Source organism: Neorhizobium sp. SOG26, assembly GCF_003491345.1.
GTDB classification, from domain to species: Bacteria; Pseudomonadota; Alphaproteobacteria; order Rhizobiales; family Rhizobiaceae; genus Neorhizobium; species Neorhizobium turbinariae.
On the sequence record NZ_CP025512.1, the window covers coordinates 2,802,263 to 2,965,000 of the forward strand.

At 62.0% G+C, this 162,738-nt stretch carries 138 protein-coding genes, 2 tRNA genes, 2 rRNA genes, 1 pseudogene and 2 riboswitches (2 of these 145 only partly in view); of the genes and pseudogenes, 55 read left to right on the forward strand and 88 right to left on the reverse strand.

The window, feature by feature from the left end; translation table 11 throughout:
- The 6 genes from CYG48_RS13935 to CYG48_RS13960 form a co-directional block, all read right to left on the reverse strand.
- Positions 1–309: the beginning of a septation protein A gene (locus CYG48_RS13935; protein WP_118851668.1), read on the reverse strand. 339 nt of this gene lie to the left of the window's left edge; only the first 309 of its 648 coding nucleotides appear in the window; its start codon is at positions 307–309; its stop codon lies off the left edge, out of view.
- Between the two features lie 53 nt (positions 310–362).
- Positions 363–1,754: a signal recognition particle-docking protein FtsY gene (gene ftsY / locus CYG48_RS13940; protein WP_118850925.1), complete on the reverse strand. Its 1,392-nt coding sequence runs from the start codon at positions 1,752–1,754 to the stop codon at positions 363–365.
- A gap of 14 nt (positions 1,755–1,768) precedes the next feature.
- Complete coding sequence (mtaB, locus tag CYG48_RS13945; protein ID WP_118850926.1) at positions 1,769–3,055, reverse strand: tRNA (N(6)-L-threonylcarbamoyladenosine(37)-C(2))-methylthiotransferase MtaB; 1,287 nt, start codon at positions 3,053–3,055, stop codon at positions 1,769–1,771.
- Positions 3,052–3,954, reverse strand: coding sequence for a diaminopimelate epimerase (gene dapF, locus CYG48_RS13950; protein ID WP_118850927.1), 903 nt, complete (start codon positions 3,952–3,954; stop codon positions 3,052–3,054). Before dapF ends, mtaB begins: the two co-directional genes overlap by 4 nt.
- A gap of 114 nt (positions 3,955–4,068) precedes the next feature.
- The gene (locus CYG48_RS13955; RefSeq protein WP_118850928.1) at positions 4,069–4,656 is read right to left on the reverse strand and encodes a biliverdin-producing heme oxygenase; all 588 of its coding nucleotides are present in this window, start codon (positions 4,654–4,656) and stop codon (positions 4,069–4,071) included.
- A 67-nt stretch (positions 4,657–4,723) separates the two neighbouring features.
- Positions 4,724–5,806 carry an MBL fold metallo-hydrolase gene (locus tag CYG48_RS13960; RefSeq protein ID WP_118850929.1) on the reverse strand — a complete coding sequence of 361 codons (1,083 nt, stop codon included), beginning with the start codon at positions 5,804–5,806 and terminating at the stop codon, positions 4,724–4,726.
- Between the two features lie 300 nt (positions 5,807–6,106).
- Here CYG48_RS13960 and ffh point away from each other — a divergent pair, with 300 nt between their 5' ends.
- The 5 genes from ffh (at position 6,107) to trmD (ending at position 9,826) form a co-directional block, all read left to right on the forward strand.
- Positions 6,107–7,690, forward strand: a complete 1,584-nt coding sequence (gene ffh, locus CYG48_RS13965; protein ID WP_118850930.1) for a signal recognition particle protein — start codon at positions 6,107–6,109, stop codon at positions 7,688–7,690.
- A 12-nt stretch (positions 7,691–7,702) separates the two neighbouring features.
- Positions 7,703–8,020 (forward strand): chorismate mutase, encoded by a 318-nt coding sequence (locus CYG48_RS13970; RefSeq protein WP_118850931.1) that lies wholly within the window; start codon positions 7,703–7,705, stop codon positions 8,018–8,020.
- Between the two features lie 78 nt (positions 8,021–8,098).
- Positions 8,099–8,458 carry a 30S ribosomal protein S16 gene (rpsP, locus tag CYG48_RS13975; protein ID WP_118850932.1) on the forward strand — a complete coding sequence of 120 codons (360 nt, stop codon included), beginning with the start codon at positions 8,099–8,101 and terminating at the stop codon, positions 8,456–8,458.
- A 118-nt stretch (positions 8,459–8,576) separates the two neighbouring features.
- The gene (gene rimM / locus CYG48_RS13980) at positions 8,577–9,143 is read left to right on the forward strand and encodes a ribosome maturation factor RimM (protein ID WP_118850933.1); all 567 of its coding nucleotides are present in this window, start codon (positions 8,577–8,579) and stop codon (positions 9,141–9,143) included.
- A 5-nt stretch (positions 9,144–9,148) separates the two neighbouring features.
- Positions 9,149–9,826 carry a tRNA (guanosine(37)-N1)-methyltransferase TrmD gene (gene trmD, locus CYG48_RS13985; RefSeq protein ID WP_118851669.1) on the forward strand — a complete coding sequence of 226 codons (678 nt, stop codon included), beginning with the start codon at positions 9,149–9,151 and terminating at the stop codon, positions 9,824–9,826.
- 4 nt (positions 9,827–9,830) lie between these two features.
- On the opposite strand, the gene CYG48_RS13990 is transcribed toward trmD, so the two are convergent.
- Entirely contained in the window at positions 9,831–10,577 is a 747-nt protein-coding gene (locus CYG48_RS13990; protein ID WP_118850934.1) for a sulfite exporter TauE/SafE family protein, read from the reverse strand.
- 261 nt (positions 10,578–10,838) lie between these two features.
- Between CYG48_RS13990 and rplS the strand changes: the two genes are divergently transcribed.
- Positions 10,839–11,372, forward strand: a complete 534-nt coding sequence (gene rplS, locus CYG48_RS13995; protein ID WP_118850935.1) for a 50S ribosomal protein L19 — start codon at positions 10,839–10,841, stop codon at positions 11,370–11,372.
- A gap of 317 nt (positions 11,373–11,689) precedes the next feature.
- Positions 11,690–13,099, forward strand: a complete 1,410-nt coding sequence (gene leuC / locus CYG48_RS14005; RefSeq protein ID WP_118850937.1) for a 3-isopropylmalate dehydratase large subunit — start codon at positions 11,690–11,692, stop codon at positions 13,097–13,099.
- 56 nt (positions 13,100–13,155) lie between these two features.
- On the opposite strand, the gene CYG48_RS14010 is transcribed toward leuC, so the two are convergent.
- Positions 13,156–13,707 carry a L,D-transpeptidase family protein gene (locus CYG48_RS14010; RefSeq protein ID WP_118850938.1) on the reverse strand — a complete coding sequence of 184 codons (552 nt, stop codon included), beginning with the start codon at positions 13,705–13,707 and terminating at the stop codon, positions 13,156–13,158.
- 128 nt (positions 13,708–13,835) lie between these two features.
- Between CYG48_RS14010 and CYG48_RS14015 the strand changes: the two genes are divergently transcribed.
- On the forward strand, positions 13,836–14,519 hold the full coding sequence (locus tag CYG48_RS14015; protein WP_118850939.1) for a response regulator transcription factor: 684 nt from the start codon (positions 13,836–13,838) through the stop codon (positions 14,517–14,519).
- Between the two features lie 21 nt (positions 14,520–14,540).
- Positions 14,541–14,996: a cyclic nucleotide-binding domain-containing protein gene (locus tag CYG48_RS14020; protein ID WP_118850940.1), complete on the forward strand. Its 456-nt coding sequence runs from the start codon at positions 14,541–14,543 to the stop codon at positions 14,994–14,996.
- A gap of 39 nt (positions 14,997–15,035) precedes the next feature.
- On the opposite strand, the gene CYG48_RS14025 is transcribed toward CYG48_RS14020, so the two are convergent.
- From CYG48_RS14025 to tesB, 6 genes are all read right to left on the reverse strand, one after another.
- Positions 15,036–15,839 (reverse strand): exodeoxyribonuclease III, encoded by an 804-nt coding sequence (locus tag CYG48_RS14025; protein ID WP_118850941.1) that lies wholly within the window; start codon positions 15,837–15,839, stop codon positions 15,036–15,038.
- 78 nt (positions 15,840–15,917) lie between these two features.
- The gene (locus CYG48_RS14030; RefSeq protein WP_118850942.1) at positions 15,918–16,553 is read right to left on the reverse strand and encodes an outer membrane lipoprotein carrier protein LolA; all 636 of its coding nucleotides are present in this window, start codon (positions 16,551–16,553) and stop codon (positions 15,918–15,920) included.
- A gap of 75 nt (positions 16,554–16,628) precedes the next feature.
- Entirely contained in the window at positions 16,629–19,325 is a 2,697-nt protein-coding gene (locus tag CYG48_RS14035) for an FtsK/SpoIIIE family DNA translocase (protein WP_118850943.1), read from the reverse strand.
- Positions 19,326–19,522: 197 nt separating this feature from the next.
- Complete coding sequence (locus CYG48_RS14040) at positions 19,523–20,860, reverse strand: ammonium transporter (protein WP_118850944.1); 1,338 nt, start codon at positions 20,858–20,860, stop codon at positions 19,523–19,525.
- A 28-nt stretch (positions 20,861–20,888) separates the two neighbouring features.
- On the reverse strand, positions 20,889–21,239 hold the full coding sequence (locus CYG48_RS14045; RefSeq protein ID WP_199925150.1) for a P-II family nitrogen regulator: 351 nt from the start codon (positions 21,237–21,239) through the stop codon (positions 20,889–20,891).
- Between the two features lie 213 nt (positions 21,240–21,452).
- Complete coding sequence (gene tesB, locus CYG48_RS14050) at positions 21,453–22,337, reverse strand: acyl-CoA thioesterase II (protein ID WP_118850945.1); 885 nt, start codon at positions 22,335–22,337, stop codon at positions 21,453–21,455.
- An 87-nt stretch (positions 22,338–22,424) separates the two neighbouring features.
- Between tesB and CYG48_RS14055 the strand changes: the two genes are divergently transcribed.
- A complete protein-coding gene (locus CYG48_RS14055; protein WP_118850946.1) occupies positions 22,425–23,636 on the forward strand; it encodes a ubiquinone biosynthesis hydroxylase in 1,212 nt (403 codons plus the stop codon).
- A 9-nt stretch (positions 23,637–23,645) separates the two neighbouring features.
- Here the strand turns inward: CYG48_RS14055 and CYG48_RS14060 are convergent, their stop codons facing one another.
- The 4 genes from CYG48_RS14060 to CYG48_RS14075 form a co-directional block, all read right to left on the reverse strand.
- Positions 23,646–23,834: a Trm112 family protein gene (locus CYG48_RS14060; RefSeq protein ID WP_118850947.1), complete on the reverse strand. Its 189-nt coding sequence runs from the start codon at positions 23,832–23,834 to the stop codon at positions 23,646–23,648.
- A 7-nt stretch (positions 23,835–23,841) separates the two neighbouring features.
- Complete coding sequence (locus tag CYG48_RS14065; RefSeq protein ID WP_118850948.1) at positions 23,842–24,519, reverse strand: LON peptidase substrate-binding domain-containing protein; 678 nt, start codon at positions 24,517–24,519, stop codon at positions 23,842–23,844.
- Between the two features lie 114 nt (positions 24,520–24,633).
- On the reverse strand, positions 24,634–25,605 hold the full coding sequence (gene trxA, locus CYG48_RS14070) for a thioredoxin (protein WP_118850949.1): 972 nt from the start codon (positions 25,603–25,605) through the stop codon (positions 24,634–24,636).
- 57 nt (positions 25,606–25,662) lie between these two features.
- Complete coding sequence (locus CYG48_RS14075) at positions 25,663–26,172, reverse strand: prolyl-tRNA synthetase associated domain-containing protein (protein WP_118850950.1); 510 nt, start codon at positions 26,170–26,172, stop codon at positions 25,663–25,665.
- Positions 26,173–26,431: 259 nt separating this feature from the next.
- On the opposite strand from CYG48_RS14075, the gene CYG48_RS14080 reads away from it, so the two are divergent.
- Positions 26,432–26,506: transfer RNA gene (locus CYG48_RS14080), tRNA-Gly, on the forward strand.
- 160 nt (positions 26,507–26,666) lie between these two features.
- Here the strand turns inward: CYG48_RS14080 and CYG48_RS14085 are convergent.
- The 4 genes from CYG48_RS14085 to CYG48_RS14100 form a co-directional block, all read right to left on the reverse strand.
- Positions 26,667–27,689, reverse strand: a complete 1,023-nt coding sequence (locus CYG48_RS14085; RefSeq protein WP_118850951.1) for an aldose epimerase family protein — start codon at positions 27,687–27,689, stop codon at positions 26,667–26,669.
- Between the two features lie 86 nt (positions 27,690–27,775).
- Positions 27,776–28,957 carry a vWA domain-containing protein gene (locus tag CYG48_RS14090; protein ID WP_118850952.1) on the reverse strand — a complete coding sequence of 394 codons (1,182 nt, stop codon included), beginning with the start codon at positions 28,955–28,957 and terminating at the stop codon, positions 27,776–27,778.
- A gap of 9 nt (positions 28,958–28,966) precedes the next feature.
- Complete coding sequence (gene metA, locus CYG48_RS14095; protein WP_118850953.1) at positions 28,967–29,887, reverse strand: homoserine O-acetyltransferase MetA; 921 nt, start codon at positions 29,885–29,887, stop codon at positions 28,967–28,969.
- Positions 29,888–29,957: 70 nt separating this feature from the next.
- Positions 29,958–30,035, reverse strand: a riboswitch (SAM riboswitch).
- A 51-nt stretch (positions 30,036–30,086) separates the two neighbouring features.
- On the reverse strand, positions 30,087–30,926 hold the full coding sequence (locus CYG48_RS14100; RefSeq protein WP_118850954.1) for an AAA family ATPase: 840 nt from the start codon (positions 30,924–30,926) through the stop codon (positions 30,087–30,089).
- Positions 30,927–31,028: 102 nt separating this feature from the next.
- Between CYG48_RS14100 and CYG48_RS14105 the strand changes: the two genes are divergently transcribed.
- From CYG48_RS14105 to CYG48_RS14140, 8 genes are all read left to right on the forward strand, one after another.
- On the forward strand, positions 31,029–31,688 hold the full coding sequence (locus tag CYG48_RS14105) for a thiamine diphosphokinase (RefSeq protein ID WP_199925151.1): 660 nt from the start codon (positions 31,029–31,031) through the stop codon (positions 31,686–31,688).
- Between the two features lies 1 nt (position 31,689).
- Positions 31,690–33,510, forward strand: a complete 1,821-nt coding sequence (locus CYG48_RS14110) for an ABC-F family ATP-binding cassette domain-containing protein (protein ID WP_118850955.1) — start codon at positions 31,690–31,692, stop codon at positions 33,508–33,510.
- A 159-nt stretch (positions 33,511–33,669) separates the two neighbouring features.
- Positions 33,670–34,122 (forward strand): response regulator, encoded by a 453-nt coding sequence (locus CYG48_RS14115; RefSeq protein WP_118850956.1) that lies wholly within the window; start codon positions 33,670–33,672, stop codon positions 34,120–34,122.
- Positions 34,123–34,230: 108 nt separating this feature from the next.
- The gene (locus CYG48_RS14120) at positions 34,231–34,629 is read left to right on the forward strand and encodes a VOC family protein (protein WP_118850957.1); all 399 of its coding nucleotides are present in this window, start codon (positions 34,231–34,233) and stop codon (positions 34,627–34,629) included.
- 49 nt (positions 34,630–34,678) lie between these two features.
- Positions 34,679–34,779: riboswitch (TPP riboswitch) on the forward strand.
- A gap of 36 nt (positions 34,780–34,815) precedes the next feature.
- The gene (gene thiB, locus CYG48_RS14125) at positions 34,816–35,826 is read left to right on the forward strand and encodes a thiamine ABC transporter substrate binding subunit (RefSeq protein WP_118851672.1); all 1,011 of its coding nucleotides are present in this window, start codon (positions 34,816–34,818) and stop codon (positions 35,824–35,826) included.
- Between the two features lie 3 nt (positions 35,827–35,829).
- On the forward strand, positions 35,830–37,452 hold the full coding sequence (gene thiP, locus CYG48_RS14130; protein ID WP_118850958.1) for a thiamine/thiamine pyrophosphate ABC transporter permease ThiP: 1,623 nt from the start codon (positions 35,830–35,832) through the stop codon (positions 37,450–37,452).
- A complete protein-coding gene (locus CYG48_RS14135; protein WP_118850959.1) occupies positions 37,445–38,152 on the forward strand; it encodes a thiamine ABC transporter ATP-binding protein in 708 nt (235 codons plus the stop codon). Before thiP ends, CYG48_RS14135 begins: the two co-directional genes overlap by 8 nt.
- A gap of 243 nt (positions 38,153–38,395) precedes the next feature.
- A complete protein-coding gene (locus CYG48_RS14140; RefSeq protein ID WP_118850960.1) occupies positions 38,396–39,910 on the forward strand; it encodes a M48 family metalloprotease in 1,515 nt (504 codons plus the stop codon).
- A 9-nt stretch (positions 39,911–39,919) separates the two neighbouring features.
- On the opposite strand, the gene CYG48_RS14145 is transcribed toward CYG48_RS14140, so the two are convergent.
- The 5 genes from CYG48_RS14145 to CYG48_RS14165 all read right to left on the reverse strand — a co-directional run bounded on the left by CYG48_RS14145 (position 39,920) and on the right by CYG48_RS14165 (position 46,054).
- Positions 39,920–40,783, reverse strand: a complete 864-nt coding sequence (locus CYG48_RS14145; protein WP_118850961.1) for an RNA polymerase factor sigma-32 — start codon at positions 40,781–40,783, stop codon at positions 39,920–39,922.
- 304 nt (positions 40,784–41,087) lie between these two features.
- A complete protein-coding gene (locus tag CYG48_RS14150; RefSeq protein ID WP_118850962.1) occupies positions 41,088–41,660 on the reverse strand; it encodes a CarD family transcriptional regulator in 573 nt (190 codons plus the stop codon).
- A gap of 391 nt (positions 41,661–42,051) precedes the next feature.
- A complete protein-coding gene (gene fdxA, locus CYG48_RS14155) occupies positions 42,052–42,390 on the reverse strand; it encodes a ferredoxin FdxA (RefSeq protein WP_118851673.1) in 339 nt (112 codons plus the stop codon).
- Positions 42,391–42,567: 177 nt separating this feature from the next.
- Positions 42,568–42,975 (reverse strand): RNA-binding S4 domain-containing protein, encoded by a 408-nt coding sequence (locus tag CYG48_RS14160; RefSeq protein ID WP_118850963.1) that lies wholly within the window; start codon positions 42,973–42,975, stop codon positions 42,568–42,570.
- Positions 42,976–42,979: 4 nt separating this feature from the next.
- Positions 42,980–46,054, reverse strand: a complete 3,075-nt coding sequence (locus tag CYG48_RS14165) for a helicase-related protein (RefSeq protein WP_118850964.1) — start codon at positions 46,052–46,054, stop codon at positions 42,980–42,982.
- 475 nt (positions 46,055–46,529) lie between these two features.
- Between CYG48_RS14165 and CYG48_RS14170 the strand changes: the two genes are divergently transcribed.
- Together CYG48_RS14170 and CYG48_RS14175 are read left to right on the forward strand one after the other, a co-directional pair.
- Complete coding sequence (locus tag CYG48_RS14170; protein WP_118850965.1) at positions 46,530–46,685, forward strand: DUF3309 family protein; 156 nt, start codon at positions 46,530–46,532, stop codon at positions 46,683–46,685.
- Positions 46,686–46,726: 41 nt separating this feature from the next.
- The gene (locus CYG48_RS14175) at positions 46,727–46,981 is read left to right on the forward strand and encodes a YMGG-like glycine zipper-containing protein (protein WP_118850966.1); all 255 of its coding nucleotides are present in this window, start codon (positions 46,727–46,729) and stop codon (positions 46,979–46,981) included.
- Between the two features lie 79 nt (positions 46,982–47,060).
- Here CYG48_RS14175 and CYG48_RS14180 read toward each other — a convergent pair whose 3' ends face one another.
- Positions 47,061–47,789: a beta-ketoacyl-ACP reductase gene (locus tag CYG48_RS14180; RefSeq protein ID WP_118850967.1), complete on the reverse strand. Its 729-nt coding sequence runs from the start codon at positions 47,787–47,789 to the stop codon at positions 47,061–47,063.
- Between the two features lie 120 nt (positions 47,790–47,909).
- Complete coding sequence (locus tag CYG48_RS14185) at positions 47,910–49,091, reverse strand: acetyl-CoA C-acetyltransferase (RefSeq protein WP_118850968.1); 1,182 nt, start codon at positions 49,089–49,091, stop codon at positions 47,910–47,912.
- 253 nt (positions 49,092–49,344) lie between these two features.
- On the opposite strand from CYG48_RS14185, the gene phaR reads away from it, so the two are divergent.
- Positions 49,345–49,920 carry a polyhydroxyalkanoate synthesis repressor PhaR gene (phaR, locus tag CYG48_RS14190; RefSeq protein ID WP_118850969.1) on the forward strand — a complete coding sequence of 192 codons (576 nt, stop codon included), beginning with the start codon at positions 49,345–49,347 and terminating at the stop codon, positions 49,918–49,920.
- A 111-nt stretch (positions 49,921–50,031) separates the two neighbouring features.
- Here the strand turns inward: phaR and rpmF are convergent, their stop codons facing one another.
- From rpmF to mtgA, 3 genes are all read right to left on the reverse strand, one after another.
- Positions 50,032–50,217: a 50S ribosomal protein L32 gene (rpmF, locus tag CYG48_RS14195; RefSeq protein WP_118850970.1), complete on the reverse strand. Its 186-nt coding sequence runs from the start codon at positions 50,215–50,217 to the stop codon at positions 50,032–50,034.
- Between the two features lie 146 nt (positions 50,218–50,363).
- On the reverse strand, positions 50,364–51,011 hold the full coding sequence (locus CYG48_RS14200) for a glutathione S-transferase family protein (RefSeq protein ID WP_118850971.1): 648 nt from the start codon (positions 51,009–51,011) through the stop codon (positions 50,364–50,366).
- 70 nt (positions 51,012–51,081) lie between these two features.
- Complete coding sequence (mtgA, locus tag CYG48_RS14205; RefSeq protein WP_199925152.1) at positions 51,082–51,816, reverse strand: monofunctional biosynthetic peptidoglycan transglycosylase; 735 nt, start codon at positions 51,814–51,816, stop codon at positions 51,082–51,084.
- Positions 51,817–51,943: 127 nt separating this feature from the next.
- Here mtgA and CYG48_RS14210 point away from each other — a divergent pair, with 127 nt between their 5' ends.
- Positions 51,944–52,858, forward strand: coding sequence for a polyprenyl synthetase family protein (locus CYG48_RS14210; RefSeq protein WP_118850973.1), 915 nt, complete (start codon positions 51,944–51,946; stop codon positions 52,856–52,858).
- Positions 52,859–52,895: 37 nt separating this feature from the next.
- On the forward strand, positions 52,896–53,540 hold the full coding sequence (locus CYG48_RS14215) for a LysE family translocator (protein ID WP_118850974.1): 645 nt from the start codon (positions 52,896–52,898) through the stop codon (positions 53,538–53,540).
- 23 nt (positions 53,541–53,563) lie between these two features.
- Here the strand turns inward: CYG48_RS14215 and CYG48_RS14220 are convergent, their stop codons facing one another.
- The 5 genes from CYG48_RS14220 to CYG48_RS14240 all read right to left on the reverse strand — a co-directional run bounded on the left by CYG48_RS14220 (position 53,564) and on the right by CYG48_RS14240 (position 61,424).
- A complete protein-coding gene (locus tag CYG48_RS14220) occupies positions 53,564–54,223 on the reverse strand; it encodes an OmpA family protein (protein WP_118850975.1) in 660 nt (219 codons plus the stop codon).
- 156 nt (positions 54,224–54,379) lie between these two features.
- Entirely contained in the window at positions 54,380–55,630 is a 1,251-nt protein-coding gene (gene ispG, locus CYG48_RS14225; protein WP_118850976.1) for a flavodoxin-dependent (E)-4-hydroxy-3-methylbut-2-enyl-diphosphate synthase, read from the reverse strand.
- A 144-nt stretch (positions 55,631–55,774) separates the two neighbouring features.
- Positions 55,775–56,959 carry an MFS transporter gene (locus CYG48_RS14230; protein WP_118850977.1) on the reverse strand — a complete coding sequence of 395 codons (1,185 nt, stop codon included), beginning with the start codon at positions 56,957–56,959 and terminating at the stop codon, positions 55,775–55,777.
- A 148-nt stretch (positions 56,960–57,107) separates the two neighbouring features.
- Positions 57,108–60,581, reverse strand: coding sequence for a pyruvate carboxylase (pyc, locus tag CYG48_RS14235; protein WP_118850978.1), 3,474 nt, complete (start codon positions 60,579–60,581; stop codon positions 57,108–57,110).
- A 102-nt stretch (positions 60,582–60,683) separates the two neighbouring features.
- Positions 60,684–61,424, reverse strand: coding sequence for a LuxR family transcriptional regulator (locus CYG48_RS14240; RefSeq protein WP_118850979.1), 741 nt, complete (start codon positions 61,422–61,424; stop codon positions 60,684–60,686).
- A gap of 297 nt (positions 61,425–61,721) precedes the next feature.
- Here CYG48_RS14240 and CYG48_RS14245 point away from each other — a divergent pair, with 297 nt between their 5' ends.
- Positions 61,722–63,494, forward strand: coding sequence for a glucan ABC transporter ATP-binding protein/ permease (locus CYG48_RS14245; RefSeq protein ID WP_118850980.1), 1,773 nt, complete (start codon positions 61,722–61,724; stop codon positions 63,492–63,494).
- Positions 63,495–63,588: 94 nt separating this feature from the next.
- Here the strand turns inward: CYG48_RS14245 and CYG48_RS14250 are convergent, their stop codons facing one another.
- The 7 genes from CYG48_RS14250 to CYG48_RS14275 all read right to left on the reverse strand — a co-directional run bounded on the left by CYG48_RS14250 (position 63,589) and on the right by CYG48_RS14275 (position 79,132).
- A complete protein-coding gene (locus tag CYG48_RS14250; protein WP_118850981.1) occupies positions 63,589–72,084 on the reverse strand; it encodes a GH36-type glycosyl hydrolase domain-containing protein in 8,496 nt (2,831 codons plus the stop codon).
- 361 nt (positions 72,085–72,445) lie between these two features.
- A complete protein-coding gene (locus tag CYG48_RS22545) occupies positions 72,446–72,586 on the reverse strand; it encodes a hypothetical protein (RefSeq protein ID WP_199925153.1) in 141 nt (46 codons plus the stop codon).
- Positions 72,587–72,762: 176 nt separating this feature from the next.
- Positions 72,763–73,737, reverse strand: a complete 975-nt coding sequence (locus CYG48_RS14255) for a threonine ammonia-lyase (protein WP_118850982.1) — start codon at positions 73,735–73,737, stop codon at positions 72,763–72,765.
- Between the two features lie 79 nt (positions 73,738–73,816).
- On the reverse strand, positions 73,817–74,647 hold the full coding sequence (locus tag CYG48_RS14260; protein ID WP_118851674.1) for an endonuclease/exonuclease/phosphatase family protein: 831 nt from the start codon (positions 74,645–74,647) through the stop codon (positions 73,817–73,819).
- A 28-nt stretch (positions 74,648–74,675) separates the two neighbouring features.
- Positions 74,676–76,136 (reverse strand): phospholipase D-like domain-containing protein, encoded by a 1,461-nt coding sequence (locus tag CYG48_RS14265; RefSeq protein WP_118850983.1) that lies wholly within the window; start codon positions 76,134–76,136, stop codon positions 74,676–74,678.
- 77 nt (positions 76,137–76,213) lie between these two features.
- Complete coding sequence (locus tag CYG48_RS14270) at positions 76,214–77,569, reverse strand: aspartate aminotransferase family protein (protein WP_118851675.1); 1,356 nt, start codon at positions 77,567–77,569, stop codon at positions 76,214–76,216.
- Positions 77,570–77,698: 129 nt separating this feature from the next.
- Positions 77,699–79,132, reverse strand: a complete 1,434-nt coding sequence (locus tag CYG48_RS14275) for a M20 family metallopeptidase (RefSeq protein WP_118850984.1) — start codon at positions 79,130–79,132, stop codon at positions 77,699–77,701.
- 565 nt (positions 79,133–79,697) lie between these two features.
- Here CYG48_RS14275 and CYG48_RS14280 point away from each other — a divergent pair.
- The 5 genes from CYG48_RS14280 (at position 79,698) to CYG48_RS14300 (ending at position 85,118) form a co-directional block, all read left to right on the forward strand.
- Entirely contained in the window at positions 79,698–81,293 is a 1,596-nt protein-coding gene (locus CYG48_RS14280; RefSeq protein ID WP_118850985.1) for an ABC transporter substrate-binding protein, read from the forward strand.
- A 160-nt stretch (positions 81,294–81,453) separates the two neighbouring features.
- Positions 81,454–82,458, forward strand: a complete 1,005-nt coding sequence (locus CYG48_RS14285; RefSeq protein ID WP_118850986.1) for an ABC transporter permease subunit — start codon at positions 81,454–81,456, stop codon at positions 82,456–82,458.
- A gap of 40 nt (positions 82,459–82,498) precedes the next feature.
- On the forward strand, positions 82,499–83,410 hold the full coding sequence (locus tag CYG48_RS14290; protein ID WP_118851676.1) for an ABC transporter permease subunit: 912 nt from the start codon (positions 82,499–82,501) through the stop codon (positions 83,408–83,410).
- Positions 83,411–83,412: 2 nt separating this feature from the next.
- A complete protein-coding gene (locus CYG48_RS14295) occupies positions 83,413–84,282 on the forward strand; it encodes an ABC transporter ATP-binding protein (protein ID WP_118850987.1) in 870 nt (289 codons plus the stop codon).
- The gene (locus CYG48_RS14300; RefSeq protein ID WP_118850988.1) at positions 84,279–85,118 is read left to right on the forward strand and encodes a dipeptide ABC transporter ATP-binding protein; all 840 of its coding nucleotides are present in this window, start codon (positions 84,279–84,281) and stop codon (positions 85,116–85,118) included. The genes CYG48_RS14295 and CYG48_RS14300 overlap by 4 nt, the downstream gene beginning before the upstream one ends.
- Before the next feature lie 837 nt (positions 85,119–85,955).
- On the opposite strand, the gene pbpC is transcribed toward CYG48_RS14300, so the two are convergent.
- From pbpC to CYG48_RS14350, 11 genes and pseudogenes are all read right to left on the reverse strand, one after another.
- Positions 85,956–88,037: a penicillin-binding protein 1C gene (pbpC, locus tag CYG48_RS14305; RefSeq protein WP_118850989.1), complete on the reverse strand. Its 2,082-nt coding sequence runs from the start codon at positions 88,035–88,037 to the stop codon at positions 85,956–85,958.
- Positions 88,038–88,053: 16 nt separating this feature from the next.
- Positions 88,054–93,516 carry an alpha-2-macroglobulin family protein gene (locus CYG48_RS14310; RefSeq protein WP_118850990.1) on the reverse strand — a complete coding sequence of 1,821 codons (5,463 nt, stop codon included), beginning with the start codon at positions 93,514–93,516 and terminating at the stop codon, positions 88,054–88,056.
- Between the two features lie 126 nt (positions 93,517–93,642).
- A complete protein-coding gene (locus CYG48_RS14315; protein ID WP_118850991.1) occupies positions 93,643–94,386 on the reverse strand; it encodes an SDR family NAD(P)-dependent oxidoreductase in 744 nt (247 codons plus the stop codon).
- 3 nt (positions 94,387–94,389) lie between these two features.
- Positions 94,390–95,172 carry a PCC domain-containing protein gene (locus CYG48_RS22825; RefSeq protein ID WP_340162644.1) on the reverse strand — a complete coding sequence of 261 codons (783 nt, stop codon included), beginning with the start codon at positions 95,170–95,172 and terminating at the stop codon, positions 94,390–94,392.
- A gap of 96 nt (positions 95,173–95,268) precedes the next feature.
- Positions 95,269–96,897, reverse strand: a pseudogene (locus tag CYG48_RS14320) (acyl-CoA synthetase); the annotation flags it as partial.
- On the reverse strand, positions 96,894–98,063 hold the full coding sequence (locus CYG48_RS14325) for an acetyl-CoA acetyltransferase (protein ID WP_118850993.1): 1,170 nt from the start codon (positions 98,061–98,063) through the stop codon (positions 96,894–96,896). The gene CYG48_RS14325 and the pseudogene CYG48_RS14320, both read right to left, overlap by 4 nt.
- A gap of 16 nt (positions 98,064–98,079) precedes the next feature.
- Positions 98,080–98,952 carry an IclR family transcriptional regulator gene (locus CYG48_RS14330; RefSeq protein WP_118851677.1) on the reverse strand — a complete coding sequence of 291 codons (873 nt, stop codon included), beginning with the start codon at positions 98,950–98,952 and terminating at the stop codon, positions 98,080–98,082.
- 35 nt (positions 98,953–98,987) lie between these two features.
- Positions 98,988–100,007, reverse strand: a complete 1,020-nt coding sequence (locus tag CYG48_RS14335; RefSeq protein ID WP_118850994.1) for a TRAP transporter substrate-binding protein — start codon at positions 100,005–100,007, stop codon at positions 98,988–98,990.
- 44 nt (positions 100,008–100,051) lie between these two features.
- Positions 100,052–101,908 carry a TRAP transporter large permease gene (locus tag CYG48_RS14340; RefSeq protein WP_118851678.1) on the reverse strand — a complete coding sequence of 619 codons (1,857 nt, stop codon included), beginning with the start codon at positions 101,906–101,908 and terminating at the stop codon, positions 100,052–100,054.
- Between the two features lie 300 nt (positions 101,909–102,208).
- Positions 102,209–103,012 (reverse strand): SDR family NAD(P)-dependent oxidoreductase, encoded by an 804-nt coding sequence (locus tag CYG48_RS14345; RefSeq protein ID WP_118850995.1) that lies wholly within the window; start codon positions 103,010–103,012, stop codon positions 102,209–102,211.
- 126 nt (positions 103,013–103,138) lie between these two features.
- Entirely contained in the window at positions 103,139–104,218 is a 1,080-nt protein-coding gene (locus tag CYG48_RS14350; RefSeq protein ID WP_118850996.1) for an acyltransferase family protein, read from the reverse strand.
- Positions 104,219–104,388: 170 nt separating this feature from the next.
- Between CYG48_RS14350 and CYG48_RS14355 the strand changes: the two genes are divergently transcribed.
- Positions 104,389–105,192 (forward strand): MBL fold metallo-hydrolase, encoded by an 804-nt coding sequence (locus tag CYG48_RS14355; RefSeq protein ID WP_118850997.1) that lies wholly within the window; start codon positions 104,389–104,391, stop codon positions 105,190–105,192.
- A gap of 63 nt (positions 105,193–105,255) precedes the next feature.
- Here CYG48_RS14355 and CYG48_RS14360 read toward each other — a convergent pair whose 3' ends face one another.
- The 10 genes from CYG48_RS14360 to CYG48_RS14405 form a co-directional block, all read right to left on the reverse strand.
- Positions 105,256–106,179: a methylenetetrahydrofolate reductase gene (locus tag CYG48_RS14360; RefSeq protein ID WP_118850998.1), complete on the reverse strand. Its 924-nt coding sequence runs from the start codon at positions 106,177–106,179 to the stop codon at positions 105,256–105,258.
- 90 nt (positions 106,180–106,269) lie between these two features.
- Positions 106,270–107,682, reverse strand: a complete 1,413-nt coding sequence (gene ligM / locus CYG48_RS14365) for a vanillate/3-O-methylgallate O-demethylase (RefSeq protein ID WP_118850999.1) — start codon at positions 107,680–107,682, stop codon at positions 106,270–106,272.
- A gap of 132 nt (positions 107,683–107,814) precedes the next feature.
- Entirely contained in the window at positions 107,815–108,549 is a 735-nt protein-coding gene (locus CYG48_RS14370) for a GntR family transcriptional regulator (protein WP_390920467.1), read from the reverse strand.
- Between the two features lie 108 nt (positions 108,550–108,657).
- Positions 108,658–109,527: an NAD(P)-dependent oxidoreductase gene (locus CYG48_RS14375; protein WP_118851001.1), complete on the reverse strand. Its 870-nt coding sequence runs from the start codon at positions 109,525–109,527 to the stop codon at positions 108,658–108,660.
- A gap of 10 nt (positions 109,528–109,537) precedes the next feature.
- A complete protein-coding gene (locus tag CYG48_RS14380) occupies positions 109,538–110,593 on the reverse strand; it encodes a 4-oxalomesaconate tautomerase (protein WP_118851002.1) in 1,056 nt (351 codons plus the stop codon).
- 25 nt (positions 110,594–110,618) lie between these two features.
- On the reverse strand, positions 110,619–111,290 hold the full coding sequence (locus tag CYG48_RS14385) for a 4-carboxy-4-hydroxy-2-oxoadipate aldolase/oxaloacetate decarboxylase (RefSeq protein WP_118851003.1): 672 nt from the start codon (positions 111,288–111,290) through the stop codon (positions 110,619–110,621).
- A gap of 15 nt (positions 111,291–111,305) precedes the next feature.
- Positions 111,306–112,034, reverse strand: coding sequence for a PIG-L deacetylase family protein (locus tag CYG48_RS14390; protein WP_118851004.1), 729 nt, complete (start codon positions 112,032–112,034; stop codon positions 111,306–111,308).
- A gap of 18 nt (positions 112,035–112,052) precedes the next feature.
- Positions 112,053–113,012 carry a VOC family protein gene (locus CYG48_RS14395; RefSeq protein WP_118851005.1) on the reverse strand — a complete coding sequence of 320 codons (960 nt, stop codon included), beginning with the start codon at positions 113,010–113,012 and terminating at the stop codon, positions 112,053–112,055.
- A gap of 251 nt (positions 113,013–113,263) precedes the next feature.
- Positions 113,264–114,007, reverse strand: coding sequence for a TerC family protein (locus CYG48_RS14400; protein WP_118851006.1), 744 nt, complete (start codon positions 114,005–114,007; stop codon positions 113,264–113,266).
- Positions 114,008–114,306: 299 nt separating this feature from the next.
- Complete coding sequence (locus tag CYG48_RS14405; protein ID WP_118851007.1) at positions 114,307–114,993, reverse strand: GntR family transcriptional regulator; 687 nt, start codon at positions 114,991–114,993, stop codon at positions 114,307–114,309.
- Positions 114,994–115,434: 441 nt separating this feature from the next.
- On the opposite strand from CYG48_RS14405, the gene CYG48_RS14410 reads away from it, so the two are divergent.
- The 5 genes from CYG48_RS14410 to CYG48_RS14430 all read left to right on the forward strand — a co-directional run bounded on the left by CYG48_RS14410 (position 115,435) and on the right by CYG48_RS14430 (position 120,285).
- A complete protein-coding gene (locus CYG48_RS14410) occupies positions 115,435–116,238 on the forward strand; it encodes an ABC transporter substrate-binding protein (RefSeq protein ID WP_118851008.1) in 804 nt (267 codons plus the stop codon).
- Positions 116,239–116,317: 79 nt separating this feature from the next.
- Positions 116,318–116,992 (forward strand): amino acid ABC transporter permease, encoded by a 675-nt coding sequence (locus CYG48_RS14415; RefSeq protein ID WP_118851009.1) that lies wholly within the window; start codon positions 116,318–116,320, stop codon positions 116,990–116,992.
- Positions 116,993–117,311: 319 nt separating this feature from the next.
- A complete protein-coding gene (locus CYG48_RS14420; RefSeq protein ID WP_118851010.1) occupies positions 117,312–118,097 on the forward strand; it encodes a cyclase family protein in 786 nt (261 codons plus the stop codon).
- 59 nt (positions 118,098–118,156) lie between these two features.
- The gene (locus tag CYG48_RS14425; RefSeq protein ID WP_118851011.1) at positions 118,157–119,746 is read left to right on the forward strand and encodes a phytoene desaturase family protein; all 1,590 of its coding nucleotides are present in this window, start codon (positions 118,157–118,159) and stop codon (positions 119,744–119,746) included.
- A 29-nt stretch (positions 119,747–119,775) separates the two neighbouring features.
- Positions 119,776–120,285, forward strand: coding sequence for a MarR family winged helix-turn-helix transcriptional regulator (locus tag CYG48_RS14430; RefSeq protein ID WP_118851012.1), 510 nt, complete (start codon positions 119,776–119,778; stop codon positions 120,283–120,285).
- A gap of 40 nt (positions 120,286–120,325) precedes the next feature.
- Here CYG48_RS14430 and CYG48_RS14435 read toward each other — a convergent pair whose 3' ends face one another.
- Positions 120,326–121,873, reverse strand: coding sequence for an indolepyruvate oxidoreductase subunit beta family protein (locus CYG48_RS14435; RefSeq protein WP_118851013.1), 1,548 nt, complete (start codon positions 121,871–121,873; stop codon positions 120,326–120,328).
- 11 nt (positions 121,874–121,884) lie between these two features.
- The gene (locus tag CYG48_RS14440) at positions 121,885–124,038 is read right to left on the reverse strand and encodes an indolepyruvate ferredoxin oxidoreductase subunit alpha (RefSeq protein WP_118851014.1); all 2,154 of its coding nucleotides are present in this window, start codon (positions 124,036–124,038) and stop codon (positions 121,885–121,887) included.
- Between the two features lie 369 nt (positions 124,039–124,407).
- Between CYG48_RS14440 and CYG48_RS14445 the strand changes: the two genes are divergently transcribed.
- From CYG48_RS14445 to CYG48_RS14485, 9 genes are read left to right on the forward strand one after another with little or no spacing between them, the layout of a single operon-like run.
- Positions 124,408–126,756, forward strand: coding sequence for a bifunctional salicylyl-CoA 5-hydroxylase/oxidoreductase (locus CYG48_RS14445; RefSeq protein ID WP_118851015.1), 2,349 nt, complete (start codon positions 124,408–124,410; stop codon positions 126,754–126,756).
- Positions 126,757–126,765: 9 nt separating this feature from the next.
- Positions 126,766–127,563, forward strand: a complete 798-nt coding sequence (locus CYG48_RS14450; RefSeq protein ID WP_118851016.1) for an SDR family NAD(P)-dependent oxidoreductase — start codon at positions 126,766–126,768, stop codon at positions 127,561–127,563.
- The gene (locus tag CYG48_RS14455; RefSeq protein ID WP_118851017.1) at positions 127,560–128,411 is read left to right on the forward strand and encodes an enoyl-CoA hydratase family protein; all 852 of its coding nucleotides are present in this window, start codon (positions 127,560–127,562) and stop codon (positions 128,409–128,411) included. The genes CYG48_RS14450 and CYG48_RS14455 overlap by 4 nt, the downstream gene beginning before the upstream one ends.
- A complete protein-coding gene (locus CYG48_RS14460) occupies positions 128,411–129,586 on the forward strand; it encodes an acyl-CoA dehydrogenase family protein (protein ID WP_118851018.1) in 1,176 nt (391 codons plus the stop codon). Before CYG48_RS14455 ends, CYG48_RS14460 begins: the two co-directional genes overlap by 1 nt.
- Positions 129,587–129,593: 7 nt before the next feature.
- Positions 129,594–130,025, forward strand: coding sequence for an acyl-CoA thioesterase (locus tag CYG48_RS14465; RefSeq protein ID WP_118851019.1), 432 nt, complete (start codon positions 129,594–129,596; stop codon positions 130,023–130,025).
- Positions 130,003–130,398 (forward strand): RidA family protein, encoded by a 396-nt coding sequence (locus CYG48_RS14470; RefSeq protein ID WP_118851020.1) that lies wholly within the window; start codon positions 130,003–130,005, stop codon positions 130,396–130,398. Before CYG48_RS14465 ends, CYG48_RS14470 begins: the two co-directional genes overlap by 23 nt.
- Positions 130,399–130,403: 5 nt before the next feature.
- A complete protein-coding gene (locus CYG48_RS14475; RefSeq protein ID WP_118851021.1) occupies positions 130,404–132,365 on the forward strand; it encodes a 3-hydroxyacyl-CoA dehydrogenase NAD-binding domain-containing protein in 1,962 nt (653 codons plus the stop codon).
- A gap of 41 nt (positions 132,366–132,406) precedes the next feature.
- A complete protein-coding gene (locus tag CYG48_RS14480; protein WP_118851022.1) occupies positions 132,407–133,798 on the forward strand; it encodes a M20 family metallopeptidase in 1,392 nt (463 codons plus the stop codon).
- A 43-nt stretch (positions 133,799–133,841) separates the two neighbouring features.
- Positions 133,842–136,199, forward strand: coding sequence for a penicillin acylase family protein (locus CYG48_RS14485; protein WP_118851023.1), 2,358 nt, complete (start codon positions 133,842–133,844; stop codon positions 136,197–136,199).
- 17 nt (positions 136,200–136,216) lie between these two features.
- Here the strand turns inward: CYG48_RS14485 and CYG48_RS14490 are convergent, their stop codons facing one another.
- The 6 genes from CYG48_RS14490 to CYG48_RS14515 form a co-directional block, all read right to left on the reverse strand.
- On the reverse strand, positions 136,217–137,110 hold the full coding sequence (locus tag CYG48_RS14490; RefSeq protein ID WP_118851024.1) for a sugar phosphate isomerase/epimerase family protein: 894 nt from the start codon (positions 137,108–137,110) through the stop codon (positions 136,217–136,219).
- Between the two features lie 81 nt (positions 137,111–137,191).
- Positions 137,192–138,130 (reverse strand): ABC transporter substrate-binding protein, encoded by a 939-nt coding sequence (locus CYG48_RS14495; RefSeq protein WP_118851025.1) that lies wholly within the window; start codon positions 138,128–138,130, stop codon positions 137,192–137,194.
- Between the two features lie 88 nt (positions 138,131–138,218).
- Positions 138,219–139,202 carry an ABC transporter permease subunit gene (locus CYG48_RS14500; RefSeq protein ID WP_118851026.1) on the reverse strand — a complete coding sequence of 328 codons (984 nt, stop codon included), beginning with the start codon at positions 139,200–139,202 and terminating at the stop codon, positions 138,219–138,221.
- 9 nt (positions 139,203–139,211) lie between these two features.
- Positions 139,212–140,774, reverse strand: coding sequence for a sugar ABC transporter ATP-binding protein (locus CYG48_RS14505; protein WP_118851027.1), 1,563 nt, complete (start codon positions 140,772–140,774; stop codon positions 139,212–139,214).
- Entirely contained in the window at positions 140,771–142,168 is a 1,398-nt protein-coding gene (locus CYG48_RS14510) for an FGGY-family carbohydrate kinase (RefSeq protein WP_118851028.1), read from the reverse strand. Before CYG48_RS14510 ends, CYG48_RS14505 begins: the two co-directional genes overlap by 4 nt.
- A 1-nt stretch (position 142,169) precedes the next feature.
- Complete coding sequence (locus tag CYG48_RS14515) at positions 142,170–142,952, reverse strand: DeoR/GlpR family DNA-binding transcription regulator (protein WP_118851029.1); 783 nt, start codon at positions 142,950–142,952, stop codon at positions 142,170–142,172.
- Between the two features lie 199 nt (positions 142,953–143,151).
- Between CYG48_RS14515 and CYG48_RS14520 the strand changes: the two genes are divergently transcribed.
- The 8 genes from CYG48_RS14520 (at position 143,152) to CYG48_RS14555 (ending at position 151,244) form a co-directional block, all read left to right on the forward strand.
- Complete coding sequence (locus CYG48_RS14520) at positions 143,152–144,225, forward strand: class II aldolase/adducin family protein (protein ID WP_118851030.1); 1,074 nt, start codon at positions 143,152–143,154, stop codon at positions 144,223–144,225.
- Positions 144,222–145,487: an FGGY-family carbohydrate kinase gene (locus CYG48_RS14525; RefSeq protein WP_118851031.1), complete on the forward strand. Its 1,266-nt coding sequence runs from the start codon at positions 144,222–144,224 to the stop codon at positions 145,485–145,487. The genes CYG48_RS14520 and CYG48_RS14525 overlap by 4 nt, the downstream gene beginning before the upstream one ends.
- Complete coding sequence (locus CYG48_RS14530) at positions 145,484–146,326, forward strand: TIGR01459 family HAD-type hydrolase (RefSeq protein ID WP_118851032.1); 843 nt, start codon at positions 145,484–145,486, stop codon at positions 146,324–146,326. The genes CYG48_RS14525 and CYG48_RS14530 overlap by 4 nt, the downstream gene beginning before the upstream one ends.
- A gap of 103 nt (positions 146,327–146,429) precedes the next feature.
- Positions 146,430–147,623 (forward strand): kynureninase, encoded by a 1,194-nt coding sequence (gene kynU / locus CYG48_RS14535; protein ID WP_118851033.1) that lies wholly within the window; start codon positions 146,430–146,432, stop codon positions 147,621–147,623.
- Entirely contained in the window at positions 147,620–148,459 is an 840-nt protein-coding gene (gene kynA, locus CYG48_RS14540; protein WP_245450349.1) for a tryptophan 2,3-dioxygenase, read from the forward strand. The genes kynU and kynA overlap by 4 nt, the downstream gene beginning before the upstream one ends.
- A gap of 42 nt (positions 148,460–148,501) precedes the next feature.
- Positions 148,502–149,335 (forward strand): alpha/beta hydrolase, encoded by an 834-nt coding sequence (locus tag CYG48_RS14545; RefSeq protein ID WP_118851034.1) that lies wholly within the window; start codon positions 148,502–148,504, stop codon positions 149,333–149,335.
- Positions 149,336–149,551: 216 nt separating this feature from the next.
- Entirely contained in the window at positions 149,552–150,844 is a 1,293-nt protein-coding gene (locus CYG48_RS14550) for a TadE/TadG family type IV pilus assembly protein (RefSeq protein WP_118851035.1), read from the forward strand.
- A 94-nt stretch (positions 150,845–150,938) separates the two neighbouring features.
- On the forward strand, positions 150,939–151,244 hold the full coding sequence (locus CYG48_RS14555) for a hypothetical protein (RefSeq protein ID WP_118851036.1): 306 nt from the start codon (positions 150,939–150,941) through the stop codon (positions 151,242–151,244).
- Between the two features lie 15 nt (positions 151,245–151,259).
- Here the strand turns inward: CYG48_RS14555 and CYG48_RS14560 are convergent, their stop codons facing one another.
- A complete protein-coding gene (locus tag CYG48_RS14560; protein ID WP_118851037.1) occupies positions 151,260–151,940 on the reverse strand; it encodes a helix-turn-helix domain-containing protein in 681 nt (226 codons plus the stop codon).
- A 103-nt stretch (positions 151,941–152,043) separates the two neighbouring features.
- Complete coding sequence (locus CYG48_RS14565; RefSeq protein WP_118851038.1) at positions 152,044–152,751, reverse strand: hypothetical protein; 708 nt, start codon at positions 152,749–152,751, stop codon at positions 152,044–152,046.
- A 246-nt stretch (positions 152,752–152,997) separates the two neighbouring features.
- Between CYG48_RS14565 and CYG48_RS14570 the strand changes: the two genes are divergently transcribed.
- Positions 152,998–153,192: a hypothetical protein gene (locus CYG48_RS14570; RefSeq protein ID WP_118851039.1), complete on the forward strand. Its 195-nt coding sequence runs from the start codon at positions 152,998–153,000 to the stop codon at positions 153,190–153,192.
- Between the two features lie 25 nt (positions 153,193–153,217).
- Here the strand turns inward: CYG48_RS14570 and CYG48_RS14575 are convergent, their stop codons facing one another.
- From CYG48_RS14575 to CYG48_RS14605, 7 genes are all read right to left on the reverse strand, one after another.
- Complete coding sequence (locus tag CYG48_RS14575; RefSeq protein ID WP_118851040.1) at positions 153,218–153,532, reverse strand: YkgJ family cysteine cluster protein; 315 nt, start codon at positions 153,530–153,532, stop codon at positions 153,218–153,220.
- Between the two features lie 55 nt (positions 153,533–153,587).
- Entirely contained in the window at positions 153,588–153,908 is a 321-nt protein-coding gene (locus CYG48_RS14580) for a hypothetical protein (RefSeq protein WP_118851041.1), read from the reverse strand.
- Positions 153,909–154,039: 131 nt separating this feature from the next.
- Complete coding sequence (locus CYG48_RS14585) at positions 154,040–154,420, reverse strand: DUF6481 family protein (protein ID WP_118851042.1); 381 nt, start codon at positions 154,418–154,420, stop codon at positions 154,040–154,042.
- Between the two features lie 124 nt (positions 154,421–154,544).
- Positions 154,545–154,754, reverse strand: coding sequence for a cold-shock protein (locus tag CYG48_RS14590; RefSeq protein ID WP_118851043.1), 210 nt, complete (start codon positions 154,752–154,754; stop codon positions 154,545–154,547).
- 244 nt (positions 154,755–154,998) lie between these two features.
- Positions 154,999–155,370 carry a response regulator gene (locus tag CYG48_RS14595; RefSeq protein ID WP_118851044.1) on the reverse strand — a complete coding sequence of 124 codons (372 nt, stop codon included), beginning with the start codon at positions 155,368–155,370 and terminating at the stop codon, positions 154,999–155,001.
- 33 nt (positions 155,371–155,403) lie between these two features.
- Positions 155,404–156,849, reverse strand: a complete 1,446-nt coding sequence (locus CYG48_RS14600; protein WP_118851045.1) for an ATPase domain-containing protein — start codon at positions 156,847–156,849, stop codon at positions 155,404–155,406.
- A 206-nt stretch (positions 156,850–157,055) separates the two neighbouring features.
- The gene (locus CYG48_RS14605) at positions 157,056–157,532 is read right to left on the reverse strand and encodes an Hsp20 family protein (protein ID WP_118851046.1); all 477 of its coding nucleotides are present in this window, start codon (positions 157,530–157,532) and stop codon (positions 157,056–157,058) included.
- Positions 157,533–157,743: 211 nt separating this feature from the next.
- Between CYG48_RS14605 and CYG48_RS14610 the strand changes: the two genes are divergently transcribed.
- On the forward strand, positions 157,744–157,968 hold the full coding sequence (locus CYG48_RS14610; RefSeq protein ID WP_118851047.1) for a hypothetical protein: 225 nt from the start codon (positions 157,744–157,746) through the stop codon (positions 157,966–157,968).
- A gap of 68 nt (positions 157,969–158,036) precedes the next feature.
- Here the strand turns inward: CYG48_RS14610 and groL are convergent, their stop codons facing one another.
- The 6 genes from groL to CYG48_RS14635 form a co-directional block, all read right to left on the reverse strand.
- Positions 158,037–159,665 carry a chaperonin GroEL gene (groL, locus tag CYG48_RS14615; protein ID WP_118851048.1) on the reverse strand — a complete coding sequence of 543 codons (1,629 nt, stop codon included), beginning with the start codon at positions 159,663–159,665 and terminating at the stop codon, positions 158,037–158,039.
- A gap of 61 nt (positions 159,666–159,726) precedes the next feature.
- A complete protein-coding gene (gene groES, locus CYG48_RS14620) occupies positions 159,727–160,041 on the reverse strand; it encodes a co-chaperone GroES (protein ID WP_118851680.1) in 315 nt (104 codons plus the stop codon).
- Between the two features lie 264 nt (positions 160,042–160,305).
- Entirely contained in the window at positions 160,306–160,566 is a 261-nt protein-coding gene (locus CYG48_RS22305) for a hypothetical protein (RefSeq protein WP_150132731.1), read from the reverse strand.
- Between the two features lie 257 nt (positions 160,567–160,823).
- Positions 160,824–160,900: transfer RNA gene (locus tag CYG48_RS14625), tRNA-Met, on the reverse strand.
- A 212-nt stretch (positions 160,901–161,112) separates the two neighbouring features.
- Positions 161,113–161,227: ribosomal RNA gene (rrf, locus tag CYG48_RS14630) — 5S ribosomal RNA — on the reverse strand.
- 271 nt (positions 161,228–161,498) lie between these two features.
- A 23S ribosomal RNA gene (locus CYG48_RS14635) occupies positions 161,499–162,738 on the reverse strand; it runs 1,559 nt beyond the window's last position.

Sequence of the window (162,738 nt, forward strand, 5' to 3'; positions counted from 1 at the left end):
CTGTAGCCAGATCGACAGCGAACCGAAGATCAGCACGACGACGCCGGAGACGAAGGGCATGACCGGCAGATGCTTGAAGACGATCTTGGAGATGACGAGCGAGATGACGGTCGCCACCATGAAGAGCGCGGTCGCGACCAGCAGCGGACCGCCTATCGCCGACAGCGCCGGAAACTTTTCCACCAGCCATTCGCCGCGCAGGTTACCGAAGAAGAAGACCAGCAACGGGCCGATCTCCAGCGCCATCTTCAGCCCTGGATGCTGCTTTTCTTCCTTGCTGGGCGAAACATCGCTTTCGATCGTCTGCATGGGATCCAACTTGTTATTGCCGTCGCGCCGAGCCAAACCGGTTTTCTGTGGCATCAATGCGTCAGGCCTGCAATGGCATGCGCGAAATCTTGCGCTTCGAAGGGTTCGAGGTCATCGACGCCTTCGCCGACACCGATGAAATAGACCGGCAGCTTATGCTTGGCAGCGATGGCAACGAGAATGCCGCCGCGCGCCGTGCCGTCGAGCTTGGTCATGATCAGGCCGTTGACGCCGGCCACGTTGCGGAAGATCTCCACCTGCTGCATGGCGTTTTGACCAGTGGTGGCATCGAGCGTCTGCAACACGGTATGCGGCGCATCCGGATCAAGCTTGCCAAGAACGCGGACGATCTTCTCGAGCTCCGCCATCAGTTCGGTGCGGTTCTGCAGGCGACCGGCGGTGTCGATGATCAGGACATCGCTCTTTTTCGCCCGCGCCTGCTCATAGGCGTCATAGGCGAGGCCCGCCGCATCGGCGCCGAGCTTGGTGCCGATGAATTCAGAGTTGGTGCGGTCTGCCCAGATCTTCAGCTGCTCGATCGCCGCGGCACGGAAGGTATCGCCAGCGGCCAGCATCACCTTCAGGCCGGCGCCGGAAAGCTTGGCGGCGAGCTTGCCGATCGTCGTCGTCTTGCCGGTGCCGTTAACGCCGACGACCAGGATCACGTGCGGCTTGTGGTTGAGGTCGAGTTGCAGCGGCTTGGCGACCGGCGTCAGCACCTTCGTGATCTCGGCCGACATGATGCGGGAGACATCGTCCCCCGAGACATCCTTGCCGTAACGCTCGGATGAAAGCGCACCGGTGATGCGCATGGCGGTCTCGACGCCAAGATCGGCCTGGATCAACAGATCTTCGAGCTCCTCCAGCGTTTCTTCATCGAGCTTTCGCTTGGTGAAAAGTGCGGTGATCTGGCCGGTCAGCTGAGAGGACGTGCGCGCAAGGCCGGCGCGCAGGCGCTGGAACCAGTTGAGCGCTGGCGGCGGTACGACAGCCACCGTTTCCGGCTGCTCGGGCGCGGTCGCAAATCCCTTCGGAAGCACCGGCTCGGCCGGCACTGCGGTTGCCTCTGCGGGAGTGGTTTCGGCTTCGTCTGCGGCGGCTTCTGCTTCGAGCAGCGACAGCGGCACCACTTCGATCTCGGACGGCGGCTCGGCCGCGGGGACCAGGGCTGCGGCTTCTTCCTCGGCTTCTCCCTGGGGCGGCGCTTCCGTCGCTTCCGGCTCGACATTTTCAGCCGGCAAGTCCGCAGCCGGGCCACCCGCCGTTTCGATCTCCGCCGGTGCAACGGGATCGACCGGCGAGACCGGCAGGTCTTCCTGGCGCGACGCAGGCTCCAGCTCCTGCTGAATCTCGGCGCTGTCCTCCGGCTTGACGACATCGGGAGCCGGCTCTTCAACCGGTGGCGGCCCGAAGGTGAAAACGCGTTTGATGAAGCTCAGTGCCATTGAATTCGTTCCGGCTATGCTGCCCGAGATGATTGAACCGCCGGCACCACCTGCATTTCGAGGTGCTTGCCGTTGTGTCCGGTAATCATAACGCGCTTGAGGTCACGGGGAATAAGGCCGGGTGCAGCGACCAGCGAAAAGTTTTCCGTATGGGCCATGCCGTTCATCTCGACGATGATCGACTGCTCCGTCCCGACCATGCGGTCAAGATGGGCCCGATGAAGCGCCTCTCCACGGGCACGCAGCCGTGCGGCGCGCTCCTTGACGAGCGCCCGGTCGAGCTGCGGCATGCGAGCCGCCGGCGTGCCCGGACGCGGGCTGTAGGGGAAGACATGCAGGAATGAAATGCCGGCCGCTTCGGCAAGCGTGGCCGCACCCTCGAACATCTCTTCCGTCTCCGTCGGGAAACCGGCAATCATGTCGGCTCCGAAGGCAATCTCGGGCCGCAGGCGTCGCGCCTGCTCGGTGAAGGCCAATGCTTCCGCACGATTGTGGCGCCGTTTCATCCGCTTCAGGATCATGTCGTCGCCATGCTGCAACGAGAGGTGCAGATGCGGCATGAAGCGCGGCTCGTCGGCGATCAGGTCCCACAGGTGCCGGTCGGCCTCGATGCTGTCGATGGAGGACAACCGCAAGCGCAGGATCTCCGGCACCTGCTTCAACAAGGTCTTGGCAAGGTAACCGAGCGAGGGCTGCCCCGGCAGGTCGGCGCCATAGCTCGTGGCGTCCACACCCGTCAGCACGATCTCGCGATATCCAGCTTCGACAAGCTTGCGCGCCTGCTCAACGACCGCACCCATCGGCACCGACCGTGAATTGCCGCGGCCATAGGGAATGATGCAGAAGGTGCAGCGATGGTCGCAGCCGTTCTGCACCTGGATGAAGGCCCGCACATGCCCGTCGATATGCTTCACCATCTGCGGCGCGGTGGCCTTGACGCTCATGATGTCGTTGACGCGCAGCTTTTCTTCCGCTGACACGCCGAAATCCGGGAGCGCCCGGTAGAAGTTGGCCGTCAGCTTTTCTTCATTGCCGAGAACGGCATCGACTTCGGGCATTTCGGCAAAGGTCTGCTTTTCGGTCTGCGCCGCACAGCCGGTGACGATGATGCGCGCATGCGGGTTCAGCCGGCGCGCCTTGCGTATGGCCTGCCGCGCCTGGCGCACCGCCTCGCCGGTGACGGCGCAGGTATTGACCAACACGGCATTGTTGAGCCCCGCCTTTTCGGCCTCGGCCCGCATCACTTCCGACTCGTAGGTATTGAGGCGACAGCCGAAGGTAATGACCTCGACGCCGCTCAATGAACCAGAGCCTCCGGCTCTTCGTCGCGGGTGAAGTGGCCGGTCGCCGGATCGACCTTGCCGGACCATTCCCATTCGGCCGGCCCCGTCATCACCACGTGGTCGTCATTGCGCCACTCGATGACGAGCGGCTGGCGGCTCGGGCTGGACGCGACATCGATGGTGACCGTGCGTCCAGTACGGCCGGTGCGGGCGGCCGAGACCGCAGCGGCACAGGCGGCCGAACCGCAGGCGAGGGTTAGGCCTGCGCCGCGCTCCCAGGTGCGGGTGCGCAGCGATGACCTGGAGGTGACCTGCGCCAAGGTGATATTGGCCTTTTCCGGGAAGATCGGGTGGTTTTCCAGGAGCGGCCCGAACCGCTCCAGGTCAAACTCCATCGGATCGCTGGTCACCCAGAAGATCGCATGCGGATTGCCCATCGACATGGCCGAGGGAGAATGCAGCACCGGCGCATCAATCGGTCCGATCTGCAGCTCGATGCGGCTCGTGTCGTGAAATTCCTCCGCCAACGGGATCTTGTCCCAAGTGAAGACGGGCTTGCCCATGTCGACCGAAATCGTGCCGTCGGCATGTTCCTGTGCGTTGAGGATGCCGGCCACCGTCTGGAAGGTGAAGGCCTTGCGGCCTGTTTCGGCGGCGAGCGCCTGCACCACGCAGCGCGTGCCATTGCCACAGGCCTGCGCCTTGGAACCGTCGGAGTTCAGGATGTCGATCCAGGCATCGGTCCCTTTTGCCTTCGGGTCATGGATCGCCATGATCTGGTCGAACTGCGTCTGCGGATCTGCATTCAAAGCCACGGCGGCTTCCGACGTGACCTTGTCGGTGCGGCCGCGCATGTCGACGACGAGGATCTTGTTGCCAAGCCCGTTCATTCGCGCAAATTCGACCAATTGTGCCATGACGTCATTCCATAACAGGGCAAGCGCCCGTTCCTCCGGGCTATATGGCGGAAAGCCGGCTGATTTACCAGTGGCAACGCTATCGCGACAACAACGGCTGTCGCGACCGGAAGGTCAGCCGAAGATCTGGTCCACCAGTTGATGCACACGCAGGAATGCTGCCTTGGCGCCGTCGGCCATCTTGGCCTCATCGGCCTCCGACAGATCAAGCGCGTTGAAGTCTGCCACGAACTCGCGCCAATGCAGCCCACGCCCCGCCGGATGCGGCGCGAGATGCCGCGCACCGAAATCCGCCGTGAGACCGAGCTTTGCCGCTTCTTTCAAGAGGAAAGCCGCGCCGAGATTGGAGCCTTCGGCAACATACAGCCATCCGAGTGCGGCAGGTATCTCAAGCGCGCCAGCCGTGGATCGCAGCACCGGCGGCGTTTCTCCCGTGACATCCATCAGGTCCTGCCGCAACGCATCGAGCCGCGCGCGGTCCTCAAGCTTCGGCAGGAGGGCGTTCAGCCGTGGATCGAGGTAAAGAGGATCGACGTCGGCATGGAAATGATGCTGCACCTGGAGGAAAAGCGCGTAACGCTCGCGACTTGCGAAGGGCTGGGCGGCCATGATGCGCTTGTCGAGCCGGTCATGCGTGGCATCCGTCAGGGATTTCAGGCGCTGGATGCGGGTCTTCTCGGACGTCTCAAGTTCAATCTGCATGCGATTCTCGTAACGCACTATCGGAGAAACATCACCTAAAACTTCACCCGGCAAAGGTGACCGAGGTTCAGGCGCGTGCCGAAGGGACCTCGAACACCTGCCCCGGGCGCATGGCCTGGAAGCGATGGCGCGGGATGCCACGGCTGTCGAGCGCCGCCTGCAGCGCCTGGACCGGCTCCTCGACACCCTCGTCCGTCAGCTTGAAGGTGCCCCAGTGGTGACCGGCGACAAAAGCGGCACCGCAAAGCTGCATGCCTTCCACCGCCTCCTCCGGGTTCTGGTGCTGCGCCTTCATGAACCAGCGCGGCTCGTAAGCGCCGACCGGCAGGTTGGCGAGCCGGAAGCCGCCATGTTTCTTCTGTGCCGCGCGGTAGTTGATGCCCTCGTGGAAGCCCGTGTCGCCGACATGGTAGATCTTGCTCGCCGGTGTCTCGACAACGAATGCCGCCCACAGCGCCATGCGGCGGTCGCCGAGCCCGCGGGCGGACCAGTGGTGGCAGGGTTCGCAATGAAAGACCACGCCAGGCGCCATCTCTTCGCGTCCGCCCCAATCCATAACCGTGATCTGGGCATCAGGCACCTTGCTGCGGATGATCGCGTCATTGCCGAGTGGCGTGACGAAGCGTGGCTTGTCGCGCCCCTGCAGCACCCACAGCGTTTCGAGATCCAGATGGTCATAATGATTGTGGGTGACGATGACGATGTCGATCGGCGGCAGGTCGCCCATGCGCACGCCGGGCGGATTGACGCGTTTTGGCCCGGCAAAGGAAAACGGGCTGGTGCGCTCGCTCCAGACTGGATCGGTGAGGATGTTCAGGCCTGCAACCTGGATCAGCATCGAGGCATGGCCGATCATCGTCACCACGAGCCGGTCGCCGCTGACGCGCGTCTCCGGCGTCGCCTGATTGAACGGACTGGCAAACGTTTCGGGCCAAGGGACATTGCCGTTGCCGAGCTTCCAGCGCAGCAGGTTGAAGACCCCGCTTGGCTCCTCTCCATCCGGATTGAAGAACAAGGTCCCGTCGAAATGGTCGGATTGTGGGCCGGAGTAATATTTGTTGCCAGCCATTGCGCTCCTCGCGGTCATGCCGCCACCCAGCGCGGCGAGCGCTCCCAACCCAGTCCATTTGAAGAAGTTGCGTCGATTCATGATACGTTTATATGGAGCGGCCAGAACAGCTTCAACAGTACGCTCCCACATGACACCAATACTGCGAGCAGACGTGCAGCCTTGACTTCCCGCACCTTTTCCTGTCTAAGCCCGTCGATCTGCTGACAAGTCATGACTTGGAGCCGCCGACCGGGGCCGACATACTGAGCCCGGAGGTCAACATCCGACAGCGCGTTGCGCCCTCGGGTGCTTTTTGGCTTTGCCCGCTTTCGGGCGTCTTGTTTTCGTCGCAGAAAGACCCGACGTTTCGGCCAACCGAAACGCGAAAAGGAAGATACGATGTTCGAAAGCCTCCAGGACCGTCTTGGCTCCATTCTGAATGGACTGACCGGCCGTGGCGCATTGAGCGAAGCGGATGTGTCTGCGGCTCTGCGCGAGGTTCGCCGTGCCCTGCTCGAAGCGGACGTGGCGCTGGAAGTTGTCCGTTCCTTCACCGATCGGGTGCGTGAAAAGGCAGTTGGCGCCGAAGTCCTGAAGTCGATCAAGCCCGGCCAGATGGTCGTCAAGATCGTTCATGACGAACTGGTCGAGATGCTGGGTTCGGAAGGCGTCGGCATTGACCTGCGCGCCGCCGCCCCCGTCGTCATCATGATGGTCGGCCTTCAGGGTTCTGGTAAGACGACCACCACCGGCAAGATTGCCAAGCGGTTGACGGATCGCGAGCGCAAGAAGGTGCTGATGGCGTCGCTCGATACGCGTCGCCCGGCCGCCCAGGAACAGCTTCGCCAGCTTGGTGTTCAGACCGGCGTCGACACGCTGCCGATCATCGCCGGCCAGTCGCCGACCGATATCGCCGCACGCGCCGTGCAGGCCGCCAAGCTCGGCGGCCATGACGTTGTCATCCTCGATACCGCCGGCCGTACCCATATCGACGAGCCGCTGATGCAGGAGATGGCGGAGATCAAGCGGAAGTCCAATCCGCATGAAATCCTGCTCGTTGCCGACAGCCTCACCGGCCAGGATGCCGTCAACCTCGCCCGCAACTTCGATGAGCGCGTCGGCATTACCGGCCTCGTCCTGACCCGCATGGACGGCGACGGTCGTGGCGGTGCAGCACTTTCAATGCGCGCCGTTACCGGAAAGCCGATCAAGCTCATCGGCGTCGGCGAAAAGATGACGGAGGTGGAGGAATTCCATCCCCGCCGCATCGCCGACCGTATCCTTGGCATGGGCGACATCGTCAGCCTCGTTGAGAAGGCTGCCGAAAACATCGACGCGGAAAAGGCCGCGGCGATGGCCAAGAAGATGCAGTCCGGCAAGTTCGACCTGAACGACCTCGCCGAACAGCTGAAGCAGATGAAGCAGCTTGGCGGCATGGGCGGCATCATGGGCATGATGCCCGGCATGGCCGGCATGAAGGACAAGCTCGCTGCCTCCGGCATGAACGACAAGATGTTCGACCGCCAGATCGCCATCATCCAGTCGATGACCAAGGCCGAGCGCGCCAACCCGGACATCCTCAAGCACAGCCGCAAGAAGCGCATTGCCGCCGGCTCCGGCACCGATGCCGCGGAAATCAACAAGCTTCTGAAAATGCACCGCCAGATGGCCGACATGATGAAAATGATGGGCGGCAAGGGCAAGGGCGGCATGATGAAGCAGATGATGGGCGGCCTTGCCTCCAAGATGGGCCTCGGCGGTCTTGGTGGCCCAGGGGGAATGATGGGCGGCATGCCGGATCTCTCCAAGCTCGACCCGAAGCAGCTCGAGGCGTTGCAGAAGCAGGCCGAAGCCGCTGGCCTGAAGCCCGGCGGCATGCCGGGGCTTCCGGGCGGCATGGGTGGCGTTCCGGGCCTTGGCGGCGGCAAGCTGCCGGGGCTGGGTGGTTTTCCGGGCCTTCCGGGCCTACCCAAGAAGAAGTAAGGGAGAACATTCGTGGTTGATCCGCAAGTCAAGGCACAGCTGTCGAGCTACCGTCAGTCGATCGACAACATCGATGCGGCGCTCGTTCACATGCTGGCCGAGCGTTTTCGCTGCACGAAGGAAGTGGGCGTCCTGAAGGCCACCTACGAATTGCCGCCGGCAGACCCGGCGCGCGAGGAATACCAGATCGAGCGCCTCCGCCGCCTGGCGAAGGAAGCCAATCTGGATCCGGATTTCGCCGAGAAGTTCCTGAACTTCATCATCAAGGAAGTCATCCGGCACCATGAAGCCATTGCCGCCGAACACGGTGGCACGAAGCAATCCGCATAACCTGAAAAAACGGGCCGTCTGACGGTCCAAACAACCCGGACCGCCGAAGGCGGCCCAGAAACCCAAGGAGTGAATGACATGTCCCTGAAGATTCGTCTGGCCCGCGGTGGCTCGAAGAAGCGTCCTTACTACACGATCGTCGTTGCCGACGCTCGCAGCCCGCGTGACGGCCGCTTCCTCGAGAAGCTCGGTTCCTGGAACCCGATGCTCGCCAAGGACGACGCAAAGCGCGTCGAACTGAACGCAGAGCGCATCCAGGACTGGCTCGCCAAGGGCGCACAGCCGACCGACCGCGTTCTCCGCTTCCTGGCGGAAGCCGGCATTGCTCAGCGCGACGCCAAGAACAACCCGGAAAAGGCAAAGCCGGGCAAGAAGGCTCAGGAGCGTGCAAAGGAGCGCGCTGCCAAGGCTGCTGAAGCCGAATCCGCCGAAGCATAAGCTTCTGCCATCGCACTGCGATGGTCACGGGCAGCGCGGAAACGTGCTGCCCGTTTTGCTGTTTGCTTTTGGTTCCGCTTTGCTTAAATGACCCCACGGCAACAGAGATGTAAGACCCATGGCCAAGCTCGAAAATCCAGTTCTCATGGCGACGATCGGCGCAGCCCAGGGCCTGCGCGGCGAGGTGCGGGTCAAGTCCTATACCGCAGATCCAACCGCGCTTGGTGACTACGGCAACCTGCGCAGCGAAGACGGCCGCGTGTTCGAAGTGCTCGAAGTACGCGAGGCCAAGAACGTGGTGATCGTCCGCTTCCGCGGCATCAACGACCGCAACGCAGCCGAAGCGCTGGCGGGGCTGGACCTTTTCGTCGAGCGGGAAAACCTGCCCGATGAAGAACTGGACGACGACGAGTTTTATTACGCCGACCTCGAGGGCCTCGAAGCAGTCGGCAATGATGGCAAGAGCTACGGCACGGTGAGCGGCGTCTATGATTTTGGCGCAGGCGACCTGCTCGAACTGAAGGGCCCGGGCCGCCGCCCGGCGCTGATCCCGTTCTCCGAAGCGGCCGTGCTGGAAATCGATCTCGAGGGCGGCAAGATCCTCATCGACCCACAGGCGGCCGGCCTGATCGACGACCCGGACGAAGACGGCAAGGCGCCTCAGTTTCCCCCAAAGGGTAAATGAGCGCGATGACCTTTCGCGCGACAATCCTGACGCTCTATCCGGAGATGTTTCCGGGCCACCTCGGCTTCTCGCTCGCCGGCAAGGCGATGGAGCGCGGCCAATGGGCGCTGGACGCCGTGCAGATCCGCGATTTTGCCACCGACAAGCATCGCACCGTCGATGATACGCCGGCCGGCGGAGGCGCCGGCATGGTGCTGCGCTCGGACATCCTTGCCAAGGCGATCGATCATGTCTCGACAGACGACAATCGCCCACGGCTGCTGATGAGCCCGCGCGGCAAACCCCTGACGCAGCAGAAGGTGCGCGAACTTGCGCTTGGCGAAGGCGTCATCATCGTCTGCGGCCGCTTTGAAGGCGTCGACCAGCGGGTCATCGATGCGCGTGGGCTGGAAGAGGTGTCGATCGGCGACTACGTCCTGTCCGGTGGCGAACCGGCAGCGCTGACGCTGCTCGATGCCGTTGTCCGCGTGCTGCCCGGGGTGATGGGCAACGCCCTTTCCGGGACCCATGAAAGCTTCGAGAACGGACTGCTCGAGCACCCCCAATATACCCGGCCGCAGGTTTTCGAGGGGCGCGAAATCCCCGCGGTGCTCACCTCTGGCAACCATGCGGCGATCGACAAGTGGCGGCTGGAAGAGGCAAGGCGCCTGACGGCGGAACGCCGTCCGGACCTGCTGAGATAACGCCTCAACCCGTGACGAAATAATAGATCGTCAAGGCGATACCGACACCGACGACACACCAGCGAAGCACGACCTGCGGAACGCGCCGCGCCATCCAGACGCCGGAATAACCGCCAAGCCCGCCGGCCGGGATCATCACCAGCGCTTCCGGCCAGGCAATGACGCCACCGCCGATGAAGACGACAATTGCGACCATGGCGATCAACGTCGCGAACATGTTCTTGAGCGCATTGAGATGGTGGTAGTTGCCGCCCATGGTGATGCCGAGCACGGCGAGCATCATGATCCCCATGCCGGCGCCAAAGAACCCGCCATAGATCGAGGTGAGGAACTGGCCGATGACGGTGGACGGCGAATTGGCCGTGCGTTCGGCGGTCGCCTTCGGTGTCAGCCACGGTCCGGCCGCGAAAACCGCGGTCGCCGCTGCGAGAAGCCACGGGACGAGTGAACGGAAGGACGGATTGTCGAGCGACAGCAGGATGAGCGATCCGCCCAGGGCGCCGAGCAGGGAAACGGCTGAAAGGAGCAGCGCACCCCGCCAGACCTTGGAGATCTCGTCCTTGTAGGCGAGCGTCGACGTGATATAGCCCGGCAGTTGCACGATCGACGACGTGGCATTGGCGGTGATCGGCGGAACCCCGGCGATGGTCATTGCACCGAAAGTCAGGAAAGTACCGCCGCCGGCAATCGCATTCACCGCGCCAGAAACGAACCCGGCGGCGGCCAGCAACACGATCATTGTTATTGTCATTGAAAATTCCTCATCCCTGATTTGCGGAGATATCGCCTTCGCTCAGGCCCGGCAACAGCAGGTTTGACGGAAAAATTTGCACCCAATGGGATGACAAGTGCTGCTCTTTGGTGTAATGGCGCACCCGGACGTGGGAGATACTCCCCCTCGACCAGCAACAAAGAATGGCGAACCCGCTCAGCCGAATGGCAAGTTCCGAGGCATGGACCAAGGAATGAAGGAGCGCTCTGGCTGTTTCAGAAGAACCAAGGGTTTGAGACGATGAACATCATCCAGCAGCTTGAGGCCGAACAGGTCGCCAAGATCGAAGCCAAGCGTACGCTTCCTGAATTTTCCCCGGGCGACACCGTTCGCGTCAACGTTCGCGTGACGGAAGGTAACCGCACCCGCGTACAGGCTTACGAAGGCGTTTGCATTGCCCGTTCCGGCGGCGGCCTCAATGAAAGCTTCACGGTCCGCAAGATTTCCTACGGCGAAGGCGTTGAGCGCGTATTCCCGGTTTGCTCGCCGATGGTTGAAGGCGTTGAAGTCGTTCGCCGCGGTAAGGTCCGTCGTGCGAAGCTCTACTACCTGCGCAACCTGCGCGGCAAGTCGGCTCGTATCGTCGAGAACACCGGCGTTCGCGCTCGCAAGCTGAACGACGCCGAGCGTCAGGCCGTTGCCGAAGAAAAGGCACGCCTGGAAGCTGAAAAGGTAGCTGCAGCACAGGCTCTCGCCGCCGAAAAGGCAGCAGCAGAAGCCGCTGAAGCCAAGGCAGCTGAAGAAGCAAAGGCTGCAGAAGCAGCAGCTGAATAAGCTTCTCGATCGAATTGATCTGGAAAGGCGGCTTTCGGGCCGCCTTTTCTGTTTCTGGAGCGCGGCCAGCACCCAAGTCGCGCAAATCCGTTGCCGATTTCGCCGAAAACTGTTATCCCGGCAGCCATGGGATCAAAATTCAGATGCCTCGCGAACCAGATCATCGTGCTGCAGGACCACAAGCGTCTGCCGGCACGCTTCTTCGCGCGGGTATCCGGGGCGCTTTGCGACCGACTTAGCTGATCTTCTCAGCTTGGGCAGCCTGATGCTGCCACTCTTCCCGATACTCACTTCATTCAGCTGAACGGATAGCAGCCATGAGCGCACCACGTACCCTTTATGACAAGATCTGGGACGACCACGTTGTCTCGACCGACGAGAACGGCACCTGTCTTCTCTATATCGACCGTCACCTCGTCCACGAAGTGACGTCGCCGCAGGCGTTTGAAGGTCTGCGCATGGCCGGCCGCAAGGTGCGCGCGCCGCAGAAGACGCTTGCCGTCGTTGACCACAACGTGCCGACTACCTCCGACCGCCACGAGGGCATCAAGAACGAGGAAAGCCGCATCCAGGTGGAAGCGCTGGCCCAGAACGCGCGTGACTTCGGTGTCGAATATTATTCGGAAAAGGATGTCCGCCAGGGCATCGTGCATATCGTTGGCCCCGAACAGGGCTTCACGCTGCCGGGCATGACGATTGTCTGCGGCGACAGCCACACCTCGACCCACGGCGCTTTCGGCGCGCTCGCGCATGGCATCGGCACCTCCGAAGTGGAGCACGTGCTGGCCACCCAGACGCTGGTGCAGAAGAAGGCCAAGAACATGCTCGTGCGTGTTGATGGCCAGTTGCCGCCGGGCGTCACCGCCAAGGACATCATCCTCGCCATCATCGGCGAGATCGGCACCGCAGGCGGCACCGGCCACGTCATCGAGTTCGCCGGCGAAGCAATCCGTTCGCTGTCCATGGAAGGCCGCATGACGGTCTGCAACATGACGATCGAAGGCGGCGCCCGCGCCGGCCTGATCGCACCGGACGAGACGACCTTCGAATACATCAAGGACAAGCCGCGCGCCCCGAAGGGCACAGCCTGGGACATGGCGCTCGACTACTGGAAGACGCTCCACACCGACGAAGGCGCGCATTTCGACAAGGTCGTCGTGCTTGATGCCGCCAACCTGCCGCCGATCGTCTCCTGGGGTTCCTCGCCGGAAGACGTCGTGTCGGTTCAGGGCGTGGTTCCGAACCCGGATGAGATCCAGGACGAAACCAAGCGAGCCTCCAAGTGGCGTGCGCTTGACTACATGGGCCTGAAGCCGGGCACCAAGATGACCGATATCGCGATCGACCGCGTCTTCATCGGCTCCTGCACCAACGGCCGCATCGAAGACCTGCGCGCCGCCGCCAAGGTTGTTGAAGGACGCACGGTTGCGCCGACGGTGTCAGCGATGATCGTTCCGGGTTCCGGCATCGTCAAGGAACAGGCGGAAGCCGAAGGCCTCGACGTGATCTTCAAGAACGCGGGCTTCGAGTGGCGCGAGCCGGGCTGCTCCATGTGCCTGGCCATGAACGATGACCGCCTGAAGCCGGGCGAACGTTGCGCATCGACCTCTAACCGCAACTTCGAAGGCCGCCAGGGCTACAAGGGCCGTACGCACCTCGTGTCTCCGGCCATGGCCGCAGCCGCAGCGATAGCCGGCCACTTCGTCGACATCCGCGAGTGGAAATAACCCGCTTCCGCTAAGTCATGCCTCGATGCCCGGCGACAACGCCGGGCATTTTTGTTTCAGCCGAGAACCCTCACCAACGTTCCCTTCCGCAGGAAAGGCAGCAAGCGCTTCATGTCGCGCAGGCTGACGGCAACACAGCCGGCTGTCGGTTGGTAGCCTGGCTTGATCAGGTGGAAGAAGATCGCCGAACCGCGGTGGCGCCGGCGCGAGGTGATATTCCAATCGAGTACGAGGCAGACGTCGTAGAGGCCATCCGCCCGCTTCATCTCCTCATGGCTTGGCTTGAAGGGGGCCTTCACTAGCTGGTTATAGGAAGGATGGTTCGGCTGGTCGCACCACAGCATGTCAGCCTTGATGCGCTTCATCGGCAGCCCGGTCGGCGGCAGGCGCACCCGTTCCCCGCGTGTGAAGCCACAGAGAAGCCGCATGCTGGCGATTGGCGTCGCGCCATCGCCCTCCCGCTTCAGGCAGGTCGTGCCTGAACGCCCGAGCGCCGCCTGCATCGTGACCGGGCCAATCGAAACCAGGGCGCGCTGTCGGTTGCGCGGCGCCGTTCGCACCGTGATGATCGTCGGACGATCACGGCGCTGATGACGAGAATGCTGCATTTTTCTCACAAGGTTTTGCTTTGAATATGATTTCGTTTGAATTCATAGCACGTTGGGATTTAGATCGAACAACCTGAATGTGCATGAAAAGGCTTACGCCTGCACCGGGTGAACGAAAGGCATGACGCATGGCAGCACGTACGATACTTCTGGTGGATGACGACGATGATCTGCGCGAGACGCTTGTCGAGCAGCTGTCGTTCTACGAAGAATTCTCGATCCTCCAGGAAGCCAATGCCGCCAAGGCGATGAACACCGCCAAGGCGAGCCAGATCGACCTGTTGATCATGGACGTTGGCCTGCCTGACATGGATGGGCGCGAGGCTGTGAAGCTGCTGCGCAAGAACGGCTTCAAGGCGCCGATCATCATGCTGACGGGCCATGACACCGATTCCGACACGATCCTTGGCCTGGAAGCCGGCGCCAACGATTATGTCACCAAGCCCTTCCGCTTTGCGGTCCTGCTGGCACGTATCCGTGCCCAGTTGCGCCAGTACGAGCAGAGCGAGGACGCGACGTTTACCGTCGGCCCTTACGTGTTCAAGCCGAGCCAGAAGCTCCTGACCACCGAAGACGGCAAGAAGATCCGCCTGACGGAAAAGGAAGCCGCGATCATCCGCTACCTTTACCGCGCCGGCCAGAAGGTTGTGACGCGCGATATCCTGCTTGAAGAAGTCTGGGGCTATAATTCCGGCGTGACCACGCATACACTGGAAACCCACGTCTACCGCCTGCGGCAGAAGATCGAGCGTGATCCTTCCAACGCCGAGATCCTCGTCACCGAGAACGGCGGCTACAAGATCGTTCCGTAAAGGCAGGCATCAGAACCACTCATGGCGCTTATCGAGGATATCCGGCTGCTGTCCCAGGTCCCGCTGTTCCGGGACATGACCGAGGACCAGCTTCGGCTTGTCGCCTTTGGCGCCGAGCGGCGCCAGGTGGAGCCGGGCAAGCAGCTGTTTCGCGAGAAGTCGCCGGCGGAATCCGCCTTCATCGTCGCGCGCGGCCATTTTGAGCTGCGTGTGACGGGACGGGATGGCGAGCAACGGGTGGAGGCTGTGGTCGGCCCCGGCACACTCCTGTCCGAGCTCGCGCTCGTGACCATGGTAGAGCGCAAGTTCACCGCCGTTGCAGTGGAAGACGCCGAAGCCATGAAGATCAGCCGCTCGCTGTTCCACCGCCTGCTGGAGGAATATCCGCAGGTTGGCCGCGTGGTCGAGGCACGCATCAAGGATAACATCGCGGGGCTGGCCAAGGCCGCTGCCGCGATGGAGCACCGGTTCCGATAGATCGACAAGGGCAGCCCGTCAGGCTGCCCCTCACCTACCCTAAAACTTGAACACCGCCGTCACCGGCACATGGTCGGACGGCTGGTTCCAGCCACGTGCTTCCTTCAGCACTTCGATCCGCTCCAGGAAGGGGCCAAGATCCGGCGACGACCAAATGTGGTCCAGGCGGCGCCCCTTGTCGGCCGCCAGCCAGTCCTTCGCGCGATAGCTCCACCAGGTGTAAAGCTTTTCCGTTTCCGGCACGTGTTGGCGCATCAGGTCAAGCCAGCCGCCCTTCTGCATCACCTCGATCAGGCCGGAGGTCTCGACTGGCGTGTGGCTGACGATCTTCAGCATCTGCTTGTGCGACCAGACGTCATGCTCGAGCGGCGCAATGTTGAGGTCGCCGACGAGAATTGACGAAACGCCGGGCATCGGATCCGCCTTCAGCGCCTTCATCTCTTCCACGAAGTCGAGCTTGTGGCCGAACTTCGGGTTGATGCTGCGATCGGGTGCATCGCCGCCAGCCGGGACATAGAAGTTGTGCAGCCGGATGCGGCGCGAGCCGCGCTCGAAGATCGCCGAGATATGGCGCGCATCGCCGACATTGCAGTAGTTCTGGCGGTGGTCTTCCAGAAGCGGCACCTTCGAGGCGATCGCAACGCCATGATAGCCCTTCTGCCCGTGAATGATCACATGGGCGTAGCCAAGGTCCTTGAAGGGCTGGAGCGGGAATTCCGGCTCCTGGCACTTGATCTCCTGGAGGCACAGGATGTCCGGCTTGTGGCGGACGATGAACTGCTCGACGATCGGCATGCGCAGCCGGACCGAGTTGATATTCCAGGTGGTGATGGAAAACGTCATAAACGAAAACCTCGCATTTCACCACGAGGTTTAGGAAATTTGCGTCGCCGCGGAAAGCGAAAAGGCCGAGGATGCGGCTTAAAGCTTGCGGACTTCGTCGTAGGGGATCGTGAAGACCTTGTTGTCGAAGTTCACGCCGTTGCGGACGTTATAGATCATCACCGAGGTGTCCTTGTTCTGGGCATCGGTGATCGTCCACTGGCGAAGGTCATAGGTCTTGGAATCGAACATCATGGTGATGGTCGAGTCGCCGAACACAGTCCTGTTGCCGAGCACGATGGTGGTGAGGTCGGATTCCTCGCGGACGTCGCGCACCATCTGGTTGCCAAGGTCGATGCGGTTCGCGAGCAGCAGGCTGAGCGGCGTCTTGGACAGCGGATAGATGTCCCAGGTCTTCAGCTTCAAATTGCCGATCACGACATTCTTGCCGTCTGCGATGACGCGGATCGGGGACGGATCCTCGAAATTGAAACGAAGCTTGCCGGGACGCTCGATGAAGAACTTGCCGCCGGTCTGCTCCCCGCGGGGGCCGAACTGCACGAATTCGCCCATCATCGTCTTCACCGACGAAAAGTGGTCGGCGATCTTCTGCGCGGCCGAGGATGACTGCGCGAAACCAAGCTGCGGGACCAGCGTCGTGGCTGCCAGGCTCAGGAGGCCAAGCGAGAACTGCCGGCGCCCGATATTCGAAAGGATCGATTTTTCTTCTGTCATTCTGGTCTCCTACCCTGCTTCTCTCGGCGGCAAACACGGCGGCTTGAGGGCAGGCGCGCCGTGATCACGAAAGCCTTACCGATCGAGGATGTCGCTCTCGGTCGGCACCAGTATCTCGCGCTTACCGGCATGGTTGGCAGGGCCGATCAGCCCCTCCTGCTCCATACGTTCGATCAGGGAGGCGGCACGGTTGTAGCCAATGCCGAGGCGGCGCTGGATGTAGGAGGTGGATGCCTTGCCGTCACGCAGCACGATCGCCACCGCCTGATCATAGGGATCATCCGAGTCGGAGAGGTTGGACGTGCCCGCTGGCCCGCCGCCTTCATCCTCTTCGTCGTCGTCCGCCGTGATCGCATCGAGATATTGGGGTGCGCCCTGCGTTTTCAAGTAGGCGACGATGTCCTCGACTTCCGTGTCGGACACGAAAGGCCCGTGGACACGCTGGATGCGTCCGCCACCGGCCATGTAGAGCATGTCGCCCATGCCGAGCAGTTGTTCGGCTCCCTGCTCGCCGAGAATGGTGCGGCTGTCGATCTTCGACGTGACCTGGAAGGAGATGCGCGTCGGGAAGTTCGCCTTGATCGTACCGGTGATGACGTCGACCGATGGACGCTGGGTCGCCATGATGACGTGGATGCCGGCTGCACGCGCCATCTGCGCCAGGCGCTGGACCGCACCTTCGATATCCTTGCCGGCCACCATCATCAGGTCGGCCATTTCGTCGATGATGACGACGATGTAAGGCATCGGCTGCAGATCGAATTCTTCCGTCTCGTAGACGGCCTCGCCCGTCTGGCGGTCGAAGCCCGTCTGCACTGTCCGGGTCAGGACCTCGCCCTTTTCGATCGCCTGCTCGACGCGGCTGTTGAAGCCGTCGATGTTGCGCACGCCGATCTTCGACATCTTCTTGTAGCGCTCTTCCATCTCGCGGACGGTCCACTTGAGCGCGACAACGGCCTTCTTCGGGTCCGTGACCACGGGAGAGAGCAGATGCGGGATGCCGTCATAGACGGAGAGTTCTAGCATCTTTGGGTCGATCATGATCAGGCGGCACTTTTCCGGCGTGTAGCGGTAAAGCAGCGACAGGATCATCGTATTGATGGCGACCGACTTACCGGAGCCGGTGGTACCGGCGACAAGCAGATGCGGCATCTTGGCAAGGTCGGCCACGACAGGTTCGCCGCCGATCGTCTTGCCGAGCGCCATGGCGAGCTTCGCCTTGCTGCCCTCGAAATCCTTGGAGCCGATCATCTCCCGCAGGTAGACGGTTTCGCGCGTCCTGTTCGGCAGTTCGATACCAATTGCGTTTCGACCCGGAACAACGGCGACACGCGCGGCGATCGCACTCATCGAGCGGGCAATGTCATCGGCAAGACCGATCACGCGGGAAGACTTGATGCCTGGCGCAGGCTCGAGTTCGTACAACGTCACGACCGGACCCGGCCGGACGTGGATGATCTCACCCTTGACGCCAAAATCCTCCAGCACGCCTTCGAGCAGGCGTGCATTCTGCTCCAGCGCATCGGCCGACAGCGACGCATCGCGCGCAACGGCCTTCGGTTCGTTCAGAAGGTGGACGGACGGAAGCTGGAATCCATCGGGGGAAATGAAGCTGGATTGTGCGTCACGGGCAACGCGGGCGCTCGGCTTCGGTGGCGTTGCGGCAGGGACAACGCGCGATGAGCTCCGCCCGGCCGCCTGCGAGGCGCGTGAGGCTGCAAAAGGCAGGTCATCATCATCGGAAAGGATGCCGGCCGGACGCGGCGGCATGTCGTCCACGTCAAATGGTGGATCGTCATCGTAGTCGTCATCCAGCGCGGCAATCGCTGGCGTCGACACAACGCGGCGCGGATTGGCCGCACGCGGAGCCGGACCGTCCAGCGAAGGCTCCAGCCGCTGGCCCGCCGTCGCCGGCGTCACCTTGGCGCGCACCGGTTCGTTGAGCGTGCCGAACTCGTCTTCGTTGAAGTCGTAAGGCTGGTCGAAGGCCATGCGCGGACGCGGCTTGATGCCGACGATCCGACGCAGGCGCGCCTGAGTGATGTACCAATAGTGGGCGATGGCGCCAAAGGCGATGACGTTCGACAGGCGCGTGAGAAGCCCATCCTCATCATCTTCATCCTCGACCTCTTCGCGGCGCGGCCGCGCCCGTGCGACGACAACCGGCTGGTCGTCATCGGCAAATTCCTCCTCGAACGCTTCGCCCACGAGACCGGAGGCAAACAGCATCAGGTAGATGCAGGGGATGGTGAAGATGCAGCCGAGCACGGTTGCCACCATGCCGGTCGGGTAGGCGCCGACGAAGAGCGCCGGAAAGCGCAGGATCATGTCACCGATGACACCACCGATGCCGTTCGGGATCGGCCAGGTCGGCGGCGCCGGAAAGCAGCCGAGCGTCGCGGCGGCGAGCAACGTGCCGCCGCCCCAGGCAGCCAGCCGTGCAGGAATGCGGTCGTAACGGCGGCCGGAAATGAGCGCCAGCGCCACGGCAAGGATCGGCAACAGCGCGACGATGCTGGCAAGACCCAGGAACTGCATCATCAGGTCGGCAAAGGCAGCACCTGAATATCCGAGAATGTTGGTGGGCGGGTTGTCGGTGGCGTAGGAGAAACTCGGGTCGGACACGTTCCAGGTCGCCAGCGCTGCAACCGCAAGGCCGAGCCCCACGACGACACAAAATCCGGCCAAGGCCAGTGCCTGTCGCAACACAAAAGCCGTGAGCACATAGCGCGTCGAGTGGTTCGCCATCGTCGCGGAACTGCTTCTGCCCATTTCCTGTACCGCCGTTCTTGCCACGTCCAGCCTGCGCGAGCCGGCAGATGCCTGCGACTCGCACGATTCCTTCCAACGATAGCGGGCGGATGGTTAAGACGGCTTTAACCTCAATGAATGGTGAAGATCAGCCGAAACGGCAAAAGGCCCGGACATTGTCCGGGCCTTCCGTGGTTCGTTTTCTGCGTGCTGCAGGCTTAGTTGTGGTAGGCGGCTTCGCCGTGGCTGGCGAGGTCGAGACCTTCGCGTTCGGCTTCGACCGGAACGCGCAGACCGACGATCACGTCAACGATCTTGTAGAGGATCGCCGAGCCAATGCCGCACCACAGGATCGTGACGATGACCGACTTGATCTGGACCCAGACCTGGGCCGCCATGGTCACGCCTTCGACATAACCGCCGCCACCGAGCGAGGTGCTGGCGAAGATGCCGGTGCCGATGGCCCCGACGATGCCGCCAACGCCGTGGACGCCAAAGACGTCTGCCGTGTCGTCATAACCGAACTTGTTCTTCACGACCGAGACCGCAAAGTAGCAGAGGGCCGAAGCGATCGCGCCGAGGAAAATCGCGCCGATCGGGCCGACGGCACCAGCGGCCGGGGTGACGGCAACGAGGCCGGCGATGACGCCGGAAGCTGCACCCAGCATGGAAGCCTTGCCACGGGCAAAGGTTTCGATGACGCACCATGCGACGACGGCGCCGGCAGTTGCCGTGAAGGTGTTGATCATGGCGAGGCCAGCGGTGCCGTTCGCGGCAGCAGCAGAACCGGCGTTAAAGCCGAACCAGCCAACCCACAGCATCGAAGCGCCAACCATGGTGAGCGTCATGGAGTGCGGAGCCATCATGTCCTTGCCGAAGCCGGTACGCTTGCCGACCATGATCGCGCCAACGAGACCTGCGATACCAGCGTTGATGTGAACAACCGTGCCGCCGGCGAAGTCGAGCGCACCCCAGTCCCACATCAGGGCGCCGTCACCCGACCAGACCATGTGTGCCATCGGGAAATAGACGAAGGTCACCCAGAGAACGGTGAACAGGATCACGGCCGAGAACTTGATGCGCTCGGCGAAGGCACCGACGATCAGCGCCGGCGTGATGCAGGCAAACGTCATCTGGAAGGAGATGAAGACATATTCCGGAATGGTGCCGGAAATGCTGTCGGAGTTCACGCCTGCCAGGAACAGCTTTTCGAAGCTGCCTATATAGGTGTTGAGGCCGCCACCGTTGGTGAAGGCAAGGCTGTAGCCGTACACGACCCAGATGATCATGACGGCCGAGGAAACAACCAGGCACTGCATGAGAACGGAAAGCATGTTCTTGGTGCGAACGAGACCACCGTAGAACAGCGCAAGGCCCGGCAGGATCATGAAGAGAACGAGCACGGTGGACATCAGCATCCAGGCGGTATCGCCGGCGTTGATGGTTTCCGGAGCAGCGGCGGCAGCAGCGTCCTGCGCAAACGCGCCAGCCGGAGCCATCAGGGCCGCAGCCGCGGCACCCAGGCGTCCCAGAGTGGAAATCTTGTTGAATAGCATAGCTTAAAAACTCCCCTGTCAGCCGTGCTTAGAGCGCTTCTGTGTTGGTTTCGCCGGTACGGATGCGCACGGCCTGCTCGATCGAGTAGACAAAAATCTTGCCGTCACCGATCTGGCCGGTCTTGGCGGCAGACGCGATCGCTTCGACAGCGCGATCAACGAGGTCCGTCGGGACGGCAATTTCGATTTTCAGCTTGGGCAGAAAACTTACGGCGTATTCGGTTCCGCGGTAGATCTCGGTATGTCCCTTCTGGCGCCCGTAACCTTTGACTTCGGTGACGGTCAGGCCCTGGATCCCGACAGCCGTAAGGGCTTCGCGCACCTCATCCAGCTTGAACGGCTTGATAACGGCCATCACGATTTTCATCTGGCTTCCCATCCTTTGTTTGTCTCGGCGTTTGAGGCCGGATCCTGCTCATCGCGCCAACAAGTGACGGCGACTGAGCAAATACATTCAAAGGGCGTGCCAGATTCGATGACGATAGATAATTTATTGAAATCAAACGGAGATTTTCAGAAAGCCGCTCAAACAGGCAGTGGCGCGGCCGAATTTGGGCAAAAATATGGGCAGAGATTCAAATATGCACAATTATTATGCGTCTGCCCGTTTGCGAATCAGACCTTCCTGGGCGACCGAGGCGATCAGCGTGCCGGACCGGGTATAGATGCTGCCTCTGGTCATTCCGCGGGCACCCGATGCACTCGGGCTATCCTGGCTGTAGAGCAGCCAGTCATCGAACTGCACCGGACGATGGAACCACATGGCATGGTCAAGGCTCGCCGCCTGCATGGTTGGATCGAACAGCGAAATCCCATGCGGATAAAGCGAGACGTCGAGCAGCGTCATGTCCGAGAGATAGGCGAGAACGGCCGCCTGGTAGTGGCGGTTGTCCGGCACCTCCCCAACCGTCCGGACCCAGATGTCCTGGCGCGGCTCCAGCTTGTCCTTGCTGAGGTAATGGACGAGCGATGTCGGGCGAACCTCGATCGGCCGCTCCTGCTCCCAGTACCGGCGCACGGTGGCCGGCGCCTTGGGCAGGAAAAGCTCCTTGAACTCCTTCTCACCCATCAGCTGTTCCGGCGGCGTGACCTCCGGCATCGGAAACTGGTGGTCAAAGCCATCCTCCTCGATCTGGAAGGATGCAGACAGCGAAAAGATCGCCTTGCCGTGCTGGATCGCCACCACGCGTCGCGTTACGAAGCTCGATCCGTCGCGGATGCGCTCGACCTGGTAGAGGATCGGCACGGCCGGATCGCCCGGTCGCATAAAATAGGCGTGCAGCGAATGAACGAACCGGTCGGCATCCACGGTTCTCTGCGCCGCCATCAGCGCCTGCGCGATCACTTGACCGCCGAAAACCCGCTGCCAGCCGATATCCGGGCTCGTACCGCGAAACAGGTTATGCTCCAGCGTTTCGAGATCCAGCGTCGCGATCAAAGTCTCCATGGCGGAAGGCATTTGGGTCTGGCGCGACATTATGACGATCTCCAACGGTAGGAAGCGGCTGGCCGATGATCTATATCTCGCTCAGAAGTTTCTCAAGTCGTACGGGAGTGAGCGCAAATGCTGGACATGCTGGTTGTGGGAGGCGGTTACGTAGGGCTTGCCGCGGCGGTCGCGGTCAAACAGGCGGCGCCGCATCTTGCCGTGGAAGTGGTTGAGGCCGCGCCCGAGCACGTCTGGCAAAAGGACGAACGCGCTTCGGCCATCATCGCGGCCGCGACCCGCATGCTGGAAGTGCTTGGTGTGTGGAACGAGATCCTGCCCGACGCCCAGCCGATCAACCGCATGATCGTCACCGACAGCCGCACCTCGGACCCCGTGCGCCCCGTCTTCCTGACCTTCGATGGAGAGGTCGAGGAGGGCCGCCCGTTTGCCCATATGGTGCCGAATGTCAGCATGGTGCGTGCACTGCGTGGCGCAGCCGAGCGGCTCGGCATCACCATCCGCCACGGGATCCGCGCCACCGGCTTCACGAACACCGGCAGCCAGTGCCAGGTATCCTTCTCGGACGGCTCGACCACCCAAACCCGGCTGCTCGTTGCCTGCGACGGCGTTCGCTCCAAGCTGCGCGACATGGCCGGCATCAAGACGGTCACCTGGGAATACGGCCAGTCGGGCATCGTCGCGACCGTTTCCCACGAGCGTCCGCATCAAGGCGTGGCGGAAGAGCACTTCCTGCCCTCCGGCCCCTTCGCCATCCTGCCGCTCACCGGCAGCCGCTCGTCGCTAGTATGGACAGAACGCACCGCCGATGCCGATCGGCTGGTCGAATCGGATGATCTGGTCTTCGAGGATGAACTGCAGCGCCGCTTCGGCCACAAGCTCGGCGAGATCCAGGTGGTGGGAGGCCGCAAGGCATTCCCGCTCGGCCTGACGCTTGCCCGCTCCTTCGTTGCACCAAGACTGGCGCTGGCGGGCGACGCGGCGCATGGCATCCACCCGATCTCCGGCCAGGGCCTGAACCTCGGCTTCAAGGATGTCGCAGCGCTGGCGCAGACGGTCGTCGAAGCCGACAGGCTGGGGCTGGATATCGGCGCATTGGACGTGCTGGAGCGTTACCAGACCTGGCGGCGCTTCGATACCTTTCGCATGGGCGTCACCACCGATGTGTTGAACCGGCTGTTTTCCAACGACAACACGCCGCTCAGGGTCGCCCGCGACTTCGGTCTCGGCATTGTCGAGCGCATGCCGAAGCTGAAGAATTTCTTCATCGACCAGGCGGCGGGCAAATCGAGCGAGGGGCCAAGCCTGCTGCGTGGCGAGGCGATCTGAGGCTGGCGATCAGTCTTCGATCTTGCGGGCTTCGGAGACCAGCATGATCGGGATGCCATCCCGGATCGGGTAAGCGAGCTGCGCCCGCTCCGAAACGAGCTCGTTGCTGTCCCGCTTCAGCGACAGCCGCCCCTTTGTCAGTGGGCAGACAAGGAGGTCGAGAAGCTTAGGATCGACCTTGCTGAGCTTTTCGTCCATGGCTCGCCTACTGAAGCACCGGCTCGGAATCGCTGAAGCCGCGCGCCAGGAAGATCTCGGTGATGGCGATCAGGGTTTCGGCGCGCGTTTTCAGGTCCGGCGCCTCCAGAAGCGCCTGCTTTTCAGCAGGCCCGAATGGCGACATCATCGACAGCGAGTTGACGAGCGTGCGGTTTCCGGCCCGCTCGACGCTTTCCCAGTCCGCTTCCAGCTTGTTGGCATCGAGGTACGCGCGAAACACCCGCAGCAGTTCCATGCGATTGACGCTGCCCTCGTCATCTTCAGCCGAAAGGTCGGTCATGAAGGGCGCAAGCTTGAAAGTGCGGTACGGATGTCCGCCACCGACTTCCTCCAGCAGGCGCACGCGGCAGATGCCGCTGAGCGAGGTGATGTAGCGCCCGTCGCCGGTTTCGGCAAAGGAGGTGATGCGGCCGATGCAGCCGATGCCCGACAGCGGTGGCCGCACGCTTTCCACGGCACCCTCACCCTCGACAAGCGAAGGCTGCACCATGGTGACCAACCGATCGCCGGCCAATGCTGCATCGAACATGGCCAGGTAACGCGGCTCAAAGATGTTGAGAGGCAGTTGACCGCCCGGCAGAAGCAGAGCCCCCGTGAGAGGAAACACAGGTGCCGTTTCCGGCAGATCCTCACGCTTCAGATATCTCGCATTTCCCACATGCATGGGTCCGACACCTCCCGACCTATCGGCTCAGACCGGCGACAAGCTCGCCACCCGGAGAATGTGGGGCAGCTGTTTCAGATCGCAAGGCCGAGGAGCGGGAGGCGCTCCTGCTTGTTACGAAAAAAGAATGGACGACAGGCGCCGACGGGCAGCAATCGTGGCCGGATCCTTCGGACCCCATACCTCGAAGAACTGCAGCAGCTGGCGACGGGCGCCATCATCGTCGAAGGCCCGGTCCTTGCGCATGATCGTCAGCAGGTGATCTGCCGCCTGTTCCCGCTCTCCCTGGACGTTGAGGATCTTCGCAAGCTTCAGCCGCGCCTCGTGATCGTCCGGGTTGGCGTCGAGCTGCCGCTGCAGCGCAACGGGGTCACCCAGCTTGCGCGCTTCCTCGATCTGCTCGAGCTTCTTGGCCACAGCCTGCACCGCCGGATCCTTCGCAAGATCCTCGGGGAGCGAGCCCAGCATCTGGCTTGCGCGATCAGTGTCGCCGAGCGCGATCAGGCATTGCATCATGCCGGCCGCCGCCTTGGCGTTTTCCTGGTCGGCCTGAAGCACGGCGCCATAAAGCTGTGCCGCACCCTGAACGTCTCCATTGCCGAGCAGCGTTTCGGCTTCCGCCAAGACCGCTTCGATCTCGGCTGCCTGGTCGGCACCCGGAGGGCCGGCGAGCTTTTCGATGAACTGGCGGATCTGGCTCTCGGGCACGGCGCCCATGAAGCCATCGACCGGACGCCCGTCAACAAAGGCGATGACCGCCGGGATAGACTGGATGCCGAGCTGTCCGGGGATCGACGGATGGTCGTCGATGTTCATCTTGACCAGCTTGACCTGGCCCCTGCTCTCGCTGACCACCTTTTCGATCACCGGCGTCAATTGCTTGCACGGACCGCACCACGGCGCCCAGAAATCCACCAGCACCGGCTGGCGACGCGATTCCTCAAGAACATCCTTGGTGAAGCCGGCTGTCGTCGTGTCCTTGATATAGCCGGCATCCGCAGCAGCCGCAGGCGCTCCGCCATAGCTGGCCGTGGCATTCATCTGCCCGCCATAGGAGCCCCCGTAGGGATTGTCTGTGCCGCTCATGAATGTTCTCCCGAAGCGCTTGCTGTCATTGGCAATCTTGCTTGCAAAGATCGTATGTCAGTCCGTGACTTTCAAGACAAGCGGACGATGGCCGGTCGCCTCGAGAAAACGGATGAGGTCATCGCGACCGATCGATGTCGTGGCATCGTTGGAAAGCGGGTGTCCGTTGATGATGTCATGCTTCATCAGGTCTTCGTCCAGCACGAAGGTGACATTGTTGCCGGTATCGTTGAAGGCACCGAAGACGGTGACAGAGCCCGGCACGACGCCAAGATATTCCATCAGCTTTTCCGGGCGACCGAAGGAGACGCGGCTCGACGCACCAATCACCTTGTGCACCGTCTTGAGGTCGACCGTGGCGCGCTCCTCGACGGTCAGCACGAAGTACTGGTCCTTCTTGTCCTTGACGAAGAGGTTCTTCGTGTGGCCGCCGGGAATTTCGTCGCGCAGGCTTTCGGATTCCGACACGGTGAAGACCGGCGGATGGTTCTTGGTCGAATGCTGGATGTTGAGGCTGTCGAGGAACTGGAAAAGATCACTCGGCGTCTTGGGCAAAGAATCGGTCATGGGCAGTTGGGCTCTGGTTGAAGGCGTGCGGGACTATAGCCGGGCGCCCGGAACTGGCAAGCGAAGGCGATCCTGCCGGCATCAACAACAGCAAAATCCTTGCTTTGCAGGCGCTTTGCGAGGCCACGAATTTTTCTTCGCATCAAACGCAATTTTCCTGTTGCATCTGAAAACGGTCTGGGCCATATAGCGCCCGTCGCCGGCAACGAGCCGACGGCGCCACGGTCTAGCGAACTACCCCAGACCGATGGATTGATGAGCGGGCGTAGCTCAGGGGTAGAGCACAACCTTGCCAAGGTTGGGGTCGGGCGTTCGAATCGCCTCGCCCGCTCCAGTTTTCTCCCAGACAGAAAAACTGACAGAGCGACCACCCAGCGTCCTTTCGCGAACGCACGGCGCAGCATTTCCCACCACCCCCAATCGCCTAGAGACGCCCGCGTGAGCGAGCGCCCTGCCGATCAGCCCTCAAGACAGGAAGACGCCAGGCGCCTCCCTCAGTTCTTCGAAAAGACGTAGTCCGTGTCCTGAACCAGCGTTTCGCCGGGGCGCAGCACGACGTTCGGGAAGCCTTCGTGGTTGATGGCATCGGGCCAGATCTGCGTTTCGAGGCAGAAGCCTGCGAATGGCCCGTAGCGACGTCCCTCGAGCCCCGGCACGGGGATCTGCGGGATCTTGAAGCCGGCATAACACTGGATGCCTGGCTCCGTCGTGCGCACTTCCATCGAGACGCCGGAATAGATGCTGCGCACCAGCGCCACAGAACGCTTCAAGACCCGGTTCTCCGACAGGCAATAATTGTGGTCGAACAGCACCTGGCTGCCGCCATCCTGGCGGTTCATCGGGCCCATTTCGCGCAGGTCGTAAGCCGTGCCCGCGACCGGCGTCAGCTTGCCGGTTGGCAACTGCTTCTCGTCGACCTCGACCAGATGGTCGGCGGCGATCATGATGTCGTGGGCGAGCGCATCCTCGCGACCGTCGAGGTTGAAATACGAGTGCTGGCAGATATTGGCGAGCGTCGGCTGGTCCGTCGTCGTCTCGTAGCGCACGGACAATCCGCCCTCCTCCTTCAATTGGTAGGTCGCCGTCACCGTGCAATTGCCGGGATAACCGGCGCGGCCGTCCGGATCGGTGATGCGCAGCACGACCTTGTCAGCGCCATGCTCGACAATCGTCCAGTTGCTGCGCCCAAGCCCATCCGTGCCGCCATGCAGGTGGCCGATGCCCGGCTGGTTCATCTCCAGCTGGTACTGCTTGCCGTCCAGCGTGAAGCGACCGCCGGAGATGCGGTTGGCGCAACGGCCCGGGGTGGCGCCGAAATACTGCGAATGCACCGGATAGTCGTCGAAGTTCTCGAAGCCAAGCACCAGCGGCGGCTCATGGCCCTCGAGCCGCAAGTCCTGGATCACCGCACCCCAGGTAATGACATTGGCCGTCAGCCCGCCGCCGGTGAGCCTGACGCGATAGACCGGCTCGCCCGTTTCCGTTTTGCCGAATAGCTCAAGATCCTCACCCGTCATCACATGCCCTCCACCCGTGTTTTCGCGGCCAAACTGCGCGATTTGCGGAAAACCCGCAACGTCAGCGCCGCTTAATTTTTATCATGTCAGCGGGTCAGCACCCGCGTCGCCTGTTCCAGCCCGCCAAGCGTCAGCGGATACATGCGCTCGTCCATCAACTGCCGCATCAGCCCGATCGAGGTCGTGTAGCGCCAATGCTCATCCGGCACCGGATTGAGCCAGGCGCAGCGACGGAAGTGATCGGTGACACGGCGCATCCACGCCGCTCCCGGCTCCTTGTTCCAGTGCTCGACAGACCCGCCGGGATGGGTAATCTCGCAGGGACTCATCGAGGCGTCGCCGACGAAGATCACCCGGTAGTCGCTGCCATAGCTGCGGATCAGGTCCGTCGTCGCGATGCGCTCGGACCGGCGCCGGTTCTCCTTCCAGACCCCTTCATAGAGGCAATTGTGGAAGTAGAAATGCTCCATGTGCCGAAACTCGGCGCGCGCAGCGGAAAACAGTTCCTCGACGATGCGGATGTGGTCATCCATCGAGCCGCCGACATCAAAGAACATCAGCAGCTTCACGGCATTGCGCCGTTCGGGCCGTGTCTGGACGTCGAGATAACCATGCTCCGCGGTGGAGCGGATGGTGCCCGGCAGGTCAAACTCCTCAGCGGCACCTTCTCGCACCCAGCGACGCAGGCGCTTCAGGGCGATCTTGATGTTGCGCGTGCCAAGCTCGACCGTATCGTCGAAATCGCGAAACTCGCGTTTGTCCCACACCTTCACCGCCCGCCGATGGCGCGACGTCTTCTGCCCGATCCGCACGCCTTCCGGATTGTAGCCATAGGCGCCGAAGGGCGAAGTGCCGCCCGTGCCGATCCATTTGGAGCCGCCCTGGTGGCGCCCCTTCTGCTCTTCGAGCCGCTTCTTCAGCGTCTCCATGAGCTTCTCGAACCCCCTAAGTGATTCGACGAGCTTCTTTTCCTCGTCCGTCAGGTGCTTTTCGACAAGCTTGCGCAGCCACTCCTCCGGAAGCTCGGCCATATCGACACCCGGCGCTCCGGACACGGCTTCGACGCCGCGAAAATAGGAGGAGAACACCTGATCGAACCTGTCGATATGCCGCTCGTCCTTCACCAGCGCGGAGCGGGCGAGGAAATAGAAGGCTTCGACATCGAAATCTGCCAGGCCCTCTTCCAGCCCTTCGAGGAGCGCCAGAAATTCCCGCAGCGTCACGGGTATCTTCGCATCCCGAAGCTGAAGGAAAAACGGAATGAACATGCGGCCGCCTTACTCCGTGCCGATCTTCTCCAGATCGTATGGCGTGGTCTGGTAGATCTCGTTGATCCAGTTGCCGAACAGAAGATGGGCATGGCTGCGCCAGCGGTTCAAGGGCGTCAGCGTGTCATCGTTATGCGGGAAATAGTCATGCGGCATCTTGATCGGGATGCCGGCATTGACGTCGCGGAAATATTCGTCGGCGAGCGAGGTGGAGTCGTATTCGACGTGGTTGAACATGTAGAGGCGTTTGCCGGCCTTCTCATGCACGAGGCAGATGCCCATCTCGTCGGATTCCATCAGGATCTCGAGGTCGGGCACCTTTTCGACATCAGCGCGACGCACCTCGGTCCAGCGCGAAACGGGCACCTGGAAGTCGTCCGAAAAGCCGTTGAGATAGACGGATGACGGAGCAAGATTGCGGTGGCGGTACACGCCAAACGCCTTTTCCTTCAACTCGTATTTCGGCACGCCGTGAAAGTGGTAGATCGCCGCCATCGCGCCCCAACAGACATTCATGGTCGAATGCACGTTGGTGGCGGTCCAGTCGAAGATCTGCTTCATCTCATCCCAATAGGTGACCTCTTCGAAGGGAAGCGTTTCGATCGGCGCACCGGTAATGATGAAGCCGTCGAACTTCCGGTGCTTCACCTCGTCCCAGGTCTCATAAAACGACAGCAGATGCTCTTCAGAGGTGTTCTTGGCCTTGTGGCCGCCGACCCGGACGAGCGACAATTCCACCTGCAGCGGCGATGCTCCGACCAAACGCGCGATCTGGATCTCGGTCTTGATCTTGTTGGGCATGAGATTGAGAAGCCCGATCTGCAGCGGACGGATATCCTGCCGCACGGCGACAGTTTCGGTCATCACCCGCACCCCTTCCGAAACAAGGGTGCTGAAGGCGGGAAGCGTATCTGGAATCTTGATCGGCATGGCTGAACCCAACAAAAAATAAAACCGGCGGCGACGAAATCGCGACCGGTCCGGAAAAGGATGTACTGGGTGTCATCTTCTCGCGGCCCTTTAGCGACTTTTTTAACGTGGCTGCAAGCCGGCCGGCCAAATCACCACAAAACACAGCTGCTCAAATAAGCCTTGCTATCGCGCGCGTCAATGGCAGCAAATTCGCCCCTTACCTCTCGCGCCTGGCCATGAACGCCATGCGCTCGAAAAGATGCACGTCCTGCTCGTTCTTCAACAGCGCGCCGTGCAGCTTGGGCAGGGCGTTCTTCGGGTCGGCGCGCAGATCCGCGGGATCGACGTCATCGGCGACGAGCAGCCGGATCCAGTCGAGCGCTTCGGAGGTGGACGGCTTTTTCTTCAGCCCCGGCACCTCGCGGATCTCGTAGAACTGGTTGAGCGCATTGCGCACGAGCGCCTGCTTGATGCCCGGGTAATGCACCTCGATGATGCGCGCCAGCGTCTCGGCGTCGGGGAAGCGGATGTAGTGGAAGAAGCAGCGCCGCAGGAAGGCGTCCGGCAGTTCCTTTTCGTTGTTGGAGGTGATGATCACGATCGGCCGCACCTTGGCCTTCACCGTCTCGCCCGTTTCATAAACGTGGAACTCCATGCGATCGAGCTCCTGCAACAGATCGTTCGGGAACTCGATATCGGCCTTGTCGATCTCGTCGATCAGCAGCACGACCTTCTTGTCGGCGGCAAAGGCCTGCCACAGCTTGCCGCGGCGAATGTAGTTGGCGACATCATGGACCCGTTCATCGCCGAGCTGGCTGTCACGCAGGCGCGAAACGGCATCATATTCATAAAGCCCCTGCTGCGCCTTGGTGGTGGACTTGACGTTCCATTCGATGAGATCGACGCCGAGCGCTGCCGCCACCTGCCGCGCCAGTTCGGTCTTGCCTGTGCCCGGCTCGCCCTTGACGAGCAGCGGCCGCTCCAGCCGGATCGCGGCATTGACCGCGACCATCAGGTCCTTGTCGGCGATATAGTCGGCTGTACCCTCGAAATGCATGCGTGTGTCCTGCCATTCAAAAACTGGCTGCAAACTAGGGACTCGATTCTTCAGAGGCAAGCGCAAGCCGCTTTCCCTCCGCCCCCGCTTTACGCTATGGGCATGGCCATGATCGCATCCACCTTCACCATCCTGCTGGGCGGCAATCTCACCGTCACGGACCGCGTCAAAGCCGCGGTCGCGGGCAGCCGCTTCATTGCGGCAGACAGTGGCATGCGGCATGCGCTGGCCCTGGGGGTGATGCCTGAACTGTGGGTCGGCGACTTCGATTCTACCGACGATGATATGATCAAACGGTTCCCGCAGGTGGAGCGCAAGACCTATCCGCCCGCCAAGTCTGAAACCGATGGCGAGATCGCAACGGCGGAGGCGGTTGAAAGAGGCGCCCGCAAGCTCGTGTTCCTCGGCGCGCTCGGCGGCGAACGGAGCGACCACGCGCTCCAGCATCTGCTGCATGCAGTAAGCATGGCCGAGCAGGGCTTCGAGATTTCCCTCTCATCCGGCGAGGAGGAGGCCGTGCCCCTGATTGCCGGTGAAAGCCGCACGCTCGACCTTCCGGCCGGCGCCCTGTTTTCGGTCATCGGCTTTTCCAGGCTCGAAGGCCTCGACATCCAGGGAGCCCGTTATCCCCTTCAAGACTTCACGCTTCCCTTCGGCTCCTCGCGCACCGTTTCCAATGTTGCGGAAGGCCGGGTGGAACTCCATCTACGCAGCGGCAAGGCGATGATCCTCGCCCGCCCTCTTGATTTTACAGGAGCCTGATTTGGCGCCCCCAATCCTCAAACTCGATGACATCTTCCTGAGCTTCGGCGGCGCGCCCCTTCTTGCAGGCGCCGACCTGCAGGTCGAGCCGGGTGACCGTATCTGCCTTGTCGGTCGCAACGGTTCGGGCAAGTCGACCTTGATGAAGATCGCCGCCGGCATGGTCGAGCCTCAGTCGGGCGAAGTATTTCGCCATCCCTCCTCGACGATCCGCTACCTGGAGCAGGCGCCGGATTTCAGCGGTTACGATACCGTACAGGCCTATGCCGAAGCAGGGCTCGGGCCTGGCGATGACCCATACCGCGTCACCTATCTGCTGGAGCATCTCGGGCTGACAGGCCAGGAAGATCCCAAGACGCTATCCGGCGGAGAATCGCGGCGCGCGGCGCTGGCGCGCGTCATGGCTCCGCAGCCGGATATCCTGATGCTCGACGAGCCGACCAACCACCTCGACCTGCCGACGATCGAGTGGCTGGAAGAGGAACTGCGCAAGACGCGGAGCGCCCTCGTCCTCATCTCGCACGACCGGCGTTTCCTCGAAAAGGTATCGACCGCCACCGTCTGGCTCGATCGCGGCACATCACGGCGCCTCGATCGCGGCTTTGCACATTTCGAGGCTTGGCGCGACGAGGTTCTGGAAGCCGAAGAACTGGAACAGCACAAGCTCGGCAAGGCGATCGAGCGCGAAGAGCACTGGCTGCGCTACGGCGTGACCGCGCGGCGCAAGCGCAACATGCGCCGGCTTGGCGAACTCCAGACGATGCGCGCCAACTACCGCGGCCACAAGGGTCCGCAAGGCACCGTGCAGGCACAGATCACCGAAGGCCGTGAGTCCGGCAAGCTGGTGATCGAGGCGGAAAACATCACCAAGAACTACGACCGACCGATCGTGGCGCCCTTCTCCATTCGCGTGCACCGTGGCGATTGCATCGGTCTCGTGGGACCGAACGGCGCCGGCAAGACGACGCTCCTGAAGATGCTGACGGGACAACTGGCGCCGGACACGGGCACCGTGAAGCTCGGTGCCAACCTGGAGATCGCCACGCTCGACCAGAAACGTGAAGACCTCAATCCCGAAGACACCCTGTCCCATTATCTGACGGACGGGCGCGGCGAGACCTTGCTGGTGAACGGCGAGCAGCGCCATGTCGCGGGCTACATGAAGGACTTCCTGTTCCAGCCCGAGCAGATCAGGACGCCGATCAAGAACCTCTCCGGCGGCGAGCGCGCCCGCCTCATGCTGGCGCGGATCATGGCCAAGCCCTCGAACCTGCTGATCCTCGACGAACCGACTAACGACCTCGATATCGAAACCCTCGACCTGCTGCAGGAGATCGTCGCAGGTTACAGCGGCACCGTCATCCTCGTCAGCCACGATCGCGACTTCCTCGACCGCACCGTCACCTCGACGATTGCGCCCGCCAACCCGGATGCGCCCGATGGCCGCTGGATCGAATATGCCGGCGGTTACACCGACATGCTGGCGCAGCGCCGCGGCGCGCTGGAGGAAAAACGGCGGGTGGAGAAGGCCGAAAAGGCGAAGTCCGATTCCGCCGCGCCGGCTTCTGAAGCGCCAAAGGCCAAGGGCAAGCTTTCCTACAAGCAGAAGTTTGCGCTCGAAAACCTGCCGAAGGAGATGGAGAAGGCGGAAGCCGAGATCGCAGCCCGCGAACAGAAGATGGCCGACCCCAACCTCTTTACCAAGGATCCCGCTACCTTCAACCGTCTGGCCGCCGAGATGGAGAAGCTGCGGGAAAAGCTGACGAAAATGGAGGAGGAATGGCTGGAGCTTGAGATGCTGCGCGAGGAGCTGGAAGGCTAGATTCAGATTTCGTTAGGCTTAACAAATAGTTACGCACAGAAATATTTGTCGCAAGCCGGAACAACTCTGTCCCGCACGCCGTTCGATGTGCAGGAAAAGGCCGAAACATCACGTTGAGACTTCGGCAGTTTCACAACCCTGAACGGATGGGGACGTCTCATGCTGACAAATGTAATGCGTAGTCGGCTGGCCAGTGAAGCGATGAACCAGCGCGTATTGATCGTCGAGGACGAGTTCCTAATTGCCCTCGATGTCGCTGAAACGGTTGAGGGCATGGGCCTGCAGGTCGCAGGTTTCGCAAGTGGACGCAAACATGCCATGACCCTCGGCGCCCATGCGGATATAGCCCTTGTCGACGTCAACCTTTCCGACGGCCGTACCGGCCCGGAGATCGGACGCGAACTGGCGCAGGAATATGGCGTCACCGTCATCTTCATGACAGGCAACCCGGAAGACGTTGAGGATGGCGTCGATGGTCCTCTCGGCGTGCTGACCAAGCCGGTCATGCCCGAGGTGGTGGAACGGACGATCGATTATGCGATTGCCAACCGCCTGGGCGGCATGGCCGTCGTGCCGCGCGAACTTCGGGTTTTCCCGCAGAGCAGGCACTGATCATCCGCAAGCGTCGAAAATAAATCGGCGACCGCTGTCGGCTGGACCACCCCTCGCTCGTCCTTGGGCCATGCACCAAACGCATCATCCAAGGACGAGGAGACAGACATGCGGATGATTTTTGTAAACCTGCCGGTTGCCGATCTTGAAGGCGCCACGCGTTTCTACACAGCGCTCGGCTTCACCCGAAACCCGGACTTCTCCGACGATACGGCAAGCTGCATGATCGTCAGCGAGCAGATCTACGTGATGCTGCTGACCCACGAGAAGTTCAAGGGCTTCATCAATGGTGAGATCAGCGACGCCAGGACATCCACGCAGGTGCTGAACTGCCTTTCCGCCAGCAGCCGAGCAGAAGTCGACGACTTCAAGAAGAAGGCGCTTGCCGCCGGCGGCAGCGAATGGAAGCCGAACATGGAGTTCGGTCCCATGTACGGCTGCTCCTTCCAGGATCCTGATGGCCACGTCTGGGAGATCATGTACATGGACATGGGTGCGGCGGCCTGAGCTACCCATCTCGCTCTTGCCAGTTTCTCCCTCTGCCAGTAAATCTTGTTCCGCTCTAACGGGGTGCCGCTGATCGCGGCTGAGAGGCTTGGCCAACCCGCGGAACCTGATCCGGTTAACACCGGCGGAGGGATTAGACGGCTCTTGATCAGCGCCTATTCCCGTCACTTGAAACTGGAGGCGCCGATGCGCGGGTTTATCATTTCGCTTCTTGCGGCAGCGGCCGCATTTTCCGTCGCCACCCATGCGCTGGCGCAGGAAAAGACTCTCACCGTCTACACCTATGAAAGCTTCACGGCCGAATGGGGTCCGGGACCCAAGGTCAAGGAAGCCTTCGAGAAGACCTGCGCCTGCCGGGTCGACTTCGTGAGCGTCTCGGACGGCGTTGCCCTGCTGACCCGACTGCGGCTCGAAGGCGAAAATTCAAAGGCTGATCTTGTTCTTGGCCTCGACACCAACCTGATCTCGGAAGCCAAGGCAATCGGCCTGTTCGAGCCTCATGGGCTGGACATGGCGGCGGTGGACGTGCCGGGCGACTATTCCGACGACACCTTCATCCCTTATGATTATGGCCATTTCGGCGTCGTTTACGACACCAAGGCTATCAAGAACCCGCCAAAGAGCCTGAAGGAACTGGTCGAGGGCGACCCGTCGCAGAAGATCGTCATCCAGGATCCGCGCACTTCGACGCCCGGACTCGGCCTGCTGCTCTGGATCCGCTCCGTTTATGGCGACGAGGCACCGGAAGCATGGGCCAAGCTCAAGAAGCGCGTGCTCACCGTCACCCCCGGCTGGTCTGAAGCCTATGGCCTGTTCACCAAGGGCGAGGTACCGATGGTCCTCTCCTACACGACCTCGCCGGCCTACCACATGGTGGAGGAGAAGTCGGACCAATACCAAGCCGCCGCCTTTTCCGAAGGCCATTACATCCAGATCGAGGTTGCCGGGCTGCTGAAGGGCGCAAGGGACAAGGATCTTGCGAAGGATTTCCTGCGCTTCATGGTCTCGCCCGCTTTCCAGGATGTCATCCCGACGACCAACTGGATGATGCCGGTGACCAGGACCTCCGAACCCCTGCCGGAAGCGTTCAACAAGCTCGTGCAGCCGAAGAAGACCTTCCTGATGGGATCCGACGAGGTGGCCAAGAACCGGCAGGCCTGGATCAATGAATGGCTGGCGGCGATGAGCCTCAACTAGCGCATGCTGACAGCCGCTCAGCGAAAATGGAGCCTGGGTTGGGGCTTTGCTGCCTTTGGCGGCATCGCCTTCTTCGTTGGTACGGCGATTGCTGCGCTGCTCCTGTGGGATAGCGGCGCCACTGGCGGTCAATTCTTCACGCCCTATACCTGGCAGATCCTGCGCTTCACGCTCTGGCAGGCAACGCTTTCAACGATCCTATCGATCCTGTTCGGCCTGCCCGTGGCGCTCGCGTTGGCGCGGCGACCGAAATTCCCCGGCAGGATCTGGATCGTTCGCCTGATGGCGCTGCCGATGGGCCTGCCGGTGCTGATCGGCGCGCTTGGGCTGATCGGCATCTGGGGCCGCCAGGGCATCGTCAACGCCACGCTGCTGACACTGGGTGTTGAACAACCAGTGAGCATCTATGGGCTGTCCGGCATCCTCATCGCGCATGTCTTCTTCAACATGCCGCTGGCGGCCCGGCTGCTGCTGGCAGCGCTGGAACGGCTACCGGCGGAGTACTGGCTGCTGTCCTCGAGCCTCGGCATGAAGCCGCTTTCCGTCTTCCGCTTCGTGGAGGGCCCGGCAACGCTGCGCGTTCTTCCAGGCGTCGCGGGTCTCATCTTCATGCTGTGCGCCACGAGCTTCACGCTTGTCCTGGTCCTGGGCGGCGGACCCGCGGCCACCACGCTCGAAGTCGCGATCTACCAATCGCTGCGTTTCGATTTCGATCCGCCGCGGGCAATCGCGCTCTCCTTCCTGCAGATCGGCATCACCGCGATCATCCTCGCCGTCATCTCCACCCTGCCTAAACCTGATGACGATGAGAACCTGCACGGCCGCGCCTCGCGCCGCTTCGACGGGAGGACGGCAGGTGCCCGATCCTGGGATACCGTCATCATCCTTTTCGCAACGGCTTTCCTGGTACTGCCGCTCGCATCGATCGTCGCCTCCGGCATCCAGGCGGATCTCTGGCGGCTGTTCAAAAGCCCGGCCTTCCACCAGGCGGCGCTGACAAGTTTCGCCATTGCCGTGGCCGCGGGCCTGCTTTCGGTCGTGTCATCGGTCGCCATCGTCGTCGCACAGGAAGCAATCGGCGACATGAAGCGGCCGGGTGCCGGCGCAAGAGCCTTCGCGGCGACACTCGGTGGCATGGGTTCGCTGGTGCTTCTGGTGCCCCCCGTCGTGCTTGGCACCGGCTGGTTCCTGACACTGCGCTCGCTCGGCGACGTCAACCGGTTTGCGCCGGTCCTGATCGTCATCATCAACGCACTGATGGCGCTGCCGTTCGTGATGCGCGTCCTGTCGCCGGCAATGGCAACCCACAGGCGGCGCACGGCGCGCCTTTCCGCCAGCCTCGGCCTCTCAGGCATCTCCAAACTCACGCGCATCGACCTTCCACCGCTTGCAAAGCCGCTGCTGACAGCTCTCTCCTTCGCGATGGCGCTGTCGCTTGGCGACCTTGGTGCGGTGGCACTATTCGGCTCAAGCGAACTCACCACCCTGCCATGGCTGGTCTATAGCCGCCTCTCGAGCTACAGGACCAATGATGCGGATGGACTGGCACTGCTGCTCGGGCTTTTTTGCCTGCTGCTGACAATGCTCGGGACGGCAGGACGCGAAAGGCACCAGCAGGATGAGTGAGAGCGTCGTGCTCGACAATGTGGAGCTTGCGCTCGGGGCGAAGACGTTCCGCTTCAACTGCGCGATCAAGCCGGGCACCATCACGGCGGTCACCGGCTCATCCGGCTCGGGCAAATCCACGCTCTTGAACCTGATAGCCGGCTTCGAGACTGCCTACAGTGGGCGCATCCTGATCGGCGGCCGGGACGTCACGCTTCGGCATCCGTCGGAGCGACCCGTGTCGCTCGTCTTCCAGGACAACAATCTTTTTGCCCATCTCGACCTCTTCACCAATGTCGGCCTGGGCATCCACCCGGCCCTGAAACTTTCGGGTGAGAATCGGCAGGCCGTTTCGGATGCGTTAAGCTGGGTCGGGCTTGATGGCTTGGAGAAGCGTCTGCCCGGGACCCTGTCGGGCGGCGAGCGTCAGCGCGTCGCCTTCGCCCGGGCGCTGGTGAGGCGCAAGCCGGTTCTCCTGCTGGACGAACCCTTTGCTGCGCTCGATCCCGGTCTGCGCCAGTCCATGGCGCAATTGCTCCTCGACATGCATGGGCAGACGGGAAACACGGTGCTGATCGTCACGCATGATCCGAACGAGGTTCGGCGGCTGGCGGACAAGGCCATCTTTATCGACCGCGAAACCATCCTGCTTCACGCCCCGGTGGATGAATTTGTGCGGCGCGATGACCTGCCGTCGCTGGCGCAATTCCTCGAAGGTTGAGGCGGGTCGCTGCGGTCGAACAACGGCGGCTCACCCGACTGTTATTGCACTGCCACAATTTGACCGTCACGCGATGGCATGCGGCTTGCAGGGCGATATCTATTTGCAAAAGCACGGGCACGACTTATTTCAGCAAGACGATCTGTGCAGGCGAGATGAAAATCGCTAAGCGGAAGTCAGCGGCGGGGGAACATCTTGCCGCTGACAGAACCCTTGGTTTGGAAGAGGCAGAAGCAAACGACGATGAGGCGCGACACGGCTCCACCCGCTGTATTGCAAACGGCCCGTCCCCGTTCGAGCCTCAGGAAGCTTTGCGTCCTGCTGGGCACAAGCCTGCTGCTGTCCGCGTGCCAGTCGGTGTTCGACCAAGCCTATACGCCCAATGTTGCGCCGTCCGACAAGCCGCAGATCGTCGACGAGGTGCAGAAGAACGACCCCCGGGCCCAGATGGGTGCGCGCGAGCATCCGCGTATCGTCGCGAGCTACGGCGGTGAATATCGCGACGCCAAGACCGAACGTCTGGTGGCGCGTATCGCCGGTGCCCTCACGGCCGTCTCTGAGAACCCGAACCAGTCGTTCCGCATCACCATCCTCAACTCGCCCGCCATCAACGCTTTCGCGCTGCCGGGCGGCTATCTCTATGTGACCCGCGGCTTGCTGGCGCTTGCCAACGATGCCTCGGAAGTCGCAGCCGTACTCTCACACGAGATGGGCCACGTGACGGCCAACCACGGCATTGAGCGGCAGCGCCGTGAAGAGGCGGAAGTCATCGCCAGCCGTGTCGTGGCGGAGGTGCTGTCCAGCGATCTCGCCGGCAAGCAGGCCCTGGCGCGCGGCAAGCTGCGGCTCGCAGCCTTCTCCCGCCAGCAGGAACTGCAGGCCGACGTGATTGGCGTGCGGATGTTGGGTGAAGCGGGCTATGACCCCTATGCGGCAGCCCGGTTCCTCGATTCCATGGCGGCTTATGCGCGTTATTCCGCCGTCGACCCCGACAGCGACCAGAGCCTCGACTTCCTGTCGAGCCACCCGAACTCGCTGCAGCGCGTCGACCTTGCCCGCCGCCATGCCCGCAACTTTGGCCAGGAAGGCACCGTGGGTGACCGTGGGCGCGACTATTACATCGCCGGCATCGACGGCCTGCTCTATGGCGATAGCCCACAGGAAGGTTATGTGCGCGGCCAGACTTTCCTGCATGGCACGCTCGGCATCCGCTTTGACGTGCCGCCGGAATTCCGGATCGACAACAAGGTCGAGGCGGTTCTGGCGACCGGCCCCGGTGAAACGGCCATCCGCTTCGATGGCGTGGCTGCGGGTGATATGACGAGCCTCAGGAATTACCTGACGAGCGGGTGGGTCGCCGGGCTTCAGCAATCAACGGTACGCGAACTGCAGATCAATGGCTTGCCGGCCGCGACCGCCCGCGCCTCTGCCGATCGCTGGGATTTTGATGTGACGGTGATCCGGGTCAACGACCAGATCTTCCGCTTCCTGACGGCTGTACCGAAGGGCAGCACCACTCTGGTTTCAACGGCAGAGACGTTGCGCTCCACCTTCCGGCGGATGACGCCGGAGGAGATCGCATCGCTGAAGCCACTCAGGATCCGTATTGTCACCGTGACGGCCAACGATACGCTGGCGTCGCTCTCGGCGCGCATGATGGGCACCGACCGCAAGCTTGATCTCTTCAAGCTCATCAACGCGCTGCCAGCCGGCGCGACGGTGTCGCCCGGCCAGAAGGTCAAGATTATATCGGAATAAGCCGCCTGCTCAGCAGACGGCAGCCATCTGCGGGTTGGCCGAAACCAGGGCCGACTTCAGCTTTTCGATGGCACGGCTTTCGATCTGGCGTACGCGCTCCTTTGAAATACCGAGTTCGGCACCAAGCGCCTCGAGCGTGGCGCCCTCGTCCGTCAGCCGGCGCGCGCGGATGATCTTCTTTTCGCGATCATTAAGTTTGGTCAGCGCGCCCTGCAGCCACTTGAGGCGACGCTCGCCGTCGATCATGCCCGACACCTGCTCGTCCGGCAGCGGCTCGACGCTGGCGAGCATGTCGAGGCGTTCGCCGCTGTCGGAGTCACCGGCGATGGATGGCGCCTGCAACGATGCGTCATTGCCGGAAAGCCGCGCGTCCATGGTCTGCACGTCGGCAACGCTGACGCCGAGCGCGGCGGCAATTTCTTCATGAATGGCGCGGGCGGTGAGGTTGGAGTCACCGCGGGCAAGCTTGGCGCGCAGGCGACGAAGGTTGAAGAACAGCGCCTTCTGAGCAGAGCTCGTTCCGCCACGCACGATCGACCAGTTGCGCAGGATGTAATCCTGCATCGAAGCGCGGATCCACCAGCTGGCATAGGTCGAAAAACGGACATCACGTGCCGGCTCGAACCTTGCCGCCGCTTCAAGCAGCCCTACATAGCCTTCTTGTACGAGGTCGCTCATCGGCAAACCGAAACCACGGAATTTCGAAGCCATGGCGATGACGAGACGCATATGCGCCAGCGCGATCTGGTTGCGCGCGTCCTGGTCTTTGTCGTCCTTCCAGCGGACCGCGAGATCGCGCTCCTCTTCTCGGGCGAGATAGGGAGCGGACATTGCTATCTTGATCATGGTGCGGTCTGCGGACATGGCAGTCATCGTGTTCTCCGTGAACGATCTGATCCGACAAAAGCCAGCATTCCGGAAACACCAACGGCCGCGTCATTCTTGAAACAATGACCGGCACCTAAGCATTCCAACGCGCTGCTTTTGCTCCCCTCGTTGAACCGAACGGAGAACTACATCTGGCCCAAGCCCGACATCGCCCCCGCCTTCACAAATGGAGGCGGCCCGATAGCTATCGGTTCGCCTTCCGGCGGGTTAACGCGGCGTCCGGAGAAAAGTTCCAATAAAAAACCCGGCTCTAAGCCGGGTTCTTTTGGGAAGTTTCTGAAGGAAGCGATTACGCTGCTTCTTCCTGTGCTTCGTCTTCGTCAACAGTCTTGCCGCGCTTGGGACCTTTGGCAAGGTTGACTTCAACCAGACGAACGGCTTCCGTTTCCGACATCTTGTTCACAGCGGCGATTTCACGCGCCATGCGATCCAGTGCCGCTTCATAAAGCTGGCGCTCGGAATAGGACTGCTCAGGCTGGTTCTCGGCGCGATAGAGATCGCGAACCACTTCAGCGATGGAGATAAGATCGCCGGAATTGATCTTGGCATCATATTCCTGGGCGCGGCGCGACCACATGGTGCGCTTCACACGAGCCTTGCCCTGCACAACCTTGAGAGCGCGCTCGACAAAATCCGTTTCCGAAAGCTTGCGCATGCCGATGCTCACGGCCTTCGCGACCGGCACCTTGAGGCGCATCTTGTCCTTCTCGAAATCAATCACAAAAAGTTCGAGCTTCATGCCCGCAACTTCTTGCTCTTCGATCGCTGTAATCGTACCTACACCGTGTGCAGGATAAACAATTGCTTCGCCGGTCTTGAAGCCCTGGCGTGCAGGCGAATTCTTTTTCTGCTGGGTCGTCATTCGATTCACAAACTCCCTGTTACTCACCCGTTTATCGGGTCGGGGAAACCGGGTCTGTCAGGCCCGGATGAGACGGGGGAAACCGTCGGGTCACTCCATACTGGTCCGACCAACGCGCGCGAAAAACAAACTCCATCGCGAAGTGCGACCGACAACAGCGAGACGTAGCAATGTCACGAGAACTGCGTTCGGGATGATCTGTTGCTTTCGTGATGTTTTTTGGGCACGCGAGTGCCGTCTTGTGGAACAGTAGTTTTCATCTACCACAAAAAAGCGCGGAAATCAATAATTTGCTTTTGGGGGTGTGCAAAACGTCACACCCGCCTTTGCCCAACATTGAGGCAAAGCGGCCATATGGAGGCCAGCAGTGATTCGCGGCGGAAGGGAGCCCTCAGTCCCCCTTGCCCGGCCCCGGCGAAAAGAACTGGTCGAACTTGTTGTCGACGCCGTCCATTTCCTTTGCCTCGGGAAGCGGGTCGCGCTTCACCGTGATGTTCGGCCAGATCTGCGCGAACTCGGCATTCACCTTGAGCCACTTGTCGAGCCCCGGCTCGGTATCCGGCTTGATCGCCTCGGCAGGGCATTCCGGTTCGCAGACGCCACAGTCGATGCATTCATCAGGATGGATGACGAGGAAGTTCTCGCCCTCGTAGAAACAGTCGACCGGGCATACCTCGACACAATCGGTATATTTGCAGCGAACACAATTGTCGGTCACGACATACGTCATGGGAAAACTCCAGACCATCGAGGATGCGCGGCAAGCAGGCGAAGGGCCGGCTCATCGCAGCCGGAAGATGCCTTGGGAAGGGAGTGGGGTCCGGCTTTCGACAGTCAGGTAAAGCGTTTGGCCCGCGTTATCAAGGAGAAAGCTTGCAGAAAAACACGGCCTTCCGGATCGCTTTTTCTAATCGCCGTCCACATCCGGAAAGAGCCGGTCGATCTCGCGCCGTTCCTTCTTGGTCGGGCGCCCGGTGCCCGGCGCCCGTTGCGCCTGCTCGTACAGGCTCAGGCGTTTCTGCTCCTCCGGGGGAGGCGTCAGGTCGTCGTAAAGCAGTCGGGCTTCCTCGAACGGTCCGCGACGCTCGCCGCCTGACTTGACGACGAGCACAAGGTCGCGGCGCTCAAGCGCCAGGTTGATCCGGTCGCCGGGCTTCACAAGGAAGCTCGGCTGCGTGACGAGGTCACCGTTCACCCGGACGTTGTTGGAAGCGATGAAGGTCTGCGCCAGCGAACGCGATTTCACCATGCGCGCGAAGAACAGCCATTTGTCGATGCGCTGACGCGAACCGGGTTGTGACTGTTTCTCCGCCATCGCCCTACTTCTTCATCTGCTCCTTGAGAGCAGCCAGCTTTGCGAACGGTGAATCCGGATCGATTGGCTTTTCCTTGCGCGGTGGCTTGGCCTCGAAGCGCGAAGGCTGCGACCCTTTGCCGCGGTCACCCCGATCCGGCCGTCCGCCGCCCTCGTGGCGGTCCGAACGGTTGTTGTTGTCCGGACGACGATTGTTGTCGCGGTTCGGCTTTCCGCCTTCGCGGCGCTCACCGTTCTGGCGGCCTTCGCGACGGTCACCACCACGGCGATCATCCTGGCGACCAGTCGCCTGCCCTGCTTCGCCACCGGCATTGCGCGGGCCGGAGCCACGACGCTCGCCATGACGAGGACGGCCACCGCGCTGGTCGTTGTCACGACCGGTGCCCGGGCGCCAAAGCAGAACCGGCTTCGGCTCTTCAGCTTCGGCAGGTGCCGTCGCCGGTGCTTCTGCCGTAGCGGCTTCTGCGACTGCGGCTTCAGCAGCCTCAACGGCTTCAGCAGGCTGGGCCGCTGCAGTTTCTTCCGTTGCCGCAGAGTCCGACGCTGTTTCAGCCGTTTCAGAAGCCGTAGCCTCAGCCGGTGCCTCGGCAGCCGGGGCGCTTGCAGCGGCGCTGCCGTCCTGGCTGGCGAGGAATGCCTGGGCTTCTTCAGCCTTCACGACATCTGCGCGATAACCGAGACCCTTGAGGATTTCTTCCATGTCGTCCGGCGTTGCGCCAAGGATCGACAGCATGGAGGTGGTCGTCGTGAACCGACGGCCGTCATAAGCACCTTCCGGACGCGGCGTCGTGCCCGGCTTCCACTGCAACAGCGGGCGGATGAGGTCGGCAAGACGCTCGAGGATGTCGATGCGCACGGCACGCTTGCCGAGGAAACGGAAGCCGGCGAGCTTGTAGAACATCCGCTCGAATGACGGATCCGCAACAACAGACGTACGGCCGGCTGCGAGAGCTGGAATGAGGTCGCCATAGCCCGGCTTATCAAGACCGTCGTTCTTCAGCGCCCAAAGAAGCGTGATGAGTTCGGCCGGCGCCGGCTTCAACAGGGCCGGCATGAAGACATGGTAGGCACCGAAGCGGATGCCGTAGCGGCGCATGGAAGCGCGCGCATCCTGGTCCAGCGTCTTGACGTCTTCCGCGACATCGCGACGGAACAGAACGCCAAGGTTTTCGACGAGCTGGAAGGCCAGGCCCTTGGCAAGGCCCTGCAGGTCTTCAGCGCGCGACAGGTCGTCAAGCGGCTTCAGGACCGTTGCAATGTGATGGTTCACGAAGCGCTCGATGCGCGCCACGACATGCTCGTGAGCATTGCCCGTCAGCTGTTCGTCGGCAAGCAGGATCACCCGCGGGCGCATGATGTGGTCGCTGGAAGACAGGCGGGCAACCGGATCGCCCAGCCAGCGCACGAAGCCATCCGAACCGACAGCCAGGTCGCCATTGCCGGAAGCGTAAAGCCGCGCAGCACGGGCTTCAAATTCCAAAGCCAGAGCCTTCTGGGCGGCGGCCTGCACGGCCTTGGCATCGGGGCCCTCTGCACCCGCGACAGGCGTGAACCGGAATCCGGCCAACTGCCCGACGTGATGTCCTTCAACGAAGACATCGCCATTTACACTGATTTCAGCTTCCAGCATCGCATTCTCTCTTAGGCGCCTCATGAGCACAGATGTCCTGCGATCAACAAAGCGTTTCGTCAACCTTTCATGTAGCGCGTCCGACAGCCTATCCTCGATTTCCCGAGTCTTTTCTTGCCAGTGTGTCGGATCAGCCAGCCAGCCGGGGCGGTTCGACACATAGGTCCAAGTGCGAATCTGGGCAATGCGGGCGGATAAGGTGTCGATCTCGCCATCAGTCCGGTCAGCGCGGCGGACCTGCTCCGCCATGAAATCTTCGTTGACCGTTCCGTGACGCACAAGATCGAAGAAAAGAGTCGAAATAAGGTCCGCGTGCTGCGCGGGCGCAATCCGGCGATAATCCGGCAGGGCGCAGGCTTCCCACAAGCGCTCGACGCGCTGCGGGCTGTTGGCCGCGTCGCGGATCTCCGGATAACGCGAAAGATGATCAAGCGCCTGGCTGTCAGTCGCCGGCAAGGCGCGGGAAAGACCAGCGATCGTCGGCGCCGCATCGAGGCTGTCGCGCAAGCTGCGCAGCGACGAGAAGTCGAGGTTCTTCGAGCGCCATTGCAGCACCTTCACCTGGTCGAATTCGTGGCTTTCGATCCGCTCGACCAGTTCGTCGTCGAACGGCGCCACTTGCCCCGTCACGCCAAACGTCCCGTCGCGCACGTGGCGGCCGGCACGGCCGGCAATCTGGCCAAGCTCGCCCGGGTTCAGGTTGCGAAACTGGTAGCCGTCAAACTTGCGGTCCTGGGCGAAGGCGACGTGGTCGACGTCAAGGTTGAGGCCCATACCGATCGCGTCCGTCGCCACCAGATATTCGACATCGCCGGACTGGTAGAGCCCGACCTGGGCATTGCGCGTGCGCGGGCTCAGCGCCCCAAGCACCACGGCCGCACCACCACGCTGGCGGCGGATGAGTTCGGCAATCGCGTAAACCTCGTCGGCGGAAAACGCGACGATGGCGGAGCGCTGCGGAAGACGGGTGATCTTCTTCTGTCCGGCGTAGAAGAGCTGCGAAAGGCGCGGACGCTCGATCACGGTGATGCCGGGCAGCAGCTTTTCCAGGATCGGCCGCATTGTGCCGGCACCAAGCAGCAGCGTTTCGTCGCGGCCGCGCAGATGCAGGATACGGTCGGTGAAGATGTGGCCGCGTTCGAGATCGCCCGCGAGCTGCACTTCATCGATGGCAACAAAGGAGGCGCGCGTCTCGCGCGGCATCGCCTCGACGGTGCAGACCGAAAAGCGCGCGTTCGGCGGCGAGATCTTTTCCTCGCCCGTCACAAGCGCGACCTGCGTCACGCCGACCTTTTCCACCAGCCGCGTATATACCTCGCGCGCCAGAAGACGCAGCGGCAGGCCAATGACGCCGGTGCCGTGGGCGACCATGCGTTCAATGGCATAATGCGTCTTGCCGGTATTGGTGGGACCGAGGACGGCGGTTACGCCGCGCCCGCTAAGCATCATAGGCTGAAAGTTCAAAGCCGAGTTCCGCAAGTTCGATGGCCAAGTCGGTAAGCAAGTCTCGGCCACCGAACACATGGCAATCCTGCCCTTCAAACGCAAGCCCAGCCGCCGAAAAGCAACGAGATAAACTGCAGATGCGCCCGAAGAAGGGCCGAAACGCGAGTCACATCAAGGCGTTAAGGAACAGATGCGAACGAATCGACGACGAATCGATGACTCGCGAGGATTCAACTTTTGTTCTCGCAAGATCTAGTTGCGGCGGTTCTCGAGTCCCACGAGATCCTGAATCTGCCGATTAACACTTCTTCCAGCCTGCTGAAGCCCGCACGGCAGGGCGCGATTGCAGAGTCAAGAGCCCCAACTGGGCGGCCGTCTTAACCCGCGCTTAAGCACGAGCCTGAGCCTCTGGAACAATTTCCCGTAGACGACGTTGACCCGCCGATTCCATCAGGATCATCTATCGGAGTGGAAAGTCATGCTCGGAACCGTACTGCTCATCATCCTCATTCTCCTGCTTATTGGCGCGTTGCCGAATTGGGGCTATAGCCGAGGCTGGGGTTATGGGCCGTCCGGAGGATTGGGGCTTGTGGTCCTTATCGTCATCATCCTGCTCTTGATGGGCAGGATCTAAAACGGCGCGGCCGTCGGTAAAACAGGGAAGGGAAAACGGATATGAAAAAGATTGTACTTGTATGCAGCATGGTTGGCGCCCTCGCATCTTGCACGGCAACTGAACGTGGCACCGCAATCGGTGCAGGCACCGGCGCCGTTATCGGCGGCGCAGTGACCAACAGCTGGGGCGGCGCCGCAGTTGGCGCAGTTGCCGGCGGTCTCGTTGGTGCCGCTGTTGGCCAGTCCACGGAACGCCGTGGTTACTGCGTCTATCGCGACCGCTACGGCCGCACCTACGAAGCACGTTGCCGCTAATCAACGTCTTCGCATGAATGAACCGGTGTCGAGCAATCGACGCCGGTTTTTTTCTTTGCGGGTCTTGCCTAATTGCCGCTCAGCCCGCGAAGAACTGGCCGCCATTGGCCGAGATCGTCGAGCCGGTAATGAACCCCGCATCGTCAGAGGCAAGAAACACCACGCAGCGCGCAATCTCCTCAGGTTCCCCAAGCCGTCCGACCGGGATCTGCGGGATGATCTTTTCGGCGAGCACCTTTTCCGGGATCGCCCGCACCATCTCTGTGCCGATATAACCCGGGCAGATCGCATTGACCGTGATGTTCTTGGCAGCACCTTCCTGCGCCAACGCCTTGGTGAAGCCGAGATCGCCCGCCTTGGCGGCCGAATAGTTCACCTGCCCCATCTGGCCTCGCTGCCCGTTGATGGAGGAGATATTGATGATGCGTCCAAAATTCCGGTCGCGCATCCCGCTCCAGACCGGATGCGTCATGTTGAAGAGGCCGTTGAGGTTGGTGCCAATCACCTCGGTCCACTGCTCCGGCGTCATCTTGTGGAACATGCCGTCGCGCGTGATGCCGGCATTGTTGACCAGCACCTCGACTGGCCCAAGTTCAGCCTCGACCTTGGCAATGCCCTCGACACAGGCGTCGTAGCTCGAGACATCCCATCTGAAGATCGGGATGCCGGTTTCCGTGTTGAAGGCCTGGGCCTTTTCCTCGTTGCCCGCATAGTTTGCGGCAACCCTGTACCCGGCCTTCGTCAGGGCCACCGATATGGCAGCCCCGATACCCCGCGTCCCTCCCGTGACAAGTGCGACCCTGCTCATCCAGTCTTTCCCTCTGTTGATCCGGCTCTTGGGTGTCCGGACATTCTCATGCGGGCATTCGGCGGGACGAGTCTGGCAGCAGGTGATGCGCCAGACTAATGCAATATCACCGTGTCTTCATCACATCGCTTCCAGGCACATGGCGACGCCCATGCCGCCACCGATGCAGAGCGTGGCAAGCCCCTTCTTGGCGCCGCGACGCTTCATTTCGAACAGCAGCGTGTTGAGGATGCGTGCGCCCGATGCACCGATCGGGTGGCCGATGGCGATCGCACCACCGTTGACGTTGACGATCGACGGGTCGAGCCCGAGATCGCGGGTGACGGCGCAGGACTGGGCCGCAAAGGCTTCGTTGGCCTCGACGAGATCAAGGTCGCCGACCCGCCAGCCGGCCTTCTCCAGTGCCTTGCGCGACGCCGGGATAGGCCCGGTGCCCATGATCTGCGGATCAACACCGGCGGTGGCCCAGGACACGATACGCGCCAGCGGGCTGATGCCGCGACGCGATGCTTCTTCCTCGCTCATCAGCACGGCGGCGGCAGCGCCGTCGTTGAGGCCAGACGCGTTTCCGGCAGTTACCGTGCCTTCCTTGTCGAAGGCCGGGCGCAGCTTGGCCATGGCGTCGAGCGTGGAGCCGGCACGGATATATTCGTCGTTATCGACGATGATGTCGCCCTTGCGGGTCTGGATCGTGAACGGGATGATCTCGTCCTTGAAGCGGCCGGCCGCCTGGGCAGCTTCCGCCTTGTTCTGCGAGGCGACCGCAAACTGGTCCTGCTCCTCGCGCGACAGCTGCCACTGACGAGCAATGTTCTCGGCGGTGATGCCCATGTGGTAACCGTAGAAGGCGTCCGTCAGGCCGTCCTTGATCATCGTGTCGATCATCTTGAAGTCGCCCATCTTCACGCCGCCGCGCAGGTGCGCGCAGTGCGGCGCCATCGACATCGATTCCTGGCCGCCGGCGACGATGATCTTTGCATCACCCAGCGCGATCTGCTGCATGCCGAGCGCCACGGCCCGCAGGCCCGAACCGCACAGCTGGTTCACGCCCCAGCCCGTCGCTTCCTTCGGAACGCCTGCCTTCATCGCCGCCTGGCGCGCAGGGTTCTGCCCCTCGCCGGCCGGAAGAACCTGGCCGAGGATCACTTCATCGACTTCCGCGGCATCCACGCCGGCCCGCGACAGGGCACCCTTGATGACGGCAGCGCCAAGCTCATGAGCCGGAGTGTTGGCGAAGGAGCCGTTGAATGAACCCACTGCCGTACGGGCGGCAGATGCGATCACGATGGATGGGGTGGCCATGGGATGTGTCCTTGTATTTCATGAATTGGCGCGAGACTGGCAAAGCTTCGACGCCGTGTCAAACCGTGGTTTGGGCGTCTCGGCAAGGCCGCTCAACCTCATTTTGTTTTTGCATCGTTGCTGCGCAACATGACAATCATCGCGCCGCACAAAACATTTGTAACTGCTCCGACTTTCGGCTTACACTTGTAACGGGAGTACAGTGCCATCGATAAAAATCAGCACCATGTTTTGACGGGAGCAGGAGGCAAGTATGGCGAAGACCGACGGCGAAATCACGATCAAGAAATACGCCAACCGACGCCTCTATAACACGGGGACCAGCACCTATGTGACGCTGGAAGACCTGGCCAAGATGGTGAAGAAGGGCGAGGAATTCGTCGTTCAGGATGCCAAGACGGGTGAAGACATCACCCACTCGGTGCTGACCCAGATCATTTTCGAGCAGGAGTCCAAGACCGGCAATACGCTGCTGCCGATCTCTTTCCTGCGCCAGCTGATCTCCTATTACGGCGACCAGATGCAGATGGTCGTGCCAACCTTCCTCGAGCAGTCCATGAAGGCGTTTACCGACCAGCAGGTCCAGATGCGCGAGCAGATGACGAAGGCGCTCGGCGACACGCCGATGGCCAAGAACCTGCAGGTGCCGATGCAGTTGATGGAAGAGCAGGTGCGCCGCAATACCGAGATGTTCCGGCAGGCGGTACAGATGTTCACGCCGTTCAACGGCCAGGCAACGCAACCGGCTGCAAAAAAGGCCGACTCCAAGGACATTGACGAGCTGAAAGAACAGCTGCGCAATCTCCAGAGCCGCCTCGACAACCTCTGAGGCAAGACGCTGGCGCGCTGACCGCCAGCAGGTCCTTGGCGCCTTTAGCGCGGGCAGAAACGAAAAAAGGCCGGCAAAGCCGGCCCTTCATCAAAGTCCAACAAGAAAAGCTTATGCGCTTTCCTTCGGCGTCAGAACCTGACGGCCGCGATACATGCCGGTCTTCAGATCGACATGGTGCGGACGGCGCAGTTCGCCGGAGTTCTTGTCTTCAACATAGGTCGGAGCCTTGAGTGCGTCTGCGGAGCGGCGCATACCGCGCTTCGACGGGCTCGTTTTTCTCTTCGGTACAGCCATTTTGGTTACTCCACTTCGTGCAAAACATGATTCCCGGCCGGAACTGAGGCCGAACTCATCATGTCTCGATCTCGGAAATTTGGGCGGCTTATACATGCCATGCAGGGCTTTGACCAGTACCTGCCGGCATTTTTTCGAAATAAGCGCTAAGCTTCGTCTTCCGGCACGATCCACGTCTCCTGAAGCGCCGCTTCCTGCCACTTCCGCCAGGCAGGATGCGCCTTCATGGCGTTCATGTAGGCGAGCGTCTCTTCGTCGCGCACAAGGTCGTAGACATCGAAGCGGTTGACCACCGGCGCGAACATCGCGTCTGCGCCTGAGAACTGGCCGAACAGGAACGGGCCGCCGGACTTCTGCCTGAGCTCGCGCCAGATCGTCTCGATGCGCGCCACGTCATCCATGACACCGGCCGGAAGGTCGATCACCCGCTTTGGCCGCCTTATGTTCATCGGGCAGGCGCCGCGCAGCGCCCGGAAGCCCGACAGCATTTCCATCGACACCGCGCGCGCAACCGCACGGTCCGCGGCGGCAGAGGGCCAGATGCCCTTGTCCGGAAACAGCTCGGCCACGTACTCGATGATCGCGAGCGACTCCCACACCCGCACGTCGCCATGGTGCAGGACCGGCACGCGCGCGGTTGGCGAGATATCCTTGAAACGCGGATTGCCGGCGGGGAAATCAAACGGGATCAGCACCTCCTCGAAAGGGATGCCCGCCGCCGTCATGGCGATCCAGGGGCGGAAGGACCAGGACGAATAGTTCTTGTTGCCGATGTAGAGAGTAAGCTTTTCCATGCGCGTGTCTCCATGTGCCCATCAGCTTGTAATCAGCGGAATGGACGGCGACCAATGAATTCGCGCGAAGTCAGGGATAAATGCATTTGATATAGGCGCCGGAAGCGCGTGCCCGCCGCTCCACCACGCCCGCCAGCCGCGTCATGCCGCGCCCCGGCTTGCTGGCCACGCGGGTAAACGGGTTCGGCAGCGCCACCGCCAGCAGCGCCGCCTGTTTGGTGCTGAGCTTCGAGGCAGAGGTCTTGAAGTGGTGCTGTGCGGCGGCCTCCGCACCGTAGATGCCCGGCCCCCATTCGGCGATATTGAGGTAGATCTCCATCATCCGCGGTTTCGACCAGACGAAATCGGCACCGAGCGCCAGCGGCAGTTCCAGGGCCTTGCGAATGAAAGAGCGGCCATTCCACAAGAACAGGTTCTTGGCCGTCTGCATCGGAATGGTGCTGGCGCCGCGCGTTGCCTCTCCGTCCAGCGCATCCTCCACCACGCTGCGCATCTGGTTCCAGTCGACCCCGCCATGCAGGCAGAAGCGTGCGTCCTCAGACATCATCACGGCGCGCACGAGGTTCGGTGAGATGTCATCCAGGCTCATCCACTGGCGATCATAGCCACGCATCAACGCCAGTTCCGAAAGCATCAGGGTCGAAACCGGGCGGGTGAAGGGCAGCGCGTAAACGAGGATCAACAGGTAGGGCAGCACAAGCACCGCAAGCACGGCCAACAGAATACGCCGGATCATCCTGCGCCACCCTCCCCGTCGCTCGACGGCGGGCTCTTCTGCTCCATTGTCTTCCGGCGCAATATCCAAGCTCTTCGTCCCTGCCTGCCCGTTTCATAACCGCACATGCCGGCGATGGCGAGTCCGCGAAGCCAAACTTCACCGCCCGTGGTGAATCCGCATTGTCAGCCATCAGGCGCCGTGCCAAACAGCAGCCATGACGGATGCGACAGACCAATTCGAAACACGCCTGCGGCAGAGTGCAACCGAAACGGAAGCGCTGCTGACATCGCTGCTTTCCGAGGCGCCCCTGCCCGATGAAATCGGCCGCCCGCAAAACCTCATGGCGGCGATGCGGCACGGCTCGCTCAACGGCGGCAAGCGGCTGCGGCCCTTCCTGCTGCGGCAGGCCACCGAGATGCTGGGCGGGCCGAAAGACGCTGCCCTCCGGGTTGGCGTCGCACTCGAATGCATCCATTGTTATTCGCTGATCCACGACGACCTGCCGGCCATGGACGACGACGACCTACGTCGCGGCCAGCCGACGGTGCACAAGGCCTTTGACGAGGCAACCGCGATCCTTGCTGGCGACAGCCTCCTCACCTTCGCCTTCGACATCATCGCCGCACCGGAAACCGAACTTGCCGACCGGTTGAAGACCGAGCTCGTGCTGGCGCTTGCCCGCGCCGCCGGCGCCGGCGGCATGGCCGGCGGACAGGCGCTGGACCTTGCAGCGGAAAAGGTGGCGCCGGACGAAGCCGGCATCGTCACCCTGCAGGCAATGAAGACCGGCGCGCTGTTGCGGTTCGCCTGTGAAGGCGGCGCGATCGTTGCCGGCGCTACTGCAGACGACCGGCAGCGCCTGCGCGCCTTTGGCGAGAAGATCGGCCTCGCCTTCCAGCTCGCCGACGATCTCCTGGACGTCACCTCGGATGCCACCACCATGGGCAAGGCAACCGGCAAGGATGCTGCGCGCGGCAAGGGGACGCTCGTTTCGCTCCACGGTACCGCCTGGGCAGAGCAGCAGCTTGACACGCTGGCGAAGGAAGCTTCCGCACTCCTTGAGCCATACGGGACAAAGGCTGCTATCCTGCAGCAGGCAGCACGGTTCATCGCCGATCGCACCAGCTGACGGACAAGCGCAAGCGGCACAAAAGGGAGGTTTGTGAATGCCGGACGTGTTCGTTTACCTGCCGCACATCTGGCCGGCTTATGTCGCGTTCCTCATCGCGGTTTTGAGCCCCGGCCCCGCCAACTTCGCCATCATGGGCACGGCGATCTCGGAAGGACGCCGCGCCGGCCTCATCATCGCGCTCGGCATCTTCTGTGGCTCGCTCACCTGGGCAATCTCGGCCGCACTCGGCCTTGCCGCCATCCTGCGCACCTATGCCGTCGCGCTCGAGGTGATGAAGATCTTCGGCGGGCTATACCTAATCTATCTTGCCTGGAAAGCCTACAAGTCGGCACGCCGCAGCGACGCGCTGCAGGCGGTGGCTGAAACCGAGGCAGCGCCGCGCACAGCCCGTCAGCTCTGGCTGCGCGGTTATGCCATCCACGTCACCAATCCGAAGGCAATCTTCGGCTGGCTTGCGATCATTTCGCTAGGTCTTCCGGTCAATCCGCCGACCTCGGCGATCGTCTTGATCGTCGGAATGTGCAGCACGACGAGCCTGCTCGTCTTCACCGGATATGCGATGCTGTTTTCAACACAGCGCGCCTTGCGGGTCTACAAGTCGGCAAGACGCTGGATCGAGGCGACGATGGCCGTGGTCTACAGCCTCGCCGGCTTCAAGCTGTTGACGAGCCGCATCTAGCACGGCTCGCCACCTCACGAGGATCAGCCCTGGGTGATCGGCGCGATCGCCACTTCGACGCGGCGGTTCTGGGCCCGACCTTCCGCCGTCGCGTTGGACGCGATCGGCTGCGACGGGCCAAAGCCCATGGTCGAAATGCGGCGCTGGTCGACGCCACGGCTGCCAAGATAGTTCGCAACCGATGCCGCACGACGCTCCGACAGGCCCTGGTTGTGCTGCAGGCTGCCGGTCGAATCGGTGTGGCCGTTGACGTCGATGAACGTACGATTGAACTTGTTGAGCACGATCGCAACGGAATCCAGCGTCCGGTAGAACGGCGGGATCACCTGGTCCTGATCGGTTGCAAAGGTGATGTTGGACGGCATGTTGAGGATGATCCGGTCGCCCATGCGGGTTACCGATACGCCCGTGCCCCGCAGTTCGGCACGAAGCTCGGCTTCCTGGTTGTCCATGTAGGCGCCGATGCCGCCGCCGGCGAGCGCACCGATGCCGGCGCCGATCAGCGCATTGCGGCCAGCATGGCGGCCACCCGTCAGCGCGCCGGCAAGTGCGCCGACGCCGGCGCCGATCGCAGCACCGCCAGCGGTGTTGGATACCTTCTGTTCCCCGGTATAGGGGTCGGTCGTGGTGCAGGCAGAAAGATAGGTCGCGCTCAGCGCGACGATCGCAATTTTCTTGAGCATGTAATCGAGGTCCCCGTCGTCAGTGGTGACCCGTCATTTACCATAGATTGCGGCATTTGCGAGGAGGCCGCGTGACCACATGCATGCGAGCAGGCCCCTGTGTTTTCCCTGCATCAATAATCGGGCGCACTGCCGGCCAAACGCAGCAAAAACGGCTTATTCCGCGGCGCTCTTCCGGCCGAAGCGGTTCTCGATATAGTCCGCCACGAGCTTCTCGAAGTCGCTGGCGATATTCGGGCCACGCAGCGTCATCGCCTTCTTGCCGTCGATGAACACCGGTGCGGCCGGCGTTTCCCCCGTACCCGGCAGCGAAATGCCGATATCGGCATGCTTGCTTTCACCCGGTCCGTTGACGATGCAGCCCATGACCGCAACGTTCAGCGCTTCGACGCCCGGATATTTTTCGCGCCAGACCGGCATGTTCTTGCGGATGTCGTCCTGGATGTTCTGCGCCAGTTCCTGGAAAACGGTCGAGGTGGTGCGGCCGCAACCGGGGCAAGCGGCAACCACGGGAATGAACTGCCGGAAGCCCATGACCTGCAGCAGTTCCTGCGCCACCTGAACCTCGCGGGTCCGGTCGCCGTTCGGCTCCGGCGTCAGCGAAACACGGATGGTATCGCCGATTCCGTGCTGCAACACGTAACCCATGGCGGCAGAAGAGGCGACGATGCCCTTGGAGCCCATGCCGGCTTCCGTCAGGCCAAGGTGGAGCGCGTGGTTGGAGCGCTCAGCGAGCATGGAATAAACTGCAATCAGGTCCTGCACCTGACTGACCTTTGCCGACAGGATGATGCGGTTGCGCGGCAGGCCGATGCTTTCCGCCAGTTCAGCCGAGATCAGCGCCGACTGGACGATCGCCTCATGCATGACCTGGCGGGCCGAAAGCGGTGAACCTTCCGCGGCGTTGCGGTCCATCAGCGTGGTCAGCAGGTCCTGGTCGAGCGAACCCCAGTTGACGCCGATGCGCACCGGCTTGTCGTAGCGGATCGCCATCTCGATGATGTCGGCGAACTGCTTGTCCTTTTTGTCCTTGAAGCCGACATTGCCGGGATTGATGCGGTATTTTGCCAGAGCCTCGGCGCAGGCCGGATGATCGGCGAGAAGCTTGTGACCGATGTAATGGAAATCGCCAACCAGCGGCACATCCATGCCGAGCCGCAGCAGGCGCTCGCGGATCTTCGGCACGGCCGCAGCACTCTCGTCACGGTCCACCGTGATGCGCACGATCTCCGAACCCGCGCGATGCAGGGCCGCCACCTGGGCAACCGTCGCATCGATGTCGGCGGTGTCGGTATTCGTCATCGACTGCACGACGACCGGCGCCCCTCCCCCCACGATGACGCCGCCGACATCAACGGCGACGGTGGAACGGCGTGGCTTGGGATCGTAGTCAATCGGTGACGGCATGGGTTGCTCACTGCCTTCGAAGGAGGAAATGCAAGAAAAAGTTGCTTCTCAGGTGGCGTATGCCTGCCGCCTTGTCAACGGGCGGTGCGCAGGCAGCAGTCAACCGAGACGCTCCTCTTCCTACCAAAGCCTCATTGCGACTTTTTAGTGGTGCGCGTTGTCCGCATGGCGCGCAAGCGACGACAGGAACAGCACCACCACCAAGAGGGCCGAGAGACCGGCAAAGATCGATGCGAGACCGGTATGCTCGGCGATGAAGCCGATGCCGGACGGCGCCACCAGGATGCCGGAATAGCCCATCGTCGTGACCACGGACAAGCCGACGCCGGCGGCCATGCCCGGCAGGTTTCCGGCGGCGGAGAAGCAGATCGGCACGATATTGGAGATGCCGATGCCCGCCAGCGCAAAGCCTGCAATGGCGACCGAGGTATTTTCCGCAAAGCCGATCAGAAGCATGCCGAAGATGGCGATGACGACGCAGGCGCGCAGCGTCATGACCGCACCGAACCGGTCGCGGATCAGGTCGCCGGCGAACCGCATGACCGCCATGGTGAGCGAAAATGCCGCATAAGCGAGACCCGACAACGTTACCGATGCACCGAGTTCGCTGCGCATGTAGAGCGCACCCCAATCCAGCACCGCGCCTTCTGGAACCATGCAGAACAACGCCATGATGCCGATCAGCCACGGCAGTGGCGAACGCGGCAGCCGGGCGCCCCTGCCTTCAGCAGCTTCGTCGGGATGCGGGGCATCGTGGAAGACGATCTTCCACGATGCAAGGATCATCAGCGCTGCAACAACGGTCACCAGCACCGCATGGGCGCCGACGCCCATATGGTCGATCAGGAAACCGCCGGTCGAAGAGCCGATCAAGCCGCCAAGGCTCCAGAAGGCGTGGCAAGACGACATGATCGCCCGTCGCATCGACTTCTCCACCGCAACGGCGTTCGCGTTCATGGCAACGTCCATCGCCCCGATCAATCCGCCAAACAGGAAGATCGCGACGGCACCGGACCAGATGCCGCCCACCCAGGTGAGCAGCAGCAGGGTTGGCGTCAACAATAGGGCGCTGATCTTCGACACGCGGCTCGAGCCGAACCGGGCGATCTGCATGCCGGCGAGCGGCATCATTACGATGGAGCCAAGCCCGAAGGTCAGGATCATCAGGCCAAGCGTGCTTTCGCTCAGGCCAAGCCGCTCCGCAAATTCCGGGATCTTCGGCGCCCAGGCGCCGATCATGAAGCCGTTCATGAGGAAGAGCAGCGACACGCCGATACGTGCAGGCGTTACCACCGCAGCGGAAGCTTTAGGCACGGCTTGCGAATCCATCTGATCCTCCTCCAGTTGCCGCAGCATTTATTTAAATCGATTAGCATGCGCAACCATCTCGCTGGTCCGCGCTCTCACGATTTATGTCAGCAGCACAATAAGATGGGGCGCCGGCAGGCGGCGCCCCACGAGATGGCGTCAGATACGACTACTCCGCAAAGACGATCAGCAGGTCCTTGGCGTCGATCTGGTCGCCTGCCTTCACGGTCACTTCGACAACCGTTCCGTCCTTTTCGGCATGCAGCGCGGTTTCCATCTTCATCGCCTCGATGGAAAGCAGCACGTCGCCGGCCTTGACCGCCTGGTTGGGCGATACGAAGACGCGCGAGATGACGCCCGGCATCGGTGCGCCAAGATGCGCGCTGTTGCCGGCTTCCGCCTTGCGGCGCACCGCCGAGCCCGACGCACCGTGGGCGCGATCCGGTACCTTGATGCGGCGTGGCTGGCCGTTGAGCTCGAAGAAGACGGTGACCATGCCCTGCGAGTCCGGCTGGCTCATCGCCTGGTTGACGATCACCAGCGTCTTGCCGTGTTCGATATCGGCAAACAGCTCTTCGCCATCCTTCATTCCGTAGAAATAGGCATGCGTCGGTAGCACCGAGACGGGGCCATAGGTGTCGGAGGCGAGCGCAAAGTCGGTGAAGACCTTCGGATACATCAGGTAGGAAGCTAATTCGAAGTCGCTCACCTGACGTTCCAGCTTGTCTTCGATCGTCTTGCGTTCGGCTTCAAGATCGGCAGGCGCCAGAAGCGAGCCAGGCACTGCCGTATAGGGCTCCTCGCCCTTCAGCGCCTTCTTCTGCAGCGCCGGCGGCCAACCGCCCGGAGGCTGGCCAAGATCGCCCTTCAGCATCGAAACGACCGAATCCGGGAAGGCGATGTCCTTGGCCGGGTTTTCGACGTCGGCCACCGTCAGGTCCTGCGAGACCATCATCAGCGCCATGTCGCCCACCACCTTGGAGGATGGCGTGACCTTCACGATGTCGCCGAACATCTGGTTCACGTCCGCATAGGTCTGGGCGACCTTGTGCCACTTGGTCTCCAGCCCCAGCGAACGCGCCTGTTCCTTGAGGTTGGTGAACTGGCCGCCCGGCAATTCGTGGAGATAGACTTCCGAGGCAGGCCCCTTCAGGTCGCTTTCAAACGCGGCATACTGGTTGCGCACCGCTTCCCAATAGAAGGAGATCTTGCGGATCCATTCCGGATCAAGGCCACCGTTGGCATTCGGATCACGATCCGACCCGGCCAGCGCCTCGACAATCGAGCCGAGGCAGGGCTGCGACGTGCCGCCGGAAAGCGCATCCATGGCCGCATCCACGACATCAACACCCGCCTCGACTGCGGCCAGCACGGTTGCCGCGGCGATGCCGGACGTATCATGCGTGTGGAAGTGGATCGGCAGGGAGGTTGCCTCGCGCAGTGCCTTGAACAGCACGCGCGCCGCGGCCGGCTTCAGCAGCCCGGCCATGTCCTTCAGCGCAATGATATGCGCGCCAGCCTTTTCCAGTTCCTCGGCAAGGCTCACGTAGTATTTGAGGTCGTATTTCGGACGCGCCGAATTGCCGAGATCGCCCGTGTAGCAGATGGCCGCTTCGCAGAGCTTGTTTTCTTCGTTCACCGCATCCATCGAGACGCGCATGTTGTCGACCCAGTTGAGGCAGTCGAACACACGGAAGAGATCGATGCCGCCCGCAGCCGCCTGGCGCACGAAGTACTTCACCACGTTGTCGGGATAGTTCTTGTAGCCGACGCCGTTTGCGCCGCGCAGCAGCATCTGCAGCAGAAGGTTCGGCGCATCTTCGCGGATCAGGTGGAGACGTTCCCATGGATCTTCGGTCAGGAAGCGCATGGAGACGTCGAAGGTCGCTCCACCCCAGCACTCGAGCGAGAAGAGATCCGGCAGCGCCCGGGCATAAACGCCGGCGATGCGCGCGATGTCATAGGTGCGCATGCGGGTCGCAAGCAGCGACTGGTGGCCGTCGCGCATCGTCGTGTCCGTCAGCAGCACGCGCTTTTCGTTGCGCATCCACTCGGCGAAGCCCTTCGGCCCCAACTGGTCGAGGCGCTGCTTGGTGCCATCCGGCACGGAACCGTTGATGTAAGGCAGCACCGGCTTTGCCGCCTGTTCGGAGGGCACCGGCCGGCCCTTGGTTTCCGGGTGGCCGTTGACGGTGACATCCGCCAGATAGGTCAGGAGCTTCGTCGCGCGGTCCTGGCGCTTCACCTGCTCGAACAGCTCCGGCGTCGAGTCGATGAAGCGGGTCGTGTAGGAATTGTCGCGGAAGTTCGGATGTCCGATGATGGCTTCCAGGAAGGTCAGGTTGGTGGCCACACCGCGGATACGGAATTCGCGCAAAGCGCGGTCCATGCGGGCGATCGCCTCGAGTGGCTGCGGCGCCCAGGCGGTTACCTTGACGAGCAGCGGGTCGTAATAACGGGTAATCACGGCGCCCGAATAGGACGTGCCGCCGTCGAGACGGATGCCGAAGCCCGATGCCGAACGATAGGCCGTGATGCGCCCGTAGTCGGGAATGAAGTTGTGCTCGGGATCTTCGGTGGTGATGCGGCACTGCAGCGCGTGGCCGTTGAGACGGATATCCTCCTGGCGCGGCACGCCGGATTCAGGCGTGCCGATCGCAGCCCCTTCAAGGATGTGGATCTGCGCCTTGACGATGTCGATTCCGGTCACGACCTCCGTCACCGTGTGTTCGACCTGGATGCGCGGGTTCACTTCGATGAAATAGAACTTGCCGGTATCGGCATCCATCAGATACTCGACCGTACCGGCGCCGACATAGTTGGTCGCGCCCGCGATCTTCAGCGAATAGGCCGCAAGCTCCTGCCGCTGCGCTTCGCTGAGGTAAGGTGCCGGCGCGCGCTCCACGACCTTCTGGTTGCGGCGCTGGATCGAGCAATCACGTTCAAAGAGATGCACGACATTGCCGTGGGTGTCGCCAAGGATCTGGCTTTCCACATGGCGCGCCCGCTCCACGAGCTTTTCAAGGAAAACCTCGTCCTTGCCGAAGGCGGCCATCGCCTCGCGCTTGGCCTCCGTCACTTCCTTGGCAAGGTCAGCTTCGGAACGGATGACGCGCATGCCGCGTCCGCCACCACCCCAGGAGGCCTTCAGCATCACCGGGTAGCCGATCTCGGCGGCCATGCGCCTGACCTCTGCCATGTCGTCCGGAAGCGGCTCGGTGGCGGGAACCACCGGCACGCCAACGGAGATCGCCAGATTGCGTGCCGCGACCTTGTTGCCGAGCTGGCGCATGGTCTGCGCCGTCGGCCCAATGAAGGTGATGCCGGCCTCGTTGCAGGCCTCGACGAATTCAGGGCTTTCCGAAAGCAGGCCGTAACCCGGATGGATCGCGTCGGCGCCAGACAGCTTGGCCACGCGGATGACTTCGGGGATCGACAGGTAGCTCTCGATCGGTCCCAGGTCCTTTTCCAGATGCGGACCGCGGCCCACTTGGTAACTTTCATCGGCCTTGAAACGGTGCAGCGAGAGCTTGTCTTCCTCCGCCCAGATCGCCACCGTCTTGATGCCAAGTTCGTTGGCAGCCCGGAACACACGGATCGCGATTTCGGAACGATTCGCTACAAGTAGCTTTGTGATCGGCAAAATAGACCTCCCAGGCGCCATCAAAAATGCTGCACTGCAGAAAATCAGTAAGCCGCGGTTTTAGCAAGGTCATTTTGCGCCGCGAACGGCTGCGGGGACAGCTTAAGTGGTAAGCCCCAGTCGGAAGGCGGATGCCACGACGTGCTGGCGGTTCTTGGCCTTCAGCTTTTCCTGCAAGCCGTTGATGTACCAGTCCACTGTATGGCTGGAAATTTCCAGGGCCTTGGCAATTTCGTTTGACGTCAGGCCATCCGCCAGCAGCACGATCACTTCCATCTCGCGCCGCGTCAGCCGGGTCTCGAGCTGGGGCACAGCCTCCAGTTCCTCGCTTTTTTCCCGGAATTCGAGGAAACGCCAGAACACTTTTCGTGCCGCCGCATCGAATAGCGCCACTTCCGCCGGCGAAAGATCCACCACCTTGCCGCAGATCGTCACGTGGCCCAGGAGCCCGTTGCGGCCCTGAACCGGAAACGTATAGCCATCGAGCAGCCCGTTGCGGGCGGCATCCTGCATCATCCGCTGCATGCGGGCGCGGTTCGGGTCGGTCTTCAGCTTCAGCACCGCATCACGCCAGCGGAACGGCCGCTGCGCGATCCCGAGCATTCGCACGGTCGGGTCGACGATCGGGTACCGGCGCGAGGCGTAATTCTCTTCCCAGTCCTCCGGCCAGTGCGCGGCAAGCACGTCATGACCGCTGTTCTGGTGCTGCCGGGAATGCAAACGGATACTGTAGTACTCGAAGCCGTAGGGCTTGAGCACGCTTTCGAGCTGAGCAATCAATTCAGCTTCGGTCTTGGTCTCTTCAACGAGGACCAAGAACTGGACGATCAGCTGAATACTCAAGTTGCCCCCTCTAATAACCTTTTCAAATCAATAGTCATCGTTCTGAAAAATGCCTTGGCGCACAATCGTGCCAGCATAGTTATCAATGTTTGAAGGTGTATCCCAAAATCTAGCTACACCGAGGCTGCAAACCACAAACCTTGCCGTTTTGATCCATCACATATGCCACGCTTGCCGAGCGGCAAGCGTTTCTGGCAGAAGAGAATTGCTGCTGTCGCGGAAATGCCTTTTCCGATTTATAGAGGTAGCCAAGACGAGGCCGCGCAAGGCGGCTACACATCAACGAGGTTGCGCCACTTGACGCTCTTTCAGGTTTACGCACGCGCTCTCAGATACCTGGCGAAGAACAAATGGCGCGTCACCGCCGTTGTCATCGCCAACGTCGTGCTTGCCGTCATCACCATTGCAGAACCGATCCTCTTCGGACGCATCATCGACGCCATCTCGTCCGGCGGCGACGTGACAACCTGGCTTGCGGCCTGGGCCGGTTTCGGCGTCTTCAACACCATCGCCTATGTTCTCGTGGCACGGGAAGCGGACCGCCTGGCGCATGGACGGCGCGCCTCGCTGCTGACGGAAGCTTTTGGCCGCATCATCTCCATGCCGCTCTCCTGGCACCACCAGCGCGGCACGTCGAACGCGCTGCACACGCTGCTGCGCGCCGCCGAAAGCCTGTTCGGCCTCTGGCTCGAGTTCATGCGCACGCATCTTGCCACCGCCGTGGCACTCGTGCTGCTCGTCCCGACCGCCATCTCCATGGACTGGCGCCTTAGTATCGTGCTGCTCGTCCTGAGTGTGCTTTACTGGATCATTGGCGCGACCGTCATGAACCGCACCAAGGAAGGCCAGGCCTCGGTCGAGAACCACTACCACACGGTCTTCTCGCATGTGAGCGACGCGATCAGCAACGTCTCGGTACTGCACAGCTACAACCGCATCGAGGCTGAAACGCGGGCGCTGAAAGACTACACCAAGAACCTGCTTGCCGCGCAATATCCGGTGCTCGACTGGTGGGCGCTGGCCGGCGCGCTGAACCGCACCGCCTCCACCGTATCCATGGGCGTGATCCTGGTGATCGGCACCTACCTGGTGCAGAAGGGCGAGTTGCGGGTCGGTGATGTCGTCGCCTTTATCGGTTTTGCCAATCTGCTGATCGGCCGTCTCGACCTGCTGCGCCAGTTCGCCACCCAGATTTTCGAGGCACGCGCCAAGCTCGAGGATTTCTTCAAGCTTGAAGACTCCGTCGAGGAGCGGGCCGAACCGGCTAATGCACGTGAACTTGCCAACGTCCGTGGCGAGGTTGAATTCCGAGACGTCACCTTCGGCTTCACCAACACCAAGCAGGGCGTCCACAACGTGTCTTTCACTGCCAATGCCGGGGAAACGGTGGCGATCGTCGGCCCGACGGGTGCGGGCAAGACAACGCTCATCAACCTGCTGCAACGGGTCTACGATCCGCAGGAAGGCCAGATCCTCATCGATGGCGTCGACATCAAGACGGTGACCCGCAAGTCGCTGCGCAACTCGATCGCCACGGTCTTCCAGGATGCCGGCCTGTTGAACCGCTCCATTAGTGAGAACATTCGGCTTGGCCGCGAGGGTGCGACCGAAGAAGAAATCCTCAAGGCCGCCGAAGCCGCCGCCGCAACGGACTTCATCGAAAGTCGCCTCAGCGGCTACGACACCACCGTCGGCGAACGCGGCAACAGGCTCTCCGGCGGCGAACGCCAGCGCATTGCCATTGCCCGAGCGATCCTCAAGAACGCGCCGATCCTCGTGCTCGACGAAGCCACCAGCGCGCTCGACGTCGAGACGGAGGCGCGTGTCAAGGCAGCGATCGACCGGCTGCGCGAGAACCGCACGACCTTCATCATCGCCCACCGCCTCTCAACCGTACGGGACGCCAACAAGGTGATCTTCCTCGACAACGGCCGCATCATCGAGTCCGGAAGCTACGATGAACTGAGCCAACTCGGCGGCCGGTTCGCCTCCCTGCTACGCACCAGCGGACTGCTGGACGACGAAGACGATCATGCCGAGAAGCCTGCGGAGCTTGGCCATCCGGCATAAGCGCTGCTGGTTTGGGTCCAGGGAACGAAAAACCCGCCGCCATGGACCATGGCGGCGGGTTTTCTTGTTTCTTTAACCTGCAATGGCAGTCGGTTCAGCCTGCGGTCGGTTCAGGCAGTCGTTGCACCGGTGCTGACAGCGCGAATTCTCCGCTGCCATCCGCCGCCTCACCATCCACAGTCACCGTGTCGCCGTCGACCACGATCGTGTGGACCTGGCCCTCGATCGTCACCTCTGCCTTGAACCCGTTCCAGCCACTCGGCAGGCAGGGATCGACGCGCAGCCTGTCGCCTTGTCGGCGGATGCCGAGGATGCCCTCGATCGCGGCACGGTAGAGCCAGCCTGCCGAACCCGTATACCAGGTCCAGCCACCCCGGCTCGTATAGGCTCCATGGCCATAGACATCGGCTGCGACGACATAAGGTTCGACACGGTACGTTTCGGCCGCCTCGCGATCGAGCGCGTGGTTGATCGGATTGAGGATCTGGAAACACTTCCAGGCGTCGTCACCGCGTTTGAGCCCGGCAAGGGCCAGCACCACCCAGATGGCTGCATGCGTGTACTGACCGCCGTTTTCACGCACGCCCGGCGGATAAGCCTTGATATAGCCCGGATCCTTGCGGGTGTCCTGGAACGGCGGCGTGAAGAGCCGGATGATACCGGCCTCCTCATCCACGAGTTGGTCCAGAACCGCGTCCATGGCCTTGGCCCTGCGTTCGTCATCGCCAAAGCCCGAGAGCACGCTCCAGGACTGGCCAAGCGAGTCGATGCGGCATTCGTCGCTGGTGATTGAGCCGAGCGGCGCGCCATCGTCGAAGTAACCGCGGCGGTAATAGCCGCCGTCCCAGCCTGCTGTTTCGAGCGCCTGTTTCAGGGCTTCGGTATGCTTCCTCCACCGCTGCACGCGCCCGTCATCGCCACGCGCTTCGGCATAGGGAATGAAATCGCGCAAGGCAGCAGCAAGGAACCAGCCGAGCCAGACGCTCATGCCTCGGCCGCCGGCACCGACGCGGTTCATGCCGTCGTTCCAGTCGCCGCCGAGTATCAGCGGCAGGCCCTTTTCGCCGGTCCGCGCCACCGCAAGATCAAGCGCCCGCGCTGCGTGTTCGTAAAGGCTTGCAGTCTCGTCCGTGACGGTCGGCTCGTAGAAGGCGTCGTGCTTGTTCTTCTCGACCGCCGGGCCGTCGAGGAAGGGGATCTCCTCGTCGAGCAGCGTCGCGTCGCCCGTCACCGAGATATACTGGTGGACGGCATAGGCCAGCCACACGACGTCGTCGGAGATGGTGGTGCGCACGCCAGCACCATTGCCGGGCAGCCACCAGTGCTGCACGTCGCCTTCCCGGAACTGCCGTCCGGCCGCATTGACGATCTGGCGTCGCGCTAGCGACGGCTCGTGCAGCAGGAAGGCAAGCGTATCCTGCAACTGATCGCGGAAGCCGAAGGCACCGGACGCCTGGTAGAAGGCGGTACGCGCCATGATCCGGCAGGCGAGAGCCTGGTAAGGCAGCCAGTGGTTGACGAGATTGTCGAGCGTCTTGTCCGGCGTCGAGATCTTCACCCGTCCGGTAAATCCGGTCCAGAAGTCGCGCGTTTCCTGGAGGATCTGCGCAAAGTCGCCGTCGCGAAGCTCGGCCACCAGTGCCTGGGCCTCTTCGCGCGTTTCCGCGTCGCCCAGGTAGAAGGTCACTGTCTTCTCTTCGCCCGGCGCGACCTCCAGGTCATAGGCAAGCGCGGCACAGGGATCGCCGTCGAGGTCGAGCGCGCCGGTGAGCGCCGAGGCAGCCGTCACCGCTGCCGGCATCTGGATCGAGCCGAAGCGGCCGATGAATTCCCGCCGGCTGACGGTGTAGCCGGTCGGCTGCTCCTTCATCGCCAGGAAGGCAAAGCGCCGGTAGTCGATGCTGTAGGCGTTGGTGGCAAACAGTGCCCCGGTGTCCTCGTCGCGCCTCGACAGGATGAACGGCAGCGAGCGGGCAGAGTTGGCGCCCAGCATCCATTCCGCGTAACCATAGATCCGAAGGCGCCGCACCTCGGAGCCGCTGTTGCGCAGCACGAGATGCGAAAGCTTGGCGGCCCGGTTGCGGTCGACGGTCTGCGTCAGCCGGACCTTGAGGCCCTCATCCTCGCTGGAGAAGACCGAATAACCGAGTCCGTGACGTGCCTCGAACTTCAGCTCCGGCTTGCGGGACAGGGCGGCAAATGGCGTCATCACCGCACCGCTCTCCCGGTCGGCAATGTAGAAGCCTTCGCCCGGACGGTTGAGCACCAGGTCGTTCGTCCATGGCGTCAGCTGGTAATCGCGCGAGTTCTTCGCCCAGGTAAAGCCCGCCCCTTCCGCCGAAACATGGAAGCCGAACTTGTCGTTGGCGATGACATTGATCCACGGATGCGGCGTTGACTGGCCGCCGTGCAGGCGCACCACGTATTCGCTGCCGTCCTTGGAAAATCCGCCGAAGCCGTTCCAGAAGTCGAGATCCTCGGGCGCGTCGATCGGCGGTGCCTTGAAGATCTCGCCGTTGAGCAGCGGACGGCGGTCGATCTCGACCTCCTGGTCCTTCTGCGGCGCGAAGATGCTCGCGGTGCGGCTCAACTGGTCGCTGATGCGTCCGTTGCGCGCGTGAAGCACGACGCGCGAGGCCGCGATCAGGCCTTCGGAGGCCGCCTCGTCGGTCAGGTCACGCCGCAGCGTGAAGACATGCTGGCGCTGGCCTTCGGAATTGCTCAGCCGCCGCGCACTCTTCGACAGCGACTCGATCTCGTGCTGCATGTCCTGCGCATAGGATGCTGCCCGTTCGTTGAAGATCACCAGGTCCGTCACGACGCCTCGCGAGCGCAGGTATTCCTGCGCGCTCATTGCTTCCTTGGCGACATTCATGTCCGCATCGTCGTTGATGCGCAGCGTGAAGATCGGGTGGTCCCCCGAAACGCCGGATGGCCACAGGCCCGATTGTGGCCGCATGTCCGCCTGCAGCGTCGCCTGGTCGGCGCGAAGCTGCATGTCTGGGTAGATGAGGTAACGCGCCAGGTGCTGGAAGGCTGCCGCATCCTGCGACGAGACGCCGAGGTGGCGCATCTGCACCTGCGTGCGCGTCCAGGCCTGCGTCAGCTCCGTCTGGAAGGCGTCAGGGTGACGGTAACGTTCCACCGCCTGGTCGAGGCCCTCGCGGTTCGGCGCGGCAATCGTCCAGAAGATCACGCTCACCTTCTTGCCCGCTGGCACCCGCACGACACGGCGCAAGGACAGGATCGGGTCGAGCGTGAAGCCATCGGTGTTCGACAGGTTCGCACCCGGATCAAACGCTGCCGCCTCGGCGAGCGTGCGCCCGCGGCCAATGAAGTTGCGCCGGTCTGTCTCGTATTCAGTCGGGCGCGCCGCCCCGGCATTGTCGGCTGCCAGGTGTGCGATCAGCATGTCCGGATCGCTCGGGCTGCGCTTGTTGCGCCAGGCACGGATCACGTCCCCGCGGCGGCCGATCTCGGTGCGGATGAACATGCGCTGGAAAACCGGATGGGCGTTGTCGTCATCCTCATGGGCCAGCACCGGCTCCATGTAGGAGGTCACCTCGATGAAGCGGTCCTCGCTGCCCATGTTGAGCAGCGTCAGGCGACGGCCTTCCGCATCATGCTCGGTGGCAACAATGCATTCCACCGTGCTCGTCAGGTCGCCGATCGTCTTCTGGAACTCGGCGCGGTCGTCGCTGAAGATCGTCTTGGTCTTCTCGCCTTCGATGCGGCGTGGTTCGGCGGTTGCCGACCACCACTCGCCGGTGGTGGTGTCGCGCAGGAACAGGAACTGGCCAAAGCGGTCTTCGGTCGGATCCGGCTTCCAGCGCGCCACGCTCATGCCGTTCCAGCGCGAGTAGCCCGTGCCGGTCGCCGTCAGCATGAGGGAGTAATGGCCGTTCGACAGCAGAACGAGCTCGCGGTCCTTCGTCGCCGGGTTGTTGATCGTGCGGATTTCCGGCCGCAACAGTTCGCCCTGGCCCTTGCCCGGCGTTTCCTCGTGCTTGGCGCTCATCACCGGAATGTCGCGCGGCGCCTTTTCCTGCAACAGCAGTTCAGCCGCCTCGATCACCGGATCGGCATGGAAGAGTTCACGCAGCAGGCCGTTCATCACCACGTTGGCGACGGCGGCAATCGACATGCCATGGTGGTGGGCATAATAGTTGTAGACCACCGCGCAACGCTTGCCTTCCGGCAGGCGGGTCGGGGTGAAGTCAACAGCATCGTGGAACCCGAACTGACCAAGCGCCCCGAGCTCGCGCAGTTCGCCGAGGTTTTCCAGCGCCGAAACCGGATCATACTGGCTGGCAAGGATCGAGGCATAGGGCGCAATGACAGCGTTCTGGCCAAGGCCCCGCTTCAGGCCCAGCGTCGGCACACCGAAGTTGGTGTACTGGTAGTTCATCTGGTGGTCGAGCGCGTTGAAGGCGGCTTCCGAAATGCCCCATGGCGTGCCGAGGCGGCGGCCGTGGTTCATCTGCTCGCGCACGATCAGGTTGTTGGTCTGGTTGAGGATGCCGCCCTGGCGCTCCTGCATCACGAGCGGCGGCATCAGGTATTCGAACATCGAACCCGACCAGGAGACCAACGCACCGCGGGTACCGATCGGCACGACCTGGCGGCCGAGCTTGTACCAGTGCTCGGTCGGCAGGTCGCCCTTGGCGATGCCGAACAAGCTGGTGAGACGTGCCTCCGAGGCCAAGAGATCGTAGCAGGCCTCGTCCACCTCGTTGGTTTCCACCCGGTAGCCGATTGACAGAAGCCGGCGGTCCTTGCGGAACAGGAAGCTGAAATCCATCGCAAAGGCGAGCTGGCGGGTGCGGTCGCGCAGCGCGCTCAGGCGTTCGCGCAGGGCTTCGATATTGCCGTTGTCAAAGACGCTGTCGGCGATATGCGCCTCGCAGCTTGCGACGAGCGATGCCGACCAGCGGGTGACATCCTCGCTCTGCGGCGAGCGAACCTCGTGCTCGAGGTTGACGGCGAGCTTCTGGATATCGCGCGCCAGCACCGCAAGGTTGATGATGCGGATCGACGCAAACTCATGCTCGCGCTTGACGGACGCCAGAGCGTTGCCGAAGCCGATGATGCGCTCTTCCAGCCGGCGGCGCAGCGGCCGAACCGTCTTGCGGTCGTCGGGCAGCGCCTTCAGGCTTTCCGCCAGGATACCGGCCACGTCGCCGATGCCGTCGAGATTGCCCTGCAGGTGTGCCGAGGGCGCTTCCGCCCAGATCCGCAGCGCCGACGAGATTGCGATCAGGTGGCCCGCGAAGTTGCCGCTGTCGACCGATGACACATAGCGCGGCATCATCGGCTTCAGCGTGTCGGTCTCGTACCAGTTGTACATGTGGCCGCGCAGCTTCTCGGCCCGCTCCACGGTCGCGATCGTCTGCTCGATCCGCTCAAGCGTTTCGGTGAAGCTGATCCAGCCGAAGTGCCGCGCCGAGACGATCGACAGCAGGTAGACGCCGATGTTTGTCGGAGACGTGCGCTTGGCGACCGACGGGTTGGGCCGCTCCTGGTAGTTGTCCGGCGGCAGGTAGTTCTGCTCCGCGGTGACAAAAGTCTCGAAATAGCGCCAGGTGCGCCGGGCGATCTTGCGCAGCTCGACGGCCGCGGGCTCGGGCACGAACAGGCGGTCTTCGGTCTCGGCCGACTGGCTCACATACCAGGCGACCAGCGGCGAGAAGATCCACATCACCGCAAACGGAAGGCCTACCAGGAAGGCGTTGTCGCCGGGAATGGCCGACAGGATAACGCTCAGCACGGCGATCGTCGGCGCGTGCCACATCGAGCGGTAGTAGTCTTTCGGGCTCCCTTGCGCGTTCGACTGGATCGACGCGGCGGTGCGCCACTCCAGCATCAGCTTGCGGCTGAAGAAAAGCCGGTAAAGCGAGCGCGCAATGGCGTCCGTCATGATGCAGGCAGAGTCGGCGATGAAGACGATCCGCAGCGCCACCTGGGCGTTGGCCGAACGAATGTCGGACCAGACGGAATAGAAATGCGCTCGCGGCACGATATCGGCGGAGCCGGGCAGCAGGCCTGTAATCAGGCTGATGGTCGGCGCTACGAACAGCGAGAAGATCAGCAGGATCTGCCAGATCAGCGCGCTCAGCGGGTCCATGAAATACCAGCCGAGCACGGAGGCGAAGAACCAGGCGATCGGTGTCAGCGACCGACGCAGGTTGTCGAACATCTTCCAGCGGCCAAGCGCGGTGACACCGCGCTTCGGATCCATGATGAAGGGAAGAAGCTGCCAGTCGCCGCGCGCCCAGCGATGCTGGCGCGACACTTCCACCTCGTAGCGGGTCGGGAAGTCTTCAACCAGTTCCACGTCGGTGATGAGTGCGCATCGCGCAAACGAGCCTTCGAGCAGGTCATGCGACAGGATGGCGTTTTCTTCGATACGGCCCTTCAGCGAGGCTTCGAAGGCATCGACATGATAAAGCCCCTTGCCGGTAAAGCTGCCTTCGCCAGTCAGGTCCTGGTACACGTCGGAAACGGTGAAGACATAAGGGTCGAGGCCGCGTCCAACCGAGAAGACGCGCTGGAAGACCGAGGCTTCCTTGCCCGTCGTCAGCGACGGGGTGACGCGCGGCTGCATCAGGCCGTAGCCGTGCACCACGCGGTTGGTGTCCGGATCGAGGATCGGCTGGTTGATCGGGTGGTGCATCTTGCCGACGAGCTTGGTCGCGGCATCACGCATCAGGCGCGTATCGGCATCGAGCGGCATGACATACTGGACGCCTGCCGGAACCATGTTGGCGCCCGGAAGATAGGTCGTGTCCTGGTCGCCGCGCAGCAGAAGGTTCAACTCATGCAGCTTGCCGCGCTTGCGCTCCCAGCCCATCCACACCCCTTCGTTCGGGTTGAACAGACGGCGGCGATGCAGGAGGTAGAAGCGGGTACGCCCGTCTTCGTTATATTTCGCATTGAGCGCCGCGATCTCGCGCTTGGCGTAGTCAAGGATCTCGATGTCCGCATCGGTTTCCTCGACCTTGCTGTCGCGCCAGTCGCTCAACAGCGCGAAGTAGATCTCGCCATGCGGGTTGGAGAGGAAATGGACCTCGAGGTTGCGCACCAGCTCGTCGACTGTGTCGCGATTTGTGATCAGGCACGGCACCGCCACCAGTGTGCGGGCTTCTTCCGGAATGCCTTCCTTGAATTCGTAGCCGACCAGACGCGCCGGCCGCACCAGATAGGTCACCAGCGTATTGAAGAGCCCGGTCGCGCCTTCCGAGGCGGGCAGCGAGAACATCAGGAGGAAGAAGAAGACGATCGGCAGCGGGATTTCCGCCTGCACCAGGAACCAGGCGGCAGCCGCCATGGCAAGCAGGGTGATCAGGATGACCGGCCCCGCGATTGCCAGCCAGTTCAGCTTGCGCACGACGCGCACGAAGCGCTGCACGAAGCGAGGCTTGTAACCGACGGCTGCTTCAAGCTCTCGGCGACGGCGCCCGACGATAAAGGCACCGATATTCGTCTCGCGCGGATCCGAATCCGGCATGGACGCAGCTTTTTCCGAAAGCGCGATCGCCGCTTCGGCCACCTCGATCTCGCTGCTGTGCGAGCGCCGCGCCAGTTGCTCGATGCGGTTGCGGTAGGCGTTCCTCGAGCCGAAGTCGAGCGCCTGATAGTCGGTCCGCTCGCGGAAGATCTTGTCGATCTGCGAGACTTCCTCGAACCAGACCGTCCACTCCGTATCATTGATCTCGCGCAGGCTCTTGACGATGTTGCCCATCGTCACGTTGCCGGAAGACAGGCGGCTCTGCTCGGCCTGCATCACCTCGTCAACGGTCGTTCCGGCGGCCGCAAGCCGCCCCTCGAGCCATGCGATGGCAAAGGCCGAGGTCTGCGATGCATTGCGCAGGCGATAGAGGAACTGAGCGGCAAAGGTGTGGTCGGTGGTGAGCCCCTCAATGCTCTTCAGCAGGCTGGCGCTCTGCTCCTCGTTGTTGAGGCGGATGATCTCGTCGGCCGCCTCGTTCGCCCGGCGGCGCATGTTGCGCGAGCGGTCGACGCGTGTCGCGATCCGGCGCAGGTTTTCGATCAGCACGAAACGGATGAACGACGGAAGCGCCCAGAGCTCGCCGATCTCCAGCGGCTCCTGGGACTGGTAGGCCTCGACCATGGCGGCAAGGCTTTCGCTGGAAAGGCTGCTGTGGGTATGGGCAACGTAAAGCCAGGCAAGCGCCAGCGCCCGCGGCATCTCGATATTGCCGACCGTCGTGGTGCGCAGCTGCCGGAAGAACTTCGGCGGGAAGTCACGGCGTACTTCCTGGATTGCTTCTTCGATGATGTAGTAATTGTCGAGCAACCACTCGGCCGCGGGCGTAATCGTTGCGCCCGCATCCACGTCGACGGCCGTTGCACGGTAGACGCGCAGGATCTCTTTTTCGTTTTCCTTGTGCCGCTTGAGGAAGTCGAAATCCGTCAGCCCCGGTAGGCTTGATGTTCCCTGCCGGCCAAGGCTTTCGCCGCATTCCCGCAATTCTTCGGTATTGAAATAGGTCGCGCGGATCGAGTCGTTATGATCGATCTGCTTGGCTTCTGGTTCGCGCAGGGAAGCTGACGTGCTTTCAAATGACATGGATACGGCTTCTTATTGAAAACTAAGAGTTTAGTCGGGTTCGACTTACTAGGCCTGCCGGATGAGCGCTAGCCATCATTTGCGCTATGATGAGTACCGCTCGAGGCAATCCGAATGAGAGGAAATAGAGAGCGGTCCGAATATGGCAAATGCCTCTCCACCAACGATTCCGTGTAGGTTACGGATTCATGCATCACATGCCACTAGTGAGCCTGGGCTGAATGGAAGCTGAACGGGTTCATGCCGCTGATGGCATTGATTTTTTAGACAATTCGCAAGTAAGTGAGGCCGCGCGCAAACAAAAACGCCTCCCAGGTTGCGGAACCTGAGAGGCGTTTGAGGTCCTGGGAGGACTGAACGGTTACGGGAAGAGCCCGAGGGTCACTGCACCGACAAAGGCGAAGGCGGCAGCGACAAGCGTCGTATTAAGTGCCCATTGCAGCTTTTGGCTTTGGGCGGTGCGAACTGGGAAGGGCCGTGTCTGATGCTCGAGATGCTGCATGGATGTCTCCCGGGTTCTAGCGCGTGCCCCACTTGGGAGCACGGCTGACTCTACCTTATCTAGATCAACCCGATAGAGATAATGTTCTTCTTCTACGGGCGTTCCGTAGAAAATCCTTTTTTCTTAACGGCCCCTCGCGCGAGTTAACGGTTTATTATGCCCCGCCCCTCAAGCGATCAGATCGGGTGCAGGTCGAGGGCCTGCTTGAAGAGGTCGGCATCGACATTTCCGCCCGAGCAGATGGCGATCACCGTGTCGCCAAGCTGGTCGCCGTGGAAGAGTGCCGCTGCAAGTCCCACTGCGCCACCGGGCTCAACGACGATCTTCAGGCGGTTGAAGGCAAGCGCCATCGCATGCAGCACCTCGTCTTCGCTCACAACGAGCCCCGGCCCGCAAAGCTTGGACAGGATCGGGAAGGTGACGTCACCCGGCTGCGGCGCCAGGATCGCGTCGCAGATCGAGCCTGAAAGGGCAGCATTTCGCTCGATTTTGCCGGACGCGAGCGAACGCGCCACGTCATCGAAGCCTTCCGGCTCGCAGGGCCGCACCACGAAGCCGGGTGCGCGTGCCTGAAGCGCAAGCGCCACGCCCGACAACAGCCCGCCGCCGCTGACCGGCACCAGCACCTCGCCCTTGTCGAGCCCCAGTTCCTTTGCCTGCGCGGCGATCTCCAGCCCGGACGTTGCCTGCCCGGCGATCACCAGCGGCTCGTCGAATGGCTTGATCAGCGTCAGGCCACGCTCGCGCGACAGCGTCGCACCGATCTCGTCGCGGTTTTCCGTCTGCCGGTCATAAAGAACCACTTCGGCGCCATAGGCGCGGGTGTTCTCGATCTTGATCCTTGGCGCGTCCGACGGCATCACGATGACGCTGGCGATCCCATGCAGTTTTGCCGCAAGCGCCACCCCTTGCGCATGATTGCCCGAAGAAAAGGCGATGACGCCGCGCGCACGCACCTCCGGCGACAGCGCCGAGATCGCCGACCACGCGCCACGGAACTTGAAGGATCCCGTATGCTGCAGGCATTCCGGCTTCACGAAAACCCGTCGTCCGGCAATCTCATCAAGGAAAGGCGAGGACAGCAGCGGCGTCACGCGGACATGTCCATCCAGGCGCGCCTGCGCCGCTTCGATCATGGCAATATCGGTCATTGGGGTTCCGTCTCGGGATCAGGTGGATGATCGAGACCCTAGCGGCGGCTTCGGTGTTCGTAAAGCGCCCCGCCTGCGCTCAGCCGGCATTCACCTGCGGGGTTTCGCGCAACGCATCGACATTGATGAATGCCTTGATCGGCAGGTGGTCGGAGGCAAGCCGCGCCAACGGCGAGTCATGCGTCATCACCTTCTCGATCAGTCCCGGGCGGTTCGCCATGATCCGGTCGAGCGCCAGCACCGGCAGCCGTGACGGAAAGCTCGGCACCGCGGCCGGCAGGCCGAAAACGGTCGCGAGCGTATTGAGCGACGAACGGTCGCCAAGCCGCCACTCGTTGAGGTCGCCCATCAGCACCGTCGATTTCTCGTCGCGAGCCCGCAGGATGTCGAGGATCATCCGCGCCTGCTGCTGGCGGGAGCGGTTGAGGAGGCCGAGATGCGCGGCAATGACCCTGAGGTTGCTGCCGTCCTTGAACTCGAGCTCGGTCATCAGCGCGCCGCGCGGCTCGAGACCCGGCAGCTTCATCTGGTGCACGTCGCGCACCAGCCCCTCCCGGAAGAAGATGACATTGCCGTGCCAGCCATGCGCCTTGGCCACTCCCGACACCGGCACCGGCAGGAGCCCTGTCTCGCGCTCCATCCAGGCGAGGTCCAGCAGGCCTCGCCGCTCGCCGAACCGGGTATCGGCCTCCTGCAGCGCGATCACGTCGGCGCCGATTTCGCGGATCACATGGCTGATGCGGGAGGGATCGAACTTGCCGTCGACGCCCACGCATTTGTGGACATTGTAGGAGGCGATCACCATGCCCTCCGGCCGCGCGTCCTGCACATAGGCTTCCACGCTGCGGTTCTTGCGCGCGCGGATGGAGGCGATGATGTTGGCTGGAAGGATCTGGCGCTTTTGCCGCATGGCTTTCATGTTGTCTTCAACGGAACTGCTAGAGGTAGGGCGACCCCAGCCACAAGACACGCTCGACAAGCCGAACAAGGAAGGGCCTAGCCCTTAAACCCTCGAGCGTCACTTCGGTTGCCGAAGAAATTGCCAGATCGATCCTTCGCTCCAGCGCCTCGGCGAAAGCGCAGTCTAGCACTTCCAGATCAACTTCGAAATTCAATCGCAACGAACGCGGATCGAGATTCGACGATCCGACGAAGGCCCACCGCCCGTCGATCACCAGCAGCTTGGAATGGTTGAAGGGCCCCGATGCCCGCCAGATCCGGCAATAGTTCTTCAGCATCTGGTCGAACTGCGCCGTCATCGCCCGGTCGACCAGCACGAGGTTGTTGGAGGTCGGCACGACGATATCGACGGTGACGCCACGCCGCGCCGCCGTGACCAGCGCGGTGATCAGTTCGCGGTCGGGCAGGAAGTAAGGCGAGACGATGCGGATCGATGAGCGCGCGACCGAGAAGGCGCCCATCAGCATCTTGTGGTTGGTCTCGACGCTGCGATCGGGACCGGAAGACACTGCCCGCATGATCACCGGCATCCCGGGCTGCGTTTCCGGCGTCTGCAGCGCCCAGGCGTCGCCCTCCAGCGTTTCGCCATTCGCGAACTGCCAGTCGGCCGCCGCGATCGCCACGAGATCGGCCACCACCGGTCCGGTCACCCTGAAATGCGTGTCGAAGGAGCACTTGTTGCCGCTGAACTCCTTGGTGAAACCTTCACGGATGTTCATGCCACCGGTAAAGGCAAGCCGCCCGTCGACCACCATGATCTTCCGGTGGGTGCGCAGGTTTGCATAGGGCAGCCGCAGGCCCATGATGACATTGCCGTTGAACACGTCGATCGTCACGTCACCGTCACGCAGCATGCCGAGCACGCTCGGTACCGAATAACGGGCGCCAACCGCATCGATCAGCACCCGCACTTCGACCCCACGCTGAACGGCTGCAATCAGCGCCTGGGCAAACCGCGTCCCGATCCGGTCGCGGTCGAAGATATAGGTCTCCAGAATGATGCTGCGCTCGGCTGCCTCGATCGCCTCCAGCATCGCGCCATAGGCTTCGTCACCGCTGTCGAGAGCCACGATCGTGTTGCCGGTGGTGAGGTGATGGTTCGTGACCCGATCACCCAGCGTCTTCATCGACCGGAAGCGATTGCCGAATTCGCGGATCACCAGGTCATCGGTCGCGTCATAGGAGGCAAAGTCGGCGCGGATGCGCCCCTGCAGCAGCGCGCGCCGGTCGCTGATCACGTTGCGGCGGATGCGGTTGATGCCGGCAATCAGGTAAAGCACCGCGCCGATGATCGGCGACAGCACGATCACGCCGACCCAGCCGATCGCGGATCGGACTTCTTCCTTTGTCATCGCGGCATGGACGGCCGCAGCTGCACCAGCCACGACCGATACGATGAACAGGATATGCGGCCAGTAGGCTTCGGCAGTTTCCAGCATGGAGCCGAATATAGGCGCGACTGCGGTTTGCGCAATCGCCTCCCATACCGATCTTTGCGGCCGCTTCTGCCCCTATATCAAGCGTTTAGCTGGCGCTGGAACTCATCCAGCGACGCTTCGAACAGGTCGAAGATGTCATCGACCTGCTGCTCGGTGATGATCATCGGCGGGCAAAGCGCCAGCGAGTCGCCGATGGCACGCGAGATCAGGCCCTTTTCCGTCATGATCGCGAAGAGCTTCGGACCCAGCTGCCCGGCGGCAAAACCGTCGCGCGGCTTCAGCTCAAGCGCGCCGATGAGGCCGACACCACGTGCCTCGATTGCCAGCGGATGGCCTTCCAGCGCCTTCAGCCGCGACTGGAACTTCGGCGCCAGCGCCCGCACGTTGCCGACAAGATCACGCTCCTCGATGATGGCGATGTTTTCCAGCGCAACCGCAGCCGCGACGGGGTGGCCGGCGGCCGTGACGCCATGACCGAAGGTGCCGATCTTGTTCGACTCGTCCGCCAGCGGGGCATAGACGTTGTCGTTGATCAGCAGCGCCGAAATCGGCTGATAGGACGAGGAAATCTGCTTCGACAGCGTCATGATGTCGGGCTGCAGGCCATAGGTCGTGGTGCCGAACATCTCGCCGGTGCGGCCGAAACCGCAGATCACTTCATCGGCGATCAGCAGCACGTCGTATTTCCTGAGGACCTTCTGGATCGCGTCCCAGTAGCCAGCCAGCGGAACGATCACGCCGCCCGCACCCATCACTGGCTCGCCAATGAAGGCTGCAACAGTTTCCGGACCCTCCTTGAGGATCAGGTCTTCCAGATCCTTGGCGCAACGCTCCACGAAGGCTGCTTCCGTCTCGCCGTCTGTCTTGAATACGCGGTAGTGCGGGCAGCTGGTGTGGAGAATGCCCGGCAGCGGCAGGTCGAACGAACGGTGGTTGTTCGGCAGGCCGGTAAGGCTGGCGCTTGCCACCGTCACGCCATGGTAACCCTTGATGCGGGAGATGATCTTTTTCTTCTCGGGCTTGCCGAGCGCGTTGGAGCGGTACCAGACCATCTTCACGGCGGTGTCATTGGCTTCCGAACCGGAGTTCGTGAAGTAGGCCTTCGACATCGGCACCGGCGCCATGGCGATCAGCTTTTCGGCGAGATCCACCGAGGGGCTGTGCGCGCGAGCGGTAAAGGTGTGGTAATAGGGAAGCTTCGCCATCTGCTTGGCCGCCGCCTCGACGAGACGCTGCTCGCCGAACCCGACGCCGACGCTCCAGAGCCCCGCCATCGCCTCGATATATTTCTTGCCGTTGACGTCATAGACATAGACGCCTTCGCCGCGATCGATCACCAGCGCGCCGTCGCGCTCAAGGGCCCTGGCATTGGTGTAGGAATGAAGATGATACGCTTTGTCGCGGGCTTCGATCGAGTTTGGCTGAACCGTCACGGCGGACCTCCTGTAGGCATGCAGATAGTGCCAGTCATAGGAGGAAATCGCCGCAGTGCCCACCCCCAATCACGCGGGCGGCGGGCGTCGAACCTTCAAAAGACTTGAAGGTTCGATCACCGGAATTGCTTACTTGATCGTCATGGCCGCGACCGGCGGCTCGGCCTCCGCCGGAATCGGGCTGCGATAGTCCTGGCCCTTGCGGCGCTTGATGAGATCGGCCCAGGCGGCCTCCCGCAACTGCTCGCTTTCGAGCGCGGCAATGCCCGTGGCCGCCATGGCCTTGGCGGCAGAGACCATGCCCTTGTGCGCGAGCGGGCTCTTGCCCTGGGCCACGACCTGCCAGGTGTGGAGCTGTGTGCCGACGGCAAGCGTGGGGCCATAAGCCTGCACGGTGGGAACAACCCAGCTGACGTCGCCGACATCGGTCGAACCGCCCATCTGCCTGACGTCGTTATGCGGCGGCAGGATGAAGTCGGCGAGCACGAGGTCCCGCTGCTCAAGGCGCTCCTGCGCCCAGCTCGCGGCGATGTCTTCCGACGTCAGCGTGTCCTGGATCTCCTTGGCGAAAGCGAGATCGGCCGCATCGAATGCCGGCGGGCCCATGCTTTCCCAGATGTCCTGCATCACATCCATCAGCGGCGTATTGATCATCAGGTTGGAAACGCCGGCAAGCACGGTGCATTCCATCTTGGTCTCGGTCATCAGGGCAGCGCCCTCGGCCACCTTCTTCACCCGCTCGATGAGGGAGAAGAGACCGCCAAGCTCTGGCGCGCGAACGACGTAGCGCACCTTGGCATGCGCCTGCACGACGTTGGGCGAAATCCCGCCGCTGTCGAGCACGGCATAGTGGATCCGGCATTCGGACGGCATGTGCTCGCGCATGTAGTTGACGCCGACGCTCATCAGTTCGACGGCATCAAGCGCGCTGCGGCCAAGTTCCGGCACGGCAGCGGCATGGGCGGCACGACCGGTGAAGGTGAAGTCGATGCGGCAGTTGGCAAGCGAGGTCTCGCGCTGCACGCCGGCGAAGTTGCTCGGATGCCAGCTGATCGCGATGTCGACATCCTTGAAGGCGCCGGCGCGCACCATGAAGGCCTTCGCCGCCCCGCCTTCTTCAGCCGGGCAGCCGTAATAGCGTACGCGGCCGGGCGCGCCGGTCTGCTCCAGCCAGTCCTTCACGGCGGTGGCGGCCAGCAGCGAGCCCGAGCCAAGCAAATTGTGGCCGCAGCCGTGGCCGTTCGCACCGGCCGTCAGCGGGTCGTGCTTCGTCACGCCTGCCTTCTGGCTCAAGCCGGCGAGCGCGTCATATTCGCCGAGAAACGCGATAACGGGACCGCCCTCGCCTGCTTCACCGACGATTGCGGTCGGGATGCCGGCGACGTTTTCGGTAATACGGAAACCCTGCGTTTCCAGCATCTCGCGATGCGCGGCGGCGGAAAGCGTCTCCATGTAGCAGGTTTCGGGCGTCCCCCAGACCCGGTCCGCAAGCTCCGCAAAGACCTGCTTCTTGCGGTCGACAAAGTCCCACACCAGGGGACGGTTGGATTCGCTTGCTGTCATAAGTGATGCCTCGACTAAGGAGTTGCCCAATGGGCGCGGAACCTACTCAATTCTCCCCCGATGGCAATGCCGGCAAATGACCCATGTGATCAAATAGTCCGATCCGGTAACCCGGCGGATTGCGCCAAAGTGATTGAGATCAAGTGATTCAGGAGACGTGAACCTTTGCGCGAACTCGTGATCGGTCGCCCTGTCCAACGGGTTGTAAGTATCTCGACAACGACCCGATAATCGCTATGCTCCCGCGCCACAGCCCGGACCGCCCACGAAACCGGCTCTTGAGGGAGAAAACCATTGCGCCAAGCCATCTGCGGCGTACAGTTTTCCAAGATCATCAGCCGGCACGAAACGTGGATACTGTCTTGAGGCTGAACAACAATGGCGCTGCAGGGTCGAAAGACTTCAAGCAGACCGCGAGGAAAACCAGCATAGGGCTGATGGCGTAACACGCCGTTGGCAGGAGGTGACGTACCAGCAGAAGGCTTGGCGCTCGGGAGCGCGCCGCAAACAATCGAAATGTACGGGCAAGGCATGTCTGCCGCCCATTGGTCATTGGGAGACCTAGATGAAATACAAGCTTACACTCGCGGCGGCCCTTCTGTCGGCCACCTGCTTCGTCAGCGCTGCAAGCGCCAAGACCTTCGTATTCTGCTCGGAAGGTTCGCCGGAAGGTTTCGACCCGGGCCTCTATACTGCAGGCACCACGTTCGATGCCTCCGCTCACCCGATCTACAACCGCCTTCTCGAGTTCAAGCCGGGCACGACGCAGCCGGAAGCTGGCCTCGCTGAAAGCTGGGACATCTCCGAAGACGGCACGGTCTACACCTTCAAGCTGCGCCAGGGCGTCAAGTGGCAGACCACCGACTACTTCACGCCGACCCGCGACCTGAACGCTGACGACGTTATCTTCTCGATCGGCCGCCAGATCGACGAACAGAACGCCTGGAACAAGTACATCAACGGCGCGACCTGGGAATATGCCGACGGCATGGGCTTCCCGAAGCTCATCAAGTCGGTCGAGAAGGTTGATGACCTGACCGTCAAGGTCACCCTGACCCGTCCGGAAGCTCCGTTCCTCGCCAACCTCGCCATGCCGTTCGCTTCGATCCTGTCGAAGGAATATGCCGACAGCCTCGACAAGGCCGGCAAGAAGGAACAGCTGAACCAGCAGCCGGTCGGCACTGGTCCGTTCACCTTCGTTGGCTACCAGCAGGATGCCGTCATCCGCTACAAGAAGAACGCCGATTACTGGGGCGCGGCTCCGAAGATCGACGACCTGGTCTTCGCAATCACCACCGATGCTGCCGTTCGTTACCAGAAGCTGAAGGCCGGCGAATGCCACCTGATGCCGTATCCGAACGCTGCCGACGTCGAATCCATGAAGGCTGATCCGAACCTCGAGGTTCTGGAGCAGGAAGGCCTGAACATCGCCTACCTCGCCTACAACACGACGCAGGCTCCGTTCGACAAGGTTGAAGTCCGCAAGGCGCTCAACAAGGCGATCAACAAGGAAGCCATCGTTGATGCCGTCTTCCAGGGCATGGCGACCCCGGCCGTCAACCCGATCCCGCCGACCATGTGGTCCTACAACAAGTCCACCCAGGACGACACGTATGACCTCGAGGCAGCCAAGAAGATGCTCGAAGAAGCAGGCGTCAAGGACCTCTCCATGAAGGTCTGGGCAATGCCGGTTTCGCGTCCCTACATGCTGAACGCACGCCGCGCTGCCGAAATCATCCAGGACGATTTCGCCAAGATCGGCGTCAAGGTCGAGATCGTTTCCTACGAGTGGGCTGAATACCTCAACCGCTCCAAGGCAAAGGACCGTGACGGCGCTGCCATCATGGGCTGGACCGGCGACAACGGCGACCCGGACAACTTCCTTGACACCCTGCTTGGTTGCGACGCCGTTGGCGGCAACAACCGCGCCCAGTGGTGCAACCAGGAGTTCGACGCACTGGTGAAGAAGGCAAAGGTCACCTCCGACCTCGCCGAGCGCACCAAGCTCTATGAAGAAGCACAGGTCATCTTCAAGAAGGACGCTCCCTGGGCGACCATCGACCACTCGCTTGCCGTCGTTCCGATGCGCAAGGGCGTGACCGGCTTTACCCAGAGCCCGCTCGGCGACTTCACCTTCGAAGCCGTCGATATCGCCGAGTAATTCGGTCCTATACTACGATTTTGCCGCGGGACGCGTTGCGTTTCCCGCGGCATTTTCTTAAGAGACGCCTTAAAAATGAGGCGGAGACGCCACGATTGCCGTTTCCATGGCTTGACAAAGTCGTGAACCGGCCACGGACCAGAACCATAAAAGGTTTCGAATGTTTGGCTTGCTGTTGCGGCGTCTCGCCGTTTTGATCCCGACCTTCATCGGGGTCTCCATCATTGCATTTTCCTTCATCCGGCTTCTGCCGGGAGATCCAGTCGCCCTCCTCTCCGGCGAACGCGTCATGTCCCCGGAACGCCACGCGCAGATCAGCGCCCAGCTCGGCTTCGACCGGCCAATCGTGGTGCAGTATTTCGATTATCTCGGCGGCGTGCTGACCGGCGACTTTGGCACCTCGATCGTCTCGAAGAAGCCGATCCTCGACCAGTTCTGGCAGCTTTTCCCGGCCACTGTCGAGCTCTCCGTCTGCGCCATCATCCTCGCCATCCTGCTCGGCATTCCCGCCGGCGTGATCGCCGCCGTCAAGCGCGGTTCGATCTTCGACCAGGGCCTGATGGGCATTGCGCTCGTCGGTTATTCCATGCCGATCTTCTGGTGGGGCCTTTTGCTCATCATCCTGTTCTCCGGCATCCTGCAGTGGTTCCCGGTCTCGGGCCGCATCTCGCTGATGTTCTTCTTCCCGCAGGTCACCGGCTTCATGCTGATCGACTCGCTGATTTCGGGACAGAAGGGTGCGTTTGCCTCGGCGCTCAGCCACCTGGCGCTGCCGTCGATCGTGCTTGCCACGATCCCGCTTGCGGTCATCGCCCGCCAGACGCGCTCGGCCATGCTCGAAGTGCTGTCGGAAGACTACGTCCGCACCGCCCGCGCCAAGGGCCTGTCCCCCTTCCGCGTCATCGGCATCCACGCGCTGCGCAACGCCATGATCCCGGTCATCACCACGATCGGCCTGCAAATCGGCGTCATGCTCGCCGGCGCCATCCTCACTGAAACGATCTTCTCCTGGCCGGGCATCGGCAAGTGGATGGTCGATAGCGTCTTCCGGCGTGACTATGCGGTCATCCAGGGCGGCCTGCTCCTGATCGCGGCCATCATCATGCTCGTCAATCTCATTGTCGATCTGCTCTACGGGTTGATCAACCCGCGCATCCGGCACTGATTTCGGCAGAAGAAGAAGGAGAAATCCCATGGCCGATACCATGACAGACATCGACAATTCACCCGAAGTCCTTTCGTCTGGCGCCATGCGCCGCCAGATGCTCAAGGAGTTCTGGTTCTACTTTTCCGAAAACCGCGGCGCCGTCATTGGCCTCGTCATCTTCGTGCTGCTGGTGGCCGTCGCGCTGCTCGCACCGGTGATCGCCCCGCACTCGCCGTTCGAGCAGTACCGCGATGCGGTGCTGAAACCCCCGGCATGGACGAGCGGCGGCAGCGCCACCTATCTCCTCGGCACCGATCCGGTGGGCCGCGATATCCTCTCCCGCCTCCTCTACGGCGCGCAATATTCGCTGTTCATCGGCGTCTTCGTGACAACGCTCTCCCTGGTCGGCGGCATCCTGGTCGGTCTCATCGCCGGTTACTACCGCGGCTGGATCGACACCGTCATCATGCGCCTGATGGACATCATCCTGGCCTTCCCGTCGCTGCTGCTCGCCCTCGTGCTGGTCGCTATCCTGGGCCCGAGCCTGACGAACGGCATGATCGCCATCGCGATCACCCTGCAGCCGCATTTCGTGCGCCTCACCCGCGCCGCCGTAATGGCCGAGAAGACACGCGATTACGTCACCGCCGCCCGCCTTGCCGGCGCCGGTCCAGTTCGCCTGATGTTCAAGACCATCCTGCCGAACTGCACCGCACCGCTGATCGTCCAGGCGACGCTCTCCTTCTCCAACGCCATCCTTGATGCCTCAGCGCTTGGCTTCCTCGGCATGGGTGCGCAGCCGCCGGCACCGGAATGGGGCACCATGCTCGCCGAAGCCCGCGAATTCATCCTGCGCGCCTGGTGGGTCGTCACCTTCCCCGGCCTTGCCATCCTCATCACCGTTCTCGCCATCAACCTGATGGGCGACGGCTTGCGCGATGCGCTCGACCCGAAACTGAAGAGGTCCTGATCATGGCGCTTCTGCAAATCGAAAACCTCACCGTTGAATTCGAGACAGCTTCGGGCTGGTTCCGTGCCGTCGACGGCGTTTCCATGTCCGTCGAAAAGGGCGAGGTGCTCGCCATCGTCGGTGAATCCGGGTCGGGCAAGTCGGTGGCCATGCTCGCCGTCATGGGCCTCCTGCCCTGGACGGCGAAGATCACTGCCGATCGCATGCTGTTCGAGGGCCGCGACATGCGCGGCATCAGCCCGGCTGATCGCCGCAAGATGATCGGCAAGGACATCGCGATGATCTTCCAGGAGCCGATCGCAAGCCTCAATCCATGCTTCACGGTCGGGTTCCAGATCGAGGAAGTGCTGCGCATCCACCTCGGCCTCGACAAGAAGGCCCGCCGTGCCCGCGCCATCGAACTGTTCCGCCAGGTGGGCCTGCCCAACCCGGAAGAGCGCTTGAACAGCTTCCCGCACCAGATGTCGGGCGGCCAGTGCCAGCGCGTGATGATCGCGATCGCGATCGCCTGCAACCCGAAGCTCCTGATCGCCGACGAGCCGACCACCGCGCTCGATGTGACGATCCAGAAGCAGATCCTCGATCTCATCATGGCGCTGCAGGCCAAGACCGGCATGGGCCTCATCATGATCACCCACGACATGGGCGTGGTGGCCGAAACGGCAGATCGCGTCGTGGTGCAGTACAAGGGCCGCAAGATGGAAGAAGCCGACGTGCTGACCCTCTTTGAGAATCCGAAGAGCAACTACACCAAGGCGCTGCTGGCGGCGCTGCCGGAAAACGCCACCGGCGACCGCCTCACCACCGTTTCCGATTTCTTCGACGGCAATCCCGAACCGGCTCCGAGTGCGGGATTGGGAGTAACAGCATGACCGATACGATGCTCGAAGTGCGCAATATCAAGCGCGATTACGAACTGGCGGCTGGCCTCTTCAAGCCGAAGAAGATCATCCACGCCGTGAAGGGCGTGTCGTTCAAGCTGGAACGCGGCAAGACGCTCGCCATCGTCGGTGAAAGCGGTTGCGGCAAGTCGACGCTCGCCCGCATGTTGACCTTCATCGACGAGCCGACCGGCGGCGAGCTCTATATCGATGGCGACAAGATGGACACCCGCCCGGGCCACCTGACGCCCGAGATGCGCCAGAAGGTGCAGATCGTCTTCCAGAACCCTTACGGCTCGCTCAACCCGCGCCAGAAGATCGGCGACGTGCTGGGTGAACCGCTGTCCATCAACACCAACATGTCGGCCGCCGAACGTCGCGAGCGCGCCACCGAGATGCTGGTCAAGGTCGGCCTCGGCCCGGAACACTACAACCGCTATCCGCACATGTTCTCCGGCGGCCAGCGCCAGCGTATCGCCATCGCCCGCGCCCTGATGATGAACCCGAAGCTCCTCGTCCTGGACGAGCCGGTCTCGGCGCTCGACCTCTCGGTCCAGGCCCAGGTGCTGAACCTGCTTGCCGACCTGCAGGACGAATTCGGCCTCACCTACGTCTTCATCAGCCACGACCTGTCGGTCGTGCGCTACATCGCCGACGAGGTGATGGTGATGTATTTTGGCGAGGCGGTCGAATACGGTACCCGCGACGAGGTCTTCTCGGACCCGAAGCACGAATATACCCGCACGCTGTTTGCGGCGACGCCGCGCGCCGACGTCGAATCGATCCGCGCCCGCATCGCCAGGAAGAAGGCCGCCGCCGCGGCCTGAAAGACCTCCCCACCTGAAATCCGGGACCTGGCCCTTCGGCCTAAGCTGCCGATTTTTCGTCCCCCCACAAGGGGATGGGAGCCGATGCGGCACGCGCGACGCTTCTCCCTCTCCCCTTGTGGGAGAGGTTACAAAATCACGATCTTAGCTTCAGCTAAATCGTAGATTTTGTTGGTGAGGGGGTGCTGCACCCATTCCACACCCCGTGGAAAATCTCTTACCCCACCTCCAGCAACATCAACCACTTGAGCGAAAAACCATCCTCAACTTTCCACGCCCCCAGAACCCGCTCCTACAATGTCCCCGTTCCGCATCGGATACGCTGGCAGGCGTGCCAGCCATGCGGGGCCGGCGCCGAGGATGAGGGGAGGACGTGAACCTTCATCATCGGGGTTCGCGGAAAATGGTCTCCCTCCGGCGAGACGGGGGAAGCAGGCGGGATCGGACCACCCACTGCTTCTGATGCCCGAAAGAGCGCGTCGGACGTGCCTGTGCGGCACACATGGGGGTAAGAGAGGATGGTGTCGCCGGACCTTCAAGTCCGACGGGGGCTCTGGGGTCAAACTCAGGCGCCCGGCAACCGGCGGAGAACACCGTCCTTAAAGATCCTCGCAGAGAGACCCAAGTCGCGGGCAAAAACCGCCGAACGGGGCGCTGAAAGGTGTCACATAAACTAAAACTTACGAGGCAGCTTTCAGCGCCCCGTCCGATACCTGGCTTCGCCCAGGGTTCTTTGAAAATTCTTGAGATCGCCAAGGGAGGAGTGCGCCTGCTCCCAGCACCGGTTATTCCACGACACCGGTTATTGCGCAATGCCGAGCAGCAATCCGCGCCAACCTACTCCACGAACACCCGCACCGTCGCGGCCCGGCCGACCGCATCGATCACCGTCAGCGTTGAATAACCCGCGCCATCCGGCGTCCAGTCATGCGTGCGGCGGCGCGAAAGGTCCTGCAGCGGCTTGCCGTTGGCGAGCCAGCGGAACGGCGCGCGACCGCCCTGCAGCTTCAGCACCAGCGGCGAAATTTCTCCCGAGCGCGCCCCGAGATCGACCCGTGCCCCTTCCGGGGGATAGATGATCTGCGGCGCAGGCTCACGCGCCGAGGAGGAGAACAAGCCGCTCGCCGTTACTGAAAATCGCCTGAGGCTATTGGGCAGATCCGCCTGCGCGAGCCGCATCGCGCCGGCCGGCGCCGGCGGAAAGGGCGTAACAGCCACACCAGACTTCTCGAAGGCGGAAAACAGGATCGGTGCCGCCGTCTGGTAGCCCGCAATACCCGGCACCGCGCCATTGTCCGGCCGCCCTACCCAGACGCCCAGCACATGTCGCCCGTCATAACCGACCGACCAGGCGTCTCGATAACCGTAGCTCGTGCCGGTCTTGTAGGCGATGCCGAGCCGCCGCGACCCCTGTGGCGGGATGATGTCCGAAAGGATGTCGGCGATGTTCCAGGCGGCCACAGGCTCCAGCAGCGGACCCGCTTCAATCAGGCCCGGCTGCTCCTCCACCCCATTGCCGAGCTTCACGGGACTGCCGCGATTGGCAAGCGCTGCGTAGGCCTGAACCAGGTCCTTGAGGCTGATGCCGACGCCGCCGAGCCCGATCGCCAGCCCCGGCGCCTCGTTCGGCGGCAGCACCGGCTTGATCTCGGCCCGGCGAAACCGGACCATCAGCCGCGATGGCCCGACGGCATCGAGCAGCCGCACCGCCGGCACATTGAGCGACAGCTGCAGCGCCTGCCGCACGCTGACATCGCCCTGGTAGGTCATGTCGAAATTTTTCGGCCGGTAGCCGAAGAAATCGGCCGGCCGGTCCTCGATGATCGTCTCCTGGCCGACCAGCCCCTGCTCGAAGGCAAGCCCGTAGATGAAAGGCTTCAGCGTCGAGCCCGGCGAGCGCAGCACCCGGGTCATGTCGATCCAGCCGGAGCGACTGGCGTCGAAATAGTCCGCCGACCCGACCTCTCCGACAATCTCGCCGGTCGTTGCATCCGCCATCACCATCGCCAGCGACACTTTTGGCGCAAGCTTGGCGGCGGCTTCACGCGCCACCTGCTCCAGTCCGCTCTGGATGCTCCGCTTCAGCGTCGTGTGATACACCTCCGCCTTCGGCTGCTTGCGGATTGCCACCTCGGCAAGATGGGCCGCATAAGCCGGAAGCTGCAAACGTTTGGCCGGGATTGGGTCACCGGCCGCGCGTTCTGCCTCGCCCTCGCCGGTAATTGCCGCCACCGCCGCGCGCTGCAGCACACGTTCACGCGCCGCTTGTGCCGCCTGCCGGTGCCGGTCCGGCCGCCGCCCTTCCGGCGATTGCGGCAAGGCAACCAGCAGTGCTGCCTCTGCCACGCTCAGCCGCCTCGGCTCCTTCCCGAAATAGGCCAGGCTCGCCGCACGCACGCCTTCAAGGTTGCCACCATACGGGGCTCGCGTCAGGTAAAGCTCAAGGATCTCCCCCTTGCTCAGTCGCCGTTCGATCTGGATCGCCCGGACGAACTGGAGAAGCTTGGCGGAAAACGAGCGGGTCTCGCGAGGCTCGATCAACCGCGCCACCTGCATCGACAGCGTCGAGGCACCGGAAACGATCCGGCCGTGGGTCACAAGCTGCCAGGCCGCCCGCCCGATTGCCCGAAGATCGACGCCCGCATGGTCGTGGAACCGCTGGTCCTCGTAGGCGACCAGCATCTTTAGGAAGCGCGGGTCGACATCCTCCGGCCGTGTCCGCAAGCGCCAGCGCCCCTCCGGCGTGGCGAAGGCCCGTAAAAGCTCGCCGTCACGGTCGAGCACCTCAGCCGAAACCACCTTGGCGCCGTCGAGCGGCGGTGGATAGACCTTGTCCGCGGCATCGAGACCCACAAGCAGTCCCGCCGCCGCGAGGAGGCAGGCGCCAAGCCCGATCGAGAGTTTCCACCGACGCTTCATGGGCCAATGCCGCCGCTTATTGCGCGGCGACAACCTCCATCTTGCCGGCTGCGGTGCGGGCCGCAAGCTGCGGGCGATACATGTCCTCGACCTGCGCCGCCGGATGATCGTAGACGCCCGGTGTTACGGCGCGAACGACGTAGGCCAGGGAGATCTCGCGGTTGTCGCCGGCATTGCGGTTGAAGGCGGCAACAAAGCGGTCGTTGCGGAACTCCAGATGCGCCGGCGTGACCTCCTCGATCCAGTCGAAGTTCTGGAGGCCCGCGCTGTTGACGATACCCGGGTTGTCGATCTCGAAGCCGGCCGGGAGCAGGTCGGTCACGACGATCCGCGACGGCCAGTCATTCGTTTCGTTGATCGTGAGTACCACGACATAACGCTCGTTCTGCTGCACCTCGCTGACGCTCACCTCTTCGCCGTTCATGTTGTAATAGGTCCGGGTGATGTCGAACCCATCACCGCCCGCCTGGAGCGGCTGGGCCGGTGCGGCAACCGTGGTGATTGCCGCAGACAACGGCTCGCTGCTGTCGTTGCGGATCGTCACAGGGTTGTTCATCAGCGCGTCGCCGGAGATCTGCGACATCAGCGCGCCGGTGTGGCTGGCACCATTGACGTTGAGCCTCAGGTTCTCGTCGCCGTTCTGCAGGGAACGGGCAGCGAGCAGCATCCATGTCTGCTCCTGGGTGCTCGTGTATTTCTTTGCCGCCCATTCCTTGGCGACGATATCGGCAAGCGCCGGCACGATGGGCGGTACCGGTTTGCTTTCTGCCGCAAGCGCCAGCACCGCCGCCCCGTCACGCAGCGAGGACCCGTAGTCGGAGCGAACGAGGCTCACCTTCTGCAGCAAGGCGTTCTCCGACATCTGCAGCGAAGCCGCGAAGATGTTGCGCGACCGCTGTGCATCACCGTATAGCGCCATCGCTGCGGCCAGATGGGCCTTGGAAAGCGGCGTCGGGAAGTCGCCGAGCATCGTGTCAGCGTAATAACGCAGGTCGCTGATCGCGGCCCTGCGGTTGCGGGCCAGGACATAAAGCGCATAGGCGATCTCGTTGCCCTGGTCCTTCACATTGGTGGTGAAGCTCAGCGAGTTCTGCAGGCTCTCCAGCGCCTGCACCAGCGCCTGTTCAGGCACGACGTAACCCTGCTCGCGGGCACGCGACAGGAAATCGGTGACATAGGCATCAAGCCACAGGTCACCACCGCCCGGTGCCCAGAGGCCGAAACTGCCGGACGAGGACTGGAAGGACAAGACGCGGTAGATCGCATCCTGGACGCGCTTCTTCACCTCACCGTCATCGGCAAGACCGTTCTGCACCGCCAGTTCGCTGAGATAGAGCAAGGGCAGCGCCCGGCTCGTCGTCTGCTCGGCGCAGCCGTAAGGATAACGGTCGAGGCTCATGAGGAGCGCCGGGATGTCGAAGGCGGTGGAGCGGCTGACATTGACGCTGACGGACGCACCGGGAAGCATGCTGTCGGCCAGCAGATTGGCATCCACCGTCACGCTGGCCCCCGGCCGCAGCTCCACCAGCCGCCGTTCGGTGACGGGCATGGCAGCCGGCCGCACGGGTATGTCGAGTTGCTGGTAGACCGACACGCCGGAGACGTTCTGCAGGCTGATATAAACCGATCCGTCGCCCGCCTTTACGCCAGACAGCGGAAGCGTGACGCTGGCCTTGCCGCCTTCGGCAAGCTTCACGGTCCTGAGCGTGCCGCGACCCACCGAGACCGGCTCTGTGGTCATCACCTTGAGCTGGTAGTCACCGGCGGGCGCATCGGTGTTGGCAATATCGAGCCGGAGGTTTGCTTCGTCTCCGGGAGCAAGGAAACGCGGCAGGCTGGCAGTGACCACGATCGGATCGCGGATCACCACGTCCTTCACGCCATGCCCGACCCCGGTTTTCGACCAGGCGACCGCCATGACGCGGGCGGTGCCGTTGAATTGCGGGATATCGAAGGAGACCTTGGCCTTGCCTTCACCGTCGAGCTTCACCGGCCCGGAGAAGAAAGCCACAAGCTTTTCCTTTGGCGGGCTGGCCTGCAAGGCCATGCTGCCGCCGTCACCACCGGTGCGCAGACGCCCCATGGCACCGAGCGAGCCGTCGATCAGCCGGCCGTAGATGTCGCGGATCTCGAGCCCCAGGCGCCGCTGGCCGAAATACCAGTCGTCGGGCGCCGGCGGCTGGTAATGAGTCAGGTTCAAGATGCCGACATCGACTGCCGCGACCGTGACATAAGCGTTCTCGTTGGCGCCCGCACCGGCGACATCGAGCGAAATGTCGAGCGCCTGGCGCGGCTGGGTCTGGTCCGGCGCGGTAATCGACACCTGCAGATCACGGTTCTCCGGATCCACCTTCAACCAGGTGATGCCGATCGCCCGCATCGGCATGCGGCTTTGCTGCGCCTCGCCCGGCCGATAAAGCGTCGCGGTGATGTAGGAGCCGGCGCCAAAATCTGCCGTCACCGGAATGCTCACCTCGCCCCCGTCGGCATCAATGCTGGCATTCTGCACGGCGATCAGGTTTTCCGACCCGGCCGTGACCATCAACTCGCCGGCATAACGCGACGAGATCTTGAGCTTGGCCGTGTCGCCGATCTTGTAGCTTTGCTTGTCGAGGGCAATTTCGAGCGCATCAGGCGTTTCGGTCGAGCTTGCGGTAACAAACCACCCGGCCTGGAACTCGACGCTGCTCACCGGGCCGCCGACATCTGCCGTTTCGATCTCCAGCCGATAGCGCCCCCAGGCAACGGGAACGGATAGCTTGCCGCCATCGGCAGCAGTCACGTCGACCGTGCCGTCAGCCACCTGGCTGGTGCGGTTGACCGGTTCATACCGCCAGGACGAACCCTCGCGGTACCACTGGTAATCGCGCTCGACCTTGATGAGTTTCCAGCTGAGGCCACGCATGTCCTGCTTCCGGCCCTCCGCATCCACCGCGATCACGGTGAAGTTCGCGACCCCGTTTTCCGGAAGGTCACCGGAAAATTCCGGCTTGATGCCAAGCCGCGCCTCGTCCGCCTTCACCGGAAGGGTGATTGTCCGCTCGACGGCGCGTCCGCCTGCTTCCTGCATCCGCACCACGATATCGGCATTGATGAGCCGGGTGGTGGATGGCACTTCGGTCACAAGCGCATCAAAGCTCGCCTTGCCGTCGTCGTCGGTCGGCTCCAGCATGTCGAGCGGGATTCGCGTCGTCTCCGTTTCTTCCTCGTCAGCCAGGCCGAACTGGTAGCCGGGGAAGGCAGCGTTTTCGCGTGTCGCCTTGAGCGCGATCTCGCCTTCGAGCTTCAGCCCCGCAGCCGGTGCGCCATACAGGAACCGCCCGTCGATATTGACCGGCGCCGCTTCACCCTCGACGAGTTGCTTCGCCGGGCTTTCCATGTCGAACTCGATGCGGTCCGGCACGAAGTCATCGACCAGGAAGCTTTTCTCGCCGATCGCCGAACCCTTCGGGTCGGTAAAGATCTGCATCGTCCAGGTGCCGCGCATCGCGGTCTGCTGCAGCGGCAGGTCCAGCGCGTAACCGCCAAGCGCACCGTTGCTCACCATGCGCCGGTCTTCCACGCCATCCGGCCGCAGGAAAACGAAGGTCAGCGGCAGGTTCTCGATTGCGGTGGCATCGATATTGCGGGCAAGCGCCATGGCGTGAACGGTCTCGCCCGGTCGGTAGATGCCGCGCTCCGTCCAAGGCAGGAGGTCGATTGCACCGGGGGCCGGACGTCCGGTGACTCCGCGGTCGGACAGGTCGAAGCCGGCGCGGCTCATGTCGAGGAATACATAATCCTGGCCGGACAGCTGTGCGGTCAGCACCGCAGGTACCATGCCCGCCGTGCCACGCATCAGGCCTGCGGTGAAGACGGCGCGGCCATCGCGATCGGTTTTCGCCGTGCCGAGGATTTCGTTGTTCTTGGCAAGCAGTTGCAGGTCGACACCTGCCAGCGGCCTGGCGCTGCCGAGCGAGCGGGCAAAGACATGCAGACCATCTGTCCCGGCATAGGTGGAGACGCCGATATCGGAAACGACAAACCACTGGGTGGCCTTGTTTTCCCACTCCTGGCTTACCGCATTGGATGCCGCAGCGGTGAGGACATAAACGCCGGGCTTGCGGGTCGGCAGCGCCTCATCAACCGGGAAGCTGGTCACCACCTCCTTGTTGATGTCGCGGGCAAGGTCAATCGAACCCTCCCAGACCAGCTCGCCATTGGTTTCCTCGATCTGGGTGGCATTGTAGCCATCGATCTGGCTCAGGAACTGGGAGCCGGCCAGGATCGACGGGATGTTGCGATCACCGACGCGGTAGAGCTTGAGCTCCGCGCGCTCTGTGTTGACCGACACGATCGGGATGCCGCGGCGAGCGGTTGATGGCAGGACGAAACTGTCACCCGTGAAGCGCACCATCGGCGAGCGGTCCCGAACATAGATGTCGAGATCCACCTGGGCGGCGAGCGGTTCATCGACCGAAGATGGCAGGCCGCGACGCAGCGACAGCTTGTAGCGCTGGCCATGCGCGAGGCCTTCGACGCAGATCTGGTTGTCCTTGGCTTCGAGTGCCTTCGGCGCCTGCCCGTCCAGAACAACGAAGGGCGCGTAATCCACGCCCGCCTTCACCAGCGGCTCGGAGAACTGCACGCAGACACGCGGGTTGGCGCTGTCATTGTTGACGGTGTTGCCGGTGACGCGGAAGCCGAAGCGCTGGTTGAGGTCGTTATACGCCGCCTGAACAGTGCGGGCGCTGACGAGTGCGAGGCTTGCCTTGTAGGCGTTGAGCGCCGGGCGGTAGTTCTGCTGTTTTGCGAGTGCTGCCGCCAGCACGGCCAGCGCATCAGCGCGCCTTTGCGTGGTGCGGGACAACAGGTAGCCGTTGATCGCCGCGAGCGTGCCTTCAGCATCGGCCGAGGAATTATTGTTGGCCGTGCCTGCCGCCCGCGCCATCTCGACCCACAGATCGCCATCGTCCGGCGTCAGCGACAGCGCGCCCTTGAAGTTGTAGATGGCGGTATCGACGTTGCCCTTCAGAAGCTCGTTTTGGGCGATCGCCTTCAGGTTCTCGATGCCGTAACCCTGCTGATTGTCACCGAGCGTCAGGCCATCCTTCTGCTCCCGTGCCTGCTGCATGAGGTCTTCGGAAAGGAAGGAGAGCCGCGGCGGCGCGCCGATATCCGGCTCGCTTGCAACTTCCACGATCTTGCCCGCAACGGCGCCGGCAAAGACGTTCATCTGCCCGTGGTCGGACTTGAGGAAACACCACTTGGCCTTCACGTTGTAGGTGAACGCCTTGCAACTGTTGTCGCCGATACAGGCAGCCTCGCATTGCGGCTGGCTGATATTCTTGACGGTCCTCAGATCAAAGCCAGGGTAATCGCGATCCACCGCCGTTTCGATACGCCGTTCGGCCGCCGCGGCTGGCGTCACAAGCGGCGCCTGGGCGACAAAAACGGATGAAAGAGCAGCGATGAAGCCGAAGAACGCGCGCCTAGACATGAAGATCCCCCTGGCTGACGTCGAGCCAGGGGATTTTCCGCCGCTGCCGGATGCTTGTCAATGAAGCTCGAGGGAAAGCCGCGGCGTGTCCCGTGACGATTGCTCATAACGCCGAGCAAGAACCGCTCAGGCCATGATGCCGGCCGCGGTGAAACCGCCATCCACCGCCAGCACCTGGCCGGTGATGTAAGAGGACCGGTGTCCATCGACCAGGAAGGAAATGGCGGAGGCAATTTCCTCCGGCTGGCCGTAACGCCGCATGGGCACCGTGCGATGCCATTCCTCGCGGGTGACCGCGGTATGCGTTTCCGCCACCATCGGCGTTTCGATCGGTCCCGGCGCGACCGCATTGACGCGGATGCGGTCGTCGGCAAGCTCGACCGCCATGATCTTCGTCAGCGTGATCACCGCGCCTTTCGAGGCACCGTAGGCGGAGCGGCCGAGATTGCCCTTGATCCCCGAAACGGAAGCGATGTTCACGATCGAGCCGCCGCCATTGTCCCGGATCACCGGCGCCAGCGCCTGGCTCAAGGCAAAGGCGCCGATGACGTTGATCTCGTAGATGCGCCGGAACTGTTCGGTTGTCGTATCCGCGAACCGGACATTGGAGCCGACGCCAGCGCTGTTGACCAACGCCGTGAGCGGGTTCGGCAAGCTGCGGCAGCGGGCGGCGACATCGGAATTGGCTGCCTCGTCCGTGACATCGAGGGTGAGCGTAGTGAGGCTTGCGCCAGACAGCTTCTGCGACAACCGTTCAAGCGCTGTGGCATCCCGATCCACGGCGACGACATGCCAGCCTTCCCTCATCAGCAGCTCGGTGGTCGACAGGCCGATCCCGGAACCTGCTCCGGTAACAAGGACGCTCCGCATGCCTTAGCTTTTCTCCCCTTCGACGATGACGAGCTCGAAAGTGACGCCCACCGGATTATCACCGCGCACCAGCCGGCCGTGGTAGATAGCGCCATCGGTGTCAACGACTGCTGCATCGAGCGTGGCGCCCAGACCGTCCGCCGCCTTCTCCAGCCGGCCGTTTTCGATCGCGATTTCCGTGGCGAGACAGACCACGCGACGACCATCCTCAAAGACCGGTTCGTTGATGCTGCCGATCCCGAAGATACGGGCGTCGGTGATGCCATGCGCGGCACAGACAGTCTCGATTACAGTCGCGACATCCTCGTTCGGCCGGATGCGCAGCAGGATCCCATTGCCGGCGCCGCTTTCACCCCTGGCGGAAAACAGCGTGAAGTTGGTTTCGGGATCCGGGATGGAGTCGAAGCTCGCCGCGGCGCTGCCATAACCGTGCACTGCAATCGGCTGGCTGACGACACTGTCGAACGGCAGCACATGGCCCATGCGCAAGGCACCTTCGCCCGTGCCCCAGATGCCGTGGCAATGCAGGAACGGCTTGCCGTCGCGTTCACCAAAGATCGCGGTGGCGCGCTGGAATTTGCCGCCGGCAGCGGGTGCGAAGGTTTCGCTGTACCAGGCGGCATGATCCGAATCCGGCGAGAAGGCCGGCAGGACGTAGCGGAACGGATCGCAGGCGCCACCTTCAATTTCCACGAAACCGCCCTTGCAGCCGGCTTCGGAAAACACGCGCGTGATGCCATCAAGGAAAACCTCGCCGGGCTGGAGTACGCCCTCAAGTGGTTTCATCTCCGCGCGTACCGCCTCGTACCGGAGCGGCGCGACCGGCCCCGGATGCCTGAGCTGGCGCAGCGCAGGCCTAGCGTCTTTAGCCGGCTTTGAATCCAGCTCGCCGCGCGCCTGCAACTCCTCGCGGATCATCTTCTTGGTGATCTTGCCATAGGCTGATTTCGGCAGGGCATCCCAGAAGATAAAGCGTTTCGGCACCTTGTAGCGGGACATCTTGCCGTCGATGAAGGCAAACATCTCCGCCTCCGTGACCGACACGCCGGGTTTTGCAACGCAAACCGCGTAACCGACCTCGCCCCACAGAGGATCCGGCACGCCGAGAACCGCCACTTCGCTGATGGCCGGGTGGGTGAGCAGCTTTTCCTCGATCTCGCGCGGATAAACGTTCGAGCCGCCGGAGATATACATGTCCGACGCGCGGCCGGTGATGTAGAGGAAGCCCTGCTCGTCCACATGGCCGAGATCGCCGGTGCGGAACCAGCCATTGCGGAAGGCCTTCTCGTTGGCCTCCGGGTTGTTGTAGTAGCCGGCAAAGACAGCCGGGCCGATGCAGCAGATTTCGCCGGTTTCGAACGGCGCGACTTCTTCGCCCCTGTCGTTCTGGATGGAGACCTGCATGCCGGTCCGCTCGATGCCGCAGGTGCCGATCCGCCCATGCTCGCCATCTTCGGCCGAATGCAGTGCCGGCGGCAGGACGGTGATCGCGCCTGTGACTTCGCCAAGGCCGAAATACTGGACGATGACGGGCCCAAGCGTCTTCAGCGCACGCTTCTGGTCCTCGCGATACATCGGCGCGCCGGCATAGATGACGTAGCGCAGCGAGGAATGGTCGTGCTTTTCGGCCGCCGGATGCTCGACCATCAGCTTGAGGATGGTTGGCACGGTGAACATTGTGGAAACGCGCCACTTCTCGATCAACGCCCAGGCGACATCGATATCGAACTTCTCGGTCGGCAGAAGGATGGTCTTCACCCCATGCGCGACCTGCGTCAGTTGATGGACGCCCGCGCCATGCGAAAGCGGCGCGACAACCAGAGCCGCATCGGCGGAGGTGACGCCCGGCATCAGGTCGCAGAGGTGGTTGTTGACCACAAATGCCATCTGCCCGTGGGTCAGCACAGCCGCCTTCGGGCGCCCCGTGGTGCCGGAGGTGAAGAAGAACCAGCATGGATCATCGCGATCAACGGCCGCCTCGACCGGCTTCTTGCCGGAAAACTCGGTGACGATCGCGTCATAGGACGGGCCGAACCCGGCAGTCCCGATGGCAATGACGAAGCCGATCTCGGGGTTGTTTTCCCGCGCCACCCGGGCATGATCCGGAAACGAGGCGTTGCAGATCATGCCGGTCGCGCCGCTCGCCTTGGCAAGATAGGCAACCTCGTCCGGCGTCTGCCGGAAGTTGGTCGGCACCCAGACCGCACCGATGCGGAAGCAGGCGAACATGGACTCAAACATCTGGTTGCAGTTCTGTGACTGAACCAGGACGCGGTCACCCTTGCCGACGCCGAAACGCTGCTGCAGTGCGGCCGCCATGGCGTCGATGCGGGCTTCGAATTCCGCCCAGGTCCAGGTCTTGTCGGCCCAGACCAGTGCAACGCCGTCCGGCTCGCGACGCGTCGCCTGCGTTACGAAACGGGCGAGGTTCATGACCCGCGTCGAGCGCGGGCTTACCCCACCCGCCGGATCGCTTTTTCCGTCGACCGCCACCGAGGTGATCGCATTCATTTCGTGCGCTCCAGGATCGACACGTAGTTGGCGACCGCAGCCCCACCCATGTTGAAGACGCCAGCCATGGTGGCATTCGGGACCTGCATGTCGCCCGCCTCACCGCAAAGCTGCATGGCGGCCATGACGTGCATGGAAACCCCGGTCGCACCAATCGGATGACCCTTGGATTTCAGTCCGCCAGATGGATTGACCGGCAGACGGCCATCCTTGCGGGTGATGCCTTCACGGATGACGCGATAGCCCTTACCTGGCTCGGCGAGGCCCATCGCCTCGTATTCGATGAGCTCGGCAATCGTGAAGCAGTCATGCGTTTCGACGAAGCTCAGGTCGTCGAGCGTGACGCCGGCGTCGCCGAGCGACTTCTGCCAGGCACGGCGAGCGCCCTCGAAAGCGATCGGGTCGCGGCGCGACATTGCGAGGATGTCGTTGACGTGATTGCGCGCCTTGAAAGCCACCGCCCGCTTCATGTTGGCGGCGACATCAGGAGCCGCAATGACAAGCGCCGCCGCACCATCCGACACCAGCGAGCAATCCGTGCGCCGGAGCGGTGCCGCGACATAAGGGTTCTTCTCGGACACCGTGTTGCAGAACTCGAAGCCGAAGTCCTTCTGCATGTGGGCATAAGGGTTCTTCATGCCGTTCGAGTGGTTCTTGGCGGCGATCATCGCAAGCTCTTCCGAACGGTCGCCATAACGCTGGAAGTAGTGGCTGGCGATACGGCCGAAGAGGCCCGCAAAACCGCCTTCGACATCGGCTTCCTCCTCACGGTAGGAGGCCGAGAGCAGGATGTCGCCAGTCTCCCTGGTCGGCAGCGCCGTCATCTTTTCGGCGCCAACAACCAGCGCGATCTTGCCCCGACCGGAGGCGATGAAATCAAGCGCGGAATACAGCGCGGCAGAACCCGTTGCGCATGCATTTTCCATGCGGACCGCCGGGACATGGTCGAGACCATCGGCCGCCATGGCCGCAAGCGCACCCTGGAAATCCTGCTTGGAAAAACCGTTGTTGAAGACGCCGACAAAGATACCATCGACATCCTTCGCGGTGATGCCTGCATGTTCGAGCGCCGGATTGATCACTTCCGCCATCAGCTCACGCGTCGAGCCTGCCTCGGATTTCCCGAACTTGGAATGGGCCCAGCCGACAATCTCTGCACCTGACATGATCTTCTCCTTTGCCTTAAACTGGTTGAAGCGCCCTGCGACGTGCGCCGGCGGGCTTGCTGCGTGGCACGGGGTCGCGAACCGTAAACAGCGCCCGCATTTTCGTCTGGACCCGCTCGACTTCCGCCTGGAGCAGGCCCGCGAGTTCCTTTTGCCGCGCCTCGCCCATGCGGCTATCGATCGCCGCGATCGAAAGCGCCCCGGCGAGCCGACCGTCGGGAAGCAGGATCGCCATCCCGATGCCCCAGGAGCTCGAAATGACCCGCCCCGGATTGACCGCGTAACCCGTTGCCCGCGTCCGGGCGACATCTTCGCGCACGATATCGGGCGTGTAGCCCGGGTACTGGGAGGCAAGGACGCCTTCGATGCGCGCCAGGATCGCTTCCACTTCCTCGTCCGGTAGCGCCGCCAGCATGGCGAGCGAGCCTGCCCCGACGCCGAGCGGATTCTGGTCGCCGGTCAGCAAAGCGTGGGTACGCACCGGGTGCGTTCCTTCCTCGCGATGCAGACAAACGGCGTAGTCATCGCGCCGCATCGATACAAAGCTGGTGTCGGCAGACAGCGCAGACAACCTCTTCAGGCTGTCTGCAGCCATTTCCAGAAGTCCGTGACGGCGGGCAGCCAGAACGCCGAGCACATAGAGTTCGCCGCCGAGGTAATAACGGCGCGTCACTTCGTCTTGTTCAACCAGTCGCGAGCGCATCAGCGCCATCAGGAGCCGCCGCGTCGTCGGTTTGTTGAGGCCGCTTTCGGCGACCACTTCACTCAATGCGACCCCATGCTCGGCACGACGCCCGACGATGGAAAGAAGCTGCAAGGCCCTTTCCACCGCCTGCGCGCCCGAGCCGGACGTGCCACCGATCCGAAGATCAGCCAGGTTTGCGATCATCTGCTCCACAGGCACGTCCGCCTATCCCGCCTGGCTTAGCCGAGCTTCGTTCCAACGGCGTTTTCGAGGATTTCCCAAGCCTCGTCGCCATACTTGGCCTTCCAGTCCTTGTAGAAGTTGGCTTCCTTCAGCTTTTCCTGGAAGAGCGCGCCGTCCGGCTTGTTGAAGGTCATGCCCTTGCCTTCGAGCTCCGCCTGGACCGTCGTGTTGAGGTCCATCACGTCCTTGCGCTGCAGTTCGGCTGCGGCGTTGAAGTGCTTGGAAACGATTTCCTGCAGGTCTTCCGGCAGCGCCTGCCATGCGCGGCGGTTCAGAAGTATCCAAAAGCCGTCCCACATATGGTTCGTCATCGAGACGAACTTCTGCACTTCGTAGAGCTTCGCCGTGGTGAGGATGGCAAGCGGGTTTTCCTGGCCGTCGACGATGCCAGTCTGCAGCGCCGTGTAGGTTTCGGCGAAGTTGATCGATGCCGGTGCCGAGCCGAAGGCGGTGAACATGGAAGTCCAGAGCGGGCTCACCGGAACGCGGATCTTGAAGCCTTCGAGGTCCTTCGGCGTCTCGATCGGACCCTTGGACGAGGTGATCTGGCGGAAGCCGTTGTCCCAGATCTTGTCGAGCGTCAGCAGGCCCTTCTTCTCGATCTCGCCGCGAACATACTTGCCGAGGTCGCCGTCCATGGCGGGCCAGACCTTGTCATAGCTCGGGAAGGCAAAACCGACGCCATTGAGCGAAGCATTCGGAACGAAGGTCGACAGGATGATCGGCGACAGGCTGAACATTTCGACGCCGCCGGAGCGGATCTGGTTCAGCATGTCCGTATCGGCGCCAAGCTGGCTGGAGGGGAAGATGTTGATCGCCATACGGCCGCCGCTCTCCTCCTGGATCTTGGCGACAGCTTCCTTGGCGCGCACGTTCATCGGGTGCGACAGTGCCTGGTTATTGGCAAACTTGTAGGTGAATTCGGCCGCATTGGCCGGGCGCGTGCGAATGGAAAATGTGGTGGCAATGCCGGTGCTGGCGGCACCCAAAAGAAGCGTTCTGCGATTAACGGTCATAAAGTCCTCCTCCAATTTTATTCCCGGTTTATGGTCTCACGGTTTCACAGGAAAACCGTCGAGAAGAAGGGCACAGCCGCGATCACCAGAAGGCCGATCATCAGCGCGCCGATATAGGGCCAGATGGCCTTCATGGCCTCGTCTGGCGAAACATTGCCGATCTTGCAGGCGATATAGAAACCGATGCCGATCGGTGGGGCCATCAGGCCGATGTTCATCGCCGTTACGACCACCATGGAATAGTGGATGTCGTTGATGCCGAGCGAGCGGGCGACGGGGAACATGATCGGCGCCATCAGCACGATTGCCGGCAGCCCCTCCAGCACGCAGCCGAGCACCATGAAGATGAGGATGGTGACGCCCATGAAGGTAAGCCAGCCGCCCGGAAGATCCTGGACCGCGGCAACGAGCTGCGAGGCAAAACCGGTCTGCGTCAGCGCCCAAGCCATGGCGGAGGCCGCACCGAGGATCATCAGGATGGCGCCGGAAAGCGCTGCCGTTTCCACCAGCATGCCGTAAAGCCGCTCGCGGCTGATGCCACCGTAGAGGATGACGCCGATGATCATCGCGTAAAGGACGGCTATCGTCGACACCTCGGTTGCGGTGGCAATGCCCTCGCCGACCGCGGTGCGGATCAGGAACGGCAGGACCAGTGCCGGTGCGGCAACCAGGAAGGCCTTCTTGATGAGCGACAGCGGCGCACGGCGCACGCCGGCCATGGATTCGTGGCGGGACTTCCAGCGTGCCAGCACGGCCAGCACCAGAAGCAGCACCATGGCGATTGCAAAGCCGGAGGTGAACAGGCCCGCGATCGATACACCGGCTGCCGAGCCGAGCACGATCAGCACGATCGACGGCGGGACCGTTTCGGCCATGGCAGCGCCGGTTGCGAGAAGCGCGATCATTTCCGGCGGCTTGTGGCCGCGGCGCTTCATTTCCGGAAACAGCGCGGGCGCCACCGTCGCCATGTCGGACACCTTGGAGCCGGAGATACCAGACACGAGAAAAAGCGAGCCGAGCAGCACATAAGACATGCCGGCGCGGACGTGGCCTAGCAGCGACGCCAGGAACTCCACAATCGCCTTGCCCATGCCGGTCGCATCAAGCACGCAGCCGAGCAGCACGAAGATCGGCACCGAAAGCAGGATGATGCTCGACATGCCCTCGTCCATGCGGCCGATCATGACGAAGACCGGGACAGAGGTGGTGAAGGTGAGGAAGGCCAGCGTGCCAAGCCCGAAGCAGAAGGCGATCGGCACCCCAAGCACCAGAAACAGCGCCACGAAGCCAACGAGGAAGATCGGGATGTTCCAGTTGCCGATGGTCTTGAGGCTGGGACCAACGAACCACAACAAGGCCACCACAACGGCTGTGGCAACGACCGAAATGGCGATCTGCCGGAAGTTCGAACCCTTGATGACGTTGACCACGGCAAGCACCAGCATCAACGCGATGCCGACCGGCAGCGCGGTCGCGCGATAGCTCATCGGGATGTTCAGGGCCGCCGATGTGATGAAGGCCTCTTCCATCGCGTATTCATAGGCCGGGCGCAGCATCACGCCAAGGAACACGGCCATCAGCAACATGGCGAGCGTGTTCGCCACACCCTGGACCCGCGACGGCAGCATGCCGACGAAAAGCGTCAGCCGCAGGTGTTCGCTGCGGTCCACCGCCATCGCGGAACCGAGCATGGCAAGCCACAGGAAGGAAATCGAGGCGACCTCATCGATCCAGACGATCGGAAGCGAGAAAACGTAACGGGAGATGACACCGGTCAGGAGAAGCGCGATGATGGCGACCAGAAGCGCGGCGGCAACCGCTTCGATCGGGCGCATCCAGCGCGAGCCGGTCTGCTGGGGCGCAATACCCTCGAGCCCCGCCAGGATCGCTGCCTCGTCCATCGGATCGATCGTGCTGTTGGCTGTTGCCGTCACCTGCCATCCTCCCTATCAAGCGCAAACCTCGCGCTGCCCGAGAAGCAACAGGATCCATCGTCTGGAGCGGCGACGCTCAAAGCGCCACGGCAGCGACCAACTTCTCCCCCGCGTCCGGCTCCTCCAGCCATTCGCAGCAGCTCCCCCAAGAGCCGTTGTTCGAGCCCGTGAAATCTGCTCGACGCCGAAGCACGACGCAAGCCCTAAATCAAGGAAACGCGCATTTTTGTATCTGGCGGTCCATATGCTGAACCGCCAGAACGTTCATCAGTTGAGGCTCCCGGCGACGGTGATATGCAGTCCGCCGTCGATCTTAAGTTCGATACCGGTGATGTATTTCGCCTGGTCGGATGCCAGGAAAACCGAAGCCCAGGCAATGTCCCAGCCGTCGCCCTGCCGCTTCATGGGCGACAACGCATCGCGCTTCGCCTTCATCTCCTCGGCCGAGCCGTAATAACCGCTGATCTGCTTCTGGATGTGGGGCGTGTCCATGAGCCCCGGCAGGATGGTGTTGGCGCGGATCCCCTTGGCGGCATATTCGACCGCGATCGCGCGCGTAAAGTGATTGAGCGCCGCCTTAGATGCATAATATGAAACGTACGGATAACCCGTCCAGCGGATCGAAGCGAGCGACGAGATATTGATGATTGCGCCGTTGCCCTGGCGCTCCATGATCGGCAGCACGGTCTTGCAGGTGAGGAACGCACTGGTCAGGTTGACATCCATGACCTTGCGCCAGCTTTCCTCCGTCGCCTCGGCCGCACCGCCTGGCAGGTTGATCCCGACATTGTTGTGCAGCACGTCGATGCGGCCGAAGCGGTTCATCGTCTGCTCCACGACCGAAGCAATCTGGGTGGACTGCGTGACATCAGCTGACAACGCGAGTGCCGTTCCGCCCTCGGACTCGATCACCTCGACGGTGTTTTTTGCGGCCTCTAGATCAACATCGACACAAACAACTTTCCCGCCCTCGCGGGCATAAGCGACGGCGGCGGCCTTGCCGTTGCCGAAACCCGGTCCCACCGAGCCCGCGCCAAACACCAGCACCACCTTGTCCTGCATGCGATTCATAAAACTGCTCCTCCTCGCCGCTCCCCCGGCGGCGGCGGAACATTACGGCGAGGAAGAAGCTCGGTCCATGCGAAAGGACGAACAGGTCCTGTGCGCAAACGATCAGTAAGGTGAGAGGGCGTAGTTCTACGCCCGCTGCTGCGGGAGCCTGGGCATGCCAGGTTTCAGTTGGGCGGCAACATTGAGGATGCTGCGCCGGGCCCACGGCTCCAGCCAACGCGCCAATGCGAATGAAACGGCAAGCAGCAGGGCAAGGAGGGCGAGCGCGAGCAGCCAACGATTTTCGGCCGTGCCGAACCTCGCGAACACGGCGTAACCGATATTCTGGTGCAGCAGGTAAAGCGGATAGGTGAGCCCGCCGAGCGCAATGGCGAGCGCAGGGCGCATCGGTACCGACGGCATGGTGGCACAGACAGCAACAAGCCCGAGCGAGAGCGGCCCCAGCAGCGAGAGCCCTTCAATGCTTCGATGGAGCCCATACATCTCGATGAAGTCCGGCTCCGTCAGGAATGGCGCCACCGTTGCCCAGCAGGCGGCAGCGAACAGAAGCACGAGGTTCCGTGCGGACCAGTCGCGTTGGGTCTTGTAGAGCACGAGGCCGAAGGCAAAATAGCCGGAATATTCGGTGATCAGCAGTTTCTGGAGGGCCCCGCTGCCGAGGAACAGCTCATTGGTTGCGGAAACGAGCAACCAGGCGAGCACCACCTGCCGCCAATGCCGACCGAGGAGGCCGGAGGCGAGCAACAGGAAGATCCATCCGTAGAAGATGATCTCGTAGGCGATGGTCCAGTAGGCGCCGTCGAGGAAGGGCTGACCCAACCCGCGCGAGATGATGACCGCATGCGCAAGCCACTGCCTGATCGTCGGCGGTTCGAGCCCCGGCACCGGCATGATGGACAGGATGACGGCCGTAATCGTCGCGCATACGACGAATGTCGGCCAGAGCCGCGCGAAGCGTCCAACTGCGAAGTCAAAAGCGGACCGCCCTTCCGCCGACATGGTGATGACGTAGCCCGATATGGCAAAGAAGATGAGCAGTCCCGCATCGAACCATTGGGCCAATGGGGCGACTTCCGGAAAGCCGATGCCGCCGCCCTCGCCGCTTCGCTCCATCCTGAAACCATAGTGGAACAGCAGCACCATCAACGCCGAAGCGAGGCGCAAAAGGTCCAGGTTGAGCAGGCGCGGGGGCTTCGTGTTCGTCATCCGCTTGTCCTCGGCTTGGAGACGAAGCCCATCATAGGCGGCATGGCTTTGAGAATGGTGAAGATCGTGCGCCAAATGCCACGCGACGCTGGACTGGATCGGAACTACCCTTTGCGCTTCTCGCTTATTTGCTGCAGCTTTGGCCAGGACTTGCGCATATCGGAGGGTTCATGACGATCTTTATCTGCACCGCCTGCGGCACGTCATACGAAGGTGGCGAACCGGCGCCGGACGGCTGCCGCATCTGCCAGGACGAACGGCAATATGTCCCGCCGTCCGGCCAAGGCTGGACGACACCGCAGAAACTCGCCGCCTCGCACACCAACACATGGCGACAGCTAGAGCCGGGGCTGTTGTCGCTCCAGACAGTGCCAGCCTTCGCGATCAACCAGCGAGCGCTGCTTTTGAAAACCGCGAACGGCAACGTGCTCTGGGATTGCCTCGCGCTCCTCGATGACGCGACGAAGGCGCTGGTGGAAGGCCTGGGCGGCTTGAGCGCGATCGCGATCTCGCATCCGCATTATTATACGGTGATGCAGGATTGGGCGGCAGCCTTCGACGCGCCGATCTATCTTCATGCGGCAGACCGGGAATGGGTCTGTCGTCCGTCCGACCACATCCGCTTCTGGGACGAGGATGCGCTCGCCTTGTCTTCCACGGTGACGCTGGTTCATGGCGGCGGCCATTTTGCTGGCGGCACGGTGCTGCACTGGACGGGCGAGGATGACAACGGCGTGCTGCTGGCGGGTGACATCGTGCAGGTGACGCCAGGTGCCGACCATGTTTCCTTCATGTGGAGCTATCCCAACATGATTCCGCTCAGTGCCCAGGAAGTGGCCGATGTGGCCGAGCGTCTCGCGCACTGGCCGTTCGAGCGGATCTATGGTGCCTTCTCGCACCAGAATGTCAGGGCGGACGGGCATGACATCGTCGCCCGGTCGGCAAAACGTTATATTGACCGCATCTCAAGGTGACAACGCGAAAACGCCGCCAACTGGATACCAGCGGCGGCGTTTAGGACTTATCCGAACCTAGCCTCAGGCCGTCGCGGCCTGCTTTTCAGGAAGCCGCGCGTTCATCCATTCCGCGCTGGTGCGAATGCCGCCAAGCGGGAAGACATGGATCTGCTGGATCAGGCTTTCCGGATGGGCTGCCTTGTAATCCGCGATATCTTCGAGGACTTCCGCCGGTTCATAAGGAACGAGTAGCTTGCTCAGGTCCATGGCGCGCTTCTGGAGAACGGCGATGGACGGTCCAACACCGCAGGAGATCGCAAACTTGATCAGCGTCTGCAGCTTGGTGGGGCCGGCGATACCGACATGGATCGGCAGCTTGACGCCGGCTGCGGCAATGCGCTCGGCCCAGGCGATGACGGGCTTGGCATCGAAGGCGAACTGGGTGACGATCGCCATTTCGGCATCGCTGCTTTCGGAATAGGCCTGCTTGAACTTGAGCGCCTCGTCGACGATGCGGTAGCCGCCGTCCTTGTCGATGTCCTTGTTGCCTTCAGGATGGCCAGCGACATGAAGGCGCTTGAAGCCGTACCGGTCGAACAGGCCGGACTCGATCATCTGCATTGAGCTGTCGAGCTCGCCCGCAGGGGTCGAAACACCGCCACCCAGCAGCAGCGCCTGCTCGACGCCAGCTTCATTGTGGTAGCGCTTGATCCAGTCTTCCAGAACGGCGAGGCTCGGAATGATGCGGGCCGGGAAATGCGGCATGACGGGGAAACCGTCATCGGTCAGGCGTTTGGCCGTCGCCACCATCTCCTCGATCGGCGTGCCCTCGATATGGGCGATATAGACGCGGGTGCCCTTCGGCAGGAGCGTCTTGAAGTCTTCGATCTTGGCCGCGGTGCGCGGCATAACCTCGATCGAATAACCATCAATGAGGTCCCTGAAGCGGGTGGAACCGGCCGGCGCTTCGTCCGGCTTGCCCTTGAACAAATTCATAAGTGCCATTGTTGATCCTCCCCCCGCTCAGCCAATGAAAACCTCTCCGTCACGTGGACGAAAGGCGTGCGAGACAGTGATGTCTCGCACGCCTTGGCCTTAGAGGGCCTTCTTCGTGCGCCAGCTTTCGGCGTAATTTTCACGAGCTTCCTGTGCGTAAGGCACGGCGGCAACGCGAACGCGGATCTCGGCCTGACCGTGGCCCTGCTCGACCGAGGTCTTGGAGGTGCCACCATCCGGCTCGCCCCAGACGAGCGTCAGGACGTCGTTTTCCTTGATGTCGGCATCAACAACGCCGAGCGACAGCATGGAGCGCTCGTTGTAGCTGTAGCCGTTGAACATCGAGAGGCCGACGACCTTGCCGTCCTTCAGCACCTTGTCGAAGCTCGAAGACGCATAGTTGGAAAGCGGGAAGTCGATCCACTTCTTGGCCTGCTCGCCCGGCTGGAAGGCTGAAGCGATGACCTTGACGACGTCGTCCGAGTTCCACTCGAAAGTGACCTTGCGGCGCTGCGGGGTTTCCTTCTGCTTCTCAACGGCAGCGCGACCAACGAAGTCGTGGTCGAACTTGACGTAAACGCCGTAGCCCAGCTCGTAGGGGTTGAGGTAGTAGTCTTCGATGTTGTCGGACACGAAGCTGCCGCCGATCGAACCCGAAGCTTCGTAGCTCTGGGCGGAGAGCCAGTCGCGATAACCCTGCAGTTCGTCGCCCGTGTAGATCGCCGGGAGCGGCGACGGGATCCAGCCGGACTCCAGCGTGTTGGTGGCGTATGCACGGCTACCGACCGGACGCAGGTCAACGCCTGCTTCTTCCGCAGCCTTCATGATGGCGTCGCGGACTTCGTCCTTTTCAGCATACGGGCCCCAGATTTCGAGACCCGGAGCACCGGCCATGCCGTGGCGCAGGGCCTGGACCTTGCGACCGCCGACATTGATCCAGTCAACGTGGAAGAACTTGATTTCCGGGATCGGACCACCGTTCATCTTTTCGAAGACCTTCGGGGCGTCCGGGCCCTGGATCTGGAAACGGTAGTGGATACGGGTAACGAGCTTGCCATCAGGGCGCGACGGCGAGCGCGGGTCGTGCGTCAGCTTGACGTTATGCTTGCCGAGCGAGGCATTGTAGAGCAGCCAGTTGGCAGTCGGCGCGCGACCAACGAGAACGAACTTCTCTTCGGTTTCGCGGAAGATGATCATGTCGCCGATGACGTAGCCGGCCGGCGTTACCGGCACATAATGCTTGGCGCGGTTCGTGCCAAAGTTGGCAAAGCTGTTGATCGCGAGGCTCTCGAGGAACTTGGCCGCATCCGGGCCTTCGACAACCAGTTCATCCATGTGGTGGGACTGGTCGAAAAGCACGGCGCCTTCACGCCAGGCAGCCTGTTCGGAACGCCAGTTCGAAAATTCCGGAGCGACGACAGGGTATACATAGATGCCCGTCTTGGAGTTGCGCAGGTGCTCAACAGTGTTACCTGCATCCTTCAAAACTTGCGTAAGATTGGCTTGGGTCACGGAAATCCTCCCTTGGTTCGCGAGTGGATGTATACATGACGTCATCCATTGCCAAATTCAAGGGAAAAGAATCAGCCAGCGCGCTGGACCCAACGGCCGTGCCCGGAGATGCGAGACCTGTTGAAGTCCGACTCAGGAATTGAGAAGCACGAGGCCCGGCAGCGTCAGCATCAGTTCCGGATCCTCGTAAACGGCATATTCCAGGTTCTTGCGGGCAATGCGGGCGTGCTCCCGCGCAATAAACTCGGCGCGGGCCCCTTCGCGGCTCGCAACGGCGGCGAGCAGGTTGCGGTGCTGGTCCTGGGCGATATGCAGCGACTGCCGGAAGGCTGCGACCTGTGTACTTCCCGACAGGAAGGCCGACGGCGAGGCAAAGGGCAGGCGCGTCGCGCGGTCCACCTCGCGCTGGATGACCGTGCTCCCGGACATTTCCACCAGTGTGGCATGGAAGCGGGCATTGGCTTCGGAATACGCTTCAAGATCCACATCATCCGAACTGCTGCCGAAGCAATCTTCAAGCCGCGCCAGAAGCTCCCGCAACTGGTCGAGCCCAGCCTGCGACACGCCACGTTCGGCGGCGAGCCGTGCCGCCGTGCCTTCCAGAACGCCGCGCAGTTCGATGGCATCGACGGCATCGGCATAGGTGAAGCTGCGCACCACAAAACCGCCATTGGCGAGCCGGTCCAGCAGGCCTTCCTCGGCAAGGCGCGACATCACCTCACGCACCGGCGTACGGGAAATCTGCAGCGTTTCGGCAAGCGGCACCTCGAACAAACGTGTCCCGCCGGGATAATCACCGCTCAGGATCCGCTTGCGCAGTTCCATCAGCGCACGCATCGTGTGGGTATTTCGTGAAGGCTCTTCCACATCTGCACCTATGCAAAGCCGGCGCGCTGCCGCCCGATCGGAAGAAAGCTTAGCGGGTTCTGAAAGACTCGCCAAGGGCCGTGTATACATGCCGCCGAAGAGCGTGTCTCAGCCACTGAGGCGCGCAGCCAGCACGCGCGCCACCGTCTCGTGCAGATCCTCGCCGGCAACGACACCGCTTGCCGCCATCGCGTCCTGAATGGCTGCGGTTTCTCGCGCGATCCCGCCGTTCAGGCCAAGTGCATCGAGCGTCGCACCGCTTTCGCGCATTTCGGCGGCCCGGCGGCGGCCGTGGCGCGTGGTGCGTTCGAACTGATAGGTCGGGAACTTCGACCACTCGAGGCCGGGGAAGCTTTTCGACAGCGACGCCAAGATCTCCTCAAAGCAACCGGACGCTTCTGCAGCGAGCAGAGCTTCAACCGTGATCGCTTCCAGGCCCTTCACGAAAACCGAGCGCACCATCTTGATCGCGGTTGCGGAGCCGACTTTCGCGCCTGCCACGTTGGCATCAAAGCCCAGTTCCCGCAGCCGCCCGACCAGCGTTTCCGCCACACTGCCGGCGATCAGAACCGGCGTTGCATGGCCCTTGGGGTGGACCGGCGCCATGACCGCCATGTCGAGATAATCGGCGCCAGCGCCCTCGATCAAATCTGCCGTTTCCCGCTTTCGATCCGGCGACACGGAGTTGATGTCCATGAAGAGCGCACCCTGGCCGATAGCAGGCAGGATCGACTGCGCCGCCTCCAAGCTCTGGTCGGCTGTCACTGCGCTGAAGATCCATTCCGCATCGGCAAGTTCGGCGGCAGACCGGGCGACAGAAACGTTACGCGACTGCATCGCCTGCTGCATGTCACCGGAAGACTGCTCATCATCCAGCAGCCGGTCATAAGCGCGAAATTCTCCGGTCTGGAGCACCGGCGCAAGGGTATCATGGAATGCGCGGGCGGCTTCGCCGAAGCCCAAGAATGCGATCTTCATCGTCGGCACCTCAGTCGCCAAATACCATCCCGTCGAAAAGCTTGCGCGCCGTCCGCAGCACCGCCGCCCGGTGGACCTCGCCATCCTTCATCGTCGCGATGACGCTCATCTCGCCGGTTGGATGCTCGATCGACAGCAGCTTTTCATCTCCTTCCGCAATCGCCGCCAGTTCGCTCGCCGGCCCCTCGGGCAGCAGGCAGGCCGTTGCCACGCTGACAGCGCCGAGGACGCCGATCGCATCGTGGCAGGTATGGGGAATGAAGGTGCGGGTCGAGATTGCACCGCCACCGGTCGCCGCGGATACCATCGTCATCTTGGGAACCGACTTTTTGGAGACGTCGCCGAGGTTCATCATCGGGCCGGCTTTCAGCCGGATCGCTTCGAGCTTTGCCCTCAGTTCCTGGTTAGCCTCAAGATCCTTCGGCTTTTCGTCGCCGCGGATGCCAAGCGCATCGGCGCGCATCACCACACAGGGCATGCCGTTGTCGATCAGCGTGCAGGCCACGCCTTCGATCTCGTCCACGGCATTGCCGGTCGGCAGCAGCGCGCCGCAGGAAGATCCGGCCGTATCGGCAAACACGATCGGCACCGGTGCCGAGGTGCCAGGCACGCCATCGATACGTGCATCACCCTTATAGGTGACCTTGCCGCCCGGCGTCTCGACCGTCGCGATGGCAATCTGGCCGGTGTTTTCCATGTAGATCGAGACTTCGGTCTTCTCGCCCTTCACCGGCACCAGTCCGCGTTCGATCGCAAACGGCCCGATCCCGGCGAGGATGTTTCCGCAGTTCTGGGCGTCGGTGACAATCGGCTGGTCGACGAAGACCTGCAGGAACAGGTAATCGACGTCGACGCCCTCGCGCTCCGAGGTCCTGACGACGGCAACCTTCGAGGTGAGCGGATTGGCGCCGCCCATGCCGTCGATCTGGCGGCTGTCCGGCGAGCCCATGACGCGCAGAAGAAAGTTGTCACGATCCGCCGGCAGATCTTCGGCCAGGAAATATCCGCCCTTGGACGTGCCGCCACGCATCCACATGCAGCGGACGCCGTTCTCACTTGCGCTCATAGCCGCCTCCCAGACCGCTCGACGGTCAGATATATTTCAGGCCCTTTTCCGCCAGCCTGCCGCGCATGTCGTAGATGTCGAGGCCGAGTTCACCAGCGGCAAGACGCTTGCGCTTTCCTTCTTCGGCCGCGACACGCGCCTCGGCTTTCTTGGCCACCTCTTCCGCTTCTTCACGCAACACGACGCAGACACCATCGTCATCGGCGACGATGACGTCGCCCGGACGCACATAGGCGCCGGCGCAGACCACCGGGACATTGACCGATCCCAGCGTCTCCTTGACGGTGCCCTGTGCGAACACCGCTTTGGACCAGACCGGAAACTGCATCTCGGTGAGGTCGGCGATATCACGCACACCGGCTTCGATGATCAGCCCCTTGCAGCCGCGTGCCATCGCGGAGGTCGCGAGCAGGTCACCGAAATAGCCGTCTTCGCAGGGGCTGGTGGGTGCGAGCAGCAGGATGTCGCCCGGCTTGATCTGCTCGATCGCCACATGCAGCATCCAGTTGTCGCCCGGAGGGGCTGAAATGGTGACCGCACTCGCCGCCAGCCGCGCCCCGCGATAGATCGGCCGCATATAACTTGCGAGCAGCCCCTTGCGACCCTGCGCTTCGTGCACCGTCGCAACACCGCAGGCTGCCAGCCTGTCGATGACGGATTGCTCGGCGCGCTCGATGTTCTGGACAACCACACCCATCGTTCCGGCTCCCGCTTACAATTCGTCGACCGTGCGCGGGAAGACCGACTGGAAACCTTCCGCATGGGTGGACTTGCGCCCGCCCGACTGGCCGCCGGAATTGCGCATGAAATGGTTGCCGCGGTTTTCGGCGACGTTCTTGTAATAGTGCCAGAGGTGCTCCTGGCCTTCCATGCACTGAATGGCAGCCCACTTCTTTTCCCAGACGGGCGAGATGTCGAGGAAGACGTCCGGCTTCCATTCCATCTGCTCGGTCTGGTGCGGCTCGAACAGGTAAAGCTGCGGCGCGCCGAGCACCTTTTCGCCCGGATTGTGGCCCCAGGCCTGGGCGATCATGCGGGCATCGAGCGCCACCTGCGTCGCATACATGTGGTCCGTGTTGTAGGGGTCCCACTTGGAGTGCGACAGCATGAATTCGGGCTGCACCTTGCGGATCACCTCGACCAGCTTGAACTTAGCTTCCTGGTCGACGATCAACGGATAATCGCCGAGATCGAAGAACTGGATGTCGGTGACGCCAAGCGCCTTCGCCGCATTCTCGGCTTCACGCCGGCGCTCCGACTTGACCTTCTCGAGCGTCATGCCCGGGTTCTTCCAGAGCTTGGCGCTCTCGCCGCGTTCACCATAAGAAAGGCAGACGACGGTAACCTCGTAGCCTTTCTCCTCATGCAGCGCGATCGCGCCACCGCAACGCCAGACGAAATCCGCCGAATGGGCGCTGATGACCAATGCTGTCTTTGCCATGCTTAGCCTCGTATCCTGTTATTTGTGCACGACCGGAGGCGTGCCATGCGTATGGAATGTCTCGATGGTCTTCAGGCCCCAGGCCTGGCCCTTCTTGCGCTCGGTCTCGGTCCAGGTGACCGGCTCCCAATCCGGCGCGAGAATGAGGCGCGCACCTGAATTGGCGAGCTCGACGCGGTTTCCAGCTGGCTCCCAGACATAAAGGAAGAAGGTGCCCTGGATCGCATGCTTGTGCGGCCCGGTTTCGATGTGCACGCCGTTTTCCAGGAAGATATCGGCCGCCCGCAGGATGTCTTCGCGCTGGTCGGTCGCATATGTAATGTGGTGGAAGCGGGCAAAACCGCCGCCATGCTCTTCCGTGCAGGCAAGGTCATAAGTCTTGTTGTTGACGGTGAACCAGCAGCCACCGAGGCGCCCGTTGTCGAGTTGGATCTGCTCGGTGACGCGGGAGCCGAGGCAGGTGACCATGAACTCCCGAAATTCGGTGACGTCTGCCGCCAGCAGGTTCAGGTGGTCGAGGCGCCGCGGGCTGGCACCCTGGGCGTGGAAACGGCTCGACATGTTCTTGAGCGCCGGCTTGTCGGCAGCATCGGGCTGGTAACGGTTGGTTTCCCAGTAGATCTCGAAGACATGGCCGAACGGGTCTTCGAAACGGAACGCGCGCCCGTGGCCGAGGTCGCCTTCAACCCAGCCGATCGTCTTGAACCGGCTCGCCTCGATCGCCTTCACCCGGCGCTCCAACGCTTCCGGCGAAGAGACCCGGTAGCCGATATGAGCAACACCGGTCGTGTCTGACCGCGTCAGCTTCAGCGTGTGGAATTCGTAGTCGTCCCAGGCACGCAGGTAGGCGGAATTTTCGTCTCGACCGCTGATCTTCAGCCCGTAAACGCGCGTGAAGAAGTCGAGACTCTCATCGAACTTGTTGGTCAATATCTCCACATGGCCCAGATGGGCCACGTCAAAGCAATGCTCTGTCAAAATTTCCAGACTCCACGCTTGGCACCCCAGGCGGGCACCGCCTCCTCGAAAACCGCGGTCGACCTCCCTCGACACGCAGCGGGCACAGGGCCCGAGATCTGCAAGAAAACATAAAAGCAGATATTAGTCCGGACGAATAGGATCTCCTGCCGCCTCATAAGTTTTGGTTGAATGGACGATGTTCAGTGACAAACGAAAAAGGGGCGCAGCCGGAAGCTGCACCCCTTATTGAAAGTCGATGTGGCTTGCCGTCAGCCGCCAGGTGCCGGGGCAGGCGCTGCCGGTGCTGGGGCCGCAGGAGCGGAAGCCGGGGCCTCGGCGCCACCAATAAACGGAATCCAGTCCATCGACCCAGGCCAGATGGCATTGGCACCATTGAACACCATTTCGAGCGCCACGTAGAGGATAATGAGCAGACCGACATAAGCGATCCAGCGATGCTTGTTGAGCAGGCGAGCGATGAAGCTTGCCGCAAGACCCATCAGGGCGATCGAAAGACCGAGGCCGACGATCAGCACCCATTGGTGGTGACCGGCTGCACCGGCCACGGCGAGCACGTTGTCGAGCGACATCGAGACGTCCGCGATGACGATCTGCCAGGCAGCCTGGGCAAACGTCTTTCTCGGCGCACCACCGGCAACCGTGCCGTCCTTGTTGAGGTCGGCATTTTCCAGTGCTTCGGTGGCTTCTTCTTCCTGCTGATGGGGAGTGCGAAGCTCGCGCCACATCTTCCAGGAGACGTAAAGCAGGAGGATACCGCCCGCGATCAGCACCATGCCGCCAAGCGCGAGCAGTTGCTGGGTTATGGCAGCGAATAGAATACGCAGAACAGTTGCGGCGATGATCCCGACGAGGATCGCCTTTGCACGCACTTCCTTTGGAAGACCGGCCGCAGCCAGACCGATGACAATCGCGTTGTCACCGGCGAGCACAAGGTCGATCATGATCACCTGCGCGAGGGCAGCTAATGCCTCCGCCGTTAGAAAATCCATCATTTGGCACCCAATCGAAAAGCGAGAGTGACCTATGCTGCGAACCGTGACGAACTAGACCTCGAAGCGGCAGGTTCAACTGCCGCAGGTCTGAAAATTAGCGTCGTGTCGTGATTTCCGCGAACACCAGGCACCCAAGTTGGACAAAAACATCCAGTCCGACATCACAGTTCAGGTGAACTGCCAGAGGGGCCCGGTCCTGGTGACGCGAGATTTAACGCCGTGTCCTGGAAAACTCAAGTAGCCGCATCACGAATGGATGACGCTGCCGTGAGCGGCACGACGGGACCTGCTTGCCCGACTTATTCGGGGCACATGTCCCGCAACTGCACCTGGGTCGCCAGGATATCGCCCACCATCATCTCACGCGCTGCCACGCCGTTGCGGGCCCGCAAAGCCTCGATGATCTGGTAGTGGTAGGACGAGAACGGGTGCACCATACCCTTGTCGAACTCGGCGGCCACATAGTTCGTCAGCATGCGCATGTAGGGACCGAACCGCAGCCACAGCATTTCGATGTGCTGCGGCAGGACCTGCGAACCGGACTTCTCGTAGATACCGAAGTGGAACTCCTGGTTCTTGCGCAGCATGCCATAGACATCGCCGGCCTTGCCGGTTTCCTCATGCTCTCGGGCAAGCTGTTCGGAACGATCAATGTCCTCATCGGTCATGTTGGCGGCCGCAAGTTCCGTGGCAAGCCCTTCGAGCACGGTGCGCGCCTGGCAAAGATCATCCAGGCGGCTGCGCGATACGGAGGGAACGCGCGCCGAGCCATTATGCCCGATCTCGAGACCGTTTTCGGCCGCCAGCCGACGCAAGGCCTCGCGCACCGGCATGTGGCTCGTGCCAAACTCGGTCGCCAGCGAGGAAATGGTAATCGCCTGGGCCGGAGCAAACGAACCCCACATCAGCGCGTTGCGCAACTGCTCGTAAACGGAGTCCTGCACCGTTACCCGTGACGTGACCTTGAGAAGCTTGCTGCCCGCCATTCTGCCCTCTTATCTCCCTCAGATTTTGACCACGCCTCGCACAAGAGCGACTATTCATCAAGCGCGATCATTATGTGACGGCCACTCGCCAAACGCGAAGTAGAAGGGCATGCCAGCCCATGTCGCTAATATAGGCATCTTGATCAATTGCGCAATTAGCTGGGGAGGTTAGAGGAAATGTCACGCATCCCGCTCCGTCAGAGCGCCGGATCACGCACTAATAGTTCAGTAACATCAAGCGCTTGAACCGCCCCAACAATTTCTTTGAACCCTAAAACTTGACCTCTTGAATCTCGCCTGATTTTCCATCACGATCCGCCCTACGGGAGGATGCGGTGGATCGGCGAACGCCGAGGCACCAAAGCGAGATAACCCGGAAAATTAAAAGACCTGCAGCCCGCCGCTTCGGCAGGCTGACCAAACAGAGGGAAACAGAGAATCATGTTCACGACCGTTTGCCGCCGCACATTGCTGGGCCTTGCAGGCGCCGCCGTCCTTTCGCTCGCAGGCGCCGCTTCGGCCTCGGCCGCAGCGCTTGTGGTCGGCTCCTACCCGAGCAACCCGCCTTTTGAATACAAAACCTCCAGCGGTACCTTCGAAGGTTTCGAAGTGGATATCGTCAATGAAGTGGCCAAGCGCCTCGGCATGACAGTCGAGATCTCCGACCTCGGCTTCCAGGCACTTTTCGCTGCAACAGCCTCCAAGCGCATCGATGTCGCAATCTCCTCGATCACCATCACCAAGGAGCGCATGGGCAGCCAGTCCTTCACGCAGCCCTATTACGACTCCGACATGGGCATTGCGACGCGCAAGGAAGTCGAGATCTCCAAGATCGAAGACCTGAACGGCAAGATCGTTGGGGTGCTTGCCGGCTCTACCGGTGACAAGTGGTCGAGGGAAAACAAGGACAAGCTCGGCATCAGCGAAATCAAGAGCTACAACGCCCAGCAGGACATGCTGATGGACCTGTCCGCCGGGCGCGCTGACGCCGCCGTCAGCGACGTTCCGGGCATGGAATATTCCTTCCTCAAGATGAAGGATCTTGCCGTCAAGGTTCGCATCAAGACCGGCGAGCAGTACGGCCTGATGATGACCAAGGACCATCCGCTGCTGGAGAAGGCAAACGAAGCTCTCACCGCCATGAAGAAGGACGGCACGCTTGCTGAAATCCACAAGAAGTGGTTCGGCAGCGAGCCGGCTGAAGGTTCGGCCTCTGCTGTCGCAATGCCGATGCCGAAGCCGTAAGGTTCTGGCCCATCCTGGATACAAAATGCGTGCCGGCCGGCAATGGCCGGCATTTTCATTGGCATAGAGAAGCTTCGCAATGACCCTGCTCGAGACATTCTTCAACATTGAGGTTCTGGGAGAGGCCTTTCCGGCGCTCCTGCGCGGCCTGATCAACACCTTCCTGCTTGGCATTGCCGGCATTGGCCTTGGCATCCCGCTTGGCCTGTTGATCGGGCTTATCCGCCTCTATGCACCGAAGCCTTTCCGCTACGCCGCCGTCTTCTACATCGACATCCTGCGCGCCACCCCCATGCTGGTGGTGCTGATGATCATCTATTTCGCCCTTCCCTTCGTCGGGATCCGGCTTTCGTCCTGGGCCTGCGCCATCCTCGCCTTCACGATCGTGATGGCCGCCTATATGGCCGAGGTATTCCGCTCAGGCATCGAGAGCATTCCGCGCGGACAGTTCGAAGCAGCGGCCGCCCTCGGACTTTCCTTCATCACCACGCTTCGCAAGGTCGTGCTGCCGCAGGCGGTCCGGCTCGTCATTCCACCGACCACCAACAACTGCGTGTCGATGTTCAAGGACACATCGCTTGCCTCGACCGTCGCACTTGCGGAACTGATGAAGGAAGGTCTCGATGCCCAGACGCTTTACGCAAACCCGACGCCGTTGATTGGCGCCGCGCTGATCTACATCGCCTTCCTCTGGCCGATGGTGCGTCTGGTGAGCATGCTGGAAAAGAAGTTCAGCAAGGAAAAGAAGCGGTAACGCTAAGGCCGGCCGCTTCGGCACGACCGCCGACAACCTATTCATCTGCATATTTCGCAGCAAAAACGGCGCCCGACCTCGGGGGCCGGGGCGATGGCAAGCTGTGCCTGTAGCTTCTGGTTGCAAGGGCTGGAAAGCCGCACAAGTGGCTGGTTCGAATTAACTTTTAGAAGCAGCGGGTTGCCGAACCGAAAGCGCGTTTCGATTGCTTGCATCGTCATATTTTCTGAAATAGGTTTTTGATCACGGACGACCGCCAGCCATCAGAATCTGCGGTCGACTGCATCACCTAACCGGCCATTCAAGGGGAACCCGGCACATGTCTTCCAGCACTCTTTCCAGTCTCGCTTCCGCGCTCGTCTCCGGCTCCGTCAAGGTTGTCGACCTGACCGCTCCGCTCGGTCCCGACACCCCGGTTCTGTACCTGCCGCCGCAGTTCGGCAAGAACACGCCGAAGGTCGCCGTCCACACCATTTCGGAATACAACGAAGACGGTCCGTTCTGGGCCTGGAACTGGCTGGAGCTCGGCGAGCACACCGGCACGCACTTCGACGCGCCTTGCCACTGGATCACCGGCAAGGACAACCCGAACAACACGACCGACACCATTCCGCCGCAGAACTTCGTGGCACCGGTCAATGTCATTGACCGCTCGAAGGAAGCAGCAGCCGATCCGGACTACCTGCTGACGGTGGAAAGCATCAAGGAATGGGAAGCCGAGCACGGCGAGATCGAAGCCGGCAGCTGGGTGCTGATGCGCTCCGACTGGTACAAGCGCAACGGCTCCACCGAGACCTTCCTGAACGCGGACGAAAACGGCCCGCATTCGCCTGGTCCGACGGCCGAAGCCATCCAGTACCTGCTTTCCAAGGGCATCATCGGCTGGGGCCAGGAAACGGTGGGCACCGATGCCGGTTCGGCCGGTGGCATGAACCCGCCCTTCCCGGCGCACAACCTGATGCACGGCGCCGGCAAGTACGGCCTCGCATCGCTCTCCAACCTCGACCAGCTGCCGCCAAAGGGCGCCGTGCTGATCGCCGCTCCGCTCAAGATCGTCAAGGGCACCGGTTCGCCGGTTCGCGCCCTGGCTTTGATCGCCGGCTGATGAATGGGAGCCGGGCCGCCAACGGCCCGGCTTTCCCGTAAGACCTGGAGAGGCCGGAGATGGCAGAGTTCGACTACATCATTGTCGGCAGCGGCATCAACGCGCTGGTCGCCGCGGCGATGCTCGGCAAGAAGAACAAGAAGGTTCTTGTTCTCGAGCGCAACGCCCAGCTGGGCGGCTGCCTTCGCACCGAAGAGGTCACCGAGCCGGGCTTCGTGCACGACGTCATGGCGACGACCATGGTGTTGTTTCTCACCTCTCCCGCCTATGGCGCGCTTGCAAAGGATCTCGAAGCGCGCGGGCTTGAGTTCGCACATGCCGACCTCCCCACGGGCGTTTTGAGGCCGGACGGTTCCTCCGTCATCCTGTCCAAGGACCGCCAGAAGAATATCGCGACTTTCGAGGCGCTGTCGGAAGGCGATGGTACGACATTCGACCGCGAGATGAACCTGCTTGGGGCCGATGCCGCCTTCCTGTTCTCGCTGCTGGGTGGCGCCCTCTGGTCCGGCGCGACGCTGAAGACCGTAGCGCGCGAGGGCTGGAGCAAGGGCTTGCGGCAGCTCGCCGCCTGGTTTGGCGACGCGCTTGTTCCCGCGCGCGGATATCTGGAAACAACCTATCGCTCCGAGGCGATACAAGCCCTATGGGCACCATGGGTCCTGCATTGCGGGTTGTCGCCTGAAAGCGCCTATTCCGCCGAGATGGTGAAGGTCATCGGCTTTGCCGTCGAAATGGCAGGTTGCCCAATCGTCAAGGGCGGCGCGGCAAACCTCGTCAAGGCCTTCGAGAAGCTGATCACCGACCAGGGCGGCGTGCTGCGCACCCATAGCGATGTCGAACGCATCATGCCCGGCGCCGACAACAGCGCCCGCGGCGTGCGGTTGATGTCCGGCGAGACGATCTATGCACGCGCCGGCGTGATCGCCTCCATGACCCCGAACCAGATCTACGAGCGCCTCCTGCAAGAATGGCCGCAGCCTCTCCCGGAAGAGGTGACCTCAAGCGTTGCCCGCTACCGCTACGGCAAGGGCAACATGCAGATCCACTATGCGCTATCGCACCAGCCGCGCTGGAAAGGCGATCCGGATCTCGCCAAGGTCGCGCTGCTGCACCTGACGCCGGGGCTCGATGGCGTATCTCGCGCTACAAATGAATGCGAGCGCGGCCTGCTGCCCGCCGAACCGACCGTCTGCGTCGGCCAGCCTGCGAGCTTTGACCCGTCCCGCGCACCGGAAGGTGCCTCCGTGCTGTGGCTGCAGCTTCCGGAAACGCCACGTTTCATCAAGGGTGACGCTGCCGGAGAGATCGAGACGCCGGCCGATGGGCGCTGGAACGAAGAATTGCGCGAACGCTACGCCGATCGCATCGAGGCTATGCTGGCGCGCCACATCGAGAACTTCCACGAGATCAAGCTGTCGCGCCGCTGTTACTCGCCGGCCAACCTTGAATGCATGAACATGAACCTCGTCGGCGGTGATCCTTACGGCGGCTTCTGTGGCATCGACCAGTTTTTCCTCTGGCGGCCGTTCAAGTCGTCTGTTAACCACCGCACCCACATACAGGGGCTGTACCACATCGGGGCTTCAACCCATCCGGGACCTGGACTTGCGGGCGGCTCCGGCTTCCTGCTCGCTTCATCGCTCCGATGACGACAATCGGCTGATCAAAACGAGGGCTCATGGCAGAACGGTTTTCAGGTGTGGTGCTGCGAAGGGATCCTGACGGAAACGCGTTGCCTCCCCCCACGATGGGAGAAATCGGTCTCAACCATTTCGCGCCTTACCTGATGAACCGCGTCGTGGCGCGCTGGAACTCCAACATGTCGGAGGAACTGCGCGAATACGACCTGTCCACGGCCAAGATGCGCACGCTCGCGGTGCTGAGCGTCTCTTCATCGCTCACCATCAACGAGCTCTCTGTGTTCTCTGTCATCGAGCAGTCGACGATGAGCCGCACCCTGGATTCGCTTGAGGATCAGGGATACATCCGCCGCACGCCACGTCCTGAGGACATGCGCATTCGCGACGTGACGATCACCGAAGCAGGACGCGATGCCTTCGCGAGCTTCTGGCCGACGATGTACGATTCCTTCATGCGGATGTTCGACGGCATCGACGAGGAGGAGTATCGCGTCTTCACCGCGACACTCCACAAGATCCTCCTGAATATCCGCAAGCACGAGATCTAGAGCGAACCCGCGCTGATCTGAGCAGTGTCGTCCACGCTCATCAGAGCGTGGCGACGGTCTTCAATGCGCCGTCGAGCGCAATACCACCCTCGTCAAGCAGGGCCGCCTGGCGCAGCCGCTTCATCCACGCGGCACCGTCTTCGCGGTCCGACAAGGTCTGAAGTGCCGACATGACGCGATCGAATTTCGAAAGCCCGCGGGCGTGGGTATCGGAATAACCCTTCACCAGGCGCCGGTTGTTGATGACTTCAACGGCGAGATCATAGTTGCGCGAAATGAGCGAGGTTGCGGCGCTGAGCCATGCTTCGCGATGTTCGGTCTCGCGCGCGTGCCGCAAGGTGCTGCGACGAATCCGGCGGAATGCGGCAAGCGTATAAAGCGTCAGGAACCAGGAGAGCGTGCCGGTCTTGACGCGGCGACCCTTGTTGACCCGGCGGTCAAGCCAGGCGAACAGCTTGGGGCGTTCCTCGATCCACAGGCCGAGCTTCTTCGGCATCGTGCCGCAGATCTCTTCCATGCGCGGGTGCATGTATTCGGTCATGTAGAGAATCTGGTCAGGCTTGACGCCGACTTCCTTGCGCACCCGCTCGAAACGGCTGCCGCGGGTCTTGAGGTCGGCAACCCGAATGACATCGTCATAGGCCATGGCGACCGCAACATACTTGGCGGACTGGACGGTGAAGGCAAAATCCTTCTCTTGGCCACCATTGGCACGGTCGAGCTTGTGGAGTTGGCCGACGCGATCAAGATATTCGTCCGCATAGGCCGGATCCTGGAAATCCGTCAGCTTCTTCACGCCGGCAAAGAGCAGCGGCCAAGCTACTTCCGGAAACTCTGCGCGAAGCCGGTGAACGAGGCGGTCGAGCTGCGGATGGCCGGCCGTCTCCGGCATCGCATCAAAGCGCTTCGGCGGCGAGGCACTGACCTCATCGCGAGGCTTTGCCTTCGCACGCTCGTAAGCTGCGTTGAAGGCACGCAGGCTGGGCTCCACGCCCTTGCCGCCACCGCGGATGGTCGCCTCGAACGCTTCCTTCGCGAAGGGTAAGACGTCGGCCGCAGCAAGCGCACCGAACATCGACGAGGAGATGACGCTGCCGTTCTTGGTGGCGAGGCTGTCCATGTCGAAGGCGATCGTGCGCTTGGCTGCGAAGTCTGTCGCACCGACCACCACGGTCGGATCACCGATGCCGTCGCCCGGCTTTTCCTTTTCGCCGACCGCAAAGGAGCGATGCGTGGAGGCAATCAGCACCGTCTTGTCCGGCGTGACCAGACCGCGCAGCACCGAGCGGCCGGCTTCCATCAGTTCGGATGCCAGCACGATATCCACGTCGCCCGGCGTCGGCATCAGCGAGAAGATCGGCGCCACGCCATCACGCGCCGGCAGCATCTCGATATAATAGATCGTTGCCCCGGTGCGCTGCGCGACACCTGGAACAGACGTCGACTGGGCCATCCAGCCCTGCTCTTCCGCAAGACCCACGATCCAGTCCGCCAACACGCCGCCGCCCTGACCACCCATGGCGAGGATCGCAATGGTCAGCGGTTTGTCGATTGCCAGCAGGGACTTCGGGTTTACCATCTCGTTCATCTTCAAAACCCTCAGTCCGCGAATACGATACGGCCGGCAGAGCGGCGCGCCTGCAGCCAGCCGATGACCTTGTTGCGCATCTTCGAAACGAAGCTGTCCCAACGGGTCGGGTTGTGGATCACATCGGCGCGATAGAAGGAAGGACAGAGAACGGCGGCCTCCGAGACTTCACCACAATTGCCGCAACCGACGCAGCTGTTGTCGATCGCCGCGACCGGATCATCCTTCAGGGGATCATCGGTATGCTTGACTGACAGCGACGGGCAGCCGGACAGACGAATGCAGGCGTGATCGCCGGTGCAGACGTCTTCGTCCACGCCGAAGCGCTCCTTGACCATCCGCTTGCCGTCTTTCACCGCCTTGTTGAACTGCGGCTTCACACGACGCTGCTTGTTCAGCATGCATTCGGAGGAGGCGACGATGATCTTCGGCCCCTTCTCATCCGTCGTCAGCGCTTCCTTCAGCGTGTCACGCATCTTGGCGACATCATAGGTGCGGTCGATCTGACGTACCCAGGTCGCACCGATGCCCTTCACCGCGTTGACGATGGAGTTGTTCGTCTTGCGGTTCGGGTTGAGGGCGCGCGATGACATGATGTCCTGGCCGCCGGTTGCTGCCGAATAATAGTTGTCGACGACGAGAATGACGCCGTCCTGCTTGTTGAAGACCGCGTTGCCTACCGAGGTCGCAAGACCATTGTGCCAGAAGCCGCCGTCACCCATCACCGAGATCGAGCGCTTGTCCGCCTCGACGTTGAAGGCCGAGGCCGAGGCCGGGCCGAGGCCGTAGCCCATCGTGGTGCCGCCGATATTGAAGGGCGGAAGGATCGAGAACAGGTGGCAGCCGATGTCAGCCGACACGTGATGCGGGCCGAGCTCCTTTTCGACGAGTTTCATGGCCGCAAAGATCGGCCGCTCCGGACAGCCGGTGCAGAAGCCTGCCGGACGCGCCGGCACGACGTCGGCCAGCGCCTTGACCTTCGGATCGTTGAGGATCGGCGTCGGATCCGGCACCGGCGGCTGGTTGCCGAGCAGCAGGCGATCATAGGTTTCGACGAAGGTCTTCAGACCCTTCAGCATCACCGGTGCGGTATATTCGCCGCCAAGGGGCAGCATGTCCTTGCCGTGCAGCTTGGTCTGGATGTCACGGCGACGCATCAGCGTGTGAAGCGTCTGCTCCACATATTCCGGCGCGCCTTCCTCGACCATGATCACCGCCTTCTTGCCAAGGCAGAACTCGACGACTTCGTCATCGATGGTCGGATACGCGACGTTCATCACGTAGATCGGCACGAGCGAGTTGCCGTAAACGTCGGCGAGGCCCATCTGCTGCAGCGCGCGCATGACGCCGTTGTAGTGGCCGCCGAGCGTGATGATGCCGATCTCGCCTTCCTTCGGGCCGAAGAACTCGTTGAGCTTGCGTTCCTTGATGAAGTTGACGGCGGCCGGCCAGCGGCGCTCGATCTTGTCCTTGTCCTGCATGAAGTTGGCAGGCGGAAGCACGATGCGGTTGACGTCGCGGACCGGGTCCTCGAGCGCCTGCTTCAAGGTGAAGTCCGGACGCTTGTTGTCCTTGGCGACGAACTGGCCATGCACGTGGCAGGCGCGGATGCGGACCTGCAGCATGACCGGCGTGGACGACGCCTCCGACAGTTCAAATCCATCTTCGACGGCCTGAACCATCGATGGCAGGTTCGGGCGCGGATCGAGGAGCCACATCTGCGACTTCATTGCGAAGGCGTGGCTGCGTTCCTGCATGATCGACGAACCTTCGCCGAAGTCTTCACCGAGGATGATGAGCGCGCCGCCATTGACGCCACCAGAGGAAAGGTTGGAAAGCGCGTCGGACGCCACGTTGGTGCCGGCGGTCGACTTCCAGGTCACGGCACCGCGCACCGGATACATGACGGAGGCGGACAGCATGGCCGCGGCAGCTGCTTCGGATGCAGACGTCTCGAAATGAACGCCGAGATCCTCCATGATGTCCTTGGCGTCAGCCAGCACATCCATCAGATGCGAAATCGGCGAACCCTGGTAGCCGCCGACATAGGAAACGCCCGACTGAAGAAGGGCCTTGGTAATTGCAAGGATACCTTCCCCGCGGAAGATCTCGCCTTCCCCAAGCTTCAGATCCTCGACTTCCCGCGCGAATGACCGTTCAGCCATGACTTTCCCTCTGCATCCCAGAAAACTTGCAAAATCATATTTCCTGATGGGAAAGCTGTCAAACCGAAGCGCAGTCTTCGGCAAGCCAACGCAACAGAATCATGACGAATTTTGTATCGAGCGCCAATTTATATGCATTTGCATGCTTATTGCGCGCACATTTGCTCCGCATGACGGCAGCTCAGGCAAGACCAAGCCGGCTCGACGCCCAAGCCTTGGCTTGTTAAGCGATCACAACGGGAACGGGAGGGCGCTTTCGACGCGACGGCCGCCACGCGGCTTTTGATTTATCGCTTGACGCGTCGCTTTCCGCCCATATAGTTTAAACTTAAAATAACGATCGATTAGGCGTTCAGGAGGATTTCGGATATGCGCATCGTCTGTATTGGTGGTGGTCCAGCAGGTCTCTATTTTGCACTCCTGATGAAGAAGTTCCACCCGGAGCACTCCATCTCCGTCGTGGAGCGCAACAAGCCATACGACACGTTCGGCTGGGGCGTGGTGTTCTCTGATGCGACCATGGTGTCCATGCGCGCATGGGATCCGGAAAGCGCCGCCGAGATTGAAGACGCGTTCAACCATTGGGACGATATCGAGCTGCTCTTCAAGGGCACCCGCCAGCGCACATCCGGCCACGGCTTTGTCGGCATCGGCCGCAAGAAGCTCCTCAACATCCTGCAGCGCCGCTGCGAGCAGCTTGGCGTCGAGCTGGTGTTCGAGACGGAATCGAACGGCGACGTCGATTATCCGGACGCGGACCTCATCATTGCCTCGGACGGCTTCAACTCAAAGATCCGCAACCGCTACACGGACGTATTCGAGCCCGACCTGCTCGTCCGTCCGAACCGCTATATCTGGCTCGGCACCAACAAGCTGTTCGACGCCTTCACCTTCGATTTCCGCAAGACCGACCACGGCTGGTTCCAGGCGCATATCTACAAGTTCGACGAAAACACCTCGACCTTCATCGTCGAGACCACGGAAGAAGCCTACGAGAAGCACGGGCTTGGCCAGATGGACCAGCAAGGCTCCATCGACTTCTGCCAGAACCTCTTCTCCGAAGTGCTCGAGGGCGCTGAACTGATGACCAATGCGCGCCACCTGCGTGGCAGCGCCTGGCTGAACTTCAACCGTCTCATCTGCGGCAAGTGGAGCCATTTCAATGGCAACTCGCATGTCGTGTTGATGGGTGACGCAGCTCATACCGCCCATTTCGCGATCGGTTCCGGCACCAAGCTTGCCATCGACGACGCGATCGAGCTCACCAACCAGTTCAACAAGCTTGGCCACCAGAAGGACAAGATCCCCGCGGTTCTCGAAACCTACGAGGAAATCCGTCGCGTCGACGTCGCCCGCATCCAGAATGCGGCACGCAACGCCATGGAATGGTTCGAGGTCGTTGGCCAGCGTTATGCCGATACGCTGCCGCCCGAGCAGTTCATGTATTCCATGCTGACCCGCTCGCAGCGTATCAGCCACGAGAACCTGCGCCTGCGCGATCCGAAGTGGCTCGACGGTTACGAGCGCTGGTTCGCCAAGCAAAATGGCATCGAAGTGAGTGAGAACGCGCGCACCGTGCCGCCGATGTTCACGCCCTACTCTGTCCGCGGTTGCCACCTGCCGAACCGCATCGTCATGTCGCCGATGGCCATGTATTCAGCCAAGGACGGCGTGCTTGATGATTTCCACCTCGTCCATCTCGGCTCGCGCGCACTCGGCGGCGCCGGACTGGTGTTCGCGGAAATGACCTGCGTTTCGCCGGATGCCCGCATCACCCCCGGCTGCCTTGGCCTATGGAACGACGAGCAGGCGGCGTCCTGGAAGCGGTTCGTTGACTTCGTTCACAACAATTCCGCTGCCAAGGTTGGCATCCAGCTCGGCCATGCAGGCCGCAAGGGCTCGACCAAGCTCGCCTGGGAAGGCATCGATCAGCCGCTCGAAGAAGGTGGATGGCCGCTGATCTCCGCATCGGCCCTGCCCTACCTGAAGAATAGCCAGGTTCCGAAGGCCATGGACCGCGCCGACATGGACCGCGTCAAGGCTGACCACGTGCGCGCTGCGAAATACGCCGCCGAGGCAGGCGCCGACTGGCTGGAACTGCACTGCGCCCACGGCTACCTGCTGTCCTCGTTCCTCTCGCCGCTTACCAACCGGCGTACGGACGAATACGGCGGCAGCCACGAGAACCGTGCGCGTTACCCGCTGGAAGTCTTCAAGGCGATCCGCGAAGTCTGGCCCGAAGACAAGCCGATCTCGGTGCGCCTGTCGTGCCACGACTGGTTCGAGGGCGGCAATACGCCGGAAGATGCCGCGATCTTCGCGCGCATGTTCAAGGAAGCCGGTGCCGACGTGATCGACTGCTCGTCCGGGCAGGTGTGGAAGGAAGAAAAGCCGGTTTATGGCCGCCTCTTCCAGACGCCGTTCTCCGACAAGATCCGCAACGAAGTCGGCATCCCGACGATTGCGGTTGGCGCGATCGCCGAAGCCGACCAGGCGAATTCCATCATCGCTGCCGGCCGCGCCGATCTCTGCGCCGTCGCGCGTCCGCATCTGGCGGATCCTGCCTGGGTTCTGCACGAAGCGGCCAAGATCGGCCTCACGAACATTCCGTGGCCAAAGCAGTACTATTCTGGCAAGTCGCAATACGAGACCAATCTCGCACGTGCGGCAGCAGCAGCGGCTCCCCCGGCTGTGGGACCGACCGTCGCAGCAAAATAGGGGCAAGTGATGAGCGAACCGATTGCCGCACGGCTGGCAGACCGGCATGCCCTGGTAACGGGTGCAGGCAGCGGTATCGGCGCTGCCATTGCCACCCAACTGGTGGAAGCCGGCGCCCGCGTCACCCTGGCCGGTCGTCGCGCCGAACCGCTGGAAGCACTGGCGGCGAAGCTCGGCAAGGACCGGGTCTGCGTCGCGGACGGCTTTGACGTCACCGACGGGATTGCGATCGCCAACGGGTTGAAGAGCGCCCGCGCCTGCTTCGGGCCGATCGACATTCTCGTCAACAATGCCGGTGAAGGCCCGAGCGCGCCATTTGAAAAGACGTCGCCCGAGATGTGGAACCGCGTCATGTCGGTGGATCTGACCGGCGTGTTCCTTGTGACCCAGGCGGTGCTCGGCGACCTGAAGGAATACGGCGCCGGCGCCCGAATCATCAACATCGCCTCGACGGCGGGGCTGACCGGTTATGCCTATGTCTCGGCCTATGTTGCCGCCAAGCATGGGGTTATCGGTCTTACCCGGTCGCTGGCCTTGGAACTGGCAAAGACCGGCATTACCGTGAATGCCGTTTGCCCGGGCTTTACCGACACGCCGCTGATCGCCCGATCGATCGAGACGATCGTCGCGAAAACCGGTCGAACGGGAGAACAGGCAATGAAGGAATTCACCAAAAGCAACCCGCAGGGACGCCTGGTGAAACCCGAGGAAGTGGCAGACACCGTTCTGTGGCTCGCATCGCCCGGAGCGGCTTCGATCAATGGACAGGCAATTGCGGTTGCCGGTGGGGAGGTATTGGCAGGATGAGCGTAGAACCGACTTCCATGGCTGGGCACCTGAGGCCTTTCAAGGACTACAAGCCGAAGCACTTTCTCTGGGACGTGAGCGAAGACGGCCGTGTGGCAACGCTGCGCCTGAACCGGCCCGAGCGTAAGAACCCGCTGACATTCGAAAGCTATGCCGAGATGCGCGACCTCTTCCGCGACCTGGCTTATGCATCGGACGTGCGTTCGGTCGTCTTGACCGGTGCCGGCGGCAACTTCTCGTCCGGCGGCGACGTCTTCGAAATTATCGAGCCGCTGACCCACATGGCGATGCCGGACCTGCTTGCGTTCACCCGCATGACTGGGGATCTGGTCAAGGCGATGAAGAAGGCCCCACAGCCGATCGTCGCCGCCGTCGACGGCATCTGCGTTGGCGCCGGCGCAATCCTCGCCATGGCATCCGACATCCGGCTGGCGACGCCGGAAGCCAAGACCGCTTTCCTCTTTACCCGCGTTGGCCTTGCCGGTGCGGACATGGGCGCGTGCGGCATCCTTCCGCGCATCATCGGCCAAGGCCGCGCTGCCGAACTCCTGTTCACCGGCCGCACGATGAACGCGCGCGAAGGCGAGGCCTGGGGCTTCTTCAACACCATCCACACAGCCGAGGTTCTCGAGGCCGAGGCCAAGAAGCTTGCACACTCGCTGGCTGACGGCCCCTGGTTTGCGCATACGATGACCAAGACCATGCTCAACCAGGAATGGGCGATGGGCATCGACGAAATGATCGAGTCGGAAGCGCAGGCCCAGGCGATCTGCATGGCGACCAAGGACTTCCGTCGCGCATTCGAAGCTTTTGCGGAAAAGCGCAAGCCCACTTTCGAGGGCAACTGATGGCAGCTCCGACCAACCTCAAGGGACCCAGCCGGGACTTCCTCGACTGGCCGTTCTTCGATGACAGCCACAAGGCATTGGCTGAGAAGCTCGACGCGTTCGCGGCTTCGGGTGCGCTGAGCAACATCGACCATTCGGACACGGACAACGCCTGCCGCGCCATCGTCAAGGCGCTCGGCCAGGCGGGTCTGCTCGATGCAGCCACCGGCGCCGGCGGCACCCAGCCGATCGATTCCCGGGCAGCCTGCCTGACGCGCGAAACGCTTGCCTGGCATGATGGCTTGGCGGATTTCGCCTTTGCCATGCAGGGCCTCGGCACCGGCGCTATCGGGCTTTCCGGTTCGGAAGAACTGCGTCGCACAGTCTTGCCGAAGGTGCAGGCCGGCGAATGGATCTCGGCCTTTGCGCTGTCGGAAAAGGAAGCCGGCTCCGATGTTGCCGCGATGGCCTGCTCGGCCCGCAAGGACGGCGATCACTATATCCTCGACGGGGAAAAGACCTGGATCTCCAACGGCGGCATTGCCGACGTCTACACGGTTTTCGTCCGCACCGGCGAAGCACCCGGCACACGCGGCATTTCCGCCTTTGTCGTTTTTGCCGACGACCCGGGCTTTTCGATCGCCGAACGCATCGACGTGATTGCGCCGCATCCGCTGGCGACAATCCGCTTCGAGAACTGCCGCATTCCGGCATCGCGCCTGCTTGGCGCGCCCGGCGAAGGCTTCAAGATCGCCATGCGTACGCTCGACATCTTCCGGGCCTCCGTGGCCGCAGCAGCCCTCGGTTTTGCCAAGCGGGCGCTCGATGAAGCGGTCGCTTATGCCAAGGCGCGGCCGATGTTCGGCAACCATCTGTCGGATCTGCAACTGACCCAGGCCGCCTTCGGCGACATGGCGGCTGGCATCGATTCCGGTGCTTTGCTCACCTACCGTGCCGCCTGGCGCCGTGACGTACAGGGCCTGCCGACCACCAAGGAAGCCGCAATGGCGAAGATGGTGGCGACGGAAAACGCACAACAGGTGATCGACCGTGCGGTGCAGATCTTCGGCGGTCGTGGCGTGAAAAGCGGTGAGATCACCGAAAGCCTCTACCGCGAAATCCGGGCGCTGCGCATCTACGAGGGTGCGACCGAGGTTCAGAAGATCATCATTGCCCGCGAATTGCTGAAGGCTTGAGGCGACGATGGCCTACACGACCACACGACGGCTGAACTTTGGCGATTGCGACCCCTCGGGCATCGCCTACTTCCCGTCCTACCTGAACATCCTGGTCGGCGTGTACGAGGAGTTTTTCGGAACCCTCGGCTTCCCCTGGCCGCAGATGATCAACGAGCGGAAGATCGGGCTCCCGACAGTCACCCTCGACCTCACCTTCAAGAGCCCCGGCTTTCATGGCGACCGGATGGACTTCACGGTCAAGGTCATGCGGATCGGCAACAGTTCGGTGGACCTCGAGCACGAAGTGCGTGCCGGCGACCGGCTGCTCTGGACCGCAAAGCAGCGGCTCGTCGTGACATGGCACGAAACACACAAGGCCCTTCCCTGGCCTGACGATATGCGCGCAGCGCTCAACACCCATTTGGAGAAGCAAGATGCACACGATTCTGCAGCCTGAGGGCTGGGCAAAGCCGATCGGCTACTCGAACGGCGTGGCCGCCACGGGTCGTCAGGTTTTTGTCGGCGGGCAGATCGGCTGGAACGCACAGTGCCAGTTCGAGACCGACGACTTCGTTGGCCAAGTCAAGCAGACGCTGCAGAACATCGTGGCTGTGCTGGCGGAAGCCGGCGCTGGCCCGCAGCATATCACCACCATGACCTGGTACTTCACTGACAAGGCGGAATACCTTGGCAACCTCAAGGGTATCGGCCAGGCCTACCGTGAGGTAATCGGCAAGCACTTCCCGGCCATGGCCGCCGTGCAGGTCGTTGCCCTTGTGGAAGACCGCGCCAAGATCGAGATCCAGGCAACCGCTGTAATTCCGGAATAAGAACCATGAGCGAGACGACCTCCTTTTCCGCCACCGTTTCGGGCACGTTCGACAACGGAATCCTGGTCGTCACCCTCGATAACGCGCCCGTCAACGCCACGTCGGTGGATGTCCGTGCAGGCCTTGAGAAGGCCCTGTCGCATGCGGAATCGTCCGCCTCCGTGGATGCAGTTGTCATTACCGGTGCCGGCAAGACTTTCATTGGCGGCGCCGACATCAAGGAGTTCGGCAAGCCAGCGCTCGACCCGACGCTTCCGTCCGTCATCGAAAAGATCGAGAACCTGGCAAAGCCCGTTGTTGCGGCCATCAATGGCGCCGCGCTGGGTGGTGGCCTGGAAGTGGCGCTTGCATGCCACTGCCGCGTATCGTCTCCGACCGCGCAGGTCGGCCTGCCGGAAGTGAAGCTCGGCATCGTCCCGGGCGCCGGTGGCACCCAGCGCCTGCCCCGGCTCATCGGCATCCCGGCAGCACTGGATCTCATCGCGTCCGGCCGCATCGCCAAGGCGGATGAGGCCGTGAGGCTCGGCATCATCGACCAGACTGCCGAAAACGATCTCGTCCCGGCGGCTGTCGCGGTTGCACGCAGCCTTGTCGGCAAATCGCTTCGTCGCACCGGCGCCTTGGATGTCGCACCGGCGGATGCGGCCGAACTCGAAAAGATCAGCGGCAAGATCCTCGTCAAGGCGCGAGGGCAGAAAGCCCCGGCCGAAGCCGTGCGGCTCGTCACATCCGCAACCCGCCCCCTCGCCGAAGGGCTTGCCGACGAACGCTCTACCTTTCTGACGCTGCGTGACAGCCGCGAGGCCGCAGCGCTGCGCCATGTCTTCTTCGCCGAACGGGAATCGTCGAAGGTGGATGGCCTGGAGGGCGTCGAGCCGCGTCCGGTCAAGACGATCGGCATCTGCGGGCTCGGCCTGATGGGCAGCGGCATCGCCGTTGCAGCACTGGGCGCTGGTTATGCAGTCATCGGCCTCGACCAGACGGCCGAAGCCGCCGAAAAGGGTCGCGAGCGCATCATCGGACTGCTGGAGCGCAACCTTTCCTCCGGCCGCCTCGACCAGGCCGGTTTCGAAGCCCAGAAGGCGCGACTGTCCGTAAACGCGTCAGACACCGACCTCGCACCTTGCGATCTCGTGATCGAAGCTGTCTTCGATGACCTCAACGTCAAGATCGACCTCTTCCAGCGCCTCGACCGCGTGATCCGTCCGGACGCGATCCTAGCCACCAACACCAGCTACCTGAACCCGGACGAGATCGCGGCGGCGACCGCGCATCCGGAGCGCGTCATCGGCATGCACTTCTTCTCGCCGGCACATGTCATGCGGCTTCTGGAAGTCGTACGCTGCGCCAGGACTGCGCCGGATGCGCTGGCGACAGGCCTGGCCGTCGCCAAGAAGCTCCGCAAGCTGCCGGTCGTCACCGGCGTCACGGAAGGCTTCATCGGAAACCGGATCTTTTCGGCCTATCGCCGCGAAGCCGAGTTCCTGCTGGAAGATGGCGCGCTGCCGCATGAGATCGATGCGGCGCTGGAAAACTACGGCTTCCCGATGGGGCTTTTTGCCGTCTACGACATGGCAGGTCTCGAGATCGCCTGGGCACGCCGCAAGCGGCAGGCCGCGACGCGGGATTCCGCCGAGCGCTATGTCGAGATTGCCGATACGCTTTGCGAAGCGGGACGCCTGGGACAAAAGGCCGGACGTGGATGGTACGCCTATCCGGACGGCAAGCGCACCGTTGATCCGGAAGTGACCGCAATCATCGAGGCCGCGCGTGCCAAGAAGGGCATTAGGCCCCGCAGCTTCTCGACCGAAGAGATCCAGCAGCGGATGCTGCAGGCAATGGCCGCCGAAGGCGAGGCCCTGCTAGCGGAAGGCATCGCAGCCCGACCGAGCGACATCGACCTCGTGATGATCAACGGTTATGGTTTTCCCGCGCACAAGGGCGGGCCGATGTTCGCCCGCAGCTGACCGAACTGACGTGAACTTGAGTGACCTGGAGGATGTTCTCGATGACTGAAACCCCATCCCGCCAGGCCACGATAAACAAGGCCGTCAGCTATCTCGACGACGGCACGTTCGAAGCCGCCTTGCGCCGGCGCGTGGCGATCCCGTCGGCGAGCCGCGTTGCGGCAAACAAGCCTGATCTCTGGCGTTACATCAGCGAAGAGATGCAGCCGTTCTTCGAGCGACTCGGCTTTGCCGTCAAGGTCTATGAGAATGACTTGGCACCGGGACCCTTCCTGATCGCCGAGCGGATCGAGGACCCGAGCTTGACCACGGTGCTGCAATATGGCCATGGCGACGTGGTCGCCGGCCTGGATGGACAATGGGACGAAGGGCTGGGCCCCTTCGACATGACCGAAAGGAACGGCGCCTGGTATGGAAGGGGCACCGCCGACAACAAGGGCCAGCACGCCGTCAATCTGGCGGCGATCGAAGCGCTGCTCGCCGTCAGGGGTTCGCTCGGTTTCAACCTCAAATACCTGATCGAGATGGGAGAGGAATCCGGCTCTCTCGGTCTTGAGGAAATGTGCGCCGCGCACCGGGAAGAGCTGGCCGCCGATGTCTTCATCGCTTCCGACGGTCCGCGCCTCGCACTTGACCGCCCGACCATCTTCCTCGGTGCCCGCGGCGGCATGTCTTTCCATCTGGAAATCAACGCGCGCGAAAGCTTCCAGCATTCCGGCAACTGGGGCGGCATCCTCTCCAATCCAGGCATCGAACTGTGCCACGCGATCACCGCGCTCGTAGACCGCACCGGCAAGATCAAGGTGCCGGCGATGACCCCGGGCAAGATCCCGGAGAATGTCCGTGAGGCGTTGAAGCACTGCAAGATCGAGCCGGCGGCCGACGATCCACCAATCGAACCGTGGTGGGGCGAGCCGGGCCTGACGCCGGAGGAAAAGGTCTTCGCCTGGAGCTCCTTCGAGGTAATGGAAATGGAATGCGGCAACCTTGCCCAGCCGCTCTACGCCATCCCGCCCAAGGCGCGCGCCCGCGTCCAGCTGCGGTTTCCGTTCGGCGTCGATCCGGATGCTGTCGTGCCGGCGGTGCGCAAGGCACTGCAGGACGCAGGTTATGACCGGGTCGTGGTCAAGGATCCGACGGACGCCATCTTCCTTGCAAGCCGCCTGGATCCCGATCACCCATGGGTCAAGCGCGTCTCGGCCTCGATCGAACAGACGCTCGGTCAGCCGCCGGCTATCCTGCCGAACCTGGGCGGATCTTTGCCGAATAATATCTTTTCCGATCTTCTGGGGCTGCCAACGATCTGGATCCCGCACTCCTTTCCCGGCTGCCTGCAGCATGCGCCGAACGAGCATCTGCCGATCTCGATCGTGCGCGAGGGCCTCGCCATGATGGCCGGATTGTACTGGGATATCGGCGAGCACCATTCTTGACCCGGCGCCCCGCCTTGCCTGCCACCATGCCCGAGGGAATTTCATGACCGATGCGATGACGAGCCAGACCATCCAGCTGCGCGGACTGCAGGAGCCGGCGACGATCCGCATCGACCGATGGGGCATCCCGCATATCAAGGCGGCAAATGAGCAAGACCTGTTCTTTGTGCAGGGTTTCAATGCAGCACGCGATCGCCTGTGGCAGCTCGACCTCTGGCGCAAGCGCGGACTTGGACTTCTGGCGGCCGATTTCGGTCCGGGTTACCTGGCGCAGGACCATGCCGCGCGCCACTTCCTGTATCGGGGCGACATGACGCCGGAATGGACAAGCTACGCTCCGGACACACAAGCGATCTGCACCGCCTTCGTCGCGGGCATCAACGCCTATGTCGAGTTCTGCCGGAACGAGCCTTCACGGCTTCCGCCGGAGTTTTCAGTCTTCGGGACCCAGCCGGCATTCTGGCAGCCGTCCGATGTCGTGCGGATCCGCAGCCACGCGCTCACCCGCAACGGGTTGTCGGAGATCCTGCGCGCCAACATCATGGCGATGGCGGATGCGGAAACCGACCTGCTGCGGTTCGACCTCAACCCACCGGTGCAGCCGCAGCCAGCCGAGGGCGTTGAACTCACCGACATTTCCATGGAAGCCACGCGCCTGTTCAAGCTGGCGACCGCCCCGGTTACGTTCGACAAGGCAAGGCTTTCGGCCACGATGGACGACGTCTGGCGCTGGACCGAGGTGACCGACCTCGGTGACGTCATCGAGCGCATCGCCGAAGAGGGGTCGAACAACTGGGCCGTCCATGGTTCACGCACAGAGACTGGCCGGCCGATCCTGGCGAGCGACCCGCACCGCGCTTATGCCGTGCCCTCGCTGCGTTACCTCGTGCATCTCGAGGCACCGGGCTTCAACGCGATCGGGACCGGCGAGCCGACGGCACCTGGCATTTCGCTTGGTCACAATGACAAGATTGCCTTCGGTCTCACCATCTTTGGCGCCGACCAGGAAGACGTCTATGTCTACCGGACTAAGGACGGTGATCGCGAGCACTACCGGTTCGGCGACGGCTGGGAAGCGATCGAACGGGTGACCGAACGCTTCGAGATCAAGGGGCACGACGAGCAGACGCTGACCCTCAGCTTCACTCGCCACGGGCCGGTTCTTTACGAGGATCCGGCCAAGCATCTGGTTATGGCCATGCGCTCGGTGTGGCATTCGCCCGGCTCCGCCGCTTATCTCGGCAGCCTTTCCTACATGCGGACTGGCTCCGTCGAGGCTTTTGCCGACACGCTTGGCTCCTGGGGCAGCCCGTCGGTCAACCATGTCTGCGCCGACACCGCAGGCAATATCGGTTGGTACACCGCCGGCTTCACGCCGATCCGCCGCAACTGGGAAGGGCTGCTTCCCGTGCCGGGCGACGGCTCGCATGAATGGGATGGGTTCCTGCCGCCCGACCAGCTTCCGCGCACCTTCAATCCCGCCGAGGGTTTTGTGGCCTCTGCCAACGAGATGAACCTTCCCGCCGGCCGCCCGAAGAATGCACCCTCGATCGGCCACGAATGGGCCGAACGAAGCCGCGCGGAGCGCATCAAGTCGGTGCTGCGCGCTGATCCAAAGCACACGCTGCAAGCTTCCATGGCTCTGCAGACCGACGTTCATTCCCGCCCGGCGGCGGTGATCTGCGGTCTGTTGTCCGGCTTGAAAGGCAGCAAAATTCTGGACGAGACGCATCAGGCAGCAATCGCGCTCCTGGATGGCTGGGACCATCACCTGAGAGCCACCAGCGCACCGGCCGCACTCTTCGAGGTGTGGTGGATGAAGCACCTGCGTCCGGCGCTGCTGGCGAAGTTCGCGCCGAACGAGACGGTGCGGCAGATGCTGCTGCCCGGCGACGTCGACTACATGCTGGCGCTGCTGTCCGAGCCCGGCAGCCGTTGGACCCAAGGCGAGCGGGACGACATGTTACTTGCGACGCTCTCGGCAGCCTACGGCGACTGCAGCAAGCGCCTCGGTGACGACCCCGCCGGCTGGCAGTGGGGCAAGCTGCACCAGATCCTTTTCGAGCATGCCGCAGGGCGGGCAGATACCGGTCTGTCCGGATCCTGGAACGTCGGGCCGCTGCCGCTTGGCGGAAGCCGCTCCACCCCCATGCACGCAGCTTACCGGATGAGCGATTTCGGCATCACGGCAGGTGCGTCCGTCCGGCTGGTGATGGATGTCGGCGACTGGGACAACAGCTTCTGCATCAACACGCCGGGCCAGTCCGGCGATCCGCGCTCGCCGCATTACAGTGACCTGGCGCAGATCTGGGCGCGTGGCGAATATGTGCCGCTCCTCTATAGCGACAGCCGCATTGCCGAAGAGATCGTCAGCACGATCATCCTGGAGCCTGCCGCCTAAGCGGCAGCCTCTCGCCTTTAAGGCAGGTGCGCTTTCTGCGTAAGCTCCGCCTTCAGGCGCGCCGTTTCCATGCCGAGCGTGATGAAGGAATGCGCGTGCTTGGCCAGCGCGACGTTGTCGGTCCAGAGGTCACGCCAGATGGCCGTCTTCAGCGACAGCGCCCGGTCGACGATGGCGGAGGAGAAGGATTCGAAGGTGACGTAATCCTGCCAGCCGACCGCCACCAGCGCATCGAAGATCGCGGCAAAATCGATATTGCCGGTGCCGAGATAACCACGGTGGCTTTCGCCGATATGGACATAGCCGATCTTGTCGGCGGCATGCCGGATGGCGAGGCCGACATCGGCCTCCTCGATGTTCATGTGGAACGTATCGAGATGCAGGAAGACGTTCGATGCACCGACATCAACGATATAGGCCATGCCTTGGGCGGCGGTGTTCAGCATGTTGCTTTCGAAGCGGTTCACCACTTCGAGGTTGAGCGTCACGCCAGCGTCCCTGGCATAATCGGCAACCTTGGCAAAGGTCGTGACGCTGGTGTCCCAGCCCTTGCGCGTCAGCGCCGCCTCCTGCTTGCCATGCGCAGAGCTCAGGATGCCGGCAAGCTTGGTGCCGCCGAGATCACGCGTCAGCGCAATCGCCGTCTTGAGGATCTCCGTGCCGTGCGCGACCGTGCTCGCGTCGTCGCTTGAGATATCGCCTTCCGGCGGCAGGCCCATGCTGATCGCCACATCGAGCTTCAGCTCCTGCAAGCGGGCGGCGAGCCATTTCACATCCACCTGGGCCGGGTCGATATACGAAAACTCAATCAGGTCGAAGCCGAGCTCATGCGAGCGAACCATCGCGCTTTCAAGCTCATCCTTGGATGAACCAGCGCTCCAGACAAAGGAGTGAACACCAATCTTAGACATGAAAAACGACCGCCCGAAGAAACCTGTTTGATGAGAAAGCCCCGGGCCTTGAGGAGCGCCCGGGGCCAAGAGCCGCGAAAATCAGCGAACCGCTGTCCAGCCCTTGTAGTCCTTGAGGTTTTCCGCCGTGATCAGCTGGGGATCGAGCAGCACGACCGGCTCGGCCGGCTTCTTGCCGTTCAGCACATCGACCCCAAGCTGCAGCGCCTGTCCCGCCATCGTATAGGGGTCCTGCGAGGCGGAGGCCTTGATCAGCGAATTGCCGCCGGCAAGAGCCTTTTCGATATCCGGGGCACCATCGACCGCGGTGATGATGAACTCGTTGCGGTTCAGCTGCTTGGCGGCAAGCTCGGCACCGATCGCCGTCGGATCGTTGATGGCAAAGACGCCGTCGATCTTCTGGAAGCGGGTGAGCAGGCCCTGCATTACCGCCAGGCCACCATCGCGTGAACCCTGGCCGTTCTGGTCGTCAGACAGGATCTTGATGTCCGGAGACTTGGCGAAGGTTTCCTTGCAGCCCTGCACGCGATCGAGGATCGAGGACGACGCCGGGCCGTTGATGATGACGACATCACCCTTGCCGCCCAGCTTGTCGACGATGTACTGGCACGCATCCGCACCCGCCTTGACGTTGTTGGTCATGACGGTGACATCCGCACCGGGTGCCGACACGTCGAATGCAGCGACCACGACACCGGCAGCGGTTGCCTTCTTGACAGCAGGCGCGATGGCCTTGGCGTCAACGGCGTTCAGCATGATGATGTCGACACCGGCAGCGATGAAGCTGTCGATCTGCGACACCTGCTTGTTGAGGTCATAATCGGCCGAAACCGAGGTGACCTGGACGTTCGGGTTGATCTTCTTGGCCGCGTCTTCGATGCCCTTGATGGTGGCCACGAAGAAGGGGTTGCCGAGCAGGCCGACCGAGATGCCGATCTTGTTCAGATCTTTGGCGGCTGCCGGCATGGCGATGGCGGCAGCAAGTGCCGTACCGAGCATGAGTTTAGAAAGCATGCGCATGTTTTCCTCCTCTTGATGACGCTCCTCGCGCCGTTGTTGCCGAAAATTTCCTCGAATTTCCGGAATGCATACGCCTCGTGGAGGCGGATCAGGTGCGGCTCAAGCCCTTCGCACGGTAGCGGTCCAGCGCCACGGCGACGATGATGACCAAGCCCTTGATGATGTACTGCCAGATGTCCGAGACCCCGACGAGGATCAGGCCGTTCGAAAGCACGGCGATGATCAGAGCCCCGATCAGCGTGCCCCAGATGGAGCCGATCCCGCCAACAAAGCTGGTGCCGCCGAGAATGACGGCCGCAATCGCGTCAAGCTCATAAGCCTGGCCAAGCTGCAGGCCATTTGCCGCATAAAGGCGCGCCGCCGACATGGCGCCGCCGAGACCGGAAAACAGGCCCGACATCGCGTAAACGAACAGCAGAACCAGCGGCACCTTGATACCCGTCAGTCGTGCCGCCTCCACATTGCCGCCGACCGCATAAATCCAGTTGCCGAGCACGGTGCGCTTCAGGATGAACCAGGACACCAGGATGGTGACGATCGCGATGATTGCCAGCCACGGAATGCCGAACAGCGAACCATTGCCGATGAAGTCGAACGGCAGGTCGGGGTTGAAGACAGTGGTGTCATTGCCGAGCAGGCGGGCAATGCCGCGCATGGCGGTGAGCGAGCCGAGCGTCACGATGAAAGGCGGCAGCTTCAGGAAGGCGATGATCATGCCGTTGATGAGGCCGCAAGCCAGGCCGACACCGATTGCCGCCGGTACGCCGAGCATGCCGATATCCGGCCAGAGGGAGACGATGACGCCCACCATGGCCGATGCTGCAAGGATCGATCCGACCGACAGGTCGATGCCACCGGTGAGGATGACGAAGGTCATGCCCGCTGCCAGCACGGTGTTGATCGAGGCCTGCTGCATGACGATCGACAGGTTGTTCACCGATAGGAACCGGCCGCTCAACAGATGGAAGCCGATCGCGAGCAGGATCAGCACCGGCAACATGCCGAGTGCGGTCAGCGTGGAGCCCAGTCTGGCCTTGTTCTTGGCTTTCGATTCGGTCTGGATGGTTGTCATGTCCTGCCCTCAGGCCTCCTCCTGCACTTTGTCCGTCATCGAGCCGGTCGACAGCGTCATAATTGCCTCCTGCGCGATGGGCGCGCCGGGCGCTGCCTTCACCTCGCCAACAATCCGCCCTTCGCGCATGACAAGCGCCCGGTCAGCGATGCCGATGATCTCCGGCAGGTCGCTGGAGATCAGCACGATGGCGATCCCCTCACGAGCCAGTTCATCGATGATCCGGTAGATTTCCGACTTGGCACCGACATCGACGCCACGGGTCGGTTCATCAAGGATGATGACCTTGGGGCGCGTTTCGAGCAGCCGGGCAATCAGCGCCTTCTGTTGGTTGCCGCCCGACAGGGCGCCGACATTGATGCTGGTGCTGTTGGTGCGGATCGAGAGGTTGGAGACGGCCTTGTCAGCCCGCTGGCGCGCCTTGGCAAAATCCAGAACGGAGCCGAAGCGCGCATCTTCGCCAATGACCGCAACGTTGACGTTGTCGGTTATCGACATGTCGAGGAACAGCCCGAGCCCCTTCCGGTCTTCTGTCAGGTAAGCGATGCCGGCATCCATCGCATCGCGCGGGCTGCGGATGTTGAGCTCCCGGCCGTTGAGGGCCACCGCGCCGCTCGTCTTCGCGTCGGCACCGAAGATCAGTCGCGCCAGTTCCGTCCGCCCGGATCCGACGAGACCGGCAATACCCATGACTTCGCCGGCATGGACATCGAACGAACATTGATGGACGCGCCGCCCGTCGCCGACGTCGCGGACAGACAGGACAACCGCCTTTTTACCCGCGGGGGCGCTATGCTCCTTCTTGTAGAAGGATGAGAGGTCGCGACCCACCATCATCGACACCAGCTTGGCGGCGGAAAGATCGCTCCTCTCCAGCGTGCCGACATAGGCGCTGTCGCGCAGCACACTGACGCGATCGGCGAGTTGATAAATCTCTTCCATCCGGTGGCTGATATAGATGATGGCGATGCCATGCGCCTTGAGGCTGGCAATCACCTCGAACAAACGGTCCGTCTCGCGGGTGGTGAGCGAGGTGGTCGGCTCGTCCATGACGATGATGCGCGCATTGGTCGTCAGCGCACGGGCGATTTCGACCATCTGCCGTTCACCAAGCGACAGCGTCGCAACCATGGTATCGGCACTGAAGCCGAGGCCAAGCCGCTTCAGGATCGGCTCCGCTTGGGAACGCATGCCGGAACGATCGAGGATGCCGAAACGCGAGGGTTCGGCGCCGAGGAACATGTTCTGCGCGACCGAGAGATTCGGCGCGAGCGACAGTTCCTGGTAGATGACGGCGATGCCGTTTTCCTTGGCCTTGTTCGGATCGCCGGTAACAACCGGCTTACCGTCAATGAGGATTTCGCCGCCGGCATCTGCCGTATAGGCGCCGGAGAGCACCTTCATGAGCGTCGATTTGCCTGCGCCGTTCTCGCCCATCAGCGCGTGAACCTCGCCGGCATGCACCGTGAGGGATACATTGGACAGCGCACGCGTGGTGCCGAAGGTCTTCGAGATGTTGCGCATCTCGAGAACCGGAACAGCCGCGGCTGAGGTCAAAGGCGCCGCGCTCATGCCCGCGCCTCCCTGACGGGTTGAACTAAGATTGAATCCCGACTTTCAGCCAGAGATATCCACCGGTTGCGATAGGCATCCAGACCGGGAACTACGACAGGCTTGGCCTGCCGGCACTCGCTGGTAAAGGCGGAAATGCCGCTCGCCTCGAAGGCGAGAGCCGCAGCGCCCAATGCACTGCCTTCTGCGACAGCGCTGATCAGCACCCGCTGCTGCGGCCGGAGCGTGGCAAGCAGACCCGGATAAAGCCCCGTTTTCACCAGGCCGCCATCGATGACGATGTCGTTCTCCGAACGGATCAGATCCAGCGAAAGATCCGTCATCAGGGCAACATAAAGAAGGGCAGCCGCGGCCCGCTCCTCGCCTTCGGCCGCCGGTCCGACAAAGCTGCCCTCGCCCGGCATCGGGCCGCCCGCTGCAAAGGATGGCAGCGCAACGATGCCCTTTGCGATAACCGCCGCCACGGCTTCCAGGCTGACCGGCTTGTTCCAGCCGCCGCTTGCGATGTCGTACTCGCGTCCGCCCATGAAGCGGATGGTCGCCGTCGGCTGATGGTCCACCGTGACATTGGCGAGCATGTCGCGCTCTGGGTCGAGCGCTTCGAGCGGGCAGGCGGAGTTGAAGATGATCACCCAGGTGCCGGTGGACACGAGGGTGAAATCAGAAAAGCCGACCGAGCGATAATAATAAAGCGCCGCATTGCTGTCGTGCACGCCATTATGGACGGTGAGTTTCCGGCCACCTTGCGTGCGCCAGGTGCCCACGGCCGACCCGGCGCGCGCCATGGGTGGCATCTTGGCGCGCCAGCCTTCAGCATCCACCAGGCTGCTGTAGTCATCCTTCAGCGGCGCCCAAAGATGCGAATGGCAGCCGAGATAGGATACTTCCGACACAGCCGTGCCGGAGAAGCGCCAGGACCAGAACTGGGGATAAGCGAGGATGGTCTCGGCCCGCTCCAGCAGTGCGGGATCGCGATCCTTCAGCCACAGGATATGCCGTCCATAGTTCAGGCCAAGCGGCAGGTTGGGCGAAAACGTTTCCGAGAAGGACGGCAGCAGGCCGTCGATGCGAGCGGCCACATCGACCGGTGGCTCCTGCTCGTAATCCAGCATCGGGGCGGCGAGCGCACCATTCTCGACCAGGCCGAAGGTGCAGCCATGCCCGGAGAACATGATGCCCGAAACGTCATAGCCGTCGGAAAGGTCGTTCAACTGAGCCTGCATCCAGGAGAAGAGGTGAGCATCATCCAGCACCCTCAGGCCGTCGCGATCTTGCCAGACGGGGCGGGTACGCCGCTCAGCCAAAATCATGCCATCGGCAGCAATGACGAACAGCTTTGAATTCGTCTTGCCGAGATCGAACACGGCTATGCTGGGAGACGCATTCTGGCTCATGTCAACCTCCGTTTCCGGAAGGATGGGCGATGACGATCGTCACGCCGGCATCCTCCAGCATCTTGGCGTTGGCGTCGGACAGCCCATCATCCACGATGATCGTGCTGACCCGTGACAAAGGTAGAACCAGATTGCGCGCCTGGATAGAGAATTTACTGCTGTCGGCAAGAACGACAATTTCGTCGGCACAACTTGCCAGCTCGCTGATGACCTTGGTGAGCAACGGATGCGACTCCAGCAGCCCCTCATTGTTGATCCCCTGCGTGCCGACAAAGAACCGCGATGCGAAGAAGCTCGGCGGCCCGGCGGCGGGATCGTGGATAATGCGCGGTTCCCGGTGCAACTCGCCGCCGGCAATCGTCAGATGGCAGGTGCCGTTTTCACCGAGATAGGCGGCAAGCGGCATAGAGTTTGTGTAAAGCCGCACGTTGCGACGCGCCAGAAGCAGGCCGAGATGATAGCAGGTCGAGCCTGCGTGGACGATGATGGAGTCACCGTCGCGCACCAGACCGGCAGCAGCCTGCGCGATGGCACGCTTGGCCTCCACCGCCCTGTCGCGGTTTTCGTCATAGGAGCGGGCGGCGATGCGGCTCAAGCCTGGCCCCACGCTTGCCGAGATGCCGCCATAGACCTTGCGGGCCTTGCCGATCTCATGGAGCTTGTCGATATCCCTGCGCACCGTGGCTGCGGACACTCCAAGCTGCTCCTGGAGGTCGCGCACCGAAGCAAACGGCCGTTCCTTCAGCAGGTCGGTAATGATCCTGTGCCGATCGGCGTCGCTCAACGGGGTCCTCCTCCAAGCTCCTCATGCGTGGATGATCAACTATAATCATACGCCAACATGATCTTCAAGATCGACGATGCAAAAACATCATCGTTGACGTATTTCGCTCACAGATCTACACTTTGCGCAAAACTTGCATCATGCACTGCAGCATTCCGGCGCATCTGATCCATCGCATTGCGGAATGGCGGGAGGAAGAATGACAGCCTCATTCACGCGTCCGGATGACTTCGACGGCTTCATCGCACTGTCACGCAAGATCGGCAGCGACATCCTTAAGACCCAAGGTGCCGGCGGAAACACGTCGCTCAAATCCCACGGCGTCATGTGGGTGAAGGCCTCTGGCACCTGGCTTTCCGAAGCCGGCGCAAAAGAGATCATGGTGCCGGTCGAGGTGGCACCACTGCTGGAAGCGCTGCGCTCCGGTGATCCGCGCGCTGAGAAGTCGACGGACTTCGTCGTGGGCGCGCTAAATCTCAGCGGGCTCCGCCCCTCCATTGAAACAAGTTTCCACGCTGCCCTGCAGCATCGGGTGGTGGCGCATTATCACTGCGTCAACACCATTGCCCATGCCGTGGTGGCCGATCGCGACGAGCGGCTGAAGGCGCGGATGGCGAAACTGCCGGACCTCAAGTGGGCGACCATCCCTTACCGGCGCCCAGGCGTGCCGCTGGCAATCGAGATCGACAAGTTCGCGCATGACCGCCCCGATGTGTTGATCCTCTTCAACCACGGCGTGATCGTCTGCGGCGACAGTGTCGAAGAAGTGGCCGAGAGGATCGAGCGCGTGACGGGGGCGCTGGAGATCGAGCCGCGGCAGACAAACTCCCCCGACATGCCAGCGCTTAGCGTCATCGCTTCAGGCTCGGGCTTCAAGCCCGCCGGCGATCCGGTGAGCCACCGGACTGCGCTTGATGATGTTTCGATCCGCACTGCGACCGGCGGCTCGCTTTACCCGGACCACGTGATCTTCCTCGGCACGAGGATCGGTGTCCTTGCGCCCGGCGAGACGGCAGCGGATTTCATGCGTGCGGCAGGCGGTGACGAGCCTGCGCCGAAGATGCTGATCGCACCCAACAAGGGGGTGCTCGTTTCGGAAGAACTGACACCCGGCGGCGAGGTCATGGCCCGCTGTCTGGCCGATGTCGTCACCCGAATCCCTGACGATGCAACGCTTGCCTATATCGGCGCAAACGGCGAACACGAACTGACGAACTGGGAGGCCGAGCAATACCGCCAGGCGCTTGATCGAAAGGCGTCTGGAAACGGATGATACAGCCTCGCCCGCCAGCTATCGCAATCGGCATCGATGTCGGAACCTCCGGCGCCCGTGCGGCGGCACTGTCGGAAACGGGCGAGGTTGTCGCCTTTGCCGCGGCGCCTTTCGAAGGCGCGGATGAAACACGAACACCCGCGGCATGGTGGCGGCGCGTCAGCGAATGCCTGAGGGCGCTGGGTGAACAGGTCTCCTTGGCCACCGTGGAAGGGCTTGCCGTGGATGGAACTTCCGGCACCGTGCTGTCAATCGATGCAGGCGGCCAGCCACTCGGCGTCATGATGTACAACGAGCCCTGTTCGGACACGACGATCGTCGAGCGCATCGCCGCCGTGGCACCGGCCGAAAGCCCCGCACGCGGCGCCAATTCCGGTCTCGCGCGGGCGCGTCATCTCCTGTCTCTAACGCCCGACGCATGCGTGGTGCATCAGGCCGACTGGATTGCAATGCAGCTTGGCATGACCGATCCCGTGACGGATGAAAATAACGCCCTGAAAACCGGGTATGATCTGGCAGATGAACGCTGGCCGGCCTGGATTGCCGACGCCGGCCTCTCACCGGACCGCCTGCCGATCGTCGTTCGCGCCGGCACGCCTGTGGGACGGCTCGGCGATACCGGCAGGATCTTTGGCTTGTCACCCTATTGCCGCATCCACGCGGGAACCACGGATGGTTGCGCCTCCTTCCTGGCGACCGGTGCGAATCGCATCGGCGACGGTGTGACGGCCCTCGGTTCAACGCTGGTGCTGAAGCTTGCTTCAGCGCACCCCGTCAGCGCTTCGAGATTCGGGATATATGCGCATCGCATCTTGGATTTCTGGCTGGTCGGCGGGGCATCCAATACCGGCGGCGCCGTCATCCGGGCGCTGGTGGGTGACAAACTGGAAGAGCTGACGGCGCGGCTTGACCCCGACATACCGACCGGGCTTGATTATTATCCGTTGCTGAAACCGGGCGAGCGGTTCCCGGTGAACGATCCCGATTATCCGCCCCGGCTTGCCCCGCGCCCGTCTGACAAAGCCGTGTTCTTCCAGGGCTTGCTGGAAGCCATGACGGCGATCGAAAAACGCGGATACGATCTGCTGGAGGAGCTTGGGAGCGGTAAGCTCAGGTCGGTAAGAACGGTCGGCGGCGGCGCCCGCAACGCCGTCTGGACATGCATGCGGCAAAAGGCGCTTGGCGTCGACTTCCTCCCTGCGCGCTCCGTGGAAGCGGCAGTCGGCACGGCGTCCCTGGTGCTCGCAAGGCGGTTGGTATGAGCTCGATCCCCGACATTACGCTTTCAGACCTTTGCGATCGATACGAGGTGTTCTTCGTCGACCAGTTCGGGGTGCTGCGCGATGATGAAGGCGCCTATCCCGGCGCCACGGATGCGCTGCGGCAGTTGAAGGCCGCCGGCAGGACGGTCGTCATCCTGTCCAACTCCGGCCGCAGCGGCGACTACAACGCCGAGCGCTTCATCAAGCTTGGCTTCCCCCGCCACAGCTTCGACCGCTTTGTCACTTCGGGCGACGCAGCATTTGCCGTCTTGTCCGGGCAGGGATCTCCCGTCCCGCCCGGCACCCGTTGTCTGACGATTTCCAGTGGCGATGACCGGAACTTGGCGGATCGCTTAGGCCTGACCAGCACCGAGGATGCCGCCGAAGCGGGCCTCGTCATCATCTCGGGGAGCGAGGCAGAGAAGATCCCGATGGACGCCTATGCGGAACGGTTGCGCCCGGCCGCGAAGCGCGGCGTGCCGGCCATCTGCACCAATCCGGACATGCACAAGCTCGCCGGTGGTACGACCGCCCCCGGTGCGGGAAGCATAGCTACCCTCTACGAACAACTCGGCGGATCCGTCCGCTGGTTCGGCAAGCCGCACCGGGACATCTACGAGCAGGCGGCGCGCTCCTGCCGAAATCCGGCACATTCAAGCATTGTCTGCATCGGCGACAGTATCGACCACGATATCCTCGGCGCAAGCAGCTTTGGCCTTGCCTCCGTTCTGGTACGTACCGGCATTCTCGCCACTCTCGGCACGGATGAATTGGAAGCCATGATGGCACCCGACCGGCGACCGACCTTCACCATGGCGGCGTTTCGGCCAGCCGATTAAGACACCCTCACCCGATGCGGAAGATACGTGATTTCGTACACACCACCGCTGTGCGTCGATCAAATATTTTGTATCATATCCTGACCATAGTAGGATTTACCGAATGATTTCTTTCGACCAAACGCGTTCTCTTTTCCATCTTCCACAGGGTGTCATCTATCTGGATGGCAACTCGCTTGGGCCGCTTCCGATTGCAGCCAAGGAGCGGGTTGCCCGCCTTCTGTCAGACGAGTGGGGGAAGATGCTCATCAAGGGCTGGAACCAGGCCGGCTGGATGATGATGCCCCGTAAGATCGGCGACCGTGTCGGCCGCCTGATCGGTGCCGAAGAAGGCTCGGTCGTGATGGGCGATACGTTGTCGATCAAGGTCTACCAGGCGCTTGCTTCGGCGCTCGACCTGGTGCCGGAGCGTAAGGTCATCCTGTCGGACAGCGGCAACTTCCCGTCCGATCTATACATCGCACAGGGCCTGATCGGCTCGCTGGCGCGCGGTCACGAGTTGAAGATCGTTGAGCCGGAAGAAGTAGAAGCCGCAATCGATGAGAACGTGGCTGTGGTGATGCTGACGGAGGTGGATTACCGCACCGGGCGCCTGCACGACATGAAGGCGCTGACGCAGAAGGCACATTCGGTTGGCGCTGTCACGGTCTGGGATCTTGCGCATAGCGCCGGTGCCCTGCCGGTCGATCTTGCCGGCGCCAAAGCCGACTTTGCCGTTGGCTGCACCTACAAATACCTAAACGGCGGCCCGGGCGCGCCCGCCTTCGTTTATGTTTCGCCGCGACATGCCGACACGGTTCGCCCTGCCCTTTCCGGTTGGCTTGGCCATGATGCTCCCTTCGCCTTTGATCTTGATTATCGCCCGGGCGCCGGCGTCGACCGGATGCGCGTCGGCACGCCGCCGATCATTGGCCTGGCTGCGCTCGACGCAGCCCTTGATGCCTGGGATGGCGTCGACATGCAGGACGTGCGGCGCCAGTCGATCAAGCTCTGCGACCTCTTCGTCCACGAGGTGGAAAAGCGCTGCCCAATGCTGACGCTCGGTTCGCCGCGCGATGGCGCCAAGCGCGGCAGCCAGATCTCCTTCCTTCATGAGGAAGGTTACGCGATCATGCAGGCGCTGATTGCCCGCGGCGTGATCGGCGATTTCCGTGCGCCAAACGCCATCCGCTTCGGCTTCACACCGCTTTACACGAGCGAGGCGGATGTACTCGCGGCCGTCGATATCCTCGCCGACATCATGCAGAACCGGCTGTGGGACACGCCCGAATACAAGCAGAAGGCTCTGGTGACGTGAGCACGAAGCCATACAACCCTGCCGATGAAGGCGCCGAGATGTCGTTCCGGCAGAAGATGTCCTATACGGATTATCTTCGGCTGGACGACGTACTGAAGGCGCAGTCGCCGCTCTCGGATGCGCATGACGAGCTGCTTTTCATCATCCAGCACCAGACGTCGGAACTGTGGATGAAGCTTGCCATCCACGAGATTCGCTCGGCCATGGATGCGATCCGTGGCGACACACCGCAGCCGGCATTCAAGATGCTGACGCGCGTCGCCCGCATCTTCGAACAGCTCAACAACGCCTGGGACGTGCTGCGCACCATGACGCCCAGCGAGTATACCGAGTTCCGCAACTCGCTTGGCCAGTCCTCCGGTTTCCAGTCCTACCAGTACCGAGCGATCGAATTCCTGGCAGGCAATCGCAATACGGCGATGCTCGGGCCGCATTCGCATCGTCCTGATCTGCTGGCCTCGCTTGAAGAGATCCTGTCGCGCCCGAGCCTTTATGACGAGGCGCTGCTGCTTCTGTCGCGCAACGGCTTTGACATCGGCGACGAGGCAAACCGGGCGAACTGGCGCGAGACGCGCGCTGAAAATCCGAAGGTCATGGAGGCGTGGCGGGCGGTCTATGCCGAACCCGGCAAGCACTGGGACCTCTATGAGCTCGCAGAGAAGCTGGTCGACTTCGAAGACTATTTCCGTCGCTGGCGCTTCAACCACGTGACGACGGTCGAACGGGTGATCGGCTTCAAGCGCGGCACCGGCGGCACGTCCGGCACCCACTATCTCAAGAAAATGCTCGAAGTCGAGCTATTCCCCGAACTTTGGCGTGTGCGCACGGTGCTTTAGGCGCCGACCGGCCCACCACCGCCCGTGACGCAAGGAGGACAGATGATCTATCACCGCATCAACGACTGGAGCGATGCCTATACCAACGGCGCCAACATTGCCGGCGGCTCGGCATGGCCGGAAAAATGGGTCGCGCCGGCCAAGAACTACCGCGACAGCATGCTTGCAGCCGGTCAGGCGGAGCTTGGGCTGCGATATGGCGATCGCGCCCGCAACATCTATGACCTGTTCCTGCCGAAGGACAAGCCCCGTGGCCTCGTCGTCTTCGTGCATGGCGGCTACTGGCAAAGCCTCGACAACTCCTATTGGTCGCATCTTGCCCAAGGCTCCGTTGCACATGGCTTTGCGGTCGCCATGCCGACCTATACGCTCTGCCCGGAGGTCCATATCACCGACATCGTCGCCGAAGTTGGCCAGGCAATCGCCGCCGTGGCGCAAAGATTCGAGGGTCCGATCCACCTGACCGGCCATTCCGCCGGCGGCCACCTCGTTTCCCGCATGATCTCGGCAACCTCGCCTCTGCCCGCGGAGGTGCGCGCCCGCATCGCCAACACGATCTCGATTTCAGGCGTCCATGACCTGCGCCCGCTGATGCGCACCAGTCTCAACGAGCGTCTGCGCATCACGCCGGAAGAGGCACAACGCGAAAGCGTCGTGCTGCTGGAGCCGGGCCCAAATACGCGGCTGTTCTGCTGGGTGGGCGGCAACGAGCGTAACGAATTCCTGCGCCAGAACGACCTGCTTGCGAACATCTGGACCGGACTTGGCGCCGAAACTGCCGCTTACGCCGAGCCGGACAAGCATCACTTCAACGTGCCGGACGGGCTGATCGATCCCGACCACCCGATGACGCGGACGCTGCTGATGGCCCGGTAAACCTTCCCGATCTGACGTCGCGTCGGGGGTGAGGGAAGAGAGACTGGTGGAGACGACATGGCGAATGACGTGAACCGCGAATTTCCTATCTCCTAGCGCCAATAGCGCTCGCGACATCAGCAACCACGCTGGCTGGCAAAACTTCTTAACTACCTTTGGAAACCTGAGACTTACAGGTTTTGTGCGATCCTCTGTTGACCAGCAGCAGGAATCGCCATGTTTTCGCGCTTTTTGAACGACCGCTCCGGAAATTTCGGCATCATGAGCGCGTTGCTCGTCGTGCCTCTGCTTGGCATTGCCGGCGTGGCAATCGACGTTGCCGAAGCCCTGAGCCGCAAGACGCAGTTGCAAGATGCCGCAGACTCCGCCGCACTTGGCGCGATTGCGGAAAAATCAGCGGCCTTCAAGCAGGCCATGCTGATGAGCAACAACGGCGACGTGCCGCTCGGCATCAAGGACGCGGAAGATTTCTTCAACTCGCAGGTCGCGGCAATGACCGGCGTGACGCTGCAGAACAGCTCGGCGGCCGTCAAGCGTGACGACAACCAGTTGAAGGCCGTCTTCAAGTATACCGCCTCGGTTCCCACTACCCTGCTCCGGGTCATCGGCAAGGACAGCATCACCGTCTCCGGACAAGCGTCCGCCGTCTTCCAGACCGAAACTTTCCGCGATTTCTTCCTGCTGCTCGACAACACGCCCTCCATGGGCGTTGCCGCAACAACGGCCGACATCAACAAGATGGTCGCCAATACCCCCGACAAATGCGCCTTCGCCTGCCATATCGTGAAGGATGGGGTGGAGGACCTGAACAGCTACTACAACAAGGCAAAGTCGCTCGGCGTCACGATCCGCATCAACGTGGTCGCCCAGGCGACCGCAGCGCTGATGGACACCGCGGTTTCGGTGCGCAAGAGCCCGAACCAGTACCGCATGGCCGTCTACACCTTTGGCCAGAAGGCCGAGGACCGCAAGCTCCTGGAAGTCGTGTCGCTGACCGACAACCTGAAGGAGGCCAAGGAAAAGGCGTCGCTGATCGACCTCATGTCGATCCCCTACCAGGGTTATGACAGCGACCAGCAGACCGATTTCGACCGGGCACTGCAGGATCTCAGCACCAAGCTTGGACATCCCGGCACCGGACTGACGGCCGCGAGCCCCGAAAAGATCGTCTTCTTTGTCTCCGATGGCGTCAACGACAGCAAGAAGCCGCAAAGCTGCACGAAGAAGCTCACCGGCACGCGCTGCCAGGAACCGATCGACATCCGCGTTTGCGAGCACTTGAAGAAACGCGGCTACAAGATCGCGGTGCTCTACACCACCTATCTGCCACTGCCGACCAACAACTGGTACAACACCTGGATCAAGCCGTTCCAGCCCGAGATCGCCACCCGCATGCAAAGCTGCGCGACGTCCGGCTACTTCTTCGAAGTGAGCCCGTCGGAAGGCATCACCGATGCGATGAACAGCCTCTTCCTGAAGATCGTCTCGAGCCCGCGCCTTACCGGCTGAGCAGGCAGCACGGCCGTGTTCCTGCACAGAGCGCGTTGACCACGGCCGCTGGTAAGGTCACACTTGGCGACTTCTGCTCAAGGAGGAGGCATGAATGGAAGAGCCGGGTAGCTGGCGACAGATGCGAACTGCACCAAAGGACGGAAGTCGCATCCTCGTGACGATACGCCCGTCGGAACAGGGGCCGGGAGCCGTCGACCTTGTTTATTGGTCCAATGCAGACCGGTTTGGCGGAGAAGCATGGCGTTCATCCGATTCCGTTCCTGGACGGGTCGTGGAATATGCCGAGCCGGAAGTGAAGTGCTGGATGCCGATGCCGCAGGCCAATGTCGACCAGATGACGTTTCCCTCGGCTTGGGAAGGCAAGGGCGAAGAAGAACTCGATGGGTCGGGCATCTAGGCGCGGCTACCCGCGTCACACCTGCTCGCGGTTCAGGTGACCACCAAGAAGCATGACAACGAGGTGCACGAGATTCCGGGCACCGAAGCGGGTCTTCAGCTTGTCGAGCCGGTGTTCGACGGTGCGGTTGGCGAGACCAAGCTGCGCCGCGACTTCCTTGGCGGTGCAGCCTTCCAGGAGAAGCTGGACGACCGCCTCCTCGTCGACATCGAACTTCCCGTAGGTCTTCGGCGTGTCAAGGAGGAAGCGGGCGTAGCTTGATGAGATGACCCACTGCGGCCGCCCGGTCGTTCTCTGCGGGATCAGGATGCGGTCGTAGCCGAGATTGATGCCGAATAACTGCGTCTTGACGAGCTCGATCGAGGGCTGCTGGTTTTCGATAACCTGCTTCAGCCGCGGGATCACGGCGTTCGCCATGTAGGTCTGGTCCTTGAAGTCACCGATCCTCTGGTCTTCAAAGATCTTGTTGACGTTGAACAGGCTGGAGGTGAAGCCGGAATGGCGAACGGCCGTCATGTGCCATTCCAGCGGGTCAGCCCCGCTCACCGTGATCACCGTCAGGCGCATCTTGATGGAAAGCAGGTCAAGCACACCGGCATAAACCTGTAGTGGTTCCACGGGCTCGGCCGGGTCGGTTTCGATCCAAGCGTCGAGCATCTTCTGCGCGACAGTGTTGAAAAGGTTGCTCTTGGCCATGATGCTTCTTTGACTGCGAGCAAAAGTGCTCCCGTCGATGATGCGCCAGCCGCCGCGAGCGTGAATCCGTCGCGACGGCCGATCTCAAGTCACGACGTGAAGCTCAACCGACCGACTTGCCCGCTTTTTTCGCGGCAGCCGCGCGCGTCTGCAGGACTTCGAGCGCAATACCGGTGCTTTCGGAGGCGATGTGGAACAGGGCCTGGCCGATATTCTTCGTCTTGAAGGCCAGCCCGTCTTCGCCTCTCTCACGGTCAAAGCCGATCCGGTTGCCCAGCCTGTCGACGATTACATGGACACCGAACAGCATCTGGTCGAACTTGTTGTTGACCGGGGTGCAGAAGTTGGCGTTGTCGGAGGTCTCAACCTCGCCGTCGAAGTTCGTGATGAAGATCTGGGTGATGTGAAACTTGTCCGCGGCGCGCTCCACAACCACTTCGCCGAACTTGCAGAGGCCGAAATAGGGTGCCGTTGGCAGAACCGCAGAGCGGATTGCCTTGCGCATGCGATGTTCTCGCGGCAGGCGGGAAACGAACAAATCGCATGCATCCGCGCCGAGGATCGCCATGTTTTCCTTGGTAATGGCGGCGACTTCCGCTGCGGCCATGGAAGGGTCGATCTTGCGGAACTTCTTCATCGAAGTTGCCATCGGTTCCCGGTTGCCATCCTCGCCATGGAACCAGCGCGAGTACCGGGGAGCACCGTTGGCTGAATGGCTTGGATCGGCATGGGCCAGAATAGACGCCTTCGCCACCTTCACCACCGAAGAGCCGAATCTGCTGCCGTATTCCAGTTTGGTCGCTGCACTCATAGTTCCCTCATTCGCACCAGGCATTGATTGAGGTTGAACCTAGAGTTGCCGCGTTAACGGATGCGACAATCGGCCTCCGTAAATTTACCCACCCTGTGCCGATTCCTGTCGCTGATGCTGCTCCACGCGGCAGGTAAGGACGTCTGAACGGCGGTTGAGGTTGTGCTAAAACACTTTTCGTTTCAGTCTGGTGCAACCACGACGAGGATGGCCGGTTAGCCGTCAAAGCCGAAGCCCGAGAGCATCTTGACCAAGCAGCGCACAAAATATGAAGCCATTCAGGAGGAAGATGGCTCCTGGTCGGTCATAGACACGGCAACGGAACTGGCCGTGGTGCTGGCCAAGGAGCCGATGGTGCTGCTCCAGGAACGATTCGCAAAAACGCTGGCTGAATTTCTTAACCTTGAAGAGAAGACGGGTAGCAACAACACCCTGCAGTGACGCGGGTAACCGTTGTGCTCTGTCGCTAGATCAGCCCGAATGCCGCGCGGGCGGTGCGGCAGGCATGGTCTCCGGGAGAGCATGCCCGACAAACATCCGGGCGCACTTCGTAGATTGTGCAGGAGGTGCTGACGCCGACCCGGCCCGCAAGGGCTGAGCAGCGTTCGTTATCGCATCGCATCCCGCGTTCATCTGCAGCGACGAACTGAGGCGGAATGAGGTCGAGCGCGTCATCGCTCTCCATCGTGAAGCGGGGCCATTCGGATGAGTATGAACAGCAGGCGCCGCATGTCTGGCAATCCCAGGATGCTTCGGCGGAATCAGGCTCCGCGAGCGCCATGTCGTGCTGCCCGTCGAGTTCAGCCCATCCGCTCACCTCAAGTCACCCCTCGCGCTTATTTGTGCGTCAGCAGCCACATCTTGCCAGCCATGGTAATGCCATGGGCAGTTTCGCCGGCCGGTGCACTATCGTCCAGCTCGCGGATCAGACCGTATTCGCGCAGTTGGTCGACGGTGGCGGTCGTTGCGAACTTGACCTTGATCGGGCGCTCCTTGAAGCGGTCGGAACGCGCATAGGTGACCTGGGCATTGAGGTGCGTCCACTTCTTCTCGCCCTGCGGATGAAGATCGCCATCCTTGGCAAGCTTGAGGCCACGAACCTGGGTCGGCGTCAGTTCGACGGCAAGCGCGGCAGTGGTGGTGGCGGGACTGTTCATGTGAGTTACTCCTTTATCGGCTTTGGGAGACCCGGCCGCTCATCGACAGGACGTGTCCATGGCTGCTGTCGCAGATTGGACTGCCATCGTGGCAAGACTAGGGGTCGTATTGAGTAAGTGTGAGGTTCGGCTCAGGCCTGGCGCGCTTTGCGGGCGGCGTATTTGCGGTCACGTTCGGCCTTGCGGGCCGCTTCGTCTTCGAGAACGCGCGTGATGCGGTTCTTCTCGGCCTGTTCGCGGGCTTCGGTTTCAGCGCGGGCGGCAGACTGGGCTGCGGCTTCGCGTTCAGCTGCCTCGGCGGCGGCGCGGTTCTGCTCTTCGAGCTTTGCCTGCCGGCGTTCAGCCTGACGGGCCTCACGAGCCTCGGCGATCGCAATGCGCTCGGCCTGCTTTGCTTCGCGAAGCGGAGCGGCGGCTTCCTGGGCGGCCTTGTAGGCCTGGAGCTGCGCGGCTTTCGCTTCGGTCGCAGCGGTACGCCTGTCGGCGATGTCGCTGTTTCGGGTGGTTTTCAAGATATCACCTCAGATAATTCGCTTCGGGAAAAAGAAAAAAGGCCAGGCTATTGCCTGACCTCACGTCGTCTCATGCTTTCAGCGGTGCCAGTACATCCGTGGTCAACGGAAAGCAGAGATTGGATCAAGCGGCCTGGAGATTGCAGGCCGACATCTTGCCCGACTTGCGGTCGCGCTCAAGTTCGTAGGAAACCTTCTGGCCTTCTACGAGCTCGCGCATACCGGAGCGCTCGACGGCCGAGATGTGTACGAATGCGTCAGCGCCGCCGTCGTCAGGCTGGATGAATCCGAAGCCCTTGGTGGAGTTAAACCATTTTACTGTGCCATTGGTCATGATGAACCCTTTCAATAGCAATAGAAGAAGTCGCCACGCTTGATGCGTCGCGGATGATGTAACGATGCTTTAAAGGGAGGGTCGTTCAACACGCGGTGCCAATCGCGTAGTAACCAAACTCGGCAAGAAAATATCGATAACCAGTAGATAGGGGGCCAGGCGCCTTAAGTCAATGACGGGCAGGGAATTTAATTAGATCAGCTTCTTCGCGGCTTGAAATTCATCTCGCCGGCTCATGTGAAAATCAGCGCGCCAGCTTGGTGTCCAAGACCCGGTCCACCGCTTCCAGAAGACGCACCTCGTTATAGGGCTTGTCGAGGACGGCGTCGAACATCTCCGGATGTGCCCGACCGATGCTTGCCTGCGCGCCGCTTACCAGGATGATCGGAATCTGGGATAGTTCATCATCCTCCCGGATCGCCTGTGCAAGCTCCAGACCCGTCATCAGGGGCATCATGAAATCGGTAATGACAAGCTCGGGGCGCCGTTCCTTCACGAGCGTCAGTGCCGCGAGCCCATGCGGTGCAGCCTCCACCTCATGGCCGGCCTCTTCCAGCATGATGCTGAGCACATCGGCTATCAGAAACTCGTCTTCCGCGATGACAATCAGCGCCATGTCAACTGCTCTCGTTTCCTCGACATGACACGTTCACGTTGAAAGAGGTGTCGCTAATCCTGTAGCCGCGTTGACGACTGGTGGTAGCGGAACATCGATCCGTATCCCTGTGTTCCCAAAGCTGATCTCGTGGATTGCCGGATCGAATGCACTGTCCCTGACCTTCAGGATCGACAATGCTTTGATGTATCGGGACTCCGCCTCGATGTGGCGCAGCATCACCAGGTTGTCGATCAGGCTTGAAAGCTCCGAGCCTGGCGCGGTCAGCGTTGGGCCGAACAGGTCGCGAAGCTCCCACGTAGCCAAGGTCGTCACCCCGAGCGCCCGCAGCTCGTTGGTCAAAGCCGATAGAAACTCGGTCATGCGCGGCTGGTGCACGGCGGCTCGCTGGAAGCCGCCCAGGCCGTCGATGAAGAGCCTCTTCACCTTGCGTTGGTGGACCGCCTGAAGCAGCTGGTGCCCGAGCTTGTCAATTAGGTTCTCGGTCATCGGGTTCCAGATGGTATCAAGATCGCCTGCCTCGATCCGGCTTTCGATATCGACGCCCAGCGCCCGCGCCTTCGCCCGCAGCCGCGCCGGCGTCTCGTAGAAACCGAAATGCAGCGCCGGCTCTTCCTTGCTTGCTCTTGCAAGGAAACTCAAACCCACCGCCGTCTTGCCTGCGCCCGATGGCCCGAACACCAGCGTGACGGAACCGGTCGGCAGCCCGCCGCCAAGCAGGTTGTCGAAGCCCTCGACACCAGTCTGAACGGTTCCGGCTTCAGGATCTGTCTCTGCGGACGGACGCTGCAGGACCGCCTCAAGGCGGGGATAGCTCACAAGCCCGGATGAGGTGATCTCGAACTGGTGCAGGCCACCCAGCGCCGGACTGCCGCGCGACTTCTTGACCTGGAGCCGGCGGACGGAGCGTACCCCAAGCACCTCCTCGTGAAGTTCGATCACGCCATCTACCATGGTGTGTTCGGGACTGTCGTCGGCAAGACGCGTGCTGGTGAGAAACAGCACCGTGCAACCCACGAAGGCTGCCTGGCTCTGGATCTCGGCCACGAAGGTCTTTACGTCCAGCGGCGAGTCTGCCCTGTCACGGGCATTCAGCAGACCGTCGAAGACCAGAAGCGTCGCACCCTGCCGGGCGATTTCCTTGCGGACGAGGCTCACCACTTCCGACAGGCCGTTGTCGCGCAGGGTCTGGAAAACGCTTACATAGGAAATCGTCATGCCCAGTTGGCTGCGGTCGAAGAAGTCGAGCGTGCCGAGCACCTGGAAAAGCCGGTCATGCGTCTCCGCAAGAAGCGTAACGTAAAGCACGCGTCGTCCCTTGACGACATTCGCAAACGCCACCTGGTTCGACAGGATGGTCTTGCCCGCGCCCGGCTGGCCCTGGATGATATAGGAGGCGCCCTCAATGAAGCCGCCGCCCAGAATCTGGTCCAGGCCCTCAACGCCGCTGATGATCCTTGGAAGTAATTGTGTCGCCATCGTTCCCCGCCACTCTCCGCAGCTAACAGTAACGTTGCGTCCCTTTTTTTCAACGCGCAGGCGTCATCTTTTGATCATGCCAGGGAGAAGCTGGTGAGAAACAGGCGAATATGCAGGCTCGCGAGGCCGAAAGCTAGTTCAAACAGGTAAAACGGAAAAGGCGCCGGACAATCCGGCGCCCCGTGAGGTAAGCTCTTGTTGGGAGCTTAAGCAGCCTGCTTCTCTGCGTCGATCTGCTTGGTCTCCATCTTCGGCAGAGCCATGCCAGTCGAGATCTCGATCTGCCGCGGTTTCATCTCCTCGGGGATTTCCCGCTTCAGGTCGATGGACAGCAGGCCGTTGTCAAGCCGTGCCCCCGTGACCTTGACGTGGTCGGCAAGCTCGAACCTGCGCTGGAACGAACGGCCGGCGATACCGCGATAAAGGTATCGTACCTCTTCCGAAGCATCTTTCTGGCCCGACACGAAGAGCATGTTCTGCTCCTGGGTGATGGTCAGTTCAGGCTCGGAGAAGCCCGCCACCGCCATGGTGATCCGGTAATCATCGTCACCGGTCTTGATGATGTCGTAAGGCGGCCAGTTGTCGATCGTCTCGATGCGGCTTGCGCTTTCAAGTGCATCGAATAGGCGGTCAAAGCCGATGCTCGACCGGAACAGGGGCGAAAAATCGAAGTTTGTCCTCATAGCCATATCCTCCTTAAGCAACATGGAACGAAGGAGGCGCCAAGAGCCAGCGACGCCTCCCGGACAGGTCGGCCCCCGGTTGGGCAACCGACTAATCCTGATATAAAACAGTCCTTTAGCCGTTCAAGAGGTGAAGACTTCGGCGGTGAAAAATTTGATCTTTCGCAGCTCTCCACCACATTGGGTAGGTCAAGACATGGAGGAGACGGACATGACAATGACTTCGAAAGACGTCACGGCCGTTCTGGGACCGGTCGATGAAAGCCTTGCAGCCGATCTCATCGCGACCGGCGCGACGCAGGCCGAACTGGCGGAGGCGTTCGCCTGGATCAACAATGACGAAGCCTTGATGAGCGAGGGCCGCCGCCTGCCGACGGGGCGAGTCGCGACACTGGTCGACCTGTTGTCGGCGGAAGAAGAAGACGAGCTGGAGTGAGCAGCTCTCTGGCACCGCACATGAAAAAGGCCCGTCCTGTGGGGGGACGGGCCCAAGCCTTGCATGCTTTAGAAGTCCATGCCGCCGCCGGCAGGCATAGCCGGTGCCGCTTCCTTCTTCGGCTTCTCGGCGATCATCGCTTCCGTCGTCACCAGCAGGCCAGCAACGGATGCGGCATCCTGAAGGGCCGTGCGGACAACCTTGGCCGGGTCGATGACGCCCTGGGTATAAAGATCGCCATACTCACCGGTCTGGGCATTCCAGCCGTAGGAGAAGTCGTTCTTTTCGCGCAGCTTGCCAACGATGACCGAGCCTTCGGCGCCGGCGTTCTGGGCGATCTGGCGCACTGGCGCCTCGATTGCACGGCGAACGATGTCGACGCCGACGCGCTGGTCAGCATTCGGCGTATCAAGGCCATCAAGCGCCTTCACGGCACGCAGAAGCGCGACGCCGCCACCCGGCAGGATGCCTTCTTCGACAGCCGCACGCGTTGCATGCAGTGCGTCATCAACGCGATCCTTCTTTTCCTTGACCTCGACTTCGGTGGAGCCACCCACGCGGATAACGGCAACGCCGCCAGCGAGCTTGGCGAGACGCTCCTGCAGCTTTTCGCGATCATAGTCCGAAGTGGTTTCTTCGATCTGGGCGCGGATCTGCGCGGTCCGACCGTCGATGTCGGTCTTCGAGCCCGCACCATCGATGATGGTGGTGTTTTCCTTCTCGATCGAGACCTTCTTCGCACGGCCGAGCATGTCGAGCGTGACGTTCTCGAGCTTGATGCCTAGATCTTCCGAGATGACGGTACCGCCCGTGAGGATGGCGATGTCTTCGAGCATGGCCTTGCGGCGATCGCCAAAGCCAGGCGCCTTGACGGCAGCGATCTTCAGGCCGCCACGCAGCTTGTTGACGACGAGCGTGGCAAGGGCTTCGCCTTCAACATCTTCCGCGATGATGAGCAGCGGCTTGCCGGACTGAACCACCGCTTCGAGAACCGGCAGCATGGCCTGCAGGTTGGAAAGCTTCTTTTCGTGGATCAGGATATAGGGATCCTCGAGCTCGACCCGCATCTTGTCCTGGTTCGTCACGAAGTAGGGCGACAGGTAACCGCGGTCGAACTGCATGCCTTCAACGACTTCCAGTTCGGTTTCAGCGGTCTTGGCTTCCTCGACGGTGATCACGCCCTCATTACCGACCTTTTCCATGGCTTCGGCAAGGTAGCGGCCGATTTCGTCATCACCGTTGGCCGAGATGGTGCCGACCTGGGCGATCTCGGCATTGCTGGTGATCTTGCGCGCGTTCGCCTTCAACTCCTTGACCACCGCGTCGACCGCCAGATCGATACCGCGCTTCAGGTCCATCGGGTTCATGCCGGCAGCGACCGCCTTGGCGCCTTCCTTCACGATTGCCTGCGCCAGCACGGTGGCCGTCGTGGTGCCGTCGCCGGCAAGATCATTGGTCTTTGAAGCGACCTCGCGCACCATCTGCGCGCCCATATTCTCGAACTTGTCTTCGAGTTCGATTTCCTTGGCGACGGAAACGCCATCCTTGGTGATTCGAGGCGCGCCGAAGGATTTGTTGATGACGACGTTGCGGCCCTTCGGACCGAGCGTCACCTTCACGGCATCCGCAAGCACATCGACCCCACGCAGCATGCGTTCACGGGCATCGGTGCTGAACTTGACTTCTTTCGCAGCCATTTTTCTAACTCCTCAATAGGCAGCTATCTGACTGATATTTCTGTGTAGACGTGGTTTGGGCTCAAGCAGCCTGCTTCTGCTCGGCCTGGGCTTCGATGACGCCCATGACATCGCTTTCCTTCATGATCAGCAGGTCTTCGCCGTTGATCTTGATCTCGGTGCCTGACCATTTGCCGAACAGGATGCGGTCGCCTACCTTCACATCGAGCGCCTGGACCTGACCGGCCTCATTGCGCGCACCCGGGCCGACGGCGATCACTTCGCCTTCCTGCGGCTTCTCCTTGGCAGTGTCGGGAATGATGATGCCGCCCTTGGTCTTCTCTTCAGATTCGACACGGCGGACGAGAATACGATCGTGCAGCGGTCGGAACGACATGTTTTCCTCCATGGACAAACAATGATGACGTTGTTCCCTCACCGGACCGGATGACCAATCCGGGACAGGTGCGAAGCCTCCTTGAGCGCTTCGCGGCAGATTTTATTTGCGCGGATCCGGTTTTCAAGATGGTCATATAGAAAATTTAGCACTCGAATGGCGAGAGTGCTAAATGACCTTGTAACGCTAACAACAGGGGCTAGCCTGCGGTCGCTCCGACATCCCTCATGTGCCGGAAAGTCACCCATCACGCCCATCACGGCATCAGACCGACGCGGTGGGGCGATCGCAAAATGCGATCTTGAAGGCGGCCGGGTTGATGATGCGGTGGTCGGCGAGGCGATGATGAAGGTCTACTGCCAGTGCGGCAGGAATTCGCTGCCCACCGGGATGAAGCCCGTTGTGCCGGTATGGCAGCGCCAACAGAAAGGTCATGGCGAGCTGAAGAAGAAGCGTGACTTTTTCAGTAACATGAGTGTCCGAAGCGCGAAGGCTGACGGAACACCACGTCCACGTCAGCACCATTCACGCAAGGTTGCGAGCGGTGCCATGGGACGCAAAACGCGACGAGTACCAACCGTCGACGTCTTATGGGCCACATGCGTTTAGATGCGTAGTTGTGCAGCAACAAGGCGAAGGGAAACATGTACGGGGCACGTTTGCCAAGAGGCCGCAATCGCTCAGGTACCCGATTCGCGGTGTTGGAACTTTGGCTACGACTCGAACGCAAAAGGCCCCCTGAGGGGCTTATGAGGTTTCCAGGATTTATGTTTTTTGGAGATTGGTTGCGGGGGCAGGATTTGAACCTGCGGCCTTCAGGTTATGAGCCTGACGAGCTACCGGGCTGCTCCACCCCGCGATATTGTTTTTCCGGGATTTGTCCCGGGAGCGATTTCAGGCGTAGCCTGATGAGGTGATGCCGTCAAGTGACCGACCTTGAGGATTGATGACGGCCGAACGGGCTGCTCCACCCCGCGATATTGTTTTGTTTCGGGTTTATGGCCCGTGAGGGAGTGTTGGTGTTCGAGAAGATTGGGATCCATCTTTTTGTGATGGCATTGCCTTTAATAGACCTGGCAGCGACCTACTCTCCCGCGTCTTGAGACGAAGTACCATTGGCGCTGGGGCGTTTCACGGCCGTGTTCGGAATGGGAACGGGTGCGGCCGCCCCGCCATGACCACCAGGTCAATTAAGGGCAATGAACCAACATTTCTGTTGGCATGTGTTGAGAAGCTGGATTTGTTCATCGCCTGATCTTGTCCTGGCGGGCTGATCGCAGCCTGCCGGCTGCTGCCCTGCGGACGGCCCGCCAAATGCTTGGCGACGGCCTTTGGCCTGTATGGCTGCCCGGCGCTCTGTTGAGCACGGGAGCCAGACAAGCTGGCGATGGTCTTGATTGAACACGTCTGGCTTCATCGTCGCGTCTTGTGACGCGTGATGAGCATGGTCAATGGGAACGATGAAGTCGATCGGGCTATTAGTACCGGTAAGCTTCATGCATTGCTGCACGTCCACACCCGGCCTATCAACGTGGTCGTCTTCCACGGCCCTGATAGGGAATACTCGTTTTCAGGTTGGTTTCCCGCTTAGATGCCTTCAGCGGTTATCCATTCCATATATAGCTACCCTGCTATGCCCTTGGCAGGACAACAGGTCCACCAGAGATATGTCCATCCCGGTCCTCTCGTACTAGGGACAGATCCTGTCAATATTCCTACACCCACGGCAGATAGGGACCGAACTGTCTCACGACGTTCTGAACCCAGCTCACGTACCGCTTTAATTGGCGAACAGCCAAACCCTTGGGACCTGCTCCAGCCCCAGGATGCGATGAGCCGACATCGAGGTGCCAAACAACCCCGTCGATATGGACTCTTGGGGGTCATCAGCCTGTTATCCCCGGCGTACCTTTTATCCGTTGAGCGATGGCCCTTCCACGCGGGACCACCGGATCACTATGACCGACTTTCGTCTCTGCTCGACTTGTCAGTCTCGCAGTCAGGCGGGCTTATGCCATTGCACTCGACGACCGATTTCCGACCGGTCTGAGCCCACCATCGCGCGCCTCCGTTACTCTTTCGGAGGCGACCGCCCCAGTCAAACTACCCACCATACACTGTCCCGGATCCGGATAACGGACCGCGGTTAGACATCCATGACGATAAGGGTGGTATTTCAAGGATGGCTCCACGAGAACTGGCGTCCCCGCTTCAAAGCCTACCACCTATCCTACACATGCCGACACGAATGCCAGTGTAAAGCTATAGTAAAGGTGCACGGGGTCTTTCCGTCTAACCGCAGGAACCCCGCATCTTCACGGGGAATTCAATTTCACTGAGTCTATGTTGGAGACAGCGGGGAAGTCGTTACGCCATTCGTGCAGGTCGGAACTTACCCGACAAGGAATTTCGCTACCTTAGGACCGTTATAGTTACGGCCGCCGTTTACTGGGGCTTCGATTCAAAGCTTGCACCTCTCCTCTTAACCTTCCAGCACCGGGCAGGCGTCAGACCCTATACGTCGTCTTTAGACTTCGCAGAGCCCTGTGTTTTTGATAAACAGTCGCTACCCCCTGGTCTGTGCCACCCCTTCATACTTGCGTAAAAAGGGGTCACGCTTCTTCCGAAGTTACGCGTGCAATTTGCCGAGTTCCTTCAACATAGTTCTCTCAAGCGCCTTGGTATACTCTACCTGAC

What these genes read in the sequence shown, in the direction of transcription:
- ftsY (WP_118850925.1), bottom strand. Translation starts at nt 1,754, where the DNA reads ATGGCACTGAGCTTCATCAAACGCGTTTTCACCTTCGGGCCGCCACCG.
- dapF (WP_118850927.1), bottom strand. Translation starts at nt 3,954, where the DNA reads ATGGCACAATTGGTCGAATTTGCGCGAATGAACGGGCTTGGCAACAAG.
- CYG48_RS13955 (WP_118850928.1), bottom strand. Translation starts at nt 4,656, where the DNA reads ATGCAGATTGAACTTGAGACGTCCGAGAAGACCCGCATCCAGCGCCTG.
- CYG48_RS13960 (WP_118850929.1), bottom strand. Translation starts at nt 5,806, where the DNA reads ATGAATCGACGCAACTTCTTCAAATGGACTGGGTTGGGAGCGCTCGCC.
- ffh (WP_118850930.1), top strand. Translation starts at nt 6,107, where the DNA reads ATGTTCGAAAGCCTCCAGGACCGTCTTGGCTCCATTCTGAATGGACTG.
- rpsP (WP_118850932.1), top strand. Translation starts at nt 8,099, where the DNA reads ATGTCCCTGAAGATTCGTCTGGCCCGCGGTGGCTCGAAGAAGCGTCCT.
- rimM (WP_118850933.1), top strand. Translation starts at nt 8,577, where the DNA reads ATGGCCAAGCTCGAAAATCCAGTTCTCATGGCGACGATCGGCGCAGCC.
- trmD (WP_118851669.1), top strand. Translation starts at nt 9,149, where the DNA reads ATGACCTTTCGCGCGACAATCCTGACGCTCTATCCGGAGATGTTTCCG.
- CYG48_RS13990 (WP_118850934.1), bottom strand. Translation starts at nt 10,577, where the DNA reads ATGACAATAACAATGATCGTGTTGCTGGCCGCCGCCGGGTTCGTTTCT.
- rplS (WP_118850935.1), top strand. Translation starts at nt 10,839, where the DNA reads ATGAACATCATCCAGCAGCTTGAGGCCGAACAGGTCGCCAAGATCGAA.
- leuC (WP_118850937.1), top strand. Translation starts at nt 11,690, where the DNA reads ATGAGCGCACCACGTACCCTTTATGACAAGATCTGGGACGACCACGTT.
- CYG48_RS14010 (WP_118850938.1), bottom strand. Translation starts at nt 13,707, where the DNA reads ATGCAGCATTCTCGTCATCAGCGCCGTGATCGTCCGACGATCATCACG.
- CYG48_RS14015 (WP_118850939.1), top strand. Translation starts at nt 13,836, where the DNA reads ATGGCAGCACGTACGATACTTCTGGTGGATGACGACGATGATCTGCGC.
- CYG48_RS14020 (WP_118850940.1), top strand. Translation starts at nt 14,541, where the DNA reads ATGGCGCTTATCGAGGATATCCGGCTGCTGTCCCAGGTCCCGCTGTTC.
- CYG48_RS14025 (WP_118850941.1), bottom strand. Translation starts at nt 15,839, where the DNA reads ATGACGTTTTCCATCACCACCTGGAATATCAACTCGGTCCGGCTGCGC.
- CYG48_RS14030 (WP_118850942.1), bottom strand. Translation starts at nt 16,553, where the DNA reads ATGACAGAAGAAAAATCGATCCTTTCGAATATCGGGCGCCGGCAGTTC.
- CYG48_RS14035 (WP_118850943.1), bottom strand. Translation starts at nt 19,325, where the DNA reads ATGGGCAGAAGCAGTTCCGCGACGATGGCGAACCACTCGACGCGCTAT.
- CYG48_RS14040 (WP_118850944.1), bottom strand. Translation starts at nt 20,860, where the DNA reads ATGCTATTCAACAAGATTTCCACTCTGGGACGCCTGGGTGCCGCGGCT.
- CYG48_RS14045 (WP_199925150.1), bottom strand. Translation starts at nt 21,239, where the DNA reads ATGGGAAGCCAGATGAAAATCGTGATGGCCGTTATCAAGCCGTTCAAG.
- tesB (WP_118850945.1), bottom strand. Translation starts at nt 22,337, where the DNA reads ATGTCGCGCCAGACCCAAATGCCTTCCGCCATGGAGACTTTGATCGCG.
- CYG48_RS14055 (WP_118850946.1), top strand. Translation starts at nt 22,425, where the DNA reads ATGCTGGACATGCTGGTTGTGGGAGGCGGTTACGTAGGGCTTGCCGCG.
- CYG48_RS14060 (WP_118850947.1), bottom strand. Translation starts at nt 23,834, where the DNA reads ATGGACGAAAAGCTCAGCAAGGTCGATCCTAAGCTTCTCGACCTCCTT.
- CYG48_RS14065 (WP_118850948.1), bottom strand. Translation starts at nt 24,519, where the DNA reads ATGCATGTGGGAAATGCGAGATATCTGAAGCGTGAGGATCTGCCGGAA.
- trxA (WP_118850949.1), bottom strand. Translation starts at nt 25,605, where the DNA reads ATGAGCGGCACAGACAATCCCTACGGGGGCTCCTATGGCGGGCAGATG.
- CYG48_RS14075 (WP_118850950.1), bottom strand. Translation starts at nt 26,172, where the DNA reads ATGACCGATTCTTTGCCCAAGACGCCGAGTGATCTTTTCCAGTTCCTC.
- CYG48_RS14085 (WP_118850951.1), bottom strand. Translation starts at nt 27,689, where the DNA reads ATGACGGGTGAGGATCTTGAGCTATTCGGCAAAACGGAAACGGGCGAG.
- CYG48_RS14090 (WP_118850952.1), bottom strand. Translation starts at nt 28,957, where the DNA reads ATGTTCATTCCGTTTTTCCTTCAGCTTCGGGATGCGAAGATACCCGTG.
- metA (WP_118850953.1), bottom strand. Translation starts at nt 29,887, where the DNA reads ATGCCGATCAAGATTCCAGATACGCTTCCCGCCTTCAGCACCCTTGTT.
- CYG48_RS14100 (WP_118850954.1), bottom strand. Translation starts at nt 30,926, where the DNA reads ATGCATTTCGAGGGTACAGCCGACTATATCGCCGACAAGGACCTGATG.
- CYG48_RS14105 (WP_199925151.1), top strand. Translation starts at nt 31,029, where the DNA reads ATGGCCATGATCGCATCCACCTTCACCATCCTGCTGGGCGGCAATCTC.
- CYG48_RS14115 (WP_118850956.1), top strand. Translation starts at nt 33,670, where the DNA reads ATGCTGACAAATGTAATGCGTAGTCGGCTGGCCAGTGAAGCGATGAAC.
- CYG48_RS14120 (WP_118850957.1), top strand. Translation starts at nt 34,231, where the DNA reads ATGCGGATGATTTTTGTAAACCTGCCGGTTGCCGATCTTGAAGGCGCC.
- thiB (WP_118851672.1), top strand. Translation starts at nt 34,816, where the DNA reads ATGCGCGGGTTTATCATTTCGCTTCTTGCGGCAGCGGCCGCATTTTCC.
- thiP (WP_118850958.1), top strand. Translation starts at nt 35,830, where the DNA reads ATGCTGACAGCCGCTCAGCGAAAATGGAGCCTGGGTTGGGGCTTTGCT.
- CYG48_RS14135 (WP_118850959.1), top strand. Translation starts at nt 37,445, where the DNA reads ATGAGTGAGAGCGTCGTGCTCGACAATGTGGAGCTTGCGCTCGGGGCG.
- CYG48_RS14140 (WP_118850960.1), top strand. Translation starts at nt 38,396, where the DNA reads ATGAGGCGCGACACGGCTCCACCCGCTGTATTGCAAACGGCCCGTCCC.
- CYG48_RS14145 (WP_118850961.1), bottom strand. Translation starts at nt 40,783, where the DNA reads ATGACTGCCATGTCCGCAGACCGCACCATGATCAAGATAGCAATGTCC.
- CYG48_RS14150 (WP_118850962.1), bottom strand. Translation starts at nt 41,660, where the DNA reads ATGACGACCCAGCAGAAAAAGAATTCGCCTGCACGCCAGGGCTTCAAG.
- fdxA (WP_118851673.1), bottom strand. Translation starts at nt 42,390, where the DNA reads ATGACGTATGTCGTGACCGACAATTGTGTTCGCTGCAAATATACCGAT.
- CYG48_RS14160 (WP_118850963.1), bottom strand. Translation starts at nt 42,975, where the DNA reads ATGGCGGAGAAACAGTCACAACCCGGTTCGCGTCAGCGCATCGACAAA.
- CYG48_RS14165 (WP_118850964.1), bottom strand. Translation starts at nt 46,054, where the DNA reads ATGATGCTTAGCGGGCGCGGCGTAACCGCCGTCCTCGGTCCCACCAAT.
- CYG48_RS14170 (WP_118850965.1), top strand. Translation starts at nt 46,530, where the DNA reads ATGCTCGGAACCGTACTGCTCATCATCCTCATTCTCCTGCTTATTGGC.
- CYG48_RS14175 (WP_118850966.1), top strand. Translation starts at nt 46,727, where the DNA reads ATGAAAAAGATTGTACTTGTATGCAGCATGGTTGGCGCCCTCGCATCT.
- CYG48_RS14180 (WP_118850967.1), bottom strand. Translation starts at nt 47,789, where the DNA reads ATGAGCAGGGTCGCACTTGTCACGGGAGGGACGCGGGGTATCGGGGCT.
- CYG48_RS14185 (WP_118850968.1), bottom strand. Translation starts at nt 49,091, where the DNA reads ATGGCCACCCCATCCATCGTGATCGCATCTGCCGCCCGTACGGCAGTG.
- phaR (WP_118850969.1), top strand. Translation starts at nt 49,345, where the DNA reads ATGGCGAAGACCGACGGCGAAATCACGATCAAGAAATACGCCAACCGA.
- rpmF (WP_118850970.1), bottom strand. Translation starts at nt 50,217, where the DNA reads ATGGCTGTACCGAAGAGAAAAACGAGCCCGTCGAAGCGCGGTATGCGC.
- CYG48_RS14200 (WP_118850971.1), bottom strand. Translation starts at nt 51,011, where the DNA reads ATGGAAAAGCTTACTCTCTACATCGGCAACAAGAACTATTCGTCCTGG.
- CYG48_RS14210 (WP_118850973.1), top strand. Translation starts at nt 51,944, where the DNA reads ATGACGGATGCGACAGACCAATTCGAAACACGCCTGCGGCAGAGTGCA.
- CYG48_RS14215 (WP_118850974.1), top strand. Translation starts at nt 52,896, where the DNA reads ATGCCGGACGTGTTCGTTTACCTGCCGCACATCTGGCCGGCTTATGTC.
- CYG48_RS14220 (WP_118850975.1), bottom strand. Translation starts at nt 54,223, where the DNA reads ATGCTCAAGAAAATTGCGATCGTCGCGCTGAGCGCGACCTATCTTTCT.
- ispG (WP_118850976.1), bottom strand. Translation starts at nt 55,630, where the DNA reads ATGCCGTCACCGATTGACTACGATCCCAAGCCACGCCGTTCCACCGTC.
- CYG48_RS14230 (WP_118850977.1), bottom strand. Translation starts at nt 56,959, where the DNA reads ATGGATTCGCAAGCCGTGCCTAAAGCTTCCGCTGCGGTGGTAACGCCT.
- CYG48_RS14250 (WP_118850981.1), bottom strand. Translation starts at nt 72,084, where the DNA reads ATGTCATTTGAAAGCACGTCAGCTTCCCTGCGCGAACCAGAAGCCAAG.
- CYG48_RS22545 (WP_199925153.1), bottom strand. Translation starts at nt 72,586, where the DNA reads ATGCAGCATCTCGAGCATCAGACACGGCCCTTCCCAGTTCGCACCGCC.
- CYG48_RS14255 (WP_118850982.1), bottom strand. Translation starts at nt 73,737, where the DNA reads ATGACCGATATTGCCATGATCGAAGCGGCGCAGGCGCGCCTGGATGGA.
- CYG48_RS14260 (WP_118851674.1), bottom strand. Translation starts at nt 74,647, where the DNA reads ATGCGGCAAAAGCGCCAGATCCTTCCAGCCAACATCATCGCCTCCATC.
- CYG48_RS14265 (WP_118850983.1), bottom strand. Translation starts at nt 76,136, where the DNA reads ATGCTGGAAACTGCCGAAGCCTACTGGCCGCATATCCTGTTCATCGTA.
- CYG48_RS14275 (WP_118850984.1), bottom strand. Translation starts at nt 79,132, where the DNA reads ATGACAGCAAGCGAATCCAACCGTCCCCTGGTGTGGGACTTTGTCGAC.
- CYG48_RS14280 (WP_118850985.1), top strand. Translation starts at nt 79,698, where the DNA reads ATGAAATACAAGCTTACACTCGCGGCGGCCCTTCTGTCGGCCACCTGC.
- CYG48_RS14285 (WP_118850986.1), top strand. Translation starts at nt 81,454, where the DNA reads ATGTTTGGCTTGCTGTTGCGGCGTCTCGCCGTTTTGATCCCGACCTTC.
- CYG48_RS14290 (WP_118851676.1), top strand. Translation starts at nt 82,499, where the DNA reads ATGACAGACATCGACAATTCACCCGAAGTCCTTTCGTCTGGCGCCATG.
- CYG48_RS14295 (WP_118850987.1), top strand. Translation starts at nt 83,413, where the DNA reads ATGGCGCTTCTGCAAATCGAAAACCTCACCGTTGAATTCGAGACAGCT.
- CYG48_RS14300 (WP_118850988.1), top strand. Translation starts at nt 84,279, where the DNA reads ATGACCGATACGATGCTCGAAGTGCGCAATATCAAGCGCGATTACGAA.
- pbpC (WP_118850989.1), bottom strand. Translation starts at nt 88,037, where the DNA reads ATGAAGCGTCGGTGGAAACTCTCGATCGGGCTTGGCGCCTGCCTCCTC.
- CYG48_RS14310 (WP_118850990.1), bottom strand. Translation starts at nt 93,516, where the DNA reads ATGTCTAGGCGCGCGTTCTTCGGCTTCATCGCTGCTCTTTCATCCGTT.
- CYG48_RS14315 (WP_118850991.1), bottom strand. Translation starts at nt 94,386, where the DNA reads ATGCGGAGCGTCCTTGTTACCGGAGCAGGTTCCGGGATCGGCCTGTCG.
- CYG48_RS22825 (WP_340162644.1), bottom strand. Translation starts at nt 95,172, where the DNA reads ATGAAACCACTTGAGGGCGTACTCCAGCCCGGCGAGGTTTTCCTTGAT.
- CYG48_RS14325 (WP_118850993.1), bottom strand. Translation starts at nt 98,063, where the DNA reads ATGTCAGGTGCAGAGATTGTCGGCTGGGCCCATTCCAAGTTCGGGAAA.
- CYG48_RS14330 (WP_118851677.1), bottom strand. Translation starts at nt 98,952, where the DNA reads ATGATCGCAAACCTGGCTGATCTTCGGATCGGTGGCACGTCCGGCTCG.
- CYG48_RS14335 (WP_118850994.1), bottom strand. Translation starts at nt 100,007, where the DNA reads ATGACCGTTAATCGCAGAACGCTTCTTTTGGGTGCCGCCAGCACCGGC.
- CYG48_RS14340 (WP_118851678.1), bottom strand. Translation starts at nt 101,908, where the DNA reads ATGGACGAGGCAGCGATCCTGGCGGGGCTCGAGGGTATTGCGCCCCAG.
- CYG48_RS14345 (WP_118850995.1), bottom strand. Translation starts at nt 103,012, where the DNA reads ATGAATCGCATGCAGGACAAGGTGGTGCTGGTGTTTGGCGCGGGCTCG.
- CYG48_RS14350 (WP_118850996.1), bottom strand. Translation starts at nt 104,218, where the DNA reads ATGACGAACACGAAGCCCCCGCGCCTGCTCAACCTGGACCTTTTGCGC.
- CYG48_RS14355 (WP_118850997.1), top strand. Translation starts at nt 104,389, where the DNA reads ATGACGATCTTTATCTGCACCGCCTGCGGCACGTCATACGAAGGTGGC.
- CYG48_RS14360 (WP_118850998.1), bottom strand. Translation starts at nt 106,179, where the DNA reads ATGGCACTTATGAATTTGTTCAAGGGCAAGCCGGACGAAGCGCCGGCC.
- CYG48_RS14375 (WP_118851001.1), bottom strand. Translation starts at nt 109,527, where the DNA reads ATGAAGATCGCATTCTTGGGCTTCGGCGAAGCCGCCCGCGCATTCCAT.
- CYG48_RS14380 (WP_118851002.1), bottom strand. Translation starts at nt 110,593, where the DNA reads ATGAGCGCAAGTGAGAACGGCGTCCGCTGCATGTGGATGCGTGGCGGC.
- CYG48_RS14385 (WP_118851003.1), bottom strand. Translation starts at nt 111,290, where the DNA reads ATGGGTGTGGTTGTCCAGAACATCGAGCGCGCCGAGCAATCCGTCATC.
- CYG48_RS14390 (WP_118851004.1), bottom strand. Translation starts at nt 112,034, where the DNA reads ATGGCAAAGACAGCATTGGTCATCAGCGCCCATTCGGCGGATTTCGTC.
- CYG48_RS14400 (WP_118851006.1), bottom strand. Translation starts at nt 114,007, where the DNA reads ATGATGGATTTTCTAACGGCGGAGGCATTAGCTGCCCTCGCGCAGGTG.
- CYG48_RS14405 (WP_118851007.1), bottom strand. Translation starts at nt 114,993, where the DNA reads ATGGCGGGCAGCAAGCTTCTCAAGGTCACGTCACGGGTAACGGTGCAG.
- CYG48_RS14410 (WP_118851008.1), top strand. Translation starts at nt 115,435, where the DNA reads ATGTTCACGACCGTTTGCCGCCGCACATTGCTGGGCCTTGCAGGCGCC.
- CYG48_RS14415 (WP_118851009.1), top strand. Translation starts at nt 116,318, where the DNA reads ATGACCCTGCTCGAGACATTCTTCAACATTGAGGTTCTGGGAGAGGCC.
- CYG48_RS14420 (WP_118851010.1), top strand. Translation starts at nt 117,312, where the DNA reads ATGTCTTCCAGCACTCTTTCCAGTCTCGCTTCCGCGCTCGTCTCCGGC.
- CYG48_RS14425 (WP_118851011.1), top strand. Translation starts at nt 118,157, where the DNA reads ATGGCAGAGTTCGACTACATCATTGTCGGCAGCGGCATCAACGCGCTG.
- CYG48_RS14430 (WP_118851012.1), top strand. Translation starts at nt 119,776, where the DNA reads ATGGCAGAACGGTTTTCAGGTGTGGTGCTGCGAAGGGATCCTGACGGA.
- CYG48_RS14435 (WP_118851013.1), bottom strand. Translation starts at nt 121,873, where the DNA reads ATGAACGAGATGGTAAACCCGAAGTCCCTGCTGGCAATCGACAAACCG.
- CYG48_RS14440 (WP_118851014.1), bottom strand. Translation starts at nt 124,038, where the DNA reads ATGGCTGAACGGTCATTCGCGCGGGAAGTCGAGGATCTGAAGCTTGGG.
- CYG48_RS14445 (WP_118851015.1), top strand. Translation starts at nt 124,408, where the DNA reads ATGCGCATCGTCTGTATTGGTGGTGGTCCAGCAGGTCTCTATTTTGCA.
- CYG48_RS14450 (WP_118851016.1), top strand. Translation starts at nt 126,766, where the DNA reads ATGAGCGAACCGATTGCCGCACGGCTGGCAGACCGGCATGCCCTGGTA.
- CYG48_RS14455 (WP_118851017.1), top strand. Translation starts at nt 127,560, where the DNA reads ATGAGCGTAGAACCGACTTCCATGGCTGGGCACCTGAGGCCTTTCAAG.
- CYG48_RS14460 (WP_118851018.1), top strand. Translation starts at nt 128,411, where the DNA reads ATGGCAGCTCCGACCAACCTCAAGGGACCCAGCCGGGACTTCCTCGAC.
- CYG48_RS14465 (WP_118851019.1), top strand. Translation starts at nt 129,594, where the DNA reads ATGGCCTACACGACCACACGACGGCTGAACTTTGGCGATTGCGACCCC.
- CYG48_RS14470 (WP_118851020.1), top strand. Translation starts at nt 130,003, where the DNA reads ATGCACACGATTCTGCAGCCTGAGGGCTGGGCAAAGCCGATCGGCTAC.
- CYG48_RS14475 (WP_118851021.1), top strand. Translation starts at nt 130,404, where the DNA reads ATGAGCGAGACGACCTCCTTTTCCGCCACCGTTTCGGGCACGTTCGAC.
- CYG48_RS14480 (WP_118851022.1), top strand. Translation starts at nt 132,407, where the DNA reads ATGACTGAAACCCCATCCCGCCAGGCCACGATAAACAAGGCCGTCAGC.
- CYG48_RS14485 (WP_118851023.1), top strand. Translation starts at nt 133,842, where the DNA reads ATGACCGATGCGATGACGAGCCAGACCATCCAGCTGCGCGGACTGCAG.
- CYG48_RS14490 (WP_118851024.1), bottom strand. Translation starts at nt 137,110, where the DNA reads ATGTCTAAGATTGGTGTTCACTCCTTTGTCTGGAGCGCTGGTTCATCC.
- CYG48_RS14495 (WP_118851025.1), bottom strand. Translation starts at nt 138,130, where the DNA reads ATGCGCATGCTTTCTAAACTCATGCTCGGTACGGCACTTGCTGCCGCC.
- CYG48_RS14500 (WP_118851026.1), bottom strand. Translation starts at nt 139,202, where the DNA reads ATGACAACCATCCAGACCGAATCGAAAGCCAAGAACAAGGCCAGACTG.
- CYG48_RS14505 (WP_118851027.1), bottom strand. Translation starts at nt 140,774, where the DNA reads ATGAGCGCGGCGCCTTTGACCTCAGCCGCGGCTGTTCCGGTTCTCGAG.
- CYG48_RS14510 (WP_118851028.1), bottom strand. Translation starts at nt 142,168, where the DNA reads ATGAGCCAGAATGCGTCTCCCAGCATAGCCGTGTTCGATCTCGGCAAG.
- CYG48_RS14520 (WP_118851030.1), top strand. Translation starts at nt 143,152, where the DNA reads ATGACAGCCTCATTCACGCGTCCGGATGACTTCGACGGCTTCATCGCA.
- CYG48_RS14525 (WP_118851031.1), top strand. Translation starts at nt 144,222, where the DNA reads ATGATACAGCCTCGCCCGCCAGCTATCGCAATCGGCATCGATGTCGGA.
- CYG48_RS14530 (WP_118851032.1), top strand. Translation starts at nt 145,484, where the DNA reads ATGAGCTCGATCCCCGACATTACGCTTTCAGACCTTTGCGATCGATAC.
- kynU (WP_118851033.1), top strand. Translation starts at nt 146,430, where the DNA reads ATGATTTCTTTCGACCAAACGCGTTCTCTTTTCCATCTTCCACAGGGT.
- CYG48_RS14545 (WP_118851034.1), top strand. Translation starts at nt 148,502, where the DNA reads ATGATCTATCACCGCATCAACGACTGGAGCGATGCCTATACCAACGGC.
- CYG48_RS14550 (WP_118851035.1), top strand. Translation starts at nt 149,552, where the DNA reads ATGTTTTCGCGCTTTTTGAACGACCGCTCCGGAAATTTCGGCATCATG.
- CYG48_RS14555 (WP_118851036.1), top strand. Translation starts at nt 150,939, where the DNA reads ATGGAAGAGCCGGGTAGCTGGCGACAGATGCGAACTGCACCAAAGGAC.
- CYG48_RS14560 (WP_118851037.1), bottom strand. Translation starts at nt 151,940, where the DNA reads ATGGCCAAGAGCAACCTTTTCAACACTGTCGCGCAGAAGATGCTCGAC.
- CYG48_RS14565 (WP_118851038.1), bottom strand. Translation starts at nt 152,751, where the DNA reads ATGAGTGCAGCGACCAAACTGGAATACGGCAGCAGATTCGGCTCTTCG.
- CYG48_RS14575 (WP_118851040.1), bottom strand. Translation starts at nt 153,532, where the DNA reads ATGGCGCTCGCGGAGCCTGATTCCGCCGAAGCATCCTGGGATTGCCAG.
- CYG48_RS14580 (WP_118851041.1), bottom strand. Translation starts at nt 153,908, where the DNA reads ATGAACAGTCCCGCCACCACCACTGCCGCGCTTGCCGTCGAACTGACG.
- CYG48_RS14590 (WP_118851043.1), bottom strand. Translation starts at nt 154,754, where the DNA reads ATGACCAATGGCACAGTAAAATGGTTTAACTCCACCAAGGGCTTCGGA.
- CYG48_RS14595 (WP_118851044.1), bottom strand. Translation starts at nt 155,370, where the DNA reads ATGGCGCTGATTGTCATCGCGGAAGACGAGTTTCTGATAGCCGATGTG.
- CYG48_RS14600 (WP_118851045.1), bottom strand. Translation starts at nt 156,849, where the DNA reads ATGGCGACACAATTACTTCCAAGGATCATCAGCGGCGTTGAGGGCCTG.
- CYG48_RS14605 (WP_118851046.1), bottom strand. Translation starts at nt 157,532, where the DNA reads ATGAGGACAAACTTCGATTTTTCGCCCCTGTTCCGGTCGAGCATCGGC.
- CYG48_RS14610 (WP_118851047.1), top strand. Translation starts at nt 157,744, where the DNA reads ATGACAATGACTTCGAAAGACGTCACGGCCGTTCTGGGACCGGTCGAT.
- groL (WP_118851048.1), bottom strand. Translation starts at nt 159,665, where the DNA reads ATGGCTGCGAAAGAAGTCAAGTTCAGCACCGATGCCCGTGAACGCATG.
- groES (WP_118851680.1), bottom strand. Translation starts at nt 160,041, where the DNA reads ATGTCGTTCCGACCGCTGCACGATCGTATTCTCGTCCGCCGTGTCGAA.
- CYG48_RS22305 (WP_150132731.1), bottom strand. Translation starts at nt 160,566, where the DNA reads ATGGTGCTGACGTGGACGTGGTGTTCCGTCAGCCTTCGCGCTTCGGAC.